Genomic DNA, 230,686 nt, shown 5'->3' on the forward strand with positions numbered 1-230,686 from the left:
GCAGGCGCACGCCGGACAGATCCAGCTCGCCACTGCCGGCCAGCGCTTCACGCCAGCGGCGTGGCATGTCGGCGATGGCTTCCGAGGCGCCAGTCAGCGCGCCGTGCAACGCGTACTTGGCGCCGCCGTGGATGATGCCTTGGGACTTCACACTCTGCCCGCCGCCGAGGCTGGCACTTTCCACCAGCACGGTCGAAAAACCCTGGCGGCGCAGACGCGCATTCAGCCAGAGGCCGGCGACACCAGCGCCGACAATCAGAACGTCGGTGGAAATAACGGATGGCATGCAGCGACCTCAGTGTTCAAGACGAGGGCGCAGTATACAGACTCGGGAAAGGGGCGGATTTGTCGATGATCAACAGGTTGAACATAGGGGCCAATGTGGGAGCGAGCCTGCTCGCGAAGAGGGAATGCCAGTCGACATATGTGTTGCCTGATACACCGCTTTCGCGAGCAGGCTCGCTCCCACAGGGGATTGTGTCTGGCAGTTAATGGCCGGCAGTCTTGGAGAACAGCTGAATCACGACGACGCCCAGCACGATCAACGCCATCCCGAGCATCGCCGGGATATCCAGTTTTTGCCCGTAGATGAACAGCGCCGCCACGCTGACCATCACAATGCCCATGCCGGCCCAGACCGCGTAGGCCACGCCAACCGGAACGGTACGCACCACCAGCGTCAGCATCCAGAACGCGATCGCGTAGCCGACGATGACCAGCACCAATGGCAGTGGCGTGCTGAAACCTTTGACCGCTTTCATCGACACGGTGGCGATCACTTCGGCGCAGATGGCAATGGCCAGGTAGGCGTAGGCGTTCATGGTTCAAATCCTCAATGTGAAACGTTGCTTGCTGAGGCGGCATTCTAGTGATTCGCCAGATGGGGTAAAGTCATTACCTATCTGTTACAGAGATGGGTTGGTGAATCAGCATGCAGTGGAATCTGGATCAACTGCGGGTGTTTGTCGACGTCGCCGAACACCGCTCGTTTTCCGCCGTGGCGCGCCAGCAGCGTAAAGCGCAGTCGGCGATCAGCAGCGCGATTGCCATGCTCGAAGATGACTTGGGCGTCAGCCTGTTCGAGCGTAGCAGCGGCCGTCAGCCAACGCTCACCGAGGCGGGCGAAGCGCTGTTGGAAGAGGCACGTGAAGTCCTGCGTCAATGCGAGCGCCTAAACGGTCGGGCGATGGCGATGCTGCGCGGCCAGGAAGCACAACTGCGCGTGGCGCAGGATGAGGCGATGCCCTATCAGGCGCTGGTGGAAAGTTTCGGTGAACTGGCCGAGCAGTTCCCTAGCCTGGAAGTGCAATTGACCAGCGCCGCGCAAGGCGAAGTCGCGCGTAAGCTGGTCGAGCGTCGTGCCGACCTCGGCCTGTTGTTCTATCACGATGAAATCCCCGAAGCACTGGAACGCCGCGTACTGGGCAGTGTGGAAATGGTCACGGTCTGCGGCATCAATCATCCGCTGGCGAAGCAGTCTTACGTGACCTGCCAGCAACTGGCGCAGCACCGGCAATTGTTGATGTCGACGCAAACCAGTGTCTATCCCGGCAACGAGCCGGCCAGCCCGCAGGTATGGCGCGCCGACAGTTTTTACGTGATGTCCGAATGGCTGGTGCGCGACCTCGGCTGGGCCTGGTTGCCCCGGCATGTGGTGCAGTACTCCGCGTATCAGGGCTTGATGGTCGAACTCGACAGCGAATGGACCCCGCCGGCACTGGTGGTGGAACTGGTCTGGCGCCGCGACGAACCGCTCGGCCCGGCCGCGCGCTGGCTGGCCGAACGTTTTGCCGTGCACTTGCGGGCGATCGGCGACAAAAGTCGATAAACTCCGCCGCCATGAATAGAACTCTCTACACCGCGCTGTTTTACCTGGGGCTGCCATTGGTGGCGATTCGGCTATGGCTGCGTGCGCGCAAGGCGCCGGCGTATGCCAGGCGGATTGGCGAACGTTTCTCCTACGGCATGCCGACGCTGCAACCCGGCGGCATCTGGGTGCACGCGGTGTCGGTGGGCGAAAGCATTGCTGCGGCGCCGATGATCCGCGCCTTGCTACAACGTTATCCACAACTGCCGATCACCGTGACCTGCATGACCCCGACCGGTTCGGAGCGGATTCAGGCGCTGTTCGCCAATGAGCCGCGCATCCAGCATTGTTATCTGCCGTACGACTTGCCGTGTGCGGCGGCGCGCTTTCTTGATCGCGTTCAGCCCAAGCTCGCGGTGATCATGGAAACCGAGCTGTGGCCCAATCACATTCATCAGTGCGCCAAGCGCGGAATTGCGGTGGCATTGGCCAATGGACGCTTGTCCGAGCGTTCCGCCAAAGGGTATGGCCGCTTCGGCAAACTGACCGCGCCGATGCTCGCCGAAATGAGTTTGTTCGCCGTGCAGACCGAAGCCGAAGCCCAGCGCTTCCGCGATCTCGGTGCGCGCCCGGAAACCGTTGAGGTCACCGGCTCGATCAAGTTCGACCTGACCATCGATCCGCAACTGCTGCAACGTGCAGCTGACTTGCGTGGCCAGTGGCAGGCGCTGGAGCGTCCGGTGTGGATTGCCGCCAGCACCCATGAAGGCGAGGACGAAGTGATCCTCGACGCCCATCGCCGCTTGCTGACCAATCACCCGGATGCGTTGCTGATTCTGGTGCCGCGTCACCCGGAACGTTTCAACTCGGTGTTCGAACTGTGCCAGCGCGAAGGCTTTACCACGGTGCGGCGTTCGACCGGCTCAAATGTCGATGCGCAGACGAGCGTGCTGCTCGGCGACACCATGGGCGAGTTGCTGTTTCTCTATGCCTTGGCGGACAGCGCGTTTGTCGGTGGCAGCCTGGTGGCCAATGGTGGGCACAATCTGCTGGAGCCGGCAGCCTTGGCCAAACCGGTGATCAGCGGCCCGCACCTGTTCAACTTCCTCGACATCGCCGCGCAATTGCGCGAAGCCGGAGCGTTGGCCGAGGTCGATGATGCCGAAGGGCTGGCGGTGGAAGTGCAGCGCCTGTTTGAGCTGCCGCGAGATGCGCAGCGTATGGCCGACGCCGGGCTGGCGGTGATGCGCCGTAATCAAGGCGCATTGCAGCGTTTGCTGGATGGTTTGGGCCGACTGATCAAGTAAAGCAAAAAAGATCGCAGCCTTCGGCTGCTCCTACATTGGAATACGTTTCCTGTAGGAGCTGCCGAAGGCTGCGATCTTTTGTTTTTAAGGCTTAAGGCCGGGCCTTCAGCTGTGCTTCGGCCGCCTTGGCCAGATCCGGTGGGAGGAAATCCTTATCCGGGTTGTAGTCGGCTTTCAGATAACGCCGCAGATCTTCCAGATCCCCCGGATTCAACGTTCCCGCCGCCTGCTTCAAGCGCAGGTTGTCGAGGATGTAGTCATAACGCGTGTTGTTGTAGTTGCGCACCGAGGTGTACAGCTGGCGCTGCGCATCGAGCACGTCGACGATGTTGCGCGTACCGACCTGATAACCGATTTCCGTGGCTTCCACTGCGCTCTGGTTGGAGATGATCGACTGGCGACGCGCCTGCACTTGCTCGACGTCGGTGTTCACCGCGCGATGCAGGTTGCGGGTGTTCTCGACGATTTGCCGGCGCAGGGATTCGCGCTGTTGTTCGCTCTGATTCAGTTGCTCATACGACTGGCGCACTTGCGAGCTGGTCAGTCCGCCGCTGTAGATCGGGATGTTCAATTGCAGGCCGACCGTGCTCTGTTCGACGTTGTCGCGATACGGCACACCGAAAGCGTTCGGGTTGGAAAAGCCGAGGGCGTCGTTGTCACCCTTTTCGTATTTGGCCACGGCATCGAGGGTCGGCAAGTGGCCGGCCTTGCGCTGCTTGAGGGTCTGCTCGGCGGAGCTGACGGCGAAGTTGCTCGCCAGCAGATTGAGGTTCTGTTTCGCCGCAGTATCGACCCACGCCTTGGCGTCGTTCGGCGCCGGCGGCAGGATCGGCAACGTGTGGACGATGCCCTGAATCGAGTTGTACTGGCGGTTGGTCAGGGTGATCAGCGCTTCGAAGGCATCATCGACCTGACGCTGGGCAACGATGCGGTTGGCCCGTGCGGTGTCGTAGCTGGCTTGCGATTGCAGCACGTCGGTCTTATCCGACAGGCCGACATCGAAGCGTTCGTTGGACTGGTCGAGCTGGCGCTTGAACGCGGCTTCTTCAGCCTTGGTCGAGGCGAGGTTGTCCTGGCTGCGCAGCACGTTGAAATAGCTTTCGGCCGATTGCAGGATCAGGTTCTGTTCGGTCGCCGAGAGTTGCAGTGCGGCTTGTTCGTTGACGTCCTTGGCCGCTTGGTACTGGAACCAGCGATCAGCGCGGAACAACGGCTGGGCCAGAGTCGCTTGGTAGGAGTGAGCGCTGCGGTTGGCAGTGGCCGAGGGCTGATCGATTGAGGTCCGCACATTGGCCACTTCGGCACCGCCCGACAGGTTTGGCAGCAGACCGGCGCGGGCCTGTGGCACCACTTCTTTCTGTGCGCCGTACTGCGCGCGGGCGGCGGCCAGATCGGCGTTGTTGTCGACCGCCTCCTGATAGACGCTGACCAGATCGGTTTTGGTCGACAAGGGCGCTTCTGCTGCCCAGGCCATTGCGTTGGACGCACAAGACACGGCAAGAGCCAGTGAGAGTTTGCGCAGCATGAGGCGATCCCTAGCATTAATATTATGGAAGTAATCCGGGCGCCAAAGGTAAGGCGCAGGCCCCACAGCGTCAAGGCGTGGCGGGGCAAAGCGAGTGTAGTTGCGCATTTGCCTCACAACAATCGGCCAAGCCCCTGTATTTATGCCATTCATCATGGTGTTTGCTGCGGTGTTGGCGTTCTTTGCCGGTTGTGTCTAGACTGGCCGGGTTCTTGTCGGGGTGCCTTGCTATGAGGCTGAGATCGAATAATTTCGGATCCCGTTGAACCTGATCAGGTTAGCGCCTGCGTAGGGAACAAGATTTCTCGTCACCCGGCGAGTCCTCTTGTGCTTCGTCCGGGAAATTGTTCGACAATCGAACGCTCGACGACGATGCACAGCACCGGTCCTGGTGCGTCCGTGCCTTTCAGGTTCTGCTCCGACAATCCACTGCCTGGATGCTGTCTGGAGAGCCCGTGATGACGACTACAAAATCAAAAAACGCGATCAACCTGAGTGACTCGGCCAAGGTCGACGAGCAATCGGTCAAGCCGTTCACCCGTTCGCAAAAAGTCTACGTTCAGGGCTCGCGCCCGGACATCCTCGTGCCGATGCGCGAAATCACCCTCGATGTGACCCCGACCGACTTCGGCGGCGAAATCAACGCGCCGGTTACCGTTTACGATACCTCGGGGCCCTACACCGATCCGAACGTGGTGATCGACGTCCGCAAAGGCCTGGCCGATGTGCGTTCGGCGTGGATCGACGACCGTGGCGACACTGAGCGTCTGGCCGGCCTGAGTTCCAACTTCGGTCGCGAGCGCCTCGCCGATCCTGAATTGACCAAGCTGCGCTTTGCCCACGTCAACAACCCGCGCCGCGCCAAGGCCGGGGCCAACGTCACGCAAATGCACTACGCGCGTCAGGGCATCATCACGCCCGAGATGGAATTCGTCGCCATCCGCGAAAACATGAAACTTGAAGTGGCCCGCGCCGCCGGCCTGCTGGATCAGCAACACCCGGGTCACAGCTTCGGCGCCAGCGTGCCGAAAATCATCACCCCGGAATTTGTCCGTGAAGAGATCGCCCGTGGCCGCGCAATCATTCCGGCCAACATCAACCACACCGAACTGGAACCGATGATCATCGGCCGTAACTTCCTAGTGAAGATCAACGGCAACATCGGCAACAGTGCCTTGGGTTCGTCCATCGAAGAAGAAGTGGCGAAACTGACCTGGGGTATTCGCTGGGGCGCGGACAACATCATGGACTTGTCCACCGGCAAACACATTCACGAAACCCGCGAGTGGATCATCCGCAACTCGCCGGTGCCGATCGGCACGGTGCCGATCTATCAGGCGCTGGAAAAAGTCGGTGGCGCGGCCGAAGACCTGACCTGGGAGCTGTTCCGCGACACGCTGATCGAGCAGGCCGAGCAGGGCGTCGACTACTTCACCATTCACGCCGGTGTGTTGCTGCGCTACGTGCCGCTGACCGCCAAACGCGTGACCGGTATCGTTTCCCGTGGTGGTTCGATCATGGCCAAGTGGTGCCTGGCGCATCACAAGGAAAACTTCGCCTACACGCATTTCGAAGAAATCTGCGAAATCATGAAAGCCTATGACGTCAGCTTCTCGCTGGGCGATGGCTTGCGTCCGGGTTCGATTGCCGACGCCAACGATGCCGCGCAATTCGGCGAACTGGAAACCCTTGGCGAACTGACCAAGATCGCCTGGAAGCACGACGTGCAAACCATGATCGAAGGCCCGGGCCACGTGCCGATGCAGTTGATCAAAGAGAACATGGACAAGCAGTTGGAGTGCTGCGACGAGGCGCCGTTCTACACCCTCGGCCCACTGACCACCGATATTGCGCCGGGCTACGACCACATCACCTCGGGTATCGGTGCGGCAATGATCGGCTGGTTCGGTTGCGCCATGCTCTGCTACGTGACGCCTAAGGAACACTTGGGCTTGCCGAACAAGGATGACGTGAAGACCGGGATCATCACCTACAAGATCGCCGCCCACGCAGCGGACTTGGCCAAAGGACACCCGGGTGCACAGATTCGCGACAACGCCTTGAGCAAGGCGCGTTTCGAATTCCGTTGGGAAGACCAGTTCAACCTCGGTCTGGATCCGGACACCGCGCGTTCGTATCACGATGAAACCCTGCCGAAGGATTCGGCCAAGGTCGCGCATTTCTGTTCGATGTGCGGGCCGAAATTCTGCTCGATGAAGATCACTCAGGAAGTCCGCGAATACGCGGCCAACCAGCGGATCGACGCGGTCGACGTGGACATCGCCCAAGGCTTGGCGGAACAGGCCGAGCGGTTCAAGAAGGAAGGCAGTCAGCTGTACAAAAAGGTTTGACCCCGTACTGATCGTTCCCACGCTCCGCGTCCTTAGAGGCATTCCCACGCAGAGCGTGGGAACGATCACAACACAACAAAAATGTCCCTCTGAGATAACACCCTTGAGCATTCAACCCAGCACCTATTCTCCCGGCCTCGCCGTACCCGCCGACAAGCGTGTATTCGGCGGTCGCGATCTGTTTTCCCTGTGGTTCTCCCTCGGCATCGGCCTGATGGTTTTGCAGACCGGCGCATTGCTCGCGCCAGGTCTGGGTCTGTCCGGTTCGTTGCTGGCGATTTTCCTCGGCACGTTGGTCGGCGTACTGTTGCTGGCCGCCGTCGGCGTGATCGGCAGCGACACCGGCCTGTCGTCGATGGCCGCGCTGAAACTCAGCCTCGGCAGCAAGGGCGCGAGCCTGCCGGCGCTGCTGAATTTGTTGCAACTGATCGGTTGGGGCTCGTTCGAAATCATCGTCATGCGCGACGCCGCCAGTCTGCTCGGCACCCGCGCGTTCAGCGAAGGTTCGTTGTGGTCGAACCCGCTGTTGTGGACACTGTTTTTCGGTGCGTTGGCGACGTTGCTCGCGGTCAGCGGCCCGCTGACTTTCGTACGGCAGATCCTGCGTAAGTGGGGCATCTGGCTGCTGCTCGCCGCGTGCCTCTGGCTGACCTGGAACCTGTTCGCCAAAGCCGATCTGGCCGATCTCTGGTCGCGTGCCGGTGACGGTTCGATGCCATTCGCCGTGGGCTTCGACATTGCTATCGCGATGCCGCTGTCGTGGCTGCCGCTGATCGCCGATTACTCGCGTTTCGGCAAGCGCGCGAAGAATGTGTTCGGTGGCACTGCGGTCGGTTTCTTCATCGGTAACTTCTGGCTGATGAGCCTTGGCGTCGCCTACACCCTGGCCTTTGCGCCAAGCGGTGAAGTCAACGCGCTGTTGCTGGCTCTTGCTGGCGCCGGTCTGGGCATTCCGCTGCTGCTGATTCTGCTCGATGAGTCGGAAAACGCCTTTGCCGACATTCACTCTGCTGCGGTATCGAGCGGGATTCTGTTGCGCCTGAAAGTCGAACATCTGGCCTTGGCCATCGGCGTGATCTGCACGCTGATCGCATTGCTGGCGCCGTTGGCGCAATACCAGAACTTCCTGCTACTGATCGGTTCGGTGTTTGCGCCGCTGTTCGGCGTGGTGCTGGTGGATCACTTCATCCTGCGCAAGCGCAGTGCTCAGGTCGCGTCAGCCGCGTTGCGCTGGCCGGCGTTGTTGGCGTGGCTGGGTGGCGTGAGCACCTACCACTTGCTGGCGAATCTGTATCCGGATGTCGGCGCAACCCTGCCGGCGCTGGTGCTGGCAGGGCTGTTGCAACTCGTGCTGGGCCGGGCCTTCAGTTACGGCCGGGAAACAGCTCGGGCTTGAGAATGCCGTTCAGACGCGGGTAAGGAATCTTCAGTTCGACGTGGCCCAGTGCGTAAGGCGCGATGGTGGTCACGTCGTATTTGAGGATCACGCCACCATAGGTCAGCGCCACGTTCGGGGTTTTCACGAACGGCCAGTTCGCCACGAACTCCGGCTCCTGATCGAGCTTGGTGCTGATCAACCAGCTGTTGTGCGCGACTTGCGCCGCTTTCCAGAATGCCTCTTCCTGACCCGGCATCAACATGTCGGACAGGTTCAGCACCTTGTGCTGCTGACGCGAATAGTTGATGAAACCCCGACCCGGTGTGCCATGCGCACCGCCAGTGTCGAGGTAGCTCGACACCTCGATGATCACCAAGCCGTCATGCTGCTCGCGTACTTTCGCTTGCAGGTAGCTGCTGTTGCGCGGCCCGGCATTGGCCAGAAACTGATCGCGGTAGACCGCCAGGGTTGGCGCCACCGGGGCGTTTTTCTCGGTGCGGGTCATTTGCAGCAGGCGTTTTTCGATAATGCCGTCCAGCGCAGGTTCGGCCGGGAAGCGCAGGGTGTCGATGTTCACCAGCGGGCAATCCGGGTTGGAACAGCCCGGTTTCAGTTGTTCCGAAGCATCGCGGGTGGTTTCCAGCGGCGTACGGTAATTGGGCTGGAACAGGCTGGCGCACGCGCCCAGAGTCAGGGCGATGGCGGCCACGGAGGCAATTTTGAAAAGCGACATGGGCGTCCTTTCGAAAGCAGGGGAAGGCAAAAAGATATCCGCTTCGACTCTCGCAGAAGCAGTCAGTTCGCCACTAAGCTAATTAGAGTGGGTTTCGCCTCCACCGTCCATCCCGCTGACGGTAAAGGGGCTGCATCAAACCGTTCGGGCGCGTTAGGATGGCGCGAAGTCGAGGTTGCCAGTAACAAGCGGCAACTCGTAATGGATCTGCAGTAAAGAGGATGCTCATGACTGATTTTGCCAACGCCATTCCGACCACCGTCGACGTCGTGCGACGCGAGCGCTGCTACGAGGGTTTTTACAAACTCGACCGTTTGCATCTGCGCCATGAATTGTTCGCCGGTGGCATGAGCCGTGAGATCAACCGTGAAGTGTTTGTGCGTCACGATGCCGTGTGCATGCTGCCCTACGATCCACAGCGCGACGAAGTGGTGTTGATCGAGCAGTTTCGCGTCGGTGCCATGGGCAAGACCGACAATCCGTGGCTGGTCGAACTGGTCGCCGGTCTGATCGACAAGGATGAACAACCGGAAGAAGTTGCTCACCGCGAGGCGCAGGAGGAAGCTGGGCTGGACATCAGGGCCTTGTGGCCGATGACCAAATATTTCCCGTCGCCGGGCGGCAGCAACGAGTTCGTGCATTTGTATCTGGGGCGTTGCAGCACTGACGGCGTTGGCGGCCTGCATGGCCTGGAAGAAGAGGCAGAAGATATCCGCGTCACGGTCTGGGCCTTTGAAGATGCCTTGCAGGCCGTCCGTGACGGACGCATTGCCAATGCGGCGAGCATCATCGCTTTGCAGTGGCTGGCGCTGAACCGCGCCGAAGTGAGGGGGTTATGGTCGTAAACAAATTGCGCGATCGCTATCGAGTCGACCTCGTGGGGCTGCAAGCCGCCTGCGAGGCCAACTACGCGCGCCTGATGCGACTGCTGCCGGACATGCGCAACGAACCCGAGGCGCGGCGCATCGCCGTGACTCAGGGTGAGCAGATGCTTGGCGTGCTGGCCCTCGAAGTGCTGCAAACCTGTCCGTACACCACCACTTTGCAGGTGCGCCAGGAACACAGCCTGCCCTGGCTGCCGGTGCCGCAACTGGAAGTGCAGGTCTATCACGACGCGCGCATGGCTGAGGTAGTCAGCGCCGAACATGCACGACGCTTTCGCGGCATCTATCCTTACCCGAACGCCGCGATGCATCAGCCGGATGAAAAGGCTCAGCTCAATCTGTTCCTGGGGGAATGGCTGAGTCATTGCCTGGCGTTGGGGCACGAGTACGAAGTCGTACGCTAGTTGTGAACTGCGTCCGGTTCGGCGGTTTCCCCTTTCAGTGATCCCCCAGCATAATTGCGGCACTTGATCGATTCCGTGCTTTTGCCTTGGGAGAACGCCTTGCCGAGCGTATCCACGTTGACCCCCGCCGATCCGGCGTTGCTGGTGCAGTTGTCCGACAGCCATTTGTTTGCTGAAGCGAACGGCACACTGCTGGGCATGAACACCCGCGAGAGCCTGCAAAAGGTCATCGAGCTGGTGCTGGGGCAGCAGCCGCAGATCGACCTGATTCTGGCCACCGGCGATATCTCCCAGGACGGCACGCTGGCGTCGTATCAGCAGTTTCGCCAGATGAGCGCGCAGATCGCTGCCCCGGCGCGGTGGATCCCCGGCAATCACGACGAACCGATGATCATGGCCGAGGCGGCGGTGCAGAGCGCGTTGCTGGAATCGGTAGTCGATATCGGTAACTGGCGCGTGACGCTGCTCGATTCGGCGGTGCCGGGTTCGGTGCCGGGGTATCTGCAGGACGATCAACTGCAACTGCTGGCCCGCTCGCTGAGCGAAGCGCCGGAGCGCCATCATCTGGTGTGCTTCCATCATCATCCGGTGTCGATTGGTTGTGCGTGGATGGAGCCGATCGGTTTGCGCAATCCCGAGGCATTTTTCGAAGTGCTGGATCGTTTTCCGCAGGTTCGTGCGGTGCTGTGGGGGCATGTGCATCAGGAGATTGACCGTGAGCGCAATGGCGTGCGGTTGATGGCTTCGCCTTCGACGTGCATTCAGTTTGAGCCGGGGAGTGTGGACTTTAAGGTGGGTGAGCAGGCGCCGGGGTATCGCTGGTTGCGGTTGTTGCCGGATGGGCGGTTGGAAACCGGGGTTGAACGTGTCACCGGTTTCGCCTTCACTGTCGATTACGGCTCCAACGGCTATTGAGCGACAAATCAAAACCCTCACCCCAGCCCTCTCCCGGAGGGAGAGGGAGCCGACCGAGGTGTCTGGCGTCATCCATCGACCTGAAAGAATGTGTCGATTATGGATTCGCTGGAGCTCGCTCAAGTCGGTGTAGCACTTGAATATCCCCCAATCAGTCCCCTCTCCCTTTGGGAGAGGGCTAGGGTGAGGGCAGCTCCTGCTGAATGACCAATTTCTCGAAACCACCCCCAATCCGCTCTTCTCTCCCTGTAAACTCCGCAAACCCAAACCGACACCCAGGGAGCTCAAATGTCCGGTTCGATCCTCTATATCCACGGTTTCAACAGCGCCCCAGCCTCGAAAAAGGCCTGTCAGCTGGTAACGGTGATGGAGCAACTGGGTTTGAGCGACAAACTGCGTGTCCCGGCCCTACATCACCACCCGCGTGAAGCCATCGGTCAGTTGGAACAAGCGATTGCCGAACTGGGCAGCCCGCTGCTGGTGGGAAGCTCACTCGGCGGCTACTATGCGACTCACTTGGCCGAGCGCCATGGCCTGAAAGCCCTGCTGGTCAACCCTGCGGTCAGCCCGCACCGGATGTTCGACGGCTATCTGGGCCCGCAGAAAAACCTGTATACCGATGAAACCTGGGAATTGACCCACGACCACGTCACAGCCCTGGCCGAACTGGAAGTGCCGGCACCGCAGGATGCGCAGCGTTATCAGGTGTGGTTGCAGACCGGCGATGAAACACTGGACTATCGCCTCGCCCAGCAGTATTACCGCGCCTGCGCCTTGCGTATTCAGGCCGGCGGCGACCACAGTTTTCAGGGTTTCGCCGGGCAATTACCGGCGTTGCTGAGTTTTGCCGGCATTGGCGCCGATTTGTATCAGGCCATCGATTTCTCCGCATTGTGAGCTGTGGCCTCATGAATTCTTTTTTCACCGAACATTGACGACGAGACCCTATGGCCACTCCCAGCGCTAGCTCTTATAACGCCGACGCCATCGAAGTCCTCTCGGGCCTCGACCCGGTGCGCAAACGCCCCGGCATGTACACCGACACCAGTCGGCCGAACCACCTTGCCCAGGAAGTGATCGACAACAGTGTCGACGAAGCTCTGGCGGGTCATGCCAAATCGGTGCAGGTCATCCTGCACGCCGACCATTCGCTGGAAGTCAGTGACGACGGCCGTGGCATGCCGGTCGACATTCACCCGGAAGAGGGCGTGTCGGGTGTCGAGTTGATCCTCACCAAACTCCACGCGGGCGGCAAGTTTTCCAACAAGAACTACCAGTTCTCCGGCGGTCTGCACGGCGTGGGTATTTCCGTGGTCAACGCCTTGTCGACCGAAGTCCGTGTGCGCGTAAAACGTGACGGCAACGAATACCAGATGACCTTCAACGACGGCTTCAAAGCCTCGGAACTGGAAATCGTCGGCACCGTCGGCAAGCGCAACACCGGCACCAGCGTGTACTTCGCGCCGGATCCGAAGTATTTCGATTCACCGAAATTCTCCATCAGCCGCCTCAAGCACGTGCTCAAGGCCAAGGCTGTGCTGTGCCCGGGGCTGCTGGTCAGCTTTGAAGACAAAGGCACTGGCGAGAAAGTCGAGTGGCATTACGAAGACGGTCTGCGTTCCTATCTGGTCGACGCGGTCAGCGAATTCGAACGCCTGCCGGACGAGCCGTTCTGCGGCGCTTTCGCCGGTAATAAAGAAGCCGTCGACTGGGCCCTGCTGTGGCTGCCGGAAGGTGGCGACGCGGTGCAGGAAAGCTACGTCAACCTGATCCCGACGGCGCAGGGCGGTACTCACGTCAACGGTCTGCGTCAGGGCCTGCTCGATGCGATGCGCGAGTTCTGCGAATTCCGCAGCCTGCTGCCGCGCGGCGTGAAGCTGGCGCCGGAAGACGTCTGGGAGCGCATCGCGTTCGTCCTGTCGATGAAAATGCAGGAACCGCAATTCTCCGGCCAGACCAAAGAGCGTCTGTCATCGCGTGAAGCGGCGGCGTTTGTCTCTGGTGTGGTCAAGGATGCGTTCAGCCTGTGGCTCAACGCCAACCCGGAAACCGGTCTGGCCCTGGCGGAACTGGCGATCAACAACGCCGGTCGTCGTCTTAAGGCAAGCAAGAAAGTCGAGCGTAAACGCGTCACTCAGGGGCCAGCGTTGCCGGGCAAACTGGCTGACTGCGCCGGGCAGGACCCGATGCGTTCCGAGCTGTTCCTGGTCGAAGGTGATTCCGCTGGTGGTTCCGCCAAGCAAGCGCGGGACAAGGAATTCCAGGCGATCCTGCCGTTGCGCGGCAAGATCCTCAACACCTGGGAAGTCGACGGCAGCGAAGTGCTGGCCAGCCAGGAAGTGCACAACATCGCCGTGGCCATCGGTGTCGATCCGGGCGCGGCGGACATGAGCCAGCTGCGTTACGGCAAGATCTGCATCCTCGCCGACGCCGACTCCGACGGTCTGCACATTGCCACGCTGCTCTGCGCCTTGTTCGTCCAGCATTTCCGCCCGCTGGTGGATGCCGGTCACGTCTACGTGGCGATGCCGCCGCTGTACCGCATCGACCTGGGCAAAGAAATCTACTACGCCCTCGACGAAGCTGAGCGCGACGGCATTCTCGACCGTCTGGTCGCCGAGAAGAAACGCGGCAAACCCCAGGTCACCCGATTCAAAGGTCTGGGTGAAATGAACCCGCCGCAGTTGCGTGAGACCACCATGGACCCGAACACTCGGCGCCTGGTGCAACTGACACTGGGTGAAGACTTCGCTGAAACCTCGGAAATGATGGACATGCTGCTGGCGAAGAAACGCGCCGGTGACCGCAAGACCTGGCTCGAATCCAAAGGCAACCTCGCCGAGGTGCTGGCCTGATGCGGTTTGGCTGGGCCTTGGCGGGTGCGTTGCTGCTGAGTGCGATGGGCGTGTCGGCCGAGCCGGTGCAGGAGTTGCGCGTGCTCTCCGAACACCCGGTCGACGGCATGCGCGGCGGTAACCTGTCGGGGCTGGCCATGTGTGGCAGCGAGTTGTGGACGGTGTCGGACCGCGATGACGATCAGATTTACCGGCTCAATACCGCCGATCAGGTCTGGCAGGCCGAAGCCTTGCACATCGAAGTGCCCCTGGTGCCGGAGACCGGCCTGCCTTGGGGGCTGCGCTCGCGCAATTGGGCCGCATCGTTCGTGCGCGGGGGCGACCTGGATTTCGAAGGCATCAGCTGCGACAGTGCCGGCATTCGCTACATTGTCAGCGAGGGGCATGCGGCAGTCTTGCAGGTGCCCGTCAGCGGCCCGGTCAGTTGGCTGAAGATCTCGCCGATGATGGTTCGCGAAGCGCGGGCCAGCGGCATGCTCCTGCATTTCAATGCGATCTTCGAGGGCTTGGCGATCAATCCGGCGGGTGATCAGATGTGGCTGGCTGCCGAACGGCAAAGCCGTGGCTTGCTGCTGATCAAGCGCCAGCAAACGGTGTGGGATTGCGACGGTCGTTGCGTGCTGCTCAGCGAGGGCGGCAAGGAAATGCAACCGCCGCAGTTCCCGAAGGCCAGAGCGGTCGACCGGGACTTTTCCGACCTTTCATTGTTTAACGGCAAATTGTTTACCCTTGACCGCAACGCCTTTCAGATTTGTCGGCGCGATGCGCAGACCGCCAAGGTCGAGCGGTGCTGGTCGTACGCCGCTGAATTGTTGCAGGCCAACCGCCGTTATTCGCAGAACTTCGGTCTGGAAGAGGCGCTGATCGTTGACGCTGATGGTGCGTGGGTCGGCGTCGACAATAATTTCGGCCCGCGCGCCGACGGTGAGGTTCGGCCGATCGTCTGGCGCTTCGCCGCGCCTGACGGTGGCTGGAGCGCCAAGCCTTGAGCCAGCAACCTCCGGGCAAACGTGCCGGTCGGGTGCTGATGATTCTGGCATGGTGCGCGGCGCTGTTTCTGGCGACGCGGTTTTTTGGCCAGTGGGAGCAACGCCAGCAGAATCCGAATGTCGTGGTCAGTTCGGAGCAGGGCGAAGGGTTTATCGAGGTGAAGCTGGCCGGCAATGCCCAAGGGCATTTTGTCGCCAGCGGTCAGATCAACGGCGAACCGGTCGAGTTCATGCTCGACACCGGCGCAACCGATGTGGCGATCCCGGCGGATCTGGCCAAGCGTTTGAAGCTGGAAGAAGGTTTCGGTGTGACCCTGAGCACGGCCAATGGCCTGAGCCAGGGCTATCGAACCAAAATCGACCGCCTGCAACTGGGTGACATCGTGCTGCGCGACGTCCGCGCACTGGTGGCGCCGGGGCTGCATGGCGATCAGGTGCTGCTTGGAATGAGCGCCCTGAACAAACTTGAATTTACTCAGCGCGGTGGCACCATGCTGCTGCGCCAGACAACGAACCGATGAGGCCTGCATGAGCAACCCCCTTGATCTCAGCCTGGACGGTGTAGAACGCCGCTCGCTGGCCGACTTCACCGAAAGTGCCTACCTCAACTACTCCATGTACGTGATCATGGACCGTGCTCTGCCGCATATCGGCGACGGCCTGAAACCGGTACAGCGGCGTATCGTCTACGCCATGAGCGAGCTGGGGCTGGACGCCGACTCCAAGCACAAGAAATCGGCGCGTACCGTCGGTGACGTGCTCGGTAAATTCCACCCGCACGGTGACTCGGCGTGCTACGAAGCGATGGTGCTGATGGCCCAGCCGTTCAGCTATCGCTACACGCTGGTCGACGGTCAGGGTAACTGGGGTGCGCCGGACGATCCGAAATCCTTCGCCGCCATGCGTTACACCGAAGCACGCCTGTCGCGTTATTCCGAAGTGCTGCTCAGCGAACTGGGCCAGGGCACTGCCGACTGGGGCCCGAACTTCGACGGCACCTTACAAGAGCCGCTGGTGCTGCCGGCACGCCTGCCGAACATCCTGCTCAACGGCACCACCGGCATCGCCGTGGGCATGGCCACCGACGTGCCGCCGCATAACCTGCGTGAAGTCGCCACCGCTTGCGTGCGCTTGCTCGATGAGCCGAAAGCCACGGTCGAACAGCTCTGCGAACACATTCAGGGCCCGGACTATCCGACCGAAGCGGAAATCATCACGCCGCGCGCCGACCTGCTGAAGATGTACGAAACCGGCAAGGGCTCGGTGCGTATGCGCGCCGTTTACCACGTCGAGGACGGCGACATCATCGTTACCGCGCTGCCGCATCAGGTGTCCGGCGCCAAGGTGCTGGAGCAGATCGCCGCGTTGATGCAGGCCAAGCCGTCGAAAGCCCCGCAGATCGCTGACCTGCGCGACGAATCTGACCACGAAAACCCGTGCCGCATCGTGATCATCCCGGTCAACAGCCGCGTCGATCATGAAGCGCTGATGCAGCACTTGTTCGCCAGCACCGAGCTGGAGTCGACCTACCGGGTCAACGTCAACATCATCGGTCTGGACGGCAAGCCGCAGCTGAAAAACCTGCGAGCGCTGCTGGTCGAGTGGCTGGAATTCCGCGTGCTGACCGTACGTCGCCGCCTGCAATTTCGTCTCGACAAGGTCGAGCGTCGTCTGCACCTGTTGGACGGTTTGCTGATCGCCTACCTCAACCTGGATGAAGTGATCCACATTATCCGTACCGAGGAGCATCCGAAGGCCAAGCTGATCGAACGTTTCGCCCTCAGTGAGATTCAGGCCGACTACATCCTCGACACCCGTCTGCGTCAGTTGGCGCGACTGGAAGAGATGAAGCTGCGCGACGAGCAGGACGAACTGCTCAAGGAGCAAGCCAAGCTGCAAGCCCTGCTGGGCAGTGAAGCCAAGCTGAAGAAGCTGGTGCGCACCGAGCTGTTGAAAGACGCCGAAACCTACGGCGATGACCGTCGGTCGCCAATCGTCGAGCGCGCCGAAGCCAAAGCGCTGACCGAGCACGATCTGCTGCCGAACGAAAAAGTCACCGTGGTGCTGTCGGAAAAAGGCTGGATCCGTTCGGCCAAAGGTCATGACATCGACGCCACCGGCCTGTCGTACAAGGCTGGCGACGGCTTCAAGACCTCGGCAGCGGGGCGCTCCAACCAGTTTGCGGTGTTTATCGACTCGACCGGCCGCAGCTACTCGGTGGCCGCGCACACCCTGCCATCGGCTCGGGGCCAGGGCGAGCCGTTGACCGGTCGTCTGACACCACCGCCCGGTGCGAGCTTCGAATGCGTGCTGATGCCGGAAGACGACGCGTTGTACGTCATCGCTTCCGACGCTGGTTACGGTTTCGTGGTCAAGGGCGAAGACCTGCAAGCCAAGAACAAGGCCGGTAAAGCCCTGTTGAGCCTGCCGAACAACGCCAAAGTCATCGCGCCGCGTCCGGTGGCCGATCGTGAGCAGAACTGGCTGGCGTCGGTCACGACCGAAGGTCGCCTGCTGATCTTCAAAATCAGCGATCTGCCACAATTAGGTAAGGGCAAAGGTAACAAGATCATCGGTATTTCCGGTGAGCGTGTGGCCAGTCGCGAAGAATATGTCACGGACATCGCCGTACTTCCGGAAGGCGCCACCTTGGTGCTGCAGGCCGGAAAACGGACCCTGTCGCTGAAGGCCGATGACCTCGAACACTACAAAGGTGAGCGTGGACGTCGTGGCAACAAGCTTCCAAGGGGCTTCCAGCGGGTCGATGCGCTGCTCGTCGAAAACCTCAATTAGGCGTCCTAGAGAGCTCGATCCACGATTTAACGCGTAGATCGACGCTTTGGCGCTGGAGTCGGAACGCATATTCACGGATGATATGGCCTTTCCAAGCGCCGGCGTGGCTGAGCGTTCTTCATATTTATTGAGTATTTTCACTGTGGTCAGCCTTGTGGCGGCCACCTGGACGGGATGATGACTGCTCTGCGCCCCCTTATTTTCCTGCTCGCCGGCGTTTTGGGCCTGGCGGGTTGCAGCGTTCACCAGCCGGTGTCGCTGTATCAACTGGACAGCGGAAGTCCGGTTCAGCCTGCGCAAAGCGCGGGCATGGCGGTTTTGTTGGGTCCGGTAGTCGTAGCCGATTACCTGCAACGTGAGACATTGCTGCAACGTCAACCCGATGGCAGCCTGCAGGCAGCGACAGACGGTCGTTGGGCTGGCAGCCTTTCGTCGGATATCGATCAGTTGCTGATGCGTCAGGTTGCTGGCCATCTGGACAGCCAGCGTGTAGTGCTGGCACCGGCCACTACGGGGTTCACTCCGGATGTGCAGGTGTTGCTGACCATCACGCGTCTGGACTCTGGCCAGAAACAACCGGCGATTCTCGATGCTCAATGGCGTCTGATCGACCGTCGTGGTCAGGTGCGCGATAACCGCATCGTTCATCTGCAAGAGCTGCATGCCGGCAGTACCGCTTCGCAGGTTCAGGCCCAGGGCATTTTGCTGCAGCGTCTGGCCGAGCAATTGTCGGTAGCGCTCAAGCCGTTGGCCAATCAGCCACCGGTCGCCGAGGCACCGCGTAAAGCGGCACCAAAACCGGCAGCGCCGGCGGCGGAATCAGAGAAACAACCGAAGATTCCGATGGCATCGCCGATTCGGACAGATATGGAAGTGTTCCGCTTCTAAGCTGGATCGAGTCAGAACAGAGCCCGCCTTGTGCGGGCTTTGTTGTGTCTGGGGATAGAAGATCAAAAGCCCCTCACCCTAACCCTCTCCCGGAGGGAGAGGGGACTAACCGAGGGGTCTGGCGCTATACATCGACCTGAAAGATCCTGGCGATTATGGATTCGGTAGAGCAGGAGCGACCGAGGTGTCTGCGTCATGCGTCGACCTGAAAGAGCTTGGCGATTCTGGATCGGTAGGGCAGGGGCCGACCGAGGGGTCTGGCGCTATACATCGACCTGAAAGATCCTGACGATTATGGATTCGGTAGAGCAGGGGCGACCGAGGTGTCTGCGTCATGCGTCGACCTGAAAGAGCTTGGCGATTTTGGATTCACAGCAGGGCGTTCAAGTCGGTGTAGCTCTCCAATATCCCCCAATCAGTCCCCTCTCCCTCGGGGAGAGGGCTAGGGTGAGGGGCTCTTCAGTCACCCACAAAAAAGCCCGCAGACAATCGCTTGTCTGCGGGCTTCTTCACATCAGGCCTAAGGCTTAAGCCCGGCGCTCATGCATCCGCGCCAGTTGCCGTTCGAGCATCGACGGATAAGGCTCCATCAACCGCTCCACGCAGCAAGCCCCCTCAGGGCTGGCGATCGGGCGGATCCGTGCACGCTGGCGGATCAGCGCATCGTCGCCGATCTTGCGTTCAACCAGCAGCAGATTGCGGCTGTGTTGGGACAGAGCCAATGCATCCTGCGCCGAATCGGTCAGCAGCAGATCAATCTGACTCAAGCCGAACAACTCATCGCCCAGGGTCAGGCCCAGCTGCAGTTGCAGGGTGATGCCGCTGTCCGCGACTTCAATCTGCAACTGATGACCCAAGGCCCGCAGCAACTCGCCGCAGCAGATTGCGTTGGTCAGGTAATCGTCACCGCTGTCTTCGGTGTGGAAGAGCATCAGCGTGCTGCCGTCGTTCAGGGTTTCGATTTCACCCTGATACAGCGAAGCAGCCTGATCGAGGCAGTCACGATAACGCTCCTGCAATTCTTCCAGACGTGCCCGCGGCAAGCGGCGCAGTTGTTCCTGTGAGCCCAGTTGTACCGCTAGCACGGCGCTGTGTTGTGGCACGCTCGGAGTCGCCTTGCGGGCGACCGGTTGTGGGGCAACGTCCAGCGATTCATCGCGCAGATCAGCGAACGCGTCATCGTCATCATCGTCTTCGACGGTGCTGACCAGATGTCGCGGTGCAGGCTTCTGCGCGGCCATCGGACGGGTTTCGTCGAAACTCGGATCACGCAAGTTGCGCACCTCGAATTCCGGCTCGTCCTCTTCGTCCTCGAACTCAGGCTCCGGTTCCGGTGCAGGCTCTGGCGCGTAGTTGGCGTGCAGCTGACGCGCCAGATCGCCGATTTCATCCTGACGATCAATGCCCGGCGTGTGTTCGTCGATGCGTCGCAACCAGACACGCAATTGCAGCAACGGCGTCGACAGATAGCGGCCCATGCGCAGGCTCAGGGCCAGCGACAGCGCCAGCAGGATCCCGCTGAGAATGCCCATGCTTTGCAGGCTGATGGTCATCGGCTGCTGGAACTGATCCATGTCCAGGCTGATGCGCAGTTGCCCGGCAGTCACGTCCTGGAACGTGATCTTGCTCTCGTACATGCCCTCGGCTTCGCCCAGCAGGCTGTGCTTGGGCCGCTGACCGGACTCGGCGAGGATGCGGTTATCCACGCTGTAGATCGCCGCGTGGGCCACCAGTTTGTTCTTGGTCAGGTTGTTGAGCAGCACGTTGAGGCTGAGGATGTCGTTGGACACCAACAGCTCCGTGGCCGAGGTCGCGGTTTGCGTGGTCAGGCTTTCGCCCAGCGCATCGGCCTGCTGGTGCATGGCCTGCTTGAATTGCAAACCCATCACGCCGGCATAGATCACCAGGGCCAGAGCGACCAGGATCACGTTATGGCTGGCAATGCGCAATGCAATCGGTACACGGCGGTGACGCAGTGCACGGAAGATCAGCAGGAAGAAGTTATCGGTTTTAACTGGCGTGGGCCGGTTCACTGAGCTCGGCTCTTTTGTCCGTGAAGTTGACGCGCAGTATAGCGACAGGCCCTAGACCGGCAAAGCGCTCGCGGTGCCCGATGGTCACTGAAAGTGGGTAGAATGCGGTTTTTTTCCAGTTGCGGGGGTGCGCGTTGCGCGAAATCGTCCTGATTAACATCACGGGAGTCGACCGTCCGGGTCTGACTGCGGCCATTACCGGCGTTCTGGCACAAGGTGGTGTGAACATTCTCGACATCGGTCAGGCGGTGATCCACGACACCCTGTCGTTCGGCATCCTGGTTGAAATCCCCGATTCCGAGCAAGGCAAGTCCGTGCTCAAGGACATTCTGTTCAAGGGCTACGAGCTCGATCAGCAGGTACGCTTCACGCCGGTGTCCGAAGAGGATTACCAGCAATGGGTGGGTAATCAGGGCAAGAAGCGCCACATCGTCACCCTGCTGACCCGCAAAGTAACCGCTGGCCAATTGCAGGCTGTCAGCTCGATCACCGCCAAATATGGCCTGAATATCGATCACATCGACCGTCTGTCGGGTCGCATGCCACTGGACACGCCAGCGGACAAGGGCAAGGGCTGCATCGAGTTCTCCGTGCGTGGCGAAGCCGCCGATCCACAGGCGCTGCGTGCCGAATTCCTCAGCGTTGCCCAAGCGCTGAACGTCGACATCGCCTTCCAGGAAGATTCGCTGTTCCGGCGCAACCGTCGTCTGGCGGTGTTCGACATGGACTCGACGCTGATCGAGGCCGAGGTCATTGACGAGCTGGCCAAGGCTGCCGGCGTGGGCGAGCAGGTGTCCGAAATCACAGAGCGGGCAATGGCCGGCGAGCTGGATTTCCGCGCCAGTTTCAAAGAACGTCTGGCCTTGCTCAAAGGTCTGGATGTCAGCGTGCTGGACTCGATCGGCGCTTCGCTGCGTCTGACCGAAGGCGCCGAAACGCTGTTCGCTGAACTCAAGCGACTGGGCTACAAGACCGCGATCCTGTCCGGTGGCTTCACTTATTTCGCCAAGCAATTGCAGGCCAAACTCGGCATCGACTATGTGTTTGCCAACGAACTGGAAGTGGTCGATGGCAAGTGTACTGGCGTGGCGATCGAGCCGATCGTCGATGCCCAGCGCAAGGCTGATTTGCTCAAAGAGCTGGCACACAAGGAAGGTTTGCGTCTGGAGCAGACCATCGCGGTCGGCGACGGTGCGAATGACCTGCCGATGCTGGCGATTGCCGGTTTGGGCGTAGCGTTCCGTGCCAAGCCGTTGGTGAAACAGTCGGCGAAGCAGGCGATTTCGACGCTGGGGCTGGATGGCGTGCTGTACCTGCTGGGTTTCCGTGATCGCGACGGGCAGTTGTAATTAAAGATCAAAAGATCGCAGCCTTCGGCAGCTCCTACAGAGGAATATGCATTTTCCTGTAGGAGCTGCCGAAGGCTGCGATCTTTTGCTTTAAAGCGATTTCCACAACGAATCAAAATCCTCCTCGCTCCCGCCATTGCGCGCGGCCTCCAGCGAGCGATAGGCGAACTGATTGAAACTGTGCGTACTCGCCACCCGTCGATCCAGCCCGGCGCGGTGTTCTTCGCCTTGGGTGTTGATCAGCACTTTACTGCCTTCCTGAAACGGCAAGCGCGGTGCCAGCAAGGTTGCCGGCAAATCTATCGCACTGATCTCCGGTAACAATAGTCCGCGCAGATACTGACTGTGATCGTCCCGTGAGCGCACCAGTTGCAGGCCGCAAGGCTGGGCATGTGGCGCCACCAGCTCAATGCCCATTTGCGTGCCGCCGCCGCGCACCTGGCGGATCCAGCGAATGACCGCAATGCTCCAGCCCAGACTGACACTGTCCTGAATGCCGAGCATTTCCCCGGCCTGCAGCTCGGCGGGCACTTCATTTGGCCACGCCAGGCAATATCCACCGGGGCTGTGATTGATCACCGGCAGGGCATGGGTCGGGTAATGGGGCGTACTGTCCGTGCCGCTTTCATCCTCGCGCAAATGGTCGTACTGGATTTCCTCGTAAGGCAAAAACTCATCAGTTTTGCTTTGCGGTGCGGCGTCGAAAGCCTGGCTCCAACTGTCCTTTTCACCTTTGGCGACGGCACAGCTGAAATTCGCCGAGCGCGTTCCGGGGTGTTTGAGCAGCTCGCTGAAACTGCGCTCGCCACCCAGATAAAAGTGCAGGGCGCTCATGCCCACGCACACGGTCAGATGGCCTTGGCCGACGGTGCGCTGAAAGCTGCGCTCGGCGGCTTGTCCCCAGGTGGCATGGAGGTGTTGCAGGGTGTCGAAGCTGAGCCCGGGCGGAACGGGCAGCGGCGTCGATGCGGGCTGATGCTGCAAATGCGCTTCGATGGCGTTCACCAGCGGCTGCGGATCGAAGCCGAGCAATCCGGCCTGTTCTTCGCTGCGAAACATGTTGCGGTAGCGCGGGCCGGCATCGATCGCCGGGCTGATCGCAAACAGGCCTTCGCTTGAACGACCGGGATGTAATTTGAGCAGGGCGCTCCACGGTTCGAGTACTTCAGCCAATCGGGCGATCTGGTTCTGTCGCAATTGATTGCAGCGGGCACTGCCCATGAGCAGGGCGGCGATGTAAGTCTGTTCAAGCGTGAGTTCGGTGGTGAGGCTGGCGAGATCGTCGTGGACCCGGCGCTGTTGCAGCTGCAGTTCGCAGGCGATGCGATACAGCTGATGCAGTTCGAACCACACCTGCTCCGGTGCCGCGCTGTACAGTTGCGTCGCACGCAGCAGTTGACCCTTGAGTGTATGGGTCGCCCGTTGCAGGGCCGTGCTGACCGATATCGCGCGATCCTTGCTGTACTTCGGCGCAATCCGCAACACGATCTGTTTGTAGCCGACGGCCAGATGGCTTTGCAGCGCCTGGCACAAATTGCTGATCTTGCGTGAACGCTCGTCGAGCATGATCGCCTGATGCAGGAAGTGCCGCTCCAGATGCTGGCAGACGAAATACACCTCGGGGCGCAGCAGCTCCAGCAGGTTGAGGCGATTGTCACTGGGGGTGAGCAATTGATTGAGTTCGCCCAGGCCTTTATACAGCAGGCGGGCGGTTTCACCGATGTTAGCCTTGGGCAGGTCGGCGATCCAGCGCTTGAGGTCGCGTGGCGTTGCTTCGCAAAACGACAGACGCGTTTGCGTCGGGGTCGGGGCGCTCAGGGAGGGGTGGGGACGAGACTCACTCATGCCTTGACGGGCTCCGGCGGCGGAAGGGGCAATGCCCAAAACTCTAGCAGCTGTGGTCTGTTTCGCTGGGTAGCGTCAGACTTTTTGACCGCTGGTCTGCTGGCCGGATGCCATTCCCCAAGCCCTACTAGTCTCTCAGGCGTGCGATCGGAAACGCACGGTTGCACGGCCTGCCGTCAACCTCGGGCAGGTCTCCCGAAACTTCAAGGAGATGAGGTTCATGTCTAAATATGCAGTGGCAAATCAATGGGGTGGCAGTTCGGCGCCGTGGCATCCGGGTGGAACCTGGTTACTCGGCGGGCGGGACAACCAGAATGTCGTCGCTATCGAGATCAAGTCGCGCGATGACGGTAAAACGTTCACCGGCACCATGACCTATGCCGGGGAAGGTCCCATTGGCTTCAAAGCGCAACGCACCGGTCAGAACCAGTACAACGTCGAGAATCAGTGGGGTGGCAATGATGCCCCATGGCATCCGGGCGGCAAGTGGGAGATTGGCGGCCGGGACAATCAGAACGTTATCGCGTTGAGCGTCACGTCCAGTGACGGAGGGAAAAACCTCAATGGCACCAATACCTATGCCAACGAAGGCCCGATCGGCTTTCGTGGGCAAATAGAGTAACGGCACCACTGAGTCGTATCCGCCTTTTCGCAGACGTGTGAAAAGGCGGATCAGTGGCTCACATCATGTTCAGGCTTTTGGCAGCGCCAGGCCTTGACCCATCTGCACTGGCGAACCCGCCGCCAGCTCTTGCGCCCATGTCACCTGATCCGGCCCGAACAGCACGATTGCGGTCGAACCCAGCTTGAAGCGCCCAAGTTCAGCACCTTTTTCCAGATGGATCGGCGCACGGGCGGCTTCGTCGTAGCGGAAGGTTTTCAGCTCGCGCTTCGGTGGGGTGACCAGGCCGGCCCACACGGTTTCGATCGAAGCGACGATCATCGCACCCACCAGCACCACGGCCATCGGCCCACGCTCGGTGTCGAAAATGCACGCCACGCGTTCGTTGCGGGCGAACAGTTCCGGAACGTTTTCTGCGGTGGTCTGGTTGACCGAGAAGATCCGGCCTGGGATGTAGACCATTTCGCGCAGGGTGCCGGCCAGCGGCATGTGCACGCGGTGGTAGTCCTTAGGCGACAGGTAAATGGTGGCAAAGTCGCCGCCCATGAACGGTGCAGCGTTAGCCGCATCACCGCCGAGCAGTTCCAGCACGCTGAAGCTGTGGCCCTTGGCCTGGAACACGCGACCGTGCTCGATCGGGCCGAGCTGGCTGACCGCACCGTCGGCCGGGCTGAGGATCGCGCCCGGGGTTTCGTCCAGCGGACGCGCGCCGTCTTTCAGAGCGCGGGTGAAGAAGGCGTTGAAGTGCTCGTAGGCAGTGAGGTCTTCGACCAGCGCTTGCGACATGTCCACCTGGTAGCGCTTGGCGAACCATTGGGTGAAGGCATTCTTGAACCAGCGCACGCGGCATTCGGCAATGCAGCCGGCCAGACGCGATAGCAGGTGATGAGGCAGCAGGTACTGGCTGAGGATAAACAGACGTTCTTTCATTAGTTGTCCTTAAAAACCTTAAATCTCGACTGGCGTGTCAGGGTGGTTGCCCCATTCGCCCCAGGAACCGGCGTAGCCCTTGACCCGCGGATAACCGAGGGATTTGGCCACCAGATAAGTGAAGCCCGACCGGTGATGGGTCTGGCAGTGGGTAATGATTTCTTTGTCCTTGGTGATCCCGAGGTCTTCGAGGATCTGCGGCATGTCTGTGCGAATGCGCAACTGACGGGCCTTGTCCATGCCGGCAGTCCATTCGAAATTGACCGCGCCGGGGATGTGCCCAGCCTTGGCGGCCAGCACTTTCTCACCGGAATACTCCAGCGGCCCGCGCGCATCCCAGATCGCCAGATCGGCAGCACCGAGGCGGCTTTGCAGGTATTCACGGGTCGCGGTCGGTTCTTCATGCAGGGTCAATGGCACAGGGCCGCCCACTACAGGCGGAACCTGGATCGACATCGGCATGCCGGCCGCCAGCCACGCCGGCAGACCGCCGTCGACGTAGTGATATTTGTCGTGACCGATCACGTCGAGCAGCCAGATGAAACGCCCGGCCCAACCGCCGCCTTCGTCGTCATAGACCACGTAGACCGCATCTTTGCGATGGCCCAGCTCACCGAATAACGCTTCGAGATCGGCTTTCGCCGGCAGCAGTCCCGGCGCCGGCGGCTGGCCGAGCTGGGTGCGTTTCGGGTCGACAAAGCGTGCGCCGGGCAAGTGACCTTCGGCATAACGGGCAGGGCTGGTCAGGTCCACCAGAATCAGTTCAGGGGAATCGAGACGCGGGAGCAGGTCGCTCGCCTCGATGACGAGCGGCAAGCCAGAGAAGTCAGACATGTGAGGTCTCCAGAGCACAAAGGGGAGGATTGTAGCGCAGCCTCATCGGCCGCGGCTGCTAAAGCTGTGCAGGGCTTTTTCGATGCACTGTGCGGTTTTGCCAAAGGCTTGCACGGTGATATCGGCGAACGGCCCGCCGCCCTGATCGGCGACAACAATCATGATCACCCGGCCGTTATTGACCAGGGAACGCAGGAACAGATACTCGCCACGAAACAGGGTGCGCAGGCTCGCTGGCAGCAGAGCGGAGAACTGAGCGTTGTTCTCGGGATTGATCCGCACCTGCGCCTGTTGCGCGAGCAGCCGTTGCAAGACCTTGCTCTGGCTGACGACGAAATTCAGCGCCGCCGCTTCTTTCGGCAGCCCGGCGGTTTGATTCACGCGCAGATTGGACTGTGTGCGATCGGCCATCAGGATCATCACCCGGCGCATGCCGCTGGCGACCAGCGCATCGCGAGCGGCGACGGTCAGGCTCATGGCATTGGTGAAGCGGCTTGGCTCGGCCAATAGCTCGGCGCATTGCTGGCGCCATTGCGTCAGATCTTCCGAGGTTGGCGCAGCGGCGGGCAGCATGCCGGCTGGCAAACGATGAGTGCCCCACGGCCACAGCAACGAAACCGCCGGATGCCACAGGTCGGGCATCGCATGATGGCGCGCACTGTTGGCGGCTTGCTGGTGCAACTGTTGTTGCACTTCATCCATGGAAATCTGCAGATAAAGGCTGGTCAGGTACTGCCAGCGCTCACTGTGCGGACTGTCCCACGCCTGTTGCGCCGACAGTGCCAGGCCGTTGGCCAGCAGCACTGTATTGGCCGGCTGATTGAGCCAGCGGCGCAGGGTCGGGTCGTCATCAAGCCGGTTTTGCTGGCGCAACGGATGTTCGCTGTCGCGGGCGATGCGCAGCACTTTGACCAGTTCGCGCTGTTCACTCAGCAGCAGCTTATAACCCTGCTGCACCCAGATCGGCAGGTGCCAGACTTGCACCAGCGCCTCGGCGATTTTCAGCAGGCGTGCGCCGAACAATTGCTTTTCAACCACGCGCGCCGATTCGCCCTTGTGGATAACCCGCAGTTCCCATTCTTCGAGCAATTGCGGATAAGTCAGCGCCAATGGCCACAGCGGCGACAAAAACAACAGGCTGCCCCAATGAATGTCCTGCCACAGTCGCGCCAGGCGACTGGCGAAAAAACCGTTGGCCTGTTGCGTCGCGTGCTGGCTGATCATCTGTAACTGGCGCAAGGCTTTGGGAATCTGCATCTGCGGTTCGGCGGGCAGGCGCGCGAGCAATTCTTCGGTCCGCGCCAGGCCCAGACGATTGATCGCCACCTCAAGGTTTTCCGCTGGCGTGGCCATGGTGCCATGGGTGTGACGATTCGCCTCACGGATGATGCTCAAGGCCAGTGCCGGGCTGTCCTGCATCAGGTCGGCGATGTCGCGCAACGAGCTGCGGTTGTCGCGGATCGCCCGACAGACTTTGTCGTGAGCCTCTTGCGGCACGGGCAGCCGGACGCTGTCGAGCAGCTTGACCCAGCCGTCGAGTGTGGTCGGTTTTGCGTGTGGGACGTTCGTTTCATTAGCCATGTCTGGACGGGATCTTCACTGACTGTAGACGCGCCCGGCATGGGCTAAATTGGCTTTTCGCCTGAACTGGCTATAGTCTGGCGCAGTTTTGCCGATAAGTAGAAGAAGAGATTTTTTAACTTCCGAATATGACCTTGAACCCGACTTAAATAAGTACTTTCTACCTATGGCTAAAATTATCGGCATCATCGTCGTATTCGCGAGCGTGCTCGGCGGATACGTGCTTTCCCACGGCAAGATTGCCGCCCTGATCCAGCCCTTCGAGGTGTTGATCATCGGTGGTGCGGCACTCGGTGCATTCCTGCAGGCCAACCCCGGCTACATGACGATGCACGTGCTCAAGAAATCCCTGAGCATGTTCAGTTCGCGCTTCAGCCATACGTTCTATCTGGAAGTGCTCGGGCTGATCTACGAGATCCTCAACAAGAGCCGCCGCGAAGGCATGATGGCCATCGAAGGCGACATCGAAGATGCCGCTGCGAGCCCGATCTTCGCCAAATACCCGGCAGTGCTCAAAGACGAACGCATGACCGCGTTCATCTGCGATTACCTGCGCATCATGTCGTCCGGCAACATGGCGCCGCACGAGCTGGAAGGCTTGTTCGACATGGAGCTGTACAGTCTGAAAGAAGACCTCGAGCATCCATCTCATGCGGTGAACGGCATCGCCGATGCCATGCCCGGTTTCGGTATCGTCGCGGCGGTACTCGGTATCGTGGTGACCATGGCCTCGCTGGGTGAAGGCGATCAGAAGTCCATCGGCCTGCACGTCGGTGCGGCACTGGTCGGTACCTTCTTCGGTATTCTCGCGGCGTACGGTTTCTTCGGCCCATTGGCGCATTCCCTGGCCCACGATGCCAAGGAAGAGCTGAACGTCTACGAAGCCATCAAGGCCTCGCTGGTGGCTTCGGCTTCCGGCATGCCGCCTTCGCTGGCGGTCGAGTTCGGTCGCAAGGTTTTGTATCCGGCGCACCGTCCAAGCTTCGCCGAGCTGGAACAAGCGGTTCGCGGTCGCTAAGTCATGGAAAATAATCAGCCGATTATCATCAAGCGCGTCAAGCGCATAGCCGGCGGGCATCACGGCGGGGCGTGGAAAATCGCCTTCGCCGACTTCGCCACGGCGATGATGGCGTTCTTCCTGGTGTTGTGGCTGCTGTCCACCGCGACGCCCGAGCAGAAGATCGCTATCGCCGGTTACTTCAAAGACCCGGTCGGCTTCTCCGAAAGCGGCACGCCGTACATCATCGACCTGGGCGGCACGCCGACCCTGGCCCCGGAAAACACCCTTAACCCGGAAGTGAAATCGCAGCCGCAGCCTGACAAGGTTACGGTCGATACTGAACAGGTTGAAGGCATGGCCGAGCAGGTCGAGAAGGAACGTCTGGAACTGCTGCTGCAAGAACTGCAGAACAAGGTCGATGAGAACCCGCAGTTGCAGAAGTTCAAGGATCAGATCCTCTTCGAGATCACTCCGAACGGTTTGCGCATCCAGATCATGGACGCCGAGAACCGGCCGATGTTCGACTCCGGTTCTGCACGCCTGAAACCGTACTTCGAAGACATCCTGCTGGCCATGGCCGACACCATCAAAGCGGTGCCGAACAAGATCAGTATCAGCGGCCACACCGATGCCAAGCCTTATATCGGTACCGGTGATTACGGTAACTGGGAGCTGTCGGCCAACCGTGCCAACGCAGCCCGGCGTGCATTGGTTGCCGGTAGTTATCCGGATGCGCAAGTGGCGCGGGTAGTGGGTTACGCCTCGTCGGCATTGTTCGACAAGGAAAACCCATTCAATCCGGTCAACCGCCGCATCGATATTGTCGTGCTGACCAAGAAGGCCCAGGCGGCCATCGAAGGTGCGCAAGGTGCCGACGCGGCTAAACCGGCGGATCAGAGTCAGAACGGCAACGCGCCGGCGACACCGGTTGATCCGAACGCGCTGCCGGCGGATCAGCAACCGGTGCCGGCGCACGAGCTTCGCGAGCGGTTGAATCTGTTCGACGACGCCGCACCGAAACCGGCCGAGCCGGGGAGTGCGGCGCCTGCTCCCGCTACTCCGCCAGCCACTGCACCGGCTCCCACGCCCAAGCAGTGATTCACAAAAAGCCACGGTCACCGTGGCTTTTTTGTTTCTGCCTGCGTCGCAATGAGCAGTCGCAGTATTCGCAATCACGGAAGATCAGTTATGGAAAGACTCAAAGCCTATTTTCAGCGGCACGGCAACGCACCCTTCAAGTTTGGTGAGGGGCGGGTCAGTGGCTATATATCAGCCACCCTCGGGCTGTTGAGCCTGTTGGCGGTACTCTGCTTTCTCTTCCCGGAATGGCTGACCACGGCTGAACTGCGCAAGGTCTATGACGAGCAATTTGCGCGCACCACGCTGTTGCTCGGTCTGGTGCTGTCGTTCAGCCTCGGCACCCTGAATATCCTGCTCAACAAGCGCAAACGTCTGGGGATTACCGGATTGGTGGCGTCGGGGCTGGCAGTGTTTCTGGGCGGTACCAATGTCCAGGTCAGCGCGATCGGGCAGACGCCGTACTCGCTCGGTCTGGACTGGTTTGTGCTGGCGCTGCTGGTGTCGGCCATCGTGTTCATTCCTCTGGAAAAGCTCTATTCCAAGGACCCCGAGCAAAACATCCTGCGCCCGCACTGGCGCACCGACCTGACCTACTTTTTCGTCAGCCACATGCTGGTGCAGTTCATCCTGATTTTCATCACCGCCTCTTCGAGTTACATCGCCGGTTGGGCGATGTCGCCGGGCTTGCAAGCGAGCGTGCAAAGCCTGCCGCTCGTTGTGCAGTTTCTGCTGGCGATACTGGTCGCCGATCTCGGTCAGTACTGGCTGCACCGGCTCTACCATGTAGTGCCATGGCTGTGGCGCATTCACGCGGTGCATCACTCCAGTACGCACATGGACTGGCTCGCCGGCTCCCGCGTGCACTTCATTGAAATCCTGCTGACCCGCACTGGCGTGCTGGTGCCATTGATGCTGCTGGGCTTCGCGCCGCAAGCGTTGAATGCCTATGTGATCCTGGTCGGTGTTCAAGCGGTACTGGCCCACGCCAACGTGCGAATCAACGGCGGCTGGCTGAACTACCTGATCGTGCTGCCGCGCTATCACCATTGGCACCACGCTCGGCACAAAGACTACATCTACAAAAACTACGCGATCCACACGCCGCTGGTGGACATGCTCTTCGGGACGTTCAAGCTGCCGCCAAAGGAATGGCCGGTGCGTTATGGCGTGTTTGGCAAGGAACTGCCGGGCGGGATTGTGCGTCAGCATCTGTATGCGTTTCGCAAGCCTGAGCCAAAGGTGGTTGTGCCAAAACCGCCGGCCAGCGTGTGAGGCAAAAAAAAGCCGCGAGATGATCGCGGCTTTTTTACGTCTGTCAGAACCCACGCCGAATCCGGTTCTTCAGTTGTTCGTGGAAAATCTCGGCGTTGCGCTTATAGATGCCGCTAAAGGATTCATTGCTCGAATCCAGCGTCATCGAGCGTTTGTTGGACACTTCCTCACGATACGCGTCGATAAAGAAATTCAGATCACTGTCCGTGCTCAGCTTCGGCCACTTATCCAGATACAACGGCAGCTCCGTCGGCCCGGTCTTGAACGAGCAGATCCGCCGGTTGCTGATGGTCGCTTCGCCAATTTCGAACGGCACCCACCACGATAACGCAGTCTTTTCCGAGACCACTGCCAGCAGGTGCGTGCATTCGGTGATGTTGCGGGTGATGACCCCAGTGATGTCGTCGGTGGTCTGCGACTCGGGGTCGAGCACGTCGAGGTAGGTTTTGATGTTGGCCTGGATCAGGCGGCTATTGATGGCGATGGCGTGGGCGCGATCCATGTGGCGGTAGCTGATGAATACGGGCATCAGATGTGTCCTTTTATGGCGAGTTCGCGGTAGTAGGCGCCGAGGGCGATGAGGCGGCAGCCGGTGGAGTTGATGGCGGCGTAATACATGTGTTCGGCGTCCACGGGCTCGATCAGGCTGTGGCGATTGCACATTTGCAGTTGCTTGAAGATGTCGCCGTGCTCGGGGTTGAACTGCGCTTCGGTGGGCTCGTAGCTGGGGTCGAGTCTGAAAACGAAGCTCGGTTCCGGGAACCAGTCCTTGAGTTTGCGCAGGGTTTCTTCGGCGATCAGCGGCGCGACCTCGCGTAGCGGCACAAACTGCGAAACATTGGTCTTGAATACCGGACGCTGTTCCCAGGCTCCCAGCGCATTGTCGACAAACGAATAGACGCTACCGGGGGTGACCTTGCCGAGTACGTTGGCGGCGCCACCATGCAGCGCTTGCAGCAACAGATCCGTAAATACCCCGTGACCGCGGCTTTCCAGGGCGTACTGTTCTTTTTTGCAGGCGGTGAGAATGGTCACGCCTTCGCCGATCACACTGCTGCCGCCGCGCAGGTTGCGCAGGGCGCCTGCTGCACCGGCCTGGCAGCAATCGAGAATGATGATTTTATTCTTGATGTGCGGGGCTTTGTCCGCCCATTCCAGAATGTCGCTGATGCGAATACCGTCTCCGCCAGGCTGATAGTCCTGGGGAATGAGTAGTCCTTCGTCGATGCTGGTGTCGAACTGCCCATGACCGGCGAAGTACAGCAGTGCCACGTCACAGTCGCCTGAGAACAGGCTCTGGATCTGCTGTTTCATGTGTTTGAGCGTTATTTGTTCTTCGGCCGACGTCAGCACTTTGCTGCTGAAGTTCGGGCGCCCGTTGGCGTGACGCTCCAGTACCGAAGCCATGGCCATTGCGTCGTTGTTGCAACCGCTCAACGGCGAGACGTAGTCGTAGTGGTTGATGCCGATAAACAGTCCCTTGCGCATAATCACACCGCCGTATGCAGGCGAATCGCGCTGACGATGCTATTGGTGTTCCACGCGCATTCGGCGTGTGCCGCGTCACGTACCACGGCGGAAATGCGCTCGGCGCCGAATGGCTTGATCGCGATGATCACCTTGCCCATGCGTTTGGCGATCTCGATTTCCTTGTTGATCCACTTGCTGTAGGTCGAATACATCCCGGCCATGATTAGTACCGCCGAGCAGGGGCGAATCTTGTTTTCGATGGCTTCTTCGAGCTGCTTGTCGGTCTGCGCGCCCAGGATCGGGTTATGTGGCGGCACGGAAAAATTCTTGAAACTGAAATCCGGCTTGGCGCCGAGCAGGCGTACCAGATTGTCGTGAGTGTGGGCGTAGTTCCACGAATGGCTGATGAACAGGTGATAGGTCTGCATGGGGTTCCTCGAAGGTCGCGAAGGTGCGAAGGAGGACCCCAATCTAGGCATCTGGAGCTTGCCTACAAGGGTTGGGCGGTGAAAGAGAAATGTCCTGCAAGCAGGCGTGTGCGGGCCTGTAAGAAAAGTCTGGCGTTTAACGGAATCGGGGGGTTGTCAGGCGTAGTCCGACATCCGGCAGCCCTCGGGCGAGGTACTGCCGGTGCAGATGTTTAGTAGCCGTTTTCCGGCAGGCTGGCGATGATCGAGCGGTAGCTGTTCATCCGCTGCTGCTGCACGCGGCCATCTTCCAGCGCCTTGAGCAGTGCACAACCCGGTTCACGGTCGTGCTTGCAGTCGCGGAAGCGGCAGGTGCCGAGCAGGTCATTGAACTCGATGAAACCGGCTTCAACATCGGCGCGGCTGACGTGACCCAAGCCGAATTCGCGGATACCCGGGGAGTCGATCAACTCACCGCCGCCAGGGAAGTGGAACAGGCGCGCAGTGGTCGTCGTGTGCGTACCCTGACCGGACAACTCGGACAACGGCCCGACACGGGTTTCCACTTCAGGCAGCAAGCTGTTGACCAGCGACGACTTGCCGACACCGGACTGGCCGACGAACACGCTGATGCGCCCGTCGAGCTGCTGTTGCAGTTGTTCCATGCCGTTGCCGTGGTGTGCCGAGACTTCAAGCACCGGATAACCGAGTGTGCGGTACACCGCCAGCAGCGCATTCAGTGCTGGGGCGTTCTGCTCGTCGATCAAGTCGAATTTGTTCAACAGCAGCAGCGGCCGGATGCCAGCGTGTTCGGCGGCAACCAGATAGCGGTCGATCAGGTTGGCATGCGGCTCGGGCAGCGGCGCGAAGACGATGACGATCATGTCGACGTTGGCGGCTACCGGTTTGAGCTGGCCACGGCTGTCCGGGCGGCACAGTTCGGTGGTGCGCGGCAGTTGCGCGACAATCACCCCGATGCCCTGATTGCCGGCACGCCAGACGACTGTGTCGCCGGTTACCAGCGCAGGCAGGTTGGCGCGCAAGTGGCAGCGGAACACTTGGCCGGCCTGATCACCGTCAACGGCCTCGACCTCGACCTGTACACCGAAGTGGGCAATCACCAGGCCGGTCTGTTCCGGGCCCAGGTCGCCGCCCTCAAGGGCTTCGACAGCCGAGGACTCGCGTTTGGCGGCGCGTGCAGCGCGCTCGCCCTGAATCTTTTCGATGCGCCAGTTTTGACGACGATTGAGTTGGCGTTTGGCCATGGGTGTTCCGTCTGAAGAATGCAGCGATTAGGTAAAACGGCCGCGAGTTTAGCACGCCCGGCCACCGGCCTAGGCTAAACTGCGCAGCATTGCCTAGGAGCCGACATATGCAAAACCCGCAGAACCTGATCTGGATCGACCTGGAAATGACCGGTCTGGATCCGGAAAACGACGTCATCATCGAGATGGCCACCATCGTGACCGACAGTGATCTGAACACCTTGGCCGAAGGCCCGGTGATCGCTATCCACCACAGTGACGAAGTGCTCGCGCGTATGGACGAGTGGAACACCCGCACCCACGGCAACTCCGGCCTGACCCAGCGCGTGCGTGACAGCCGAATCAGCATGGCCGAAGCCGAAGCTGAAACCATCGCCTTCCTGGAAAAATGGGTACCGAAGGGCAAGTCGCCGATCTGTGGCAACAGCATCTGTCAGGATCGCCGCTTCCTTTATACCCACATGAAATCACTGGAAAGCTATTTCCACTATCGCAACCTCGACGTCTCCACGCTCAAGGAACTGGCCGCGCGCTGGGCACCGGACGTGCGTGATAGCTTCAAGAAGGGCAGCACACACCTGGCGCTGGACGACATCCGTGAGTCGATCGCCGAGTTGCAGCACTACCGCAAGCATTTCATCAAGTTCTGATGCCTGGCGATGGGGGCGGGCATTGCGATTGCCCCCTTTTGGTGCCGCACTGAAATGGCTAGACTGCGCGCCTTCCTGCCTGGATCGCCACCATGTTGCTGATGCTCTATCTGATCGCCATCACCGCTGAAGCCATGACTGGCGCCCTGTCTGCCGGGCGGCGCGGCATGGACTGGTTTGGCGTGGTACTGATCGCCTGCGTAACAGCCTTGGGCGGTGGCTCGGTGCGCGATGTGCTGCTCGGGCATTATCCGCTGACCTGGGTAAAACACCCGGAATACCTGGTGCTGACTTCGGTCGCGGCAATGTTCACTGTGTTCACCGCGCGCTGGATGCGCCACTTGCGTTCGCTGTTCCTGGTACTCGACGCCGTCGGTCTGGTGGCGTTCACCCTGATTGGCTGCATGACCGCACTGGAAATGGGCCACGGCATGCTGGTGGCGTCGGTCAGCGGCGTGATCACGGGGGTGTTCGGTGGCATCTTGCGCGATATTTTCTGCAACGACATTCCGCTGATCTTTCGCCGCGAACTGTATGCGAGCGTCTCCTTCGCCGCAGCGTGGTGCTACATGCTGTGTCTTTATCTGAATGTGCCCGGTGAACAAGCCATTCTGATTACGCTGTTCGGCGGGTTCTTGTTACGTCTGCTGGCCATCCGTTTTCATTGGGAAATGCCCAAGTTTGTTTATAACGACGAGCCTTGATGCTTGTCGCCGGAAAATAGTTGTTTGCCAGATAAAAGTCTGTAAGCCACTAGAGGTTTGCAAACGTATGTTTCTTACATTTTTCGCTTTGCTGTTTATTTGAAAGGTCTGTAATTTTTTTGTTGGCATATTTTCGATGTCGACATTTAAATATTACTCTTCGAAGGAACACATCATGAGCGAAAGCATGGATGCTACACACGATCAGCAAACCACTGCGCGCATACTCGCAGGCCTTGCCATTATGAAGGTCAAGTTTGATGCGAGCGACAATACTCGCACTAAGTCGCTGTTTGGTAATGGCCGGATGCAGGTGAAAGTACAAGTTCTGGTTTCCGGGGTAGACGCCAACGGCAATGCCATGCACGTGCCTGCAGATGTAATGGAAAGCATCGAACTGATTCATTACAGCACTGGCAAGACGTTGCGCGACGGCTGGGTCGCAAGCACCGATCAAGGGCGGTTTACGATTGAGGCACGACCTTCAACCACCGCCGGAGACGCTCCCGACAACGATCCGGAAAATGACAGCGTCCATCCTCAGGTCCGAACGTTTTGGGTATCCTCATCGAGCGCCGGGACGACCCAGATTGGTGCGTGTCTGTCGCTGAACGGTGAGAGGATTCTCAGTAATGGAACGACACTCTCCAGTGTTCATGACAGTAGTGTAACCATCGAAGCACAACCTCCATCGGCGTATTCCATCGAAGAATTTCGCTGGTATCAAACCCGGCGCGGCGATGAATTGCCCGGCAATCGAATCTGGAACCACCGTCTTGGGCTCTATCCGCGAGGGCAGCAGATCAAACTGGTCGATTGGGTTGTAGACGGAGTAGGAGAAGGCGTTGACCATAAATTTGCGGGGGGGAACAGACTTAATGAAATAAAAACCAATTATATGGAGGTCATTCTTGTTCGCCCTGAAAAACAAAGGGTGACTGTGATCTTGCCGGCTAACGGAGATCCTTTTGTATACACCTTTTTTCCTGACGCCCATACATGGGGTCGAGAGCATTATGATGTGAAGGTCCAGAGCGATGGAGAGCTAACCGTCGTGCAAGCCCTGTCCGAATACTCGGAAGCCGGTAAAAGTTCCAAGTACGGAGACAAGCTTCACTTTCTTGCCATTGATGAACACGGTACGGAGCATAGGCTGGCGATTCGCGTGAACTTTTACGAACGAAATTTATATCTGGAACGAGGCTAAGACTCACCTTCACTGATGCAATGCCAGTGGATGTAGTAGATATATATGCTTTTTGGCATGGCAACTACCGATAAGCTGTGGTGTTCAATTATCAGGTAATTGCATTCAAAGTGCTTTTGCTTATATCGAGTGTTGGCCCTTCTGTATGCGGGGCCAACGCAGCCATATCTCAAGGATGAGCAGCCATGACTGGCAAACCGCCAAAGGTCAAACCTGTACCTGCCCCAATCAAAACCCACGAATTCAGCGTAGACGGTGCTCGCCGGCCACCGTCCGGCTCTTCAGCAATGCCGCACCTGCCTATACCCCATCACCTCGAAGCGTTGCCCGTTTCCTTCGGGTCTGACTCGATCGCAGTGACGCCAGCGATCAGAGTGAGCGTGAACCCGAGGTCATCTGCGATCGATGAGTTCGCGATGCATGCCGCGAAGTACTCACTGGCAGATTACTGCATACCTGCACCCAAAACCTTCGATGAAACCGATGCGCAAGGCATCAGGATTGTGAAGCAGCGCCAGTACGTGGCCGTGGCCGATGACCATGTTGTGCAAGTGGTGCTGGACGCTAAGAGCGGGCTGTTTCGCGCCACGCTGGCCAGTGAACTCGACCCCTCCGGCCCGCTATTGAAGCCGGACAGCGAAGGCCGGTTCTGGGCTCCGCTGAACAGCGATGTCCCCCCCTTCACTGACTCAATCTCAGTACAAACCGCACAACTTTTTCGCCGGATGGGCCTTTCCGTGGGGCAATTTTCCGTCGCCATGGTTGCACGTGTGCTGGCCGTGAGCGGGGTCGATGAATCAGTGCTGCGCGATGTGCTCATTCATGACCGCCCTGCGCCTTTTTTACTGGAGGACACCATCAGGCGATTCGAACTTGATCAGACGATTCAGGCGCAGGGACGCGGGGCCGCCCCTGAGCAATTTAGGCGGTTCAAGGATCTGGAAGATGCCTTTGAATCCGATTGCGATGAAAACACTTTACGGATGCGCCGGGTGTTTCCACATCTACCGAAAACGGCTGCGCTGGCGATATGGCGCAATATGAGCGCTGCCGAGCGTTTACATATGCACAACCAGCCAGGCATGCCTCAGCGAGTGGCGAAAGAGGCTCTGGTGGCGCTGCGAGAGATTCGCTTGGCAAGGGCCGTGGAAGGCATTCACTTAGAGGCCGTAGCCAACCCGGACAGTGATCGGTTAGTGCTGCATATGCTCGGAAATCTGGCGAATTGGCCGCGGCAAACGCGTGTCGAGATTCGCCAAGGGACGATGGACGGGCATGTCCTGAGCGCTATCGGCGAGGCCCGATCGCCGTTTCGTCACATACTGATCCGTCAGGATGATGGCTATGTCCTCCAGAGCCGCGACGCCCAATCACCTCGGAAATCGAAGGACCTGTATTCAACCATCTGGTTTCTGTTGTCGCCCGGGCATCGTCAGTTGCTGGGTGTGACAGAAGTTGGTGGTGCGGCGTTGCAACAGTGGGTCCGTGCGCAGCCGTTGCCATCACGCCAAACCGTGAGTGAGTTGTTGGGGATGGCGCCGCTTGCGGTTACCGTTGATCCTGCCACTGCACAACACCGGCAAACGGGGCAGTTGCGAGGCGGCGGCGACAACAACCTGACATCGACCAAGTCCGTTGCCGACCGTGTGCGTGATCTTTATCCGCATCTTCCAGATCAGGAGGTGACGGCATTTATCACCGAGCGCTTGAAGAGTGATCCTTCCGGCGTATTGCTGCGCCTGGAAAAAGAATTTGTGACATTGCGTAATGAATTGGCGATATGGACTGCCGAAGGGGCATCACCTCATACGCGGACGTCGGAACCAGAGGGCGCGTCGACGCTTGCCGAACGACGCCTGGCTCGCGAGAAGTTCAGCGCAAAGCTGCAAGATATCTGGCAGCGCAAGTCGGTTTCGAGGTGGGGCGAGGGGGATTATTATTTTTCTCACTATGTTGATTTTTCGGGTGAGTTACCAACGTTGTCCGCCCGATTTGAATATGTAGCAGAGTTGATATTGACCGCAAATGAACCGGGTGCACGGATAGGTGCGTTTCTCGATAGCTTTCCGAATATTCAATATTTGGGAGTCGTTGGTATAAAAATGGAAGGATTCCCGTCGGGAATATTTCAAATGCGCCAGTTAAGCGAACTTACGCTGGACGGGTGCTCGCTAAAACTATCCGAGGTCACAGTTGAAGGATTGTCCAGAATCGAAACGCTGACCCGATTGAATCTGGCAAACAATCCTCTGACAGTTGTTCCGCATGTAGGCTACATGGCCGGTTTAACCGGATTAATGCTGAGCAACGCACATCTTTCCAGCGTTCCTTCAGGCATAGATTCGCTCAGGAAACTGGGGGTTGTGGCATTGCATGATAATAATATTTCTGACGTGGGATATGAATTGTTCGAGATTCCCGATACACAGGATCTGTTCATTGGTTTATTGAATAATCCGCTGAGTGACGCGTCAAGGCAACGGATTAGTCAGTATCTTGAAAACTCCAGTATGGATCGGAAGGTGGAAATCCAGACGGAGGAGGTGGTTTTCGAGTCTGACTCCGATAGCGAGTCCTCGGAAAGCGGATTCTCGACAGGTTCAGACAGTGACTGAATATTGGTGGAAGTAACCGCTCCTTTGTTTTTCTAACATAACCTGACAAGAATAAACTGCCCGTTGGCTCCTCTTTTGATTCTGTGCAGTTGAGGTCAGGAGGGGAGCAGATTGTTGAGTGCTGAAATCAAAGGGGCAGGCGGAGTGTGGTTGAAGTTCGCTTGATGTGGTCTGCGATTGTTGAATGTATTAGCATTTGTGAGAGCTGTTGGGGTTGATGTTGAAATATTACTTTCTCATAATTTGTCGAATGTCGCGGCTGTTCTTATTTAAAGCGAGCGTCAATAGTTTGCTGGGTCCTTAGAGGGCGAAGTGTATTAATCAGCAAGGTATTGATAAATGTTTGATGAGCAAATTGGTATTTCCCGTATCGAAGTTAAACTCGATGCCACAAGGTCGGGCCAGCATAAAGTGCTTTATGCCAACGGGCGCATGCAGGTGCGTGTTTTGGTGCTTCTGCACGGGATCGATAACAATGGCGATGGCGCATCTCTGTATGGGCATCCCGCCCTGCAATCACTGCGGTTGATCGCCTATAACGGCGCGCGCCCTCTGGAAGGCGACTGGAATGTATCGCTGCAGGAAAATCGTTATGCTCACGAAATGTCGGGCGGTGCACCGCGGATTACCGAAGTACCACGTGCCACGCACAATCGGATAAGTGACGACTCTGATCCCATGCAGATTTTCCAGTTTTGGGTTTCGGCCACCAGGCCCGGAATCATGGAAGTGGCCGCCGAAATTCTCGTGGATGGCGTGTTATTGCGAAGTAACGGAATCGGCTTTGACAGCAGTGTTACGCTGGAGGCAATTCCGCCGAAAGAATATTCGCTGAAGAGCTTTACATTCAATGAATATGGTAGCAGACAGCAGAAAGCACAATATGACTGGGTTCAAAGTCATCACATTGGGCTGCACGCGGACGGCAGGCAGATTCACCTGTTTGACTGGTACAGCAGTGAGGTAAAACTTGATCCTTATGATTCCGAAGATGCGGTGCAAGTCTATGCCTCCGGAAACATTCCTGGTACTCGCGACGGGCGCAGAAACTTTTACGGTTACATGGCACCCATCTACGGCCTGAAAGCAAATTTCCGCAGTCCCCTCGGTATCATGAACGTGCCGATCAACAATGTGCCTGGGCAACTGACGCTTGTTCAATATATTTCCGCTGACCTGCAAGTGGGGCGGGAAAGCGAGGGTTCATTCGAGTTTGCAGTGATCGATGAGTTTGGCTCGGTACACAGGCTGTGTATCGAAGGTAATAAAGAGCAGCGCACTTTTATTCTGGGTGAGTCCAAGCGACCAATGAAACAGATTGTCTGATTTCATAATGTGGTCAGCGATGTTTGCTGGCCAAGTTTACGAGTCAATATCTGGATCTTGAAATAAAAGGACGTTTTTCAATGGAAAGTAATTTATCTGCCGCTGTTCATTCAAATGCTTTCAACTTCGGTGAATTTGTCTCCGGAGGTGTGGATCCCCGCACCGGCATGTATACGTGCTCGTTTTCGTTAGGAAAGTTGCACTCGGCGGATCTCAATGGTCCTGAGCTTGCACTTTCAATGGGTTTCAATCCGCTCAACCAGGCGGACTCTGGTTTTGGCATTGGCTGGTCTTTGACCCTGACCCATTACGACTTGCGCAGCAAAGTCATGACGCTGTCCAACGGTGAGCGTTACAAGGCTGTGGAAACGTCCACCGGTTTGAAGTTCAAGGAAATGAAACTGCAAACGGCAAAGGTGCTGGTGACCGGAGCAGGGCGCTATGAAGTTCGATACAAGGATGGTCGGCGTGAACTGCTCAAGGTCCTGGCTGGCACTCAGGTCGCCGTAGCGGAAAAAATAATCGCGGCGAACGGTGTAAGCATCGCGTTGAAGCACGAGATGTTCAACCAGTTCCCCAGGTTGGCCGAAGTTCGTGACGCCAAACAATGCCTGCTGAAAATCACCCGCAATGCAGGTCAGGTAACGTTGACCCGGTATCCCGATACCTCTTCCAGTTCCGACTACAAGTTGATCTTGAAAAACGCTCGGGTAACGGCAATCGAGCTTCCGGTAGGTAAAGGTTGGGAGCTGGAATATGAAGTCATCGACGAGGGCAGCTATTTGCACCGAGTCGTCAATCCGCTGCGCGGCGTAGAAATCATTCGCTACAAGCGGCAAGGTCATAGCTTCGTAAATGGCGCGGAACAGACACTGCCGTTTGTTATCGCGCACGATATCTACCCAGGGCGCGGCCAACCCAGACTCTGCAAGACATACACGTACTCCGACCATAACTTCCTTGGGCAGGGCCTCCTCCCCGCCAAGGATAATGACCTGGACCCGCTCTATCTGGCGCCCGGCCACTATGTCTATACCTCGGACGAGCAGTTGTTACTGAGCGGCAAAGTGCATACGCGCATTAAACGCACCTACAACAAGTTCCATCTGTTGGTGGCTGAGGTTACAACCTGCGGTGACGCCCAGATCGCCACCGCCACCGAGTATCACTGCTCCGTCACCAAGCCTTTCAATGAGCAGGCTGCTCAGTTTCGTATGCCGAAAGTCCATACGGTGACTCACCTCGATCGACGCACCCAACAGCAGCGTGTGGAAACCACCGTCACCGAGTTCGATGGCGAAGGCAACTTGCTCAAACACATTGAGCCAAGTGGGGTGACGACTTCGACGGAATTTTATCCGGTAGGTGGTGGAGACAATTGCCCAGAGGATCCGCTGGGTTTCTCAAGGTTCCCGAAAAAGAGAACGGTTACCGCTGCCGCGTCGGGTGGGGCTTCGACTGTCACGTACTACGACTATGCGCTGCATACTGCACTGGAGGGGGCGGAGCTGGCATTCGTGTTGCCGGTTGCGGAACGTTTTTACGAAGTTGTGGCAGATGTTGAAGTCTTACGCTCGAAAACCGAACGCAGCTATCTGGATACGCCCAAGGACCCACTCAAGCACGGTGCCACGAAACAGCAAAGTATCACCCTCAATGAGAAAAAAACCTCTACCGGGTTTTCCTATGAACTCGAGGGTGACAGGTTGCGAGTCAAGTCCAGCACATGTGGATTCGACGGTGCGCTACAGACCAGTGAGAAAGTGCTTTCGACGCTGACCGGATTACTGATGTCAGAGGTCGGTGTCGATGGCGAGCACGTCGAACATGAATACGACGCCATCGGCCGGGCAGTGCGCAAAACGGTTGCTTCCGGGAGCCCTTATGCGGCCGCTACCCAGTTTGCCTATCTGGCCGCCAGTAAACAGCAACCGGCGACCATGGTGACCACGGATCCCGTCGGTGGTGAGCAACGTGTGAATTATGACGGCCTGGAGCGGGTGATCACCGTTCAGGAAAAGGACTGCGACCATCCTGACAAGGACGGGCTTATTCAGGCTCGCACGATTTATTCTGCCCTGCATGATTCGGTCGGTCACACGGTGAAAGTGACGCTGACCGATTGGCGTGACGGCAAGCCTTATCCGCTCAGTACCCGCTACGAATTCGATTCCTGGGGCCAGGTCAGCAAGACGCTGCATGCCGACGGGCGTATCGAACACAGCGAGGCGAATCCGGTTCTTCGCCAGCAAACCCATTGGCTCCAGGGGATGGGCAAGACACTCACCCTCGTCAATGACTTCGGTAAACCGCTGAGTGTCGAGAGCTTCAATCTGAAGAGCAAGAGTCTCGGCAAAATCGTTTACACCTATGATGGGTTGGGGCGCACAACCAGCGAGACAGATCCTGTCGGCAATATCACTCGATATGAATACGACGTTTTTGACCGGATAATCCGCATTGTCCTGCCTGATTCCAATACGGTGGTGACCGACTACGCCGAACATAGCGATGCCGGGCTACCGATCGGCATCAAGGTCGGTGACACGGTGTTGGGGCAGCAAACTTATGATGGTTTGGATCGTTTGATACAAAGTACCGTAGGCGGACGAAAGTCCGAGGCGGGTTATGAAGCGGGCTTCACTCAGCCGCAGTGGTACAAGAGTGCTGATGGCACAAAAACCGAATTCACTTATTTGCGCGATCTGGGCGGTGTGCTGACGGAGCGCAAGTCAGGTGCATTGCTCACGAACCTGACTTACGACCCCGCCAGTGGCAATCCCTTGGCCTGTACCGAAAACGGCAGGGAGCGCAGCTTTACCTATTACCCTTCCGGACGCCTCAAATCCGAAACGACGACCTTCGGCGCTATCACAAAATCAACGTCCAGTACCTGGTCCCTGCAGGGACGACCGATCACCCATGTCGATGTACTCGGAGCCGAAAGCCGATCCGAATACGACAAGCACGGCCGCCTGCTATCCACCTCACAGGGCTCGTTGAAAACCGAATTCCACTACGCCATCCAGACGGGGATGCTGGACTGGACGAAAACCGAAGAAACGTCGACCAAGCGGCAGATGATCACCCGGTTTGCCTATGACGATATCGGTCGTGAAACCCGTCGTACGTTCGAGATTCAGGGCCAGCCCGACCAGACGCTGGAATCGACTTACACGCTTGCCGGCAAACTGGCGCAGAAAGTCTCCAGGCGCGGCACGCAACTATTGCGCGACGAACAATTCACCTACGATGTGCGCGGGCGACTGATCCAGTACGACTGTGCTGGCACCCAAAAGCCCCGCGATCCGTATGGCAAGGAAATTGTCCGGCAGACGTTCACCTTCGATGCGCTGGATAACATTCTGACCGTGCAGACGAAGTTCCCGCTGGGCATGAATCTGACCACCTTCAGTTATGACAATCCTGATCCTGTACAGCTCAGTGCAGTCAAACATTCCCATGCCGACTATCCACCGGCAGTGACACTGGAATACGACGCCAACGGCAGGATGATCAAGGACGACCAGGCGCGAACCCTGGCCTATGACGCATTCGGACGTCTTGAGCAATTGTCCAGCGCAGGGGGATCAGTCATTCGTGGCTACCATTACGACGGCTTCGACGATCTGGTCGAACTGTCGCAACCCGACAAGGTGATTACGCAGCGTTACTACCATGCGGGCCGGGTCGCCAATGAGGTGAGTGGTGAAAATTCGTCCAGTGTTGTGCGTCACGGTGGAGCGCTTGTGGGGCAACAGCAACTCGGTTCGAACGCCGGCGCGCAGCTGTTTTGTACCGACCAGCAGCAAAGCGTGCTGGCAACGCTGGGCAAGGAACAGCTCACCGATTGCGCCTACAGCCCTTACGGGCATCGCCCTGCCGAAGGTGGACTGTTCAGCCTGGCAGGGTTCAACGGCGAGCAGCTGGATCCGGTGACCGGGTTGTATCTGCTGGGTAACGGTTACAGAGCCTATAGTCCGACACTGATGCGTTTTCTCGCCCCCGACAGCATGAGCCCGTTCGGCGCGGGCGGATTGAATGCCTACAGTTATTGCCTGGGCGACCCTGTCAATCGTGTTGACCCTACCGGACATATATCCTGGCAAACGATCCTGGGCATCGGACTCAGTATTCTCGGGGTTGTGGCCAGCGTACTAACGATGGGCGCGGCGACGCCATGGGCAGTGGCGGCATTGGGGCTGGCGGTTGCTTCAGGTTTGGCGGGTATCGCCAGCGAGCTGGCCAATGAGCTGGCACCGGGTTCTCAAGCAGGCGAGATATTGGGCTGGATCAGTTTTGGTCTTGGGCTGGCTTCGCTGGGTGCAGGTATGGCGGCAGGTGCAAAAGCTGCTGTGAATGCTGGCAGGAAGATGGCTTCAGCCTTTAGCCAAGGGCTCAGTGGCAAGGGGGCAGGCAAAGCGGGGCAATATTTAAAGAAGGGTGGAAAAGGCGCCAAGGCTGCGGCCAAAAAAGCCAATGCGCCCGTGGAGACAGTGCCGGACGAACCTTGGCAATTGCATAGGGCCAAAAAAGACAATTTCGTGTCTGAAATTAATGAGGAGAGGGCTAAAGGTTTCTACAAGCTCGTGGAAGGCAATAAGTCCGCCAGCCAAGCAGCGGCGGAGTCCGAGATGCTGTACGAGGAGTTCGGCCCCGTCGGCGCTGGAAGAAAAGTAACGCATGTTTTTTTTGCGAAGACGAAAGGACGTGGGGAGCGTATTTACCTTCTAGAGGACAGTAAACAGCGAGTTTGCAAAGTCTTGCAGGCGGGCGGCCATTTGTCCGACGGGCAGACCAACACAATGATGAAAACGGCTAAAAGCATTGATACAACGCGCATGTGAGCGGCTTGAGTATTTTGCTTGCCCTTTATGCATTCGAAAGTCTGGAGTGCCGTTCCAGCGCCCACTCCACATGCTCCCTGACCAACTCTGACGGATAATCCCGTCGAGCCTTCAACGCTTCCAGCACCGGAATCGTTGAAGGCGCATTGCCCAATCCTACCGCCAGATTCCGCAACCAGCGCTCATACCCCGCCCGCCGCAACGGCGAACCTTCAGTGCTGCTCAAAAACTTCTCTTCGTCCCACAAAAACAGCTCAGCCAACTCGGCATTATCGAGGTTGTGCCGTGGCTTGAAATCGCTTTCCCCTGAGGGCTTGGCGAAGCGGTTCCACGGGCAGACGATCTGGCAGTCATCGCAGCCGAACACGCGATTGCCAATCAGCGGCCGCAGATCCTCGGGGATTGCGGTTTTCAGCTCGATGGTCAGATAGGAAATGCAGCGCCGCGCGTCCAGCACGTAGGGACCGACGAAAGCATTGGTCGGGCAAATGTCGAGGCACGCGGTGCAGCGGCCGCAATGTTCAGTGCTGTGCGGTTCATCCACCGGAAGTGGCAGATCGACAAACAACTCGCTCAGGAAGAAATAACTGCCGGCCTTGCGATTCAGCACCAGAGTGTTTTTGCCGATCCAGCCCAGCCCGGCCTGTTCGGCGATGGCTTTTTCCAACACCGGGGCGCTGTCGACAAACGCGCGGAAACCGAACGGGCCGATCTGCGCCTGAATCTTGTCGGCCAATTGCTGCACACGTTTACGGATCAATTTGTGGTAATCGCGGCCCAAGGCATAACGCGACACGTAGGCTTTTTCCGGTTGCGCGAGCATTTGCGCCATTTGCGTGTCGCCGGGCAGGTAGTCCATGCGCAGCGAGACCACGCGCAACGTGCCCGGCACCAGTTCTTCGGGGTGCGAGCGTTTGCTGCCATGGGCGCCCATGTAGTCCATTTCGCCGTGGTAGCCGGCCTCGAGCCAGCGCGCGAGGTGCTGCTCATGCTCGGCCAGATCCAGGCCGCTGATGCCGACTTGCTGGAAGCCCAGCTCGCGGCCCCAATCCTTGATCGATTGGGCGAGGGCGGGCAGGTCTGTGGTGATGGCGGACATGAGGCGAGAGAAACCGGAGCTGAGGTGCGTATAATTCTGCCAGACATCGGAGCCCGAAGACGCATGCCGCATACGAAAGATGAATTACCCGACGCGCTGTATGGCGCCGCACAGGTGCGCGAACTCGATGCACGGCTGATTGCTGCCGGTACGCCGGGCTTCGAATTGATGCAGCGCGCGGCCCATGCGACGTGGCGCGCATTGGTGCGACAGTGGCCTTCGGCGACTGAACTGACGGTGCTGGCCGGGCATGGCAACAATGCGGGAGACGGTTATCTGGTCGCGGCCATGGCCCAGCGAGCCGGGTTGCTTGTGCGGGTGTTGGCGGTCGGTGATCCCCGGCAATTGCAGGGCGACGCGGCGTCAGCCCATGCCGAGGCCTCGACGCACGGTGTGGCGATTCAGGGCTGGAGCGCTGACAGTGAGTTGCGCGGGGTCATCCTCGATGCCCTGCTCGGCACCGGCCTGAGCGGCGACGTGCGTGAGCCGTATGCCACCGCGATCAATGCGATCAACGTCAGTGGTTTGCCGGTTGCTGCGGTCGATATCCCTTCCGGATTGTGTGCCGACACTGGGCGAGCGCTGGGTGTCGCGGTCTGTGCCGATCTCACGGTGACCTTTATTGGTCTGAAGCTTGGGCTTTTCACCGGTGACGCGGCGGATCATGTCGGCGCGCTGCTGTTCAACGATTTGCAGGCGCCAGCGGAAACTTACCGTGACATTCCTGTCCGCGCCCAGCGACTCAATGCCGCTAATCTTCCTCGATTGGCGCCGCGCGCGCCGGCGTCGCACAAGGGGCGTTTTGGCCATGTGTTGCTGATCGGTGGCGATCACGGATTTGGCGGGGCGATCCTGCTCAGTACCGAAACGGCGTTGCGCAGCGGCGCGGGCATAGTTTCGCTGGCGACCCGTCCCGAGCATGTGCCAGCAGCCCTGACCCGTGTGCCGGAAGCTATGGTTCTTGGCACCTCATCGGCCAATCAGTTGATGGGTTTGCTGGAAAAAGTCTCGACGCTGGTCGTCGGTCCTGGCCTCGGCCAGGCCAGTTGGGGCCGCGCATTACTGTCGGCGGCGGCCAACGCGGCATTGCCGCAAGTGTGGGATGCCGACGCACTGAACTTGCTGGCGAGTGATTTCGTTCAATTGCCCAAGGATTGCGTGATCACCCCGCATCCGGGCGAAGCAGCGCGTTTGCTGGGCATCAGCACCGCCGACGTGCAGGCGGATCGTCCCGCGGCAGCGTTGGCGCTGAGCAAAAAATATACAGCAGTGGTGGTGTTGAAAGGCGCAGGCAGCCTGATTGCGCATCCCGATGGCCGTTTGGCGCTTTGTCACCAAGGTCATCCGGCCATGGCCACTGCAGGACTCGGCGACGTACTGGCCGGTTTGACCGGTGCGCTGCTGGCGCAGGGCATGGCCGGTTTTGATGCGGCGTGTCTGGCGGTCTGGCTGCACGCCAATGCCGGTCAGCAACAAGGAAAATTCGGCCGTGGGCTGGCGGCCAGTGATCTGATTCCAGCCATTCGTCAGTTGTTGGAGGAGCAAGCACCGTGTCTGAAGTAACCCTGTACCTGGCCGATGAACAGGCCATGAGCGACTTTGGCGCACGGATCGCCCGCGTGACCCAGGGCCATGGCCTGATTTTTCTCGAAGGCAACCTGGGCATGGGCAAAACCACCCTGTCGCGGGGCATCATTCGCGGCTTGGGCCATGTCGGCGCGGTAAAAAGTCCGACCTTCACCTTGGTCGAACCCTACGAGATCGGTGACATCCGCGCCTTCCACTTTGACCTGTATCGCCTGGTCGATCCGGAAGAGCTGGAGTTTCTCGGCATCCGCGACTACTTCGAAGACGATGCCCTGTGCCTGATCGAATGGCCCGATAAAGGTGCAGGCTTTTTGCCAAAGCCTGACCTGACCATTACCATTAGCCCGCAAGACAGCGGGCGCTCGCTGAAAATTTTATCCCAGGGCTCGCGTGGCGAGGCCTGGTGTGCCGCTTTGGCATTGGAATCCAATTAAATGATGGGGTTAGGTATGCGCTTTCGCGCGTTGGTGGCTGCCGCTGGACTGTTGTTGATGGCAGTAACCGTCAACGCTGTGGCCGATTCAAAGGTCAACAGCGTGCGCCTGTGGCGGGCGCCGGACAACACGCGACTGGTCTTCGACCTGAGCGGCCCGGTGCAGCACAGCGTGTTTACCCTGACCGCACCGGACCGGCTGGTGATCGACATCAACGGTGCCACCCTCGGTGCACCGCTGAATGTGCAGACCGCGAACACGCCGATCACCGCAATGCGTTCGGCCCAGCGCACGCCGACCGACCTGCGCGTGGTCATCGACCTGAAAAAAGCCGTCACCCCGAAAAGCTTCTCGCTGGCGCCGAACGCGCAGTACGGCAACCGCCTGGTGGTCGACCTGTTCGATAACCCGGCCGACGCCGCACCGCCACCTGCGCCGACGCCGCAGGTCGCGACTGTGCCAGCGGTGCCGGTAACCCCGACCGAACCGGCAATCAAGTTACCGCCAGCCCCGGCCGGCAAGCGCGACATTATTGTGGTGATCGACGCCGGCCACGGTGGCGAAGACCCGGGCGCATCCGGTTCGCGCGGTCAGCGTGAGAAAGACGTAGTGCTGCAGATCGCTCGCGAACTGCAGCGTCAGGTCAACGGCATGAAAGGCTTCCGCGCCGAACTGACCCGAACCGGCGACTATTTCATCCCGTTGCGCGGTCGTACCGAGATTGCCCGCAAGAAGGGCGCCGACCTGTTTGTGTCGATCCACGCCGATGCGGCGCCATCTGCCGCCGCTTTCGGTGCATCGGTGTTTGCCCTGTCCGACCGCGGCGCAACCTCGGAAACCGCCCGTTGGCTGGCCGACAGTGAAAACCGTTCCGACTTGATCGGTGGTGCTGGCAACGTCAGCCTGGATGACAAGGACCGCATGCTCGCCGGCGTGTTGCTCGACCTGTCGATGACTGCCTCGCTGACTTCCAGCCTCAACGTCGGTCAGAAAGTCCTGACCAACATCGGCCGCGTCACGCCGCTGCACAAACAGCGTGTGGAACAGGCCGGGTTCATGGTGTTGAAGTCGCCGGACATCCCGTCGATTCTGGTCGAAACCGGGTTTATCTCCAATGCCAACGAAGCCAACAAGCTCTCGGCATCGAGCCATCAGCAAGCGTTGGCCCGCTCGATCAGCAGCGGCGTGCGCCAGTTCTTCCAGCAGAACCCGCCACCGGGCACTTACATCGCCTGGCTGCGTGATTCCGGCAAGATCGCTCAAGGCCCGCGCGATCATCGCGTCGGTCCGGGTGAAACGCTGGCGATGATCGGCGTGCGCTATCAGGTGTCGCCGGCCACGCTGCGCGCTGCCAACAATCTGAAAAGCGATGAACTGAAAGTCGGTCAGCACTTGACCATTCCTGGCACCGAACTGGCGTCCAAAGAATGAACGAAGTGCTGAACGCTGCTGCCCGTATCGAACTGCTCAGCCCACGGCTGGCGAACCAGATCGCCGCCGGTGAGGTGGTTGAACGTCCGGCCTCGGTGATCAAGGAACTGCTGGAAAACAGCCTCGACTCCGGCGCCAAGCGCATCGATGTTGATGTCGAGCAGGGCGGGGTCAAGTTGCTGCGGGTGCGTGACGATGGCAGCGGCATCTCTGCCGATGACCTGCCGCTGGCGCTGGCCCGTCACGCCACCAGCAAGATTCGCAACCTGGAAGACCTTGAACAGGTGATGAGCCTCGGTTTCCGGGGTGAGGCGCTGGCCTCGATCAGCTCCGTGGCGCGCCTGACGCTGACCTCGCGTACTCGCGATGCCGATCAAGCCTGGCAAGTCGAAACCGAAGGCCGCGACATGGCACCTCGGGTGCAACCGGCAGCGCATCCGGTCGGCACTTCCGTGGAAGTTCGCGACCTGTTCTTCAACACCCCGGCGCGACGCAAATTCCTCAAGACCGAAAAAACCGAGTTCGATCACCTGCAAGAAGTGATCAAGCGTCTGGCGCTGGCGCGTTTCGACGTGGCTTTCCATCTGCGGCATAACGGCAAGACCATTCTCAGCCTGCACGAAGCCCACGATGACGCGGCCCGCGCCCGGCGTGTGGCGGCGATCTGCGGTTCGGGTTTCCTCGAGCAGGCGCTGCCGATCGAGATCGAGCGCAACGGCTTGCACCTTTGGGGCTGGGTTGGTTTGCCGACCTTTAACCGCAGTCAGGCGGATCTGCAATATTTCTTTGTGAATGGCCGGGCGGTGCGCGACAAGCTTGTGGCCCACGCAGTGCGTCAGGCCTATCGCGACGTGCTGTTCAACGGTCGTCACCCGACGTTTGCGCTGTTTTTTGAAGTCGATCCGGCGGCGGTCGACGTCAACGTGCACCCGACCAAACACGAAGTGCGCTTCCGTGACGGGCGCATGGTGCATGACTTCCTTTATGGCACGTTGCACCGCGCTTTGGGCGACGTGCGTCCGGAAGATCAGCTTGCCGGTTCCGTGACCACAGCTGTCGTGCGGCCAACGGGCCTCGATGCCGGTGAGTTCGGCCCGCAGGGCGAAATGCGTCTGGCGGCCAATGCGCTGCTGGAGCAACCGCAGGCGCAGCCGGCGTTCAATACCTCGTCCGGTGCCAGCGCTGGCGGGGCTTACCAGTATCAATACACGCCACGCCCACAATCAGCGGTACCGCCGGCGGCCGAGGCTCAGGCTGCGTATCGCGAGTTTTTCGCGCCGCTGCCTGAGGCTAATGCCAACGCACTGCCGGCCGGGCAGGAAGATATTCCTCCGCTTGGTTATGCCTTGGCGCAGTTGAAAGGTATCTACATTCTTTCCGAAAACGCCCAAGGGCTGGTGCTGGTGGACATGCACGCTGCTCACGAGCGGATCATGTACGAACGCCTGAAAATCGCCATGGCCAGCGAGGGTCTCAGTGGGCAGCCATTGTTGGTGCCGGAATCCTTGGCCGTTAGCCAGCGCGAGGCCGATTGCGCTGAAGAGCACGCGGCATGGTTCCAGCGTCTGGGGTTCGAGCTGCAGCGTCTGGGCCCGGAAACCCTGGCGATTCGGCAGATCCCGGCCTTGCTGAAGCAGGCTGAAGCCAATCGCCTGGTCGGCGATGTCCTGTCGGACTTGATGGAGTACGGCACCAGCGACCGGATTCAGGCGCACCTCAACGAACTCCTCGGCACCATGGCCTGCCACGGCGCGATCCGCGCCAATCGGCGCCTGGCCCTGCCGGAAATGAACGGCCTGCTGCGTGACATGGAAAACACCGAGCGCAGCGGTCAATGCAACCATGGCCGACCGACCTGGACCCAATTGGGCCTGGACGATCTGGACAAACTGTTCCTGCGCGGTCGTTGATGAGCCAGCTTCCTCCAGCGATTTTCCTGATGGGCCCGACCGCTGCGGGCAAGACCGATCTAGCCATCGAGCTGACCAAGGTGCTGCCGTGCGAGTTGATCAGTGTCGATTCAGCGCTGGTCTATCGCGGCATGGACATTGGCACTGCCAAGCCTTCGAAAGAACTGCTGGCCGAATATCCGCACCGCTTGATCGATATTCTCGACCCGGCTGAGGCTTATTCGGCTGCGGATTTCCGTCGCGATGCCTTGCAAGCCATGGCCGAGATCACCGCGCGCGGAAAAATTCCGCTGCTGGTCGGCGGTACGATGCTCTATTACAAGGCTTTGGTCGAAGGTCTGGCGGATATGCCAGCGGCCGATGCCGATGTCCGCGCGCAGATCGAAGAAGAGGCTGCACGCCTCGGTTGGCAAGCCTTGCACGATCAATTGGCGCTCATTGACCCGGTGTCAGCGGCGCGGATTCACCCGAACGATCCGCAGCGCTTGAGTCGCGCGCTGGAAGTTTATCGAGTCAGTGGTCAGAGCATGACCGAGCTGCGTCAGCAACAATCTGCGCAAAGTACTGAAGCAGCCGCTTCGGGACTGCAACAATTGCCCTATACTGTCGCGAACTTGGCCATTGCCCCGGCGAATCGTCAGGTACTGCACGAGCGCATTAAACAAAGATTCACAAATATGTTGGAACAGGGGTTCCTCGACGAGGTCGTAGCCCTGCGTAAAAGAAGTGACCTGCATTCGGGGTTGCCGTCTATACGTGCGGTAGGCTACCGCCAAGTCTGGGACTACCTGGATGGCAAGCTGACGTTGGCCGAAATGCAGGAGCGCGGCATCATCGCCACGCGCCAATTGGCCAAACGCCAGTTCACCTGGCTGCGCAGCTGGGAAGATATACACTGGCTGGACAGTCTTGATTGCGACAATCTGCCACGCGCCTTGAAATACCTTGGGACCATCTCCATATTGAGCTGAGTCCTTGCAATTGCCGTCTATCCTTGGGGGTGTGACGGCCAAAGCCATCTGAATTACCTATTTTTTATTATTGAATCCTTAAAGGAGTGCGGCACATGTCAAAAGGGCATTCGCTACAAGACCCTTACTTGAATACTTTACGTAAAGAGAAAGTTGGGGTTTCCATCTACCTGGTCAACGGTATCAAACTGCAAGGCACGATCGAGTCGTTCGACCAGTTCGTGATCCTGCTGAAAAACACCGTAAGCCAGATGGTTTACAAACACGCTATCTCGACAGTAGTGCCGGTTCGTCCAATTCGTCTGCCTAGCGCAACCGAATCCGAAGCAGGTGACGCTGAGCCAGGTAACGCCTGATAGGAGTCTCCTTTGTTCTTTGAGCGCCACGGTGGTGGTGAGCGAGTGATCCTCGTTCACTTGGATGGGCAGGACCCTGAGGCGCGCGAAGATCCGCAGGAGTTTCAGGAATTGGCTAATTCGGCGGGCGCCGAGACCGTTGCGTTTTTTAACGTACCGCGTCATCGGCCAACCGCCAAATTTCTGATCGGCAGCGGCAAGGTCGAGGAACTGCGCGACCTGGTCAAGGCTGAAGAAGCCGATCTGGTGATTTTCAATCACATCCTCACGCCCAGTCAGGAACGTAACCTCGAACGAGTTTTCGAGTGTCGCGTGATCGACCGTACCGGTCTGATTCTCGATATTTTCGCCCAACGCGCCCGTACCCATGAAGGCAAGCTCCAGGTCGAACTGGCCCAGCTTGACCACATGAGCACGCGCCTGGTTCGCGGCTGGACTCACCTTGAGCGTCAGGGTGGCGGCATCGGCATGCGCGGCCCAGGTGAGACCCAACTGGAAACCGACCGGCGTTTGCTGCGGGTCCGCCTGCGCCAGATCAAGGGCCGGTTGGAGAAGGTGCGCAGCCAGCGCGAGCAGTCGCGACGTGGCCGTTCCCGTGCCGATATTCCGACCGTGTCTCTGGTGGGGTATACCAACGCCGGCAAATCGACACTCTTCAACAATGTGACGAAATCCGACGTGTACGCGGCCGACCAGTTGTTCGCCACGCTGGACCCGACCCTGCGCCGTCTGGATCTGGACGACTTGGGGCCGATTGTTCTGGCGGACACGGTAGGCTTCATTCGTCACCTGCCGCACAAGCTGGTCGAAGCATTTCGGTCTACCCTCGAAGAGTCGGCCAACTCCGACCTGTTGTTGCACGTGATCGATGCGGCCGAGCCGGATCGCATGTTGCAGATCGAGCAGGTGATGGTGGTGCTGGGCGAGATTGGTGCCCAGGACTTGCCGATACTCGAGGTCTATAACAAACTCGATTTGCTTGAAGGCGTTGAGCCACAAATCCAGCGCGACGAAAATGGCAAGCCCCAGCGGGTCTGGCTTTCGGCACGTGATGGCAGTGGTCTGGAATTGCTTGAACAAGCCATTGCCGAATTACTCGGCAGTGATTTGTTCATCGGCACATTGCGCTTGCCGCAACGATTCGCCCGACTGCGTGCGCAGTTTTTCGAACTCGGTGCGGTGCAGAAAGAAGAGCATGACGAAGAAGGCATCAGCCTGCTGGCCGTTCGTTTGCCCCGGGTCGAGCTGAATCGACTGGTAAGCCGCGAAGGATTGCAGCCGATGGAATTCATCGAGCAACACACTTTGCAATAAAAGCCTGAAGAAGCGGTTGTGCCGTAACGGCAGGCATTCTGTAGCATTGGTCGGCGCGCCGTGGGTGCGTCTTTGCTTTATCAGATGGAGAGCGCTATGGCTTGGAATGAGCCGGGTGGCAACTCGAATAATCAGGATCCTTGGGGTGGCAAACGCCGCAATAACGGCGACCGCAAGGGGCCACCGGATCTCGACGAGGCCTTCCGAAAGCTGCAGGAAAGCCTGAACGGGTTGTTCGGTGGTGGTAAGAAACGCGGTGGTGATGACGGCGGTGGTTCGGGCAGGAGCGGTGGCGGCTTCGGCGGTCTGCTCGGCATCGGCCTCGTCGTGCTGGCGGCTGTCTGGCTGTACAGCGCGGTCTACGTGGTGGACGAGCAGGAGCAAGCCGTGGTGCTGCGCTTCGGCAAGTACTACGAGACTGTTGGCCCGGGCCTGAATATCTACTTCCCGCCGATCGATAAAAAGTACATGGAAAACGTCACGCGTGAGCGTGCGTACACCAAGCAAGGCCAGATGCTGACCGAAGACGAGAACATCGTCGAAGTGCCGCTGACCGTGCAGTACAAGATCAGCAACCTGCAGGACTTCGTGCTGAACGTCGATCAGCCGGAAATCAGTCTGCAGCATGCGACTGACAGTGCCCTGCGCCACGTGGTGGGTTCCACCGCCATGGACCAGGTGCTGACCGAAGGTCGTGAATTGATGGCCAGCGAAATCAAGGAGCGTCTGCAACGCTTCCTCGATACCTATCGCACCGGTATCACCGTCACTCAGGTCAACGTACAGAGCGCAGCGGCACCGCGTGAAGTGCAGGAAGCCTTCGATGACGTGATCCGCGCCCGTGAAGACGAGCAGCGTTCGCGCAACCAGGCTGAAACCTACGCCAACGGCGTCGTGCCGGAAGCCCGTGGTCAGGCCCAGCGCATCCTCGAGGATGCCAACGGTTACCGTGACGAAACGGTCTCGCGCGCCAAGGGTGAAGCCGATCGCTTTACCAAGCTGGTCGCCGAGTACCGCAAGGCACCTGAGGTTACCCGCCAGCGTCTGTACCTGGACACCATGCAGGAAGTCTTCAGCAATACCAGCAAGGTACTCGTGACCGGCAACAAGAACGGCCAGAGCAATCTGCTTTACCTGCCGTTGGACAAAATGATTCAGAACAGTTCGGGCAGCAATGCACCGGTCACCGGTTCGGCTGCCGCCAGCAACAACACGGACGTCACGCCGCATGTCACTGACCTGCCGCAGTCGCGCACAAGGGAGACCCGCTGATGAGCAATAAATCGCTGATCGCCCTGATCGTTGGCGTTGTTGTGGTACTGGTGGGCTGGAACTGCTTCTACATCGTCGCTCAGACCGAGCGTGCGGTGCTGCTGCAATTCGGCCGCGTGGTTCAGGCCGATGTTCAGCCAGGCCTGCATGTGAAAGTGCCTTACGTTAACCAGGTGCGTAAATTCGACGCACGTCTGATGACGCTGGATGCACCGACACAGCGTTTCCTGACCCTGGAAAAGAAAGCCGTGATGGTCGATGCCTACGCCAAGTGGCGCGTGAAAGATGCCGAGCGCTTCTACACCGCAACTTCCGGCCTCAAGCAAATCGCCGACGAGCGTCTTTCCCGTCGTCTTGAATCCGGTCTGCGTGACCAGTTCGGTAAGCGCACTCTGCACGAAGTAGTGTCGGGTGAGCGTGACGCGTTGATGGCTGACATCACCGCATCGCTGAACAAAATGGCGGAAAAGGAGCTGGGTATCGAAGTTGTCGATGTCCGGGTCAAGACCATCGACCTGCCGAAAGAAGTGAACCGCAGTGTGTTCGAGCGTATGAGCACCGAGCGCGAGCGTGAAGCTCGCGAGCACCGCGCCAAGGGTAACGAGCTAGCGGAAGGCATCCGTGCCGACGCCGATCGTCAACGCCGCGTGCTGCTGGCTGAAGCCTATCGTGAATCCGAAGAGGTTCGCGGTGATGGTGATGCCCAGGCCGCTGCGATCTACTCCAAGGCCTACGGTCAGGATCAGGAGTTCTACAGTTTCTATCGTAGCCTGCGCGCCTACCGTGAAAGCTTCGCGAACAAATCCGACGTATTGGTCCTTGACCCAAGCAGCGACTTTTTCCACTACCTGGAAAAGGCCAAGCCTTGATACGCCGTTGACCTGAATCATTCCGCCCGGCGGCTAAAACCTCGGGCGGGGTGATCCTTTGGGAAAACGTGTGTATGATGCGGCAGCCGGGAAATTCCCGGCTTTTTTGCGTCTGCACGTTTGATTGCTGTTTTTTGTTGCAGGCATCGGGTTGAATGGCCCGAGAGTATTTCGAGGAAAGTGATGGGCGAAGCCGCTAACAGGCCTTTCGCCGCGTCGTTCATGCGCGTGCGTTTTGAACGGTTCGTTCATTTTCTGCTTCACTCAAGGCTCGCCCGCAGGCTGGCCGCCCGGATCAAAGGGGAATGGCGTAATGGCAACGGTAGACCGCTGGCTGCTGCCAGATGGCATCGAAGAAGTACTGCCACCGGAAGCGGCGCGCATTGAAGTCGCGCGTCGTCAGGTGTTGGATCTGTTCCAGAGCTGGGGTTACGAGTTTGTCGTGACTCCCCATATCGAGTACCTGGAATCCCTGCTGACCGGCGCGGGCCAGGACCTGGATCTGCGTACCTTCAAGGTCATTGACCCGCAATCGGGCCGGCAGATGGGTTTCCGTGCCGACATCACGCCGCAAGTGGCGCGTATCGATGCGCACACCCTGCGTCGCGAAGGTCCGAGCCGTCTGTGCTACGCCGGCAGCGTGCTGCATGCTCAGCCGCGTGCATTGTCGTCCTCGCGCAGCCCGATCCAGTTGGGCGCCGAGCTGTACGGCGACGCCAGCCCGAGCAGCGACGTTGAAGTGATCAGCCTGATGCTGGCCATGCTGCAACTGGCCGATGTGCCGGATGTGCACATGGACCTTGGTCATGTTGGCATCTACCGTGGTCTGGCGCGTGCCGCCGGTCTGTCCGGTGAAGTCGAACAGCAGTTGTTCGATGCGCTGCAACGCAAGGCCATCGACGAGGTCATTACCTTGACCGAAGGCTTGCCGGCCGACTTGTCCGGCATGCTGCGGGCGCTGGTCGACCTGTGTGGCGGGCGTGAAGTGTTGAGCGCTGCCCGCGAACGACTGGCCAATGCGCCGGCGCCGGTTTTGGCAGCACTCGAAGATTTGCTGGCAATCGCCGAGCGCCTATCGGCGCGTTTCCCGGACCTGCCGTTGTACTTCGACCTGGGCGAGCTACGTGGCTACCACTACCACACCGGTGTGGTGTTCGCGGTGTTCGTTCCGGGCGTTGGCCAGTCCATCGCTCAGGGCGGTCGCTACGACGACATCGGCGCGGATTTTGGTCGCGCGCGTCCGGCGACTGGTTTTTCCACCGATTTGAAAACCCTGGTGACCCTGGGGCGTGCTGAGATCGAGCTACCGTCTGGCGGTATCTGGATGCCTGACAGTACGGATGCGGCACTCTGGCAGCAGGTTTGCCAGTTGCGCAGTGAGGGTCAGCGTGTCGTTCAGGCTTTGCCTGGGCAACCTTTGGCCGCCGCCCGTGATGCGGACTGCGACCGGCAATTGATTCAGCAGAACGGGCTTTGGCAAGTATCGCCACTGGCTTCTTGAGTTTTCCTGCCGGCCATCGCCGGCACCAAGTTTGCGCGAATGAGGACAAGTGTTATGGGTAAGAATGTCGTAGTCCTGGGCACCCAATGGGGTGATGAGGGCAAAGGCAAGATCGTTGATCTGCTGACCGAACATGCTGCAGCCGTAGTGCGCTACCAAGGTGGCCACAACGCTGGCCACACACTGGTGATCGACGGCGAGAAAACCGTCCTGCACCTGATCCCGTCGGGCGTGCTGCGCGAAGGCGTGCAGTGCCTGATCGGCAACGGCGTGGTGGTTGCACCTGACGCCCTGCTGCGCGAGATCACCAAGCTGGAAGAGAAAGGCGTACCGGTGCGTGAGCGTCTGCGTATCAGCCCGTCCTGCCCGCTGATCCTGTCCTTCCACGTGGCGCTGGACCAGGCCCGTGAAAAGGCCCGTGGCGAGCTGAAGATCGGTACTACCGGTCGCGGCATCGGCCCGGCTTACGAAGACAAGGTTGCTCGTCGTGGCCTGCGTGTTGGCGACCTGCTGAACATGCCGCGCTTCGAAGACAAGCTGCGTGAACTGGTGGATTACCACAACTTCATGCTGGTCGGTTACTACAAAGAGCCGGCCATCGAGTTCGAGAAAACCCTGGCCGAGTGCAAGGAGTACGCTGAGCTGCTCAAGCCGCTGATGCTCGACGTCACCGCTGAGCTGCACGACCTGCGTCGCGCCGGCAAAGACATCATGTTCGAAGGCGCTCAGGGTTCGTTGCTCGACATCGACCACGGTACCTACCCGTACGTGACCAGTTCCAACACCACTGCCGGTGGCGTAGCGACCGGTTCCGGCGTTGGCCCGATGTTCCTCGACTACATCCTGGGCATCACCAAGGCTTACACCACTCGCGTCGGTTCGGGTCCATTCCCGACTGAGCTGTTCGACGACGTCGGCGCGCATCTGGCTAAACAAGGTCACGAGTTCGGTGCGACCACCGGCCGTGCCCGTCGTTGTGGCTGGTTCGACGCCGTTATCCTGCGTCGCGCTATCGATGTGAACAGCATTTCGGGCATCTGCCTGACCAAGCTGGACGTACTCGACGGTCTGGAAACCATCAACATCTGCGTTGGCTACAAAGACGCCGAAGGCAACGCCGTTGCTCCGACCGACGCTGACAGCTACGTAGGCCTGCAGCCTGTGTACGAAGAAGTGCCGGGCTGGACCGAATCGACCGTGGGTGCAAAAACCCTGGAAGAGCTGCCGGCTAACGCTCGCGCCTACATCAAACGCGTTGAAGAGCTGATCGGCGCGCCGATCGACATTATTTCGACGGGCCCGGACCGCAACGAAACCATCGTTCTGCGTCATCCGTTTGCTTGATAAGTCGTTGATGTAAAAACACAAAGGCCCCTTCTTCGGGGCCTTTGTCGTTTATGCCTGTTGGACGGCATGACCTTTGCTGTGAATCTGTCTACAAGAGTGCCATCAAATTAATGGCGTCAGAAGTAGAGGTATTCACAGTGTCGGCCGTTCTCTCACTGTTACAAAGCCGTTTGTTGCGCCCCGTGTTCGTTACCCTTGGTATCGCCCTTTTGGTGCAGGTGTTGGTGGCCGTTGCCCTGACGCGGAGCACCGTCACGGCGCTGGAAGCTGACTTGGCGGTGCGCCTCGGCGCCGACAGCCAGAAGCTCTCCGGTGAACTGGAGCAGGCCGGGCGTGAAGTCACCTCGAGCCTCGATGCCTTGTCCGCCAGTACTCGTCAGCGGCTTACCGCCGGCCTGTCCTCGCGCCTGAAAGAAGAGCAGGCGCAACTGCGTGCGACGCTGGAAAAGGATCTGAAAGATTCGGCCAATGACATGGCGCAGTTACTGGCCTCCGTAGCCCCGCGTGCCATGTGGGACAGCGACGTACCGACCCTGTCCGAGTTCGCCCGCCGTGCCCAGCGCAATCCCAACGTTCTATTCGTGGTCTACGACGACGCCACCGGCCAGCACCTGACCCGCTATCTCAATCGCGAAAACCCGATCAACAAGGCCTTGCTGGAAAAGGGCCAGGGCGAGCGTGCATTGGATAAAGTGCTGGATGCGGCGAAAAACGATTCATCGGTTTACTACCTTGAAGCCTCGATCAATCCCAATGGTGTGGAAATCGGCAAGGTGTTGATGGGTGTTTCCACGGCCTCGGTGGAAACCGATCTGGCGGCACTGGACAAGCGCTTCTCGGCGTTGATCGCGAGCAGTGATCAACTGGTCGGCGACAGCCTCAAGGGCGCTGCAGCGGACAGTGCCAAAGCCATGCAGGCGCGCCTGCAATCGGCGCAGTCAACCGCCGTCGAGATGAAAGCCAACACCGCCAATACTGTTCAAGAGGCGGCAGCTACCCTGCGCTGGAGGATCGGCATGGGCCTGGCGTTGGTCGGTTTTGGCGTGCTTCTGTTATTGGCCGTCGTGCTCGGCCATCGCGTGGTCAATCGCCTGAAGATGCTCAACGCTGCGATGGATGACCTGGCTGCGGGCGAGGGCGACCTGACCAAGCGTGTACAGATCAACAGCAAAGACGAAATCGGCGACATGGCCTCGGCGGTCAACCGCTTTGTGGATAAGTTGCAGCCAATCGTGCGCGAAGCGGGCGATGTCGCGCAGCGTACTGGCGTCGAGATTGGCGCGATGACCCTGCGCAATGCCGGTGCCGATGCGGCTGCCGGCATGCAGCGTGATGAGGTAGCGGAAAGCCTGCGCGCACTGTCGCAAATGGCTGATGAGGCGCAGTCGGAAAGCCATGCGATGCAAGCGGCTTTGAAGCAGGTTGTGGATATTCGCCAGGCCACCGACGAAAACACCCGGACGTCCGCCAAGGTCGGCAGCCTGATCGAGGCGCTGGCGGGGCAGGTCGATACCGGAGCGAAAGTCATCGAGCGGCTGGCTCAGCAGAGTGAGCAGATTGAGGTGGTGCTGACGGTGATTCACGGGATTGCCGAGCAGACCAATCTGCTGGCGCTCAACGCGGCGATTGAAGCGGCACGTGCTGGCGAGACCGGGCGTGGGTTTGCCGTTGTTGCCGACGAAGTGCGTGCGTTGGCGAGCAAGACACAAAGCTCTACCGGCGATATTCAGGCGCACATCGTCGCGTTGCAGCAGGGCGCGCGTGAGGCGGTCGAGGCGATCGGCCAGGCCGGGCGTCAGGCCAGCGAAGGTTTACTGGTGCTGCGTGACAGTGCGCGCTTGCAGCAGTCGGTACAGGTCTCGGTCGAGCAGGTGCATGCGGCGATTGGCTTGGCAACGCAGGCGGCTGCGCATCAGGCGCAGGGAGCGCAGGCTGTACGTGGCCGCGTCGAGACAATTCATGCGCAAGCCGAGAAAGCGGCGCAGGCGGTGGTGGAGACCACCGCGAGTGGCAAGGTGCTGGATGGTTTGGCAGCGCAGCTCAAGGCGAGTCTGGGGCAGTTCAGAGCTTGAGGTTGTCTGGGCGGGCCTCTTCGCGAGCAGGCTCGCTCCCACATTAGATCGCGTTCCTCTGATGGAGCTCGGTCAACATGTGGGAGCGAGCCTGCTCGCGAAAGCGCTATCAGCGGCTCAGATACATCCGGGTCGTCAGTAAATAAACCGGCAGCCCCGACACCAAAATCAACAACGCCGCATAAGGCGCCGCCGCCGCAAACTCGACATTCGCAGTATGCGCCCAGACCTCGGTCGCCAAAGTGTTCAGTCCGGTCGGACTCAGCAGCAACGTCGCCGTCAATTCCTTCATCGCATCCAGAAACACCAGCGCAAACGCTGCGCCCAATGCCGGGAAGATAATCGGCAGCGTCACCCGACAAAACGCCGTGAACGACGAAGCGCCCAGTGTGCGCGCAGCCTCTTCCAGTTGCGGTGCCGCCTTGTTCAGTGCCGTGCGAATCGGCGCCTGCGCCAATGGCAGAAACAGCAGCGCATAAGCGATCAGCAGCAACCCCGAAGTCTGGTACAGCGCCGGCACGTAGTGCAGGGCGAAATACACCAGCGTCAGCGCAATCACCAGGCCCGGCAGCGCATGCAGCAGATACGGCAAGCGCTCGGCCCAGATTGCCAGTTGGCCTTTGTAACGCACCACCAACAAGCCGACCGGCACGGCCAGCACTAGACACAGCGCAGCTCCGCCAAGAGAAAGTGCCAGAGAAGAAAGCAGGGCTTCAGTGATCGCTGCCACCGGGAATGCTGCGGATGAACCGACCGCCAGCCAATACGCCAACATCCCCAACGGAATCCCGCTGCCGACAATTGCCAGCATCAGGCAATACAGCTGACCGACCGTGGCCCATGATCCTAGCCGAACCTGTTCAGCTTGGCGCGCGGCACCTTGTCCGGTGCGCACATGCCGGCCTTTGCCGCGTACGCGCAGCTCCAGCCACAACAACACCAGACACAGCGCCAGCAGCACGGCGGAAAGCATCGCCGCGTTGGCGTTACTGAACTCCAGTTCGAATTGCTGATAGATCGCCGTGGTGAAGGTTTGCAGGCCGATGATCGACAGTGCGCCGAACTCCACCAGCATGTGCAAGGCAATCAATAGCGAGCCGGCCAATAGCGAAGGCCAGAGCAGCGGCAGGGTCACGCGGAAAAATACGCCCCAGCGATTCTGCCCAAGGGTGCGTGCCGACTCTTCAAGGGAGGGATCGAGATTGCGCAGAGTTGCCGCCACCGGCAGGAAGATAAGCGGATACTTGGACAGGCTCATCACCAGAATCGCCCCGCCAAGCCCTTCGAACTGCGCGCTCAGCGAAACCCAGGTGAAGCTGCTGACAAACGCCGGCACCGCGAACGGCAGGCACAGGATCACGCCCCATAGGCGACGCCCTGGCAAATTGCTGCGTTCCAGCAGCCAGGCCAGCGACAGACCAATCACGCCGCAGGTGAGGGTTACGCCAACCATCAACGCCAACGTGTTGCGCAACAGGCCGAACACATACGGGCGCCACAACAAGTGCAACGCCTCGGCCCAGCCGGCCTGCCAGGCCTTGAGCCCGACATAGGCCAGCGGCAACAGGCTCATCACTACCAGTAACAACACCGGCAGCACCAGCCAGATTGATGGCCGCTTGCGCTTTGGTACGTAACCCCCGCGCGCGGCGGGGGCGGATAACGATGCGGTCATCAGTTCAAGCCAACTTCACGTTCCAGTTCCAACGCTTCTTCGGCATTGCCCAGATCGGCAGGACTGACGTTTGGCGCTTCTAGTTCGCTGAACGGCTTGAGCCCGCGATCCGATTCCATGCCTTTATGCAGCGGATACTCGGCGGTGGTCTGAGTGATCACGCGCTGACCTTCTTCGCTGGCCATATAGGCGAGGAATTGCTGGGCTTCTTTTGGATGTTTGCTGGATTTCAGCACGGCAGCGCTGGACACGGTGATCAAGCCACCGACGTCGCCGCCGGTGAAGTAATGCAGTTTCGAATCCAGTTTGCCTTTCTCGCGCTGCAGGGCGAACCAGTAGTAGTTGTTCACCAGCACGGTGGCAACTTCACCGTTTTCCACGGCTTTGAGCGCAACCATGTTGTTACTGTAGGTCTTGCCGAAAGCGCGCAGGCCGGTCAGCCACTCTTCGGCGGCGTCACGACCGTGCATCTTGATGATGGCCACGGCTTGTTCCTGAAACGCGCCGCTGGTCGGTACGAAGCCGACTTTGCCTTGCCACTTCGGATCGGAGAATTCCATTACCGATTTCGGCAGGTCTTTTTCGTCGACCAGTTTCGGGTTGTAGGCAACCACGCGAACCCGCGCTGTCACGCCGATCCAGGTGCCGTTACCGGCGACATATTTTTCTGGTAGTACGGCCAGAGTGGCGTCATCGGTTTTGGCCAGCAAGCCCAGTTCGCCGAGATTGTTCAACGGTGGCGATTCTTCGGTGTAGATCACGTCGGCAGGGGAGCGGTCGCCTTCTTCGATGATCTGGCTGGCGAGCTGATTGCTGCTGCCTTTGCGCACGTTGACGTGAATGCCGGTCTTGGCTTCGAAGGCTTTGGCGATCGCGTCGCCGACTTCCTTGTGCTGGCCGTTATAGAGAGTCAGGGAAACCGCATCGGCAGCCTGGGTGAGGGGAGTGGCGAGCGCCAGGCCGAGGAGGGTGAAGGTCAGGCCTCGGCGCAGGGTATTTCGAAACGTCATTCGCGGGGTTCCTCACTGTCGCATTGCAAAAACTTGCAACAATGATAAACGATATTGTTTCTCAAGTGCGCCTTGCGGTGGGACTGGCGTTTTGATAGGTGCGATGGTGATGGGGTTTCGGGAAGCCAGAAACGCAAAAACCCGCTTTCGCGGGTTTTTGTGAAATCCAAGGTCGTAACCTTGAATTTGAATTGGTGCCCAGAAGAAGACTCGAACTTCCACGACCGTAAGGTCACCAGCACCTGAAGCTGGCGTGTCTACCAATTTCACCATCTGGGCAATCATCGCTAGCGTTGCCGCTGTTGATGTGGCGCACTATACGGAGCGCGTTTTGATCTGTAAACCCCTGATTTAATTTTAATAAATCAGTTTTAAGAAAAGCCGGGCTTAGAATGCAAAAAACCCGCTTTCGCGGGTTTTGTGTGAGCCTTGAAACTGATCTAGTCTCAAACTCGAAATTGGTGCCCAGAAGAAGACTCGAACTTCCACGACCGTAAGGTCACCAGCACCTGAAGCTGGCGTGTCTACCAATTTCACCATCTGGGCAGTATCGTTAACGCTTGTGCGTCGTCGATGGCGCGCACTATACGGAGCGTCTTTTTAACTGTAAACCCCTGTCAGCAAAAAATATGATTTTTTTTACCGGCGGTGTTCAAAACGGCTTTCAAGCGACGATACAGACCCTCATAAGGGCCTTATATAGTCGGAAATTTCCCGTTTCATGGCGCCTATGCCAAACTAACCCGCATATAGACAAGGTGAAAACTCTCTAATGGCCGATTGGCAGTCCCTCGATCCCGAGGCCGCTCGTGAAGCGGAAAAATATGAAAACCCTATTCCTAGCCGCGAACTGATCCTGGCGCACCTCGCCGATCGGGGTTCGCCTGCTGCCCGCGAGCAACTGGTCGAAGAGTTTGGTCTGACCACAGAAGACCAGATCGAAGCCCTGCGCCGCCGCCTTCGCGCCATGGAGCGCGACGCCCAACTGATCTACACCCGCCGTGGCACTTACGCGCCGGTCGACAAGCTCGACCTGATCCTCGGCCGCATCAGCGGTCACCGTGACGGTTTTGGCTTCCTGGTGCCGGATGACGGCAGCGACGACCTGTTCATGAGCCCCGCGCAAATGCGTCTGGTGTTCGATGGCGACCGTGCGCTGGCGCGTGTGTCCGGTCTCGACCGTCGCGGTCGCCGTGAAGGCGTGATCGTTGAAGTGGTCTCCCGTGCTCACGAAACCATCGTCGGCCGCTACTTCGAAGAGGGCGGCATCGGCTTCGTCGTCGCGGACAACCCGAAGATCCAGCAGGAAGTGCTGGTCACCCCGGGCCGCAACGCCAACGCGCAGATCGGTCAGTTCGTCGAGGTGAAAATCACCCACTGGCCGACGCCGCGCTTCCAGCCGCAAGGCGACGTGGTTGAAGTGGTCGGCAACTATATGGCGCCGGGCATGGAAATCGATGTCGCCCTGCGCACCTACGACATTCCGCACGTCTGGCCCGAAGCCGTTCTGAAAGAAGCGGCCAAGCTCAAGCCGGAAGTCGAAGAAAAAGACAAAGAGAAACGCGTCGACCTGCGCCATTTGCCGTTCGTCACCATTGACGGCGAAGACGCCCGCGACTTCGACGATGCTGTTTATTGCGAAGCCAAGCCGGGCAAGCTGCGCCTGTTCTCCGGCGGCTGGAAGTTGTACGTGGCGATTGCTGACGTTTCCAGCTACGTGAAGATCGGCTCGGCGCTGGACAACGAAGCACAGGTGCGCGGCAACTCGGTGTACTTCCCTGAGCGCGTGGTGCCAATGCTGCCTGAGCAGCTGTCCAACGGCCTGTGCTCGCTGAATCCGCATGTTGATCGTCTGGCCATGGTTTGCGAGATGACCATCTCCAAGTCCGGCGAAATGACCGACTACTGCTTCTATGAAGCGGTGATCCATTCCCACGCGCGTCTGACCTACAACAAAGTCAGTGCGATGCTGGAAAAACCGAAAATCACCGAAGCGCGTCAGCTTCGCGGTGAGTACAACGACGTTCTGCCGCACCTCAAACAGCTTTATGCGCTGTACAAGGTGCTGCTGGCTGCTCGTCACGTACGTGGCGCGATCGATTTCGAAACGCAGGAAACCCGAATCATCTTCGGTACCGAGCGCAAGATTGCCGAAATCCGTCCGACCACCCGTAACGACGCGCACAAGCTGATCGAGGAATGCATGCTGGCGGCCAACGTGGCCACCGCCGAATTCCTCAAGAAGCACGAAATTCCTGCGCTGTACCGCGTCCACGATGGTCCGCCACCGGAGCGTCTGGAAAAACTCCGTGCCTTCCTTGGCGAACTCGGCCTGTCCCTGCACAAAGGCAAGGACGGTCCGTCGCCGAAGGATTATCAGGCGTTGCTGGCAAGCATCAAGGATCGTCCGGATTTCCACCTGATCCAGACCGTGATGCTGCGCTCGCTGAGTCAGGCGGTGTACAGCGCTGATAATCAGGGCCACTTCGGCCTGAATTATGAAGCCTATACCCACTTCACTTCGCCGATCCGTCGTTACCCGGACCTGCTGACGCACCGCGCGATCCGCAGCGTGATCCATTCGAAACAGGACACTCCGCACGTTCGCCGTGCCGGGGCGATGACCATTCCGAAGGCGCGCATCTATCCGTACGACGAGGCGGCGCTGGAGCAGCTCGGCGAGCAGTGCTCGATGAGCGAGCGCCGTGCCGATGAAGCCACCCGCGATGTGGTGAACTGGCTCAAGTGCGAGTTCATGAAAGACCGCGTGGGCGAGTCGTTCCCGGGTGTGATCACAGCGGTCACCGGTTTTGGCCTGTTCGTTGAGCTGACCGATATCTACGTCGAAGGTCTGGTCCACGTCACGGCGCTGCCGGGCGATTACTACCACTTCGATCCTGTGCATCACCGCCTGGCGGGCGAGCGCACCGGTCGCAGCTTCCGTCTTGGCGATACCGTTGAAGTGCGCGTGATGCGCGTTGACCTCGACGAGCGCAAGATTGACTTCGAGATGGCTGAAAAAACCATCAGCGCGCCGATCGGTCGCAAAAAGCGTGGTGCTGAAACCGCTGCGCCTGCTGCCAAGGCTTCGGAAGAAAAGGCTCCGGCTAAATCCGCCAGCCGTCGTCCGGCCAAGGAAAAAGCGGCAGAAGCCTATCGCCCAAGCGACGCCGTGGCGAAAAACGCCGAGCTGCGCAAAAGCCGTGAAATGAAGAAGGCTCTGCTTTCCGACGCTAAAAACGGTGGTAAAGCGGCGTCCGGGGGAAAGACCGGACGGTCGGCGCCTGAAAAGGCCTCCGGCGGCAAGCCAGCGAAACCGAGCAAACACCGTAAGGGGCCGCCAAAAGCGGGCTCCGCTCCAGCCAAAAGTGGCGGGGCACGTAAACCGAAGGCGAAGTCATGAGTCAGTTGGAAAAAATCTACGGCGTTCACGCGGTAGAAGCGTTGCTGCGTCACCACCCGAAACGCGTCAAGCAGATCTGGCTGGCGGAAAGCCGCAACGATCCGCGCGTGCAGACCCTGGTTGAGCTGGCCAACGAAAACCGTGTTCAGGTTGGCCAGGCCGAGCGTCGCGAAATGGACGCCTGGGTTGAAGGCGTGCACCAGGGTGTGGTCGCGGAAGTAAGCCCGAGCCAGGTCTGGGGCGAAGCCATGCTCGACGAGCTGCTCGATCGCACTGAAGGCGCGCCGCTGTTACTGGTGCTCGACGGCGTGACCGATCCGCACAACCTTGGTGCTTGCCTGCGTTCGGCGGATGCGGCCGGTGCGCTCGCGGTGATCGTGCCGAAAGACAAGTCGGCGACCCTGACGCCGGTCGTGCGTAAAGTCGCTTGCGGCGCGGCGGAAGTGATTCCATTGGTTGCCGTGACCAACCTCGCTCGCACCCTGGAAAAACTTCAGCAGCGCGGTCTGTGGATTGTCGGTACTGCGGGGGAGGCTGAGGTCAGCATTTATGACCAGGACCTGACTGGCCCGACCATTCTGATCATGGGCGCTGAAGGCAAAGGCATGCGTCGCCTGACCCGCGAGCACTGCGACTATCTGGTGAAGCTGCCGATGGCCGGTAGCGTCAGCAGCCTCAACGTCTCGGTTGCGACGGGCGTGTGCCTGTTCGAAGCGCAGCGTCAGCGCGGTGCAAAAGCCAAGGCTACTGCCAAGAAATCCTGATCTGCTGCAAATCCCTTGTAGGAGTGAGCCTGCTCGCGATAGCGGTGCAACATTCAGCATCAAAGTTGAATGTTGCCCCATCATCGCGAGCAGGCTCACTCCTACATTGTTTTGTGGGAAGGCGAAGATCGGTGATTGTTCAAATAATCACCAATTGCCTTGCACCTCTTCTGTCCCTTCTCTACAATTGCGCCCCTTGCTGTGACGGCAGGCACGCATGTGCCCCGCGCCAGCAAGTCCATAAGTGTCATTCACTCCTTGTCTGACCGTTTTTGAGCGGCAGGCTACAACCCGTAAGGAGCATTCATGCGTCATTACGAAATCATCTTTTTGGTCCACCCGGATCAAAGCGAGCAAGTCGGCGGCATGGTTGAGCGTTACACCAAGCTGATCGAAGAAGACGGCGGCAAAATCCACCGTCTGGAAGATTGGGGCCGTCGTCAACTGGCCTACGCAATCAACAATGTTCACAAGGCTCACTACGTGATGCTGAACGTTGAGTGCACTGGCAAGGCCCTGGCCGAGCTGGAAGACAACTTCCGCTACAACGATGCAGTGATCCGTAACCTGGTCATCCGTCGCGACGAAGCCGTTACCGGCCAGTCCGAGATGCTCAAGGCTGAAGAAAACCGCAGTGAGCGCCGTGAGCGTCGCGACCGTCCTGAGCACGAAGGCGCCGAAGGCACCGATAGTGATGACAGCGACAACAGCGATAACGCTGACGAGTAATCCACGGACCTTATTAAGGAGCCTATCAAATGGCACGTTTCTTCCGTCGTCGTAAATTCTGCCGCTTCACCGCTGAAGACGTGAAAGAGATCGATTACAAAGATCTCAACACTCTGAAAGCCTACGTATCCGAGACCGGCAAAATCGTTCCAAGCCGCATCACCGGTACCAAAGCTCGTTATCAGCGTCAGCTGGCCACCGCTATCAAGCGCGCCCGCTTCCTGGCCCTGCTGGCCTACACCGACAGCCACGGCCGCTGAGACCGGGCAGTCGACAAGTAGCAAAGGATTGAATGCATGCGTGCCTTAGCTGAGTTCATCATGCGAGGCCGTATGCAGGCCACTCTCGTGGTGGCCGGATGTGCAACATTGCCGTTGTTGTATTGGTTGGGTGCTGCCGCGGGGAGCCTTGTGCTGCTGCGGCGCGGACTGACGGACGCCCTGGGTGTTCTGTCTCTGGGGCTGCTGCCGGCGTTGATCTGGTGGCTGTATGCCGATGACCCACGGGCACTTCTGGTGCTGCTGGGGTCTTCGGGGCTTGCGTTGGTTTTGCGCGCAAGTGAATCCTGGGTCCGCACGCTGCTGGTCAGCGTAGTGATTGGAGTGGTGTTTTCGGTGGTGCTCGGGGCAGCGTTTGCGGCCCAGATCGAGATGCTCGCGCAGGCCTTGATAAAGGTCATGCCGGCGCTTCTTGGTGAAACCTACAAGCAATTGTCGGTCGATGAGCAAGCGCGTTTCGCGTCCCTGATTGCACCGGTCCTGACCGGACTGATTGCGGCGCTGTTGCAGATCGTCAGCGTGCTGAGCCTGATTGTCGGGCGGCATTGGCAGGCGTTGTTGTACAACCCGGGTGGTTTTGGTCGCGAGTTTCGCGCCATCCGGATCCCGCTGGGGCCGGCGATGTTGCTGCTGGCGTTGATGCTTCTGGGCCCGAATCTCGGTGCACAGATGGCCATGTTGACGCCGTTGTGCAGTGTACCGCTGGTGTTCGCCGGACTCGCCCTGATTCACGGGCTGGTCGGGCAGAAGCGACTGGCCGGTTTCTGGCTGGTGGGGTTGTACGTTACGCTGCTGTTGTTCATGCAGCTGATCTATCCGTTGCTCGTGGTCCTGGCCATTGTCGACAGCCTGATTGATTTTCGCGGTCGTCACGTGTCGAAAGACACCGATAACGCGAACGGTGAAGGTTAAAAGTTAAGAGGATTTCCACATGCAACTGATCCTTCTGGAAAAAATCGCCAACCTGGGCAACCTGGGCGACAAAGTAAACGTTAAGGCCGGTTACGGCCGTAACTACCTGCTGCCTTTCGGCAAAGCTACCGCTGCAACTGCTGCCAACCTGGCTGCGTTTGAAGAGCGTCGTGCTGAGCTGGAAAAAGCTGCCGCAGACCGTAAAGCATCGGCTGAAAGCCGTGCTGCCCAACTGGCCGAGCTGGAAGTGACCATCACTGCCACCGCTGGCGACGAAGGCAAGCTGTTCGGTTCGATCGGTACTCACGACATCGCTGACGCACTGACCGCCTCCGGCGTTGAAGTTGCGAAAAGCGAAGTTCGTCTGCCGAACGGCACCATCCGCAACGTGGGTGAATTCGACGTGGCTGTGCACCTGCACGCCGAAGTTGAAGCCACCGTACGCGTTGTCGTGGTAGCAGCTTAAGTAACACCTGATCGGCTGGCGGCTTGTCCGTCAGACGGTTAACATCGGGCACGATCCTGTTTACAGGTCGTGCCCTTTGTCTTTCTGAACTCCCTGTTTTTCCAAATTACACAAGTGGCCATGAACGATATCTCCGCTCCCGAGCAATACGATCTGCAAACCGCTGCCCTGAAGGTGCCGCCGCATTCCATCGAGGCCGAACAGGCTGTACTCGGTGGTCTGATGCTGGACAACAACGCCTGGGAACGCGTGCTCGATCAAGTCTCCGACGGCGATTTCTATCGACATGACCACCGTCTGATTTTCCGTGCGATCGCCAAGCTGGCCGATCAGAACATGCCGATCGACGTGGTGACCCTGTCTGAACAACTGGACAAGGAAGGCCAGACCTCGCAGGTCGGTGGCCTCGGTTACCTCGGTGAACTGGCGAAAAACACGCCGTCCGTCGCCAACATCAAGGCCTATGCGCAGATCGTTCGTGAGCGAGCGACGTTGCGCCAGTTGATCGGCATCAGCACCGAAATCGCCGACAGCGCCTTCAACCCCGAAGGCCGCACCGCCGCCGAGATTCTCGACGAAGCCGAACGCCAGATCTTCCAGATTGCCGAGGCCCGGCCAAAAACCGGCGGCCCGGTAGGTGTGAATGACTTGCTGACCAAGGCCATTGATCGCATCGACACCCTGTTCAACACCGACAACGCCATCACAGGCCTGTCCACCGGCTACACCGACCTCGACGAGAAGACCAGTGGCCTGCAACCGTCCGACTTGATCATCGTCGCCGGCCGTCCGTCGATGGGTAAAACCACCTTCGCGATGAACCTGGTGGAAAACGCCGTGTTGCGCAGCGAGAAGGCGGTTCTGGTGTACTCCCTCGAGATGCCAGGCGAATCGCTGATCATGCGTATGCTCTCCTCGCTTGGGCGCATCGACCAGACCAAAGTGCGTTCCGGCCAATTGGAAGACGATGACTGGCCGCGCCTGACTTCGGCGGTCAACCTGCTCAACGACCGCAAGCTGTTCATCGATGACACTGCCGGCATCAGTCCGTCGGAAATGCGTGCGCGGACCCGACGTCTGGTGCGTGAACACGGTGATGTCGGCCTGATCATGATCGACTACCTGCAACTGATGCAGATCCCCGGTTCCAGCGGTGACAACCGCACCAACGAAATTTCCGAAATCTCGCGATCCCTGAAAGCGCTGGCCAAGGAATTCAACTGCCCGGTGGTGGCGCTGTCGCAGCTCAACCGCTCCCTCGAACAGCGTCCCAACAAGCGCCCGGTGAACTCCGACTTGCGCGAATCCGGAGCGATCGAGCAGGACGCCGACGTGATCATGTTCGTGTACCGCGACGAGGTCTATCACCCGGAAACCGAACACAAAGGCATCGCCGAAATCATCATCGGCAAGCAGCGTAACGGCCCGATCGGTTTTATCCGCCTGGCCTTTATCGGCAAATACACGCGCTTCGAAAACCTCGCGCCGGGCAGTTACAACTTCGACGACGACGAGTGACAGCAGGCCGAAGTTCATCGGCCTGCTGCGACGCTGTATCGATTACAACGTCGCGCCAGTCGCGACCGGGGTTTCCTGCGCGGGCGTGACGTTGGCAGAAGCCGCCTCGATTGTTGTTCGAGGCTGCAATTCCTGCCGCGTCAGCGTTTGGATCAATGTCGCTTCGACGATCGCCAACTGCGCCGTCACATCATCGGTTTGCGATTTGTATTGAGCTTCGCTCAGCAGTCTTTGTGATGACTGGCTGTCGAGAATTTCCTGCCGATCCTGAAACGGCTGGCGACTCGCATCGAATTGCGCCTGGTATTTGTGAATGATGAAGTCCTGCCAGAAATTCATCGACACCAACGCCTGAAACTCTTCAGGCGAGCCATTCAGCGTCGAAATTTTGCGATACGCCGCATCCAGCATTGCCGGGGTAACGCCGGCCATGCCGATAAACGTGAGTGCCTGTGGCTGAAACGGCAATTGCAGCCGATCCCTGAGACCAAAGCGGTAGGCCATGGTCATTTCATGGGGATCGCGTATGCGCAGGTTGTGGCTGTTTCGCAGCTCCCGGGAGGTTGCCGGATCGTCAATGATCGCCCTGCTTGAAGCGATCTCTGCCGCTGCGATGTCGTCGACCTGTTTGAGCCGGAACAATCCTTTGGACAGCGCCACCAAGGGGGCGCCATTCATATCGAGCCTGGCCTGTATGCGCGCCTTGTGAGTCATGGCCAGGACCTGCAGATCGGTGAAGGTGGCTGCGGCAAGGTCAGTGCAGCCGGCTTCGCACGCGCGATCGAACAGTTCTCGACGCAAGGTTCGCGACTGTGGATTGTCCTGGCTGATGACATCGATCACGTCCCAGACCTGGCGCCGGAAGTCGGCATGGTGCGCACGGCTCGCGAGGATGTTGAAGAAGCCGTCTGAGCCTTGCTGCTCGCGCAACGTGCGCCATTGAGTGTTTCTGGCGATCGCTTGATCAGCGGGTAGTCCACTGGTCCAGATCGGAGCGGGGTCTGCGGCTGCCCTTGCAATGGGGCGTTGTGCCAAGGGGAATGACGTTGTGAACAGGTTGAATCTGTTGTGAAGCCCGGTTTGGGCTTCGTCCAGTTGTCTGCGATAAACGCCCATTTGTATCCGCGTCTCATCGGTAATCGGATTATTCGTCAGTAACGTGCCACTGTTCACCTGGACCGAATGCGCTAAGCGCTCCGGGGGCGGAGCAGTGACAAAGTCAGGAATCGTGGTGATCTGATTGTTGCTCAGATCGATCCGGGTCAGCAGGGGTTGATCAAACAGCCCGGTTGGCCACTGCGTGATGCCGGTGTTCGCCAGGGTGACCTCGCGCATATCGGTGATCAGGCTGAAATCTGGCATCACACCGAGTTGGGGATTGTTGTCGATCCAGAGTGCTCTGAGCGTTGTGCGTCCGGCCAGTATCCGCGCCGTTTCTGCATTGAGTTCAAGTTGGTTGTGCTGCAGGAACAGGCGCGTCATCCCGTGCATTTCTCCTACTGCCGGGGGCAAGTCCCTGAGGCGATTGTTCGACATGTCCAGCCAGCGCACATGACGAAAACGGGTGAGGAAGCCTTCCGGTGACTCCGTCAGGTTCATGCCGCTCAATCTGAGTGAACCCACATGGCTGAAGTCGATGCTCAGATCCGGCAGGGTCGGCAAGGTCAGGCCGCTCAAGTCCAGTTCCAGACCGATCGGTGTGCCGTCGAAAGCATGTTTTTGCGCCGTCTCGCGGCGCCAGCAACTGATGATCCGATCCCGCGCTGCAGTGCGGTCATTACGGGTGGTGGCGTTGATTTGCAGCTGATTGGCACGCACGTAACGCAGGCGGTTGCCGCCCCCGGAAAAGACCCAGTCGTCGAGCTGGGTTTTCAGAAGATCGAATTCTTGTTCCAGCGCGAGCAAGCGTGGTGCCACGGTGCCTTTGTCATGATTCCAGATGAACTCCCTGCACTCCTTGATGGTTTTGCTCGGGAACAGGTTTCGATAACGCTGCGCCCTGGAGTCTTCGCTATCGAATACGGCGGGATGGGCCGGCTCCATCAGCTCGGGGTGAGACTCTTTAAGGCGTCGCCAGTAGCCGTCGAATTTTCGCCAGTACACGGAGGGGAAGTCGTTGCCTTCAAGGCGCGTGACATTGTTGATCCGCGCGACGACAGCCAGCGTCTCGGGTGTCGGGTTGAAATTGGCCTGGGGAACCTCGCTCAAGCGATTGTCGCGCAGGTCCAGGTGGTTCAAAGCGGTTTTGTCGAGCAGCCCGGCAGGCCACTGACTGAGGCCCGTGTTTTTCAGGTTCAATGCCTGCAACCCGGACATGGCGCTGAAGTCGGGCACTGCCCGCAGTTGATTGTTGGACAGATCGATCTGTTTCAACTGGTGCAATGCACCGAGTGCCAAAGCGCTTTGCTCATCCAGTTTTATCTGGTTTGAACTCAGATCCAGATAGTTGAGTTTGTCCATCTCGGTGATTTTTTGCGGCAGTTTATCGATGCCGGAGTTAACGATGGTCAGGCTTTCCAGATTGGGGCAATTGGACAGAAGCGTATTGGCGGTGTCCGACCAGGTTACCGAGTCGAGACTGAGGGATTTGATGTGACTGAAATCCACGGTTAGCAGGGGTAATGGACCGTACAGCGGTGGCAGTTTCAGTACGCCGTCCGATTCGCCCAGCCAGCAGCCTCTGATGATTCTTGCCAGACGGGTAGCGTTGACTCTTTCCGGGCCCATGGCTTGGGCCGGGCCGGGTTGGCTGTCGGCGATGTAGGCCTGCAGTTGCGTTTCCAGTAACTCGAAACCGGCAATGCGTCGCGCGATCTGCTCTTCGGCGCCATCACCCAGGGCGAGCAAATATTCCCTGGCGGCTTGCGGATTCTTGTCTGGATACATACGCCGCACCATCGCCACTTCGGGAATATCGCCATCCAGTCTGAACGCGTCTGCGCGGGAGCCCGTGCGCATCGCCGGATAGTCGGTCACTACGCGGCGCCAATAAACCTCAAGCGTTCGCCAGTAACCGGCCGGGAAGGGGTTGCCTTCAATCAGGGTGACCGAGTTGATACGGGCGATCGCCAGTAGTTCATTGTTTGACGGGTCAAGGATCGGCTGTGGAATTTCGCGCAGTTGGTTATGGCGCAAGTCGACCACGTCCAGTGCCACCTGATCGCGTAAACCGCTGGGCCAGTGATCCAGTACGGTGTTGCTCAGGTTCAATGACCGAAGTTGCGACATGCCGCGAAAGTCCGGGACTCTGCCAAGCGGGTTGCTCGACAGGTCGAGGTGTTCAAGCTGCTTGAGTGCGCCCAGTTTTACTGCTGCCTGCTCATTGAGCTGGATTCGGTTCGAGCTCAGCTCCAGAGCCTTGAGAACGGTCATCGGCGCGATATCGGACGGCAACTTATCCAGGGTGGAGTGAGTCACCGACAGTTTCTCAAGGTTGGGAAAACTGCCAAGGAAGGTATCGGCGGTGTCCGACCAGGCGACCGCTTTCAGCTCCAGAGTTCTTACATGGCTGAAATCAGCCGTCAGCGGCGCAAGGATTGCCTCTCCCAAATCAAGTTTCAGCGTCGTTCCCGTCTGCCGCTTCCAGCAACGTTTTATTTCTTCGACAGCACGCTCCACCGCGGGATGTGCAGCTTCGTTGGGGGCCTGCGAGGATGTCTTCCTGATCCAGGACGCGAGATCCGCCTTGAGCGCCCTGTAACTGGCCTCGCGTTGGGACAGATAGCCGCGGACGTCATCTCCGTGCGAATGCAGAAGCCGGGTGATCTCATCGCTGTCGAGGGCCGGGAAGAGCTTTCGAGCGCGGGACTCTGGCGTGCGCAAATGATTGATCGCGCTGGCAAACCGTTGCAGCAGGCCAGGATGCGCGGGGCTGCCTGGCTCGCTGCGGAACATGCCGCCGGCACCCCCGACCGCCGTTCCCAGCCAGCCTTCGCGAGCATCGTAAATGATCGGCTCCGAGCGCCCGGGGCGTGTAGCAATGTAGGTATTGGTGCTGTCGCTGGCCACCGGATCTTGCGCACGGACGATACGCATCACCGCTGTCGACGGGGTCGAGGCATCGGTGTCGTGCAGAACCTGATAACTGTGGTTGTCGATCACCGCATAGAGTTTACCGTTGAGCCGGTGAAGGCCATCGCTGCCCCTTTGAATGCCGCTGAAATCCAGTGGCGTGCGGAAAGCTTCCAGGCGGCTGCTCGACAATGGCACACCGATCGGCTCGAAGTGTTCCAGCTCATGCCAGAGTCCCGCTCTGGAGTCACGCAGCAACACGGGCCCCGAGGGACTGGATTCGCTGGGCAGCCTGGCCCGATACAGTCCTGTTTGCGCATCTTTGCCGAGCAGCACGATGCCGCCGGGTACATCGGCATATTGGCGGCCCTTGTGCGTTCTCAAGCCGTCAGCGTTGCGATCCGACAAACCGCTCGCCGTAGGCACCCAGTAGTGTTCCAGGGACTGGCTAGCCGCACGCGGATTTTCAATCGGCAACGCGGGTCGATGAATGGTGATGCTCGGAGCCGGCTCGATCGCGTCGATATCGGCTGGCGTTGGTAAGCGGCCCGGTCGTGGTGTTTGCCCACCGGGTATCGAGACCTCTAAATCTGTGCGCGGTGGCAGGTCGAGGCGCGGGGTGTCCACGTCTGGCACAGCGTTTTGGCGAACCGGGGGATTGCCGGAATTGTTGCCTCTGGGGGGCGATTTAACGGGCATGTCTTTCTATCCTTGCAGGTTTGCGCATCAGTTCGCCTGAACGGGAGCTGATGGCAGGGGCGGCGTCATTGCCTGATTGATCGTGTGGCCCTGAGTCCTTTACTCAGGCCTGGAAGGCACGCCAGCCGGGCTGGCCAGTGCAAATATTTTGCTCGCGGTCTTGCCATCGAAGGTCTGGCGCCAGATGGCCACGTGCGGCAAGCCAGCCTGTTCATCGCGGCGCTGAGACTCGATGCCGCGTCGGCTCTGTTCGAGGGTTTTGAGGTGACCGCCTCTTGTGGTGAAATTCAGCGGCGCGGCGTCGTGTTGGTCGTAGTGGAAATGTGCCTCCCACAAGGGGGCGTCGTCGGCGCGATCAGTGATCGAATAAACGTCGAGAAACGACTTGCCCTTGCCTTTGCCCGATGGCTTGCGATCAACGGTTTTGCTCACGCTGACTTCGTCGGCATCCATCAGATAGTTCAAACGCATGATGTCGAGCACGTCCCTGTTCTTGTACATGCGCACCAGAACACTTTGGCCATGCGCGTCCAGTGACTCGGCAGCGCTTCGCAAGCGCGTAGCCAGGTCGAGGATTTCGGTGTCCGCGTCTTCATGGCTTTCCAGGCGCCTTGCCTGCTCGTTCAGTCGCTCAGTCTCTTTACTCAGGTCTTCGACAATATCGGTCGGATTGGTTTTTCTCGCCTCGTCCACCCTGGCCTTGGCAACGTGTTGTTCGACGTCGGCCAGTAACCGGTTGGCCTCGGCGACCAGCTGTGGTCTGGGTGTACTGGTGATGGGCAGGCGCACTGGCAACCATTCGCCTTGTCTTTTTTCGTAGCGAGCGGATGGAGAGCCGGGGCGCAACGGGTCCGGAACCCTGACGATGACATTGCCGTCCTGAGCCGTTTCCGTTTCACCGACCAGAACCCGGTAAGTACCGTGTTGGCGGACCCGGAAAACTTTCCTGGGCGTTAACGGGCGGGAGCTTTCGGAAAGGTCGGGGAGCGTTGGAAGGAAGTCAAAATCGATATCGTGGTCGATGTTGGGCAGTTCGCGGTCGCGCCCGATCGACTCCAGAATGTCGCTGAGCCTGTTATCGATTCGCCTCTCGAGTGGGTCGATCAAACTGAGGATTTCCTTGAGGTACCCGGCCCGAGAGGCATCGCTGTCAGCGTGGGTGGCCAGTTGCATTTCAAATCGTGATTTGTCCGCCCTGATCTGATCCAGGCTCAAAAGCAGTGCCATGGGGTGCTCGTGTTGCGGAATGTTTTTCAGGTCTCCGGTGACCAGATCGACGCAGGAAAGCGACGGCATGGTGGTATTGGGCGAATGGTCGGGCGTGCCCGCATACAGGTGCACGTAGAGGGTCAGCTTGTTGAAGTTGATGCGCTCGGGCGACGGCACTTGCTGCCTGATTTCTTCGAGTATCGGTGCCGCTCCCGGGTCGGCTTTTCTGATTTCTGCCAACACCACTTCACGTTCTTCGATAAACCTCAGCTTCTTGTTCAGGTGAGGGATGATCCGCTTGCAACTGTCGGCATCCAGACTGGAGACGGTAGGCTTGACCCGCAGGTCCATGGCCGCCATGAGGCGGTTTAGAAATTCGGCGCGTTCTATGCGGAAAGTCTGCAGTTCCTGCTTGAATAGCCCGCTGGCTTTCGCAAGGGTCAGCCATTTTCTGTTGAGCACCAGCGACTCTACGAAATCCGCCTGTTTTTGCACATGCTTGAGCAAATGCACTTCCAGGCTCAGCAGTTTTGCGTTTTGCTCTGCACTGCCCTGCGGCAGTTTCTGGGTTTCTGCCCAGAGCGTGTTGTGGCGCTCCGACGAATTCGTCAATTCCGTGTGGGCCTTTTGAAAAGGCTCATGCATCTGCAACAACGTGTCTTTACTCAGGCGGGCAATCTCCGCGTCCTGAATACCTCCCTTCAGCTCTGGCAAATGATAAACCCAGCGATTGCCCTCATCGCGCCGCACAGTCCGCGTTTCGCCGCTGCGGCTGGCGCGGTAGATATTGGCGATATCGGTTGCCACGGGGTCTTTCGGGTTGACGATACGCCACGCTTTTTGTGTCGCCGTGGAGGCACTCACATCGTGCATGACCTGATAAACGTGGTTGTGCAGGGACAGGTACAGTCGGCCCTCGTGGCGCAATAACCCGTCGCTGTCGGCCTTGGCGCGTGTGATTTCGAGATCCGTGCGCAACGTCTGCAGGTGAGGGTCAATCAAGGTCACGGCGTCACCGTCCTTGAGCGAATGCCACAGGCCACTGTCGGCGTCGCGCAGCAGTAGCGGACCCGTGGCAACCCGCTCGGCTGCGAGTTGGGCGCGGTAGAGGCCGGTCTGCGGATCGATGCCGACCATCACGATGCTGCCGTGCGCGACATCGACGTATTCGCGGCCCTTGTACATCCTCAAGCCCTCGGTATTGGCCTGGGGCAAACGGTCAGGTGCGGGGATACGGTAACTCTCCAGCGATTTTGCTCCCGTTGCGCCCGTTTTCACCGAGGCGGTTGCTGTGTGCGTGATGACGACGGGAGACGGTCTTGTTACCTCAGGGCTGGCAGTGCCGTGAGTGCCGCCCGGACGCGTCGCAGAGGAGACAGGCAGGGACGGTTCAGGCCCCGTCCGTGGCGCTCGCCCGGTATTGCCTTGCTGCGGCGCATCCGGGCTGGTTGGGGTCTTGACTTTGATGCTGCCCTTGGCGGGCTGTTTGGGTGACATTGCTTCATCCTTGAAGGGTTGCCACATCAGTCGGCGCAGGCACCGGACTGATGAATGTTAAGTTTGAACGATGGATTTTTTTGCCTGTTACGGGGTATCGGGCAGGCTCGACGCGGGTTGTAAGAGAAACCGACCATTGCCGTCGGAATTGGTTATTTTTTGTGCTATATTCCGCGCCCGCGAATTTTCACTTCAACACCGGTCGTCGACATGCAAGCAGCCAAGCCGTTATTTGACTATCCAAAATATTGGGCCGAATGTTTCGGGCCAGCGCCATTCCTGCCGATGAGCAGGGAGGAGATGGATCAGCTTGGCTGGGATTCGTGCGACATCATCATTGTTACCGGTGATGCCTACGTCGATCACCCGTCGTTTGGCATGGCGATCATTGGCCGGCTGCTGGAGTCCCAGGGCTTCCGTGTCGGGATCATTGCCCAGCCGAACTGGCAGTCCAAAGACGATTTCATGAAGCTCGGCGAGCCGAACCTGTTCTTCGGGGTTGCGGCGGGCAACATGGACTCGATGATCAATCGCTACACCGCGGACAAGAAAATCCGTTCCGACGACGCCTATACGCCCGGCGGCATGGCCGGCAAGCGTCCGGACCGCGCGAGCCTGGTCTACAGCCAGCGCTGCAAAGAAGCCTACAAGCACGTGCCGATCGTGCTCGGCGGCATCGAAGCGTCCCTGCGCCGCATTGCCCACTACGACTACTGGCAGGATCGCGTGCGTAACTCGATCCTGATCGACGCCAGCGCCGACATTCTGCTGTACGGCAACGCCGAGCGCGCGATCGTCGAAGTCGCCCAGCGCCTGTCCTACGGGCACAAGATCGAAGACATCACCGATGTGCGCGGCACCGCGTTCATCCGTCGCGATACGCCGAAAGACTGGTACGAAGTCGACTCGACGCGTATCGACCGTCCGGGCAAGGTCGACAAGATCATCAACCCGTACGTGAACACTCAGGACACCCAGGCCTGCGCCATCGAGCAGGAAAAAGGTCCGGTCGACGATCCGCAGGAAGCCAAGGTCGTACAGATCCTGGCCAGCCCGCGCATGACCCGTGACAAGACCGTGATTCGCCTGCCATCGGTAGAAAAGGTGCGCGGCGACGCCGTTCTGTATGCCCACGCCAACCGCGTGCTGCACCTCGAAACCAACCCGGGCAACGCCCGTGCGCTGGTGCAGAAGCACGGTGAAGTCGACGTCTGGTTCAACCCGCCGCCGATTCCGATGACCACTGAAGAAATGGACTACGTGTTCGGCATGCCTTACGCCCGTGTCCCGCACCCGGCGTACGGCAAGGAGAAGATCCCGGCCTACGACATGATCCGTTTCTCGGTGAACATCATGCGTGGCTGCTTCGGTGGCTGCACCTTCTGCTCGATCACCGAACACGAAGGCCGGATCATCCAGAACCGTTCCGAAGAGTCGATCATTCGCGAAATCGAAGAGATCCGCGACAAGGTGCCAGGTTTCACCGGCGTCATTTCCGACCTCGGCGGCCCGACCGCGAACATGTACCGCATCGCCTGCAAGACACCGGAAATCGAATCCGCGTGCCGCAAGCCGTCCTGCGTGTTCCCGGGCATCTGCCCGAACTTGAACACCGACCACTCGTCGTTGATTCAGCTGTACCGCAGTGCTCGTGCTTTGCCGGGTGTGAAGAAAATCCTGATCGCCTCCGGCCTGCGTTACGACCTCGCGGTCGAATCGCCGGAGTACGTCAAAGAGCTGGTGACCCACCACGTCGGTGGCTACCTGAAGATCGCCCCGGAACACACCGAGGAAGGTCCGCTCAATCAGATGATGAAACCGGGCATCGGCAGCTATGACAAGTTCAAGCGCATGTTCGAGAAGTACACCAAGGAAGCGGGCAAAGAGCAGTACCTGATTCCGTACTTCATCGCCGCCCACCCAGGCACCACCGACGAAGACATGATGAACCTGGCACTGTGGCTCAAGGGCAACGGCTTCCGCGCCGACCAGGTGCAGGCGTTCTACCCGTCGCCGATGGCCACCGCCACCGCGATGTACCACTCGGGCAAGAACCCGCTGCGCAAGGTCACCTACAAGAGCGACGGCGTGACCATCGTCAAGAGCGAAGAGCAGCGTCGTCTGCACAAGGCGTTCTTGCGTTATCACGACCCGAAAGGCTGGCCGATGCTGCGTGAAGCGCTGATCCGCATGGGCCGCGCTGATCTGATCGGTTCGGGCAAGGATCAGTTGATCCCGACCCATCAACCGGCGACCGACAGCTACCAGAGCGCCCGTCGCAAGAACTCGACGCCAGCCGGCAGCCATAAAGTGGCGAAGGACGCTAAAGAGAAGACCACCAAGATTCTCACCCAGCACACTGGCTTGCCGCCACGTGCCAGTGATGGTGGTAACCCTTGGGACAAGCGGGAGCAGGCCAAGGCGGCGGCGTTTGCCCGTAACCAGCAGGCTGCGAAAGAGCGTAAAGAAGCCGCGAAAGGCAAAGGGCCGAAGCCGACCCGTAAGCCGGTCGTACCGCGCTAAGTTGCTTTTTAGCTGAACAGAACGCCAACCTTCGGGTTGGCGTTTTGCGTTTCTGCCGTTGGATTTATGCAGGCCGCAAGATCCATCCCCCTCACCCCAACCCTCTCCCCCAAGGGGGCGAGGGGGAAGGGAGCAGATCGCTGTGCTTTTCAAAATCGAAGTTCGACTCGAAGTTTCAGGTCGGTGTAGCTCGCTTAGTCAACTCGGTCAGTCCCCTCTCCCTCTGGGAGAGGGTTAGGGTGAGGGGCTCTTCGCAACATTTACGTGCAATCAGCCCAAACCATTTCCCCGCATCGCCCGATTTTGGTGCTGTACTGCCCTAAGCATTCCGGGAAAGCGCCCAAGCCTCTGCATGGCATAAGTTTTGCGCGCTTTCGAATACGCTTAGGCTCGCAGGAGGCACGCCGTGTCGATTCATGTCGCATTGCATCACGTCACGCATTACCGCTATGACCGCGCTGTCGAACTCGGCCCGCAGATCGTACGTCTGCGCCCGGCCGCCCACAGCCGCACGCGGATTCTGTCGTATGCCCTGAAAGTCTCGCCCGAGCAGCATTTCATCAACTGGCAGCAAGACCCGCAGGGCAACTACCTCGCGCGATTGGTGTTTCCCGAGAAAACCAATGAGTTGCGCATCGAGGTCGATCTGCTCGCCGAAATGGCGGTGTTCAACCCGTTCGACTTCTTCCTCGAACCCTACGCCGAGAAAATCCCTTTCTCCTACGCCGCCGATGAGCGCAAGGAACTGGCGCCGTACCTCGAAACCCTGCCGCTGACGCCGAAATTCAAAGCCTATCTGGACGCCATCGACCGCACGCCGCTGCCGGCGGTGGACTTCCTTGTGGCGCTCAACCAGCGCTTGAGCGAAGACATCGGCTACCTGATTCGCATGGAGCCGGGCGTGCAGACCCCGGAACACACCCTTGAACACGCCTCCGGTTCCTGCCGCGATTCGGCGTGGTTGCTGGTGCAACTGCTGCGCAACCTCGGGTTGGCCGCGCGGTTTGTCTCCGGTTATCTGATTCAACTGACCGCCGACGTGAAAAGCCTCGATGGCCCGTCCGGCACTGAAGTCGATTTCACTGACCTGCACGCCTGGTGCGAGGTGTATCTGCCTGGCGCTGGCTGGATCGGCCTGGACGCCACGTCCGGGCTGTTCGCCGGCGAAGGGCATATCCCCTTGGCGTGTAGTCCCGATCCGTCCTCGGCGGCACCGATCAGTGGCTTGGTCGAGCCGTGCGAATGTGAATTCAGCCATGAAATGTCGGTGGAGCGGATATGGGAGGCGCCGCGCGTCACCAAGCCCTACACCGACGAGCAGTGGCTAGCGATTCAGGCACTGGGACGGCAGATCGATGCCGATCTGCTGGCGGATGACGTGCGCCTGACCATGGGCGGCGAGCCGACCTTCGTTTCCATCGATGACCCGGATGGCGCCGAGTGGAACACCGCCGCGCTGGGGCCGGCCAAGCGGCGACTTTCCGCTGAACTGTTCCAGCGCATGCGCAAGCATTACGCGCCGCAGGGTCTGGTGCATTTCGGCCAGGGCAAGTGGTATCCCGGCGAGCAACTGCCGCGTTGGTCGCTCAATTGCTATTGGCGCCGCGACGGCGTGCCGATCTGGCACAACAACGCACTGATCGCCGATGAGCAGCAGGACTACGGAGCGGATGGCGAGTTGGCCGGACGCTTCCTCGCCAGTGTCGCCGAGCGCCTGAAATTGCCTACACGTTTTGTCTTCCCGGCCTACGAAGACAATTTCTACTACCTCTGGCGCGAGGGCACGTTGCCGAGCAATGTCAGCGCCGAAGATTCACGTCTTGAGGAACCGCTTGAGCGCGCACGCTTGCGCAAGGTGTTCAGTCAGGGCCTGAACAAGGTGATCGGCCAGGTATTGCCGCTGGCGCGCACCGCCAAGGGTGATCAATGGCAGAGCGGGCGCTGGTACCTGCGTGACGAGCATTGCCGACTGGTGCCGGGGGATTCGCCGTTGGGCTATCGCCTGCCGTTGGGGTCGCAGCCGTGGGTGAAGGCCGCCGAGTATCCGTTCATTCATCCTCAGGATCCGAATCAAGACTTGCCTGAGTTGCCGGAAACCGCGCAGCTCAACAGTCATGGCGAACCTGCCACGACAGACGAACGCGTGCCGAAAATCGACGAATCCGCCGACTGGCTGACCCGCACCGCGTTTTGCGCCGAGGCCCGCGAGGGGCGTTTGTACCTGTTCATGCCGCCGCTGGAGCGGGTTGAGGATTATCTGGAACTGGTGGCCGCCATCGAAGCCACCGCCGAAGAGCTGCATTGCCCGGTGCTGCTGGAAGGCTATGAGCCGCCGAGCGATCCGCGTCTGAGCAATTTCCGCATCACCCCGGACCCGGGTGTGATCGAGGTCAATGTGCAGCCGTCGGCGACTTGGGACGAGTTGGTCGAACGCACCGAATTTCTCTATGAAGAGGCGCGCCAGACCCGCCTGACCACCGAGAAATTCATGATCGACGGTCGTCACACCGGCACCGGCGGTGGTAACCATTTCGTTCTCGGTGGGGCGACGCCGGCGGACTCACCGTTTCTGCGCCGCCCGGATCTGCTGCGCAGCCTGATCAGTTACTGGCACAACCATCCATCGTTGTCGTATCTGTTTTCCGGCTTGTTCATTGGCCCGACGTCTCAGGCACCGCGTGTCGATGAGGCGCGTAATGATGCTTTATATGAACTGGAAATCGCTTTTGCGCAGATGCCGGAGCCGGGCGAGGAATGCGCGCCGTGGCTGGTTGATCGACTGCTGCGCAACCTGCTGATCGACGTCACCGGCAATACGCACCGTGCCGAGTTCTGCATCGACAAACTGTATTCACCGGACGGCGCCACCGGGCGTCTCGGCTTGCTTGAGCTGCGTGCCTTTGAAATGCCGCCCCATGCGCGCATGAGCCTGGCCCAGCAGTTGTTGCTGCGGGCGCTGGTCGCGCGTTTCTGGCGCGAACCTTATGCGCCGCCGAAACTGGCGCGCTGGGGCACTGAACTGCACGACCGTTTCCTGCTGCCGCACTTTATCGAACAGGATTTCGCCGATGTCATCGTCGAACTGAACAACGCCGGTTATCCGCTGCGCGCGGAATGGTTCGCAGCGCATCTGGAGTTTCGTTTTCCCAAGGTCGGCGATTACGCCGTCAACGGCATCGAACTGGAGCTGCGTCAGGCGCTGGAACCGTGGCATGTCCTGGGCGAGGAGGGCGCGGCTGGCGGCACGGTGCGTTATGTCGACTCATCGCTGGAGCGTTTGCAGGTCAAGCTCAAAGGCCTGCCGCCGCAGCGCTATATGCTGACCTGTAACGGCATCGCCGTGCCGTTGCATCCGACCGGACGGGTTGGCGAGTTTGTCGCGGGTGTGCGTTACCGCGCATGGCAGCCGGCCAACTGCTTGCAACCGACCATCCCCGTGCACGCACCGCTGGTGTTCGACCTGCTCGACACCTGGATGGGCCGCTCGCTGGGCGGTTGTCAGTACCACGTCGCGCATCCGGGCGGGCGCAATTACGAGACGTTGCCGGTCAATGCCAACGAAGCCGAGAGCCGGCGGATGGCGCGATTCTTCCGCGTCGGACACACGCCGGGGAAACTTCCTGTACCGAATATAGAAATCAGTGACGAGCTACCGATGACAATCGATTTGCGACGTTTCTAAGGCCTACGCGACACGCGGATTTTTCGTATATCCGCGCGTCATGTGGCTGCGTTAGTCTGACCGTTCCTTGCTGTCTGCCGAGCTTTCCATGCCTGACCTGCTAGACCGCTACCCGCTTACGGCGGGCACTTATCACGAACTGCTCGACGGCAGTGGCGCGGTGCGCCCGCACTGGCGGCGTTTGTTCGATCAGTTGCAGCGCAGCACGCCGGCGCAACTGGTGCAGCGTCAGGCACTGCTGGCGCGGCAGATTCAGGAAAACGGCGTCACCTATAACGTCTATGCCGATCCCAAGGGCGCTGATCGGCCGTGGGAGCTGGATCTGCTGCCCCACGTGATTGCTGCGGATGAATGGCAGCAACTGTCGGCAGGTATCGCCCAGCGTGCGCGACTGCTCAATGCGGTGCTGGCCGATTTGTATGGGCCGCAGCGGCTGATCAGCGAAGGCTTGTTGCCGGCAGAGCTGGTGTTCGGCCACAACAATTTTCTCTGGCCGTGTCAGCATGTCGCGCTGCCGGAAGAGACGTTTCTGCACCTGTACGCCGTGGATCTGGCGCGTACACCGGACGGGCGCTGGTGGGTCACCGCCGATCGTACGCAAGCGCCATCCGGCGCCGGCTATGCCTTGGAAAACCGCACCATCGTGTCGCGCGCCTTTCCCGAGTTGTACCGGGATCTGAAGGTGCAGCATCTGGCCGGCTTCTTCCGCACATTGCAGGAAACCCTCGCGCGACAAGCGCCCAGTGACGATGACGCGCCGCTGGTGGTGTTGCTCACGCCGGGGCGCTTCAATGAAAGCTATTTCGAACATTTGTATCTGGCTCGGCAACTTGGTTATCCGCTGGTCGAGGGCGGTGACCTGACGGTGCGCGACGCCACGGTCTACCTGAAAACCCTCAGTGGTTTGCGTCGGGTGCATGCGATCATGCGCCGGCTCGATGATGATTTCTGCGATCCGCTGGAGTTGCGCACGGACTCGGCACTCGGCGTTCCCGGGTTGCTTGAGGCAGTACGCCAAGGGCGCGTTCTGGTCGCCAATGCGCTGGGTAGCGGCGTGCTGGAGTCGCCGGGATTGCTGGGCTTTCTGCCGAAGATCAACCAATACCTGTTTGGCGAAGAACTGATTTTGCCGTCGATCGCGACGTGGTGGTGCGGTGAGGCGCCGGTGTTGGCCCAAGCCCTGGAAAAACTGCCCGAACTGCTGATCAAACCAGCATTTCCTTCGCAGAGCTTCGCGCCGGTCTTTGGCCGTGATCTGAGTGAAAAACAGCGTCAGGCGCTTGCCGAGCGCATGCAGGCGCGTCCTTATGCTTATGTGGCGCAAGAATTGGCTCAACTGTCCCAGGCACCGATCTGGCAGGCGGAAAATGGTCAACTGCAACCACGGGCGATCGGCATGCGCATGTACGCCGTGGCGGGTGCTGACGGTTATCGCGTGCTGCCCGGTGGTCTGACCCGGGTGGCCGCCGAGGCTGATGCCGAAGTAGTGTCGATGCAGCGCGGTGGGGCGAGCAAAGACACTTGGATACTCGGTGATCGTCCGCCCAGTGGCGAGCAGTGGAAGAGTCAGCGCAGCGTTGGGGTCCATGATCTGGTACGGCGCGACCCGTATCTGCCCTCACGGGTGGTGGAGAACCTGTTCTGGTTCGGCCGATACTGCGAGCGCTGTGATGACAGTGCGCGGTTGCTGCGCATCATGCTCGCGCGGTATGTCGACGGCGACGACCCGCAAGCGTTGCAGGCGGCGGTCGATCTCGGTGAGCGGTTGACGTTGTTGCCGGATGAAGGAGAACTTCCCGAGCGCTTGCTCGCTGCATTGCTCGGTGAAGACTGGTCGTTCAGCCTGCGCGCCAACCTGCAGCGTTTGCAGTGGGCGGCCTCGCAGGTGCGTGGCAAGCTTTCGCGGGAGAACTGGCAGGCGCTGGTGGAGTTGCAGCGCGAAGCGATGGAACTGGATACCGACGAACCCGACTTTGGCGAACTGCTGGACTTCCTCAACCGGCTGGTGATGTCGCTGGCGGCGCTTTCCGGGTTTGCCCTCGACGACATGACCCGCGACGAAGGCTGGCGCTTTCTGATGATCGGCCGGCGCATTGAGCGTCTGCAGTTTCTCAGCAGCAGTCTGGCGGCATTTCTGCGCGGCGCCGGGGCGTTCGATCAAGCGGGCCTCGAATGGCTGCTGGAACTGGGCAACAGCAGTATCACCTACCGTTCGCGTTATCTGGCCGTGGCGCAATTGATTCCGGTGCTCGACCTGTTGTTGCTCGACGAGCAGAACCCGCACGCGGTGTTGTTTCAGTTGAAACTGGTGACCCGCACCTTGAAACGTTTGAACGATGATTTCGCGGCGCCGCGGGAAGCGGCATTGTCGCAACTGGTCGAGCGTCTGGCGCGGTTTGATCTGGGATGTCTGGAGAATCCGCTGTTCGGGGAATCCAGCGTACGAGCCGCTCTGAATGGTCTGGCGGATCTGCTGCAGGACATTGCCGAGGCCAGCGGGCAGGTGTCGGATCGTCTGGCCCTGCGCCATTTCGCCCATGTCGATGATGTCAGCCAGCGCACGGTGTCCGTTTGATGAATGCTCGCTACCTGATCCTCCACGACACCTGTTACCACTACGACAGTCCGGTGTCCCTGGCGCAGCAACTGGCGCACTTGTGGCCGCGTGAATGTGCCTGGCAGCGTTGCACCGAACAGCAATTGCTGATCAGCCCGGACCCGACAGCCCGCCGTGATGAACTCGACGTGTTTGGCAATCCGCTGACCCGGCTGGCCTTCGAACGGCCTCACGATGAATTGCAGGTCAATGCTCGGCTGACTGTTGAGGTGCTGGCGCGGCCGGTGCTGGACTTCAGTCAGTCGCCCGCCTGGGAGCTGACCCGCGATGCGCTGACCTACAGCAGTCAACCGCTTTCCGCTGAGTTGCTCGAAGCTTGTCGCTACCGGTTCCAGTCCCCTTACGTGCACTTGAAAAGCAGCTTCGTCGAGTTTTCGCAAAGTTGTTTTCCGCCGGGCAGGCCGTTGCTGCTGGGTGTGCAGGACTTGATGCAGAAGATCTTCAGTGAATTCACCTTTGATGCCGAGGCGACCCAGGTGGCGACACCGCTGGTGGAAGTGCTGGAACGGCGGCGCGGGGTCTGTCAGGACTTCGCTCACCTGATGCTGGCGTGCGTGCGCTCGCGAGGGCTGGCAGCGCGTTATATCAGCGGCTATCTGCTGACCCAGCCACCGCCGGGGCAACCACGCCTGATCGGCGCTGATGCGTCGCACGCCTGGGTGTCGGTGTTTTGTCCGGTGCTGGGCTGGGTGGATTTCGATCCGACCAACAATGTGCAGCCGGCGCAGGAACACATCACGCTGGCGTGGGGGAGGGATTTTTCCGATGTGTCACCGTTGCGCGGGGTGATTCTGGGCGGCGGCAATCATGACCCGGAAGTGCGCGTCACCGTGATGCCCCTGGATTAACGACGATGAAACTGTAGGAGTGAGCCTGCTCGCGATAGCGGTGTGTCAGCAGCAAATATTTACACTGATACACCGCTTTCGCGAGCAGGCTCGCTCCCACAGGGGATTTTGGTGTATTGGGGAGGGGAAGGGCTGTGAGGGCCGGCAGTGGAACCGCCAGCCCCGTCACAAATCCGCAGGGTCTGATTCGATGATCAAACCCGGTGGGGTTCAGGCGTCGGGCGCCTGATCTTTCGGTGTTTCAGTCGCTTCGGTTGCATCAACATCATCTTGCGTCGCCACTTCACCGTCAGGGTTCAGTGCCGCTTCCTCAGCGGTTTGTTTCTTGCGCTGAAGCTTTTCCTCTTTCTTCTGTTCCTTTGCCAGGTCTCGTTGACGTTTGGCGAAGGAGTAATTGGGTTTGGCCATGGGCGATCCTCTTGGGTCGAAGGTGAGGTTGAGCGGCGCATATTCTGCCTTGTATCGGTGCCTCGTGGTTAGCCGGGTTTTTGGTCGACCCATTTTGGCGTGACGGTCGGCTTCCAGTTATCCAGGGCATCGAGCAGCGTTTGCGCTGATTCACTCACTTGCAGCATGTCACGGTGTGGCGCGCGAACGAAGCCTTCGCCGACGATATGGTCAAGAAATGCGGTGAGTTTGCTGTAGAAACCGTTCACTTCCAGCAAACCCAACGGCTTGCCGTGGTAGCCGAGCTGGCCCCAGGTCCATACTTCGAATAGTTCTTCCAGCGTGCCGAGGCCGCCGGGCAGGGCGATGAAGGCGTCGCTCAGCTCGGCCATGCGTGCCTTGCGCGCGTGCATGCCGTCGACCACTTCCAGGCGCGTCAGGCTTTTATGGCCGATTTCCTTGTCCATCAGGCTCTGCGGGATGATCCCGATGACTTCACCGCCAGCAGCCAGCGCGGCATCGGCGACAATTCCCATCAAACCCACGGCGCCACCGCCGTAGACCAGGGTCAATTTACGTTCGGCCAAGGCCCGGCCAAGGGCGGCGGCGGCTTCGGTGTAGGCCGGAACAGTGCCGGCGTTGGCACCGCAAAATACACACACGGATTTCAGAGACATGCCTTCCTCCTGGGTCAATCCGTCACAGGGTAATGGCTGGCAAGCCTCGATCCAAGGCCTAAACTTCGCGTTCAGGCGATTCAAAGGTACCGCTGGCGCCACAGGCGTAGGCGGCGAGCAAACTGCACAAAAGACCGTTAAAGAACATGATAGGCACTCCGTCTCAGTAGATGCGCCGATCATACGGCCGGCCGTTGCATCTGGCCGTTAGATTGTTTCGATGAATGTCATAGCCTGAAAGTTGTATACAATTTTTGACTCAAGTCATAGGAACTTGCGAAGATTTCAGGCAGTCTTTCCATCATTCGTGTTTTTGTTAACCCTGCCTTGGAGATTCACCATGTTTTCCAAAGTTGTTGCGGTATCCCTGCTGGCGTTGGCCAGCAGCCAATTGATGGCTGCTGAGTGCAAAACCACCGTTGACTCCACCGATCAGATGTCCTTCAGCACCAAAGCCATCGAAATCGACAAGAGCTGCAAGACTTTCACTATCGAACTGACTCACTCCGGCAACCTGCCGAAGAACGTCATGGGCCATAACCTGGTGATTAGCAAAGAAGCTGACATGCAGCCGATCGCCACCGCTGGCCTGGCCGCCGGTATCGACAAGAACTACCTGCCGGAAGGTGACGCACGCATCATCGCTCACACCAAGATCATCGGCGCCAAGGAAACCGATTCGCTGACCTTTGACGTAGCGAAGATTGCTGATGGCGGCTACGGCTTCTTCTGCTCGTTCCCTGGCCACATCTCGATGATGAAAGGCACGATTACTGTCAAGTAATCAGGACCACCGCGTTATCGTTCTTCGCCAGCAGGCTCGCTCCCACAGGTTTGCGCCGTCAATGTGGGAGCGAGCCTACTCGCGAAGGGGCCATCTGCATCAACTGATGTCTGGGCCAAAGAAAAGCCCGCTGAGGATCACTCCTCAGCGGGCTTTTTCATTCCATCAGCGCTTACGGCGCAAACGGCATCACGCGCTTGTGATGGGTCTTGTTGTAGGTCGCAACGATGATGTCGAACGCTTCCTGACGCACCGGTTCGCCGTGCAGGAACGCATCGATCTCGGCATACGTCACGCCATGCGAAGCCTCATCAGGTTTGCCCGGCGACAAATCCTCAAGGTCCGCCGTGGGCACTTTCTCGACCAGCGACTCCGGCGCACCAAAGCTGCGCGCAATCGCACGAACCTGATTTTTCACCAGACCACTGAGCGGTGCCAGGTCGCAGGCACCGTCACCGAACTTGGTGAAGAAACCCATCACCGCTTCCGCCGCATGATCGGTACCGATCACCAGACCGTGCGCCGCGCCGGCGATGGTGTACTGAGCAACCATGCGCATCCGCGCCTTGGTGTTGCCCAGTACGAAATCCACCGACACCGCGTGCTTGCCTTCAAACGCCGCCACTTCACTGGCCAGCGACTTCACCGCCGGGCCGATATTTACGGTATGGCGCTCGTCCGGCGCGATGAAATCCACCGAGGCCTGGGCGTCGTGTTCGTCAAACTGGGTTTCGTAAGGCAGACGCACGGCGATGAATTTGTAGCTGTTGTCGCCGGTCTGGTCACGCAACTCGCGCATCGCCCGCTGGGCCAGCAGGCCGGCGGTCAGTGAGTCGACGCCGCCACTGATGCCCAGCACCAGCGTCTTGAGCCCGGAATTGACCAGGCAATCCTGAATAAAGGTGATGCGCCGGGCGACTTCGGCCTGCAGGGCCTTGTGGTCGGCGAACGGCGGTTGCACCTTGAGCTGTTCAGCAATCTCACGCTGTACGGCTTGCATGAATTCACTCCTTGCTAGATAGACTGGAATCGGCAGGAACCTGGAAAACGTGCCGCAAATAGGCGACAAAATTCGGGTCTTTACAGTGGGTCTTGCCTGGCTCGTCGGAGATCTTTGCCACCGGTTGGCCGTTGCAGGCGGTCATTTTAAGCACGATGCTCATCGGTTCGACACCCGGAATGTCACAGGTGAGGTTGGTACCGATGCCGAAGCTGACGTTGATCCGCCCGTGCAGCGCACGGAAGATCTCCAGCGACTTGGGCAGGGTCAGGCTGTCGGAGAACACCAGGGTCTTGCTCATCGGATCGATGCCGAGTTTGTGATAGTGCGCGATGCATTTTTCGCCCCACGCCACAGGATCGCCGGAGTCATGGCGCAGGCCGTCAAACAGCTTGGCGAAGAACAGGTCGAAGTCGCCGAGGAACGCATCGGTGGTGATGCAATCGGTGAGCGCGATCCCGAGCAGGCCACGGTATTCGCGAACCCAGCAATCAAGCGCGGCGATCTGGCTGTCGATCAGCCGTGGACCGAGTTGCTGGTGCGCCATGATCCACTCGTGGGCCATGGTGCCCAGCGGTTTCATGTCCAGCTCGCGGGACAGGTGTACGTTGCTGGTGCCGACGAAACGCCCGGGGAAGTCGTGTTTGAGTACATTCACCACTTCAGCCTGCACGCCATACGAAAAGCGGCGGCGGGTGCCGAAATCGGCGACCTGCAGTTGCGACAACTCGTCGGCCGAGGCGTTGGCGGTCAGCCAGTCGAACTTGCGATAGAGCTGTTCGCGCGCTTGTTCCAGCACGGTTTCGCGGTAGCGATAGCGGTTGCGCACTTCGCTGACGATCGCCAGCAGCGGCACTTCGTAGAGAATCACATGCAGCCACGGCCCGCGCAGACGGATGAACAATTCGCCGTTCTCGATGCCGGTGTGCAGATACCGCAGATTAAAGCGGAACAGCCCGAGAAAGCGCAGGAAGTCCGGCTTGAGGAAACTGATGCGCTCGAGAAAGCTCAGTTGATCGGCGCTCAGGCTCAGTTCGGCCAGACGCTCGATCTGAAAACGGATCTCGGCCAGATACGGGCGCAGATCTTCGCTATTACGGCAACGAAACTCCCATTCGACTTCGACGTTGGGATAGTTGTGCAGCACCGCCTGCATCATCGTCAGCTTGTAGAAGTCGGTGTCGAGCAGGTTCTGCACGATGCGATCGGCAAACACGCTCTCGCTCATAACGGGGTCTCCAGGTGCGCCGCGCCTGTGCGCGGTCTCATTCGATGGCGCTAGTGGCGCATATCAGCGGTGGGGATTGCCAGTGCTTTTTTACTTTCAGGTGAAAGATCCGCTGAGGCCATACACCTTAGCCCGCAAAAACTGTTCATTTTCGGTTGTACCTCAAGTGCGGCGTGAATCACTTGCTCAAGACAGTCCCAGCTCTTTAAATACTCGGCGAGCAGTGAGTGTCTTGGTATTAGCTTGGTTTCAACTGCTTTAATCATGGCTGCTCTTATCATTTCGTTGGTTGCAATTTTATACATGGATGAAATTTCCTTTGAAGGAGATCTGTTCCAGCGTATCAACACCATCCTGAAGTAATACGTAAGCAGGCAGTATTAGTCGATAGAAGTCAGAGTCATTGGTGCCTTTAATAGTGACTGATGTGAAAGTCTCCAAGAGACTGGCGGCGGCGCGGATTCTGAAGCAGGCGTCTTCAAATAACTGATCAGGTGCGGCATGCGAGTCTATAAAGAAGGTGGGGATATTGGTTGCGTTTGCTTTGAGGGGGTAAAATCGTTGCATGGTGTAAAATCCTTCAGGTCGTTTTAGGCGCGACAGATCGAAGAGCCTATTGCTCTTTTAGTTTGCTAGTAAGGTTATTGATTGGCTTTCTGCAGAGCCATCGCTTGCTTTAATGACTCTGCATTTATTCTATCTATGCCGGAGTTGTCTGTTTGTCGACTTCCAGAGGTCGAGCGGGCTCGCTACGATTCGTTGTGCATGAGTGGCCAGCCAGCGGCGGCCACGCCCCAGGATCAAGGTCCAGATCAAGAAACAACTTTGAATCGAAAAGAGGTGTCTTGATCCCGGCGCGACGTTGTTCTTCATAGTCGCGCAAGATGCGCATGCATATTTTGAAAAGCAAAGCCATCGCTATTAGGTTGACGAGTGCCAGTAACGTCATGGTGATATCTGCAAAGGCCAGAACAGTGGAGAGATCTTCGATGGATCCCCAGAACACTAAAATCAACACTAGCGCACGATAGAGAATTAGCATTTTACGAGGTTCGTCAAGCATGAACCGCAAACTGTTTTCTCCTAGGTAATAGTTGTATAGCATCGCCGTGAATACAAACAACGCAAGCACCACGCTTATAAACATCCTCCCCCAGTCTCCGACAACGGCGGCTAGAGAATTTTGTGCCAGAGCAATCCCGTCACCTTCGAGGCCCTGAGTGTAGAACCCGGATAGCAAAATCATGAGTGCAGTGCATGTGCAGAGCACGAACGTATCGATGAAAACACTCAGTGCTTGTACGACTCCCTGCGCAACCGGATGACCGACCTTCGCTACTGACGCAACGTTGGGAGCACTACCCAGTCCTGCTTCGTTGGAAAATACTCCGCGTCTGACTCCCATAATGATTGCGCTGCCAACCAGACCGCCAAACGCCTGATCCAGACCGAATGCGCTTTTGATAATGGTCACCAGCACTGTCGGAACTTGATCGATCTGCAGAATCAACACGTAGCCCGTCACGCCGATGTAGGCGAGAACCTTAAGGGGAACCAAAAGGTCAGCGACTGCTGCTATGCGCTTTATCCCGCCGATGAGGACGACTCCCAGAATCAAGGAAAGTGCTAGTCCTGACCACATGGGCGGCAGACTAAACGCGTCCTTTAACGAGTGCGATACTGCATGGGACTCGAGGCCATTGATTGCAAATCCGAAGGTCACCAGCATTAATACAGCCGCTATTATCCCGAGCCAGCGTTTGCCCAGACCGTGTTGGATGTACCAACACGGGCCCCCTCGATAGAGACCGTTTTCGTCGCTGCGCTTATAGAGTTGACCGAGCATACATTCGAAGAAGCTACTCGACATGCCCAACAGAGCGGTCATCCACATCCAGAATACTGCGCCGGGCCCACCCATACTCACCGCAATACCGACCCCCACGATATTGCCGGTGCCGACACGACCGGCAAGGCTGAGTGTCAACGCCTGAAATGAACTCAATTGATGGCTGCCGGTGTGCCAACTGCCGCGTAAAACACCGAACATGTGGGGAAAGTATCTAATTTGGACAAAACTCGACCGGATTGTGAAGTAGCTTCCCAATCCAAGAACCAAAGGTATTAATACCTTGCCCGACAGAAAATCGTTGATAACGTCTAGCATTCAAAGCTCCTTGCTATTTAGAGTGCTGGCAAATTGATGGTGTGGTCAGTCCTGACGACTTTCAGGGGGCGTAATATCCAGCCATATTTCATTCGATGCAATTTCGCAAGTTGCTTAAAAGTGATGCGAGTTGCTGCTATGGTTGCGCTTTCTTTATTTATGTTGGGTCATTGTATGTGTGAGTTTCTGCCGGCGAATTTGAGGCTGCTGTGTAGTCACTACAGATCTGTCGCGGAGGTTTGTAGGAAAGTTCGTATTAATCGTGGGCAATTCAATAAGTACCTTTGTGGGAAAAGTGTTCCTACACCTTTTAATCTCAAGCGGATCTGCGATTTTTTTGGTGTGGAAGAGTTTGAGATAGGACTGCCGGCGGAGCAATTCATAGCCCTGATTAGCATTAAGAACAGTAAGAGTCCGGCTCCGGCTCCAGCTGCGGGGAAAGCGGCTGCACCACAGATAATGCATGAACATCTTCGCCAAAATTCTTCGGCGGAACTGAAAGCCCATATCGGTTATTACTACGAGTATTATCATGCAATGACTGACCCCGGCTCTATTCTGTGTTCGCTTGTGCAAGTGCGGGAGGAGGGTGATGACATCATCTATGAGCGAAACGAGCGCTTACAAATAGCCGGTGCGGGGGAGGGCTTTGAAAGGTATCAATATTTGGGTGTTGCTTATTACCTGCGGGATCGTTTGTTTTTCATCGATTATGAATCGCTTACTTCCAACGAAATAAGTCAGACTATTCTCATCCCCAGTTTTAAAAGCTGTATTACACGGCTCAATGGTTTGAAAATGGGGGTGTCTGCTGCGGACTGTCGTGCCCCCGCGTGCTCGAGGGTTGTCTGGGAGTATCTGGGGCAGGAAATCGATCGGGTAGATGCCTATCGACGTGTTCGGTTGTACAAGACTGATGATTGCGCTATCGACGATGATCTGCGCGCGCGTCTAGCTCAGGCTCAAGTTGTTGAGGGCCTATTTGTTATCGCCTGAAAAATTCCCGTATTAGCAGCTGTCGAGGGAGTCGATGTGCGATCTTTTGATGTTGGTTTTTTAAGATCAAAAGATCGCAGCCTCGTTACACTCGACAGCTCGTATAGGGTGATCGGTCAGGGATTGTCGATCTGCTCCAGCATCCATTTCACGAAATCCCGTACCTTCGGCACTTCTGCCGCATGCTCCGGGTATGCCAGGTAATAGGCATCGGTGCTGGGCATGGCATGCTCAAAAGGAATGACCAGTTTGCCGTCGGCTAATTCCTCTTCCACCAGAAATCGCGGCAACAACGCCACACCGCAGCCAACCTGCGCGGCACGGATGCACATATAAAAGGTTTCGAAACGCGGCCCGTGATAGCTGTGTTCGGTCTGGTAACCCTGACTGTCGAACCAGTCGTGCCAGGCCTGCGGGCGCGAGGCATTTTGCAACAGGACCAGATCGGTGAGTTGCGTCGGATCAGTAAACGGCTTATCAGGCAGGCTACCCGGCGCGCACACCGGCACCAACTCTTCGCCGAACAACTTCAGGCATTCAGTGCCGGGCCGTGAACCTTGGCCGAAGTAGAACGCCAGATCGCTGCGCCCTTGCAGCAGATCATCCGCTTCCTGCTCGTTGCACAAGTCCAGATGAATCGACGGATGGCGTAGCCGCCAGCCTTTCAGGCGCGGCACCAGCCAGCGCGCGCCGAAGGTCGAGGGCGTCGAGACGCGCAGGACTTCGGTCTCGCCGCCGTAGGAACGCAGGTAATGCGTCGACATCTCCACTTGTGTGAGGATTTTTCGTACTTCAACCAAGTACAAATCCCCTGCCGGGGTCATCTGCAAACGTCGACGCACGCGGCGAAACAATAAATGCTGCAACAGCTCTTCAAGCTGCGCGACCTGTTTGCTCACCGCACTCTGGGTCAGATTCAGTTCCTCAGCGGCGCGAGTGAAACTGAGGTGCCGGGTCACGGCCTCGAAACACTGCAGCGCGGTGATCGAGGGCAAGTGGCGTTTGTTCAGCATGGCCGATCCTTTTCTTGTCTTTCTGTGCGCAGCATGAATAAACGGAATGATATCTCGCGTAAAGGTCGTTTGTTGCCTTGCCATTGTGACGCTACAACTAAAGGCCTGCCCGGTCGCGAAAAAGCGTCCGCACACATTCAGTTTTTTGCTTGAGGAGTGACCCATGGTTGCCGCATTGCTTGATCGTCTTGGTGTGAACCCGGCCCTTTATCAGAACGGCAAAGTGCCGGTGCATTCGCCGATCGACGGCAGCCGCATTGCCGCCGTGAACTGGGAAGGCCCGGCCGAAGTCGAGCAGCACATCAGTCGCGCAGATCATGCGTTCGAGCAGTGGCGCAAGGTGCCGGCTCCGCGTCGTGGCGAGCTGGTGCGTCAATTCGGTGAAGTACTGCGCGAATACAAGGCTGATCTCGGCGAACTGGTTTCCTGGGAGGCGGGCAAGATCACTCAGGAAGGCTTGGGTGAAGTGCAGGAGATGATCGACATCTGCGATTTTGCCGTCGGCCTGTCCCGCCAGCTGTACGGTTTGACCATTGCCTCCGAGCGTCCGGGCCACCATATGCGTGAAACCTGGCATCCGCTGGGCGTGGTCGGGGTGATCAGCGCGTTCAACTTCCCGGTTGCGGTGTGGGCATGGAACACCACGCTGGCACTGGTTTGCGGCAACCCGGTGGTGTGGAAACCATCGGAGAAAACCCCGCTGACCGCACTGGCCTGCCAGGCATTGTTCGACCGCGTGGTGAAGAATTTTACCGATGCGCCAGCGAACCTTTGCCAAGTGATCATCGGTGGTCGCGATGCCGGCGAAGCGCTGGTCGATGACCCGCGTGTCGCACTGATCAGCGCCACCGGCAGCACGCGCATGGGCCGTGAAGTCGCGCCGAAAGTCGCCGCGCGTTTCGCCCGCAGCATTCTGGAACTGGGCGGTAACAACGCGATGATCCTCGGCCCGAGCGCCGATCTGGACATGGCGGTACGGGCGATTCTGTTCAGCGCCGTCGGTACTGCCGGGCAGCGTTGCACCACCCTGCGTCGACTGATTGCCCACGAATCTGTGAAAGAAGAAATCGTTACTCGCCTCAAAGCTGCGTACTCGAAAGTGCGCATCGGCAATCCGCTGGAAGGCAATCTGGTCGGCCCGCTGATCGACAAGCACAGCTTCGAAAACATGCAGGACGCGCTGGAGCAGGCGTTGAGCGAGGGCGGTCGTGTGTTCGGCGGCAAGCGTCAGCTTGAGGATCAATTCCCCAACGCCTACTACGTTTCGCCGGCGATCGTTGAAATGCCCGAGCAAAGTGATGTGGTTTGCAGTGAGACCTTCGCACCGATTCTTTATGTAGTCGGCTACAGCGATTTCCAGGAAGCGCTGCGCCTGAACAACGCGGTGCCACAAGGTTTGTCGTCGTGCATCTTCACCACCGATGTGCGCGAGGCCGAGCAGTTCATGTCGGCAGTCGGTAGCGACTGCGGCATCGCCAACGTCAACATCGGCCCGAGCGGTGCCGAAATTGGCGGCGCGTTTGGTGGCGAGAAAGAGACCGGTGGCGGGCGTGAGTCCGGCTCGGACGCGTGGCGCGCCTATATGCGCCGGCAGACCAACACCGTGAACTACTCGCTGGAGTTGCCGCTGGCGCAGGGCATCACATTCGACTGACAGGTGGAGATCCCTCCTTGTGGGAGCGAGCCTGCTCGCGAATACGGTGGGTCAGTCGACATTGATGTTGGCTGATACGCCCCTTTCGCGAGCAGGCTCGCTCCCACAGGATCAGCACTGTGTTTGGCAGGTTTCTGTTGGAGTCTGGCAATGCCGTTACGCGAAGAATGTCTGTGGGAAAAGCTCACGCCACAAAGGCCGGATAAAACCGCGCTCAAAGGCGAAGTCAAAGTCGATGTCTGCGTGATCGGCGCCGGGTTCACCGGGTTGTCGGCGGCGCTGCATCTGTTGGAAAAAGGCAAAAGCGTCTGCGTGCTGGAGGCTCATCGCGCGGGGCACGGTGGTTCCGGGCGTAACGTCGGACTGGTCAACGCCGGCATGTGGATCCCGCCGGACGAGATCGAAGCCGGTTTCGGCGAAGCGGTGGGCAGCCAGCTCAATCGCATGCTCGGGGGCGCACCGGCGCTGGTGTTCAGCCTTGTGGACAAGTACAACATCGATTGCCAGTTGCGCCGCGAAGGCACGTTGCACATGGCGCACAACGCCAAGGGCGAGGCGGATTTGCGCAGCCGCGAGCAACAATGGAAACGTCGCGGCGCACCGGTTGAACTGCTGACCGGCAAGGCCTGCGAGCAAGCCACCGGCACGCAAAAGATTGCCGCGGCTTTGCTCGATCGCCGCGCCGGCACGCTCAACCCGATGGCTTATGTCACCGGGCTGGCCAACGCGGTGAGCGGTCTCGGCGGGCAAATGTTTGATCATTCGCCGGTCACTCGCCTTGAGCGTCAGGGCGCGAAGTGGTCGGTGCAGACCGAACACGGTTCAGTGCTGGCCGAGCAAGTGGTCATCGCCTCCAACGCCTACACCGAGGGCGACTGGACCGAACTCAAGCGCAACTTCTTCCCCGGTTACTACTATCAGGTCGCTTCGGTGCCGCTGACCGAGGACGCCGCGCAGGAAATTCTCCCGGGCGGGCAGGGTTCATGGGATACGCGGCAGGTGCTGAGCAGCATCCGCCGTGACAAAGAAGGGCGGTTGTTGCTCGGCAGCCTGGGCAACGGCAATCAAAAACCGACCTGGTTTCTCAAGGCCTGGGCCGATCGCGTGCAGCAGCATTATTTCCCCAATCTGAAACCGGTCGAGTGGGAATGCACCTGGACCGGGCGTATAGCTTTTACGCCAGATCACCTCATGCGCCTGTTCGAGCCGGCGCCGGGGCTGGTGGCCGTCACCGGTTACAACGGCCGTGGCGTCACCACCGGCACCGTGGTCGGCAAGGCTTTCGCTGATTACCTATGTAACGGAAATCCTCAAGCCCTGCCGATTCCCTTCGCACCGATGCAGCCCCTGACCGGTGTGGGCTTGCGCAGTTGCCTGTACGAGGCCGGGTTCTCGCTGTATCACGCGGGCCAGTGCCTGCGCATTGTGATTTGAGTGTTGAAATATGTTGCCGGACGCGGCGCTTTTTCACGTAGCGACTAGCCTGTAATGGTGCGGGTTGTAGCAGTCCCGCACCAGCAGTGTGCAGTTCGGTGACGCGGGTTGTTACAGGCTGGTTGCACGTCGTTTGGCGCCGCGGTTGCAATGATGGCGCGTGCGGGTTGCGCCTGAAAAAATAAATGGTTTCACCTTCCGCGGTTTAGACGGTTGCACGCCCAATGAAAATGGGAACGAAACAGTCGAAATAACAAGAAAGCAGCGACTTTTTGAAGAATAAAAAACCGATGGCACGGCCCTTGCTCAGAGCAATCAGTGAAGTGAAGTCGCAGTGCCAACTAAAAAAAACCTTGGAGCACCACCTCATGTCCCAGACGTTTTACAAGAAAGGCTTTCTGGCCCTCGCAGTGGCTACTGCGTTGGGTGTTTCTGCGTTTGCTCAAGCTGATGTGAAAATCGGTGTAGCGGGTCCAATGACGGGCGCCAACGCGGCATTTGGCGAGCAGTACATGAAGGGTGCACAGGCAGCGGCTGACGCAGTCAACGCGGCAGGCGGCGTCAACGGGGAGAAAATCGTACTGGTCAAAGGCGATGACGCCTGCGAACCGAAGCAGGCCGTGACGGTCGCCAAGGACCTCACCAACCAGAAAGTCGCCGGCGTGGTCGGTCATTTCTGCTCCTCTTCGACCATTCCAGCGTCGGAAATCTACGACGAAGCCGGGATCATCGCGATCACCCCGGGTTCGACCAACCCACAAGTCACCGAGCGTGGCCTCAGCGCCATGTTCCGTATGTGCGGGCGTGACGACCAGCAAGGCATTGTGGCCGGCGACTACATCGTCGACGTGCTCAAGGGCAAGAAAGTCGTCGTACTGCACGACAAAGACACCTACGGCCAAGGCCTGGCGGATGCCACCAAAGCCCAACTGGTCAAGCGCGGCGTGACGCCTGTGTTGTACGAAGGCCTGACCCGTGGCGAAAAAGACTTCAGCACCATCGTTACCAAGATCCGTGGCGCTGGCGCCGACGTCGTCTACTTCGGCGGTCTGCACCCGGAAGCCGGCCCGCTGGTTCGCCAACTGCGTGAACAAGGCCTGAAAGACGTCAAGTTCATGTCCGATGACGGCATCGTGACTGACGAGCTGGTGACCACCGCCGGTGGCCCGCAATTCACCGATGGCGTGCTGATGACCTTCGGCGCCGACCCGCGTCTGTTGCCAGAGAGCAAGACCGTAGTGGACGCTTTCCGCAAGGCCGGTACCGAGCCTGAAGGCTACACCCTGTACGCCTACGCTTCGGTGCAAACCCTGGCTGCCGCGTTCAACGGCGCGAAGTCCAACAAGGGCGAAGAGGCTGCGGCCTGGCTGAAGAAAAATCCGGTGAAAACCGTGATGGGCGAAAAAACCTGGGATTCCAAGGGTGACCTGAAAGTCTCTGACTACGTGGTTTACCAGTGGGACAAGGACGGCAAATATCACCAGCTGGAAAAACAGAAGTAAGGGCTGACGCGACCCTTTGAACTCCGCAAAGCCCTGTGGGAGCGGGCTTGCCCGCGATGACGGCCTGACAGTCGACAACTGTGTTGAATGTTCTACCGCTATCGCTGGCAAGCCAGCTCCCACAAGGTCCTGTGGTGATCGAACCGTTCGCGCTCTGACATTGCTCCGACGTAAATCTGTATTTTTCCTAGAAGAACCGCACTCCACAGGTGTGCAGGTTCTCACTGCGTGAGATTGCGTTATGGATGGTATTTTCCTGCAGCAACTGGTCAACGGCCTGACCCTCGGGTCGGTCTATGGCCTGATCGCCATCGGCTACACAATGGTCTACGGCATCATCGGCATGATCAACTTCGCCCACGGCGAGGTTTACATGATTTCTGCTTACCTGGCGGCAATCAGTCTGGCTCTGCTGGCGTACTTCGGTATCGAATCTTTCCCACTGCTGATGCTCGGCACGCTGATCTTCACCATCGTCGTCACGGCGGTGTATGGCTGGGTCATCGAGCGTGTCGCTTACAAACCCCTGCGCAACTCCACCCGCCTGGCACCGTTGATCAGCGCCATCGGTATCTCGCTGATCCTGCAAAACTATGCACAGATCGCCCAGGGCGCCAAACAACAGGGCGTACCTACCCTGCTGAGCGGTGCGTGGCGTGTTGAAATCGGTACCGGCTTCGTGCAACTCACCTACACCAAAGTCTTCATTCTGGTGGCCGCATTCGTCGGCATGGGCCTGCTGACCTACGTCATCAAGTACACCAAGCTCGGACGCATGTGCCGTGCGACCCAGCAAGACCGCAAGATGGCTTCGATCCTCGGCATCAATACCGATCGGGTCATTTCCTATGTGTTCATCATCGGTGCAGCCATGGCGGCGCTGGCCGGCGTACTGATCACCATGAACTACGGCACTTTCGACTTCTATGCCGGCTTCATTATCGGCATCAAGGCGTTCACCGCTGCGGTGCTTGGCGGGATCGGTTCACTGCCTGGGGCAATGCTCGGCGGGATCATCCTCGGCATCTCCGAGTCGCTGTTCTCCGGCCTGGTCAACTCCGACTACAAAGACGTGTTCAGCTTCTCGCTGCTCGTACTTGTTCTGGTCTTCCGGCCGCAGGGCCTGTTGGGCCGTCCTCTTGTGTCGAAGGTGTAAGCGATGTCTTCAACCACTCAAAAATCCATCGATATCAAAAAAAGCCTGGTTGAGGCGATTCTTGCCGGCCTGATTGCCCTGATCGTTTTCGGTCCGATTGTCGGCGTCGTGCTCGAGGGTTACAGCTTCAACCTTGAACCGACCCGGGTGGCCTGGATCATCGGCATTGTCATGATCGGCCGCTTTGCCCTCAGCCTGTTCCTGCAAACGCCCAAGGGCCTGAAAATTCTCGACGGATTCGAGAGTACTGGCTCTGGGGTGCACGTGCTGCCTGCCGATCACAAATCCTCGCTGCGCTGGATCATCCCGCTGCTGATTGTGCTGGCCGTCATCGTGCCGTTTGTCTCCAACTCCTATCTGCTCGGCGTGGTCATCCTCGGCTTGATCTACGTGCTGCTGGGGCTGGGGCTGAACATCGTGGTCGGTCTGGCCGGTCTGCTCGACCTCGGTTACGTGGCGTTCTACGCCATCGGTGCCTACGGTCTGGCGCTGGGTTATCAGTATCTCGGTCTGGGCTTCTGGACGGTGCTACCGCTAGCGGCGATCACTGCCGGGCTGGCCGGCTGCATCCTCGGTTTCCCGGTGCTGCGCCTGCACGGCGACTACCTGGCAATCGTGACCCTGGGCTTCGGTGAAATCATTCGCCTGGTCCTCAACAACTGGTTGTCACTGACCGGCGGCCCGAACGGCATGCCGGCGCCATTGCCGACGTTCTTCGGTCTGGAGTTCGGTAAGCGGGCGAAGGATGGCGGGGTGCCGTTTCACGAGTTCTTCGGCATCGCCTACAACCCGGATGTGAAGTACTACTTCATCTACGCGGTGCTGTTCCTCGTGGTGTTGGCCGTGTTGTACATCAAGCATCGTCTGGTGAAAATGCCGGTCGGTCGCGCCTGGGAAGCCTTGCGTGAAGATGAAATCGCCTGCCGCTCGATGGGCCTCAACCACGTGCTGGTCAAGCTCTCGGCGTTCACCATCGGTGCATCGACCGCCGGTCTTGCCGGTGTGTTCTTCGCCACCTACCAAGGCTTCGTCAACCCGACCTCGTTCACCTTCTTCGAATCGGCGCTGATCCTCGCCATCGTCGTGCTCGGCGGTATGGGCTCGACCATCGGTGTGGTGATCGCCGCGTTCGTGCTGACGGTTGCTCCGGAATTGCTGCGCGGCTTCGCTGAATACCGCGTGCTGCTGTTCGGCATCCTGATGGTGTTGATGATGATCTGGCGACCACGCGGGCTGATCCGCATCAGCCGGACCGGGGTCACTCCACGCAAAGGTGCCATTCACTATGAGAGGACTGCGCCATGAGTGAAGTCGTACTCTCTGTTGAAAAACTGATGATGCATTTCGGTGGCATCAAGGCCTTGAGCGATGTCAGCCTGAAGGTCAAACGCAACTCGATCTTCGCCCTGATCGGCCCCAACGGTGCTGGCAAGACCACGGTGTTCAACTGCCTGACCGGGTTCTACAAGGCCTCGGGTGGCAAGATCGAACTCAACGTGCGCGGCCAGCAGACCAACGTCATCCAGTTGCTCGGCGAGTCGTTCAAACCGACCGACTTCGTTTCGCCGAAATCTTTCCTCAGCCGCATGTACTACAAAATGTTCGGCGGTACGCACTTGGTGAACCGGGCAGGCCTGGCGCGGACGTTCCAGAACATTCGCCTGTTCAAGGAAATGTCGGTACTGGAAAACCTGCTGGTGGCCCAGCACATGTGGGTCAACCGCAACATGCTGGCCGGCATCCTCAACACCAAGGGCTACCGCAAGGCCGAAAGTGACGCGCTGGATTGCGCGTTCTATTGGCTGGAAGTGGTCGATCTGGTGGACTGCGCGAACCGGCTCGCCGGTGAGCTTTCCTACGGCCAACAGCGTCGTCTGGAAATTGCCCGGGCCATGTGCACGCGGCCGCAGATCATCTGCCTCGACGAACCGGCCGCCGGCCTCAACCCTCAGGAAACCGAAGCGCTCAGCGCGATGATCCGGCTGCTGCGCGACGAGCACGATCTGACCGTGGTGCTGATCGAACACGACATGGGCATGGTTATGAGCATTTCCGACCACATCGTGGTGCTGGACCACGGCATCGTCATCGCCGAAGGCGGGCCTGAAGCGATCCGCAACGACCCGAAGGTGATCGCAGCCTATTTGGGCGCCGACGAAGAGGAGCTGGTATGACGCAACCGATCCTCGAACTCAAAGACCTCGACGTCTTCTATGGCCCGATCCAGGCCCTCAAAGGTGTTTCTCTGCAGATCAACGAAGGGGAAACCGTCAGCCTGATCGGCTCCAACGGTGCCGGCAAATCGACGTTGCTGATGTCGATCTTCGGCCAGCCACGGGCGGCAGGCGGGCAGATCCTTTATCAAGGCGTCGACATTACCCACAAGTCCTCGCACTACATCGCCTCCAACGGCATCGCGCAATCGCCGGAAGGGCGGCGAGTGTTCCCCGACATGACCGTCGAGGAAAACCTGCTGATGGGCACCATCCCGATTGGCGACAAGTACGCCAAAGAGGACATGCAGCGTATGTTTACGCTGTTTCCACGGCTGGAAGAGCGACGTAACCAACGGGCGATGACCATGTCTGGTGGTGAACAGCAAATGCTCGCCATTGCCCGTGCCTTGATGAGCCGACCAAAGTTGTTGCTGCTCGATGAGCCGAGCCTGGGCCTGGCGCCGATTGTGGTGAAGCAGATTTTCGCGACCCTGCGGGAATTGGCGAAAACCGGCATGACCATTTTCCTGGTTGAGCAGAACGCCAACCATGCGCTGAAGCTTTCGGACCGCGCATATGTGATGGTCAACGGCGAGATTCGCCTGACGGGCACGGGTAAAGAGTTGCTGGTGAATGAGGAAGTGCGTAACGCCTATCTGGGCGGGCACTGATTCCTCGACGTTATGCACAGCCCCGGCGACGCAAGTCCCGGGGCTTTTTCATTCCTCAAACATACCGCACGCCTGTGTAGGAGCTGCCGAAGGCTGCGATCTTTTGATGTTGTCTTTAAAGATCAGGAGATCGCAGCCTTCGGCAGCTCCTACAGGGAATTGATCAGTGATTTCAAGTGTTGCGTGGAATTGTGGAAAACAAATTCCCCAAGCTGCCAAAGCGCGACATATAGACGCTGCAAATGGCTGTTTTTCCACAGTTTTGACTTGTCCCCGGTTACTGTGGAGCTGGCTGTGAATAACGTGGGTGTATCTGGCTGGACGCCTTGTAAACCGTGGCTTGCAAGTGTGTGGTTGTTTTTTGATCAGGCGTTTTTGAGAGGGCTGAAGACGTCGTTGTCAATCTTTTTCTAGACATTGCCAATCGGCCGGTTCCAGGTGAACAAGGCTGTGGATAAGTCTGTGATTAAACTCTGGAAAGACCGCGCTGAGCGCCGTAATTACTGGCCTCGCGCAATCACTGTGCTAAACGTCCGTTCGTGCAAAATGCCATCTCCCGCACATCCGCCACTTCAGGGTCAAGCAAAAAACTTTCTATTTCGCCCGCAAAGCCTTGTGTGGCGCGGCTTTGCGCGTTTCCAGTTGCCCCCGGAAACTGTGGAAGGGACTGTGGATAACATGCGTGCACATGGCTACAGGCCACGGTCGCTATGGCGTTGGCATGTCTGGTTGTTTTTTGTACAGCTTGTGGGTGTTGCCCGTGAATGCGCGGGCGGGCATGCTGCCTGCTGATTTTCTATTCCAAGGGCTGCCCCGGCGGCCGAAGCAAGGAGAACACGATGTCCAACACCCTGTTTATCACCGGCGCGACGTCCGGATTTGGTGAAGCCTGTGCCCGCCGTTTTGCCGAGGCTGGCTGGAAACTGGTGCTGACCGGCCGTCGTGAAGAACGCCTCAATGCGTTGTGCGCCGAATTGTCGAAACAGACCGAAGTGCACGGTCTGGTGCTTGATGTGCGTGACCGCAAGGCCATGGAGGAGGCGATTGCCAATCTACCGCCGTCGTTCGCAAAGCTTCGCGGGTTGATCAACAACGCAGGTCTGGCGCTGGGCGTGGATCCGGCGCCGAAGTGCGATCTCGACGATTGGGACACCATGGTCGACACCAACGTCAAAGGCCTGATGTACGCCACCCGCTTGCTGCTGCCACGCCTGATCGCCCATGGCCGTGGCGCCGGCATCGTCAACCTTGGCTCCATTGCTGGCAACTATCCGTATCCGGGCAGCCACGTGTATGGCGCGACCAAGGCGTTCGTTAAACAGTTCTCGCTGAACCTGCGTTGCGACTTGCAAGGCACGGGCGTGCGGGTCAGTAACATTGAGCCGGGGCTGTGCGAGAGCGAGTTCTCGCTGGTGCGTTTTGCCGGCGATCAGGAGCGTTACAACGCGACCTACGCTGGTGCCGAGCCGATCCAGCCGCAGGACATTGCCGAGACGATTTTCTGGGTGATGAACGCGCCGGCGCACATCAACATCAACAGTCTGGAATTGATGCCGGTGAGCCAGACCTGGGCGGGTTTTGCCATTGAGCGTAACAAGGCCTGACACCGCGTCACGGCCAATCGCTGGCAAGCCAGCTCCCACAGGGTTATCGGTGCACACGAATCTTGTGAGCGACTCGGTACTTGTGGGAGCTGGCTTGCCAGCGATGAGGCCAGCACAGGCAATAAATCCCGATAAGGTAAACTCCTCTCGCAACAACCCAACCGCACCCCGCGGTTTTCAAGGTTTTTCGAGGAGTCAAAGTGAGTAACCGAGGTGAGCAGGCACTGCTCAAACAATCGACCATTCTGATGTTGGCTGTGGCGATTGCCGGGATCGTCACCGGTTTTGTTTCAGGTTCCCAATCCATCCTGTTTGATGGTTTTTTCTCGCTGATCGCAACCTTCATCAAAGTCCTGATGCTGATCACTGCCAAGCTGATCGCCAAGCAAAGCAACCACCGTTTCCAGTTCGGTTTCTGGCATCTGGAGCCGATGGTGCTGCTGATCGAAGGCAGTTTCCTGATGCTGATCGCGATCTACGCGTTTCTCAACGGCGTGTTCGGCATCATCAACGGTGGCCGCGACATCGAGTTAGGACTGGTGATCATTTATGCCGCGGTGTTTACCGTTGTCGAGTTCGCCTACTTCTTCTACGTTCGGCACCGTAATCGCAAGCTCAAATCCAGTCTGATCCAGTTCGACAACATCAGTTGGTTGGTGGACGCGATGCTGTCCGTGGGCCTTTTGATCAGTTTCCTCGCGGCGCTGCTGCTCAAGTCCCAAGGCTATGGGCAGTGGGCGGTGTATGTCGACCCGCTGATCCTGATCGTGCTGGCGCTGACCATGTTGCCTCCGGCGTTCAAGATCCTTGGCCCGGCCTTACGCGATGTGCTGGGGATCGCGCCGGACACGCTGGATGATCAGGTGCGACAGGTAATGGACGCGGCAAAAACCGAGCATGGTTTCGATGATTACGTCTCGTACGTGCAGAAGCACGGACGGGCACGTTTTATCGAAATTCATGTGGTGTTGCCGGCGGATTATGCGTTGAGCAATGTCGGACAGCTGGACGCGTTACGCGAAGAGATATCGGCGAAGCTGGGCAAGCCGGATGCGGCGCGCTGGTTGACCATCAGCTTTACCGGTGACAAGAAGTGGATCGCATAGCGACCTTATAACGGCCATTCGCGAACAGGCTCGCTCCTACATTTGGAATGCGTTCCCCTGTAGGAGTGAGCCTGCTCGCGATAGCCATTTATCCGTCAGCGCAGATATTCAGCCAGGCCGCTATAGCAAGTCGCCAAGTGATACGGCGTAGTTGAAGGCATGTCCTTACGGCTCACCTCGCCCAACTCATCCCGGCACTCATGCCAGCCACCGGCATGCAGAAACCGCTGTTGCAACGCCTGTAACTGGCGCAGCACCACCGCTTCACTGCCCTGACGCAAGGTCAGTGCGCGCAGATATTCCGCCTGCGCCCAGATCCGCTGGGTCGAGTCTCGCGGGCGTCCGTCCGTTTCCAGATCGAGCATCGCCCGTACTGCGCCGGATGGCTGCACCACACCGTATTGCTCGGTGAAGGCAAACGCCCGGTCAAGCGCCGCATGCAGTTTCGAACCACGCAATAACGGCGACGATTCGAGCAGGAAATACCATTCGAACTGATGCCCCGGCTCATACCAGTTATCCACAGCCCCGAGCGGTTTTTCCATCAACACGCCATATTGCGGATCGACGAACTGCTTGTGCATGGCTGTGCATAACTCCAGCAACGCTTTCTGCGTCTGGGCATCTTCGCGCACGGCAAGGGTGGCGAGGAATGCTTCGGCCAGGTGCATCAACGGGTTTTGCAGTGGACCGGTTTGCAGGGTGATCCAGTCGCGTTCCAGGCAGGCTTCGTACAGGCCATCGCCGGTGGCAAAGCGTCGACCGATGATTTCCAGCGCAGCATTGAGCGTCGACTCGACCAGCGGATCGCCGGATTTTGCCCAGTAATGCGCGCAGGCAAACAGGATAAAGGCGTGGGTGTAGAGATCCTTGCGCTGGTCCAGCGGTTTGCCTTGGGCGTCGATGCTGTAGAACCAGCCGCCATGCTCGGCATCATGAAAGTGCCGTTGCAAGGAGCGGAACAGTGCCGCTGCACGCACTTCAGCGTTATCCACAACCCCGATCAGACTGGAAAACAGATACAGCTGCCGTGCACAGGCCATCGCCCGATAGCGCTGCGGTGGCAGTGGCTGATGCGCGGCGTCCAGCGCCTCGTAGGGCAACGCCATGTCGGCGTTCCAGCCCGGGCCTTGCCAGAGCGGCACGATCACGTTGACGAAATGCTGCTGCACAGCGCCGAACAGGGCGGTCAATTCGGGCAGGGAGGTGGAGCAAGAAGCGTGGGGCATGGGCGGACGTCGTCACGGCTGGGGCGATTGCGCGACATGGTAGCAGAGCGGCGGCCGTTAGAGTCTTGGTGTCTGATCGGCCGTCATCGCTGGCAAGCCAGCTCCCACAGGTGATTGGGTAAGTCCACAATTGTGTGAACACCAAATATCCTTGTGGGAGCTGGCTTGCCAGCGATGAGGCCGGTACGGGCGATGGAGATTAGCCTGCCAGCAGCCAGGCGCCTGTTATTGCTGAGGCAGCACCTGCAAGGCGCACCAACGGTGCAGCAGCCTGAGGCAGGAAACGCACCACGCCATAACCCGCCGCATGCAGTGCAGCCGTCGCGGCGACGAAACCCGCCGCATACGCCCAAGGACTGCTCATGTCCGGCAGTTCCAAACCATGCGCCACGCCATGGAACAACGCAAACACCGCCGTCGCCACCACCGCCATGACCAACGGCGGACGCACCGCCAAGGCTACTGCCAGACCCAGCGCCAGCACCGACGCGGCAATCCCGCTTTCCAGCGCTGGCAATTCCAGCCCTTCAAAACCGAGCATGCCGCCGATCAGCATGGTGCCGACAAACGTGCACGGCAGCGCCCAGCGCGCGGCGCCCCGCTGCTGCGCGGCCCACAAACCGACAGCTAGCATCGCCAGCAAATGGTCGAGGCCGCCAATCGGGTGGCTGATACCGGCGACCAGGCCGCTGTCGCCATGCCCTGGGTGAGCGAAGGCCAGCGCTGGCGTCAGCAGCAGCGCCACAGCGCCAAGAATACGTTTGAGTGTCATGGATAAGCTTCCTTGTTGAGCAGTGAATCAGGCTGCGGTCAGCAGGCCCTGGCGTTCGATGAAGGCGATGATTTGCTCAAGGCCCTGACCGGTTTTCTGGTTGCTGAAGACGAACGGCTTGCCGTTGCGCATGCGTTTTGTGTCGCTGTCCATCATCTCCAGCGAGGCGCCCACCAGTGGCGCCAGATCGATCTTGTTGATCACCAGCAGATCGGATTTGCAGATCCCCGGCCCGCCCTTGCGCGGCAATTTGTCGCCCGCTGAGACGTCGATCACGTAGATGGTCAGGTCGGACAGTTCCGGGCTGAAGGTCGCCGACAGGTTGTCGCCGCCGGATTCCACCAGAATCAGATCCAGTCCCGGAAAGCGCCGGTTCAGTTGATCCACTGCTTCAAGGTTGATCGAGGCGTCTTCGCGGATCGCGGTGTGCGGACAGCCACCGGTTTCCACGCCGATGATCCGCTCCGGTGCGAGGGCTTCGTTGCGCACGAGAAAATCGGCGTCTTCGCGGGTGTAGATATCGTTGGTGACCACGGCGAGGTTGTAGCGCTCGCGCAGGGCCAGGCACAGAGCCAGGGTCAACGCGGTTTTACCGGAACCGACCGGGCCGCCGATGCCGACGCGCAGGGGTTGTGTGTTCATGGTTGTTTCTCCTAAGAGCGGAAGAGGCGGCTGTACTGGCGCTCGTGGGCCATGCACGCCAGGGACAGGCCGAACGCGGCGCTGCCCATGTGGTCGGGATTGATTCGGCTCGCGTCCTGCTGCGCTTGTTGCAGCAGTGGCAGCAGTTCGCTGGTCAGGCGCTGGGCGGCTTGCTGGCCCAGCGGCAGGGTTTTCATCAGGACGGCGAGCTGGTTTTCCAGCCAGCTCCACAGCCACGCGGCGAGGGCGTCTTGCGGGCTGATGCCCCAGGCGCGCGCGGCCAGCGCCCAGCACAGGGCCAGATGCGGTTCGGGGCATTGATCGAGAAAGTCGCGGGCGTGCGTGTCGAGTTCCGGCAAACCATTGAGCAGTTGCTGTAACGAATAGCCCATCTGCCGGCTCTCCAGATGCAACTCGCGTGTCTCGCGGCTGGCCCGATGGCTTTCGCAGAGGCCCAGCAACTCCGCCCATTGTTCATCGGCGGCTGCCTGGCAATGGGCGAGCAGCAGTGGCGCCTCGAACCGGGCGAGGTTGAGCAGTAACTGATCGCTGATCCAGCGCCGGGCACTGTCCGGGTTGTTCACGCGGCCGTTATCCACGGCCATTTCCAGGCCTTGCGAGTAGCTGTAGCCGCCAATCGGCAATTGCGGACTGGCCAGGCGCAGCAGCGCCCAGGCCGGATTCACAGGCGTACGCCGAACTGATGGAGTTTCGGCGCGTAGTTGAAGTCTTCGTCGCCGTGTCGAGAATGGTGATGGCCGCCGCCATAAGCGCCGTGCTCGGGCTGGAATGGCGCTTCGATGGCTTCTACCTGCGCACCAAGCTGTTCGAGCATCGCCTTGAGCACGTAATCGTCGAGCAGACGCAGCCAGCCATCGCCGACTTGCAGGGCGACGTGGCGGTTACCCAGGTGATAGGCGGCGCGGGTCAGTTCGAAGGCGTTGGCGCAGGTGACGTGCAGCAATTGCTCGGGGCGGGCGCAGACGCGGACGATGCGGCCGTCTTCAGCTTGTAGGCATTCGCCGTCATATAGCGGCGGCTGACCGCGCTCCAAAAACAACCCGACGTCTTCGCCCTCGGCACTGAAACAGCGCAAACGGCTTTTGCTCCGCGCTTCGAAGGTCAGGTGCAACTCGGCGGCCCAGACGGGTTGAGGGTCGATTCTGCGGTGAATCACCAGCATCGGAAAGCTTCCAACTATGGACAATACTCAGGCTAGAGCAAGGGCCTTGCCAATCGGACGAGATGTAGGAAATCCCTGTCGGAGCGTAGTGGATGTTTCAAGATGTTGCGGGAATATGGAAGGTTTTGGTGCGTGAAGATTTTTTTATGCACCAAATGGAGGCTGACGCGGCGCACCTTTGTAGGAGTGAGCCTGCTCGCGATAGCAGTGTGTCAGTCAGCAACTATTTGACTGGTAGACCGCTATCGCGAGCAGGCTCACTCCTACAGGGGATTTGTGGTGTGGCGGGAAGAGGGGAGTTATTCGGTACTGCCCAGCCCTTGCCAGTGCTTGAGCCCAATAAAGATAAAGCGCAGTTGCTGGGTGATCTTCGCCTGCGGCGTCAGATGCTCCGGCAGGGCTTCGGCCGGCGGATCGATGATGTCGGGGAGGGTAGCGAAGACTGATTTGACGATCAGGTCAGCCATCACGCTCAAACCGGCGGCGTCCAGGTGCTGAAGCTTGGGCATCATCGTCAGGTCGGCCGCCAGGTCGGAGCTGATGTTCTCGCGCAACCGGCCGATTGCCTGACGCACCGGCAGCGAACCGCCGTACTGTTCACGGGCGAGAAACAGGAATTGCGAGCGATTGGCGCTGACCACGTCGAGGAAGATCCGCACCGAGGCATCGATGATGCCGCCCATGACGAATTCGTTGTGGCGCACCAGACGGATGGTTTCGCGGAAGGTCTGGCCGACTTCACTGACCAGCACCAGGCCGAGCTCATCCATATCGGCAAAATGCCGGTAGAAACCGGTGGGCACAATCCCGGCGGTTTTGGTCACTTCGCGCAGGCTCAGGCTGCCGAATCCTCGGCCGCTTTCCATGAGGTGGCGGGCAGCGTCCATCAAGGCGTTGCGGGTCTGTTGTTTCTGTTCGGCGCGGGGCAGCATCGCAGGGTGTGTTCTTTGGCAGGACAAGCGCCGCACTCTAGCAAATCGGCTTTGTCGGCGTCGAACGAGAGGACATGGAGCAGAAGATTTCACCGGCCAGAAAAGTCAAAAGCCCAATCCGGTGATTGGGCTTTTTTTCGAGGCCGCCATGGGCTTAGCTCAAGGCACTGTTGCGTTCGATCACACGGTCACCACCACCTTCGGCGAGTGCTTGACCCAGTGGGGTTTTATCGAAACCGTCGTCAGCCAGGGTCTGACCTTGTGGGGTGCGGTCGCTGCCGTCGGAAGCCAGAGTTTGGCCTTGTGGGGTGCGGTCGCTGCCGTCGGAAGCCAGAGTTTGGCCTTGTGGAGTGCGGTCGCTGCCGTCGGAAGCCAGGGTCTGGCCTTGTGGGGTCTTGTCGTAGCCGTCCTGAACCAGGCCTTTCTCTTCCAGGCGATCACGGCCGCCTTCAGCCAGGGTCTGGCCTTGTGGGGTACGGTCCGAACCATCAGCTGCTACGGTCTGGCTGAATACCGAGTGGCTGGATTTCACTTGCGGGGTAGCCTGATCGGCAGCGGGCAGGGCGAAAGCAGTGCTGGCTAGCATCGACAGGGTAAGGCTGAGCAGTAATTGGCGTTTCATGATGGGTTGCTCCTTGGGAGGGCGATAAAGTGGGTACGAGGGCAATGCTACTCTCGATAAGTCGATATAAAAGTTCATAAACGCAATGGTAATAATCAACAGAATTGATTGTTCTGCCGGGAGGCTCTAGATCGCGGCTTTCCGGGCGACGGTTTTGCACCGAGGTGGGTATTTCCGACTCACTCGCGCCTCGCAAACGTGCGGGTCGCGGTAACACTGTTCGACTGATTGGTCAGATTTCGCGCGACTTTTTACGCGCCAATCGGCCTTTCGATTAAACCTGCGGCTGGTTTGCCAGTCGTAGACTTCATGAGGGCCGCTTTGGCCCGCCGTTTCAGCCGTACGCCGCAGTCTTTGCGTGCGGTCGTGATCAGGAGCTTTGTGCATGACGCGCACTGGAAAAATCTTCAGCTGGACCTTCGCCATCCTCGTGCTGTTACTGGCCGTGCTGGTGTTGATCATCGTGTTCTTCGACTGGAACCGGATCAAACCGCCGCTCAACGCCAAAGTCTCGGAAGAACTGCACCGACCGTTTGCTATTAATGGCAACCTCGCGGTGATCTGGCAGCGCGAGCCGGACGAGGGTGGCTGGCGCGCCTGGGTGCCGTGGCCGCACGTGGTCGCTGAGGATTTGAGCCTGGGCAACCCGGACTGGTCGAAAAAGCAGCAGATGGTCACGCTCAAACGCGTTGAGCTGCGTATCTCGCCGCTGGCATTGCTGGCGCAACGCGTGGTGATTCCGCGCATCGACCTGACCGAACCCAATGCCGAGTTGCAGCGTCTGGCCGATGGCCGCGCCAACTGGACGTTCAAGTTTGACCCGAAAGATCCGAACGCTGAACCCTCGAGCTGGGTGGTCGACATCGGCGCCATCGGTTTTGACAAGGGCCATGTCACCCTCGACGATCAAACGCTCAAAACCAATCTTGATGTGCTGATCGATCCGCTGGGCAAACCCATCCCCTACAGCGACATCGTCGGAGCCAAAGCGGCGAAGACTGCGCAGGACAAGGGCGGTGCGCCGCAGGATTATGCATTTGCCTTGAAGGTCAAAGGCCAATACCACGGTCAGAACCTCTCCGGCCAAGGCAAGATCGGCGGGCTGCTCGCCTTGCAGGATGCGCGCAAGCCATTCCCGCTGCAGGCCCAAGCGAAGATCGGCGACACTCGCATCGAACTGGCCGGCACGCTGACTGATCCGCTCAACCTCGGCGCCCTCGATCTGCGCTTGAAACTGGCCGGCGCGAGCCTCAGCAATCTTTATCCGCTGACTGGCGTGACCCTGCCGGACACGCCGCCGTATGCCACTGATGGCCATTTGATCGCCAAACTGCATGACGAAGCGGGCGCGAAATTCACCTACGAGCAGTTCAACGGCAAAATCGGCAGCAGCGACATCCATGGCGACCTTACCTACGTCGCCAGCCAGCCACGGCCGAAACTCAGCGGCGCGTTGCTTTCCAATCAACTGTTGTTCGCTGACCTCGCACCGCTGATCGGCGCTGACTCCAATGACAAGCAGAAGGCGCGCGGCGGCGAGAGCAAACAGCCGGCCGATAAAGTGCTGCCGGTGGAAGAGTTCAAGACCGACCGCTGGCGCGCGATGGATGCCGACGTCGAGTTCACCGGCAAGCGCATCGTCCACAGCGAGAAACTGCCGTTCAACGACCTCTATACCCACCTGAAACTCAATGACGGTGAGCTCAGCCTGGAGCCACTGCGCTTCGGCGTCGCTGGCGGTAATCTCGATGCACAGATCCGCCTCAACGGTCGCACCGAACCGTTGGAAGGCCGGGCCAAACTGACCGCGCGCCGGTTCAAGCTCAAGGAGCTGTTCCCGACGTTCGAGCCAATGAAGACCAGTTTCGGTGAGCTCAACGGCGACGCCGATATCACTGGTCGCGGCAACTCGGTGGCCAAGCTACTGGGCGGCGCCAACGGCAAGTTGAAGATGTTGATCAACGACGGCGCGATCAGCCGCGAACTGATGGAACTGGCCGGGCTCAACGTCGGCAACTATGTGGTCGGCAAGATCTTTGGCGACAAGGAAGTGAAGATCAACTGCGCGGCGGCAGACTTCGACATCAAGACCGGTCTGGCGACCACGCAGCTGTTTGTCTTCGATACCGAGAACGCGATCATCTATATCGATGGCACGGCGAACATGGCCACCGAGCAACTCGACCTGACGGTGACGCCGGAGTCCAAGGGCTGGCGGTTGATTTCCCTGCGTTCGCCGCTGTATGTACGCGGCAAATTCATCAAGCCGGACGCGGGTGTGAAGGCTGTGCCGCTGATGTTGCGCGGGGCGGGGATGGTTGCGCTGGGTGTGATCGCCGCGCCGGCGGCGGGGCTGTTGGCGCTGGTGGCACCGAGTGGCGGTGAGCCGAATCAGTGTGCGCCGTTGCTGGAGCAGATGAAGGCGGGCAAGGCGCCCGTTACCGTAAAACCTACCAAGTAATCTTCAGCGTTAGTAAAGACGCCATCGCGAGCAGGCTCACTCCTACATTTGGAATGCGTTCCCATGTAGGAGTGAGCCTGCTCGCGATAGGGTTTAGAGGTCGTTCAGGATGTCAGCCATGTCATCGGCATGCTCTTCTTCCTGCGCCAGGATATCTTCGAAGATACGTCGCGTAGTCGGGTCTTTTTCGCCGATGTACTGGATGATTTCGCGATAGCTGTCGATGGCGATCCGCTCGGCAACGAGGTCTTCGTAGACCATCTCTTTGAGGGTGTTGCCGGCCACGTATTGCGCGTGGGACATCTTCGACAGCATGTCGGGGTTGAACTCGGGCTCGCCACCCAATTGCACAATGCGCTCGGCCAGACGGTCAGCGTGCTGGGCTTCCTGGGTGGCGTGTTCGAGAAACTCTTCGGCGGCCACATGGGCTTTCACACCATTGGCCATGAAGTAGTGGCGCTTGTAGCGCAACACGCAGACCAGTTCAGTGGCCAGCGATTCATTGAGCAAGCGCAGCACCTCTTCACGGTCGGCGCTGTAGCCCTCGGTGACGGCGCCGTTCTCGACGTGTTGGCGCGCACGTTCGCGCAAGGTTTGAACATCTGACAGATGCAGGTCGTCGCTCATTTCGATCTCCTGGAGGCTAATCCGATTGTCGCCACGTTCTGCGGACGCGGTCGCTACCTAAACTGTGAGTCGTGAGCGTTGCAAAAAGTTTTATCGGTTTACGCAACCCCTGTAGGAGCTGCCGAAAGCTGCGATCTTGGCGCCAGCCCGGACAAAACTGCCTCCTCGCGCAGCCAGGCAAAAAAAGCCCGCACCGGCGGATGCCGCTCGCGCCCCGGCACGCACAACGCGCTGTACCCGGCGCCATCGACCTGAACCTGGCCCATGAACGGCACCAGCAAACCGCTGGCGACACTCTCCGACACCAGAATGTTGCTCGCCAGCACCAGCCCTTGCCCGGCGATCGCCGCTTGCAGGGCGTAATGCTCTTCATCGTATTCGCGGATGGCCGGTTGCGCGTGTAACCAGTTCTCGCCGGCCTTGGCGCACCACGCTTCCCAGCCATGGGCATACAGCTTGGAATTGTGCCAGCGCACGCTGATCAACGTGGGTGTACGCCGCGCCGCCAGCGCCACTTGCTCGGGTGAGCCGTACACGCCGAACGACTCATCGAACAGGCACAGGCCATACAGGTTCGGGTAATCGTCGAGGCTGTAGCGCAGGACCAGATCGACACTGGCGTCCTGATGCAGATCGATGACTTCGCAGTGCGTATCGAGGCGCACGTTGATGTTCGGATGCTGCGCGTAAAAGCGCCCGAGACGCGGCACCAGCCACAGCGCAGCAAACGCGGCGGTGGTCGACAGCGTCAGCGTGCTGGCGTTGCGTTGCGGGCGCAGGGTGTCGACGCTTTGCGCCACCTCCAGCAATGCGCCGTGCAGGCTGCGAAACAGGCGTTCACCGCCCTCGGTCAGACGTACCTGGCGCGGCAGACGCTCGAACAACGCGACGCCGAGCCAGTCTTCCAGCGAGCGAATCTGGTGGGAAATCGCCGTGGGTGTGACTGACAGCTCTTCGGCGGCAGCCTTGAAGCTCAGCAGGCGTGATGCCGATTCAAAGGCGCGCAGAGCGGTGAGAGGCAACGAGGCAAACATTGAAAGCTCCACGGATGAAATCAATTCATCCCGAGTGATTTTTGCTCATTTGAGAAGAAGCAGTGGCGAGCTTCAAGCTGCAAGCCACAAGCAGTTTGATTCTAGTCCGGAGGAATTACAGATGAGTAGAATTCTTGCGATTCATGCCAGCCCACGCGGCGACCGTTCCCACTCGCGGCGTCTGGCGGAAAGTTTTCTCAGTGCCTGGCAGGTGCGTCATCCGCAGGCGCAAGTGACTCGCCGGGAGGTCGGTCGGGCGTTGATTCCGGCGGTTAACGAAGCCTTTGTCGCCGCCGCGTTTTATCCACAGCCTGAAGCACGCCCACTGTCGATGCAGGCCGATCTGGCCCTGAGCGATCAACTGGTTGGCGAGTTGTTCGACCACGACCTGCTGCTGATTTCCACGCCGATGTACAACTTCAGCGTACCCAGCGGCCTCAAGGCCTGGGTCGATCAGATCGTGCGCCTGGGCCTGACCTTCGACCACACACTGGACAACGGTGTCGCCCAATACACCCCGCTGTTGCAGGGCAAGAAGGCGCTGATCGTCACCAGTCGCGGCGGTTTCGGTTTCGGCCCGGGTGGTGAACTGGAAGCCTTGAACCACGCCGATCCGTGGTTGCGCACGGCGCTGGGGTTCATCGGCATCAACGACGTCAGCGTTGTCGCGGCCGAGGGCGAAGAGTCCGCCGAACGCACCTTCGCGGTGTCGTTGGCCGAGGCCGAGCAGCGTTTGCTCAGCCTTGCCCGGGAGTTCTAAATGGCCTGGCTGTTCCTGCTGATCGCCGCCGGATTTGAAGTGACGTTCGCCATGGGCATGAAATACGCCGAAGGCTTCACCCGGCTCTGGCCGTCGTTGATCACGGTGATTGCGGCGGTCGGCGGGATCTACTTCCTGACACTGGCAATGCGCGAGTTGCCGGTGAGCATCGCCTACCCGATCTGGACCGCGATTGGCTCACTCGGCACGGTGTTCCTCGGTTTCGCCCTGTTGGGCGAGAGCCTGACGCTGGTCAAACTGCTGTCAGTCGGGCTGATTGTGGCGGGGGTGGTGGGCCTGAAGTAGGCTGGTCGTCGAGTTGTCATCATCAAGGAGGATGCTTGGCGGGCGTTTTGCACGCTTGGCATCCACTCACCGACCACAAGGATGTTTGCCCATGTCGACGCGTTATCCACTGGTGCTGGTGCCCGGCATGCTCGGGTTTATCCGGCTGGTTCTCTATCCGTACTGGTACGGCATCATCAAGGCGCTGCGCCGTGGTGGGGCGACGGTGATTGCTGTACAGGTGTCGCCGCTGCATTCGACGGAGGTGCGCGGCGAGCAGTTGCTGGCGCGGATTGACGAGATCTTGCGCGAGACCGGGGCGCACAAGGTCAACCTGTTCGGCCACAGTCAGGGTTCGCTGACGGCGCGCTATGCGGCGGCGAAACGGCCGGATCTGGTGGCCTCGGTGACGTCGGTGGCCGGGCCGAATCATGGCTCGGAACTGGCCGACTATCTGCAAAAACACTACCCGGCGGACAGCGCCAAGGGCCGTCTGCTTGAAGCATTGCTGCGTTTTGTCGGCTGGCTGATGGCGCTGCTGGAGACCGGTTACCACGGGCCGAAACTGCCGGTGGATATTCATGCCTCGCACCAATCGCTGACGACTGAGGGTGTTGCGCTGTTCAATCAGCGTTATCCACAGGGCTTGCCTGAAACTTGGGGTGGGCACGGGCCGGAGGAGGTCAATGGTGTGCGTTATTACTCATGGTCAGGGACGTTGCAACCGGGCAAGACTGATCGTGGCGGTAATCTGTTCGACGGCACCAATCGCAGCTGTCGCTTGTTTGCGAAAACCTTCGTGCGTGAGCCGGGGCAGTGTGACGGGATGGTCGGGCGCTACAGCTCGCATCTGGGCACGGTGATTGGCGATGACTATCCGCTGGATCACTTCGACATCGTCAATCAGTCGCTGGGGCTGGTCGGCAAGGGCGCGGATCCGGTGCGGCTGTTTGTCGAGCATGCGGCGCGGCTAAAGGCTGCCGGCCTTTAGGATCAAAAGATCGCAGCCTGCGGCAGCTCCTACAGGTTCGGTGTCGCACACAAATTTTGTGAACGCCTCGAGCTCATGTAGGAGCTGCCGCAGGCTGCGATCTTTTCCATCAGGCAACGCTGGCCCGGCGGCCCAACACGGTGGTCCAACGCTCGGACAGAATCACCCCGCCCAAGGTCAACAAGCCACCCACCAGGTGATACATCGCCAACTGCTCCTTCAACACCCCTGCTGCAATCAGCGCGGTAATCAACGGCAGCAAGTTAAAAAACAACGTCGTGCGACTCGGCCCCAGGCGCTGCACCGCCTGCATCCACGCCAGTGGCGCGAGCATTGACGCGAGCAGGCACGCATATAGCACCAGCGGTATGTTCTGCAGGGTCAAACCAGTCTTCGGCGAAGCGGCATACAGCGGAAACAACACGACAATCGCCACCAGCACCTGCAAATACAGCAACACCAGCGGCGGCAGGCGCAGCTGCCATTTTTTCAGCAAAGTGCTGTAGATCGCATAGGCCAGTGTGGCGATCAGCATCATCGCATCACCCATGTTCACGCCGTGCTGCAGCAACGCGCCGAGGCTGCCGGACGAGACCACGACCAATACGCCGGCAAACGACAGAACCGCACCGACCAGCGCACCGGCGGTCAGGCGTTGGCCGAGACTGATGATCGCCATGGCCAGCGACATCAACGGCATCAGCGAGAGGATGATGCCCATGTTGGTCGCCGTGGTCAGGGTTGCGGCGAAGTAGGCGAGGCTCTGATAGACCGCCATGCCGAGTACGCCAAGAACGAAAATCCTGCTCAGATTCGGACGGATCTGCGGCCAGTGCGCGATTACGGCTTTGAGCATGAACGGGGTGAACAGCAAACCGGCGAGCAGCCAGCGGTAGAAACCGATCTCGGCGGGGAAAATCGCCCCGACCGCCAGTTTGTTGATCACGGTATTGCCGGCCCAGATAAAAATCGCCAGCAGCGGAAACGCGTATTGCATGAGTCGAAACCAGTACATTGATGAAGGGCAATTATCCCTTGTCTGGATGCAGGCCTATACTGCGAACCGGACAACCTGCCTCTGAAACCGGACAGCATGAACAGCAAACACATCGATCTGCTGGATTTCAGCGAACTGCCGTCAGCGGTGTACTTCCGCTACGCCGACTTCAATGCCCATGAATTCGCCGCGCCGCATCGGCATCCGTGGGGCACGCTGGAGTACGCCGCTCATGGCGTGCTGCACATGGACGTCGACGGCAGCCGTTTCATGTCGCCGCCGCAGTACGCGGTGTGGGTGCCGCCGCAGGTCGAGCACAGTTTCTACAGCCATCAACCGGTCAACTATCGCGCGGTGTGCCTCGACCCCAAGGTCTGCGCCGAACTGCCCAAGCGCGCCTGTACCCTGGCGATCAGCGACATTCTCAAGGCGATTCTCAAAGACTTCGCCGCCCGTGACGTGAAGATTCCTGAACTCGATGCCGATCAGCGTCTGGCTCAGGTTCTCGTCGATCAACTGCAACAGGCGCCAGTGCATGAATGCTATCTGCCGTACGCGAGCAGTCCGGGGCTGCTGGCGATTCTCGAAACCTTGCAGGCCGAGCCGGGCAACAATCAGCCGCTGGCGCATTGGGCGCTGCAGGTGCATGTCAGCGAACGCACGCTGGCCCGGCAATTCGTTCGGGAGCTGGGGATGAGTTTTGGCGAGTGGCGTCAGCGCTTGCGCTATCTCGCCGCGATCGAGGCGCTGGAAACTAACCGCAGCGTGCAGGAAATCGCCTTCGATCTCGGTTATAGCAGTGGCTCGGCGTTCATCGCCATGTTCGCGCGGCAGGCCGGGTGTACGCCAGAGCAGTATCGCCGTAGCCATCTGGAAGGCAGGAAGGTGTAACAAGATTTGGCTACACTCCAGCAGAGGCCGTTCCCATCGGTGCGGCGACAAGGAGAAAACTCCATGAAGATGTTGCGTGTCCCTTTGTTGATGATTGGTTTGCTCCTGTGTTCCCAAGGTTTTGCCGCCACGGCGCAACAGAACAAGATGACCACCTGCAATGCCGATGCGACCGCCAAGAGTCTGAAAGGCGATGAGCGCAAAACATTCATGAGCACTTGCCTCAAGGCAGCGCCAGCGGCCAACGATGCCAAGGCCCTGACGCCGCAGCAGCAGAAAATGAAAACCTGCAACGCCGATGCCGCCACCAAAGCCCTGACCGGCGATGCGCGCAAGACGTTCATGAGTGATTGCCTGAAGAAAAAATAACCCGGTTCTGTGGGGGGCCGCCCTCACCCTGACCCTCTCCCAGAGGGAGAGGGGGCTGACCGTGTTGTTTTCAGATATCCATCGACCTGAACTATCTGGCCGATTCTGGATTCAATACAGGACTGGCAGGTCGCCGGATTTCTTCGCCATTCCTCGATCCCTTCCCTCTCCCGGAGGGCGAGGGGACTGACCGCGGTGTTTCAAGACATTCGTCGACCTGAAAAAAACGGGCGATTATGGATTCCATGGCGCTGTCTCAGGTCACTGGATATCCAGAGCATCCCCCAATCGGTTCCCTCTCCTTCTGGGAGAGGGCTAGGGTGAGGGCTGGATCTGAAGCCGGGCACCAAAAGCTGAAGCTCCGCATATTTCTAGTGCTCACCCCGGAACGCTGGCAGACTGCCAATCCTTTTACGCCGTTCGTTTTGAGGCTGTATGCCAACGTTTTCTGAGCGTCATGTAGTGTTCTGGGTCAGTTGCATCATCATTTTCGGCGGTTTGCTGCTGGTGCTGCCGCTGCGCTTGTTGCCGAGCCTGCTGGCCGGGCTGCTGGTATTTGAACTGGTCAACATGCTCACCCCGCAACTGCAACGGCTGATCGAAGGCCGCCGCGCGCGTTGGCTGGCGGTGGCGTTGCTGGGCACGTTGGTGGTGAGTGTGCTGGCGTTGATCTTCGCCGGCGCCATCAGCTTCTTATTGCATGAAGCGGAAAACCCCGGCGCCTCACTGGACAAGTTCATGGGCGTGGTCGACCGCGCGCGGGGGCAATTGCCGCCGTTCATCGACGCCTATCTGCCGGCCAGTGCTGCGGAATTTCGCGTAGCGATTGGCGAGTGGATGGGCAAGCACCTGTCCGACCTGCAACTGGTCGGCAAAGACGCCGCGCACATGTTCGTGACGCTGCTGATCGGCATGGTGCTCGGCGCGATCATTGCCTTGCAGCGCATCCCCGACGTGACCAAACGCAAACCGCTGGCGGCGGCCCTGTTTGATCGCTTGCACTTGCTGGTGCAGGCCTTCCGCAACATCGTCTTCGCGCAAATCAAGATTTCCCTGCTCAACACTTTCTTCACCGGGATCTTCCTCGCGGTGATCCTGCCGATGTTCGGCATCAAGTTGCCGCTGACCAAAACCCTGATCGTGCTGACCTTCCTGCTCGGCCTGCTGCCGGTGATCGGCAACCTGATGTCGAACACGCTGATCACCATCGTCGGCCTGTCGCTATCGATCTGGGTGGCGATTGCCGCGCTGGGCTATCTGATTTTTATCCACAAGCTCGAGTACTTCCTCAACGCGCGGATTGTCGGCGGGCAGATCAGTGCCAAGTCGTGGGAGTTGCTGCTGGCGATGCTGGTGTTCGAGGCCGCGTTCGGCCTGCCGGGGGTGGTGGCGGGGCCGATTTATTATGCGTACCTGAAGAGTGAGTTGAAGCTGGGCGGGATGGTGTAACCACCCGGTGATCGTTCCCACGCTCTGCGTGGGAAAGCATCCCGTGACGCTCCGCGTCACAGCCTCAACAGCGGACGCAGAGCGTCCATGGCGGCATTCCCACGCGGAGCGTGGGAACGATCATCAGGCCATCGAACCGTAGCGTTTCATCGCGTCAATCGCCAAACCGCTACCAATGCTGCCAAAGATATTCCCTTCGACATGCCGCGCATTCGGCAGCATCGCCGAGACGCTATTGCGCAGTGCCGGAATGCCGCTCGAACCACCGGTGAAGAACACCGTGTCGACCTGTTCCACTGCCACACCGGCATCGTTCAACAGTTGCGTAACGCTGCCGCGTACCCGCTCCAGCAAGGCGTCGATCGCCGACTCGAACAGCGCGCGCGTCAGTTCCACGCTCAGCCCGGCCTCGATGCGGTCCAGCGGCACATGGCGGCTGTCGGTATGAGTCAGCTGAATCTTGGTTTCTTCGACTTCCATCGCCAGCCAGTGCCCGGCGCGTTGTTCGATCAGCTTGAACAGGCGATCAATGCCGCCAGTGTCTTCGATGTCGTAACGCATGCTGCCCAGCGCCAGGCTGGATTTCTGCGAGTACACCGAGTTGATGGTGTGCCAGGTCGCCAGGTTCATGTGGTGGCTGGTCGGCATGTAGGCGCCGCTCTTCATGCGGCTGCCGTAGCCGAACAACGGCATCAGGCCTTGCAGGCTCAGCTGTTTGTCGAAGTCGGTCCCGCCGATGTGCACGCCGCCGGTGGCGAGGATGTCATCGTGGCGGTTATCCAGGCCACGACGCTCGGGCGACAGGCGCACCAGCGAGAAGTCGGAGGTACCACCGCCGATGTCGACGATCAGTACCAGCTCTTCTTTCTCGATGGTCGACTCGTAGTCGAAGGCCGCCGCAATCGGTTCGTACTGGAACGAGACCTCTTTGAAGCCGATCTTGCGCGCCACTTCGACCAGGGTGTCTTCGGCTTCCTGGTCAGCCAGCGGATCGTCATCGACGAAGAACACCGGACGGCCAAGTACCACTTGCTCGAATTCCCGACCAGCGGCGGTTTCCGCACGGCTCTTCAACTGGCCGATGAACAGGCCGAGCAAGTCCTTGAACGGCATCGCCGTGCCGAGCACGCTGGTGTCGTGCTTGATCAGCTTGGAACCGAGCAGGCTTTTCAGCGAGCGCATCAGGCGGCCTTCGTAGCCTTCCAGGTACTCGTGCAGGGCCAGACGACCGTAAACCGGGCGGCGTTCCTCGATGTTGAAGAAGACCACCGACGGCAGGGTGATCTTGTCGTCTTCCAGCGCGATCATCGTTTCCATGCCGGGGCGCAGCCAGCCGACGGTGGAGTTGGACGTGCCGAAGTCGATGCCGCAGGCACGGGCTGGAGAGGCGTCTTTCATGTCTTTCGGTTCCGGTCAAAAAACGGCCGCGCAGTGTATGTCAGTGCGCGCCAGATTCGAAGGCCGGTCATCTGCTATTTCACGACTAAACTGCCTTGAAACCTCAAGCTTTGCCCCAAACTTGCTGGCATGGGCCGGCAGAACCACCGGCGGTCGCAAGAACCGCCGTCCACTGCCGATAAACTTCTGCTGCGCCACCCGGTCACAACCTTGAGATCGGTCAACCCGGCACGCGCGAATCGGCGCATGCTGGCATCGGCGCGAAATCGATAACGGACGGTGACTCCTTCGATGGACTTCAAAGACTATTACAAGATACTCGGCGTGGAGCCGACAGCAGACGACAAGGCAATCAAGGCTGCCTATCGCAAGCTGGCGCGCAAATACCACCCCGATGTCAGCAAGGAAAAAGACGCCGAGGCCAAATTCAAAGACGCCTCGGAAGCCTATGAAGCGCTGAAAAGCGCCGACAAACGCGCTGAATACGACGAGCTGCGCCGTTATGGTCAGCACGGTCAACCGTTCCAGGGCCCACCGGGCTGGCAGAGCCGCGGCGGCTTTGGCGGTGGCGGTGGTGACACCGGTGACTTCTCGGACTTCTTCAGTTCGATTTTCGGCAATCGCGGCCCCGGTTTCGGTGGCGGCGAAGGTCGGCAACAACGCAGTGCAGGGCGCCGGGGACAAGACGTGGAAATGGAACTGCCAATCTTCCTCGAAGAAACGCTTTCGAACGAATCGAAGAAGGTCACCTTCCAGGTGCCGCAATACAACGCCAACGGCCAGCACGTCAGCAACACCAGCAAGAGCCTGAACGTGAAGATCCCGGCAGGCGTGACCGACGGCGAGCGCATCCGCCTCAAGGGGCAGGGCGCACCGGGCGTCGGTGGCGGGGCGAATGGCGACCTGTACCTGACCATTCGTTTTGCGCCGCACCCGAAATTCGATGTTGAAGGCGAAAACCTCATCATCACCTTGCCGCTGGCACCGTGGGAATTGGCGCTGGGTGCCGAAGTGGCGGTGCCGACGCTGACCGGCAAGATCAACTTGAAGGTGCCGGCCGGCAGCCAGAACGGCCAACGCATGCGCGCCAAAGGTCATGGCCTGAAAAACAAGGCAGGCGAACGTGGTTACCTGTTCGTCCAGCTCAAGGCCGTGATGCCGAAAGCTGCTGACGACGAGGTCAAGGCGCTGTGGCAGGAACTGGCGAAGAAAGCCGCCTTCAATCCGCGAGAGAACTTCTGAACCCGACGACGGAGTAGCCCATCATGAGCAGCCCCCTGATCGTTCAACTGGACCTGGCAGAATTCTGTGAGGCGGCCGATCTGTCGGACGTCTACGTGTTCGAAATCGTCGAACACGGCATCCTCGAACCTCAGGGCGCGCAGCCCCGGGAATGGCGTTTCACCGACTACGAACTGAGTCTAGCCAAGCGCGCCGCCAAATTGCGGCGCGAGCTGGAGCTGGAGTGGGAGGGCGTCGCGCTGGCACTCGATCTGCTTGAAGAAGTGCAGGAACTGCGGGCCGAGAACCGCATGTTGCGCCAGCGTTTGGCGCGGCTGGTGGTCGAGTAGTCTGCCTGATGTTTATCAGTTGCTTGATCGCGCCTCTTCGCGAGCAAGCCCGCTCCCACATGTGAGCACGGTCTCCTGTGGGAGCGAGCTTGCTCGCGAAGAACGATAACGCGGTGATCCTGCTTAAACCGTTCTGGGCAGCACCACGTTGAACCGCGTCCCGTCAGTCTCGTTCGAGCTGACTTCGATGGTGCCGCCATGGGCACTCACCACTTCCTTGACGATAAACAGGCCCAACCCGAGGCTGGTTGACGGCTGTCCGAGTTCTTCGTCGGCGCTGCGCACCAGCGGGTCGAAAATCGTGCCGAGCGCCTCTTCGGGAATCGGCGTGCCGTAGTTGTGCACCGATAGGCAGACGTTTTCGCCCACGCCATCGATATCGAGAGTGACATCGCGCTTTTTGGCTCCGTGCTGCAAGGCATTGCCAATCAGGTTCTGCAGTAACTGATCGATTCGTCCGGCATCCCAGGTACCGCGCGGGTCGCCGTTAACATTGAGCTTCGGATCGCACTCCGGATTGCCGGCGCACGCCTCGGCAATCGCCGCCCGTGCGGCATCGGCCAGGTCCATCGGCGTCGGTTCGATCGGCAGGCTTCTGCCCAGTCTACTGCGCACCAGTTCCAGCAAGTCGCTGACCATCGCCGCCATGTGCCGCGCGCCACGCTTGATGTGCAGGGCGCAGGCCAGCGCATCGCCCTCGAGGCTGGATTTGCGCAGCAGCAACTCGATGGACATGCTCACCGCTTGCAGCGGCGCACGCAGGTCATGGCCGAGAATGGCGAGGAAGATGTCCCGCGAGCGATTGACCTGTTCGGCGTAGGCCGCAGTCGATTCGGCCAGTGCTTCGTCGATGGCTTCGTTGAAGCGGATCATGTCCTGAAAATAGGCCATGTCCGGGGCTTTGAGGCTGTCGACCCACAGGCGGATCACGCAAGCGCGCAGATGACGGAACTCGGAGGTCATCTGCACCAGGTCAAAACCCACGGTGTGGCGCAACTCGCCATGACTGGCGCCGGCCTCGTCCAGACTCGGGGTCTTTTCCGGTCCTTCGCCCTTGGCTTTGGCGGCCTGTTCGGCAGGGCTCTGCGGCTTGCTCATGTCGCGGGCCGCGGCCCGCAGAATGGCGCTGGCGTGATCGCGCAGAGCCGTGGAATCAAGGTAGTCGGCGGCCGGCGTGATAGTTGCGGCGAACTGTTCCCACTCATCGACGATAGGCTCGATATTCGCCTGGATGAACTCGGATAGACGCATGGGCAGTTCCTGAAAAGAGGTGGAGCGAATCGAATAGTAGTTCCTTTGGCGAGAATTACACGACTGTTTGCGTGGTGGTTTCATACCAGCACGAAAAAGGCCCCGAGACTGTGCGCAAGGCGCGGTCCCGAGGCCTTTCTACAGCGTGGCGGCTGCGTCAGAACAGGAAATACCGCTGGGCCATTGGCAGGGTTTCTGCCGGTTCACACCACAGCAGAACGCCATCCGCCTTGACCTGATAGGTCTGCGGATCGACATCGATATTCGGCAGATAGTCGTTGTGGATCAGGTCGGTTTTCTGCACATCACGGCAGCCTTTGACTACGCCGATTTTCTTCTTCAAACCCAGTGCTTCAGGCAGCCCGGCTTCCTGCGCCGCCTGACTGATAAAGGTCAGGCTGGTGGCATGCAGCGAGCCGCCATAGCTGGCGAACATCGGGCGGTAGTGCACCGGTTGCGGCGTCGGGATCGAGGCGTTGGCATCGCCCATCAGGCTCGCGGCAATCGCGCCGCCCTTGAGGATCAACGTCGGTTTTACGCCGAAGAATGCAGGACGCCACAGCACCAGATCCGCCCACTTGCCGACTTCGATCGAGCCGACTTCATGGCTGATGCCATGGGTGATCGCCGGGTTGATCGTGTACTTGGCGATGTAGCGTTTGGCGCGGAAGTTGTCGTTGCCTGCGCCATCCTGCGGCAGCGGGCCGCGCTGCTTTTTCATCTTGTCGGCGGTCTGCCAGGTGCGCGTGATGACTTCGCCGACACGGCCCATGGCCTGGCTGTCGGAGCTGATCATCGAGAACGCGCCGAGATCGTGAAGGATGTCTTCGGCGGCAATCGTTTCGCGGCGGATCCGGCTTTCGGCGAAGGCAACGTCTTCGGCAATGCTCGGGTCGAGGTGGTGGCAGACCATCAGCATGTCGAGATGTTCATCGATGGTGTTGCGGGTGAACGGCCGGGTCGGGTTGGTCGAGCTCGGCAGCACGTTAGGGAAGCCGCAAGCTTTGATGATGTCCGGTGCGTGACCGCCACCGGCACCTTCGGTGTGATAGGTGTGAATGGTGCGGCCCTTGAACGCGCCGAGGGTGGTTTCGACGAAACCGGACTCGTTGAGGGTGTCGGTGTGGATCGCCACCTGCACGTCGAATTGATCGGCGACGCTCAGGCAGTTGTCGATGCTCGCCGGCGTGGTGCCCCAGTCTTCGTGCAGCTTGAGCCCGATGGCGCCGGCCTTGACCTGCTCGATCAGCGGCTCCGGCAGGCTGGCGTTGCCTTTGCCGGTGAGGCCGATGTTCATCGGGAACGCGTCAGCGGCCTGAAGCATGCGCGCCAAGTGCCACGGGCCGGAGGTGCAAGTGGTGGCGTTGGTGCCAGTGGCTGGGCCGGTGCCGCCGCCGATCATGGTGGTGACGCCGCTCATCAGCGCTTCTTCGATCTGCTGCGGGCAGATGAAATGGATGTGTGTGTCGATGCCACCAGCGGTGAGGATCATGCCTTCGCCGGCGATTACTTCGGTGCCTGCGCCAATGGCGATGGTCACGTTGGGCTGCACGTCGGGGTTGCCGGCCTTGCCGATTGCGGCGATGCGCCCGTCCTTGAGGCCGACGTCGGCTTTGACGATGCCCCAGTGGTCGATGATCAGCGCGTTGGTGATCAGCGTGTCGACCACTTCGGCAGCCAGCAACTGGCTTTGGCCCTGGCCGTCGCGGATGACTTTGCCGCCACCGAATTTCACTTCTTCGCCGTAGGTGGTGAAGTCGTGTTCGACTTCGATCCACAGCTCGGTGTCGGCCAGGCGCACCTTGTCGCCGACGGTGGGGCCGAACATGTCGGCGTAGGCTTGTCTGGAGATTTTCATGTGTCTGCCTTAGTTGATCGTTCCCACGCTCTGCGTGGGAATGCCGCCATGGACGCTCTGCGTCCGCCGTTATGTGACGCGGAGCGTCACGGGATGCATTCCCACGCAGAGCGTGGGAACGATCAGTCAGTCGAGGTTGCCCATGATCCGTCCGGCAAATCCGAACACCCGCCGATGCCCGGCGTAATCGACCAGCTCAACCTCACGGCTCTGCCCCGGCTCAAAGCGCACCGCCGTGCCCGCCGGAATATTCAGGCGCATGCCACGGCTGGCGGCGCGATCGAAGGTCAGCGCGTCGTTGGTTTCAAAAAAGTGATAGTGCGAACCGACCTGAATTGGCCGGTCGCCGCTGTTGGCGACTTTCAGGCTGATAGTGCGGCGGCCGACGTTGAGTTCGATGTCGCCGGGCTGGATCTGGTACTCGCCAGGAATCATCACTGGGCTCCTTGCAGAATCTTGTAATAGAGGGCGGTCGGCCGATAGGTGCCGTTCGGATCGCAAGCGTAATCAGGGATTTCGCCTGCGCGGCTGTAGCCCAACGCCTTGTAGAAATCTTCGGCGGGCGAGCCGGCCTCGGTGTCGAGGTAAAGCATGCCGCGCTTGTGCTTGGGCGCTTCGAGTTCCAGCGCACTCATCAGTTGCTGGCCGAGGCCGCGACGTCGTGCGTGTTCGCGCACCAGCAGTTTCTGCACCTCGGCACGATTGAGGCCGTTGGCCTTCTGGCACAGGCCCAGTTGCACACTGGCCAGTACCTGCTCGTCCTTGACCACCACCCAGAGCAGCACGCTGCCCTTGTTGACGTTGTCCTGCACCTCATCGAAATACGCGCGCGCCTGAGCCGCATCGAGGTCGGCCATGAAACCGACGCTGGCGCCGTAACCCACGGCATCGAGCAGCAGATCAATCAGACCCTGACGGTAATGCGCAAAACTTTCAGCATTGACGCGGCGCAGTTGGGCGGCGTTCATCGGTGTCACTCCTTGTTGGCGTCAGGCGGCTCCGCGCCAGGGTTGAGGGTCAGCTGCATGAAGGTCAGGTCGAGCCAGCGGCCGAATTTGGTGCCGACTTGCGGCATCTGCCCGGTAATTTTGAAACCGGCGCGCTCATGCAAACGAATCGAGGCAGCGTTGCCGCTTTCTATGGCGGCGACCATGACGTGTTTGCCGCAGGTTCTGGCGCGCTCGATCAGCGCTGCCATCAATTGTGGGCCGAGGCCATTGCCGCGCTGGTCGCTGCGCACATAAACCGAGTGCTCGACGGTGTGGCGAAAGCCGTCGAACGGTCGCCAGTCACCGAAGGAAGCGTAGCCGAGCACGCTGTTGTCGGCGTCGACGATCAGCAGAATCGGATAAGCCTGGGCCTGGCGCGCGCTGAACCATGCCTGGCGGTTGCCGAGATCGACGGCTTGTTCATTCCAGATCGCCGTGGTGTTGAGCACGGCGTCGTTGTAGATGTCACGGATCGCCGGCAGGTCGGCGTGCAGCGCATCGCGAATGGTGTAAGTCATGGCGCGGCCTCAGACGATCGGCTGGTGGACGGTGACCAGTTTGGTGCCGTCGGGAAACGTCGCTTCAACCTGGATCTCCGGGATCATTTCCGGGATGCCTTCCATCACTTGTTCGCGGCTGAGCAGGGTGGTGCCGAAGTGCATCAGCTCGGCCACGGTCTGGCCGTCACGCGCGCCTTCGAGCAGCGCGGCGGAGATGTAGGCCATGGCTTCCGGGTAATTGAGTTTCACGCCGCGGGCCAGACGCCGCTCGGCGACGAGGCCGGCGGTGAAGATCAGCAGCTTGTCTTTTTCGCGTGGGGTCAGGTCCATTGTGGGGTTCCATCAGGGCAGATTTGTGAGGTTCTTGCGGGCGCGGGGTGCCCGTTGGAGCAACCCCTCACCCTAGCCCTCTCCCGAGGGAGAGGGGACTGATCTCGGTTGTTTTCAGTGGCCGGTTCAGTCAGCAGTATTCGTTCAGGCAGTTACATTCATTTCAAACGACTCGGTCAGGCTCCCTCTCCCTCCGGGAGAGGGCGGGGGGGGAGGGTCGCTTTTCAGGTGCTCCATATTCTGGGGGATACCGCGTCGCGACCCAGCAGGGCGGGTCTGAGCAAACGCCATAAATCGATGAGCCAGGCGCGGGCGAGCAACGCTTCACTGGCCAGACAACGAGCCACCAAAAGCCCCGGCAACTGCGTCAAATCCCCACGCACTTCGTGGCCCAGCGAGCGGCAGCGCTCAAGCAATTCAGCCTCAATCTCGCCAGTGACCAACAACGTCGCAAACACCGGATTGCCATCCAGCCCGATCGGCGAATCAAGCAAACCATCACCGCCGACAACGCGCTGGCGCTCGTGCCAGAGCAATCGACCATCACGGCGAATATCCAGATGCGCCTGAAAATGCCCACGGTCAAAACGCTCGCCACTGGCGGGGCGACCCAGTGCGACCACGTCCCAGTAGAACAGCCGCGCATCGCCTTCAAGATCAATCGAAGTGCTCAGCTCAGCCTGCGCGGCGCTGTAGACGATGGTTTCCTGCGGCAGCCATTCCAGCGTCCCGCCGGCTGCCACTTTCAAATCCAGTTTTTGATACGCCGGCCCACCCGCGCGATACCACTTCGCCGCGCCGGGGCTGGTGATCTGCGCCCAGGCGTGTTGTTCGACGCGCGCGCTGATGTCCAGTCGGTCGCCGCCGGCAATCCCGCCCGGAGGATGGACGATGATGTGCTGGCAGACCTCGGGGCCTTCTGCGTAAAGGTGCTTTTGCACACGCAGCGGGCCGAGGTGCCGGCGCATGACCGGACGCGTGCAGTCACCGAAACGGGCGTAAGCGAGTTCCAGCTCGGCGTGCCAGCTCGGGGTAAACAGGGCAGGTGAAACAGTCGAATTCATGGTTTGTAATTATCGTTAGGAAGCTACAGATTAGTTCGTTGTACTAGATCGTTACCAGCCCGCGTACACCTTCGGCCTCCATATTTTCGCCGCGACCTTGCTGGACGATCTCGCCCCGGGACATCACCAGGTACTGATCGGCCAGTTCTGCGGCGAAATCGTAGAACTGCTCCACCAGCAAAATCGCCATGTCACCGCGCGCCGCAAGTTTCTTGATGACCGCGCCGATCTCTTTGATCACCGAGGGTTGAATGCCTTCGGTGGGTTCGTCGAGGATCAGTAAACGTGGGCGGCTGGCCAATGCTCGCCCGATCGCCAACTGCTGTTGCTGACCGCCAGAGAGGTCACCGCCGCGACGCTGCTTCATTTGTAGCAGCACCGGGAACAATTCGTAGATGAAACCTGGGACTTCTTTGGCTTCACTGCCGGGAAACCGCGACAGGCCCATCAACAGATTCTCTTCCACGGTCAGGCGTCCGAAGATCTCGCGGCCCTGTGGTACGTAGGCGATGCCGGCGTGGACACGCTGGTGCGGCTTGAACGCGGTGATCGGTTTGCCTTCCCAGTTCACCGCACCTTCCTTGGCCGGCAGCAAGCCCATCAGGCATTTGAGCAGGGTGGTCTTGCCCACGCCGTTACGGCCAAGCAGGCAGGTGACTTCGCCGACCTTCACGTCGAAAGACAGGCCCCGGAGGATGTGGCTACCGCCGTAGTACTGGTGCAGCTTGTCGACTTGCAGCATGTTCAAAATCTCCCTGTTGCACACAGAATCCTGTGGGAGCGAGCCTGCTCGCGAATGCGTTGTGACATTCAGCATGTTCATCGCCTGATGCGCCGCTTTCGCGAGCAGGCTCGCTCCCACAGGTTTTGTATTCGCAATGTTCAGCGGCCGAGGTAGACCTCGATGACGCGCTCGTTTTCCTGCACCTGCTCCAGTGACCCTTCGGCCAGCACGCTGCCCTGATGCAACACGGTGACGTGGTCGGCAATCGAGCCGACAAAGCCCATGTCATGCTCCACCACCATCAGCGAATGCTTTCCCGCCAGCGACTTGAACAGTTCAGCGGTGAACTCGGTTTCTGCATCGGTCATGCCCGCCACCGGCTCATCGAGCAGGAGCAATTGCGGGTCCTGCATCAGCAACATGCCGATCTCGAGAAACTGCTTCTGACCATGAGAGAGCAACCCGGCCTGACGATTGACCGAGGTGGTCAGGCGAATCGTCTCCAGCACTTCGCTGATCCGGTCCTTCTGCTCGCCACTGAGGCGCGCACGCAGACTGGCCCACACCGACTTGTCGGTTTTCTGCGCCAGTTCCAGGTTTTCAAACACGCTCAGCGCTTCGAAAACGGTCGGCTTCTGAAACTTGCGACCGATGCCGGCCTGAGCGATTTGCACTTCGCTCATCTGCGTCAGGTCGAGGGTTTCACCGAACCAGGCCTTGCCGTGACTGGGGCGAGTCTTGCCGGTGATCACGTCCATCAGCGTGGTCTTGCCCGCGCCGTTGGGGCCGATGATGCAGCGCAACTCACCGACGCCGATGTACAAGTTGAGATTGTTCAGTGCGCGAAAGCCATCGAAGCTGACGCTGATGTCTTCCAGAGTGAGGATCGTGCCGTGGCGGGTATCCAGACCCGGGCCGACGCGCTGGCCGAGGCCGATCGAGTCGCGACTGGTGCCCTCGTCCTTGTTCGGTTCGACGGGGAAAAAGGCCGGTTCCAACATGAATTCAGCGCTCGCCGTGACTCTCATTGTTCACCTCGTTTCTTCAGCAGACCGATCACGCCTTTGGGCAAGTACAGCGTCACGACGATGAACAGCGCGCCGAGGAAGAACAGCCAGTATTCCGGGAACGCCACGGTGAACCAACTCTTCATGCCATTGACCACACCGGCGCCGATCAGCGGCCCGATCAGCGTGCCGCGACCACCAAGGGCGACCCATACCGCCGCCTCAATGGAGTTGGTCGGCGACATTTCGCTCGGATTGATGATCCCGACTTGCGGCACATACAACGCCCCGGCCAGGCCACACAACACCGCACTCAACACCCACACGAACAACTTGAAACCGCGCGGGTCGTAGCCGCAGAACATCAAGCGGTTTTCTGCATCGCGCAACGCTGTCAACACCCGGCCGAACTTGCTCTGCGCCAGGCGCCAGCCGATGAACAGACTTGCCACCAGCAGCAACACCGTGGCCAGAAACAGCACCGCGCGGGTGCCCGGTTCGGTGATGCCGAAACCGAGAATCGTGCGGAAATTGGTGAAGCCGTTGTTGCCGCCAAACCCGGTCTCGTTGCGGAAAAACAGGAGCATGCCGGCGAACGTCAGGGCCTGGGTCATGATCGAGAAATACACGCCTTTGATTCGCGAACGGAAGGCGAAGAAACCGAACACCAGCGCCAGCAATCCCGGCGCCAGCACCACCAGACACATCGCCCAGAGGAAACTGCTGGTGCCGGTCCAGTACCACGGTAATTCGCTCCACGACAGGAAGGTCATGAACGCCGGCAAGCCATCACCGGCGGCCTGACGCATCAGGTACATGCCCATCGCATAACCGCCGAGGGCGAAGAACAGACCGTGGCCCAGTGACAGCAATCCGGCATAGCCCCAGACCAGATCCAGCGCTAACGCGACGATGGCGTAGCAGAGGATTTTGCCGACCAGCGTCAGCGTGTATGCCGAGACCGACAGGGCATTTTCCGCCGGCAACAACGACAGCAGCGGCAAGGCAATCAGCAGCGCGAGGATCACCGCGCCGACCGCGATCGTGATTTTCGGTCCGGCCTTTTGTGTGGCCGTGACTAACAGAGGCTGGTTCATCAGTCGATCACCCGTCCTTTCAGTGCGAAGAGGCCTTGCGGACGTTTCTGGATAAACAGAATGATCAGCGCGAGGATCAGGATCTTGCCAAGCACCGCACCGATCTGCGGTTCAAGAATCTTGTTGGCGATGCCCAGGCCGAACGCCGCGAACACGCTACCGGCCAACTGGCCGACGCCGCCGAGCACCACCACCAGGAACGAGTCGATGATGTAGCTCTGGCCGAGGTCCGGGCCGACGTTACCGATCTGGCTCAGCGCCACGCCGCCGAGGCCGGCGATGCCCGAGCCGAGGCCGAAGGCGAGCATATCGACGCGCCCGGTCGGCACGCCGCAGCAGGCGGCCATGTTGCGGTTCTGAGTGACGGCGCGAACGTTGAGGCCGAGGCGGGTCTTGTTCAGCAGCAGCCAAGTCAGCACGACGACGAACAAGGCGAAGGCGATGATGACGATGCGGTTGTATGGCAGAACCAGATTCGGCAAAACCTGAATCCCGCCGGACAGCCATGCCGGGTTGGCGACTTCAACGTTCTGCGCGCCGAACAACAAACGCACAAGCTGAATCAGCATCAGGCTGATGCCCCAGGTGGCGAGCAGGGTTTCCAGTGGCCGGCCGTAGAGGTGGCGAATTACCGTGCGCTCCAGGGCCATGCCGATTGCCGCCGTGACAAAAAACGCCACCGGCAGGGCGATCAGCGGGTAGAACTCGATGGCTTGCGGTGCGTAGCGCTGGAACATCAACTGCACTACGTACGTCGAGTAGGCACCGAGCATCAGCATTTCGCCGTGGGCCATGTTGATCACGCCGAGCAGGCCGAACGTGATCGCCAGACCGAGCGCGGCCAACAACAGGATCGAGCCGAGCGACATGCCGCTGAACGCCTGGCCGAGGATCTCGCCGATCAGCAGTTTGCGTTTGACTTGCGCAAGGCTGGTTTCGGCGGCGGTGCGTACGCCGGCATCGCTCTCGACGCCGGGTTCAAGCAAGCCTTCAAGACGCGTACGCGCCAGTGGGTCGCCGGTTTCGCCGAGCAGGCGTACGGCGGCGAGGCGCACCGCCGGGTCGCTATCGACCAGTTGCAGATTGGCCAGCGCCAGGCTCAGAGCGGCATGGACGCTTTCGTCTTTTTCGCCAGCGAGTTGCTGGTCGAGGAATTTCAGCTGCGCGGGTTTCGCGCTTTTCTGCAATTGCTGCGCGGCAGTCAGACGGATTTTGGCGTCGGCGGCGAGCAATTGGTGGCTGGCCATGGCGGTATCGATCAGACCCCGCAGGCGATTGTTCAGGCGCAGAGTTTTGGGTTGGCCGTCGATGGTCAACTCGCCTTGTTGCAGGGTGTTGATCAGTTCGATACGCGCCGGATCGGGCTGCGCGGCCCAGGTTTCCAACAGTTTGGCTTGTTGCACGGGATTGGCCGCGACGAAGTCTTCGGCATCGCCGGCATGGGCCACCATCGGCAGCAATAGTGCGATGGCTAGAAGCAAGCGGTAGAGGGCAGTGCGCATATGCGTGGCCTTGCGTAGTGATCGTTCCCACGCTCCGCGTGGGAATGCAGCCCGGGACGCTCCGCGTCCCCAAAGCGGACGCAGAGCGTCCGTTGAGGCATTCCCACGCAGAGCGTGGGAACGATCAGGTTGAGCGGGATAACTCAGTTGCTCTTCACCGCATAATCCGGCTTCTTGTCGTTGCCCTGAATGAACGGGCTCCACGGTTGTGCGCGAATCGGCCCTTCGGTCTGCCACACGACGTTGAACTGACCGTCGCTCTGGATCTCGCCGATCATCACCGGCTTGTGCAGGTGGTGGTTGGTCTTGTCCATGGTCAGCGTGTAACCCGACGGCGCGGCAAAGGTCTGGCCGGCGAGGGCTTCGCGGACTTTGTCGACGTCAGTGGATTTGGCTTTCTCGACCGCCTGCGCCCACATGTGGATACCGACGTAAGTGGCTTCCATCGGGTCGTTGGTCACGGCTTTGTCGGCACCCGGCAGGTTGTGTTTCTTCGCGTAAGCCTTCCAGTCATCGACGAACTTCTTGTTCACCGGATTCTCCACGGACTCGAAGTAGTTCCAGGCCGCGAGGTTGCCCACCAGTGGTTTGGTATCGATGCCGCGCAGTTCTTCTTCACCGACCGAGAACGCTACCACCGGCACGTCGGTGGCTTTCAGACCCTGGTTGGCCAGCTCTTTATAGAACGGCACGTTGGAGTCGCCGTTGACCGTCGAGATGACCGCAGTCTTGCCACCGGCGGAGAATTTTTTGATGTTGGCGACGATGGTTTGATAGTCGCTGTGACCGAACGGCGTGTAGACCTCTTCGATGTCCTTGTCGGCCACGCCTTTGGAGTGCAGGAACGAACGCAGGATCTTGTTGGTGGTGCGCGGGTAGACATAGTCGGTGCCGAGCAGGAAGTAGCGCTTGGCGCTGCCGCCTTCTTCACTCATCAGATATTCAACCGCCGGGATCGCTTGCTGGTTCGGCGCAGCGCCGGTGTAGAAGACGTTCGGTGACATTTCTTCGCCTTCGTATTGCACCGGGTAGAACAGCAGACCGTTGAGCTCTTCGAACACCGGCAACACCGATTTACGCGACACCGAAGTCCAGCAGCCGAACACCACGGCGACCTTGTCCTGGGTCAGCAACTGTCGGCCCTTTTCGGCGAACAGCGGCCAGTTGGATGCAGGGTCAACCACCACTGGCTCAAGCATCTTGCCGTTCACACCGCCCTTGGCGTTGATTTCGTCGATGGTCATCAGCGCCATGTCTTTGAGCGACGTTTCGGAGATCGCCATGGTGCCGGACAACGAATGCAGAATCCCGACCTTGATGGTCTCGGCAGCCTGGACAGTCCAGGTCATGCCCATCGCGGCAATGGATGCCGTGAGTGTGAAAGCCTTGATCAAACTGCGACGCTTCATTGTGCGATCTCCATGAACATTTAATTTTTCTGGTTGGCAGATGCGGACGACTGAAGGTGTGTTTTGCAAGGGCTGTGCCCGGTCGGGATCGGGTAGGAAAATGTCGTGTTAGAGCGGTTGTAAGGTGGGGGCGCGCACCAGTAGAGGACATCTGACGGGCGCTGGTGCGTCCGGGCGCGCCAGATTGGGGCGCACTACTGAGCGGGAAGATGAAGATACATAAACGATAAACATGTACCTCGGCTCACGGCGCGTGCAGCAACACACTCATTTGATCGTTATCCCGATTGTTCTTCGCAGGTTTCTATCATGAGTAATAGTTCAGTCCGATCCAGACGTGCCGCAACCGAGTCCCGAAAATCCAGGCTACCTCCCCTGAGTCCGCCGTTTTTGTCAGAGGAGGATGCTGCGTATTGGGTTCATACGCGCATACCGCCCAAGCCGGAAATGGAATATGGCAGCGTGATTTTGCTGCGGCCGGATGGGAAATTCGTGGCCACTTCACCGATACCCGGAGAGGCCACCACCTTTGATTTGAGCACCATCATCGACTTTGATGCGCTGGGAGAGCTGGAGCCGCCCAAGGGGTATCGGTTTGCTGCAAACATTCACAGCCATGCCGCTCTTCACGATGTCGTAGGTGAGGCCTATCCAGAACTGGATGAAATGAACCTGCGACTCTTCATCAACTTCTTCTCCAGTAGCGATTTCATGGGGGATGTGGATGGGCGCGCCTATTTTCGTAGTTCATACCTCTCCGGCCCCGATGGAACATTGCTCAAGTATTCGCCCAGTGGTTCGAAAGCGGAACTCGATTACTACCGTTGGCACGAGGCAGGTGCACGACCAGGGCGTGAGCCGTGGACTCGTGACGTGATGAGCATCATCAATAAGCTTGCATCTGTCGGTGAACTGAAAGTCCTCGTTTCAAGTGCAGACTGGGGGCATTCGGTGGGTGTCGTACCGCCGGACTGGCAACCAGGCCAGGGTTTTTCAACGGGCAGGGTGACCGAATTACCTTTGATGACCCGCATTTGCTCCACTGTCGAGCGGGCGGTACTCGCTGCACTGAAATCAAGAGGTGCACAGGACTCGGGGTTACTGCTGAAGAAGACTGCTGGCAATGAGTATGTCGCGACCCATGCACGCCCGTTCGGGCTCGCGTCATGGGATCCAGCGAAGAACTTTGCGGCGGGTGATGACGGTCAATTACGGTTGCCTGAAGGCTATAGGCTGGAAGGTTTTTACTACGCCTCCCGTCCTGACCCTTCGCGGCTCACTCCTGCTCAGCCGTGGCTCTACGAGAATTTCTTCACGCCACAGGACATTGCTCTGGCCATTTCGTGTCACAAGAGGAGTCAGCAATTGGCTGTGGCCGGTCGACCTTTGTCGCTGTACATGCAGGCCAGCGATGCGTCCATGTTGAAGTACAGCTTCAGCGGCAGCGAGATAGAAGCGGCACTGAGCGTCGAGCATTCCGACGGGTCGATCACCGACGCCGGGGTGCAATCCAGGTTGCTGACTGGAGCATTGTCGCCACGGGAATTTGTCTCGATGCTGATACTGGCGGGCCGGCTTGAGGTGTTGCGGGGCAGCGCGCTCTGGGCACGTTTGGGGAGGGTGGGCCTGGAATGGATACCCTTCGCGAACTTCCCTTGGCCGCCCTTGAGTCAGGCGTTTTTATCCGCCGATGATGCCGTTCGGTATGCCCACGAACAAGTCGGCATTCGCCGTGACCGCCAGTACGCAGGCTATGTATTTCAGCGCAGCGACACACGCTTTGTGGTCACCGAGCCGTTGGAAGGGGATATCGATGTGCTGGACCAGGGGCGACTTTATCCTCGGGATAATCGAGGGCGTCCGGTTTTCCCTGACGACCACGTGGTGCATGCTCGATATGTCTCCCACGTCGCGCTCACGCAGCTTGAGCCGGTCAATATCAGTTCCCGGCAGTGGACGCTCCAGGAGGCGTTACTAAGCCTGCAAATGTTGAGTGTAGAAGAGGTCCGGCAGGTATTGCTCGATAACACCGTTCTGTATTGCTCTGCTGCCATGAACAGTCTGGTCAGGTTTGCACCTTACGCAACCCCGGCTTCGAAGGATCTGGCGCGACGCCTGGGAACACGCGTGCATCCCGGTCCATTGGCTCTAGGTCTGGACAAGGGCAGCAAGCGACCGCAAGACTTCATCAGGGAGCAGGCCGCCGCCGGCTGGCTGTTCAACCTGACGGACAACGAGTTGTGGGGCCATCGCGGCCAAATATTACCGGGCTGGAGCATGTCAGAATCCGCCGGGTCAACCTCCGCAGAACCGACGTCACCCATACCTGCACTCCCTACGCCGTCCCTGCCTCAGCCGTCGCTGCCCCCGTATCCTTCGTCGTCTTCGCCCCGGCCATCTTCTCCTCGGCCTTTGCCATGGAAGCGGCCTGAGTTCGTCATGTACGGTCCTGTCTGTTCTTCGGCGGACGATGCGGCACAGTATCTGTTTGCTGGCGACAGGCGTTTGCACGATGAGAACCGTGCCTGGTTCGGATTCATCCTCAAGCACAAGGATCGGGAGGAATACATCGGCACGGAACTGTTTCCAGTCAGCGGTCAAGACAGCAATCTTTTTCGGCAGGCGTTGGTGTTCGCCTCTCGACGGTCGGCGCCGTGGCATCAATACCCGGAAGGCTTCGACATGTATGGGAGCTTTTATGCGCATCAGAAAGTAGAAGCATCTTCGAGCAGCCCTGAAGACTGGCTGGCGCAGTATTTTGTTTCGCCAGACATCCTGACAACAGCCATGTACTACGGTCGCCGTCGGCCTGTAATCGCTTCAAGCCCCGCCGCGTTTTATCTTGCCACTCGGGACGGTGCTCTGCTCAAGTATGCGAGGAGTCAGGCAAGCAAGTTGTTCCATGACGACACGTCTCAGACAACACTCGACTCGATCAAGCGAGGGCTCGCGTCCGGCGAGTGGCTGCCGACGGATTTCGTCCATACGGTCGCTGAAAGCGGCGAACTCTCGGTGTTGCGAACAAGCGCGTGCTGGGATCGGTCAGGAATGGTCAGGCCAACGTGGCAGCCCTACGCGAATCTGCAGCGGCGCTGGCTCGGCCCGGTTTTTCAGAGTGCTGACGATGCCGCAGCGTTTGCCAGATCGAGCTTGCCGCTGGTCACGGACAAACCTTTTGGCGGCGTCATTCTGAAACGCCCCGACGGCCTTTACGTAGCCTCTGCGCCCATCAAGGTGTCGCGGGAGGATTTCGACATCACCGAGATTTTTCCGGATGAAAGCAATGGCGCCGGGGTATTTCCTGCTGGCTGCAGTATCACGGCGCGTTATCGATCCAGAGTGGCCAGGGAGCTGTCGGTCATTTTTTCTCGTATTGAGAAGCAGATCTATCTGAACATGCTGTCTGTCGACACCGTGTACTCATCCTTCAAGCGGCTACCAAGACTGGCATGGGATGAATACCTGTTCGGACCCGACGGTTCGTTGATCCGCTATCAGCCAGGAATATGGGATCGTCTGCGCGCAGATCTCTTGGCAGCTCTGACGGATTACAAAACGCTTCCTGCGTCCCTTGATGGCGATGCGATAAAACAGAACATACGTAGCGCCAAGCTGAAACCGAGTGAATGGGTCGACGCCTTGGCAAAGGCCGGTTACTTGCAAATTGTCATCGGCAGTGAAATCTGGGGTTTGCCCCGCCAGATCAGTCGCTGGGTTCCTTTCTTTGCTGATCTGCAGCCTCTAATGGATTACACCAGAGCCGCGAGCGCACCACTTTGCAGCCCAGTGTTCGTTCAAGCAGATGCTGTTGCCCGGTATGTTCATGAAATCTCGGTGAGCAGGGACACCCAGACGTTCGGATTCATACTGCGCTCTCGGGATGGCTTGTTCCTCGCCAGCCTGCCCGTTGATGTGCAACGCTCTGGCCTGGCTGTGGATCGAGTATTCGAACAGGCAAGACTGCCTTCAGGGTTTGAACAGGATTCGATTTATCTGCGCGCAGCGCTGCCTCCGCTCGGCGCACGGCCTGACGATATGCGAAATGTCTTTGTACTTCCCAACGATGTTCAGCAAGCCTGCCGACAGGCCAGTACGCCGCGGGGGTACAGACCGATCTATATCTCCTGTGCCGATGACGCATTGTTGAAGCTGCAATTGCATGCGTTTGAACCCGGCGTGTTCTACGACGCTTTCGGGCAGGTTGAGTTGCGCCCCAATGCGTTTGTATCGCGTGAACAGGCAGCGATCGATGAACGTGACATTGCCAGTGGCCGATTCAGATTTAAAGACTACGTGCACCGGATGGCCAAGGCCGGCCGGCTCGACGTGATTGAAACCAGCGATTACTGGTCGCGGCAGGGTCAAGTGGATGAGCATTGGCAACCGCGTATGGCCGATACTTCCAACGAGCAGCGATGGCGAGATAGCCCGGTGCCGGCGCTGGGACCGATTTTTCATCACCCTGACGATGCCGCCCGCTATGCGCAACAACGCACGGACGATTCCGGTCACAGTGAAACCGGCTACGAAGGCGCGATCCTGGCGCGGTCGACCAGCAGTCGATTTGTCCCGCTCGAGCCAATAGTCTGGTCTGCCCATGCCGAGGACCCTGTCCTGCGGATATTTCGCTCGTCGAGTGATCCGACGATCAGTTGGCGCAATCCGGCGGCGCGTTACCCCAATGGCTACACACTCGTGGCCAGCCACCAGTTCCATCTGTCGGGCAATACCACGCTCGCACCGGACACTGATGATGTCAGAGCAAATTTCGCTTCGCCTGCGCGGGTGCATGCGCACACGCATGAACTGAAGAACCAGGGTTTCGACATTCAGGATTATTACTACTCAACGCCGAACCACGTGTTGATCAGGTACACACCCGTTTACTCGCAGGCCGAGAGGGATTTGCTGCTGGCCCGGCCTGTGGATTTCGAAGCGGGGCGCTGGGTCAGCCGGCTGAGTCCGGGCGAGTTTGTTTCACAACTCATGGAACTGGGTGAATTCAGGGTGCTGCTCGCCGGGCATTACTGGCGTCAGACCGGACGAATGGGCGCCGGCTGGAGAGTGCGTCGCCAGCAGCCTGTAACGGAGGGTGGTGCGCGAGTCAGGGACGAGTTGTAACGCTCGAACCAGCGGCAACACGGCAGGAGTGTGCCGCCGTCGGCGGCCACTCCACATTGAGTCGGATTTACGTCGAGGCAGACTCAGGTTGCCGGTCAATGCGCGATAGCAGCAATCGATCCAGCAACCAGACGACCACCAGCGAAGCCCCCACCAACGGGAACACCACTGCCAGCGCCAACATGATTACCACGCCGGTTTTCCATTTCGGCAAGTCATGACGCAGCGGCGGTACGCCGAATTTGCCCTGTGGCCGGCGCTTCCACCAGATCACCACCCCGCTGACGGCACTGAGCAGAATCATCAGGCAGATCAGCAGCACGACGATCTGGTTGAAGGTGCCGAACATCTTGCCTTCGTGGAGCATCACGCCGATTTCCGTGGCCCGCGCCACAGTGCCGTAATGTTCGAAACGCACATCGGCGAGGACCTTGCCGGTGTACTGATCGACATGCAGGGTCGCATCGTTGCGCGGGTCATCGGCGAACACAGCGATGGTGAACACACCGGTGGCGGTGGTCGGCAGGGTGATGCTGTAGCCCGGCTCGACCTTGCGTTGGGTAGCAATGTTTTGTACGTCTTGCAGGCGGATGGCGGGTGCTGCGGGGCCGGCGTTGCTGGCGCCGTGGTTCATGTGTTCGGCGTGGTCGCCGGACATTGGCATCGGCGTGTTTTCCATCGCCCATGGCACGGTCTGGCGGGTGGCGCTGTTAAGGCTGCGCGCCTCGACATCGGAGGTCGGCACGTTGTCCCACATCGCCGCTGGAAAGACGTTCCACACCTGGGCGTATTGCTTGCCCCAGAAACCGGTCCAGGTCATGCCACTGAGCAACATCACCAGCAACAGTGTTGCACCCCAGAACCCGGTGACCGCGTGCAGATCACGCCACAATACGCGGCCGCGACTGTTCAGCCGTGGCCACAAAATCCCCGCGGCCTGACCGCGTGGCCACCACAGGAAAAGTCCCGACACCACCAGCACCACGCCCCACCCGGCGGCCATTTCGATGAGCCGATCACCGACGGTGCCAATCATCAATTCACCGTGGATGGCGCGGGCGATGGCTTGCAGGTTCTGTTTGGCATCCTGTTCGCCGAGGATATCGCCGTGGTATGGATCGACGAATACGTTGAGTTCGTGGCCGGCGTTCTTCACCACAAACTGTGCGCTGCGCTCGGCGTTCACCGGCGGCAGATACTGGGTGATCTGGCCTTGTGGATAAGCGCTTTTCACCCGTTGCAGCAAGTCCTCGGCCGGGACGGTGTGATGGCCGGCGGGGACATTGAGCAAGCTGCTGTACATCAGCGAATCGAGCTGCGGTTTGAACAGATAAATGATGCCGGTCAGGGCCAGCATCACCATGAACGGGGCGACGAAGAGACCGGCGTAAAAATGCCAACGCCAGGCCAGGTTGTAGAAATTCGGTTTGGGCTGTTTCATCACGTGTGCTCCGCTTGGCGAATTTTTTAGATCAAGAGATCGCAGCCTTCGGCAACTCCGATAGGGGGTATGTGCTCCCATGTAGGAGCTGGCGAAGCCTGCGATCTTTTGACTTTTCTTGTTAGAAACTCATGTCGACCTTGGTCCAGAGCGTGCGCCCCGGTTCATTGATCGCTTGCGGGTCATTGGCCGGGTAGCCGAATCCGGCGTTGCCCGCCAGGTTCAGGTGTTCGGCGTAAGCCTTGCCGAACAGGTTGTCGACGCCGCTGCTGACCTTCCAGTTCTTGTTGATCCGGTAGGCACCGTTGAGTGAGAACACGCCGAAGCCCGAACTCTTGTCGTAATCCTTGCCGACCACGTTGCCCTTGTTCTGATCGATACGATTTTGCGCGGCAACCACCCTCCACAGTGCACCGGCGCTCCAGTTGTCTTCGGTATAGGTCAGGCCGAAACGCGCATCCAGCGGCGGCATCTGCGGCAGAGCCTTGCCATCACTGCTGTTCTTGCCCCAGGCGTAGGCCAGGGTCGCATCGGCTTTCCAGTGGTCGGTGAGTCTGTACGCGGCACCGAGTTCACCGCCCATGATTCGCGCGTCAATGTTCTCGGCGCGCGAGGTGCTCATGCCCATCATTCCCGGGGTGTAATCAAAGAGGATGTAATCGCGCACCACGCCGATATAACCCGAAGCCCAGGCTTCAAGTTCGGCGCTCTTGTAGTTCACGCCAAAGTCGAACTGAGTGGTCTTTTCCGGTTTGATCGAATCGAACGCGTTGACCGATCCTGCCGGGCCGGATTTGGGCGAAAACAGCTCCCAGTAATCCGGGAAGCGTTGCGCGTGACCGAGGCCCGCATAGAGCGTGGTCGGACTGTCGGCGAGGTCATGCTCGTAGCGGATGAACCCGCTGGGTAGGGTGTCGGCGCGGGTATCGTCGGCGGTCGGGTTGGGGCGAGTCATCATTCCCGAGCCAGTGGCCTGTCGATAATCCTTGGCCGAGGCGCGGTCGATGCGGGCGCCGCTGATCAGCCGATCACGGTCGGCGGCGTACCAGGTCATTTCGCTGAACACGCCGTAGTTATGGAAATCGGCGTCTTTGGTGTAGGGCTGATCCTTGTAGGTATCGATGCCCATGCCGCTGCGCTGGCGGTGTTCGTTGGTCTGCGCGTCGAGGCCGGTGATCAGCTGAAAGTCAGCCCAGCGCCAGGTGGCCTTGATCCGTGCGCCGAGGGTGCGTCGGTCGACGTTGGACGCCATTGGCCCCGACATCATTCCGGTGCCGGACGGCGTGCGCAGGGTGTAGTTGTCCATCACGTGGTCGGCGTAGTTGTAGTAGACCTGCGCTTCGAGTTTCTCCAGCACGTCAGTGATGTTGGATTTTTCGAAACGCAGGCCGAGGCTTTCGCGCAGGAATTGCGAGCCGTCCATGCCGCGTCCGGCATAGCGCGCTTCGCCGTCGCCCTTGCCGGCGGTGAGTTCGATCAGGGTATCGGCGTCCGGGGTCCAGCCCACTGCGATGTCGCCGTTCCACTTGTCGTAGCGTGAGGCGACGATGTCGTTGTTGCCATCGCGGTAATCGTCGGAATGCGCGGTGTTGCCGATCACGCGCACGTAGCCCAACGGGCCGCCGGCAGCGGCGTCGACAACCTTGTCAAAACGTCCGTGGGAGCCGGCCAGAATGCTTGCGTTCACGCGGGTGCCGAGTTCGCCGAAGCTCTCTGGCTCACGATCGAACAGCACCGTACCCGCCGACGCGCCGGGGCCGTAAAGCACGGTTTGCGGGCCTTTGATCACGGTGAGTTTGTCGTAGGTTTCCGGCGAGATATACGAAGTCGGCGCGTCCATTCGGCCGGGGCAGGCGCCGAGCATCATGCTGCCGTTGGTGAGGATGTTCAGGCGCGAACCGAACATGCCGCGCAGCACCGGATCGCCGTTGGTGCCGCCATTGCGCACCAGCGCAAAGCCCGGAATGGTCTTCAGATAATCGCCGCCATCACTGGCCGGCACCGGTTGGCGCGGGTCTTTGGGGTTGGTGACGATGGTCAGCGGTGAGCTCGGGGCGATCGCGGTAATCACCGTCGGGCCAGTTCTTCCTGGTGGCCGGTGTGATCATCGGCCAGTACCAGCGGTGACAGCAGGACGCCGCAAAGGACGGCGGTAGCGTGCCTGAAACGAACCCGCGATTCGTTCAGAGCGAAGGACGCCGGGGCAACGCCCGAGCGTGGAACAGCAGAAAACCTGGACATGACAATTTCCATCAAACAGTCGTAAACGACACGGCCGGCAGCCTGAGGCTGTCTTCTCAACCGTGTGCAATCAAAGGTGCGTGTTTACGCTGCGATGGGCGGGGCGCGACTGCGGGCGCCGGGGAAGAAGGTCTGCCGGGCGTGGCCCAGGCGCGGGGAGGGCGGGGTGAAGGTGTTCAGCGGCGCGATGTTGAAGGCGACGAAATCACCGCCCCCAGTCAGCGCCGGGCAGTTGAACAGCAGGCTGCAATAGCCACATTTTTCCCACAGCACGTGGTGCGAGGATTGCGGTGGGCAGTGTTCGGCGCTCGGTTTTGCATCATGGCCCGCGTGATCCATGCCCGGCATGTCCATCGACATGTCCATCGACATATCCATGCTCATCGGCATCGATGTCGAGGCGTGTTGATCCATCGGCATCGACTGAGAAATCAGTGGGCCGATGAAGATCATCAACATGGCGAACAGGGCAATCCAGCTGCCGCGAGTCAGGTGTTGAGTCTGACGGCGTTGCATTGGCGGCCTGACGCTCAGCGGGCGCATGGGCGGAGTCTGCCGGAAGGCTTACTGGGCGTGCGCGTGGGCCTGCGTGGTTTCCGGCGGCTTCTTCTGCACCGAGACTTCGACGGTGACGTCACCAGCCTTCTCGAAATGCAGTGTCAGCGCGAAGCGCTTGCCGTCGCTGAGCAGGCTGCGATCGGTCGGGTTAAGCAGCATCACGTGATAGGCCATCGGCGCAAACGTCACGTTGCCACCGGCCGGAATGGCCACGCTCTTCACTTGCTGCATCTTCATCAGATCGCCCTGCATGACGTGCTCGTGCAGTTGCGCTTCCTCAGCAATCGGCGTTTTCACGCTGAGCAGGCGATCATCAGTCTTGCCTGCGTTGTGAATGATGAAATAGGCAGCAACGGTCGGTGCATTCGGCGGCAGTTCCTGCGACCACGGATGAGCGATTTCCAGCTCGCCGGCCTTGTATTCGTGGGCATGGGCAAAGCACGCCGGCAACAGCAGCGCAGCGACGATGATGAGTTTGTTCAACATGGCAGTTCTCCAGAACGATTTGAAACGCAGGTCAATTGCGCGAACAAATCAAACTAGAGGGGAAGCGCGGGGATTGAGACTCGGCCATTGCTGGCGCGGAGTGGGTGTTTGCAGAGAGGCTGGCGCCACGCTGCGGTTGCTTTCGTAGCGGGCGAAATACAGCTGCGGCGAATGCCCCGGCAACGCGACCAGTGGCGCCGAGCCTGAGCAACACCAGCAATGCTGCATGTTCGAATGATTGTCGTTGCTCGGAGCCTTTTGATCGGTGGTGCCGATGTTGATCGCCACCATCTTGGTCCCGCTGCCGGTGCAGAAACTGCTCCAGAGCAACTGTTCGGCCGGTGAATTGGCCGCCTGCGCCATCGCTCCCGTCATCGGCATGGCGAGCATGTTGAACAGCACTGCAAAGCAGGCGATCCAGGCAATTGCTAGCCGGTGTCGGTTCATGGGACAGATCCATTGGGTGGGCGATCAGGCGCGGCTATTTAGCCTGATCAGGGCCGATAAGTAAAAAAGCGTCGTGCGGTTTGGTGTCGCAGCGCTTTCACAGTGTTACGGCATGCAATCGCAAACCCAGAGCCTTCATGACTTTCATGATAGTTGCGAATTCGGGATTGCCAGTGCTACTCAGCGCTTTATAAAGACTTTCGCGGCCCAAACCTGCATCCCGCGCCACTTGTGTCATGCCTTGAGCCCGGGCGATGTCATTGAGCGCTGCACGGATAAGGACGCCGTCGCCTTCATCGTCGTCAAAACAGGCATCCAGATACGCCGCCATGTCCTCGGGAGTTTTGAGGTACTCGGCGGCGTCAAAACGGGCGAATTCTTCGCTCATGATTTACTCCTCATTTCCGATGTTATGAGCCATCTGCACGGCGCGTTTGATATCTCTTTTTTGTGTCGATTTGTCGCCCCCGATCAGCAGCAGATAAATCACTTCGCCTTTGCGTTTGAAGTACATCCTGTAACCAGGGCCGTAATGAACACGCATTTCATAAACAGTGTCACCGACGAACCCGCAATCACCGAAGTTGCCATTTTCGGCTGTTTTAATTCTGGAGATGATTCGGCCTTTCCCTTTGATGTCTTTCAAGGAGTCGAGCCATTCGGAAAATATGCGGGATCGTTCAAAAGCGATCATGTCGGGATCGTATTCCTTGGGATACAAGCTGGCAAGCCGCTTTTCTCGGCTGGCTGCTTGTAGGGATTAAAGGAACCGAAGTATTGGAGTGAGGGTGTAGTGAAGAACAGTCGGCTGCGTCCTCAAAATTTGCAGGTAAATTCACAGATAAATACGAAATGATGAAAAGTCTTACGACGTCAGGGCTTCAAGGACTTCAGATGCTGATCGAAACTCCCGATCAACCCCCGGCAACCCCGGTCGCTTCAACACAATCACCGGCAGCCCACGCTCGCGCGCCACTTCCAGCTTCGGCTCGGTGGCGGTGCTGCCGCTGTTCTTGCTGATCAACACATCGATCTGCCGCCGTTCGAACAGTGCGCGCTCATCCTCCAGCAGAAACGGCCCCCGCGCGCCGATCACTTCGCAGCGTTCATTGCCCGGGTAGACGTCGAGGGCGCGCAGAGTCCAGAACTGGTCCTGAGGGATTTCATTGAGGTGCTGCAGCGGTTCGCGGCCGAGGGTGAACAGCGGGCGGCGAAACGGTTTGAGGGCGGTGATCAACTCGGCCCAGTCGCTGACTTCGCGCCAGTCATCACCGGGCTGCGGCTGCCAGGCCGGACGGCGCAGCGCCCAGCAGGGGATGTCGGTCAGTCGCGCGGCGGTCGCGGCGTTCTGGCTGATCTGTGCGGCATAGGGATGCGTGGCGTCGAGCAACAGCTCGATGCCTGCGTCACGAATGAATTGCGCCAGACCCTCAGCGCCACCGTAACCACCGACGCGGACCTGACAGGTCAGATCCGTCGGCACCCGACCAACACCGGCGAGGCTGTAGATATGTTCTGGCCCAAGCGTGCGGGCAATCGCCAGTGCCTCAGTGACGCCGCCGAGCAGCAAAATCCGCTTCATGCAAAACCTCCGGCATGCCCGACAATCCCGCCCTGACGATCAATTGCAAACACCTCGACCTGCACCTGCGCGGGCACCACGCTGCGAGCGAAATTCAAGGCATGGCGGCAGACCTCATCACCGAGGCCAACCCCCGCCGCACTGGCCATGGTCAGCGCCTGCTGACTGGTATTGGCCTCACGAATGCCTTGCTGCAATGCCTCGTCGGCGCCAATCGCCGCGGCCCAGTCAGCCAGTTGCGGCAGGTCGATGCTCGAATGCCGCGAGTGCAGGTCCATGTGCCCGGCGGCCAGTTTGCTGATCTTGCCGAAGCCGCCGCACAGGCTGAGTTTATCCACAGGCACTTTGCGCAGATGCTTGAGCACCGCGCCGACGAAGTCACCCATTTCGATCAGGGCGATTTCCGGCAGGTTGTAGACCCGGCGCATGGTGTCTTCGCTGGCATTGCCGGTGCACGCGGCGATGTGCAGATAACCATTGGTTTTCGCCACATCGATGCCTTGGTGGATCGAGGCGATGTAAGCCGCGCAGGAAAATGGCCGGACGATGCCGCTGGTGCCGAGGATCGACAAACCGCCAAGAATGCCCAGCCGTGGATTCATGGTTTTCAGCGCCAGCGCTTCGCCGCCCTCGACGTTGACCGTGACGTCGAAGCCGCCGGCATAACCGGTTTCGGTGGCAAGCAGTGTCAGGTGATCACTGATCATCTTGCGTGGCACCGGGTTGATTGCCGGCTCGCCGACACCCAGCACCAGTCCCGGCCGCGTTACGGTGCCCACGCCGGCGCCGGCATTGAAACGAATCCCCGGTTCACTCAGCAGCCGAACACGCGAATAGAGCAACGCGCCGTGAGTCACGTCGGGGTCGTCGCCAGCATCCTTGATCGTCCCGGCCTCGGCGCCATCATCGGTCAAGCGGCAGAACTCCAGACGCATCTGCACCTGTTTGCCTTTGGGCAAAACAATCTGCACCGCATCGGCCGCCAGTCCGCTGAGCAACAGGCGCGCGGCGGCCAGGCTGGTCGCGGTGGCACAGCTACCGGTGGTCAGGCCGCTGCGCAGGGGCGCGGGTTGTTCCGCGGTTTCGTCACGCATCGAGGGGTTTGACCAGATCGAGCAGGGTGATCGGCAGTGCCTGGCGCCAGGTGTCGAACTCGCCGAGCGGCTGCGCCTGGGCGACATGGATACGCGTCAGCTCGCCGCCGAAGCGTTCGCGCCAGTTCATCAGGGCCATTTCGCTTTGCAGCGTCACCGCGTTGGCGACCAGACGGCCACCGGGTTTGAGCTGTTCCCAGCAGGTTTCGAATACGCCCTCACGGGTGACGCCGCCGCCGATGAAGATGGCGTCCGGGCGTTCCAGTCCCGCGAGTGCCTGCGGTGCCTTGCCACGAATCAGTTGCAAACCGGGCACGCCCAGTGCATCGCGGTTGTGCTCGATCAATTGCTGGCGACCATCATCGGCTTCGATGGCCAAGGCGCGGCAGCTCGGATGCGTACGCATCCACTCGATACCGATCGAACCGCTGCCGGCGCCGACATCCCAAAGCAATTCGCCGGGGGTCGGGGCGAGGCGGGCGAGGGTGATGGCGCGCACGTCGCGTTTGGTCAACTGGCCGTCGTGCTGGAAGGCCGAATCCGGCAGTCCGGCGAGACGCGAAAGGCGCGGGGCCTGTGCGTCGGCCAGACATTCGATGGCGATGACATTGAGGTCGGCCACGGACGCGGCATTCCAAGCATTGGCGGTGCTGTCGATGCGCCGTTCGGCGTCACCGCCAAGATGCTCAAGCACGCTCATGCGACTCGAACCGAAGCCGCGCTCGCCGAGCAATTGCGCCACCGCTGCCGGGCTCTGGCCATCGTTGCTCAGCAACAACAGGCGCACGCCGCTGAACAATTGCGCATTGAGCGCCGCCAGCGGTCGGGCCACCAGCGACAGCGTCACCACCTCCTGCAATGGCCAGCCGAGACGGGCGGCGGCCAGCGCGCAGGACGACGGGGCGGGCAGGATCAGCATCTCTTCGCTTGGCACCTGGCGGGCGAGGCTGGCACCGACGCCGTAGAACATCGGGTCACCGCTGGCCAATACGCAAACTGCTTCGCCACGCTGTTCCAGCACCGGTGCGAGGGAGAACGGGCTCGGCCACAACTGGCGTTCGCCGCGAATACACACCGGCAGCAAATCCAGTTGACGCTGGCCACCGACGATCCGCGAGGCGCCCAGCAGGGCACGCCGGGCGTTTTTGCCCAGGCCCTTGAAGCCGTCTTCACCGATTCCCACTACCGTCAGCCAGGGTGACATCTATATTCCTCTAAACACGCCGTTCCGACGGGCAGTCTTTTCATGCCAGCGGACAAAGCAGGCATAATACCGCGCCTTCGCCCGCGAAGCGCCTTTCCCACGCAGCCGGTCAGCCCCTTGAACGAACGCCCGATGTCCACCGCCTTACGCCCCTCGGCCTGCCCGGGGTTACTGCGTATCGTCCAGGCACTGGACGGCGGCATCTGCCGGATCAAGCTCAATGGCGGTTCGATCAGCGTCGATCAGGCCGACGCGGTGGCCGATGCCGCCGAACAGTTCGGCGCGGCGATCGAGGCGACCAACCGTGCCAATCTGCAGATTCGCGGGATCGGTGAGCAATCTGCGGCACTGATCGAACGCTTGCTCGCCGCCGGTCTCGGCCCGCGCACGGCGGCCGGTGACGATGTGCGCAACCTGATGCTCAGCCCCGCTGCCGGCATTGATCGGCAGATGCAGATCGACACGCGCGGCCTCGCCGGGCAGATCCTCGATACTTTGCAAAGCCATCCACGGTTCCACGAGCTGAGCGCCAAATTCGCCGTGCAACTGGATGGCGGTGAAGCGCTGGCGATGCTCGAACATCCCCACGACCTGTGGTTGTCGGCGTTCGCGCGTGACGGTAAAACCTGGCTGGCGTTCGGCCTGGCCGGGTGCCCGACGGATCGCGCGGTCGGAGCGGTGGCGCTGGAGCACGGCCATGCGTTGGTGGTGGCGGTGCTGGAGTTGTTCCTGGCGTTGGCACGTCCCGAGCAGACGCGCATGCGTCATTTGCTCGATGAATTGCCGATGCCGGCGTTTCTGCAACAACTGAGCGCACGTTTGCCGATCAAGCCGATCAGCGATTGGCAGCGCACCGCCGTGGCGGACAATCTGCACATCGGAGTTCATCCGCAAAACACTGCGGGTCAGGTGTATATCGGTGCGGTGCCGGCGCTGGGCCGTCTCGATCCGGCGATGCTGCGCGGGGCTGCGCAACTGGCCCGCCAGTTCGGCAATGGCAGCCTGCGTTTTACGCCTTGGCAAAGCCTGCTGGTGCCGGGCGTCAAAGCAAGTGATGCGGCTCAGGTGCTGGAAGGTCTTGAGCAACTGAACCTGTTGACCCGCGCTACCGAGCCCCTCTCACGCCTGATCGCTTGCACCGGTGCCAGTGGCTGCGGCAAAGGCCTGGCCGACACCAAGCAGGACGCCCGCCATCTGGCGACGTTGCTGCCCTCGGCCCTCAACGTCCACCTCAGTGGCTGCACGCGCTCTTGCGCTGCCGCCCACTGTGCCCCGGCGACGTTGCTGGCCGTCAGTGCCGGTCATTACGACCTCTATTTTCGCGATGCGACGCTGCCGGGTTTCGGCGCGCTGCACGCACGCAACCTTACTATTGAAGCGGCCGCGACCCTGCTCGCCGCCCGCTCTCGGAGTCCCTTTGATGCTTGATTACATCCGCGATGGTCAGGAGATTTATCGCAACTCCTTCGCGATCATTCGCCGCGAGGCCAATCTGGCGCGCATCCCGGCCGATCTGGAAAAACTCGCGGTGCGGGTGATTCACGCCTGCGGCATGGTCGAGGCCATCGACGGTCTGCAGTTCTCCGAAGGTGCGGGCAAGGCCGGGCGCGATGCGCTCGCCGCCGGTGCGCCGATCCTCTGCGATGCGCGGATGGTCTCCGAAGGTGTGACACGTGCGCGCCTGCCGGCCAACAACGAAGTGATCTGCACCTTGCGTGACGAGAGCGTGCCGGAGCTGGCGCGCGAGCTGGGCAACACCCGTTCCGCCGCCGCACTGGAGCTGTGGCGTCCGCATCTGGAAGGCAGCGTCGTGGTAATCGGCAACGCGCCGACCGCACTGTTTTATCTGCTGGAAATGCTTGACGCCGGCGCACCGAAACCGGCGCTGATCCTCGGCTTCCCGGTCGGCTTCGTCGGTGCCGCCGAGTCGAAAGCCGCCCTGGCCGCCGACAGCCGTGGCGTGCCGTTCGTGATCATGCAAGGCCGCCTCGGTGGCAGCGCCATGGCCGCCGCCGCCGTTAACGCCCTCGCCACGGAGATCGAATGATGCAGGCCAAAGGACGTTTGCTTGGCCTGGGCGTCGGCCCGGGGGATCCGGAGCTGATTACCGTCAAAGCCCTGCGCCTGCTGCGCGAATCGCCGGTGGTGGCGTACTTCGTCGCCAAGGGCAAAAAGGGCAACGCGTTCGGCATCATCGAAGCGCATCTGCAACAGGCGCAGAACCTGTTGCCGTTGGTCTATCCGGTGACCACAGAAGCGCTGCCGGCGCCGCTGTCCTATGAGCAGGTCATCAGCGATTTCTACGACGAAGCCGCCGAGACGCTCGCCGCACACCTGGATGCCGGTCGCGATGTGGCGGTGATTTGTGAAGGTGATCCGTTCTTCTACGGCTCCTACATGTACCTGCACGATCGCCTCGCCAGCCGTTACGAAGCCCAAGTGGTGCCGGGCGTGTGCTCGATGCTGGGTGGCGCTTCGGTGCTCGGCGCGCCGCTGGTGTATCGCAATCAGAGCCTGTCGGTGCTCTCGGGCGTGTTGCCCCATGAAGAGTTGAAGCGGCGTCTGGCCGATGCCGACGCGGCGGTGATCATGAAGCTGGGGCGCAATTTCCCCAAAGTGCGTCAGGTCCTCGAAGAACTGGGTCTGGCCGAACGCGCGCTGTATGTCGAGCGTGCGACCATGGCCAATCAGAAGATCGTGCCGATGGATCAGGTCGAGCCGATGTCGTCGCCGTACTTCTCGCTGATCATTGTGCCGGGCGAACGGTGGCAAGGCTGATGACTCAATCTACGCCAGCCATCGTCATTCTCGGCCAGGGTAGCCTGGCCACCGCACGGCGCATTCAGCAGGTCTATCCGGCGGCGCAGATCCACGGCCTCGCCGGGCGCGTCGAAGGCGCCGATTGCACCTATCAGGAGTTCGGCGCGACCCTGCGTGCGCTGTATCAGCAGGACACGCCGATCATTGCCCTGTGCGCGGCCGGCATCGTTATCCGTACGCTGGCGCCGCTGTTGCTGGAAAAGGGCGCCGAGCCTGCGGTACTCGCCGTGGCCGAAGACGGCAGCGCCGTGGTGCCGCTGTTGGGTGGCCTTGGCGGGGTGAATGTCATGGCGCGCGACATCGCTGCCGGGCTGCAAGTCGCAGCCGCGATCACCACCAGTGGCGAGTTGCGTTTTGGCACGTGCCTGCTCAACCCTCCGAGCGGTTATGCCCTGGGCGATCTGGAACTGGGCAAGTGTTTTGTCTCCGACCTGTTGGCCGGTCACAGCGTGCGCATCGAAGGCGCGGCGCCGTGGCTGGATCAGGCGCAATTGCCGGAAGATCCGCAGGCGCAGCGCTCGATTCATGTCGGCAGTGCCGCGCGTGAGGCGAGTGCCAGTGAGTTGCTGATCTATCCACGCAGCGTCGCGGTGGCGGTGAGTGCCGAAACAGCTGACCTGGCGAATGCCGTTCGCCGCGCGTTGCAGCAGGCGAAAATCGCCGTGCAGTCGCTGGCCTGTCTGTTGGCCAGCGAGACGCAAATGGCTTCGCCACTTTTGCGTGAAGCGGCGCTTGAGCTGGGTGTGCCGCTGCGCTTCGTTGCGGCGCAAAGCGACATCGAAACTCTGGCACGTGCCGCAGTGCCTGAGGCTAAAGTTGTGGTCAGCCACGGCATGGCAATCGCGGTCGCCGAACAGCCGTTGGATGTTTCCAGCATTGGCCGGCCACGCGGCCGTCTCGCCGTGATCGGCCTCGGCCCCGGCGCTGCCGAACTGATGGTGCCAGCGGTGAAGGCCGAACTGGCCCGCGCCACCGATGTGCTCGGCTACGAAACCTACGTACGCATGGCCGGGCCGTTTCGCGACGATCAAGTGCAGCACTGCACCGACAACCGCGAAGAGATGCAGCGCGCCCGTCACGCCTTCCGGCTGGCTGCCGAAGGGCGCTCGGTGATTGTCGTGTCCTCGGGTGATCCCGGCGTGTTCGCCATGGCGGCGGCGGTGCTCGAAGCCTTGCACGAGTCGACGGACCCGGCGTGGCACAGCGTCGACCTGGAAATTCTCCCGGGTGTTTCCGCTTCGCTGGCCACCGCCGCGCAGGCCGGGGCGCCACTGGGCCATGACTTCTGCGTGATGTCGCTGTCGGACAATCTCAAGCCTTGGTCGATCATCGAAAAACGTCTGGATCTGGCCGCTGAAGCGGATCTGGCGTTGGCGTTCTACAACCCGATCTCCCGGGCGCGTCCGTGGCAACTGGGCCGGGCGCTGGAGATTGTCGCGCAGCATCGCGCACCTGAAACCCCCGTGGTGTTGGGTCGCGACATCGGCCGTCCGGGCCAGACCCTGCGCACCACGACACTCGGCGCCTTAACCCCCGAGCAAGTGGATATGCGCACCATGGTGTTGATTGGTTCTTCGACTACCTGCACCTTCCCGCGCGGTGACGGCGGCGTCTGGGTTTACACCCCGCGCTGGTACGGTGAAAAACCCGGGGCGTGAGAAAGTCGTGTTGAGCGTCAAGCGCAGTTGTAAGCAACTGCGTGAGACGTGATATCCGGTTAACGCTTCGGATTGAATCATTCCGCTCGAACACAAGGCCGCCAATCTTCTGGATTGGCGGCCTTGTGCGTTTGTGCGCAGGTAAGAAAACAGGCAATTCATTGCCACATGGTTCAAGCACAAACCCCGAGTGTTATTGGCTGTTTCACTGGACATCGTTTGAGTTTGTTCGGGTTTGAGCGTGGTACTCCAGTTCAATAGTTTCGTGGCGAACGAAGCCGTTATGGAAGAAGTGCCACGATGAAAACCAACAAGCCGTACGAAATCCTTTCCGTCAAAGACTTCTCGCAACTGCAGCGGGCGCTGAGCGAGTTTGCCGGCAGCGCTGAATACAAGGCGTTGCTGTCGCACTATGAACTGGCCAGACAAGCCGCTGATGACCCGCAGCGACTGCTGTTGATCAAGCTGTTTCAGGAGGCCCTGGAGTCGTTGCTCCAACGCAGGACTCAGCCCGTTTCCGAAGCCATCAGCCAGATCAGATCGGATCTGGTCAAGTCTGTCGCCAGGCTGGAGGACACACACGCCATGCTCCATGGCGTGGCCAGGCCCGTGGCGAAAATCATGCACTTTGTCTGGGTGGGCGGCAGTGAAGTCGGGGCCAATCAGCGCGACTACATGAACATCTGGCGCCAGGTGCTGGAGCCGCAGGGTTACCGCTTCAACCTCTGGTACGACAGTGATGCGTTGCTGGCCTTTGAAATGAACCGGGTGATCCTCGACAGCGCCAGAGTGGATGCGCTGGAGTCGGGCGGTGACAAGGTCAGCAAGGCTTTTCAGTTGTCGCAGATGATCGAGGACCGTGCGCGGGTGTTGAAGCAGCAGATGTTCGCCCACCTTCAGCAAGCACAGTGGCGGGGGCGAGCCGACGAAGCGCGTATCGACTTGATGGTGCGTGCCTACGGCAAGGATCGGGCGACGCTTGAAGCCTTTCGCCAGCGCTGCCTGCAGACGCATCAGGCGATGCTCGGAGCGGACCTGCAATTGCGCGATGTCGGCGACGAATTTGCCGGGCACTTTTTGCAGGATGTCTATCAGCGCGAGGTGGCCATGCGCGGCAATTTTGCCGCGGCGAGCGATGTCGTGCGCCTGCAGGCCGAATACCTCGAAGGTGGCCGTTACAGTGACATGGATTACTTGCCGCCACTGGCGGACACGCTGGCCGGTGTCGATATTCTCAGCGTCGGCGAAGAAGGCCGAATCGGCGTTTTGCAGTTGCTGTTGAACCACAATGAAGCCTTGATGCCGGGACGCGACCGCCAGCGTTATCTCGACCGCACTGACAAAATCCCGCCCGAACACCTCGAGGCATTGACGGCGTTTGCCCGTGAGCAACACCGGCTAAGCGAGATCTTTGTCGCACCGCAAGATCACGCGGTGCCGCAGGACGCGATGCGTTTGGGCACGGCCTATGGCTTGCCGGACTGGGCGGAAATGAATGCGCACATGCTGGCCCATCCCGGCAGTGCCATGACCCTGGCGTACATGCAGATGATCCGCCTCAATTATGACTGCCTGCTGGAAGTGGAGCGGCGTGCGGCGCTCGCCGGCATCGACGCGACGGATCAGGCACGGATGTTTGATGTGGTCGAGAATGTGGTCAACGAAGCTCAGGCGCAGGGCAAACTGCCTGAAGCGCAAGGCGAGGTGTTCCGCTCCAGACTGATCGACGCGATTTTTACCTATTACCGCGATGGCATTCGCCTTGAAGCCCGCGGCACCATCACCCTGACGGGCCCAGGGGCCGCCGCGGCCGCGCTGCTCAAATACATAGAGCAGCACCTGCAACCCGATCGACATGTGCAGATCCGTGAGCGCCTGAAGTTGCTCGAAGGCTACAACACCCACACCGAGGAGGAGATGATCTCCGGCTGGACCGTCGATGGTAAGGCCGAGCAATGGTTGCTCAAAGAGCGGGAGAAGTGGCAGAACGGCAAACTGAAATCGTGCTACGTCGGCCAACTGGCGGATCTGCTGAAAGCGCACACGCTAACCTTCAAGCAGGGCTGGCCGGTCATCGAAGGCCAACCGGTGATGTTGACCTCGGTATTGCAGCCACTGATGGACGATCTGGGCGAGCCGTTCCTGCGCGCGATGCAGGAGAAGTTGAGCGGCGACATGACGTTCAATTCAGCGATCTCCATCGGTTTCGACAGCCGTGAGCAGATTCGCGCGCAAACAGTCCGTGCGATTCCGCTTTCCCATGGCGCGGAGCCTACCCGCAATCTCAATGAGTTGTTCACCCTCGTTGCCCATGGCTCGCTGGCGGTTGAGCAACTCAGTCCGTTGCAACGCGTCATCCTCGGCGGGATGTTGGGGGCAAACAGTCTGGATGCCGCCGGGTTTGCCCCGGTCTGGCAGAGCGTTATGGACATCGCTCGGGGAACCGCTGAGGGTGGTTTGTTCGCCCGTTACCACGCGATCGAAAAGGCCCTGATTCAGCAGGCGGCGCCGAACTTCGAGGCGGGGCTTGCCGGCGCGAGCATCCACGGCACGCACACGGCGCGCGAACTCAAGGCGTTGGCGATGAGCGAACCGCTGACGCTGAAACAGTGGGGCGAGCACATCGGACAGATCAATCGCACGGCACAGCGTGAATACCACAGGCATATTTTCAAGCGGGGTGGCCAGGTGCGGGAGGCGTTGTTCCAGTCCGGCGCCGTGTCCGTCAGGCAACTGCCGCAGGATTTGTTGAGGCGCAGCACGGGCGACCCGGGACGCCGTTGCTATCCGCTGGCGTTGTTGATGGGCGCCGCCGTGGCGGCTGGCGGGTTGGCCGAGCGTGCACTGATCGGACGTGTGGCGAATGCCAGCCTGAGGCCGGAAGACGTTGATTCGCGGGCGTTGCTCAGTGCGCTGGATGAGCTGGGCGAGGTCTCCGGGCGTGCGATCGGACAGGCTCGTGGCCGGCAAAATCTCGACAGCGTGATGCAGACACTGGAAGCGAAAACCGCCCCCGGCGCCCTGCTGCTCGACACAGGCAATCACGCTTTGCTGGTGGCTAAAGTGCAAGTGGATGAGCAAACGTTCTATCGCTTTTATGATCCCAATTTTGCGATTTATGGATTTGCCGCAAGCGCAGAAATGAAGCAGGGCTTGGCACGCTATTTAAGTGACGACGGCAACACTTTGGCGAAGTTGTACGGCCTGACTGACATCGGCACTGCGCAGTTCGATGTAATCGAACTGGACACCGTAGCGCTCGCCGAGCGGACATTGTCGTCCGGGTTGCGCGTCGAGAGTTTTTTGCAAACCGCAGCTATCGCCGACCCTCAGGCGGCTTCGGTCTGGGCCAGGCAAGCTGTCGCACGCACGCGCTCACTCAGTGAAAACGCGCGGCTGGGGGCTAGCCTCGCGCAGTTGGACGCGCGTTACTGGGCGCAGGAATTTGATCAGGCGACCCGGCAATTGCGCGCTGAACACACATTGGGTCGCGACTATCTGCCGCTGCTGGAAACGCTCAAGGCAAACCCGGACGCGGGTTATTCGCTGACGCTGGTGGATGTACAGAACCCGGCCAGATCACTGACAGTCGGCACCGCCGATGCGCGGTTCGACAGGCTTAAAAAACACCTTCAACGTTTGGTTGTCACATTGACGGGCAAGCCGAGTACCGCGGTCGAAGCCGACGGCGGCAGTCGTCTGAGTTTCGCCTTCGCGATCCAGGCGTTGGTCACTGAAATGCGCCATCGTGACTATCAGGCTGATGGCGAGCGGGCGCCGGTTTTGTCGATAGCCCTGCAAGTGCAGGTCTATTTCAACTATGCGCAGTTGGGTTTCGGCGTATTGAGCGACACGGCCCAGACGATCAATCTGGTGCGTCAGGTGGCGGCCAGCGAACGGGCATTGACGCTTGGTCAGTCGTCGTTGTCCGGGCGTGTGCTGGGGCGTGCCACCACGGCAGGCGGATTGGTATTTTCGCTCGCCAACATCGGCTTCGATCTCCACAACCTGTCGGTGGCCGAGAACCACGAGCAACGCTCGCGGTTCTCCACATCACTGGTGTTCAACGTTGCAGCATTGGGGGTGGATGTTGTTGCTTTGGCGGCTGGCGGGGCGGTGGGCACGGCAGCGGCCGTTCTCTCGGTGCCGCTGCTGGGTGTCGGCATTGGGGTGACGGCGATTGCCAGCAACCTGGGACAGATCAGGGACAAGGCGACGGCGGTGGGCAATCATCTGCGTGCGATCGGTCATGCTTACCGGCGCGGTGCCTACACCTTGAAGGATGGCCTGCTGCAATTTCCCGCAGAGGCGGTCATCGTCAGTCTGAACCTGCAAACCAATGACGTGCGCTTCGACAGCCAGAAGTTTTACCCCTGGACGGGCGGGCCACTGGAACTGCCGCAGTACAACGATGACCCGCAGGCTATTCACCTGTCCCTCGATATCCGCCAGGCACTGGGGCTGCCCGAGGTCGTTCATCTTTACCGTGACGAAACCGATAGGCTTGAGACGCTGGTGCTGCCGTGCACGCCGATCTGCCATTACGGTTACGAGTATCAGTTGAAGGGGCTGGGCGGGTACACCTACGACCCCCTTCCCGGCGAGGTCGGGGACGCTGGCGACATCCCTGCTGAAACCCGCTACCCGCAAGTGACGGATCGCATGGCGGACACGCTGGAGTATGACCAACACGGAAACCGGCGCTTTTATCTCACCAGCAACCCGTCGCTGCCGCACATTCTGTACAAGCTGCATCCGGTCTATCAACCGACAGACATCAGCGTGGTGCTGGACAGTCAGGTACGCCAGTTGGTGGTGCCGACCCTGGAAGCGCTGGTGCACAACAGGATTTCCTACGCAATCAGCGCACCCGAGGGGCAATACCGGATCAGGCTTGCACCCGGCATCGTCTCGGTCAGATTTAATGGCCCTGCCAAGTGGATCGTGCAGGCGACCTGGGCTTGTCTGGAACAGGTCAGATTTGCCGTCCCGAATCGGGAAAATGATGATGAAGTCCAACTGATGGTTGATGGCACGGTGCTGTCGGTTTTCGATGGCTTGATCGAACTGGTCGAGGGCCTGTTCCGGGTCGATGGGTGGGAGCGCTGCCTTCGCTTGCAGTCGGTCACCCTTGATGAGCAAAGCCGCCTGCCGCAAATACTGGCGATGCTGCGCCAGCACGCCCGCGAAGGCCGATTGGTCGCAAATGCTGTGGCGCTGTACAAATTCCGGGTGCCCGCCGCCATGGTGGTGACCACCGCTTGGTATGACGCGACCAGTGATCGTTTGTTGTACGCACGCAATCTGCCGAGCGCGGTGAACGAGGGGCTGCTGTTGGGCGGCGCCGGTGCCCGCCATGCCTGGTTCTACCATCCGCAACGGGCGACGGTCTGGCGTGTCGACACGATCACCGGCACGGTTGTGCATCGCTACCGCTTGATGAACCCCGCGAGCGGGTCGCACATCATGGGTTGTGTCCAGGACGCCGATGGCAGTTTGCGAGTGTTGCAACGCTTGCTGATCGACGCCCGGATAACTGAAACCGAAACCACACTGGAGTATCGCCTCAGCGATGCGGCCGTGGTCCTGACGGGCATCAAGTCGTCGTTTATCGAGGAACCCACCGCGCGCCCCGGGCAGGGCGACTTGCATCACTTCACGACCTTCGGCGCGTATAACGATGAAACCCCGGGCATGGCCAATGCCATCAGCACCTGGGTATATGCATCGTTCGTTTACGCGCGCACCTACTACTTCGAAGGATTGCGCCGGCGTGCCTGGGTCAACAAACGCACGGGCCACTATTTTTCGGCGGGGTTGGGCAGTGAGGCGGACATGGTCATGTTGATGCCGGCCGATCCGCAGAGCGGTGCGCTGCTGTTCTACAGCAAGCAAGCGCAGACCATCAGTCAAGGGGTGGAGCCGAGGGTGGGGCAATTCATCAATCGGGTCATCGAGCGCGATATTGTCGACGTCACCCAAACGTTCGGAAGCTACATTGCCACCAAGGCCGACGGCCGCCTTTTCGAGGTCGACACCAACCTTAAAGATGAGCAGTGGATGGGCGGCATTCCCACACCGAATATTCTGAAATTTGCCGGCCTCGGCCAGCGCTGGCTACAGCTCAACTCCGACTGGCTGGACGCTTTGCCGGCGCTGGCAAAAGTCTACAAAGCCGAACCTTTTCCGCTCATCGGATTGGGCAATGGGGCGGGTCATGCATTTCTGCCGGCGTGGTGCATCGAGGAGCAATTCGTTGTGTCGAACATCGGTCCTGAAGTGCAGTTGACGCCGTTGGGACTGACGCCGGACAAACAGGCCGCATGGTTGCTGGAGGGTTCGACCGGGCGGCTTTATCGCCAGCCGACGATTGCCATCGGGGCATTGCGCGTCGCGTTTGCTGCAGGGCCGCAGCGCGTGAGTCCCGAGCAGTTGCCCATGGCAGAAAAGGTCTGGTCGCAGTGGTCATTTGTTCACGTGCTGAGGCATGGACAAGGTCTGCTCGGGCAAACCCGCGACGGGGTCAATGTCGAGCTGCACGATCAGCAGCCAGCGCGGATCATCAGCGTGGAGAATCGCTGGTCGCACGTGCAGGGGCAGACGGCCGAGCAGTGGCGTACGCGCTTGAAAGGATTGCTCGCGGGACAGCTCCACGCGCAGGTTCTGCCGGTCGAGCACACCGGCACGCGCTACACGTATTACCTGCCTGCAACGGATCGCTTGTTTGAGGTCACCGCCCGCCATGCGCGACAGTGGCCGACGTTTCTTGGCACGCGCCAAAACACCGCTGCGCTGCTATTCGACGCAATTGACGGACTTGTCTTCAGCGCAGGCCCGGTCGATCCTGATCCTGTCTGGATTCCGGGCTGCCACGCGCACCGCGAAGGCGAGGTGTTGTCCCTGTCCTTGAGCGATGAGGTGACCGATGTCTGCGCATTGTTGCCCGATGGTATCGACACACTGATTCTAGCCTTCGGTTCCCGGGAAACCGGGTATCGCATCACCGACGAAACCTGGCAGCGTCTGGACTGCATCGTGGTCGATACGCGGCTGGCAGCGGACGACGATGGTTCGGGCACGAACCTGCTGTTTCTCGACATGGCTGACTGCGCGCGCCTTTTGATGTCGCGGGTTGAAGGGCATCTGGTGATTGCCGACCCGGACAGTGCAAGCACGCTGATTGTGCGGGATGTCGAGCCGCAGGGCGGCGAGGAAAACACGCCAATGGAAATAACAGTCCGGCTCAATGAGCGGCTCCACTGCACGTTTACCCTTACCGATTGGTTGCAGCGTTTTGCACGGCTGCAGGGCGATAACGCCGTGGTCAGTCTGAACGTGCTGATTGAGGCAGCGCTTTGAACTCAAAACCGATGTAGAAGCAAAAAGGGCCGTGAAGAATAAATTCACGGCCCTTTGCAAGAAGTGTACGGACGTATTCGATGCGCTTGTTCAGGGCACCAAATAGCCTTTGACCCCTGTAAAAATGATCTGCGCCGCCAAAGCGCAAACAAACAATCCCATCAAACGACTGACGATCTGTAAGCCCTGATCGCCCAGAATCCGCTCGATACGATTCGACAGGTACAGCACCACGCCGACGGTAAAACTGGCCAGGGCAATACTCATGATCGCGGTGAGTTTGTCGTCCCAGTGCGGCTGGCTGACGCCCATCACCAGCAAGGCACCGATGGTGCCCGGGCCGACGGTCAGCGGGATGGTGAGCGGCACGATGGTGACGTCCTGCTGCACATTGTCGGCCTGTACCGCCGGTTTGCCCTGCGCCATCCCCAGTGCCGAAATGAACAGCACACTGCCGGCGCCGATGCGAAACGCATCCACGGTGATGCCGAACACATCGAAAATTACCCGCCCGAACAAATACAGTAAAACGCTGGAGACCAGCGTGGCCACGGCGACTTTCCAGGCCAGCCGCCGTTGTTCCTTGCGCGAATAACCGCGGGTCAGGCTGATAAAGCACGACAGCACGAAGAACGGGCTGTAGAGCACCAGCATCTTCAGGTAAACGCTGAACAACACATGGAGCATGGTGCAAGCTCACTGGCGAGGGAATTCGTGGGGGAGTCTATCAGGCGCTACGGGGTCTGTCGGCTCAGGAGGTGGGCGTCGTGGCACGGTTCTGCTGATCACGCTCGGCTACCCAGTGCTCGATCAGCTCGCGCAATTGTGACAACTCGACCGGCTTGGACATGTGCCCATCCATCCCGGCCTGACGCGCGCGCTCCTTGTGTTCGGCGAGAATATGCGCCGTCAACGCCACGATCGGCGTGCGAATGCGTTGATTGCTGACTTCCCAGGCGCGCAATTGCTGGGTCGCCGAGAAGCCATCGAGGATCGGCATTTCGCAGTCCATCAGCACCAGATCGTAACGCTGGGCTTTCATCGCTTGCAGGGCTTCTTCGCCGTTGGCGGCGGTGTCCGGTTGCAGGTTGAGCTTGCCGAGCATGCCGCGAATCACTTTGGTCGAAATCGTGTTGTCTTCGGCGACGAGGATGCGGAAATCGCTCGGCACTTTCGCCGCCGTGGCCGGGGTGACCACTTGCGGCTGGAACACCACCTGACCTTTGTTGCGCTGGTTGAGCTCGTCGGCCAGGGTGGTCTTGAGGGTGTAGCCGGCCACCGGTTTGGCGAGGATGCGTTTGATCCCCGAGTTGCGCGCGATGATCTTGCTCGGCGCATTGCTGATGCCGGTTAGCATGATCAGCAGGATGTCGTGGTTCAGACTCGGGTCTTCCTTGATCTTGGCCGCGAGCTGCATGCCGGTCATGCCGGGCATGTTCTGATCGAGCAACACCACATCAAAGTAATCACGCAGGTGCGCCTTGGTCCGCAGGAGAGCCAACGCTTCCTTGCCTGAAGGTACGGCGCTGACATTCAGCCCCCACGCACTGCATTGCTGGACCAGCACTTTGCGGCAGGTGTCGTTGTCGTCGACCACCAGGACCCGCGCGCCCTGCAGCGGACTGTCGAGATCGGAGGTCGGGTGTTCGAGGCGGTCGGGGTCCAGCGGCAAAGTCAGCCATAACGTGCTGCCTTGATTGGCGCCGCTCTTGATGCCGAACTCGCCATGCATCAAGCGGATCAGTTGTCGCGCGATCACCAGCCCCAGGTTGCCACCCAGACGATTGGCCGAAAGGAAGTGCTTGCTGTGCAGTTCGGCGTGCATCAGTGCGTCACGCTCTTCCTGATCCATCGGTTCACCGCTGTCCTGCACGGCGATGCGCAGACGCGGTTTGTTGCTGCGCTCGTCGAGGGCGACGACGATCAGCACTTCACCTTCATCGGTTTTCTTCAGGGCGTTTTCCAGCAGGCTCAGCAGAGTCTGGCGCAGGCGGGTCGGGTCGCCGCTGATCACCCGCGGTACTTGCGGCTGGATAAAGCTGATCAGTTCGACGTTCTGCTGTTCGGCCTTGGCCCGGTAGATGCTCAGGCAGTCGTCGATCAAGGCATTGAGGTCGAACTGCACATCGTCCAGTTCGATCTGCCCGGACTCGAGCTTGGAGATGTCGAGAATCTCGTTGATCAACGTCAGCAATTCGTTGCCGGCGCTGTGGATGGTCTGCACGTAGTCGCGTTGCTTGACCGACAGTGGCGTGCCCAGCAGCAGTTCGGTCATGCCCAGCACGCCGTTCATCGGCGTGCGGATTTCGTGGCTGATCTTGGCGAGGAACTCGGCTTTGGCGTTGATCTCGGCATTGCTCGCGGCGAGGTCGCGGCTGACGCTGAAACGACTTTCGGTGATGCTGCGCTGACGCTCGCCGAGGGCGATGCTCATCAGCAGCCCGCTGATACAGATGAATGCCATCAGGGTCATGATCAGACCCTGCGGCGACACCAGTGTCAGCCCCAGCAACGCGGGAAGAATGATCAAGGTGCCGATGTTGAACACCACCATTGCGGCGACGAACAGGCGCGCCGGGCGGTAACCCTTCTGCCAGTGATAGAAGGCGACAAACAACATGCTCAGGCCGGCCAGGGCCACCAGGGCATAGGTGATGATGTTCAGCGGCAGGGTATTGACGAACAGCAGCAACAGGCTGCAGGTGACGATAAACAGGATGTCGCCAATCAACAGTTTGTTCAGCGGGTGCGGGCCGAGCGGCGCGAAGAAGCGATAGGCGAACATCAATCCTGCGGGAGCGGTCAGCAGCAACGCCAGATAGGCGCCCGGGGTCTGCACCGCGTGCCAGTTCGGCAGCCAGGGGCCGGCGAGGTTGAGCAGCAGCAACAGACTGAGGCCCAGCAGGCCCTCGCAGACCGCCAGCCACAGGCTGCTGCGCGAGCGGGAGTAGGCGTAGCGCACAAGGTTGTGCAACAGCAGCATGGCGAGACAGCCGAACAGCAAGCCGAAGATCAGCGTCTGATTGTGGTTGGCCGCGCTCATCACCGCCGATTGCAGGGTGACGTGCGGGCGCAACTGGTGATCGGAGACCAGGCGCAGATAAACATCGAGCGGTTTGTCGGTCTGTGGCAACGGCAGCATGAAGTCGCTGCTCGGCAACGGCCTTTCGGCCTGTGGCTGGTCGGTGCCGGTGTTGCGTTGCTCGATCAGCTTGTCACCGTCGAGTACGTAGAGATTGAGCTGTGACAGGTCGGGGGCAAAGATGCGCAGCACTTGTTCGTGCTTGCCCGGCGCCAGTTTGAAGCGCAACCACAGGGCGCCATCGGGCTCGGCCGCAGTGAGGCGGTCGAGGTCGATGGGGCTGAATTGATTGGTGTAGCGAGCGGAGCGGATATCGCTCAGTTGCAGACTGCCCTGATCGTCAAGCAATACCGACCAGCCACTGCCTTGCGCGGCCTGGGCCGGGAGCATGCAGAGCAAGGTCAGCAACGTGACGGTGAAGCTTATGGCAATCCTGAGCCAGCGCACGGCGAAATCCCTTCGTAGGTTGATGCCAGAATATAACGATGCGCGGCGGCGGAACAGCCCGGCGAGGAACGGTATCCCTCGCCGGGCTCGATCGACAGCTTATTCCTGGGTTTCGCCACGTTCACGGGCAATGGCGCGGTAGCCAATGTCCTTGCGGTAGAAGCAGCCTTCCCAGTCGATGGCTGCTGCCAGCTTGTAGGCTTGCTGCTGAGCTTCACCGACGCTGGCGCCCATTGCAGTGGCGCAGAGTACGCGACCACCGGCAGTGACAACCTGACCATCCTTCAGCGCGGTACCCGCGTGGAAGACTTTGCCTTCCAGGCTCGCCGCTGCGTCCAGACCGTTGATCGCCGCGCCCTTGGCGTAGTCGCCCGGGTAGCCGCCAGCGGCCAGCACGATGCCGACGCTCGGGCGTGGATCCCACTGTGCTTCAACCTTGTCCAGCGCTTGCGCCAGAGCGGCTTCAACCAACAGCACCAGGCTCGATTGCAGACGCAGCATCACTGGTTGGGTTTCCGGGTCGCCGAAGCGGCAGTTGAACTCGATAACCTTTGGATTACCAGCCTTGTCGATCATCAGACCGGCATAGAGGAAACCGGTGTAGACATTGCCTTCTTCAGCCATGCCACGCACGGTCGGCCAGATCACCAGATCCATCACGCGCTGGTGCACGTCGGCAGTGACCACCGGGGCAGGGGAGTAGGCACCCATGCCGCCAGTGTTCGGGCCGCTGTCGCCGTCGCCAACACGTTTGTGGTCCTGGCTGGTGGCCATCGGCAGGACGTTTTTGCCATCGACCATGACGATGAACGAGGCTTCTTCGCCGTCGAGGAATTCTTCAATTACCACGCGCGAACCGGCGTCGCCGAACGCATTGCCAGCAAGCATGTCGCGCACGGCGTCTTCGGCTTCGGCCAGGGTCATGGCGACGATCACGCCTTTACCGGCCGCCAGGCCATCGGCCTTGATCACGATCGGTGCGCCTTTTTCACGCAGATAAGCCAAGGCCGGCTCGATCTCGGTGAAGTTCTGGTAGTCGGCGGTCGGGATCTTGTGGCGAGCCAGGAAATCCTTGGTGAAGGCCTTCGAACCTTCCAGCTGCGCAGCGCCGGCGGTCGGACCGAAGCAGTCCAGGCCACGGGAGCGGAACAGATCAACAACGCCAGCGACCAGCGGCACTTCCGGGCCGACGATGGTCAGGGAAACGTTTTTCTCGGCGAAGTCGGCCAGTTGCTCAAGAGCCAATACGTCGATGGCGACGTTCTCGCACTTGGCTTCGATGGCGGTGCCAGCGTTGCCCGGTGCGACGAACACCTTCTGCACGCGCGGATCCTGAGCCACTTTCCAGGCCAGGGCGTGTTCACGGCCACCGCTGCCAATGATCAAAACATTCATTTCAAAAACCTCGGATGACGCTAATTCTGTGGGGGCTGATCGTTCCCACGCTCTGCGTGGGAATGCCTCTACGGACGCTCTGCGTCCAAGGGACGCGGAGCGTCCCGGGCTGCGTGCCCACGCAGAGCGTGGGTACGATCAAGCAATAATCAGTGACGGAAGTGACGCATGCCCGTAAAGACCATGGCGATGCCAGCCTCATCGGCAGCAGCAATCACTTCAGCATCACGCATCGAGCCGCCCGGCTGGATCACTGCAGTGATGCCGACCTTGGCCGCGTTGTCGAGGCCGTCGCGGAACGGGAAGAACGCGTCCGATGCCATCACCGAACCCGCTACTTGCAGACCGGCGTGCTCAGCCTTGATCGCGGCGATACGCGCCGAGTTTACGCGGCTCATCTGGCCAGCGCCGACACCGATGGTCTGACGGTTCTTGGCGTAGACGATGGCGTTGGACTTCACGTACTTGGCCACTTTCCAGGCGAAGATCAGGTCGTGGATTTCCTGTTCGGTCGGCGCGCGTTTGGTCACGACTTTCAGGTCATCGGCGCTGATCATGCCGATGTCGCGGCTCTGTACCAGCAGTCCGCCATTGACACGCTTGTAGTCCCACGCGGCTGCGCGGTCTGCCGACCACTCGCCGCAGGCCAGCAGGCGCACGTTGGCTTTGGCCGCAACGATGGCGCGGGCTTCTGCGCTGACGCTTGGGGCGATGATCACTTCAACGAACTGACGCTCGACGATCGCTTTGGCGGTCTCGGCATCCAGTTCACGGTTGAAGGCGATGATGCCGCCGAACGCCGATTCGGTATCGGTGGCGTAAGCCAGTTCATAGGCCTGACGGATGCCGCCTTCAGCGTCCGGGCTGACCGCCACGCCGCACGGGTTGGCGTGCTTGACGATCACGCAGGCTGGCTTGACGAAGCTCTTCACGCATTCCAGCGCGGCGTCGGTGTCGGCCACGTTGTTGTACGACAGTTCTTTGCCTTGCAGTTGGGTCGCGGTAGCGATGCCGACTTCGGCAGGCTTGGCTTCCACGTAGAACGCCGCGCTCTGGTGCGGGTTCTCGCCGTAGCGCATTTCCTGGGCCTTGATGAACTGGCTGTTGAAGGTGCGCGGGAATTCGCTGCGGCCTTCAGTGCTCAGGGTTTCAGCCGCTTGATTCACGGTGCCCATGTAGTTGGCGATCATGCCGTCGTAGGCGGCCGTGTGTTCGAAGGCCTTGAGCATCAGGTCGAAACGCTGCGCGTAGGTCAGGCCACCGGCTTTCAGGCCTTCCAGGACGCTGGCGTAATCGCTGGCATTCACCACGATCGCTACGTCTTTATGGTTTTTCGCTGCCGAACGGACCATGGTCGGGCCGCCGATGTCGATGTTCTCGATGGCGGTCGGCAGGTCGCAGCCTGGCTTGTTGATGGTGGCTTCGAACGGGTACAGGTTGACCGCCACCAGATCGATCGGCTTGATGCCGTGCTCGCTCATGATTGCGTCGTCGATACCGCGACGACCGAGGATGCCGCCGTGGATTTTCGGGTGCAGGGTTTTCACCCGACCGTCCATCATTTCGGCGAAACCGGTGTAATCCGCGACTTCCACTGCGGCAACACCGTTGTCGCGCAGCAGCTTGAACGTTCCGCCGGTGGAGAGGATCTCGACGCCCAGAGCTTCAAGCTCCTTGGCGAATTCGAGGATCCCGGTCTTGTCGGAAACGCTGATCAAGGCGCGGCGGATCGGCAGGCGGGTAGTCTGGTCGGTCATCTCAATTTCCATCAAAAGCAAAGGAAGTCAGCAAAAAAGGCGACCGTTTTTTACGCGGGCGCCTTTCTGGTTTGATTGAATGCTTACAGCAGATCGTACTGCTTGAGTTTCTTGCGCAGCGTGCCGCGGTTAAGTCCGAGCAGCTCACTGGCCTTGGTCTGGTTGCCCTTGACGTAGTTCATCACGCTTTCGAGCAGGGGAGCCTCGACTTCGGAGAGCACCAGGTTGTACACATCCGTGACGGACGCGCCCTCAAGGTGGGCGAAATAATTGTGCAGCGCCTTCTCGACACTCCCGCGAAGGGTCTGGCCTTCTTCGCTCGGGGTATTGAGGTGCTGTTTCAAATTCACGTTGTCGCTCACGGGTGCTGTTCCACTCACTAAAGTCTCGGTCATCATCGTCATGCGGCCACCCCTTCTTCGTCCCCTGTCAGGCTCTTGTAACGCTCGGCGAAAAACTCCCGAACGTTGGCGCATTGTGTTTCCGTACCATCCAAACGATTGAAGTGGGCGCGAAACTCCCTGGCGCCCGGCAAGGTTGCGAGATACCAGCCCACATGCTTGCGCGCAATGCGCACGCCCATCACATCCCCATAGAAAGCGTGAAGGGCGGCCAGATGCTCCAGCAGAATGTGTTCCACTTCGATCAGTTCCGGTGCCGGCAATTTCTCGCCGGTACGCAGGAAGTGTTCGATCTCGCGAAAAATCCATGGCCGCCCTTGGGCGGCGCGGCCTACCAACAGGCCATCGGCACCGGTCGCGTCGAGCACGTAACGGGCCTTTTCCGGCGAATCGATATCGCCATTGGCAAACACCGGCATCGACACCGCCTGCTTGATCGCGGCAATCGTGTCGTACTCGGCTTCACCGGTGTACAGATCGGCGCGAGTGCGGCCATGCACTGCCAGCGCGGTGATCCCGGCCTGCTCGGCGATCTTCGCCACGGTCAGGCCGTTCTTGTTGTCGCGATCCCATCCGGTGCGGATCTTCAAGGTGACCGGCACATCAACCGCAGCCACAACGGCCTGCAGGATCTCGGTCACCAGTGCTTCGTCCTTCAACAACGCGGAACCGGCGGCCTTGTTGCAGACCTTCTTTGCCGGGCAACCCATGTTGATATCAATAATCTGCGCGCCCAATTCGACGTTGGCCCGGGCCGCATCCGCCAGCATCTGCGCGTCGCCACCGGCAATCTGCACCGAGCGGGGCTCGGGATCGCCTTCGTGGATCATGCGCATGCGCGACTTGCGGGTGTTCCACAGGCTCATGTCACTGGTGACCATTTCCGAGACTACAAGCCCTGCGCCCAAACGCTTGCACAGCTGACGAAAGGGCTGGTCGGTGACGCCCGCCATCGGGGCGAGAATCAAGCCGTTCTGCAATGTGTATGGGCCGATGCGTACCGCCGACATAGGACTTCCCTGAGGTGGGGCCGGATCATGAGAGTTCGAAAAAGGGTTGGCATGATACCCGCTCTCGATGACTGGATAAAGGCTGAATTGAACAAAATCTGAACAGTTATTCCGTTATCGCCACAGGTTTGGTTGTGGGTGGCAAAGTCAGAAAACCGCCGTCAATTGCAAACCGCCGCAGGGATTCACTCGGGCGAGTGGAAACTCAGGCTGTAATTCACTGCTTTCGGGCCTGGGTCGAGGATATCCAGCGCAATGTGGATCGGCGTTTGCGGCGGCATTTCCGCCAGACCTTCGAGGTCCCCTCTGAGGTACTCGCCGGGTTTGAAGCGACGACTGGCGATCAAGTGTCCATTGAGGTCGGCGAAACGCAGTTCCAGTAATGGAAAGGGCTGAGAGAACGTCGCGCGGTTATAAATGATCGCGTCGACCACCAATGCGCCGTTGAACTCCGGATGACTGCGCACCACCAGATTGCTGCTCTTGATCCGGGCGATGTCGACCTTGGACGGCACCGTGCAGCCGATCTGCGGGCAGATTTGCTGGAACCACGGACGGTATTGATCCTGGCGGGCCAGTTCGTCGAAATGATAGGCGATGTATTGGGCAGCCAGTCCGCCCGCCGCCAGTAGCACCAACAGCAACCAGAGCAAACGGCGTCCCCACGGCGAGCGGCGTTTCTGCCAGTCCAGTTGCAGCGGGTCGTCAGTCAGGTCCTGCAGGACTTCAGCACGTACACCGGGTTCTGCGCGCTCGCGCTTTTTGCGCAGCGGCTCGATCGATGGCAACTCGTCGCCGTCATCGATATCGTCGCTGGCAGAAAATCGTTCACGACGGGCGTTCGGATCGATCGGGTCGTGAAGGCGCAGTTGCGGGATCGCCGGCTCGTCGTCGAGATCTACCGGTTCCAAAGTCAGCGAAGGCTCAGTGCGCGCGGCTTTGGCCGGTTCGATCTCCGAGACTTCTGCCTCGTCGTCGGGCTCGATCGTGTGCTCATCGGCATGTTCGCTGAACAGGCTGTCGCGCCAGACGGTTTCGTCCGGCTCAGGCATGTCGCGCCGGGCGCTCAGGGAATCTTCGCGGGGACGACCGAATTCGGTGGTCGGCTGGATTTCCCGTTGCTCGAGGCGGGCAAGTTCCTGGTCCAGATCGAGGCTGTCGAGATCCAGCTCCGAGGCGCTCCACTGCTTTTGGCTGATGGCGCGCGGTGCCGGCGGCTCGACGATGGCTACGGGTTCGACGGCTGGCGTCGACTCGACAATCGGCGGTGGCTCGGCAAGCGAAGGCGCGACCGGCGTCACCGCGTCCTTGCCAGCGTGTTGTTCCAGCAGCTGTTTGGCGGCGTTGAACACTTGCAGGCAGGAGCCGCAGCGAACCACCCCGCGGGCCACGCTCAATTGAGCATGGCTGACACGGAAACTGGTTTGGCAATGCGGGCACTGGGTGACGAAGCTGTCAGTCATGCGGCGATCCGGATTATGCAGGCGGACATATTAGCGCCGACGGCCGGTGATGCGCACCCAGCCATCGCGATTGGCGATCGGGTCGAGATCGAAGTCCTGTGCATAAGCGGCAGCGACTTCATCACCTTGTTCAGCGAGGATGCCCGACAGGGCCAGACGACCGCCGGATTTGACCAGGCCAGACAGTTGCGGCGCCAGCGAAACCAGCGGACCGGCAAGAATGTTGGCGACCAGTACGTCAGCTTGAACCTGCGGCAAGTCTTGCGGCAGGTACAGCGGGAACAGTTCGTCGGCAATATTGTTGCGACCGGCGTTGTCGCGCGAGGCTTCCAGTGCCTGCACGTCGATGTCGGTACCAACGGCTTCTTTCGCACCGAGCAACAGGGCGGCGATCGCCAGAATTCCCGAACCGCAACCGAAGTCGAGCACGTCGCAGTCTTTCAGGTCCTGGCCGTCGAGCCATTCCAGGCACAAAGCGGTGGTTGGGTGAGTGCCGGTGCCGAACGCCAGGCCCGGATCCAGCAGCAGGTTGACCGCATCAGGTTCCGGCGCGGCGTGCCAGCTCGGCACGATCCACAGGCGCTGGCCGAAACGCATCGGCTGGAAACCGTCCATCCAGCTGCGCTCCCAGTCCTGATCTTCGATGACTTCGCTGTGGTGTTCGGGTAGCGGGCTGCCGGTCAGCAGTTCCAGGTGGGCCAGTACCGGGGCTGGTTCGGTGCCGCCTTCGAACAACGCCAGCAAGTGGGTGTGCGACCACAATGGGGTGGTGTTGAGTTCCGGTTCGAAGATCGGCTGGTCTTCGGCGTCCATGAAGGTCACCGACACGGCGCCGACTTCGAGAAATGCGTCCTCGTAGGTTTCGGCTTGTTCGGGGGTGATGGCGAGACGGACTTGCAGCCAAGGCATGGCGGGCACCTTTGAAAATCTGTGGGGCAGCCCGAAGCTGCAAAAGCGCGCAGTTTACGCCAGGTCGCCGGCAAAGTGGACACGCCTCTTGGCTGTTACACATTCGCCGGCGCGATATACATATGTATCCCCGGAGCGCGGTTGCCGGCAAATAGAGTGAAAGCTCATTTCTACGCAAGCGGGCTGGACGATATGGCGAGTGAACAAGGGATTGTAGAAGAAAAACCACCGGAAGCCGCTGCGCCCACAGGAACGGCCCAGGAGATTCTGCTGCGGATCACGCGTTGGCAGGTACTCATCGACAAGCGCCTGAGCAGTCAGCTGACCTTATTGGAGGCCATGGAAGCTTTCGCGTTGACCGAGCTGCGCAATCATTACCCGCACGGCAATATCGATCCGGGTTTTGTGCTGGCTTTGCTCGATTCGATTCTGCAGAAAATCATCGACGGCAAGCCGATGATGTACCTGGCGATTCAGGACGCTCCGTACCGCTGGCCGGGTGCTGCTGACCGGGGATTTCCGCTCGGCCATCGTCAAGCGGTCATCCAGACTGTGGAGAGCGTTTCTGAGCATTTCCTTGATCAATACAAAAACTACCTGCGAACACATTGGGAAACCAAGGGGCAGGAGGCTGCGTTCGATCAGTTGGTTTTGCGCAAATTGCAGCGTTATATCGATGACATCGACGCGCTGTTCCACACTGACCGGCTCGTGCGACTGACGCCGGATCGATTGCGCAGGCAAATCGAAAAGGTTCAGGAACGAGGCGCTCGCCGCTATCGGTTGACCGCACTGGCAACGGGTGCGGAAAAGAAGAGGCTCGAAGCGCAGTCATACGCGCAATTGCCGCATTGGCTGCGGGTGCTGAACGAACCGGAGCGTGCCAGGCTGCGCCGTTATCAAGAACAGACGTCGCAGGCCCAGGCAGCGCTCGATGATCTGCTGGAAGGCTACGGCTCGTTGCGCGCCTATGCCCGGCAACAGGCGATTGACTATATCCAGCTCAAACTCGACATGGAGGTGGAACCGGACCGGATCGATGTCCGCCTGAGGTGGCTTTCAGCGGTCGGCGAGCCGACGCAGAACCGCAGTTTGAGCCAGTTGCTCGCGGCGGGGCCGATCGGTACGGATTTCGCTGCCGTTCTGGAAGTCACCAGTGGTCCTTCGCGACGCAATCAGCCGCTGGAGCCGGCATTCATCGCCGACATGCTGGCCGGCCAGGATTATCCGGTCGGGTACCTGCGAGCCCTCGCCGGGCAGTATGAGCGCGAGGACGTACAAAAGGCCTTGATCGACTGGTTTGTCGCGCGACTCAAGCAAAGCGCGTTCGTTGCGCGTTGTGCGGGGCATCTGGCGGTGGACGATCATGATCGTCTCGAATCGATGTGGGCGGGGGAAGCCATGGGCGAATCTTTGCGCGTCGCCGCACTGGCTTTACCCAACGGCATGCAGTGTGCCGACTTTCTGGTGTTTTACCGGCAAGAGCCTGCACCAGCGGTGAGCGATCTGCTGCTGTACGCGCCAAACAAGCCAGACGGCCAGGAGTGGGTGCGCCTGCCTTCGCTGGCGGCATTGACCGGAGAGGTCTGGGGCTGGACGCAGAGCGAGTCCGGTCGCGAATATCTTTTGCAGCAGCTTTCTCCCACTGCCCATCGCCGAGCGCGGGAGTATCTTGTCGCCGTGGCTGCCGACCCTGGCCGTTGGGGTATGAGCAGTGATATTCGGCGTGCGCCCCTGCCGTTCGCTCAGTGCGTCGAAGCGGCTGTAAAAATGGGCCTGGCCAAAAACCTGCAGCAGGTCGAAGAGGACAATTTACTGCGCTGGAACTCAACGCTGACCCTGGATGCGCGTCGACGCCTCAGCAGCCTGAATCAGGAGCTTGTTGTTCATCAGCAGGTCTTCAATGAGTTGCTGGGCGGTTTCGAAGTCTTTGTCGATTTTGCCAGACGCACGGTGACCGCAGAGATCGCGCCTTATATGCGCAGCAAACAGGTGCTGGAACCGGTTGATCCGGCCACCGTGTTGATCGATTACAACGCCGGCATCGCCGATCGCAGGAAACAGTCGGTAGCCAGCCTGCTCGATCTGGCGATCTACGGCTACGACGACAACGCTGGTATCGACAATCCGAAAAAGGGCGTGCGCTCATCCGTTGGCCAGGATCTGAGCGAGGTGCGCAGCGCCGATCTGGCGTTGTATCTGCGCGGGGCCTGGCTGGGTGAGAAGTACGCCAGCGAGATCCGAGGCAAATATCTCGACGCTCGCCATGCGGACTACGAGCCGCGCCGGTTTGCCTGGCGCAATGTGCTGCTGTCGACAATGGATCGTGACTTGCGGGTTGCGCGAAGTCAGGCACGGCTAAGCGACACGGTGTATACAGCGCTCGTCCGCCAGGTCTCGCTGTTGAGTCAATTGCCAACGTCAGGGGGCCATTTGCCGGGCGCCAGCAGGGTCACGACTGACGGCGTATTCAGGTTTACTGTGCGTGGTCATGTCGTACTCGGGGTTTATGTTTTTACCGCTTTCGATCCCGAGCCGTCTTGGTGGTTGTATACCCCGGATGCTCCTGACGGCCTTGCGGTGCGCCCGTACCATTCACTGTTTGGCGACATCGCCGGCGAGCTGCATGACTACTTGATGGCGCGCACGGCGGTTGCTGCACGCAAAACCGTTTCGCTCTCCTTGCATGCGATAGCGGTAAAAAATCAGCGCGTCGATACGCTGTACGAAGCGCAGCGAGTGAGCGACGCGCGGGGTGAGTTCAACGCTTACATCGAGCGCACGGTTACGGATGTGCACGACATCACGACCAGCCGCGCGGAAATGATCGAAAGACAGGTGGTCAAGGGACTGATGTTCGCCGCCGCGCCGTTCTGCATGGTGTTTCCGCCCTTCGCCTTGTTGTTGGACGTGGTGTTCATCGCCGTCAGTGCCGGTGATGCCGTCGCGGCGCATCTGGAAGGCGATGTCGATGGCGCGCTCGGCCATTGGCTTGAGGCGTCGTGGGGCGCGCTGTTTGCCATGGTTGGCGCCGGCAGTACGGTCAAGTTACTCGGGCGCACGGTCAGAAATCTGAAGCACACGACGCGGCCGGTCTCATTGCTCACAGAACGCTTGAGCACCGTGGCTCCGATTCGCAAGGAAGCGTTGCCGGCGGTTCGCAAGGTGCGTTTTCACGCCAGACAGGCCGTCAGCAACAAGCCGGATAATTTGCAGCAGGTCACTGAAGAAGGTGTCTTTTTTGGCACATGGCGCAGTCCGCCCAGTGCTGCGCAGCCCCAACCGACCTATTACATCCGCAACAGAGGCAAGTACTTCCAGGTCAGGGAAAACCCGCATTTCGGGGGGCTCAGCCTGATCGATGCCCGGCGCCCCGAAGCCATTTATCAGCGCCCCGTACGTCTGACTGCGAGTGGCAAATGGACGCATGACCGGGTCGGGCTGCGCGGCGGCAATGATCAGGTACGTAATCTTGGTCGAGTGAACAATCTGCGCAATGCGTTTCCCGGCCGGGTCGAGCCAGTGCTGAACCGTGGTGCGTTGCAGGGCGAGGCTGTGGTGGCGAAGTTTGTCGCCGGGTCTATGGACAATTATCTGTTTTCGCTGAATGCGCAGACCTGCGTGATTGCCTCGATGTACAACCCGACGACAAAGGTCGGCGCAGTCATTCATTTCGATCACAACATTCGCTCGCTGATCAACCACACCATCAAGGATGCGATGACGCGTCTGGGAGGCTCGCCCAAAGATGTTCGGGTCACGCTGGTGGGCGGTGACTGGCTGACCGGCACCGACATCGGTGGACCGGTCAGGAGTGTATTGCGTCAACAGGGGCTGAGGCCGACATGGGATTACTGGTCGTATTCTTCCTGTCTGGGTAATACCTATGCTGTTTCGTTGAATCTGAACAACGGTGTTTCGACGGTGTTCAAGACTTCCGCCAGCCAGGTTGAACGCTTGTATTCGCCGGTTTTGCAGCGGGCCAGATATGCCAGCGATCCGGTGTCGAAACGCGCACAGGTATTCATGGAGCGGTTTCGTCGAAAGCCATTGCACCAAGATGCCTCTGGCGCTGTAGTCGACCAGAACGGGCGCCGGGCAACCCCTGAAATGATTCAGGGGCAAGCTTTTACCTTGGTGTCGATGAACTGATGCGCTGGTTGCAGGCATAAAAAAACCCGATCCACAGGGATCGGGTTTTTCCACGCCAGGTCAGTCTTACGACTGCTTGGCCAGCTTGTGCTCGAGGTAGTGAATGTTCACGCCACCTTTGCAGAAGCCTTCGTCACGAACCAGGTCACGGTGCAGCGGGATGTTGGTCTTGATCCCGTCAACCACGATTTCGTCCAGGGCATTGCGCATGCGGGCCATGGCTTCGTCGCGGGTCGCGCCGTAAGTGATCAGCTTGCCGATCAGCGAGTCGTAGTTCGGTGGAACCGCATAACCGCTGTACAGGTGCGAATCGACGCGAACGCCGTTGCCGCCTGGTGCGTGGAAATGCTTGACCGTGCCCGGACTCGGCATGAAGGTTTTCGGGTCTTCAGCGTTGATCCGGCATTCCAGCGAGTGGCCACGAATAACCACGTCATCCTGAGTGAACGACAGCTTGTTGCCAGCGGCGATGCTGAGCATCTCCTTGACGATGTCGATACCGGTAACCATTTCCGAAACCGGGTGCTCCACCTGAACACGGGTGTTCATTTCGATGAAGTAGAAGCGACCGTTTTCGTAGAGGAACTCGAAGGTGCCGGCGCCACGGTAACCGATGTCGATGCACGCCTTGACGCAACGAGCCAACACTTCTTCGCGAGCCTTCTCGTCGATGCCCGGTGCCGGCGCTTCTTCGAGAACCTTCTGGTGGCGGCGTTGCAGCGAGCAATCGCGGTCGCCCAGATGGATGGCGTGGCCCTGGCCGTCGGACAGGACCTGCACTTCGACGTGACGCGGATTGGTCAGGAATTTTTCCAGATAGACCATCGGGTTGCCGAACGCCGCGCCTGCTTCGGAGCGGGTCAGTTTCGCCGAGGCGATCAGGTCTTCTTCCTTGTGCACCACGCGCATGCCGCGACCACCACCGCCGCCAGCGGCTTTGATGATCACCGGGTAGCCGACTTCACGACCGATGCGCAATGCCGTTTCTTCGTCTTCCGGCAGCGGGCCGTCGGAACCTGGAACGGTTGGCACGCCTGCTTCGATCATCGCGTGCTTGGCCGAGACCTTGTCACCCATCAGGCGAATGGTTTCGGCTTTCGGGCCGATGAACGCGAAGCCGGAGTTCTCGACCTGCTCGGCAAAATCGGCGTTTTCCGCGAGGAAACCGTAGCCTGGGTGAATGGCGGTAGCGCCAGTCACTTCAGCGGCAGCGATGATGGCCGGGATGTGCAGGTAGGACTGAGCGGCAGAAGCCGGGCCGATGCAGACGGATTCGTCTGCCAGACCCAGGTGCATCAGCTCTTTGTCGGCCTTGGAGTAAACGGCGACGGTCTTGATGCCCATCTCTTTGCAGGCACGCAGAATCCGCAGGGCGATCTCACCGCGGTTAGCGATCAGAACTTTTTCCAACTTCGCAGTCATCAAAGGCTCTCCGCAGTTCAAACGATGGTGAACAGCGGTTGGTCGTACTCAACCGGCTGGCCGTCTTCGACGAGGATGGACTCGATCACACCGCTGGTTTCAGCTTCGATGTGGTTCATCATCTTCATGGCTTCGACGATGCACAGAGTGTCGCCTTTCTTCACGGTCTGGCCGACTTCAACGAAGGACGGCGAGGTTGGCGAAGATTTGCGATAGAAGGTACCGACCATCGGCGAACGGGCAACAGTGCCGTTCAGCGCTGGTGCAGCAGCGGCAGCCGGGGCTGCGGCAGCAACCGGAGCAGCAGCGGCGGCAGGTGCGGCAGCCGGAGCGTGCATCGGAGCCGGCGCGTAGTACTGCTGAGCCGGGGTCTTGCTGTGACGGCTGATGCGTACGGACTCTTCGCCTTCCTTGATCTCGAGCTCGTCGATGCCGGACTCTTCCAGCAATTCGATCAGTTTCTTAACTTTACGGATATCCATGAATCATCAACTCCCAAGGGTCGGTCAGGGGCGTTTAACGCTTGTAGTTCAAGCCGTTGCCTGTGTTTCAAGCTGTTCTAGCGCAGCCTCCAGGGCCAGTCGGTAACCGCTGGCGCCAAGGCCGCAGATCACTCCCACCGCTACGTCGGAGAAGTAAGAGTGATGGCGGAAAGGTTCGCGTTTGTGCACGTTGGACAAATGCACTTCGATGAATGGGATGCTCACTCCCAGCAACGCGTCACGTAATGCGACACTTGTGTGCGTAAAAGCTGCTGGATTGATCAGAATGAAATCGACCCCTTCGCCACGCGCGGCGTGGATGCGGTCGATCAATTCGTACTCGGCATTGCTTTGCAGATACAGCAGATGATGGCCGGCTTCACGAGCGCGGCGCTCCAGATCCTGATTGATCTGCGCCAGGGTCGTTGAACCGTAAGTGCCGGGTTCTCGGGTGCCGAGCAGGTTCAGGTTGGGGCCGTGCAGCACCAGGAGGGTCGCCATCTGCGTAGTCCTTGTTATGAATGAGCAATCGTCAGAACCCGGCGACTATGCCGCAAAGACTTTGTGACTGTCCAGTTCTATGCAATAGCCAGCACGATGGCCGATGTTTGCGCGAAATATGTGACTGAGGGTCCTAATCCGGTCACTTGTGGTGACCCCCCTGTAGGAGCTGCCGCAGGCTGCGATCTTTTGATTTTCAAGAGCAAGATCAAAAGATCGCAGCCTTCGGCAGCTCCTACAGGGATTTTCGTCAGACGCGGAAGGCCTGCACGGCTGTATGCAATTGCCCGCCCAATGCCAGCAAGTTCTCGCCTTGTTCGCGCCCGCGGCCGATCCGCACCAGATTATCCCCACCCAACTGATGAATCCGCTCACTGTGATCGCGAATCTCGCTGACCGCGCCGCTCTGCTGCGCCGTGACGTCGGCAATGCGGATCGCCGTGTCGGAAATGGTCTGGATCGCGCCGACGATTTTATCCAGCGCGCCATCCGCCGCTTGCGCCTGATTGGCCGTGGCTTCGGCGTGCTCGACCTGCGCGCGCATGCCTTCGACCGATTGACGAGCAGCGGTTTGCAGGCCGGCGATCAGGGTTTGAATTTCGGCAGTTGCGCCGGCTGTACGTTGTGCCAGCGAGCGCACTTCTTCAGCCACCACGGCAAATCCTCGACCCATTTCCCCGGCACGCGCCGCTTCGATCGCCGCGTTAAGCGCCAGCAGGTTGGTTTGATCGGCAATCGAGCGAATCACCGTCAATACGCCACCAATGGTCGCTGACTCCTCGGCCAAATGCTCGATCATTTGCGCGTTGCCCTGAACCTCACCGACCAGCGCGTGCAGGCCGGTGAGGCTTTGGCCAATCACCGACTGGCCATGCTCGACCGCCAGTCCGGCATGACGGCTGGCATCCGCCGCCTGCTGCGCATCGCCAGCGACCTGCTGAATCGTCGCCTCCAACTCGCCGAGTGAATCGCGGATCAGCGCGGTGTCACCGGCCTGATGTTCGGCGCCGCTGTGCAAGTCGTTGCTTAGTTCGGCGAGCGTGCGACTGCTGCCTGCGACTTGTTCGGCATTGCCGCGAATTGTCCCAACCAAGTCCACCAGGTAGGCACGCAAGCGATTGAGCGAGGCCTCGATGTCGTGCAGTTCACGGTTGGTTTTGCCCAAATGAATGTCGCGGCTGAAATCGCCTTCGGCCCAGTTCGACAGCGCCGGAGCGAGATTGGTCAGCGTGCGGGCCAGCCGCCGCTGCAAGGTGTCGATGAGCAACGCAATCAGCAGAATCAAGCCGATCATCACGCCTTGCATCAGCCGCACTTCGCCTTGAATTTGCCCGTGCTGCGCGCGCACGACCGGCTCAAGTCCGGCGATGGCCTGCTGCACGGCGGCGATTTTCTGGTGGGTGGCGGTGCTGAGGTCGGTGCGTTTCTGGATCTGATCCCGTGTGCGTGCCAGCTCCGCCGGATAGCGTCCGAGCAAGCTGTTGAGCTCACGTTTGAGTCCGACACCGGCGTCTTCGGCAACGGCTTTTTCGCTGCTCTCGATGCCCATCATTGCCGCAAAGTCATCACTGCCCGATTCGCTTTTGGCGACAACACCGAGCAAGGGCAGGGCCTCAATTACCTGAGCTTGCGAGCGGATATTGGTGACTTCGCGCTCAACATCGGCGGCCAGTTCACTGCGCCCGCTGCTGACCAGTTTGTCCCGCGCCAGTGACAGTTTGCCTAAGTGCTGAGAGGCGACGAGCAACGGCGTCAGATAAGCCGCGTTGCCGTTGGCGTAAGTGCTGAGCTGATCGAGGCTGGCGCTCAGTTCGCGCTCTGCCTGCAACAGCAAGGCCTGCGGGTCGCCCGCCAGTTTGCCGGCAGCGAGCAAGTCGGTCTTGCTGAATTCATCAAGGCCCGACAGGCTCGGGCGCAGGGTGTCGGCCAGCGCTGGCGGCAATTCGCCGAGTTCTTTCTGCAAATTGTCGATGGCCTGACTGGCACTGCTCAGGCGCAAGGCGTCGCCGCTGGCGAGGTAATCCTCGACGTTGCGTGCCACCTCGTTCTGAAATTGTTGCGACAGACCGAGATAGCGCTCCATCAACAGGTACGGGCGCTCAAGGGCTTTTTGCGACCACCACAGCGTCGCGCCGAGTGCGAGACACACGGCGACCAACAGCAGGGTATTGAGATTGGTGAGCAACTTCAGGCGCATGACGGCTACCAACGGCAGAAATGGTAAGCGCCTGAATTTATTGCGGTTCTGTTACAGGGTTATGACCGAATCAGTGGAATCCGATGAAAAAGTGGCACTTTGCTTTGATTCGCGCGCGGTCTGCACGCGATTGCGCCCGGCACCTTTGGCCCGGTACAGCGCTTCGTCGGCCTGACTGGCCATCATCAGGCTGTCGCAGTCATCGTGCATTTCCACCACGCCGGCACTGAAGGTGCACCACAAATCCTGCGGCTGCGCCGGGTAATGGATTTCAGCGAAGCGCTGGCGGATCTCGTCGAGCACTTTGTGCGCGGCTTCTATATCGGTGTCGGGCATGACGATGGCGAATTCTTCGCCGCCGTATCGGCCAATGAAATCGGTTTTGCGCAAACGCTGCTTGAGAAACAGCGCGAGGCTCTTGATCACCCGGTCGCCCATCGGGTGGCCGTGGCTGTCGTTGACCCGTTTGAAATGGTCGATGTCGAGCATCGCAAAGCTCAATGGCTTGTTCTCGCGGCGGGCGCGGAACGAGCAGTCTTCGAGCAATTGCAGAATGTGCGTGTGGTTGTACAGACCGGTGAGGCTGTCGCGGACCATCCGTGCTTTGAGGTTGCGTGCGCGGGCGGCGCGGTTGCGCACGGTGGTGATCAGGTGGCGCGGCTTGATCGGTTTGGTCAGGAAGTCATCGCCGCCCTCGCTCATGGCGTCGAGCTGCTTGTCCAGATCGTCCTCGGCAGACAGGTAAATGATCGGCACGCTGACATAGCGATCGTTGTGGCGAATCACTTTGGCCAGTTCGGTGCCAGTGCAGGCTGGCATGTACATGTCGAGGATGATCAGGTCGGGCTGGAAATCGGCCAGTTCCGCCATCGCCTGAATCGGTTCGATCAAGGTACGCGTGACGATGCCGGCGCTGTTGAGCAGGCGCTCGGTGTGCAAGGCCTGCGCACGCGAGTCGTCGATGATCAGCACTTTATAAGGTTCGTACTGGGCGACGCAGGTGAGGACTTCTATCTTTTCCAGCAGGCTCGACGCTTCGAGGGTGCCGGTGAGGAACTCCTGGCCGCCGGCGCGCACGGCGGCGAGACGGGTTGGCGTGTCGGTTTCGTGCAGGCTGAAGAACAGCAGCGGCAGCGGTTCTTCCAAACCGACCTGAGCCTCCGCGGCGAGTTTCAGGCCGATGCCGGCGCCGCTGAAATCGACGTCCATGACGATCGCCGCGGGCAGGCGCTCGACCATCGAGGAGCGAAACGCCGAAACGCTGTCCAGCGCCTGCGCGCTCAGACCGAAGAATTCCAGTTGTTTGGCCAGGCGTTCGGCGCGGTCGTGATCTTGCAGCATCACATAGATCGGTTTGCGCAGCGGTGGCAGGAAAGTCTGGTCGAGTTGATCGCCATGGCGCAGGCCGGTGCGTGACAAGCGCTGCATCAAGCGATTGAGGTCGGTGATCAAGCCACTGCTCAGGCGACCGCGATTGGCGTCCACCGCTTCCAGCGATTGGCTGATATGGCGCGCAAGCTGCGTGTGTTCGGGCTGTTCGAAGCGCTCGGCAAAACGCAGCAGGCGCAGGTTGGCCTCGCTCAGTTCGGCGAGATCGACATTGGACCACTCAGTGCGTTGCAGGCGCTGCCATATCTCAAGAATCTGACGTGCCTGATGAATTACCCGCTGGGCAAAGTGGTGCTTGAGACGCTCACGGCTGGGGTCTTCTGGCTCGGTCATATCCTGACTACTAGTTAGGCTGCATGCTGAGATCGACTGGTGGCTCTATGCTAGCACCTCTTTTCCCTTACACGAGTGTCGTACGTCAATAATCTGCAATGCGTCACCATTCAGTTTCTGACCGTACGGTTTTGTTTTTGACCTGAGTGTCTGACAAGTCCCCGTCGGCCGGGCACTCCCTGACTAAGCTGGGTGATCAGGATGACGGGGCAGTGGTGCTTTTATCCGTGCAGTGAATGACCTTTGCGATGGTTTTCAATCCGATGGGCTGAAGCATGGGCATCGGGGATTCCCTTAGTCATCGTCGAAGCGTCATTCGCCCATACGAATTGCGGCTTATCTTTACGCGCGGGTGCCCGGCCTCGGCACGTTGTTGTATGGTTGTGGTCGAACCGTTGAACCCAAGTGATTGAAAGGATATCGCCATGCTGGACTGGAAAAACCGCGCGGGCAGCGCGCCTGAACGTGCCGCCGAACCCAAGTCGGCCACCCGCAGCTATGTTGGCGGATTGCTGTTCAGCCGTGCATTGGCCACGCTGATCGGCATCTACCTGCTGGTGACCATTGGCCTTGGCTGGTACTGGAGCCAGGAGCCGGCGCTGTTTCCGGTCGCACAAAACGCGCAAGTGGCGGCCGAGAAAGAAGGCAAGCAGATGGTGATCGGCTACACCACCGTCGAAACCCTGAAGACCGTTGCCGGCACCTTGCTCAACAAGCCGGGCGGCTACATTTCCAACGACCGCTTCCCGCCGGGCCTGTGGATGGACAACACGCCAAGCTGGGAGTACGGCGTGCTGGTACAGGTGCGTGACCTGACCCGTGCCCTGCGTAAAGACTTTGCCCGTTCGCAGTCGCAGTCGGCGGAAGATGCCGATCTGGCCAAGGCCGAGCCGCGTTTCAACTTCGACAACAAGAGCTGGATCCTGCCGTCGAGTGAGTCGGAATATCAGGAGGGCATCAACTCGCTGAGTCGTTATCAGGCGCGCCTGTCTGATCCAACCCAGAAAAACGCGCTGTTCTATGCTCGCGCCGACAACCTGAACAACTGGCTGGGCGATGTCGGCACCCGTCTCGGTTCGCTGTCGCAACGCCTGTCGGCCAGCGTAGGCCGGGTCAAACTCAATACCGCGCTGAAAACCGAAGTGCCGGCGATCGGCGAAGTGCCGCAGGTTGACGAAGAAGTCGTCGAGACCCCGTGGATGCAGATCGACAACGTGTTCTACGAAGCCCGCGGTCAGGCCTGGGCACTGTCGCACCTGCTGCGCGCCATTGAAGTCGATTTCGCCGATGTGCTGGCGAAGAAGAACGCCACCGTCAGCGTGCGTCAGATCATCCGTGAACTGGAAGCCTCGCAGGAGCCGGTCTGGAGTCCTATGATTCTTAACGGCAGCGGCTTCGGCGTGCTGGCCAACCACTCGCTGGTCATGGCCAACTATATTTCCCGGGCCAACGCCGCGGTGATCGATTTGCGTCAACTGCTCAATCAGGGCTGATTCATGAGCCACAACGCCAAAGAGGCGGCCCATCGCGCCGCCTCGGATGCCGAACAGATCGCCTGGGTCGATGAGCAGGACAACCTGCTCGGCGCGCTCGTGCGCGCCGATTTGCGCGAGCGCGGACTGATTGGCCGTGGCACCTACATCATGTTGTTCAATTCCGCCGGTGAGCTGTGCGTGCACCGGCGCACCTTGAGCAAGGCGATTTATCCCGGCTACTGGGACGTCGCGGCGGGCGGCATGGTCCAGGCAGACGAAACCTACGCCGAGTCAGCGGCCCGTGAACTGGAAGAGGAATTGGGCGTCAGCGGCGTCGAACTGACGGCTCATGACCATTTCTATTTTGAGGACACCGGCAATCGCCTGTGGTGCTCGGCGTTTTCTGCCGTATGGGACGGCCCGTTGAAACTACAACCGGAAGAGGTGCTGGAAGCGCGCTTTATTCCGGTCGAGCAGGTGCTGCAGGAAATCCAGCAGGAGCCTTATTGCCCGGACTCTCTGGCCGCATTGAAGCGCTATCTCAAGGCGCAACAAAGCGACGTCGCAAAGAACACATAAATTGGCGCCGATTGGCACTTAGCAATCGGGATTTTTGCCGTTACACTGCGCGACCTTTTCAAGCTGCACCGCGAGTGCTTTTTGTAGGAGCTGCCGCAGGCTGCGATCTTTTGATTTTTTGTTTTGGCGTCGAAATCAAAAGATCGCAGCCTCGTTTCATTCGACAGCTCCTACATTTGGCGCTTTATCGGTGCAGTAGCGCTGCCCCTGCCTGAGTGGGGCTTCGCGGTCGATGACCTTGCCCAAGGTCGCGATCAGTCTTTGTCCTCCCGAGAGGATTGCCGGTGGCCAAAAAAGCCGCATCCTTCGCCGCCCTGGGCGGCCTGGTATTTTCCACCGACGCAGGTCGTCATTGCCCGGAATGCAGTAAGCCGGTGGACGCCTGTATCTGCAAACAAACCGTGATCCCGGCTGGCGACGGCATTGCCCGCGTGCGACGCGAGAGCAAGGGCCGTGGCGGCAAAACGGTGACTACCATCACCGGCGTGCCACTGGCCGAAGACGCGCTCAAGGAGCTGGCGACAACGTTGAAGAAACGTTGCGGCACCGGCGGCGCGTTGAAAGACGGGATCATCGAAATCCAGGGCGATCATGTCGAGCTACTCTTGGCTGAGCTGATCAAGCACGGTTTCAAAGCGAAGAAGTCCGGCGGCTAGCAGCCTCTGTGAAAACCACCTGCGGCTTGATCCGGCGCTGAAACACTTCAGATCCGGCGTCGTCTCCATGGTTTTCACAGAGCCTGTTCATGACCGGTTTCTAAACTCCACGCAGTCAGTGCGGTCTACCGCCGCGCTGACAAACCGTCATTTTCATTCTTTAGAATGCGCCGGCCTGAGATCAGGCGACGCACTATGACTTCTTTATAGGGGACTTCGATGTCCGTACGACGCACACGCAAAGACGATGGCAGCCAATGGACAGTTGCGGACAGCCGCAGTGTTTACGGGATTCGCCATTGGGGGGCCGGGTATTTCGCGATCAATGACGCCGGTCGCGTCGAAGTTCGTCCGAACGGTCCGAGCAGCTCGCCTATCGACCTGTTCGAACAAGTCGACCAACTGCGCAAAAGCGGTTTGTCCTTGCCGTTGCTGGTTCGCTTCCCCGACATTCTGCAAGACCGCGTCCGTCAGTTGACCGGTGCCTTCGATTCGAACATCGAGCGCCTGGAGTACCAGAGCAAGTACACCGCGCTGTACCCGATCAAGGTTAACCAGCAAGAAGCGGTGATCGAGAACATCATCGCCACCCAGGACGTCTCCATCGGTCTGGAAGCCGGCTCCAAGCCTGAGCTGCTGGCCGTGCTGGCGCTGGCGCCGAAGGGCGGCACCATCGTCTGCAACGGTTACAAGGACCGCGAGTTCATCCGTCTGGCGCTGATGGGCCAGAAGCTCGGCCACAATGTCTTCATCGTTATCGAGAAAGAATCCGAAGTCGGTCTGGTGATCGAAGAAGCCGCCTCGCTCAAGGTCAAGCCACAGGTCGGCCTGCGCGTGCGTCTGTCGTCGCTGGCGTCGTCGAAGTGGGCGGACACCGGTGGCGAGAAATCCAAATTCGGTCTGTCGGCAGCACAACTGCTGTCGGTGGTCGAGCGTTTCCGCGCGGCTGGCCTGGATCAGGGCATTCGCCTGTTGCACTTCCACATGGGCTCGCAGATCGCCAACCTGGCTGACTACCAGCACGGCTTCAAGGAAGCGATCCGTTACTACGGCGAGCTGCGCAATCTCGGTCTGCCGGTCGATCACATCGACGTCGGCGGCGGTCTGGGCGTCGACTACGACGGCACGCACTCGCGCAACGCCAGCTCGATCAACTACGACATGGACGATTACGCCGGTGTCGTGGTCGGCATGCTCAAGGAATTCTGCGACGCGCAGAGCCTGCCGCATCCGCACATTTTCTCCGAAAGCGGCCGCTCGCTGACCGCGCACCACGCCATGCTGGTGGTGCAGGTAACCGACGTCGAGAAGCACAACGACGAGATCCCGCAGATCGAAAACAAAGAGTCGCTGCCGGAAACCGTGCAGTGGCTGGTTGACCTGCTCGGCCCGACCGACATCGAAATGGTCACCGAAACCTACTGGCGCGCCACCCACTACATGAGCGACGTTGCCGCGCAATACGCCGATGGCAAGCTGACCCTGGCTGAAAAAGCCTTGGCCGAGCAGTGCTACTTCGCCGTCTGCCGTCGCCTGCACAACTCGCTGAAAGCCCGTCAGCGTTCGCACCGCCAAGTGCTCGACGAACTCAACGACAAGCTGGCCGACAAGTACATCTGCAACTTCTCGGTGTTCCAGAGCCTGCCGGACACCTGGGCAATCGATCAGGTCCTGCCGATCATTCCGCTGCACCGTCTCGATGAAGAGCCGCTGCGTCGCGCGGTGCTGCAAGACCTGACCTGCGACTCCGACGGCAAGATCAATCAGTACGTCGACGAGCAGAGCATCGAAACCAGCCTGCCGGTACACGGTTTGAATGAAGGCGAAGACTACCTGCTGGGCGTGTTCCTGGTTGGCGCCTATCAGGAAATCCTCGGCGACATGCACAACCTGTTTGGTGACACCGACTCGGTGAACATCTACCAGAACGCCGATGGCAGCGTGTACCACGCCGGTATCGAGACCCACGACACCATCGAAGACATGCTGCGTTACGTGCACTTGTCGCCGGAAGAACTGATGACTCACTACCGCGACAAGTGCGCCAGTGCCCGCATCAGTGCCAGCGAGCGCACGCAATTTCTCGATGCCTTGCGTCTGGGCCTGACCCGCTCCTCCTACCTGTCTTCCTGAGGCCAGGTGGCGATCTTGCCGGGTTGTCTGAATTTTTCCTGAGCGTGGCGGAAAATTCGGATGACCCGGTGGGATATCTCCCAAAATCTTCGCGAAATCCATGGCATTCCTGGCCAGCAAAGTCATCCGGTCTGCTTTTCGCGTAGGTCATTTCCTAAGTTGTACTTCAGCTCTCTACTCGGCCATGGCTCTCGGCGAGAATCCCCGACCGCCCCTCCTGTAGAGATCCGCCCATGTTCGAACCAGTCAACGAGTCGTCCTTTCGTCTCGATGTAGCGGGCCTGTCCGACCCTTTCGAAGTCCTGGCCTTTACCGGTAGCGAAGCCCTCAGCGAATCCTTTGCGTTCGAGATCGATGTGTTGATCGACGATCCGCACCTGGATCTCGCCGGCCTGCTATACCGTTCGGCGTTCCTCTGTTTCGGGCCGTCGGGGGAGGGCGTGCACGGGCAATTGCAGAGCCTTGTCCAGCATGAACACGCAGAGGGTTCGAGATTGAGCCGGATCCGTCTGGGGCCGAAACTCGGTTGCCTCGCGCTGCGCTTCAGTCAACGCATCTTCAGTGGCCGTTCGGTGCCGCAGATCATCGAACAAGTGCTCAGGGAGCACGGGATTGCCGGCGCCCAGTGCCGCTTCGATCTGTCTGCCGGCTACCCGGCCCGGACGTTCTGCACGCAGTATCGCGAGTCCGATCTGCAACTGCTCCAGCGCTTGTGCGCGCAGGCGCGGATTCACTATTACTTTGAACACGATCGCGACCGGCATTGCCTGGTGTTCGCCGATGATCCGGCGCAGTTACCCGTGGCCGGTGCCGCGCAGTATCCGCGCGGGGACGACGGGCAAGATACGTCTCCCGCGTTGCGGCAATGGCAATTGCAAAGTGCAATTGAGACCAGTTTATCGGGTGTGCAACGGGCTGAAGGCCAGAGTGAACTGCCAGCGTTGCGCAGCGGTCACTGGCTGCGGTTGGCCGGTCATCCCTTCGCTGAATGCAATCGGCCGTGGTTGCTGACACGCATTGAACATCGCGCCGATCCATCCCGTGAACCTCCCTACGTCAACCGCCTGTTCGGCACGGTGCAAGTGCCGTACACATCGGCTACAGCGCCATCGCGCCTACGCATGCACAGCCTGCAACGGGCCTGGGTGGTGGCGGTCGATGAACCGCAGCCTGACCGGATGCGCCCGGTGGCGGTGCAATTCGACTGGCTCTACCAGGGCGAAGGGGCCGCTCCGAGTCATTGTTGGCTACCGCTTGCGCCGTCCCTGGCGCAGGTGTCCATGGCGGCGCTGAGCGAGGGTGTCGAGGTGGTTGTGAGTTTCTTCGAGGGGGATCCGGATCAGCCGATGATCAGCGGTGTGCTGCAGCCGCCATCCGCCGTTGTCGACACCGATGATGACCTGCCGTTGCCTCTGCCCGACAGCCTGGTGAGTGACGGCTTGCAGCAACTGCTGACTTGCGGTGAACCGTTGCTGCTGTTGTGCCTGATCCCCGGCGGCGGCAGTTTCAACCATTGCTCTCAATCGGTGTGCAGTTGCCGACTGGTCACCGCGCTTGAACAGAGCGGCGCAACATGAATGGCGCGGCGCTTGAGCCCATGGCGCAGTGGCTGCTGCTCGATGGCCCGGATGCACCGCAGGCCTTGCTGACCCTGCACCGGGCTTTTGCCGGTGTGCAGTGTTTCAGCCTGTTCGAAGGCACTGAGTTCGAACCGGTCAGCGAGCATGGCCCGGTGTTGATCGAGCTGCGTGACTGCCCGGCATTGGCTGCGTTGTGTCACAGCGACCCAAACACCTGGCGCGGGCTGTTGCTGGGCAGTGAGGTTTCGGCGCAACAACTGCTGAGTCACTTGCAGCGCATGCTCACGGTGTCGTTTGGATTGAATCACCGGGCTTTGCTCAGCTATTACAACCGGCAGACCGCGAGCTATTTTTTCGATGCCTGCGATGCTGCTGAGCTGAGCCGCTGGCTCGGGCCGATCCGTCAACTGCGCTGGTTCGGTGGCACTTGGGCCGACCGGGCGATTGGCAGTCTGGGCTGGCAGCAGTTGCGCAACCCGGGGCTAGCCGTCGAGCCGCTGAGCATCGAAGAAAGCCTGACCCGGCGCCAGCGCGAACGCCTGCAAACCTGCTTGCTGGAGCAGCATATCTGGCGCTGGTGCCAATCGCTGGGAACCGATTACGCGACGATGGCCTCCCATGTGCATCAAGGCCTGACGCTGGGATTCAGCGACCGCACCGTGCTCGATGGCTGGTTATGGCTACGCTTGCTGCATCCGCGAGCCGTGCTGGTGCCACCGCCGGTGGGGCTGACCCAGCAGCAGCGGCTTGACCATGTACGGCGCCAGTGGCGCAGCGATCAGTCCTGAGGCGAGGTTCGGCGCGTATGGCAGGTTTATTCCGGCAAGGGTGGGGGATCGTGTTGCTGCTGGTGCTGGGCGGTTGTTCGCCGGTGCAGGTGCTCAATGCGTTGACTCCGGACAGCACGTACGCCAAAACCGTGGGCATCGCCTATGGCGACGATCCTCGGCAGAAGCTCGACGTGTATGTGCCGCATCAGCCGATGCCCGGCGCGCCGGTGGTGGTGTTTTTCTATGGCGGCAGCTGGAACAGCGGTTCGCGCGTCGACTACCGCTTTGTCGGCGAAGCGCTGGCATCCCGAGGGATTGTTGCCGTGGTGGCGGATTACCGTTTGTATCCACAGGTGCGCTATCCGCTGTTCCTGCAAGACGGCGCGCGTGCGGTGGCATGGACCAAAGCGCATATCCACGAGTTTTCCGGCAACCCGCAGCGCTTGTATCTGATGGGACACAGCTCGGGCGGGTACAACGCGGCAATGCTCGCGCTGGACAGCGAATGGCTCGCGGCGGTGGGCATGTCGCCCAGGGATGTACAAGGCTGGATCGGTCTGGCCGGGCCGTATGATTTTCTGCCGATCAAGAATCCCGAGGTGCGTCCGGTGTTCTTCTGGCCGGATTCACCGCCGCAGTCGCAGCCGATCAACCATGTCAGTCGCGGCGCACCGCCTGCGCTGTTGATTGCGGCAAGCCGGGATGATCTGGTCAACCCGACGCGCAACACCGGTGGCCTTGCGAGCAAGCTGCGCGAGGCCGGTGTGCCGGCGCAGGATTTGTATTACTCGCGGCCCAGCCACATAACCTTGGTAGCGACCCTGTCGCGGCCGTTGCGGCGTCTGGCGCCGGTGCTCGATCAGGTGGTCGGGTTTATCGCCCACACGCCGAGTCAGTGAACGCCGCCACTGAACCAGCCATCGTTGCGCTTGAGCCACCAGGCTTGCGCACCGAGGGTCAGGCTACGCAACACCATGAACAGCAGAAAAGATATCCACAGCCCGTGATTGCCCAGACCTTGCAGCGCCCAGGCGAACGGCAATAACAGCACCACGGTGATCAGCATGCCGTTGCGCATTTCCCGCGCGCGGGTGGCGCCGATGAACAAACCGTCGAGCAGGTAGCTCCAGACTGCAATCAGCGGCAGCACGGCGAGGTAGGGCAGGTAGACGAACGCGGTGTCGCGCACGCTCTGGATATCAGTCTGCATCTCGATGAACAAGTGCCCGGCCAGCAGGAACAGCATGGCGAAGCCGAGGCTGGCGATCAGTGACCAGCCGCCAGCCACCACCAGCGAGCGACGCAGGGCCAGACGATCACGGGCGCCGATGGCGTGTCCGCACAAGGCTTCGACGGCATGGGCCAGACCATCCAGCGCATGCGCGGTGAGCAGCAAGCCATTGAGCAGCAGCGCGTTGGCGGCCACCGTCGAATCACCCAGTCGCGCCCCTTGCACGGTGATCAGGAAAAACACCGATTGCAGCGCCAGGCTGCGGATAAAGATATCGCGGTTGACCGCCAGCAACGGGCGCCAGCTCTGCCAGATTCTCAGCGCTGCCCAAGCGATGTGCCCGGGGTACGCGCGCAGCGCCTTGCGGGTCAGCAGCAGGCCGAGCAGGGCGCCGCTCCATTCGGCGATCACCGAGGCGCGCGCCGAACCGACCACGCCCCAGTCCAGGCCGATGACGAACCACAGATTGAGGACGATGTTGATCAGGTTGGTGGTCAGCAGAATCGCCAGCGGCGCCCGGGCGTTCTGTGTGCCGAGGAACCAGCCGACCAGCGCATAACTGGCCAGCGCCGCTGGCAGGCCGAACAGCCGCGTGTGGAAGAAGTCCCGAGTGAGCTGATCCAGCTCCGCCGACGGTTGCATGAAGTGCAACGCAACACCACTCAGCGGCACACCCAAAGTGCCAAGCACTAGCGCCAGTCCCATCGCCAGCAGCAAGCCCTGCAACAGAATCTGCCGCAACGCCGCACCGTCGCTGCGCCCGGCGGCTTGCGCGGCAAACCCGGTGGTGCCCATGCGCAGAAAGCCCATGGCCCAGGCGAGAAAGGTGTACAGGCTGGCACCGACCGCCACCGCGCCTAATTGATGGGCGTGGGGCAAGTGGCCGATGACGGTGCTGTCGACCAGCGCCACCAACGGTACGGAAATATTGGACAGAATCATGGGCGCGGCGAGTGCCCAGACCTTGCGGTGCGTCGGGCGGTCGCGCCAGTCGGCGATCAGAGTGGACATGCGGGCTCCTTGGGGAGCGGCATTGTAGCGATTCCTCTGGCCTGAAACGCGATTCACTGTAGGAGTGAGCCTGCTCGCGATAGCGTCCGTTCAGTCAAAACAGCTTCGAATGACACACCGCTATCGCGAGCAGGCTCACTCCTACAAGGTTTTGTGGCGCTAGTGAATAATCCAGCTAAGCAACCACAACCCCAGCAACAACCAGATGATCCCGGCAATGATCGACGCATTCATGAACGCGCGAATCGCCGACCACAACAGCATCAATCCGACAATCAGGGCGATGATGCTGATGATCGAGGTGTCCATGCCCAGGGTTTTGGCCAGCCCGTCGACAAAGTTGCCACCGGCATTGCTCAGAATGTTGAACAAGCCACTGAGGCCATCGACGATAAAGCGGATGACCGAACCGAGCGCCTGCCCGAGCCATTCGAAAAAGCTTTCTACCTGCATGTGTGCATCCTGATGAAAGAGCTGAGCCTTGGGCCACAACGCGGGTGGCCGAGTTCCCTGCATGATAGAAGGTTTGCACCCATTCTGTGTGGGAGCGAGCCTGCTCGCGAATACGGTGGATCAGATAATTGATGGGTTTGAATGACACACCGCTTTCGCGAGCAGGCTCGCTCCCACATTAGATCACCTGCGCCGCTTGCCTTTGGTGGGTATCCCCCCGAAGCTATACGCCTTCAGGAGAGCCCGATGAACCTTGTTGAACTGACCGAACGCCTGCACGCCATTCGCGACCGCAATGACTGGCGGCAATTTCACAGCCCGAAAAACCTCGCCATGGCGGCCAGTGTCGAGATGTCCGAACTGGTGGAAATCTTCCAGTGGCTGACGGAAGACCAGTCGCGCCAGTTGCCCGCCGACAAACTCGCCCACGCCGGGCAGGAAGTCGGCGATATCGTGTTGTATCTGTTGCTGCTGTGCAGCGAGTTGGGCCTGGACATGAATGAAGTGGTGCGCGCCAAGCTTGCCGACAGCGAACGGCGGTTCAGCTGATGAGCGACCGGCATTTCGATCAGTTGGCGACGCGGTTCGCCGAAAAAATCTATGGCGGTGCCAAAGGCGCGATTCGCCTCGCGGTGTTGCAGGCCGACCTAATCGAGGCACTGCCGGATCGTCCGTTGCGAGTGCTCGACATTGGCGGCGGCCTCGGCCACATGTCGCTGTGGCTGGCCGAGCGCGGCCATGACGTAACCTTCACCGAGCCCGCCGCACCGATGCTCGACGGTGCGCGCCAGCGCTTCGCCGACGCCGGGCAAACCGCAACATTCATCCAGGCGCCGTGGCAGGAACTGCTCGGGCAACTCACTGAACCTTACGATCTGGTGATTTGCCACGCCGTGCTCGAATGGCTCGCCGAGCCTCACGCGATCCTGCCGGTGCTGCATCAACTCACCAAACCCGACGGCTGGTTGTCGCTGGCGTTCTACAATCGCGACGCGCTGATCTACCGCAACCTGCTCAAAGGCCATTTCAAGAAAATGCGCAAGAACAGCATGGCCGGGGAAAAGCAGAGCCTGACCCCGCAACAGCCCCTTGATCCACGGGAATTGGCAACGCAACTCGAAGGCTTGTGGCAGGTCGAAACCCAGAGCGGGATCCGGGTTTTCCACGACTACATGCCGGTGGAATTCCAGGCCCGCGCCGAACTCGCGGATTTGCTCGAGATGGAGCTCACTCACCGCCGTCACCCAAGCTTCGCCGGGCTTGGGCGCTACTTGCACTGGATCTGCCGGCCGATCTGATCGGAGCGCGACATGAAAGCTCAATCCGGGTTATTGCTGATCTGTCTGGGGTTGGCTGCCTGCCAGGGCAGCAACCCCTACGTGGCGCAGTCGCGGCCCCTGCCGCCGGCGCCAGCGCAAGCCGCCACCACCTTCGACCGTAGCGCTTACCCGGCGCCACCGCGTGACTACGGACGCTATCGCAGTTGGGCCTGGCTCAACGGGCAGTTGCCGCCGGGTACGGCGTGGGCGGACTCGGCGCAAGTGGCCGAAGCGGTGAGCAATGCCCTCGATCAGCGCGGTTTGCGACCGTTGCACGACAACCGCCCGGCCGACCTGTTGGTCAGCGCCGATCTGCGGCTGGAAACGCGTTTGCGGCAGGTCCAGGACGACTACGGTTATTACGGCGGCGGATACGGCGGCTATGATCGCTACGGCCGCGGTTACGGCATGTACAACACGGTGCCGATCGTGCGCACGTATTCGGAGCAGGTCGTGGTAGTGCAGGTCAATCTGTTCGATGCCGGCAGCGGGCAACCGGTCTGGAGTGCCAGTGCCGAAACCGCGAACAAGGGCAGCGAAATCGATCGCACCGATTCGATCCGCGAAGCTGTGGAAAAGGCCATGTCGGCGTATCCTCCGAGTTAGCTTTCTGCCAACGGGGAAGCTGCCGCAGGTTCATGTCTTCAACCGGAGAAAAACCATGTTCCGCCGTCTCGCTTTACTGGCCATGGCCGCGCTGCTCAGCGCCTGCGCCGCCAACCAGGTCAACCACGACTTCGATGCCAGCCGCGACTTTGCCGCCTATCGCAGCTGGAGCTGGAAAGACCCCGCCCTGCAATATCGCCCCGATGATCCACGAATCAAAAGCGACCTGACCGAACAGCGCATCCGCCAGGCCGTCGCCGATCAGCTCGACCAGCGTGGTTTGCGTCCTGCGGCGGCGGGGGCCAAGGGTGATTTGAGTGTGCAGACCTATCTGATTGTCGAAGATCGTCAGCAACAAGTGACGACCAATTACGGCGGTGGTTGGGGTGGCCCGTGGAATGGTTACTGGGGCGCACCGATGTACAACGAAACGCGCAACATCACCTACAAGGTCGCGACCATCCAGATCGACCTGCTCGACGGCAAGGACGGCAAACTGGTGTGGCGCGGCAGCGATGAGCAGATGCTCGCCAGCCGGCCGAATCCGCAGGATCGCAGCAATGCCATCCGCGAGACGGTCGGGCGGATTCTGGCCAACTATCCACCGCGCTGAATCTGTTCAGGAAAAACGGGAGCCCTTGAGTTCCCATTTTTTTGGCCCTGCGACGACCCCCTGTAGGCGCTGCCGAAGGCTGCGATCATTTGATTTTGCTTTTTAGAGGCCAAGATCAAAAGATCGCAGCCTTCGGCAGCTCCTACGGGGGATTGCGCGTCTACACTCAGTTGCACCAATGGAGCTTGCGGCAAAGGAGTGCGCCATGTCGCCTCGTTCGCGATTCACCAGCCCGGCCCGGCAGCGCGGGGCGATTGGCTTGATGGCGGCAGCCACCCTCAGTCTGGCGGTGGTGATGCTGCTGTTGGTGGTCGACACCGGCCGCTTGTACATGGAACAACGCAAATTGCAGCGGGTGGTGGACAACGCCGCCCTCGAGGCCGTCAGTCGTGGCGGCGATTGCCTGCCGGGCCTGAGCGCCGCCAGTTACGCCGGGCAAAGCGCCGTGCGCAACGGCTACGTTGTCGACGCCAGCAACACCCTCGCCACCACGTGCGGCACCCTGGTGACTGCCGCCAGCGGTTTGCGCACGTTCGCCGTGGATGCTACGCAAATGGCTGCGGTCAAAGTCGTCGCCAGTCGCACAGTGACCACCAGTTTTGCCGGTGGTGTACAGGCCTTGTTCAGCGGCACACCGGTCAGTCTCAATACCACGCTGAACGCCTCGGCGGTTGCCGCCAAACCGCAGCCAACGGTCGCCCAACTGAATATTCGCAGCACGCTGACGAGCATCGATACAGCCCAGTCGAACATCCTCAATCCGCTGTTTTCCGGGCTGCTCGGTGGTAACGTCAATCTCACGGCACTGGGCTGGGACGGCCTGCTGAACACTGATATCAACTTACTGAAATACCTTGATCAGTTGGCGATCAATCTCAACGTCGCGGCCGGCAACTACACGCAGTTGCTCAATACCCAGGCCACGGTGACGCAACTGATTCAGGCCGCCGCGACGGTGGTGCAACTCAATGGTGCGACCGCCCAGGTGATCACTGCGCTGGGCCAATTGCAGGTGGCCGCGATCAACGCGGCGCCGGTCAAACTGGGTGACATCCTGCAATTGCAGACCGGGACCACGGCAGCAGGGCTGGACGCCAATCTGCAACTGCTGCAACTGATTCAGGGCGTGGTGCAACTGGCCAACAGCAAGAGTGCGGTGGCGGCGACGTTGCCGATCAGCGTGCTCGGGCTGGCGAATGTCACGGTGCGGGTGAAAGTGATCGAGCCGCCGCAGTTTTCCGCCATTGGCGATCCGGCGCGGGCCAAGGTCAATCCGACCGGGCCGGACCGGATTTATGTGCGTACGGCGCAGGTGCGCACGATGTTGTCGGTGAGCCTGCCGGTGCTGTCCGGGGTCACGGGGCTGACCAATGCGGTGTTGGGATTGGTCGCGGGACTGACGCCGACGCTCAATGCGGTCCTGAGTCTGAATCTGGTAGCAGTCCTGAGTTCGGTCGCCTGCGCCGGTTGCCAGCAACTCGACCCACTCCTATTGCCATCCCCCGAAATTGACATCAGCCTGGATGCTGGTGGCGCGAAAAGCTATGTCACCGATTACAGCTGCCCAACCGGGACAACAGGCACGAAAAGCCTGACTGCCCACACCATCACATCCATTGCCGACCTCAAACTCGGCAAGATCGACCCTGCCAACGCCTTTTCCTCGGCCGCCGAACCGACTGTCACGCCATTACCGTTGGTTGACCTGGGAATCGTCACGTGCCACAAGATTCTGGGCATCGGAACTTGCGACCCCTCCACCCATATTCAATACGGCGCTGGCGGCATTGCGATCATGCTCGACACCAGCGTCGCGCAAAACACCCAGGATCTGGTGTTCTCCAGCGGCACACCGTTCGCCACCCCGGCCAACCTCAAATTGCTACCGAGCGTGCTGCCCGCCGTACCGACCAACAACATCGTCGGCAGCCTGTCGAACACCCTCGCGGGGATCAACCTGATCGTCTACAAACCCCAGGGCAGCAATCCATTGGGGGCCGTTGTTACCGGCGTTGCCTCGTTGATCAGTGATGTCACCAGCAAACTGCTGCCGGTGGTGACCAACCTGGTCAGCCCGTTGCTCGACCCGCTGCTGAACAACCTGCTCAAAGGCCTGGGCATTAACCTGATGGATGTCGACGTCGGTGCCAACATGACCTGCGGCCAGACCGGCAAGGCCTATCTGGTGATCTAGGCGTCCACGGCAACCGGCAACTCGATGCAGAACCGCGCGCCCTCGACCGAGTTGCGCACGCTCAACTCGCCGCCCATGTTGTCGATGATGCCGTAGCTCACCGACAGCCCCAGCCCGGTGCCGACGCCGATGGGTTTGGTGGTGAAAAACGGCTCGAAAATCCGCTCCAGCAAACGCGGATCGATGCCGCCCCCGTTGTCCTCGACCCACAGGCGCACGCACTGTTCATCGCGTTCGGCATAGATCGAAATCCACGGTTTGAAAGATGAATCCTTCTCGCGTTTGCTCAGCAACGCGTCGCGCGCATTGACCATCAGGTTGATCAACACTTGTTCAAGCTGATCGACGTAGCCACGCACCTGAACCTCGAACGCGGTCTCGCTGATGCGCAAGTCCACGCCTTTGCCGCGCATGCCTTCGGCCAGCAGCGACAGCGTGCCTTCGATGGCCGAGGCCGGGTTGAACAGTTGCTGCTCGATCTCCGAACGTCGGCCGAATACGCGCATGTGATCGACGACTTTCGCTGCACGCTGTACCTGCGCATCGATGCGGTTGAGTTTGTCGGTCAGGTAATCGACCTGCACATCGCCGTTGCCCAGGCGCTTGAGCACGTTGACGATGGCCATGCGCATCACGTTCAGCGGCTGATTGATTTCATGGGCGAGGCCGGTGGCCATTTCGCCAAGGGTGGCCATTTTCGCGCTTTGTGTGAGTTGCTGTTGCGAGCGGCGCACCTCGGTGTTGTCTCGGCCCACCGCTTGCACTTCGATCAACTGGCCGTGCTCATCGAACACGCCGCGATCGGACCACACCCACCAGGCATGTTCTCTGCCGGGCAGTTGCAGGCTGATTTCCGCGGTGCTCACCGGTTGCTCCACGGTCAGTGCAGCGAGACGCTGGACGAACGCAGTACGTTGTTCCTCGGACATCCAGCTGCCCAGATCGACCCCTGGCAGTTCCTCCGGCGTGCATTCCAGATACTTCGCCAACGGCCGGTTGCCAAAGGTCAGAATCAGATCCGGGCGATAGCGACAGATCATTGCCGGCGAGTCTTCCACCAGAATCCGATAGCGCTCTTCACTCTTTTTCACCTGTTCGGCTGCCAGGGTCGCCTCGGTGACGTCTAGCCACAAACCGACCGCTTCGACCGGCAGGCCGAGGTCATTGCGTAGCAGACGGGCTTCATCGAGCAACCAGTGATACTCGCCGCGACGGTCGCGCAGTCGATAACGGCTGCGCACCGAACCTTCGCGCAGCAACTGGCGGCTGCGGGCGAAATACACATCGCGATCCTCGGGATGGATCATCTCGACCAGAGCGCCGTCGCTGCAGTCCTCAAGGTTCCACCCCAGCAAGGGTTGCAGGCTGGCACTGAAGAACGCCGGGATCAGTGCACCTTCGTGGTAGTGCTGGACGTAAATCACCGCGGGCGAACTGGCGATCAGGTTGTCCAGCCGTGCATGCGCGGCGGCAGCCCGTTGTTGCTGGTTCTGGATGTCGCTGATGTCGAGCATGAAACCGACCAACCGCCGTTGCGTGCCGTTGCCAATCACTTGGCCCTGCACGCGATACCACGTGGGCGCCTGCTCGTTATTACCACCGCGCAGGCGTACCGATAACGTCAGGGCTTCGCCGTGTTGTTGCAAGGCTTGCAGACGGCTGCGCAACTCGTCGCGGTCGGCGGGATGGATTTGCGTCAGCCAGTCTTCCAGCGGTAATCCGCCAGGGTTCACGTTCAAGACCGCCGCCAGCGCGGGTGCCAGTTGAATGTGCTTGTCGCCTGCCAAAATCTCCCACCAGCCTGCACCCAACAGGGTTTGCAGCGCTTCGATGCGCTCCAGTTGCAAGTGATGCTGCTGTTCGCGCAGGCGGCCGAGCAACGGCCCGGCCAGCGCGCCGGCCAGCGTCATCCAGTCGCGCTCGCTCAGGTATGGCGCAACGCTGTCCACGGGATAAAAACCGCAGAGCAGCCAGGCCACCACACCGCGCTCATCGCTGTACGGCACCGCGAAACCTTCGGCACTGCCGAACAGGGCCTGCACCCGCGAATGTTCATCGAGGCCATGCTGCGCGCCGACGCGTTGCGGCGCGGCACCGTTAAGGCTGTCCAATGGCGTGCCCAGGCGCTGCCCGTCATGCCACAGATCCGGCGCATCGTGGGCGCGATACTGGCGATGGATTTGCCAGCCCTGTTGCTCATCATCGAGCAAGGCCAGCGCCAGACAGGGGATATGCCAGCGCTGGGCGATCATTTGCAATTGTTCGCTGACGATCACCGGCAAACGCACTTGGCTGCAGGCGCGTAACTGTTCGCTGACCTGCCCGGCGATCAATTGGCAGGCATCACGCTGACGCGATTGTTGGCGTTCAAGCAGCAAGTCAGCGATGTCGATCAACTGCATCAGCCAGCCGTCGCCCAGCGGCTGTACCCAGCCACGCAGGTGCACGGTTTGCTCGCCCAGGCCGCAGAAGTCGAGATCCAGCAAGAGCCCCTGCCACTCCCGTGGCCGACCTTCGATGGTCAGTGTGCTGTGGGGCAGCAAATAAGTGCTGAGTGGCAAGGGTTGATCTTGAGGTTTGAACTGCGCCAGCAGATGCCGCAGCGGCCCGGCCATTTGCAGCACGTCACCGTCGTCATTCAGGTACAGGTGCAAGCCTGTCGCGGGTGAGCCGAGTGGGTCGGGCAACTCGTGGGCGGCGGGTGGTGTGCGTTTGAGCAAGCGCCCGAAGAGCTTGTCCCCCGACGTCAAAATTGCAGACTCGATTTGGCGGTCAGATAGGTGGGCAGATTGGGCACTGTACCAACCACCGGAAGCACCAGAAACGGCATGACCTGATTCAACTTGCTGACCGGATAATCCACGCGCACCGTCAGCAGGCCTGACGCGCTGTATTGGGTGTTGGTATCAACGCCGATCACTAGGTTGAAGACCGGCGGAATCCAGGACAATTGCTGGGTCAGCGTGGCATTCGCGGTGTTGATCACCACGGTTGAATAGTTGGGTGTGTTGGGATCGACCGCGACACTGCGGCGCACGGCTTCGGACGTGGCCTGATTGAACGATTGCATCATCACCAAGGGCAGGCTGTAACTGACCAGGCCGTAAAACACGGCGAAAAAGATGATGAACACCAAGGCGAACTCAATCGCCACCGCACCTTTTTGCGACTTGCGAAAGCCGGTTTTCATGAGTGCGTCTACCCTGACTGTCACTGCGTAGTCTCAGCATAGAATCATTCCGCAAAAATGGACGGTTTTTACCGGATGTACAGTTTTCTCCTCCTGATCTGGCTGGGCCTGTGCGCGGCGCAAGATGCCCGCCAGCGACGCATTGCCAATGGGCTGACGCTCGGTGCGGCGGCGCTGGCGCTGATCTATCTGTTGTGGACCGGCAACACTTGGTTGGGCGCTGAGGCGGAGCAGGGCGGTTGGGCCTGCCTGATCGCGCTGGCGCTGACCCTGCCGGGTTTTTTCATGGGCCGTATGGGCGCCGGCGATGTGAAATTAATGACAGCCCTCGGTCTTGCGACGGACGGTCTGTTTATTCTTGGCGTATTTATCGGTGCGGGCGTCGCCAGCCTGATCTGGATGCTGCTGGCGCCAAGAGTCTGGCTCCATATGAGTCAAGGGCTTAGAGAACGTCTGCGATATCTGGCCCCCGGCATGTCAAAAAAGCTGCCATTTGCACCGTTCGTGCTGGTCGGTGCAGTGCTCGTTATGCTTTGGATCCACTAGTCGCCAAGCGCCACTAGTTCTATGTACATAGTCGGAAAGTACGTCTACTTTCAAATGAACTGGTTATACAGCCAAAGGCTGACAGTACAGGAATGGTCAGCTTTGGCCTGGGACATGGAGTAGCACGTGAACAAGCTTACGTCTGCGGTAAAAGTCCTCGTGGTCGACGATCAGCCGTTGATCGTGGAGGAGCTGTGCGAGTTTCTTGAAAGCAATGGTTATCGCTGTGTGCCGTGCGAATCCAGTCTGCAGGCGATCGAGTGTTTCAGTGAGGACGCGGAAATCGGTCTGGTGCTGAGTGATCTGCACATGCCGGACATGGATGGCATTCAACTGATTCAGGCGTTGCAGCGTTTGGCGGGCAAGCGTCGGGTGTTTGAGGCGATCATGCTCACTGGGCGTGCCGACAAGCAGGATGTGATCAAGGCATTGCGTGCCGGGATTGCCGATTATTATCAGAAGCCGATTGATCTGGATGAGTTGCTCGACGGGGTGCGGCGTCAGGAGGCGGCGCTGCAGGAGCGGCAGAAGAATCTGCAATTGGGGCATTTGAATCAGAAGTTGCAGTATCTGTCTGAGTCGATTGATGACCTTTATCAGGATCTGGACAAGGTGCGGCGTAGTCCTTCGGCGGTGGTTCGTGATGTGTTGGGCGGTGAGCCTGTCGAGGCTGAGGCTCAGGAGATGCCGGAGATTTTCAATCAGTTGTCGCCGCGGCAATTGGATGTGGCGCGGTTGGTGGGCAAGGGGCAGACCAATTATCAGATTGCCTGTGAGTTGGGGATTACCGAGAACACGGTGAAGCTTTATGTTTCTCAGGTGTTGCGGTTGACGCATATGCATAATCGGACGCAGTTGGCTTTGGCTTTGTCGCCTAGTGCTTCTGCTTTGCGGCAGCGGGTTACGGCGCATTGACTTGGCGGCCTTTGGGCCGACCATGCTCTTGGGGTTTTGGGTGAATATCCGTTGCTGCGGGGGTTGCCGCTGACGGTTCCGCTCTTACAGCGGGTCACTTTTGGCAAACGCCCCAAAAGTAACCAAAAGGTCTGCGCCCTGACGTTCGGCCCGCTCGCTGGGGCTCGGGGTTCCTTCGCTCCGGGATCGATCCGGGGGCATCGCTTCCGGTTTGCTTCGCTGCACCTCCTTTCGATGTGTTCGACTTCGTCGAACGGCGCTGCGCGCCTACCCCCGGATCAATCCCTCTACTCAGCCTGCCGACGGGCTCCAAGATCAAAAGCAGGCGAGCTGACACTCGGCCTATTGAGTGGTGAAGAGCGGGTGTTCGGCTTTAGTTTTGTGGTGGATTTGCCCCTCATCGGAACACCGCCCGCCCAGCCCTCTCCCGAGGGTGAGGGAGCTGATCTGGTGATTTTCAGTATCTGAATTCGACTCGGTCTTTCACGTCGACGTAGCTCTCCCAAACACCTCGGTCAGTCCCCTCTCCCTCTGGGAGAGGGTTAGGGTGAGGGTTGGCTTTTGGCTGTTTAAATTTGTGCCAGATAACCGGAACCTTCCCACACGGTTTTCAGGTTGTCCGTCGGACGTGCGCTCTCTAGTCTCTGGCTGTCGCTGAACACTCAGCGATCGGGTGTGAGAACCCGGCAATTTATGGTCATCCAGTTTCTGTGCACGCATAATCGCCGCCAGCTTGTCTGCTGTCTGCAATGTGTCATGGCGGCTGTGTGCGGGCAGACTTCGGTCTGGCCGGGTGTCCATAACCGGTATTCTCACCCCGCATACAGCTGCCACCTTTTGCCCCGTGAGAATGGCAGTGGGTGGCGGCAAAGACTTTGGAGTTGTTTCAATGGACAAACTGATCCCCGACCCACCCACCGAACCCACGACCCCACTCGAAGAAGCTATCCGCGCCGACGACCTCGTCAAGAACCGCGAGGCCATCAAACGCGCCCTCGATTTCTACCTCTGCCCCGAACCCGCGAAACCCCACCAACCCACCACGATGTTCCTCATCCATCCGAAAATCGATACCGAAAGCCTGCTCGCCCATGCCTGCGAATCCCTGGCTTCGGCCAACACACTGGCCGGTAACTTTGCCGATCAGTTGGGCCGCCCGGAACGCAATACCGCGCTGGCGATTCAGCAGATCATCATGCTGGCCGAGCTGGCGGTAAACCGGGCACTGGATCGGGTGGATCCGCAGACCTGACCCGCTAGGCACACCGCGTCATCGTTCTTCGCGAGCAGGCTCGCTCCTACATTTTGAAATGCATTTCAGCTGTGGTAGAGCACAGGGGAGGCGGCTTCTGATTTGCGTTGGATTCGCCCCTCACCCCAGCCCTCTCCCGAGGGAGAGGGGGCCGATTTGTGTGTTTTTCAAAGCCTGAGTTCGACTCGATATTTCACGTCGGCGTAGCTCTCCCAGACAACTCGGTCGGTCCCCTCTCCCTCTGGGAGAGGGTTAGGGTTAGGGTGAGGGTTGGCTTTTGGCTGTTTAAATTTGTACCAGATAACCGGAACCTTCCCACACGGTTTTCAGGTTGTCCGTCGGACGTGCGCTCTCTAGTCTTTGGCTGTCGCTGCCAATTCAGCGACCGGGTGTGGAAACCTGAATTTCAAGTAGATGCGTTGCATCGCTACCGCAATCATTGTCGGCGTCTTCTTTCGTCTGCAAACTGTGTCGCGGCGGCTGTGCGCGGGCAGGCTTCGGTCTGGCCGGTTGCCTACTTATCGGTTTTCCACCCTGCGTACAGCTGCCACCTTTTGTCGTGTGGAAACGACAAAGGTTGGCTCCTCAGCCAAGTAGGAGTTGTTATGGACAAACTGATCCCCGACCCACCCACCGAACCCACGACCCCACTCGAAGAAGCTATCCGCGCCGACGACCTCGTCAAGAACCGCGAGGCCATCAAACGCGCCCTCGATTTCTACCTCTGCCCCGAACCCGCGAAACCCCACCAACCCACCACGATGTTCCTCATCCATCCGAAAATCGATACCGAAAGCCTGCTCGCCCATGCCTGCGAATCCCTGGCTTCGGCCAATACGCTGGCGGGTAACTTTGCCGATCAGTTGGGTCGGCCGGAGCGCAATACCGCGCTGGCGATTCAGCAGATCATCATGCTGGCCGAGCTGGCGGTAAACCGGGCACTGGATCGGGTGGATCCGCAGACCTGATCCGGCAGGCACACTGCGTCATCGTTCATCGCCAGCAGGCTGGCTCCCACATTTGGAAATGCAATCCACCTGTGGAAGCGAGCCTGCTCGCGAAAGCGCTCGCAAGGTCACCGCCTCACTAATTCTTGCTCTCGATCTTCCCACCCGCATCCGGATCATAAAAATCCGGAATCTCGTATTTGTACTTCTTCAACCAGCGCTGCATCGCCAGATCACGTTCGGTCGCGGTCGCCGTTTGGGGTTTTGGCGAGGCGGCTTTGTTACGGCTTTGCAGGACCAGCCAGCCTTCGGTTTCCTGTTGTTGCGCCGAGGCGGGGCCGGCGTCGATGGCGGTGGCGCTGAGGGGCAGGCTGAGCAGGGTCAGGTAGCACAGGCCTTTGAAGGGATGCATGGCTGTCTCCTTATTTGAGCGATGGCGGCAACGGGTCAGCGACGGCGGCCACTTGATTGCTGGTGGCGGGTTTGGCCTTGACCGGGGCTTTGAGTTTTTCTGCGCGTTGCTGGGCTTCGGTGAATTGTTGCGGGGTCAGTTTCGCGCGGCTGACGATTTCGGCGGCTTGTGGCCAGTCGTTCTGGTACAGCAGCAGGGTGACCATGTTCAGTGTCGCCAATTGATTGTTCTGCTTGAGTTCGATGGCGGTGAGGAACTCGAAGCGCGCATCGTTGAGGCGCAGTTGATTGAGATAGACCACGCCCAGGTCGTTGCGGATTTTTTCGTCGGTGGGGGCCAGGCGGGCGGCGCGTTGCAGGTGGGCCTGGGCCTGGCCGTTGTCGCCGCGAGCAGCGTAGAGCTGACCGAGGCCGTGTTCGGCTTCGGCGGTCAGGCAGCCGCCGAGCAGGCCGCGGTACAGCGGCTCGGCTTCGCTACGGCCGAGCAGACGATAGACCTTGGCTTTGCGCAGGCGCACTTCGCTGATGTTGTCCGGCAGGCTTTGCAGGTTGGCCAGGCTGGCGTGCAACTTGCCGTCGTTGGCCAGGTTGTCGGCGAGGTTCAGGGCCAGTTCCTGCTCCTGAGTCATTTTGCTGCAACTGCTCGGTGACAGCAGTGCTGTCCAGGGTGCCTGGCCGTCGGTGGCGCAACCGCCGAGCAGCAACAGACTTGCCATGACTATCAGTACTTTCATCAAACGCTCTCCATGAGCAAGGTCAGTTTGCGAACGCCCGGGCAATCGCAGTGAAGCCGGGGCCGGCGAGGACGATCAGCAGTGCCGGAAACAGAAACAGCATCATCACTACAGACATCTTCGCCGACATTTTCGAGATGTATTCCTGCAGGCGGGTCAGGCGTCGGTCATCGAGCAGTTGCTTGAGCGCCAGCAGCGATTTCATCGCGCCGCCGCCCTGTTGAATCAGTTGCTGCAGGATCACGCAGGTGTCGCTGAATTCGTCCACGGCGAGCATCACCGCGGCTTTGTTCAACTCCTGGCCAAGTTCCAGGCCGCTGTCGACACGGGCCAGAATCAGGCGCAGTTCGCTGGTCAGTTCCGGCAGCAGTTTTTGCGCTTCAATGCTGAGTACCCGCAGGGCTTGTTCGACGGCCATGCCGGATTCGAAAAGGATGCGCAGCAGCGGAATGAACGTCGACACCTCCACGGCGATGGTTTGCTGCCGGCGTGCCGCCGCGTAGGCCAGCAAGCGTTTAGGCAGCAGATAACCGCCGCCGGTAGCGAGCATCGGCACGATCCAGCGGTTGTCAGCCTGGGGGAAAAACACCTCTTGCAGAAAAATTGCCAAACCCAACGTTAGCAGCGGCGTGCCGATCTGGCAGGCCGCAAAAAGCGCGCGTTCATTGGCCCGGCGCCAGCCGATGCGGTTGAGCAGGGTTTGGGTTTCGCTGTCGATGCTCACCGAACGCTGGCCGAATTTGCTGCTGCCCAGTGCGCGCAACCAGTTGCCGAAGCGATTCTCGCGCACCAGTTGTCCTTGCAGGCGCTGATTGATCTGACGCACCCGGCGCCGCTCCATCAGCAGGTGATTGATCACCAGCATCAAGGCGCCGAGCAGCAACATCAGTGCCGCGAGCCAGACCATGTCAGACGCTCCTCAACATGCGCCACAGCGCCAGGCTGCCGAACACTTGCAACACGGCAGCGCTGATCAGCATTTGCTGCCCGCTCGCGTCGTTCCACATCCCGAGCATGTAGCCGGGATTGGTCAGCATGAAGTAACTCACCAGCAGCAACGGCAACGAGCCGAGCACCCACGCGGTCATGCGCGTTTCGCCGGTGAGGGCGCGCAGTTGCCGCGCACCCTGGTCGCGTTCGCGGATCAGTTTGATCAGGTTCTCCAGCAGTTCACTGGCATTGCCGCCGTAGCGATGATTGACCTTCAGGCCGAGGGCGAACATGCGCAGTTCATCCTGTTCATACAGTTCGGCAAAGTCGCTGACGGCATCCGGCAAATTCACGCCCAATTGCACGTTGCGCTGGACCCGACCCATGGCTGTTTTCAACGGATCTTCGCTGGCCTCAATGCCGCCCATGACCGCGTCACTCAGGGTGCGCCCGGACTTCAGGCTACGCACGGTGTGATCAAGCAACTGCGGCAGTTGCTCGATCATGCGTTTGATCCGGCGCCGGTAGAGCACGGCGATGTACAGCCGCAGCGCGAGCGGCGGTACGAAGATCATTAGCAGCAGGCCGACCCAGTCGGCGAGAAAATAACCCAGGGCCATCGCCAGCGCCCACAGACTCAGCCACAGGCCGAAACGCTCGGTCGGGCGGCCCAGTCCGGCACGCAGAAACATCCGTTCCAGTCCGACCCACACAGGTTTTTCGGCAGCCAGTTGCGGTTGCCCGGCGGCCAGTCGATTGAGGACTTTTTCCGTTGCAGTCTTGCGCAGACCTTGCAGGAACAGGCGGATCGACAGCCCCAGCAGCGTCAGGCAGATAACGATGAGAATGATCGGTCCCAGCATGCTCGATGCTCCTTGCCGTCAGCCCAGATGTGTCTCGTGGCGCAGCTTGTCGCCGGCCGGATTGACGGCTTCGCGCAAGAAACCGAAACCGCTGCGGCGGTCGAGGCGGAACAGCGTGTTGGTGACGTAGACGTCTTCGCGAATGCCGACCACTTCCACGACCTCGCTGACGCAACGGCGCCCGTCAGGCATGCGCGTCAACTGGATGATCACGTCGAGGGCCGCGCAGATCATCTGGCGCAGGGTGCGTTCGGCGATGGAACGGCCCGTCAGACCGACCAGCGTTTCCAGGCGCAGCAGCGCATCCTGGGCGTTGTTGGCGTGCACGGTGCTCATCGAGCCGTCGTGACCGGTGTTCATCGCTGTGAGTACATCGACCACTTCGACGCCACGAATCTCGCCGAGGATGATCCGGTCGGGGCGCATCCGCAGGGCATTGCGGATCAGGTCGCTGGCCTTCACTTCACCGTGGCCTTCGGCATTCGGCGGACGGGTTTCCAGGCGCACCACGTGGGGGTGGCCGAGCTGCAATTCGGCGACGTCTTCGATGGTCACCAGACGTTCGTGCGGGTTGATCAACTGGCTGAGAATGTTCAGCAGCGTGGTCTTGCCGGTGCCGGTGCCGCCGCTGATCAGGATGTTGCAGCGCTTGCCGACGGCATCCTGGAAAAACTCGAAGATCGACAGGTCGACGGTTTGCATGGCGATCAGGTCGCTGCTTTTAAGCATGTCCTTGCGGAATTTGCGAATCGACAGGCAGGGGCCGTCGAGGGCAATCGGCGGAATGATCGCATTGACCCGACTGCCATCGGGCAGGCGTGCGTCGACCATCGGTGAGGACTCGTCGAGGCGTCGTCCGAGTGGTGCAAGGATGCGTTGCATCACGCGTTCGACGTGATGGGCATCGATAAACCGCAGGTCACTCTGGTGCAGCACACCGTCGCGTTCGATGAATACCCGGTGCGGGCCGTTGACCAGAATCTCCGTCACCGAGTGATCGCGCAGCAACACCTCCAGCGGACCGAAACCGGTGAGTTCGTCGACGATCTCTTCGGCTAGCCGCTCCATCTCGTAGCGGGAAATCGCCAGGTGCAAACGGGCGATGTACTCGGCGACTTTGTCGGTGACGAACTGTGCGAGTTGTTGGCGTGAACCTTCCAGCAAGTTTTTGCCCGACTCTTCGAGGGCGTCGATGATGTAGCGATGCAGGACCAGTTTCAGGCCTTCGTGATCGCTGTTGCCGCCGCTGCTGCGGGGTGCAGCGCCGAAGAGTTTTTCTGCGCTCATGAGGTGCCTCGCAAGCGGTCGAACCAGGTGACTTTGGGCTTGGCCAGACCCTCGGAACGTTTGGCCAGACGTTCACCGAGCGCACGCAGGCTCTGGGTGAGTTTTTCGCGCGGGGCCAGTTCGAACAGGCTGACGCCCTGGTTTTTTGCGTTCAGGCGCACTTCTGGAGTGAGGGCCAGCGTGGCGATCACTTCCAGATTGAAGGTCTTGCCGAGGGTTTCCGAATTGGGCGCAACGTTGCTCAAGTAACGGTCGATCAGCAGCCGCCCGTGGTCGAGCTTCATGCCTTTTTCTCGCCACAGATTGAGCACGGCGAGGTTGCGCCGGCAGTTGAGCACGTTCTGGTCGGTGTACCAGAGCAACTTGTCGCAATGGCTGACAAAGGTGCGCAACGCCTCGCTGTCGGTCTGCCCGGTGAGGTTCACGACGATGTGCTGGAAGTGCTGGCGCAGGGCGCTGAGCAACATGTACAGCTCGGCGGCGCTGGTGTTTTCCAACGGCTCATCGTTGCTGGCGTAGGCGAGAATGCGCAGGCCGGCTTCGGCGCTGGTGAAGGCGCTGTCGATCAGTGTGGCGTCGAGCCGGCGCAAGTGACGCAGGGCATCGCCAAAGTGAAACGAACTTTCCAGCCCGAGCAGGGCGAGGCTGTCACCGCGCGGCAGACCGAGATCGAGCAGCAAGGTTTGCTGACCGCTCTTTTGCACCACCAGGGCCATATGGTTGGCCAACAGTGCTCCATCGGAACTGCTCTGCACGCCATACATGACCGTAAGGCCGCCGAGTTGCGTATTCGGCGCTACGGGCGGCAGGCGTTTGCTCAAGCGCCGCACCAGCCCGGCGACTTCACTGGAGCGCGAACCGTAGGCGACAAAATCCCGGGCCCCGGCACGCATGGCATTGAGCACCAGCTGATTGTCCATGCCGTCGCCGAGGGCCACGATCGCCAGCATCGGTTTGGCCTCCAGCGCGCCTTCGATCAACGCGCTCTGGGCGACCACGTGCTCGCGATCCAGGCCGACGAACACCAGGCTGGCAAAGGTGACATCCACCAGCGCCAGCAGTTCGTCGAGGCTGCCGCCGCCGGCGCTGACTACCTGACCGAGCGGCGCGAGTGCGCCCTGCAGCCACTCCAGATCGGTGCTGTTGCGGGTGATGGCGAGAAAGGTCTGGCTCAGGTTCTGGCTCATTGCGATAACCCGCTGCGCTTGTCGAAATTGCCGTTCTCAAGAAAAAACATGCGGTAGAAATTCGGGTCGTAATTGCGCAGTTTTTCCCCGGGTAACGACGGCAACTGGGCATCGGCGGCCAATGGCTGCACCAGATGCGGCGTCACGATCATCAACAGTTCGCGCTCTTCGCGCTTGATCTGCGAGCCTTTGAAAAAAGCGCCGAGCACCGGGATGTCACCGAGGCCGGGAAACTTGTTCACTTGCGAGCTGTTGGTGGTGCTGATCAAGCCACTGATGACGAAACTCTCGCCGTCGCCAAGCGACACGCTGGTGTCGGTGCGGCGGATAGTCAGCGCCGGCACAGTGGTGCCGGCGATCTGTACGGCGTTACTGAAGTCCAGCTCGCTGACTTCCGGGGCGACCTTCAGCGCGATGCGGTCGCGACCGATGATGGTGGGCGTGAGGGTCAGGCGGATGCCGAATTCCTTGTATTCGATCGACACGCTGTCGCTGCCGGAGCTGGGCACCGGAATCGGAATTTCACCGCCGGCCAGAAAGCTTGCGCTCTGCCCGTTCAACGCCACCAGACTTGGCCGCGCGAGGGTATAGGCGAAGCCGCTGGTTTCCAACGCATTGATGATCGCCATGGTCTTGCCGCCGACCCACGAGAAGTTGAACAGTGAGTTGTCCACTGGCAGGCGGGGCTGCGGCACCCCGTCAATCGGCGGCAAGGTGCCGGGCGAACCGAACAGAAAGTTGCCGCGCGTGCCGATCAGCGAGGCGGTTGCTTCCTTGAGTTTGGTGCGGCTGACTTCGACGAAACGAATGTCGGTCTGCACTTGCGACGGCAGGCTCGGGTCATCCGAGGGTAGGGAGCCGGTCATGGCGGTAGTGGCGGCGCCCTGAACAAAGACCATGCTTTGGCGCGGTTCGCTTGAACACGACGTCCAGACCATCAGGCTGGTGGCACCGGGCGCAACGCCGGTGAGCAGAAAGGACGAACTGCCATTGGCATGTACGTCGGCGATTTTCGGGTCGCCGATGGCCAGACGCGTGATCGCCACGGGGGACTGCACGTCCTGCTGAAACCCTTCGCCGATTTCGATCACTGGCGGCATGCGCCCCAGTGCCGAACAATTGCCGACTGCCGCGAACGCAGCGTCCATCGACAGTCCCATCAATAACAAGGCGCGCAGCATAGGTTTGAATGTCGGCCTGAAACGACTCTGCATGCCCTTGGATCCTTGCGCAGTCATGGGTTTTGTTGGGTGATCTGGTTGCCGCGAATAATTTCCACGGCAGGCCGTGCGGCACCACCGGCACCACCGCTGGACGGTGCTTTCGGTGCGGTGCCCATGGCCAGTTGGGTGAACTGGAAGAGTTGTCGGTTGGCGGTGTCGAGATGGGCCGTGGACTGTTTTTCGCCGGCCCAGTATTTGGCCAGGCGTTGTTCTTCACTGCTGCGTACGGCCAGGCGCAAGGTGCCGGCCTGGGTGGCGAGCATCAGGCGACTGAGCAGTTGTTCCGGCACCGCCAGCACCACGGTGCGCGCGGCAACGCGGCGTTGATCCTGTTTGAGTTTTTCGTCTGCACTCAGGGCCGGCGAGGCCGGTTGACCGTCGTTGGTCAGGCCGTACTGGTCACCCACGCCAAGCACGCGCATGGCCGGCAAAACGATCTGCGCCGACTGTTCGAGGTTGCTGGAATCCTGGCGCAAGTAGAGCAAGACATCGACGTAATCGCCGGGAATCAGTTGCCCGGCGGCACCGATCACTTCGTCAACAGCCACGGTGAGCGCGCGTTCGTCACTGTGAATCATGCGTGCCAGTGAACCGCCGGCGGTGAAGCTTTCATCGTTCAGCCAGGTGCCGGCGCTGAGGTGCCGCCAGGGTGTGCGACCGACGGCCTGATCGATACTGCTCAAGCTGCCTGCCGGTGCACTGCGCAGTTTTTCCACCGCTACATCGGCGGCGGTCAGCGCAGTGAAGGGTGGCACGTCGTGCAGCAGCACCACCACGGGTTGGCGGGTCTGGTCTTCGGCGATCGCGACAGTTTTTTCAACAGTGACAGTTGGGGCGACGGGGGCGACGGCGACGGGCGCTGGTTGACGACTGAGTACCAGTCCCCAGTAACCGACAAAAATGGCTCCCAATAACAGGATGGCTGCAAGGCCCATGGTGACGCGACTGTTCATGACGGCTCTCCCTTTCCTGCTGCACTACCCACTGCTATTGCTAACGAGAGAAGTTCCCAATCCGGCAGCTATGAACATGCAACTATTTCGCTATTTCCACGCTAGCTGATCCAAGCCAAAACGCCATTACTGACAGGAAAATAACTCACGAAAGTATGAGTCTTGGCCAATTAACAGCAGCCGATGGCAAAAACACGATTGGATTAATACTTTCCGGTTAATCCGTTCTTACAGTTGTTGGGTGGGGGTTTCTTGACAATGCTCAAATGGCACGGTGGGTCTTTGCCGTTGTAGTGACATCAGCGCCAGAGGCGCAAAGGAGCAGTCCTATGTTTCGCATGACTTTCGACTATCTAATGTCCAGAGCCCGGGTGTTCATCAAGAATGAAGAAGGGGCTTCGGCGATCGAGTACGCCATTGTGGTGGCGATGGTCGCTGTCGTGGTTGTGGCATTCGTAACCCCTCTTGGCGATAGGGTGCTGGCGATCTTCAATAATATTTTGACGTCTCTTGATGGTACGGCTGTGACACGGCCGACGCCTTGAGTCATGGGAACGCTGCACCTGGCTGATATCGCACTACAATGGATTTTCCATTCAGCTTTCAGGTATTGCCTATGAACGCGTCTTCGCCGCACCGCCAACAGTTGCTTTTGGTTGACGATGAAGAGGACGCGTTGCTGGAACTGGCGGAGTTGCTGGAGGGTGAGGGGTTTGTCTGTCATGCGGCGACGTCGGTGAAGCTGGCGTTGCATCATCTGACTCGCCATCCCGATATCGCGCTGGTGATTACTGATTTGCGTATGCCGGAGGAGTCCGGGATGTCGTTGATCAAGCGGTTGCGTGAGCATACTTCTCGGCAGCATTTGCCGGTGATTGTGATGTCGGGGCATGCGGATATGGAAGACGTCAGTGATTTGTTGCGGTTGCAGGTGGTGGATCTGTTTCGCAAGCCGATTTATTACGTCAGGTTGTTGGAGACTTTGGATAATTTGTTTCCCAAGCCTAAGGTTCAGGTTGGCTGAGGTTGAGCTCGGCGGCCTCTGGGCCGACCGTGCTTTGGGTGTTTTGGGTGAATATCCGTTTTTTTGGGTGTTGCAGCTGGCGGTTTCGCCCTTACGGCGAGGCACTTTTTCCAGACGCCGAAAAAGTACCCAAAAAGGCTTGCCGCAACGTTCGGCCCACTCGCTGAGGCTCGGGGTTCCTTCGCTCCGGGATCGATCCGAGGGCAGCGCCTACGGTTTGCTTCGCTGCACCTCCTCTCGCTGTGTTTGGCTTCGCCAAACGGTCGCTGCGCTCCCACCCCCGGATCAATCCCTCCACTCAGCCTGCCGACGCGGCCGGTGAATCAAGATCAAGAGCTGCAGCCGAGCTAACGCTCATCCTGTTGAGTGGTGAGGAGCGGTAGCGATGCGCGGTGCGCGGTGTGCGGTGTGCGCGGTGTGCGCTGTTTTGCTTTGGCTTTTCTGTGGGGGCGAGTTTGCTGCGGACGGCGTTCCTGCGAAAGCGGCCTGACAGCCGGCCAATTTCTAACTGAATGCACTCAATCCAACTGTAGGAATGAGCCTGCTCGCGATGGCGGCCTGCAATCCGACCCAGTTCTGCCGTTTGTACACTCCACCCGCCGCTGCAGAAGCCTCTTGGGTGTTTCGGCTTACAACTGATAACTGAAACTGATGCTGTACCGCGTCCGGCGATTGAACGTGTCCAGCGCTTCATCCGACATCGCCTTCGCCGCTTCCAGCGCAATGTTGTAGTACTTGGCATCGCCAAACCGTAGCCCGATCGCCGCCGATGACAGGTTGTTGGCCTTTACCGGCAATTCGTTGAACCAGCTGCGTGAGCGATCAAGGACGAAGTACGGTTGCAGGATGCGCACCCAGTTGCCGTCGCGGTTGAAGCTGTAGTTGACCTCGTACGCCACGCCCCAGCCCTTGTCGCCGGAGGCTTGATCGTCGGGATAACCACGACCGAAGTTCTGCCCGCCGAACACCGCGCGCTCGCTGTCGGGCAGGGTGTCGTCGCTCCAGTACAGTGCGGCAGACAGCACGCCTTGCCAGTTGTCGAGGAACTTGTCGCTCTGCACGCCAGACAGGCGCAGGCGAAAGAAGTCGAGGTCGATGGCGTTGTTGTTGGTTTTCGCGCCCATGCTGTCGACGCCTTGGTACACACCGCCACTGAGGATTCGCAGTTGGCGGGCATCGGCCTTGCGCCAGTCGCTCTCGAAGGCGAGGGCGCGGATGTCGGTGCGTTCTTCGACACTCAGCGGGAAGCCGATCACCTTGTAGCGGGTCTTGTCGTTGACCGCGTAAAGCCTTGAACCGGCCGTTAGCAGTTCGTTGGAGGCGGCAATCAGTGGCAAGGTGAAACCGATCGAGTAGCGGTCGTTTTCGCGGTGCGGTTTGAGTTGCAGGCCATTGTCGAGCAGGACATTGGTGCCGGGGTCAGCACGGTAGCGTGAAGCCGACAGCGCCAGTTGTGCGCCCTCGTCATTGATGAACTGGTTGTAGTCGAGCCGGTAGTAATGTTCGTGATCGTCACCCGGTGGGAACAGGCCGCTGAGGGTCAGTTGCTCGCCCATCGCGGTCTGCGAATTGCTGCTGACACCGAGCAGGGCCTGGGTGCCGTTGCGGTTGTCTTCGGTGGTGCTCAGCGTACTGGTGAAGGGTTTGCGACTGGCCTGGGCCACCAGTGTTGTGGCGCCGTCGGTGGTGCCGGGCGGTGGCACCTGGGCCTGGATCGTCACCCCGGGAATGCGCGTCATCAGCGTGGTGTAGCGCTCGAACGTCTTGCGGGTCAGCGGCCGCTCGGTCTGAATCTTCGCCGCCAGTTTGTCGAGCAGGACTTTGACCCGGCCGACATCGCCCTGGATCTGGATATCGCGGACGTAGCCTTCCACCAGCACCACGCGCGCTACGCCGTCATTGAAATTTTGCTGCGGCAAGAACGCGTAGGACAGCAGGTAGCCGTCCTGCTGATAGCGTCGAGTGATGTTGCGCGTGGCCTCGATCAGCTCGGCGAGCGTGGCTTGCCGGCCGATCAGGGGCTTATAGATTTCGGCGAGCTCGTTGAGCGGGTAGAGGGTGCCGCCTTCGATCTGCACGGTTTGCAGTTTGATCTTGGTGTCCATCAACAGCGGTTGCGCAGCGGCGGCACCGGCGTCCGGCACCTGCACGGGCGTGGCGCTTGGGCGATAGGCATCGGCCGGCAGGTTCGGCACCGGCAGATTGCGGATGGTTTCGTTGCTGTTGAGAAAGCTGGGCAGGGTGTCGGCGAGGGCGGCGGAACTGAGACTGAGGAATAGCAGGGATGCCATTACGCGCATAGGACACTCCATGGTCAGATCACGGCACTGGGCTGAATTTTCCTAAGAAAAAAGGCGGAAGACTCGTGGGAATCTTCCGCCCTCAACCAAGCGTAGGCGCTGTAGGTGAGGCCGTCGAATCGGCCAGGTGCAATTTAGCGTGTGTTGCCTCCCAGGGTGCCAGTCAGACCACCGAGTACACCGCCCAGACCGCCACTGGTGGTACCCCCGCTGGTACCGCCGTTGACCAGGCCACCGACGGCGGCGACGGTGCCGCCAACGTTGCTGACCAGACCACCGACTGCGGTGGTGACCGGGTTGTTGGTCGCGGCAATGCTGCCGCCGATACTGCTGACCGCGCCGCCCACCTGGCCGGTGAGACCTGCAACAGGTGAGCCGATACCGGTAGCGGCGCCGACTTGTTGGGTCACGTTGGTAACCGCACTGGTAACCGGGTTCAGGCCTGCCCCCAAGGTTCCGCCAACCGTGGCCAGAGGTGAGGTGGTTGCGGTGATCGGGGTGCCCGAACCGCCGAGTACGGTGTTGAGCGAAGCCACTGTGTTGCCGGCCGCAGCGAGGACGTTGCCAGGCGCTGCGAGAGTGCCGTTGCCTGCCGCCAGACCTGAGCCGACATTGACCACCGCGCCGCCAACGGTTTGCAGCAGGCCAGTACCACCGAGGCCACCGCCCACTCCACCAGTACCCGAACCAGTGCCGTTGGACACCAGACCACCGGCCTTGGCGACTGCGGTGCCGGTATCGCTCAACGCGCCGCCGAGTGTGTTGGTCAAGGCGTTGCCGTTACCCGCATCGGTAACATTGCCGCCCAGTGTGTTCACCGCGCCACCGACTTGCGCAACCACGCCTTTGAGCGGATCGCCCAGACCGGTCGCATCGCCGACTTTGTCAGTGGTGCTTTCAACCATCGCGATCACTGGCACCAGGCTACTGCCGAGTTTGTTTGTCAGTTGACTGGTCGGGCCGCTGGTCAGCGTGGTGTCGAGGGTATTACCGAGCATGGTGACTTTCTCGCCGACCCCATCAACCAACGGCGCGACTCTGGTGACTACACCGCCCACCACTGGCACGCTGGTGGTGGCAGTGGACAGCTTGGCGCTGAGGTCGGAGACGCCGTTGCCAACATCCGTCACTACACCGCCAACCGAAGCAACGGTGGTGGTCAGGCCATTAGGGTCGGTGGCCAGTTTGCCTACGCCATCGGCGACGCCATCACCCAAGGTGCTGACAACATTGCCTGCGGTGTTGGCCGCACTCTGCACCACACCACCGACCACCGGTACGGTGCTCAGCGAGTCGCCGATCTGGCCAACGCCATCGCCGACGCCAGCGACGGTATTACCGACATCCTGCACCAACGTGGTGGTCACCAACGGTGTGGTGGTTGGGTTGGTCGGGTTAGTGGGGTCAGTCGGGTCTGTCGGGTCTGTCGGGTTGGTTGGATTAGTCGGATCAGTGCCACCAGTGCCGCCTGTACCACCCGTGCCACCGGTTCCGCCAGTGCCTGCGGTATCACCGCTGCCACCCGTGCCACCTGTGCTGCCAGTACCCGATGTGCCACCAGTACCCGCCGTACCATCCGCCGAAGAACTGCCGGAACTGCTTTTATGACCGCCACCACCGCTGCTGCACCCGGTGACGCCAAGGGAGAGAATCAATGCCAGAGCGATTGCCGATTTGCACCACACGTTTTGAGTTTTCATGATTGAGATTCCTTGCACCTGTCACAACGTTCGTTGTCTTCGATGGCTCGCCGATCTGTTGTCGGTGATGCCTTCGCCCGTTGTGCTCAATCTCAGTCCAGGGGCAGGTTTCAGGCCATTCTCAAGTTGGTATTAACGCCTTTATATATAAGGTGAAGTTCAGCGCCTAAGGACTAATACCCAGGATATAGCCGGACAAAAAAAGGCCTTGATAATCAAGGCCCTGGTTTTTTCAGTGGAAGGGGGAAGGACGGCGAAAACTTAAGTTATATACACACAATTAATGGTGTGCCGCGAGCTCAGGCAATGGGTTGCCACTGCCCGACCATGTGTTTGAGGTCTTGTGCACCGATCAGCCGCAACTCACCACTGGACCCCGCCGCACTCGCCAGCAAGGTCACCTCACTGGGCAGGCGCACCGGTTTACGAAAGTGCACGGCGATCTCAAGGTTGGCCTTGGGCAAATGATCGCCCAGCGCCGCGAGCGTTCGCGCCTTGTTCCACAAACCATGGGCGATCGCTGTTGGAAAGCCAAACAGCCTGGCACTGGCCGCACTCAGGTGAATCGGGTTGTAGTCGCCGGACACTTTGGCGTATTGCCGACCGATATCGACCGGGGCTTTCCAGCGCGCCACCTCCACCAGCGATTGCGACGGCTCCCAGGTCTGCTCGGCCGGCTCGCCCTCAAGTTTCACACCGCGACAGAGCATCTGGCTTTCGGCTTCCCACAACGGCCCGAGCTGATCATCCAGGGTGGTCAGCAGATCGAACGTCGCACCTTTGGGATGCGCTTGCAGATTCGTCACGCGCACGCTGACCTGCGCCCGACCGATCCCACCCATCGGGCGCAACACGCGAATGCGGTTGCTCAGATGAATCAGCCCCAACAGCGGGAACGGAAATGCTTTGGCGGTGAGCAATTGCATCTGCAATGCAAAGGCGAGGATGTGCGGATACGTCGGCGGCAATAGACCGTCATCGACGAATCCGCAGACCTTGCGATAGCCTGCCAGGCGTTGGCCATCGACATCGACCCAACAGCGCAAGCCGCTGTCGGGTAATTGGGTGCCGGTGATTTTGCGTCGCGTCGCCGCCCGTGCGTAGAGCCCGGGCAGACTCGGTTCGCGATCCAGCGTATGCCATTCCATGCTCATGCCTAAGCCCCCAGAACGCTTTGTCCACAGACGCGCAGTGCCTGCCCGGTGAATGCGCCGGTGCCCGGTTGCGCCAGCCACGCGACGGCTTCGGCGACGTCTTGCGGTAAACCGCCCTGACCGAGCGAACTCATGCGCCGGCCCGCCTCACGCAGGCCAAACGGAATGTGTGCAGTCATTTGCGTTTCGATAAAACCGGGCGCAACGGCGTTGATGCTGATGCCGCGTTCCAGCAGTGTCGGTGCCCAGGCCTGCGCAAGACCAATCAGCCCGGCCTTGCTCGCGGCGTAGTTGGTTTGCCCGCGATTGCCGGCAATGCCGCTGATCGAGGCCAGCAGAATCACCCGCGCGTTGTCGTGCAGCGTGCCGCTGTCGAGCAGTGCCTGGGTCAGCACTTGCGGCGCGTTGAGGTTGACCGCCAGCACTGCATCCCAAAATTCCGGGGTCATATTGGCCAAGGTTTTGTCGCGGGTGATGCCGGCGTTGTGCACCAGAATATCGAGGCCGTCAGGCAGTTGTCCGATCAGTTGCGTGGCGGCGTCGGTGGCGCAGATATCCAGGGTAATCGCGCGGCCGCCGAGGCGGGCGGCGAGGGCTTCCAGATCGGTCTTCGCCGGCGGCACGTCGAGCAGGATCACCTCGGCGCCGTCGCGCGCCAGGGTCTCGGCAATCGATGCGCCGATACCGCGAGCCGCACCAGTGACCAGCGCCTTGCGTCCGGCCAGCGGCCGTGTCCAGTCAGTCACTGGCGTCGCACAAGCCGTCAGGCGGATCACCTGGCCGGACACGAACGCACTTTTCGGCGAGAGGAAAAACCGCAGCGGGCCTTCCAGTTGATCTTCGGCGCCCTCACCGACGTAGATCAATTGCAGCGTGCCGCCGCTGCGCAGTTCCTTGGCCAGCGAACGGAAAAACCCTTCCAGCGCTCGTTGCGCACTGGCAGCAAACGGATCACTGAGGGTTTCCGGCGCACGGCCAAGAATCACCAGATGGGCGCTATGCTCTAGATTCTTCATCAACGGCTGGAAGAATTCGCGCAGTTGCTTGAGCTGGTTGGTGTGCAGCAGTTCGCTGGCGTCGAACACCACGGCTTTGAGTTTCGGGCCGTGGCCGGGAATCCATTCGGTGGCGGTTGCCGGTTGTTCGCCGTAACGGTAGATGCCGTCGGTCAAACGGTTGGCGAAGGCACTGACGCGCTCCGCCAGCGGCCCGCCGCCGATCAGCAGCGCCCCTTCCACCGGCCGCAGGCGCCCGGCCTGCCAGCGTTCCAGCCGCACCGGCGACGGCAGGCCCAGCGCCCCGACCAGGCGATGGCCGATGGACGAGTTGGCGAAGTCGATATAGCGGTCAGACATGGAACGCTCTCCAGAAGTTGGGGTTCAAAGTGTGGACTACCGATGGCAATCAATCGTTCGATCCACGCAATAAGGCCTACGCTAGAACAGCAGAGTAGTTTGCCCCCGGCGTTTGTGTTGCCGAACCCACATTCAGAAACACAGCTGACCCCTGTAGGAGTGAGCCTGCTCGCGATAGCGGTGTATCAGTCAAGAAATGTTTATCTGACCCACCGCTATCGCGAGCAGGCTCACTCCTACAGGGGATTGGCGTGAATTCAAACCTTCGGAAAAGGAGTTATTCATGAGTCAGCTGCGCCGCGTCGCGATCATTGGCGGTAACCGTATCCCTTTCGCCCGTTCCAACGGGCCGTACGCTACGGCCAGCAATCAGGCGATGCTCACCGCCGCCCTTGAGGGCCTGATCGAACGCTACAACCTGCATGGCCAGCGCATCGGTGAAGTGGTGGCGGGCGCGGTGCTGAAATTGTCACGAGATATGAGTCTGACCCGTGAATGCGTGCTCGGCTCACGTCTGTCACCCCCCACGCCCGCCTATGACATTCAGCAAGCCTGCGGCACCGGTCTGGAAGCGGCGATTCTGGTGGCGAACAAGATCGCCCTCGGCCAGATCGAGAGCGGCATCGCCGGCGGCGTCGACACCACCTCGGACGCGCCGATCGGTGTCAGCGAAGGCCTGCGCAGAATCCTCCTGCAAGCCAACCGCGCCAAGACCACCGGCGACAAACTGAAAACCTTTCTGCAACTGCGCCCCAAACATCTGATTCCCGACTTTCCACGCATCGGCGAACCACGCACTGGGCTGTCGATGGGCGAGCACTGTGAATTGATGGCGCAGACCTGGCAGATCCCGCGTGAAGAGCAGGATCAACTGACCCTCGGAAGTCATCACAAACTCGCCGCGTCCTACAGCGAAGGCTGGCACAACGACCTGATGACGCCGTTCCTTGGTCTAACCCGCGACAACAACCTGCGCCCGGACCTGACCCTGGAAAAACTCGCGACGCTGAAACCGGCCTTTGAAAAAAGCGCCAAAGGCACGTTGACGGCAGGCAACTCCACGCCGCTGACCGATGGCGCGTCGGTGGTATTGCTCGGCAGTGAGGAATGGGCGAAGGAACGGGGTTTGCCAATTCTCGCGTATCTGCGCGATGGCGAAGCGGCGGCAGTGGATTTCGTCAACGGCGCCGAAGGGCTGCTGATGGCGCCGGTGTATGCCGTGCCACGGGTGCTGGCACGCAACGGGCTGACCTTGCAGGATTTTGACTACTACGAAATTCATGAAGCGTTCGCGGCGCAAGTGCTGTGCACGCTGAAGGCCTGGGAAGATCCCGAATACTGCAAAACCCGTTTGGGACTCGACGCGCCGTTGGGTTCGATTGATCGTAGCCGGCTGAACGTGAAGGGCAGTTCGCTGGCGGCCGGGCATCCGTTTGCGGCGACCGGTGGGCGCATCGTGGCGAACCTGGCGAAGTTGCTGGACGCAGCGGGGAAGGGCCGGGGCCTGATCTCGATTTGCGCGGCGGGCGGGCAGGGTGTCACCGCCATCATCGAACGCTGACGCTGAAAGAGCCCCTAACCCTCCCGAAACGTCGGACCGCCCAAAGGGAGAGGGGACTGATTGTGGGATGCTTCGGAGTTACACCGACCTGAGAGAGTCGTGCTGAATCCGGAATCGAACTGATTTGGAGAATTCTGCCAAGCCATATTCGACGCGGTATTTCAGGTCGATGCATAACGCCAGACACCTCGGTCAGCCCCCTCTCCCTCAGGGAGAGGGCTGGGCGGGCGGCGTTCCGATGAGGGTGGCTTTTGAGGTTCAGGTACGAAACCGTCTGACCAACCCATCCAACTCATTCGACAACCCCGCCAGACTCTGCGAATCCAGGCGCGCCGAGTTGGCCAGTTCCGCCACCAACTGCGCATCCCCGTGAATCTGGCTGATGTGCCTGTTGATGTCCTCAGCTACCTGATGTTGTTCTTCGGCGGCGGTGGCGATCTGCGTGTTCATGTCACGGATCACGTCCACCGACTCGCGGATCTGCCCGAAACTCTCGCGCGCCTCGCCGATACGCGTCACCGATTGCTGCGAAACCTGCAGGCTGGCGTGCATCTGCTGCGTGACCTGGCTGGTGCGCTTGGCCAGATTGCCGAGCAAAGCGTCGATTTCTGCCGTCGAATCCGCCGTGCGTTTGGCCAGTGCGCGCACCTCATCGGCGACCACGGCAAAACCACGGCCCTGCTCACCGGCGCGCGCTGCTTCGATGGCGGCGTTGAGCGCCAGCAGGTTGGTCTGCTCGGCGATGGAGCGGATGGTGCCGAGGATCGACTGGATATCGTTGCTGTCACGCTCCAGTTGCTGCATAGACTGCGCCGATTGCTCCAGCTCCTGGCTTAGTTGGTCGACGCTGTTTACCGCCGCATCAATCTGCTGCTGACCTTGGCGGGCCTGCCGCTGGCCGCTGTCGGCCGAATCCGCTGCCTGACTGCACGAGCGTGCGACTTCGTTGGCGGTGGCGACCATTTCGTGGAACGCGGTCGAGACCATGTCCACGGCTTCACGCTGACGCCCGGCGGCTTCGGCCATGTCGCTTGAGACGCGGGTCGAACTCTGCGAGGTCGCGAGGATTTTCCCGGCGGCGCCGCCGATATGCTGAATCAGGCTGCGGATCGCGGTGAGGAACTGATTGAACCAGTTGGCCAGTTGCGCGGTTTCGTCGTTGCCTCGGATATCGAGGTTTTTGGTCAGGTCGCCTTCGCCCTGCGCGATGCCTTCCAGGCCACTGGCGACGCTGCGGATCGGCCGCACGATCAGGCTGGCAAAACTGGCGCCGACCACGGCGAATAGCACGGCCAGCACGGCGGCGATGATCGCGATCAGCCAGGTCAGTTGCGTGGCGGGCTCATCACATCGCTCTGCTTGATCAGGCCGACGAAGGTCCAGCCCAATTGCTCCGATGGCCAGACGTTGGCCATGTAGCGCTCGCCGTTAAGCTCGACTTCGACCAGGCCTTTGCCCGCCTTGGCCAGTTGCGCATAGCCTTCGCCTAGGCTGTCCAGCGGCTTGAAATTGTGTTCCGGCTGTTTCGGATCGACCAGCACCGTGCCGCTGTTTTCCAGAAGCATCAGGTAGCCGGTTTCGCCCAGCTTGATCTGTTTGACGATCTCGGTGAGCTGCTTGAGCGTCACGTCGATGCTGACCACGCCGCCGTTGCTGCCGAGTTTGTTGTCGATGGTGCGCACGGTGCTGACGTAGGTCGCATCGTCCTGCGCCCAGTAGTAAGCGGCGGTCCGCAACGGTTTGCCCGGTTTGGCCTGGGCAGCCTTGTACCACGGCCGCTGACGCGGGTCGTAGTTGTTGAGCTTCGGATCGTCCGGCCACGACACATAACCGCCGGCGGCGGTGCCAACGATGGCGTAGGCGTAAGCCGGGTGGGCGTTGCCCAGGTCCTGGAGGAACGCGAAGACCTTTTTGTCCATCTCGCCTTGCGGGATGGATTCGGCGTTGGCGCTCATGTAGGTCTTGAGGCTGTCGTCGGTGTTTTTGATCAGCGGCTGCGACGCCAGGTAATCGACGTTCTGGCTGATGCCATCAAAAAACAGCTGCATGGCATTGCTGACCTGACGAATTTCGCGACCGCTGCTGTCGACAAAACTGTCCCGGGCATCGCTGCGCAGGTTCATCACCACCAGCGTTGCGACTAGCACCACCGGCAAGCAGGCGATGATTGCAAACGCCCACGTCAATTTCTGTTTGATGTTCATCCGCGCTCCAGATTTTCTTGTAGGCCCACGCAGTGCAGATGACTTGTGGTTTATTGGCAGCCGAAAACGTTGTGGATCACCCGTATCCCCGAGCACGGCATCGTTGATTGTTGTGGAACGATTGTCGGACAAATCCCTCTGTCATTGAGGGCTTCGGCTGCAAAACAGGGAAATTGAGGCGACTTTGCAAAAAACTGCCGAGGGGACAACAGCCGGATGTCAGATTCTGTCGCAAATGCCCTTGAAGACATGTACCAACAAGTACAACAGCCTCGGCTATGATTCCCCACGGTCGATGCGCGAGCGCAGAGTTGGCCCTGTTTAATCCGGCACAGTGTGTGCATTCTCAACGTTCACAGGTCGGCAACCCCTCCCCGTGATGCGAGGATTGCCGTATAACGAGTGACATTCGCGTGTTTGGTAATAAAGGACCCACAATAAAAGCTGATGAAGACTCCAAAACGCATTGAACCCCTGATCGAGGACGGTCTGGTCGACGAAGTGCTGCGCCCACTGATGAGTGGTAAAGAAGCAGCTGTTTATGTGGTGCGCTGCGGCAATCAGTTACGTTGCGCAAAGGTCTACAAGGAGGCGAACAAACGCAGTTTCCGCCAGGCGGCCGAGTATCAGGAAGGCCGCAAGGTGCGCAACAGCCGACAGGCTCGCGCAATGGCGAAAGGCTCCAAGTTCGGTCGCAAAGAGACCGAAGATGCCTGGCAGAACGCCGAAGTGGCGGCGCTGTTCCGTCTGGCCGGCGCCGGCGTGCGGGTGCCCAAACCGTACGATTTCCTCGACGGCGTGCTGTTGATGGAACTGGTGGCCGACGAGTTCGGCGACGCCGCGCCGCGTCTCAATGACGTGGTGCTGGAGCCGGATCAGGCGCGCGAGTATCACGCGTTCCTGATTTCGCAGATCGTGCTGATGTTGTGTACCGGTCTGGTGCACGGCGACCTGTCGGAGTTCAACGTGCTGTTGACGCCGACCGGCCCGGTCATCATCGACCTGCCGCAAGCTGTCGACGCTGCCGGCAACAACCACGCGTTCAGCATGTTGGAACGCGACGTTGGCAACATGGCTTCCTACTTCGGACGCTTTGCCCCGGAGTTGAAGCTGACCAAATACGCCAAGGAAATGTGGGCGTTGTACGAAGCTGGCACCTTGCACCCGAACAGTGTGCTGACCGGTGAGTTCGATGATCCGGAAGACCTGGCCGATGTTGGCGGAGTTCTGCGCGAGATCGAAGCGGCGCGCCTCGACGAGGAACGCAAGCAGGCCATCCGTGCATCGGACGACGAGCCGAAAGGCAAGTCTGACGAGCCACCGCCACCACCGTGGATGCAGTGATTGCTTGATGAGAAACCCGGCTTCGGCCGGGTTTTTTGTTTGATTCAGAAGCCTTACAAGCCCAGAAGCCCCTCATCGGAACGCCGCCCGCCCAGCCCTCTCCCAGAGGGAGAGGGAGCCGGCCGAGGTGTCTTGCGTCATATATCGACCTGAAAAAACGAGTCGATTATGGATTCAACGAAAAACGTTCAGGTCGGTGTACCTCCCAAATATCCCCCAATCGGTCCCCTCTCCCCCTGGGAGAGGGTTAGGGTGAGGGGCCTCTTTCGGATCCCCGCAAATTCAAGTCTACTGTCCACCGCCCCAACCACACTCAAGGACTGAATGTGACCACCCCGCGCAACACCCACCTGATCGTCACTGCCCGACTGATCTCCGATTTCGGCGCCTTCCTCAACATGGTCGCGCTGGCCACCTACGTCTACCTGCTGAGCAACAGCGCCATGAGCGTCGGGGTTTTCCTCGCCAGCCGCGTGGGCGGGGGGATTTTTGCCAGTCTGATCGGCACCGCGTTTTACCGTCGTTGCAGCGGACGCGCACCGCTGATCGCCTTCGACCTGCTGCGCGCCAGCGTGCTCGGTCTGTTGTTGATCGTGCCCGTCAGCCAACAGGCCTTGCTGTTGCCGGTGATCGCCTTCGGTCTGGGCCTGGGAAACTCGATGTTCGCCATCGGCCTCAACAGCCAGTTGCCGCGTTTGATCCACGCCGATCAGTTGCTCAAGGCCAATGCCTGGATCACCTCGGCTTCATCCGCCGCGATGGTTGGTGGCAGCCTGGTTTCAGGTTTGCTGGTAGCGGGGTTTGGTTTTGAAACGGTGTTCGCCCTGAATGCGCTGACCTATTTGCTGGCCGCGTTATTGATTGTGCCGCTGCGATTCGCGCCAGCCACAGTCAACGAAGCACCCGAGCGCGGCGAATGGTCAGCGCTCAAGCAGGGCTTGCGTGCGACGCCGGTGATTGCCGCCATGCTCGCGGTCACCATGGCCGACACCTTGGGCAGCGCCGCGCACAACGTCGGCTTTCCGATCATCTCCAAACTGCTCACCCCAGAATCGGCGAGCACCACGCTGGGCCTGATGCTCGCGGTGTGGGCCAGCGGCAAATTGCTGGGTGCGCGAATCGCCAGCCGTCTCAAAGGCCCGGACAACATCCACCTCGAACGACGGTTTTTCTTCGGTGTGGCGCTGATGTCCTGTGGCTTTATCCTGATGTTCCAGCAACACAACCTCTATGCGCTGTTGCTGTTTTCCTTGCCGGCAGGGCTGGGTGACGGCTTTTCCGAGGTCGGGCTGATGTCGCGTCTGCAGCGTGAACCCGAGCAATTGCGCCTGCCGATTTTCAGCGTGCTGACTTTGCTGCAAATGACCGGGTTCGGTATCGGCATGCTGATCGCCGCGCCGTTCTACGCGTGGTGGACGCCGGGTGCCGTGGTCATGCTGTTTCACGGCATTCCGCTCAGTACGTTGCTGCTGGTGAAAGTTCTGGCGCTCAAGCGCCGGGAGGTTGTGCGAAGCAGCCCGACGCCAGTTCCTTGAGGATCGGGCAATCGGGGCGGTGGTCGCCGTTGCAGTGCTCGACTAGGTCTTGCAGGGTGTCGCGTAATTCGCCGAGCTCGCGAATCTTCTGGTTCAACTCGTCGATGTGCTGGCGGGCCAAGGCTTTGACATCGGCGCTGGCGCGTTGGCGATCCTGCCAGAGGGTCAGCAGTTTGCCGACCTCTTCCAGGGAAAAGCCCAGATCCCGCGAGCGCTTGATGAACGCCAGCGTATGCAGGTCATCGTCACCATAGACCCGGTAACCGCTGTCGGTGCGATGCGCCGCTTTGAGCAGGCCGATCGACTCGTAATAGCGGATCATTTTCGCGCTCAGGCCACTGTGTCTGGCCGCTTGACCGATGTTCATCGGTGTTCCTCCAGGTCCTTGGGTTTCCAGGTTTTCAACAGTAACGCATTGCTCACCACGCTGACGCTCGACAGCGCCATCGCCGCGCCGGCCAGCACCGGGTTAAGGAAGCCGAACGCCGCCAGCGGAATGCCGATCAGGTTGTAGACAAAGGCCCAGAACAGGTTCTGGCGGATCTTTGCATAGGTTTTGCGACTGATCTCCAGCGCCGCCGGCACCAACCGTGGATCGCCGCGCATCAGGGTAATGCCCGCTGCGTGCATGGCCACATCTGTGCCGCCGCCCATGGCGATACCGATGTCGGCAGCGGCGAGGGCCGGGGCGTCGTTGATGCCGTCACCGACCATGGCGACCACGCCGTTTTTTTTAAGCTCGGTGACGGTCGCGGCTTTGTCCGCCGGCAGCACTTCGGCGTGGACATTGCTGATACCGAGGGCCTCGGCGACCACGCGAGCGCTGCCACGGTTGTCGCCGGTCAGCAGATGGCTGTGGATATCCTGGGCGGCGAGTTGCTGCACGGCTTCCAGTGCACCGGGTTTCAGGGTGTCACCAAAGGCGAACAAACCGAGCACTTTCGGTTCCGGGCTTTGTTCGATTAACCACGACAGGGTGCGGCCCTCGGCTTCCCAAGTCTGGGCAGATTCGCTCAGGTTGCCCGCGTTCAAAGCACTTTCTTCGAGCATCCGCCGATTGCCCAGCGCCAGACGCCGGCCTTCAAGATTGC

184 protein-coding genes, 2 tRNA genes, 2 pseudogenes and 1 riboswitch (2 of these 189 running past the window's edge) are annotated in these 230,686 nt (G+C 59.9%); of the genes and pseudogenes, 95 read left to right on the forward strand and 93 right to left on the reverse strand.

From position 1 onward, the window contains the following. Positions 1–286, reverse strand: partial view of an NAD(P)/FAD-dependent oxidoreductase gene (locus ACOYXH_RS28180; protein ID WP_095047271.1) — the 5' portion only. The gene continues 890 nt to the left of window position 1, outside the view; 286 of the gene's 1,176 nt are visible here — the first part of the coding sequence; its start codon is at positions 284–286; its stop codon lies off the left edge, out of view. Between the two features lie 202 nt (positions 287–488). Next, positions 489–821 carry a DMT family transporter gene (locus ACOYXH_RS28185; protein ID WP_016985677.1) on the reverse strand — a complete coding sequence of 111 codons (333 nt, stop codon included), beginning with the start codon at positions 819–821 and terminating at the stop codon, positions 489–491. Positions 822–931: 110 nt separating this feature from the next. Here ACOYXH_RS28185 and ACOYXH_RS28190 point away from each other — a divergent pair, with 110 nt between their 5' ends. After that, a complete protein-coding gene (locus tag ACOYXH_RS28190; RefSeq protein ID WP_093430146.1) occupies positions 932–1,828 on the forward strand; it encodes a LysR family transcriptional regulator in 897 nt (298 codons plus the stop codon). Between the two features lie 11 nt (positions 1,829–1,839). Next, a complete protein-coding gene (gene waaA, locus ACOYXH_RS28195; protein WP_095126150.1) occupies positions 1,840–3,114 on the forward strand; it encodes a lipid IV(A) 3-deoxy-D-manno-octulosonic acid transferase in 1,275 nt (424 codons plus the stop codon). A gap of 91 nt (positions 3,115–3,205) precedes the next feature. On the opposite strand, the gene ACOYXH_RS28200 is transcribed toward waaA, so the two are convergent. Continuing rightward, on the reverse strand, positions 3,206–4,639 hold the full coding sequence (locus ACOYXH_RS28200; RefSeq protein WP_093430148.1) for a TolC family outer membrane protein: 1,434 nt from the start codon (positions 4,637–4,639) through the stop codon (positions 3,206–3,208). Between the two features lie 206 nt (positions 4,640–4,845). Further along, positions 4,846–4,951, forward strand: a riboswitch (TPP riboswitch). A 146-nt stretch (positions 4,952–5,097) separates the two neighbouring features. Here ACOYXH_RS28200 and thiC point away from each other — a divergent pair. Both thiC and cytX read left to right on the forward strand, forming a co-directional pair. Next, complete coding sequence (gene thiC / locus ACOYXH_RS28205) at positions 5,098–6,990, forward strand: phosphomethylpyrimidine synthase ThiC (RefSeq protein WP_095047273.1); 1,893 nt, start codon at positions 5,098–5,100, stop codon at positions 6,988–6,990. Between the two features lie 103 nt (positions 6,991–7,093). Then, entirely contained in the window at positions 7,094–8,386 is a 1,293-nt protein-coding gene (gene cytX / locus ACOYXH_RS28210; RefSeq protein WP_460410125.1) for a putative hydroxymethylpyrimidine transporter CytX, read from the forward strand. On the opposite strand, the gene ACOYXH_RS28215 is transcribed toward cytX, so the two are convergent. Then, positions 8,355–9,101 (reverse strand): RsiV family protein, encoded by a 747-nt coding sequence (locus ACOYXH_RS28215; protein ID WP_095047275.1) that lies wholly within the window; start codon positions 9,099–9,101, stop codon positions 8,355–8,357. The genes cytX and ACOYXH_RS28215 overlap by 32 nt on opposite strands. A gap of 227 nt (positions 9,102–9,328) precedes the next feature. Here ACOYXH_RS28215 and ACOYXH_RS28220 point away from each other — a divergent pair, with 227 nt between their 5' ends. From ACOYXH_RS28220 to ACOYXH_RS28260, 9 genes are all read left to right on the forward strand, one after another. Further along, complete coding sequence (locus ACOYXH_RS28220; RefSeq protein ID WP_460410126.1) at positions 9,329–9,946, forward strand: NUDIX domain-containing protein; 618 nt, start codon at positions 9,329–9,331, stop codon at positions 9,944–9,946. Continuing rightward, positions 9,937–10,389, forward strand: coding sequence for a DUF1249 domain-containing protein (locus ACOYXH_RS28225; RefSeq protein ID WP_016985685.1), 453 nt, complete (start codon positions 9,937–9,939; stop codon positions 10,387–10,389). The genes ACOYXH_RS28220 and ACOYXH_RS28225 overlap by 10 nt, the downstream gene beginning before the upstream one ends. Positions 10,390–10,488: 99 nt before the next feature. After that, entirely contained in the window at positions 10,489–11,304 is an 816-nt protein-coding gene (gene cpdA, locus ACOYXH_RS28230) for a 3',5'-cyclic-AMP phosphodiesterase (protein WP_460410127.1), read from the forward strand. A gap of 288 nt (positions 11,305–11,592) precedes the next feature. After that, positions 11,593–12,201, forward strand: coding sequence for a YqiA/YcfP family alpha/beta fold hydrolase (locus ACOYXH_RS28235; RefSeq protein ID WP_095047277.1), 609 nt, complete (start codon positions 11,593–11,595; stop codon positions 12,199–12,201). A 50-nt stretch (positions 12,202–12,251) separates the two neighbouring features. Further along, positions 12,252–14,159, forward strand: coding sequence for a DNA topoisomerase IV subunit B (parE, locus tag ACOYXH_RS28240; protein ID WP_095047278.1), 1,908 nt, complete (start codon positions 12,252–12,254; stop codon positions 14,157–14,159). Then, positions 14,159–15,148, forward strand: coding sequence for an esterase-like activity of phytase family protein (locus ACOYXH_RS28245; protein WP_460410128.1), 990 nt, complete (start codon positions 14,159–14,161; stop codon positions 15,146–15,148). The genes parE and ACOYXH_RS28245 overlap by 1 nt, the downstream gene beginning before the upstream one ends. Continuing rightward, on the forward strand, positions 15,145–15,669 hold the full coding sequence (locus ACOYXH_RS28250; protein ID WP_007915776.1) for a retropepsin-like aspartic protease family protein: 525 nt from the start codon (positions 15,145–15,147) through the stop codon (positions 15,667–15,669). The genes ACOYXH_RS28245 and ACOYXH_RS28250 overlap by 4 nt, the downstream gene beginning before the upstream one ends. 7 nt (positions 15,670–15,676) lie before the next feature. Continuing rightward, positions 15,677–17,941 carry a DNA topoisomerase IV subunit A gene (parC, locus tag ACOYXH_RS28255; protein ID WP_095047280.1) on the forward strand — a complete coding sequence of 755 codons (2,265 nt, stop codon included), beginning with the start codon at positions 15,677–15,679 and terminating at the stop codon, positions 17,939–17,941. A gap of 177 nt (positions 17,942–18,118) precedes the next feature. Beyond that, positions 18,119–18,829: a PqiC family protein gene (locus ACOYXH_RS28260; RefSeq protein WP_093430158.1), complete on the forward strand. Its 711-nt coding sequence runs from the start codon at positions 18,119–18,121 to the stop codon at positions 18,827–18,829. Between the two features lie 527 nt (positions 18,830–19,356). Here ACOYXH_RS28260 and ACOYXH_RS28265 read toward each other — a convergent pair. Then, positions 19,357–20,862 carry an AhpA/YtjB family protein gene (locus ACOYXH_RS28265; RefSeq protein ID WP_093430159.1) on the reverse strand — a complete coding sequence of 502 codons (1,506 nt, stop codon included), beginning with the start codon at positions 20,860–20,862 and terminating at the stop codon, positions 19,357–19,359. A gap of 134 nt (positions 20,863–20,996) precedes the next feature. On the opposite strand from ACOYXH_RS28265, the gene serB reads away from it, so the two are divergent. Next, entirely contained in the window at positions 20,997–22,211 is a 1,215-nt protein-coding gene (gene serB, locus ACOYXH_RS28270; protein ID WP_093430160.1) for a phosphoserine phosphatase SerB, read from the forward strand. A gap of 90 nt (positions 22,212–22,301) precedes the next feature. Here serB and ACOYXH_RS28275 read toward each other — a convergent pair whose 3' ends face one another. Beyond that, a complete protein-coding gene (locus ACOYXH_RS28275) occupies positions 22,302–24,056 on the reverse strand; it encodes a molecular chaperone (protein WP_460410129.1) in 1,755 nt (584 codons plus the stop codon). Between the two features lie 220 nt (positions 24,057–24,276). Between ACOYXH_RS28275 and ACOYXH_RS28280 the strand changes: the two genes are divergently transcribed. Further along, entirely contained in the window at positions 24,277–24,678 is a 402-nt protein-coding gene (locus ACOYXH_RS28280) for a lectin OAA family protein (protein ID WP_095126144.1), read from the forward strand. Positions 24,679–24,747: 69 nt separating this feature from the next. On the opposite strand, the gene asd is transcribed toward ACOYXH_RS28280, so the two are convergent. From asd to ACOYXH_RS28295, 3 genes are read right to left on the reverse strand one after another with little or no spacing between them, the layout of a single operon-like run. After that, positions 24,748–25,608 carry an archaetidylserine decarboxylase gene (asd, locus tag ACOYXH_RS28285; protein ID WP_095047284.1) on the reverse strand — a complete coding sequence of 287 codons (861 nt, stop codon included), beginning with the start codon at positions 25,606–25,608 and terminating at the stop codon, positions 24,748–24,750. Between the two features lie 18 nt (positions 25,609–25,626). Beyond that, positions 25,627–26,442, reverse strand: coding sequence for a thiosulfate sulfurtransferase (rhdA, locus tag ACOYXH_RS28290; RefSeq protein ID WP_460410130.1), 816 nt, complete (start codon positions 26,440–26,442; stop codon positions 25,627–25,629). Between the two features lie 42 nt (positions 26,443–26,484). After that, complete coding sequence (locus ACOYXH_RS28295; protein ID WP_095047286.1) at positions 26,485–28,023, reverse strand: HDOD domain-containing protein; 1,539 nt, start codon at positions 28,021–28,023, stop codon at positions 26,485–26,487. A 166-nt stretch (positions 28,024–28,189) separates the two neighbouring features. Here ACOYXH_RS28295 and motA point away from each other — a divergent pair, with 166 nt between their 5' ends. The 3 genes from motA (at position 28,190) to ACOYXH_RS28310 (ending at position 31,375) form a co-directional block, all read left to right on the forward strand. Continuing rightward, on the forward strand, positions 28,190–29,041 hold the full coding sequence (motA, locus tag ACOYXH_RS28300; protein WP_007915795.1) for a flagellar motor stator protein MotA: 852 nt from the start codon (positions 28,190–28,192) through the stop codon (positions 29,039–29,041). A 3-nt stretch (positions 29,042–29,044) separates the two neighbouring features. Then, positions 29,045–30,121 carry a flagellar motor protein MotB gene (gene motB / locus ACOYXH_RS28305; RefSeq protein ID WP_095047287.1) on the forward strand — a complete coding sequence of 359 codons (1,077 nt, stop codon included), beginning with the start codon at positions 29,045–29,047 and terminating at the stop codon, positions 30,119–30,121. Positions 30,122–30,211: 90 nt separating this feature from the next. After that, on the forward strand, positions 30,212–31,375 hold the full coding sequence (locus tag ACOYXH_RS28310) for a sterol desaturase family protein (RefSeq protein WP_095047288.1): 1,164 nt from the start codon (positions 30,212–30,214) through the stop codon (positions 31,373–31,375). Between the two features lie 43 nt (positions 31,376–31,418). Here ACOYXH_RS28310 and ACOYXH_RS28315 read toward each other — a convergent pair whose 3' ends face one another. The 4 genes from ACOYXH_RS28315 to rsgA form a co-directional block, all read right to left on the reverse strand. After that, positions 31,419–31,904, reverse strand: coding sequence for a toll/interleukin-1 receptor domain-containing protein (locus ACOYXH_RS28315; protein ID WP_460410131.1), 486 nt, complete (start codon positions 31,902–31,904; stop codon positions 31,419–31,421). Beyond that, a complete protein-coding gene (locus tag ACOYXH_RS28320) occupies positions 31,904–32,863 on the reverse strand; it encodes a caspase family protein (RefSeq protein WP_460410132.1) in 960 nt (319 codons plus the stop codon). The genes ACOYXH_RS28315 and ACOYXH_RS28320 overlap by 1 nt, the downstream gene beginning before the upstream one ends. Before the next feature lie 2 nt (positions 32,864–32,865). Then, positions 32,866–33,273, reverse strand: coding sequence for a TIR domain-containing protein (locus ACOYXH_RS28325; protein WP_095047290.1), 408 nt, complete (start codon positions 33,271–33,273; stop codon positions 32,866–32,868). A 212-nt stretch (positions 33,274–33,485) separates the two neighbouring features. Beyond that, complete coding sequence (gene rsgA, locus ACOYXH_RS28330; RefSeq protein ID WP_016985702.1) at positions 33,486–34,517, reverse strand: small ribosomal subunit biogenesis GTPase RsgA; 1,032 nt, start codon at positions 34,515–34,517, stop codon at positions 33,486–33,488. Positions 34,518–34,624: 107 nt separating this feature from the next. On the opposite strand from rsgA, the gene orn reads away from it, so the two are divergent. From orn to ACOYXH_RS28360, 6 genes are all read left to right on the forward strand, one after another. Further along, positions 34,625–35,167 carry an oligoribonuclease gene (gene orn, locus ACOYXH_RS28335; protein WP_064593092.1) on the forward strand — a complete coding sequence of 181 codons (543 nt, stop codon included), beginning with the start codon at positions 34,625–34,627 and terminating at the stop codon, positions 35,165–35,167. Between the two features lie 92 nt (positions 35,168–35,259). Beyond that, on the forward strand, positions 35,260–35,871 hold the full coding sequence (locus ACOYXH_RS28340) for a trimeric intracellular cation channel family protein (protein WP_093430171.1): 612 nt from the start codon (positions 35,260–35,262) through the stop codon (positions 35,869–35,871). A 175-nt stretch (positions 35,872–36,046) separates the two neighbouring features. After that, a complete protein-coding gene (locus ACOYXH_RS28345; protein WP_220557465.1) occupies positions 36,047–37,078 on the forward strand; it encodes a hypothetical protein in 1,032 nt (343 codons plus the stop codon). 185 nt (positions 37,079–37,263) lie between these two features. Further along, positions 37,264–39,693 carry a leucine-rich repeat domain-containing protein gene (locus ACOYXH_RS28350; protein ID WP_258709153.1) on the forward strand — a complete coding sequence of 810 codons (2,430 nt, stop codon included), beginning with the start codon at positions 37,264–37,266 and terminating at the stop codon, positions 39,691–39,693. A gap of 339 nt (positions 39,694–40,032) precedes the next feature. Next, on the forward strand, positions 40,033–41,019 hold the full coding sequence (locus ACOYXH_RS28355) for a hypothetical protein (RefSeq protein WP_460410133.1): 987 nt from the start codon (positions 40,033–40,035) through the stop codon (positions 41,017–41,019). 23 nt (positions 41,020–41,042) lie between these two features. Continuing rightward, positions 41,043–45,866, forward strand: coding sequence for an RHS repeat domain-containing protein (locus ACOYXH_RS28360; RefSeq protein WP_460410134.1), 4,824 nt, complete (start codon positions 41,043–41,045; stop codon positions 45,864–45,866). A 25-nt stretch (positions 45,867–45,891) separates the two neighbouring features. Here the strand turns inward: ACOYXH_RS28360 and queG are convergent, their stop codons facing one another. Then, the gene (gene queG / locus ACOYXH_RS28365) at positions 45,892–46,965 is read right to left on the reverse strand and encodes a tRNA epoxyqueuosine(34) reductase QueG (RefSeq protein ID WP_095047296.1); all 1,074 of its coding nucleotides are present in this window, start codon (positions 46,963–46,965) and stop codon (positions 45,892–45,894) included. 63 nt (positions 46,966–47,028) lie between these two features. Between queG and ACOYXH_RS28370 the strand changes: the two genes are divergently transcribed. The 12 genes from ACOYXH_RS28370 (at position 47,029) to ACOYXH_RS28425 (ending at position 62,029) form a co-directional block, all read left to right on the forward strand. Next, positions 47,029–48,528 carry an NAD(P)H-hydrate dehydratase gene (locus tag ACOYXH_RS28370; protein WP_095126139.1) on the forward strand — a complete coding sequence of 500 codons (1,500 nt, stop codon included), beginning with the start codon at positions 47,029–47,031 and terminating at the stop codon, positions 48,526–48,528. Beyond that, positions 48,516–48,986 (forward strand): tRNA (adenosine(37)-N6)-threonylcarbamoyltransferase complex ATPase subunit type 1 TsaE, encoded by a 471-nt coding sequence (gene tsaE / locus ACOYXH_RS28375; protein ID WP_016985707.1) that lies wholly within the window; start codon positions 48,516–48,518, stop codon positions 48,984–48,986. Before ACOYXH_RS28370 ends, tsaE begins: the two co-directional genes overlap by 13 nt. A gap of 57 nt (positions 48,987–49,043) precedes the next feature. Further along, positions 49,044–50,417 carry an N-acetylmuramoyl-L-alanine amidase gene (locus ACOYXH_RS28380; protein ID WP_371748301.1) on the forward strand — a complete coding sequence of 458 codons (1,374 nt, stop codon included), beginning with the start codon at positions 49,044–49,046 and terminating at the stop codon, positions 50,415–50,417. A gap of 8 nt (positions 50,418–50,425) precedes the next feature. Continuing rightward, positions 50,426–52,327: a DNA mismatch repair endonuclease MutL gene (gene mutL, locus ACOYXH_RS28385; RefSeq protein WP_175559558.1), complete on the forward strand. Its 1,902-nt coding sequence runs from the start codon at positions 50,426–50,428 to the stop codon at positions 52,325–52,327. Then, positions 52,327–53,298 (forward strand): tRNA (adenosine(37)-N6)-dimethylallyltransferase MiaA, encoded by a 972-nt coding sequence (miaA, locus tag ACOYXH_RS28390; protein ID WP_095047299.1) that lies wholly within the window; start codon positions 52,327–52,329, stop codon positions 53,296–53,298. The genes mutL and miaA overlap by 1 nt, the downstream gene beginning before the upstream one ends. A 95-nt stretch (positions 53,299–53,393) precedes the next feature. Next, entirely contained in the window at positions 53,394–53,654 is a 261-nt protein-coding gene (hfq, locus tag ACOYXH_RS28395; protein WP_007902656.1) for an RNA chaperone Hfq, read from the forward strand. Between the two features lie 12 nt (positions 53,655–53,666). Beyond that, positions 53,667–54,968: a ribosome rescue GTPase HflX gene (gene hflX, locus ACOYXH_RS28400; RefSeq protein ID WP_093430181.1), complete on the forward strand. Its 1,302-nt coding sequence runs from the start codon at positions 53,667–53,669 to the stop codon at positions 54,966–54,968. 96 nt (positions 54,969–55,064) lie between these two features. Continuing rightward, entirely contained in the window at positions 55,065–56,240 is a 1,176-nt protein-coding gene (gene hflK / locus ACOYXH_RS28405) for an FtsH protease activity modulator HflK (protein ID WP_016984785.1), read from the forward strand. After that, positions 56,240–57,109 carry a protease modulator HflC gene (gene hflC, locus ACOYXH_RS28410; RefSeq protein ID WP_007915830.1) on the forward strand — a complete coding sequence of 290 codons (870 nt, stop codon included), beginning with the start codon at positions 56,240–56,242 and terminating at the stop codon, positions 57,107–57,109. Before hflK ends, hflC begins: the two co-directional genes overlap by 1 nt. Before the next feature lie 313 nt (positions 57,110–57,422). Next, positions 57,423–58,610 (forward strand): ATP phosphoribosyltransferase regulatory subunit, encoded by a 1,188-nt coding sequence (locus tag ACOYXH_RS28415; RefSeq protein ID WP_038360371.1) that lies wholly within the window; start codon positions 57,423–57,425, stop codon positions 58,608–58,610. 54 nt (positions 58,611–58,664) lie between these two features. Further along, positions 58,665–59,954, forward strand: a complete 1,290-nt coding sequence (locus ACOYXH_RS28420; protein ID WP_007915835.1) for an adenylosuccinate synthase — start codon at positions 58,665–58,667, stop codon at positions 59,952–59,954. Between the two features lie 140 nt (positions 59,955–60,094). Then, positions 60,095–62,029 (forward strand): methyl-accepting chemotaxis protein, encoded by a 1,935-nt coding sequence (locus ACOYXH_RS28425; protein ID WP_095047412.1) that lies wholly within the window; start codon positions 60,095–60,097, stop codon positions 62,027–62,029. A gap of 109 nt (positions 62,030–62,138) precedes the next feature. Here ACOYXH_RS28425 and ACOYXH_RS28430 read toward each other — a convergent pair whose 3' ends face one another. The 4 genes from ACOYXH_RS28430 to ACOYXH_RS28445 form a co-directional block, all read right to left on the reverse strand. Next, a complete protein-coding gene (locus ACOYXH_RS28430; protein ID WP_220557490.1) occupies positions 62,139–63,704 on the reverse strand; it encodes an ABC transporter permease in 1,566 nt (521 codons plus the stop codon). After that, the gene (locus tag ACOYXH_RS28435; RefSeq protein ID WP_460410135.1) at positions 63,704–64,714 is read right to left on the reverse strand and encodes an extracellular solute-binding protein; all 1,011 of its coding nucleotides are present in this window, start codon (positions 64,712–64,714) and stop codon (positions 63,704–63,706) included. Before ACOYXH_RS28435 ends, ACOYXH_RS28430 begins: the two co-directional genes overlap by 1 nt. A gap of 192 nt (positions 64,715–64,906) precedes the next feature. Then, positions 64,907–64,993 (reverse strand) — tRNA-Leu (locus tag ACOYXH_RS28440). A 180-nt stretch (positions 64,994–65,173) separates the two neighbouring features. After that, a tRNA-Leu gene (locus ACOYXH_RS28445) sits at positions 65,174–65,260 on the reverse strand. Positions 65,261–65,486: 226 nt separating this feature from the next. On the opposite strand from ACOYXH_RS28445, the gene rnr reads away from it, so the two are divergent. From rnr to dnaB, 7 genes are all read left to right on the forward strand, one after another. Next, positions 65,487–68,117, forward strand: coding sequence for a ribonuclease R (gene rnr, locus ACOYXH_RS28450; protein ID WP_460410136.1), 2,631 nt, complete (start codon positions 65,487–65,489; stop codon positions 68,115–68,117). After that, on the forward strand, positions 68,114–68,881 hold the full coding sequence (gene rlmB, locus ACOYXH_RS28455; protein WP_095047304.1) for a 23S rRNA (guanosine(2251)-2'-O)-methyltransferase RlmB: 768 nt from the start codon (positions 68,114–68,116) through the stop codon (positions 68,879–68,881). Before rnr ends, rlmB begins: the two co-directional genes overlap by 4 nt. Before the next feature lie 306 nt (positions 68,882–69,187). Then, positions 69,188–69,610, forward strand: a complete 423-nt coding sequence (rpsF, locus tag ACOYXH_RS28460) for a 30S ribosomal protein S6 (RefSeq protein WP_016771938.1) — start codon at positions 69,188–69,190, stop codon at positions 69,608–69,610. A 29-nt stretch (positions 69,611–69,639) separates the two neighbouring features. Then, positions 69,640–69,870 carry a 30S ribosomal protein S18 gene (gene rpsR, locus ACOYXH_RS28465; RefSeq protein WP_002551829.1) on the forward strand — a complete coding sequence of 77 codons (231 nt, stop codon included), beginning with the start codon at positions 69,640–69,642 and terminating at the stop codon, positions 69,868–69,870. A 36-nt stretch (positions 69,871–69,906) separates the two neighbouring features. Then, complete coding sequence (locus tag ACOYXH_RS28470; protein WP_016983782.1) at positions 69,907–70,800, forward strand: hypothetical protein; 894 nt, start codon at positions 69,907–69,909, stop codon at positions 70,798–70,800. 19 nt (positions 70,801–70,819) lie between these two features. Beyond that, positions 70,820–71,266, forward strand: coding sequence for a 50S ribosomal protein L9 (gene rplI, locus ACOYXH_RS28475; protein WP_003186385.1), 447 nt, complete (start codon positions 70,820–70,822; stop codon positions 71,264–71,266). A 120-nt stretch (positions 71,267–71,386) separates the two neighbouring features. Beyond that, the gene (dnaB, locus tag ACOYXH_RS28480) at positions 71,387–72,784 is read left to right on the forward strand and encodes a replicative DNA helicase (protein ID WP_007915846.1); all 1,398 of its coding nucleotides are present in this window, start codon (positions 71,387–71,389) and stop codon (positions 72,782–72,784) included. Between the two features lie 42 nt (positions 72,785–72,826). Here the strand turns inward: dnaB and ACOYXH_RS28485 are convergent, their stop codons facing one another. Together ACOYXH_RS28485 and ACOYXH_RS28490 are read right to left on the reverse strand one after the other, a co-directional pair. Then, positions 72,827–77,494, reverse strand: coding sequence for an NEL-type E3 ubiquitin ligase domain-containing protein (locus ACOYXH_RS28485; RefSeq protein WP_460413252.1), 4,668 nt, complete (start codon positions 77,492–77,494; stop codon positions 72,827–72,829). A 99-nt stretch (positions 77,495–77,593) separates the two neighbouring features. Then, on the reverse strand, positions 77,594–80,200 hold the full coding sequence (locus ACOYXH_RS28490; RefSeq protein WP_460410138.1) for a hypothetical protein: 2,607 nt from the start codon (positions 80,198–80,200) through the stop codon (positions 77,594–77,596). A gap of 210 nt (positions 80,201–80,410) precedes the next feature. Between ACOYXH_RS28490 and ACOYXH_RS28495 the strand changes: the two genes are divergently transcribed. From ACOYXH_RS28495 to ACOYXH_RS28510, 4 genes are all read left to right on the forward strand, one after another. Then, positions 80,411–82,723: a YgiQ family radical SAM protein gene (locus ACOYXH_RS28495; protein WP_460066931.1), complete on the forward strand. Its 2,313-nt coding sequence runs from the start codon at positions 80,411–80,413 to the stop codon at positions 82,721–82,723. A gap of 406 nt (positions 82,724–83,129) precedes the next feature. Then, positions 83,130–86,405, forward strand: a complete 3,276-nt coding sequence (locus tag ACOYXH_RS28500; protein WP_220557492.1) for a transglutaminase family protein — start codon at positions 83,130–83,132, stop codon at positions 86,403–86,405. 88 nt (positions 86,406–86,493) lie between these two features. Beyond that, a complete protein-coding gene (locus tag ACOYXH_RS28505) occupies positions 86,494–88,980 on the forward strand; it encodes a circularly permuted type 2 ATP-grasp protein (RefSeq protein WP_220557494.1) in 2,487 nt (828 codons plus the stop codon). Then, entirely contained in the window at positions 88,980–89,870 is an 891-nt protein-coding gene (locus ACOYXH_RS28510) for a transglutaminase family protein (RefSeq protein ID WP_258709160.1), read from the forward strand. The genes ACOYXH_RS28505 and ACOYXH_RS28510 overlap by 1 nt, the downstream gene beginning before the upstream one ends. Before the next feature lie 210 nt (positions 89,871–90,080). Here the strand turns inward: ACOYXH_RS28510 and ACOYXH_RS28515 are convergent, their stop codons facing one another. After that, entirely contained in the window at positions 90,081–90,278 is a 198-nt protein-coding gene (locus tag ACOYXH_RS28515) for a hypothetical protein (RefSeq protein WP_095047310.1), read from the reverse strand. Between the two features lie 68 nt (positions 90,279–90,346). Further along, the gene (locus ACOYXH_RS28520; protein WP_460066936.1) at positions 90,347–90,934 is read right to left on the reverse strand and encodes an LOG family protein; all 588 of its coding nucleotides are present in this window, start codon (positions 90,932–90,934) and stop codon (positions 90,347–90,349) included. A 340-nt stretch (positions 90,935–91,274) separates the two neighbouring features. Here ACOYXH_RS28520 and azu point away from each other — a divergent pair, with 340 nt between their 5' ends. Then, positions 91,275–91,718: an azurin gene (azu, locus tag ACOYXH_RS28525; protein WP_095047311.1), complete on the forward strand. Its 444-nt coding sequence runs from the start codon at positions 91,275–91,277 to the stop codon at positions 91,716–91,718. A 172-nt stretch (positions 91,719–91,890) separates the two neighbouring features. Here azu and nadE read toward each other — a convergent pair whose 3' ends face one another. The 5 genes from nadE to ACOYXH_RS28550 form a co-directional block, all read right to left on the reverse strand. Continuing rightward, entirely contained in the window at positions 91,891–92,718 is an 828-nt protein-coding gene (nadE, locus tag ACOYXH_RS28530; RefSeq protein WP_093430191.1) for an ammonia-dependent NAD(+) synthetase, read from the reverse strand. Between the two features lie 4 nt (positions 92,719–92,722). After that, positions 92,723–93,946 (reverse strand): nicotinate phosphoribosyltransferase, encoded by a 1,224-nt coding sequence (gene pncB, locus ACOYXH_RS28535; RefSeq protein WP_093430192.1) that lies wholly within the window; start codon positions 93,944–93,946, stop codon positions 92,723–92,725. Between the two features lie 50 nt (positions 93,947–93,996). Beyond that, positions 93,997–94,251 (reverse strand): hypothetical protein, encoded by a 255-nt coding sequence (locus ACOYXH_RS28540; protein WP_460066939.1) that lies wholly within the window; start codon positions 94,249–94,251, stop codon positions 93,997–93,999. Beyond that, the gene (locus ACOYXH_RS28545; protein ID WP_320413829.1) at positions 94,244–94,513 is read right to left on the reverse strand and encodes a hypothetical protein; all 270 of its coding nucleotides are present in this window, start codon (positions 94,511–94,513) and stop codon (positions 94,244–94,246) included. The genes ACOYXH_RS28540 and ACOYXH_RS28545 overlap by 8 nt, the downstream gene beginning before the upstream one ends. A gap of 133 nt (positions 94,514–94,646) precedes the next feature. After that, positions 94,647–96,113 (reverse strand): alanine/glycine:cation symporter family protein, encoded by a 1,467-nt coding sequence (locus ACOYXH_RS28550; RefSeq protein WP_320413831.1) that lies wholly within the window; start codon positions 96,111–96,113, stop codon positions 94,647–94,649. Between the two features lie 174 nt (positions 96,114–96,287). Between ACOYXH_RS28550 and ACOYXH_RS28555 the strand changes: the two genes are divergently transcribed. Continuing rightward, positions 96,288–97,109 carry a helix-turn-helix domain-containing protein gene (locus tag ACOYXH_RS28555; protein WP_427120769.1) on the forward strand — a complete coding sequence of 274 codons (822 nt, stop codon included), beginning with the start codon at positions 96,288–96,290 and terminating at the stop codon, positions 97,107–97,109. A 116-nt stretch (positions 97,110–97,225) separates the two neighbouring features. Here ACOYXH_RS28555 and ACOYXH_RS28560 read toward each other — a convergent pair whose 3' ends face one another. Beyond that, positions 97,226–98,122 carry a LysR family transcriptional regulator gene (locus tag ACOYXH_RS28560; RefSeq protein ID WP_194935489.1) on the reverse strand — a complete coding sequence of 299 codons (897 nt, stop codon included), beginning with the start codon at positions 98,120–98,122 and terminating at the stop codon, positions 97,226–97,228. A gap of 163 nt (positions 98,123–98,285) precedes the next feature. On the opposite strand from ACOYXH_RS28560, the gene amaB reads away from it, so the two are divergent. The 9 genes from amaB to ACOYXH_RS28605 all read left to right on the forward strand — a co-directional run bounded on the left by amaB (position 98,286) and on the right by ACOYXH_RS28605 (position 109,465). After that, entirely contained in the window at positions 98,286–99,776 is a 1,491-nt protein-coding gene (amaB, locus tag ACOYXH_RS28565; RefSeq protein WP_007915887.1) for an L-piperidine-6-carboxylate dehydrogenase, read from the forward strand. A gap of 150 nt (positions 99,777–99,926) precedes the next feature. Then, the gene (gene amaA / locus ACOYXH_RS28570) at positions 99,927–101,210 is read left to right on the forward strand and encodes an L-pipecolate oxidase (protein ID WP_095047313.1); all 1,284 of its coding nucleotides are present in this window, start codon (positions 99,927–99,929) and stop codon (positions 101,208–101,210) included. Positions 101,211–101,578: 368 nt separating this feature from the next. Then, entirely contained in the window at positions 101,579–102,712 is a 1,134-nt protein-coding gene (locus ACOYXH_RS28575; protein ID WP_038360427.1) for an ABC transporter substrate-binding protein, read from the forward strand. Between the two features lie 241 nt (positions 102,713–102,953). Then, a complete protein-coding gene (locus ACOYXH_RS28580) occupies positions 102,954–103,868 on the forward strand; it encodes an ABC transporter permease subunit (RefSeq protein ID WP_095047314.1) in 915 nt (304 codons plus the stop codon). A gap of 3 nt (positions 103,869–103,871) precedes the next feature. Then, a complete protein-coding gene (gene livM / locus ACOYXH_RS28585; RefSeq protein ID WP_095047315.1) occupies positions 103,872–105,173 on the forward strand; it encodes a high-affinity branched-chain amino acid ABC transporter permease LivM in 1,302 nt (433 codons plus the stop codon). Further along, on the forward strand, positions 105,170–106,042 hold the full coding sequence (locus ACOYXH_RS28590; RefSeq protein ID WP_016985385.1) for an ABC transporter ATP-binding protein: 873 nt from the start codon (positions 105,170–105,172) through the stop codon (positions 106,040–106,042). Before livM ends, ACOYXH_RS28590 begins: the two co-directional genes overlap by 4 nt. After that, on the forward strand, positions 106,039–106,755 hold the full coding sequence (locus tag ACOYXH_RS28595) for an ABC transporter ATP-binding protein (RefSeq protein ID WP_007915900.1): 717 nt from the start codon (positions 106,039–106,041) through the stop codon (positions 106,753–106,755). Before ACOYXH_RS28590 ends, ACOYXH_RS28595 begins: the two co-directional genes overlap by 4 nt. Positions 106,756–107,594: 839 nt before the next feature. Then, positions 107,595–108,359 (forward strand): SDR family oxidoreductase, encoded by a 765-nt coding sequence (locus ACOYXH_RS28600; protein WP_007915905.1) that lies wholly within the window; start codon positions 107,595–107,597, stop codon positions 108,357–108,359. Between the two features lie 200 nt (positions 108,360–108,559). Then, entirely contained in the window at positions 108,560–109,465 is a 906-nt protein-coding gene (locus ACOYXH_RS28605; protein ID WP_258709161.1) for a cation diffusion facilitator family transporter, read from the forward strand. A 95-nt stretch (positions 109,466–109,560) separates the two neighbouring features. On the opposite strand, the gene ACOYXH_RS28610 is transcribed toward ACOYXH_RS28605, so the two are convergent. The 7 genes from ACOYXH_RS28610 to ACOYXH_RS28640 all read right to left on the reverse strand — a co-directional run bounded on the left by ACOYXH_RS28610 (position 109,561) and on the right by ACOYXH_RS28640 (position 114,845). After that, positions 109,561–110,694 carry an AGE family epimerase/isomerase gene (locus ACOYXH_RS28610; protein ID WP_095126132.1) on the reverse strand — a complete coding sequence of 378 codons (1,134 nt, stop codon included), beginning with the start codon at positions 110,692–110,694 and terminating at the stop codon, positions 109,561–109,563. A gap of 199 nt (positions 110,695–110,893) precedes the next feature. Beyond that, positions 110,894–111,466: a HupE/UreJ family protein gene (locus ACOYXH_RS28615; RefSeq protein WP_320413832.1), complete on the reverse strand. Its 573-nt coding sequence runs from the start codon at positions 111,464–111,466 to the stop codon at positions 110,894–110,896. A gap of 27 nt (positions 111,467–111,493) precedes the next feature. Further along, positions 111,494–112,108: an urease accessory protein UreG gene (gene ureG / locus ACOYXH_RS28620; RefSeq protein ID WP_007915910.1), complete on the reverse strand. Its 615-nt coding sequence runs from the start codon at positions 112,106–112,108 to the stop codon at positions 111,494–111,496. Between the two features lie 11 nt (positions 112,109–112,119). Then, positions 112,120–112,794: an urease accessory protein UreF gene (locus ACOYXH_RS28625; protein ID WP_095047319.1), complete on the reverse strand. Its 675-nt coding sequence runs from the start codon at positions 112,792–112,794 to the stop codon at positions 112,120–112,122. Then, positions 112,791–113,291 (reverse strand): urease accessory protein UreE, encoded by a 501-nt coding sequence (ureE, locus tag ACOYXH_RS28630; RefSeq protein ID WP_008087160.1) that lies wholly within the window; start codon positions 113,289–113,291, stop codon positions 112,791–112,793. The genes ACOYXH_RS28625 and ureE overlap by 4 nt, the downstream gene beginning before the upstream one ends. A 299-nt stretch (positions 113,292–113,590) precedes the next feature. Continuing rightward, complete coding sequence (locus ACOYXH_RS28635; protein WP_007915913.1) at positions 113,591–114,223, reverse strand: TetR family transcriptional regulator; 633 nt, start codon at positions 114,221–114,223, stop codon at positions 113,591–113,593. A 154-nt stretch (positions 114,224–114,377) separates the two neighbouring features. After that, positions 114,378–114,845: a hypothetical protein gene (locus ACOYXH_RS28640; protein WP_460066946.1), complete on the reverse strand. Its 468-nt coding sequence runs from the start codon at positions 114,843–114,845 to the stop codon at positions 114,378–114,380. Between the two features lie 385 nt (positions 114,846–115,230). On the opposite strand from ACOYXH_RS28640, the gene ACOYXH_RS28645 reads away from it, so the two are divergent. Continuing rightward, positions 115,231–117,306, forward strand: coding sequence for an AsmA family protein (locus ACOYXH_RS28645; RefSeq protein ID WP_460066948.1), 2,076 nt, complete (start codon positions 115,231–115,233; stop codon positions 117,304–117,306). A gap of 93 nt (positions 117,307–117,399) precedes the next feature. On the opposite strand, the gene ACOYXH_RS28650 is transcribed toward ACOYXH_RS28645, so the two are convergent. Next, positions 117,400–117,933 carry a ferritin-like domain-containing protein gene (locus ACOYXH_RS28650; protein ID WP_093430205.1) on the reverse strand — a complete coding sequence of 178 codons (534 nt, stop codon included), beginning with the start codon at positions 117,931–117,933 and terminating at the stop codon, positions 117,400–117,402. A 98-nt stretch (positions 117,934–118,031) separates the two neighbouring features. Beyond that, the gene (locus tag ACOYXH_RS28655) at positions 118,032–118,979 is read right to left on the reverse strand and encodes a LysR substrate-binding domain-containing protein (RefSeq protein ID WP_427120766.1); all 948 of its coding nucleotides are present in this window, start codon (positions 118,977–118,979) and stop codon (positions 118,032–118,034) included. A gap of 109 nt (positions 118,980–119,088) precedes the next feature. Here ACOYXH_RS28655 and ACOYXH_RS28660 point away from each other — a divergent pair, with 109 nt between their 5' ends. The 3 genes from ACOYXH_RS28660 (at position 119,089) to ACOYXH_RS28670 (ending at position 121,003) form a co-directional block, all read left to right on the forward strand. After that, a complete protein-coding gene (locus ACOYXH_RS28660; RefSeq protein WP_095126129.1) occupies positions 119,089–119,727 on the forward strand; it encodes an FMN-dependent NADH-azoreductase in 639 nt (212 codons plus the stop codon). Continuing rightward, positions 119,728–120,033, forward strand: coding sequence for a DMT family transporter (locus ACOYXH_RS28665; RefSeq protein WP_016985399.1), 306 nt, complete (start codon positions 119,728–119,730; stop codon positions 120,031–120,033). It abuts the gene before it with no gap. A gap of 91 nt (positions 120,034–120,124) precedes the next feature. After that, positions 120,125–121,003, forward strand: a complete 879-nt coding sequence (locus ACOYXH_RS28670) for an esterase/lipase family protein (RefSeq protein ID WP_095047324.1) — start codon at positions 120,125–120,127, stop codon at positions 121,001–121,003. 109 nt (positions 121,004–121,112) lie between these two features. On the opposite strand, the gene ACOYXH_RS28675 is transcribed toward ACOYXH_RS28670, so the two are convergent. Further along, the gene (locus ACOYXH_RS28675) at positions 121,113–122,000 is read right to left on the reverse strand and encodes a DMT family transporter (protein WP_095047325.1); all 888 of its coding nucleotides are present in this window, start codon (positions 121,998–122,000) and stop codon (positions 121,113–121,115) included. A 96-nt stretch (positions 122,001–122,096) separates the two neighbouring features. On the opposite strand from ACOYXH_RS28675, the gene ACOYXH_RS28680 reads away from it, so the two are divergent. From ACOYXH_RS28680 to ACOYXH_RS28690, 3 genes are all read left to right on the forward strand, one after another. Next, positions 122,097–122,891, forward strand: a complete 795-nt coding sequence (locus ACOYXH_RS28680; RefSeq protein WP_095047326.1) for an AraC family transcriptional regulator — start codon at positions 122,097–122,099, stop codon at positions 122,889–122,891. A 63-nt stretch (positions 122,892–122,954) separates the two neighbouring features. Next, positions 122,955–123,260 (forward strand): PsiF family protein, encoded by a 306-nt coding sequence (locus tag ACOYXH_RS28685; protein WP_077570711.1) that lies wholly within the window; start codon positions 122,955–122,957, stop codon positions 123,258–123,260. A 435-nt stretch (positions 123,261–123,695) separates the two neighbouring features. Next, a complete protein-coding gene (locus ACOYXH_RS28690; RefSeq protein ID WP_093430211.1) occupies positions 123,696–124,709 on the forward strand; it encodes an AI-2E family transporter in 1,014 nt (337 codons plus the stop codon). 123 nt (positions 124,710–124,832) lie between these two features. Here ACOYXH_RS28690 and ACOYXH_RS28695 read toward each other — a convergent pair whose 3' ends face one another. Continuing rightward, the gene (locus ACOYXH_RS28695) at positions 124,833–126,107 is read right to left on the reverse strand and encodes an Hsp70 family protein (RefSeq protein WP_095047327.1); all 1,275 of its coding nucleotides are present in this window, start codon (positions 126,105–126,107) and stop codon (positions 124,833–124,835) included. A 291-nt stretch (positions 126,108–126,398) separates the two neighbouring features. Here ACOYXH_RS28695 and ACOYXH_RS28700 point away from each other — a divergent pair, with 291 nt between their 5' ends. Beyond that, complete coding sequence (locus tag ACOYXH_RS28700; protein ID WP_095126127.1) at positions 126,399–127,349, forward strand: DnaJ C-terminal domain-containing protein; 951 nt, start codon at positions 126,399–126,401, stop codon at positions 127,347–127,349. Between the two features lie 23 nt (positions 127,350–127,372). After that, positions 127,373–127,678 (forward strand): chaperone modulator CbpM, encoded by a 306-nt coding sequence (locus tag ACOYXH_RS28705; protein ID WP_095047329.1) that lies wholly within the window; start codon positions 127,373–127,375, stop codon positions 127,676–127,678. Between the two features lie 123 nt (positions 127,679–127,801). On the opposite strand, the gene ACOYXH_RS28710 is transcribed toward ACOYXH_RS28705, so the two are convergent. The 12 genes from ACOYXH_RS28710 to urtA all read right to left on the reverse strand — a co-directional run bounded on the left by ACOYXH_RS28710 (position 127,802) and on the right by urtA (position 139,409). Next, complete coding sequence (locus ACOYXH_RS28710) at positions 127,802–128,929, reverse strand: sensor histidine kinase (protein ID WP_095047330.1); 1,128 nt, start codon at positions 128,927–128,929, stop codon at positions 127,802–127,804. Between the two features lie 157 nt (positions 128,930–129,086). Continuing rightward, positions 129,087–130,787, reverse strand: coding sequence for an urease subunit alpha (gene ureC / locus ACOYXH_RS28715; RefSeq protein ID WP_095047331.1), 1,701 nt, complete (start codon positions 130,785–130,787; stop codon positions 129,087–129,089). 126 nt (positions 130,788–130,913) lie between these two features. Further along, on the reverse strand, positions 130,914–131,222 hold the full coding sequence (locus ACOYXH_RS28720; protein ID WP_095047332.1) for an urease subunit beta: 309 nt from the start codon (positions 131,220–131,222) through the stop codon (positions 130,914–130,916). Continuing rightward, a complete protein-coding gene (locus ACOYXH_RS28725) occupies positions 131,222–131,755 on the reverse strand; it encodes a GNAT family N-acetyltransferase (RefSeq protein WP_093430218.1) in 534 nt (177 codons plus the stop codon). Before ACOYXH_RS28725 ends, ACOYXH_RS28720 begins: the two co-directional genes overlap by 1 nt. Positions 131,756–131,760: 5 nt before the next feature. Next, complete coding sequence (locus ACOYXH_RS28730; RefSeq protein ID WP_095047333.1) at positions 131,761–132,294, reverse strand: GNAT family N-acetyltransferase; 534 nt, start codon at positions 132,292–132,294, stop codon at positions 131,761–131,763. 9 nt (positions 132,295–132,303) lie between these two features. Next, the gene (gene ureA / locus ACOYXH_RS28735; protein ID WP_007915951.1) at positions 132,304–132,606 is read right to left on the reverse strand and encodes an urease subunit gamma; all 303 of its coding nucleotides are present in this window, start codon (positions 132,604–132,606) and stop codon (positions 132,304–132,306) included. A 224-nt stretch (positions 132,607–132,830) separates the two neighbouring features. Next, positions 132,831–133,670 (reverse strand): urease accessory protein UreD, encoded by an 840-nt coding sequence (locus ACOYXH_RS28740; protein ID WP_095047334.1) that lies wholly within the window; start codon positions 133,668–133,670, stop codon positions 132,831–132,833. Between the two features lie 43 nt (positions 133,671–133,713). Then, on the reverse strand, positions 133,714–134,412 hold the full coding sequence (gene urtE, locus ACOYXH_RS28745; RefSeq protein WP_095047335.1) for an urea ABC transporter ATP-binding subunit UrtE: 699 nt from the start codon (positions 134,410–134,412) through the stop codon (positions 133,714–133,716). Between the two features lie 140 nt (positions 134,413–134,552). Further along, entirely contained in the window at positions 134,553–135,422 is an 870-nt protein-coding gene (gene urtD / locus ACOYXH_RS28750; protein WP_095047336.1) for an urea ABC transporter ATP-binding protein UrtD, read from the reverse strand. After that, a complete protein-coding gene (gene urtC, locus ACOYXH_RS28755; protein WP_095047337.1) occupies positions 135,419–136,498 on the reverse strand; it encodes an urea ABC transporter permease subunit UrtC in 1,080 nt (359 codons plus the stop codon). The genes urtD and urtC overlap by 4 nt, the downstream gene beginning before the upstream one ends. Next, complete coding sequence (gene urtB / locus ACOYXH_RS28760; RefSeq protein ID WP_460410139.1) at positions 136,498–138,000, reverse strand: urea ABC transporter permease subunit UrtB; 1,503 nt, start codon at positions 137,998–138,000, stop codon at positions 136,498–136,500. Before urtB ends, urtC begins: the two co-directional genes overlap by 1 nt. A 143-nt stretch (positions 138,001–138,143) precedes the next feature. After that, positions 138,144–139,409, reverse strand: coding sequence for an urea ABC transporter substrate-binding protein (gene urtA / locus ACOYXH_RS28765; protein ID WP_095047339.1), 1,266 nt, complete (start codon positions 139,407–139,409; stop codon positions 138,144–138,146). Positions 139,410–139,856: 447 nt separating this feature from the next. Between urtA and ACOYXH_RS28770 the strand changes: the two genes are divergently transcribed. Further along, the gene (locus ACOYXH_RS28770) at positions 139,857–144,530 is read left to right on the forward strand and encodes a DUF4329 domain-containing protein (protein WP_460410140.1); all 4,674 of its coding nucleotides are present in this window, start codon (positions 139,857–139,859) and stop codon (positions 144,528–144,530) included. Between the two features lie 67 nt (positions 144,531–144,597). Here ACOYXH_RS28770 and ACOYXH_RS28775 read toward each other — a convergent pair whose 3' ends face one another. From ACOYXH_RS28775 to cbiE, 10 genes and pseudogenes are all read right to left on the reverse strand, one after another. Further along, complete coding sequence (locus ACOYXH_RS28775; protein ID WP_460066964.1) at positions 144,598–145,971, reverse strand: PepSY-associated TM helix domain-containing protein; 1,374 nt, start codon at positions 145,969–145,971, stop codon at positions 144,598–144,600. A 121-nt stretch (positions 145,972–146,092) separates the two neighbouring features. Next, a pseudogene (locus ACOYXH_RS28780) lies at positions 146,093–148,212 on the reverse strand (TonB-dependent copper receptor). 84 nt (positions 148,213–148,296) lie between these two features. Beyond that, entirely contained in the window at positions 148,297–148,755 is a 459-nt protein-coding gene (locus tag ACOYXH_RS28785) for a DUF2946 domain-containing protein (RefSeq protein WP_258709173.1), read from the reverse strand. 21 nt (positions 148,756–148,776) lie between these two features. Beyond that, positions 148,777–149,256, reverse strand: coding sequence for a copper chaperone PCu(A)C (locus tag ACOYXH_RS28790; RefSeq protein WP_258709174.1), 480 nt, complete (start codon positions 149,254–149,256; stop codon positions 148,777–148,779). A gap of 48 nt (positions 149,257–149,304) precedes the next feature. Further along, complete coding sequence (locus ACOYXH_RS28795) at positions 149,305–149,703, reverse strand: DUF2946 domain-containing protein (RefSeq protein ID WP_122599673.1); 399 nt, start codon at positions 149,701–149,703, stop codon at positions 149,305–149,307. 97 nt (positions 149,704–149,800) lie between these two features. Beyond that, positions 149,801–150,091, reverse strand: a complete 291-nt coding sequence (locus ACOYXH_RS28800) for an addiction module antidote protein (RefSeq protein WP_077570750.1) — start codon at positions 150,089–150,091, stop codon at positions 149,801–149,803. Positions 150,092–150,094: 3 nt separating this feature from the next. Further along, positions 150,095–150,397 (reverse strand): type II toxin-antitoxin system RelE/ParE family toxin, encoded by a 303-nt coding sequence (locus tag ACOYXH_RS28805; RefSeq protein ID WP_460410141.1) that lies wholly within the window; start codon positions 150,395–150,397, stop codon positions 150,095–150,097. Positions 150,398–150,568: 171 nt separating this feature from the next. After that, entirely contained in the window at positions 150,569–151,285 is a 717-nt protein-coding gene (locus ACOYXH_RS28810) for a cobalt-precorrin-6A reductase (RefSeq protein ID WP_258709175.1), read from the reverse strand. After that, entirely contained in the window at positions 151,282–152,379 is a 1,098-nt protein-coding gene (locus tag ACOYXH_RS28815; RefSeq protein ID WP_258709176.1) for a cobalt-precorrin-5B (C(1))-methyltransferase, read from the reverse strand. Before ACOYXH_RS28815 ends, ACOYXH_RS28810 begins: the two co-directional genes overlap by 4 nt. After that, positions 152,372–153,583: a precorrin-6y C5,15-methyltransferase (decarboxylating) subunit CbiE gene (gene cbiE / locus ACOYXH_RS28820; protein ID WP_095126116.1), complete on the reverse strand. Its 1,212-nt coding sequence runs from the start codon at positions 153,581–153,583 to the stop codon at positions 152,372–152,374. Before cbiE ends, ACOYXH_RS28815 begins: the two co-directional genes overlap by 8 nt. Before the next feature lie 132 nt (positions 153,584–153,715). Here cbiE and cobG point away from each other — a divergent pair, with 132 nt between their 5' ends. The 5 genes from cobG to ACOYXH_RS28845 all read left to right on the forward strand — a co-directional run bounded on the left by cobG (position 153,716) and on the right by ACOYXH_RS28845 (position 165,420). Continuing rightward, positions 153,716–155,011, forward strand: a complete 1,296-nt coding sequence (gene cobG / locus ACOYXH_RS28825) for a precorrin-3B synthase (protein ID WP_305885173.1) — start codon at positions 153,716–153,718, stop codon at positions 155,009–155,011. Further along, the gene (locus tag ACOYXH_RS28830; RefSeq protein WP_093430238.1) at positions 155,004–155,630 is read left to right on the forward strand and encodes a precorrin-8X methylmutase; all 627 of its coding nucleotides are present in this window, start codon (positions 155,004–155,006) and stop codon (positions 155,628–155,630) included. Before cobG ends, ACOYXH_RS28830 begins: the two co-directional genes overlap by 8 nt. Beyond that, complete coding sequence (locus tag ACOYXH_RS28835; RefSeq protein WP_407082799.1) at positions 155,627–156,361, forward strand: precorrin-2 C(20)-methyltransferase; 735 nt, start codon at positions 155,627–155,629, stop codon at positions 156,359–156,361. Before ACOYXH_RS28830 ends, ACOYXH_RS28835 begins: the two co-directional genes overlap by 4 nt. Beyond that, entirely contained in the window at positions 156,361–158,061 is a 1,701-nt protein-coding gene (gene cobJ, locus ACOYXH_RS28840) for a precorrin-3B C(17)-methyltransferase (protein WP_258709177.1), read from the forward strand. The genes ACOYXH_RS28835 and cobJ overlap by 1 nt, the downstream gene beginning before the upstream one ends. Positions 158,062–158,361: 300 nt before the next feature. After that, positions 158,362–165,420 carry a TcdA/TcdB catalytic glycosyltransferase domain-containing protein gene (locus ACOYXH_RS28845; RefSeq protein WP_460410142.1) on the forward strand — a complete coding sequence of 2,353 codons (7,059 nt, stop codon included), beginning with the start codon at positions 158,362–158,364 and terminating at the stop codon, positions 165,418–165,420. A gap of 90 nt (positions 165,421–165,510) precedes the next feature. On the opposite strand, the gene ACOYXH_RS28850 is transcribed toward ACOYXH_RS28845, so the two are convergent. The 8 genes from ACOYXH_RS28850 to prmA form a co-directional block, all read right to left on the reverse strand. Then, a complete protein-coding gene (locus ACOYXH_RS28850) occupies positions 165,511–166,107 on the reverse strand; it encodes a MarC family protein (RefSeq protein ID WP_025111770.1) in 597 nt (198 codons plus the stop codon). A 64-nt stretch (positions 166,108–166,171) separates the two neighbouring features. Then, positions 166,172–168,949 (reverse strand): hybrid sensor histidine kinase/response regulator, encoded by a 2,778-nt coding sequence (locus tag ACOYXH_RS28855; protein WP_095126112.1) that lies wholly within the window; start codon positions 168,947–168,949, stop codon positions 166,172–166,174. Positions 168,950–169,048: 99 nt separating this feature from the next. Then, a complete protein-coding gene (gene purD / locus ACOYXH_RS28860; RefSeq protein WP_095047354.1) occupies positions 169,049–170,344 on the reverse strand; it encodes a phosphoribosylamine--glycine ligase in 1,296 nt (431 codons plus the stop codon). Between the two features lie 149 nt (positions 170,345–170,493). Beyond that, on the reverse strand, positions 170,494–172,101 hold the full coding sequence (gene purH / locus ACOYXH_RS28865; RefSeq protein WP_095047355.1) for a bifunctional phosphoribosylaminoimidazolecarboxamide formyltransferase/IMP cyclohydrolase: 1,608 nt from the start codon (positions 172,099–172,101) through the stop codon (positions 170,494–170,496). A gap of 83 nt (positions 172,102–172,184) precedes the next feature. Then, a complete protein-coding gene (fis, locus tag ACOYXH_RS28870; RefSeq protein WP_003221275.1) occupies positions 172,185–172,505 on the reverse strand; it encodes a DNA-binding transcriptional regulator Fis in 321 nt (106 codons plus the stop codon). Beyond that, positions 172,502–173,512: a tRNA dihydrouridine synthase DusB gene (gene dusB / locus ACOYXH_RS28875; RefSeq protein ID WP_093430243.1), complete on the reverse strand. Its 1,011-nt coding sequence runs from the start codon at positions 173,510–173,512 to the stop codon at positions 172,502–172,504. The genes fis and dusB overlap by 4 nt, the downstream gene beginning before the upstream one ends. Before the next feature lie 185 nt (positions 173,513–173,697). Then, positions 173,698–174,975 (reverse strand): DUF3426 domain-containing protein, encoded by a 1,278-nt coding sequence (locus ACOYXH_RS28880; protein WP_093430244.1) that lies wholly within the window; start codon positions 174,973–174,975, stop codon positions 173,698–173,700. A gap of 30 nt (positions 174,976–175,005) precedes the next feature. After that, a complete protein-coding gene (prmA, locus tag ACOYXH_RS28885; RefSeq protein ID WP_093430245.1) occupies positions 175,006–175,884 on the reverse strand; it encodes a 50S ribosomal protein L11 methyltransferase in 879 nt (292 codons plus the stop codon). Positions 175,885–176,076: 192 nt separating this feature from the next. Between prmA and ACOYXH_RS28890 the strand changes: the two genes are divergently transcribed. Then, positions 176,077–180,036 (forward strand): ferritin family protein, encoded by a 3,960-nt coding sequence (locus ACOYXH_RS28890; protein WP_460410143.1) that lies wholly within the window; start codon positions 176,077–176,079, stop codon positions 180,034–180,036. 66 nt (positions 180,037–180,102) lie between these two features. Here ACOYXH_RS28890 and accC read toward each other — a convergent pair whose 3' ends face one another. The 5 genes from accC to gcbA form a co-directional block, all read right to left on the reverse strand. Next, positions 180,103–181,458, reverse strand: a complete 1,356-nt coding sequence (gene accC / locus ACOYXH_RS28895) for an acetyl-CoA carboxylase biotin carboxylase subunit (protein ID WP_095126109.1) — start codon at positions 181,456–181,458, stop codon at positions 180,103–180,105. 17 nt (positions 181,459–181,475) lie between these two features. Continuing rightward, positions 181,476–181,940 carry an acetyl-CoA carboxylase biotin carboxyl carrier protein gene (gene accB / locus ACOYXH_RS28900; RefSeq protein WP_093430248.1) on the reverse strand — a complete coding sequence of 155 codons (465 nt, stop codon included), beginning with the start codon at positions 181,938–181,940 and terminating at the stop codon, positions 181,476–181,478. A 48-nt stretch (positions 181,941–181,988) separates the two neighbouring features. Beyond that, entirely contained in the window at positions 181,989–182,441 is a 453-nt protein-coding gene (gene aroQ, locus ACOYXH_RS28905; protein WP_093430249.1) for a type II 3-dehydroquinate dehydratase, read from the reverse strand. Between the two features lie 250 nt (positions 182,442–182,691). Continuing rightward, positions 182,692–184,638, reverse strand: a complete 1,947-nt coding sequence (locus ACOYXH_RS28910) for a methyl-accepting chemotaxis protein (protein WP_460413253.1) — start codon at positions 184,636–184,638, stop codon at positions 182,692–182,694. A gap of 51 nt (positions 184,639–184,689) precedes the next feature. Further along, positions 184,690–186,360 carry a diguanylate cyclase GcbA gene (gcbA, locus tag ACOYXH_RS28915; protein ID WP_095047359.1) on the reverse strand — a complete coding sequence of 557 codons (1,671 nt, stop codon included), beginning with the start codon at positions 186,358–186,360 and terminating at the stop codon, positions 184,690–184,692. 425 nt (positions 186,361–186,785) lie between these two features. Here gcbA and ACOYXH_RS28920 point away from each other — a divergent pair, with 425 nt between their 5' ends. The 7 genes from ACOYXH_RS28920 to ACOYXH_RS28950 all read left to right on the forward strand — a co-directional run bounded on the left by ACOYXH_RS28920 (position 186,786) and on the right by ACOYXH_RS28950 (position 194,452). Continuing rightward, positions 186,786–187,853, forward strand: a complete 1,068-nt coding sequence (locus ACOYXH_RS28920) for a DUF2333 family protein (RefSeq protein WP_016984927.1) — start codon at positions 186,786–186,788, stop codon at positions 187,851–187,853. 3 nt (positions 187,854–187,856) lie between these two features. Further along, positions 187,857–188,414, forward strand: a complete 558-nt coding sequence (locus ACOYXH_RS28925) for an NUDIX hydrolase (protein ID WP_460066994.1) — start codon at positions 187,857–187,859, stop codon at positions 188,412–188,414. A gap of 284 nt (positions 188,415–188,698) precedes the next feature. After that, positions 188,699–189,070 carry a translation initiation factor Sui1 gene (locus tag ACOYXH_RS28930; protein ID WP_007914613.1) on the forward strand — a complete coding sequence of 124 codons (372 nt, stop codon included), beginning with the start codon at positions 188,699–188,701 and terminating at the stop codon, positions 189,068–189,070. A gap of 219 nt (positions 189,071–189,289) precedes the next feature. Beyond that, the gene (gene speA / locus ACOYXH_RS28935) at positions 189,290–191,203 is read left to right on the forward strand and encodes an arginine decarboxylase (protein WP_038360569.1); all 1,914 of its coding nucleotides are present in this window, start codon (positions 189,290–189,292) and stop codon (positions 191,201–191,203) included. A 233-nt stretch (positions 191,204–191,436) separates the two neighbouring features. Beyond that, a complete protein-coding gene (locus ACOYXH_RS28940; RefSeq protein ID WP_095047361.1) occupies positions 191,437–192,780 on the forward strand; it encodes a type VI secretion system Vgr family protein in 1,344 nt (447 codons plus the stop codon). After that, positions 192,777–193,571: a DUF4123 domain-containing protein gene (locus ACOYXH_RS28945; RefSeq protein ID WP_095047362.1), complete on the forward strand. Its 795-nt coding sequence runs from the start codon at positions 192,777–192,779 to the stop codon at positions 193,569–193,571. Before ACOYXH_RS28940 ends, ACOYXH_RS28945 begins: the two co-directional genes overlap by 4 nt. Positions 193,572–193,588: 17 nt before the next feature. After that, a complete protein-coding gene (locus ACOYXH_RS28950; RefSeq protein WP_095047363.1) occupies positions 193,589–194,452 on the forward strand; it encodes an alpha/beta hydrolase in 864 nt (287 codons plus the stop codon). On the opposite strand, the gene ACOYXH_RS28955 is transcribed toward ACOYXH_RS28950, so the two are convergent. Beyond that, positions 194,446–195,795, reverse strand: a complete 1,350-nt coding sequence (locus tag ACOYXH_RS28955; protein WP_220557554.1) for an MATE family efflux transporter — start codon at positions 195,793–195,795, stop codon at positions 194,446–194,448. The genes ACOYXH_RS28950 and ACOYXH_RS28955 overlap by 7 nt on opposite strands. Positions 195,796–195,954: 159 nt before the next feature. Then, the gene (locus ACOYXH_RS28960; RefSeq protein ID WP_007914623.1) at positions 195,955–196,248 is read right to left on the reverse strand and encodes a hypothetical protein; all 294 of its coding nucleotides are present in this window, start codon (positions 196,246–196,248) and stop codon (positions 195,955–195,957) included. Between the two features lie 246 nt (positions 196,249–196,494). On the opposite strand from ACOYXH_RS28960, the gene ACOYXH_RS28965 reads away from it, so the two are divergent. From ACOYXH_RS28965 to ACOYXH_RS28985, 5 genes are all read left to right on the forward strand, one after another. Continuing rightward, a complete protein-coding gene (locus tag ACOYXH_RS28965) occupies positions 196,495–196,797 on the forward strand; it encodes a MazG-like family protein (protein ID WP_007914625.1) in 303 nt (100 codons plus the stop codon). Next, positions 196,797–197,546, forward strand: coding sequence for a methyltransferase domain-containing protein (locus ACOYXH_RS28970; RefSeq protein ID WP_460410145.1), 750 nt, complete (start codon positions 196,797–196,799; stop codon positions 197,544–197,546). Before ACOYXH_RS28965 ends, ACOYXH_RS28970 begins: the two co-directional genes overlap by 1 nt. Positions 197,547–197,558: 12 nt before the next feature. After that, positions 197,559–198,173 carry a DUF4136 domain-containing protein gene (locus ACOYXH_RS28975; protein WP_095047366.1) on the forward strand — a complete coding sequence of 205 codons (615 nt, stop codon included), beginning with the start codon at positions 197,559–197,561 and terminating at the stop codon, positions 198,171–198,173. 55 nt (positions 198,174–198,228) lie between these two features. Further along, entirely contained in the window at positions 198,229–198,786 is a 558-nt protein-coding gene (locus ACOYXH_RS28980) for a DUF4136 domain-containing protein (protein WP_095047367.1), read from the forward strand. Between the two features lie 205 nt (positions 198,787–198,991). Continuing rightward, entirely contained in the window at positions 198,992–200,980 is a 1,989-nt protein-coding gene (locus ACOYXH_RS28985; RefSeq protein ID WP_258709187.1) for a pilus assembly protein TadG-related protein, read from the forward strand. On the opposite strand, the gene ACOYXH_RS28990 is transcribed toward ACOYXH_RS28985, so the two are convergent. Together ACOYXH_RS28990 and ACOYXH_RS28995 are read right to left on the reverse strand one after the other, a co-directional pair. Continuing rightward, positions 200,977–203,730 (reverse strand): PAS domain-containing sensor histidine kinase, encoded by a 2,754-nt coding sequence (locus ACOYXH_RS28990; RefSeq protein ID WP_460410146.1) that lies wholly within the window; start codon positions 203,728–203,730, stop codon positions 200,977–200,979. The genes ACOYXH_RS28985 and ACOYXH_RS28990 overlap by 4 nt on opposite strands. Beyond that, positions 203,727–204,170, reverse strand: coding sequence for a TadE/TadG family type IV pilus assembly protein (locus ACOYXH_RS28995; protein ID WP_095047370.1), 444 nt, complete (start codon positions 204,168–204,170; stop codon positions 203,727–203,729). Before ACOYXH_RS28995 ends, ACOYXH_RS28990 begins: the two co-directional genes overlap by 4 nt. A 75-nt stretch (positions 204,171–204,245) precedes the next feature. Between ACOYXH_RS28995 and ACOYXH_RS29000 the strand changes: the two genes are divergently transcribed. The 4 genes from ACOYXH_RS29000 to ACOYXH_RS29015 all read left to right on the forward strand — a co-directional run bounded on the left by ACOYXH_RS29000 (position 204,246) and on the right by ACOYXH_RS29015 (position 207,851). After that, the gene (locus tag ACOYXH_RS29000) at positions 204,246–204,716 is read left to right on the forward strand and encodes a prepilin peptidase (RefSeq protein WP_176471323.1); all 471 of its coding nucleotides are present in this window, start codon (positions 204,246–204,248) and stop codon (positions 204,714–204,716) included. Positions 204,717–204,842: 126 nt separating this feature from the next. After that, positions 204,843–205,631 (forward strand): response regulator transcription factor, encoded by a 789-nt coding sequence (locus ACOYXH_RS29005; RefSeq protein ID WP_116255838.1) that lies wholly within the window; start codon positions 204,843–204,845, stop codon positions 205,629–205,631. A gap of 889 nt (positions 205,632–206,520) precedes the next feature. Next, entirely contained in the window at positions 206,521–206,883 is a 363-nt protein-coding gene (locus tag ACOYXH_RS29010; protein ID WP_095126100.1) for a DUF6124 family protein, read from the forward strand. A 605-nt stretch (positions 206,884–207,488) separates the two neighbouring features. Next, a complete protein-coding gene (locus ACOYXH_RS29015; protein ID WP_095126100.1) occupies positions 207,489–207,851 on the forward strand; it encodes a DUF6124 family protein in 363 nt (120 codons plus the stop codon). Between the two features lie 118 nt (positions 207,852–207,969). Here the strand turns inward: ACOYXH_RS29015 and ACOYXH_RS29020 are convergent, their stop codons facing one another. From ACOYXH_RS29020 to cpaB, 8 genes are read right to left on the reverse strand one after another with little or no spacing between them, the layout of a single operon-like run. After that, positions 207,970–208,242, reverse strand: coding sequence for a DUF3613 domain-containing protein (locus tag ACOYXH_RS29020; RefSeq protein WP_095047374.1), 273 nt, complete (start codon positions 208,240–208,242; stop codon positions 207,970–207,972). A gap of 10 nt (positions 208,243–208,252) precedes the next feature. After that, positions 208,253–208,975, reverse strand: a complete 723-nt coding sequence (locus tag ACOYXH_RS29025; RefSeq protein ID WP_095047375.1) for a tetratricopeptide repeat protein — start codon at positions 208,973–208,975, stop codon at positions 208,253–208,255. Between the two features lie 22 nt (positions 208,976–208,997). Continuing rightward, positions 208,998–209,882: a type II secretion system F family protein gene (locus ACOYXH_RS29030; RefSeq protein ID WP_095126099.1), complete on the reverse strand. Its 885-nt coding sequence runs from the start codon at positions 209,880–209,882 to the stop codon at positions 208,998–209,000. Position 209,883: 1 nt separating this feature from the next. After that, positions 209,884–210,768, reverse strand: a complete 885-nt coding sequence (locus ACOYXH_RS29035; RefSeq protein ID WP_460067005.1) for a type II secretion system F family protein — start codon at positions 210,766–210,768, stop codon at positions 209,884–209,886. Positions 210,769–210,786: 18 nt separating this feature from the next. Continuing rightward, positions 210,787–212,055 (reverse strand): CpaF family protein, encoded by a 1,269-nt coding sequence (locus ACOYXH_RS29040; protein ID WP_093430272.1) that lies wholly within the window; start codon positions 212,053–212,055, stop codon positions 210,787–210,789. Beyond that, positions 212,052–213,242 carry an AAA family ATPase gene (locus tag ACOYXH_RS29045; RefSeq protein WP_007914643.1) on the reverse strand — a complete coding sequence of 397 codons (1,191 nt, stop codon included), beginning with the start codon at positions 213,240–213,242 and terminating at the stop codon, positions 212,052–212,054. The genes ACOYXH_RS29040 and ACOYXH_RS29045 overlap by 4 nt, the downstream gene beginning before the upstream one ends. Further along, positions 213,239–214,456 carry a type II and III secretion system protein family protein gene (locus ACOYXH_RS29050; RefSeq protein WP_320413849.1) on the reverse strand — a complete coding sequence of 406 codons (1,218 nt, stop codon included), beginning with the start codon at positions 214,454–214,456 and terminating at the stop codon, positions 213,239–213,241. Before ACOYXH_RS29050 ends, ACOYXH_RS29045 begins: the two co-directional genes overlap by 4 nt. 20 nt (positions 214,457–214,476) lie before the next feature. Continuing rightward, positions 214,477–215,418, reverse strand: a complete 942-nt coding sequence (cpaB, locus tag ACOYXH_RS29055; protein WP_095047380.1) for a Flp pilus assembly protein CpaB — start codon at positions 215,416–215,418, stop codon at positions 214,477–214,479. 338 nt (positions 215,419–215,756) lie between these two features. On the opposite strand from cpaB, the gene ACOYXH_RS29060 reads away from it, so the two are divergent. After that, entirely contained in the window at positions 215,757–215,963 is a 207-nt protein-coding gene (locus ACOYXH_RS29060; protein WP_095047415.1) for a Flp family type IVb pilin, read from the forward strand. A gap of 71 nt (positions 215,964–216,034) precedes the next feature. Next, the gene (locus ACOYXH_RS29065) at positions 216,035–216,442 is read left to right on the forward strand and encodes a response regulator (protein ID WP_095047381.1); all 408 of its coding nucleotides are present in this window, start codon (positions 216,035–216,037) and stop codon (positions 216,440–216,442) included. A 629-nt stretch (positions 216,443–217,071) separates the two neighbouring features. Here ACOYXH_RS29065 and ACOYXH_RS29070 read toward each other — a convergent pair. From ACOYXH_RS29070 to ACOYXH_RS29085, 4 genes are all read right to left on the reverse strand, one after another. Continuing rightward, on the reverse strand, positions 217,072–218,742 hold the full coding sequence (locus ACOYXH_RS29070; protein WP_095126097.1) for a ShlB/FhaC/HecB family hemolysin secretion/activation protein: 1,671 nt from the start codon (positions 218,740–218,742) through the stop codon (positions 217,072–217,074). A gap of 134 nt (positions 218,743–218,876) precedes the next feature. Further along, a complete protein-coding gene (locus ACOYXH_RS29075; RefSeq protein ID WP_258709191.1) occupies positions 218,877–220,442 on the reverse strand; it encodes a collagen-like triple helix repeat-containing protein in 1,566 nt (521 codons plus the stop codon). A 299-nt stretch (positions 220,443–220,741) separates the two neighbouring features. Continuing rightward, the gene (locus ACOYXH_RS29080) at positions 220,742–221,596 is read right to left on the reverse strand and encodes a MaoC family dehydratase (RefSeq protein WP_460410147.1); all 855 of its coding nucleotides are present in this window, start codon (positions 221,594–221,596) and stop codon (positions 220,742–220,744) included. 2 nt (positions 221,597–221,598) lie between these two features. Beyond that, positions 221,599–222,951 (reverse strand): 3-oxoacyl-ACP reductase, encoded by a 1,353-nt coding sequence (locus ACOYXH_RS29085; RefSeq protein ID WP_258709192.1) that lies wholly within the window; start codon positions 222,949–222,951, stop codon positions 221,599–221,601. Between the two features lie 283 nt (positions 222,952–223,234). On the opposite strand from ACOYXH_RS29085, the gene ACOYXH_RS29090 reads away from it, so the two are divergent. After that, the gene (locus tag ACOYXH_RS29090) at positions 223,235–224,512 is read left to right on the forward strand and encodes an acetyl-CoA C-acetyltransferase (RefSeq protein WP_460410148.1); all 1,278 of its coding nucleotides are present in this window, start codon (positions 223,235–223,237) and stop codon (positions 224,510–224,512) included. A gap of 258 nt (positions 224,513–224,770) precedes the next feature. On the opposite strand, the pseudogene ACOYXH_RS29095 reads toward ACOYXH_RS29090, so the two are convergent. Then, positions 224,771–226,716: pseudogene (locus tag ACOYXH_RS29095) on the reverse strand (methyl-accepting chemotaxis protein). 447 nt (positions 226,717–227,163) lie between these two features. Here ACOYXH_RS29095 and ACOYXH_RS29100 point away from each other — a divergent pair. Both ACOYXH_RS29100 and ACOYXH_RS29105 read left to right on the forward strand, forming a co-directional pair. Continuing rightward, positions 227,164–228,060 (forward strand): PA4780 family RIO1-like protein kinase, encoded by an 897-nt coding sequence (locus tag ACOYXH_RS29100; protein WP_095047388.1) that lies wholly within the window; start codon positions 227,164–227,166, stop codon positions 228,058–228,060. A gap of 326 nt (positions 228,061–228,386) precedes the next feature. After that, positions 228,387–229,595 (forward strand): MFS transporter, encoded by a 1,209-nt coding sequence (locus tag ACOYXH_RS29105; protein ID WP_460410149.1) that lies wholly within the window; start codon positions 228,387–228,389, stop codon positions 229,593–229,595. On the opposite strand, the gene cueR is transcribed toward ACOYXH_RS29105, so the two are convergent. Both cueR and cueA read right to left on the reverse strand, forming a co-directional pair. Next, complete coding sequence (gene cueR / locus ACOYXH_RS29110) at positions 229,549–229,962, reverse strand: Cu(I)-responsive transcriptional regulator (protein ID WP_460410150.1); 414 nt, start codon at positions 229,960–229,962, stop codon at positions 229,549–229,551. The two genes, ACOYXH_RS29105 and cueR, sit on opposite strands and share 47 nt — an antisense overlap. Beyond that, a protein-coding gene (gene cueA, locus ACOYXH_RS29115; protein ID WP_460410151.1) for a copper resistance metal-translocating P1-type ATPase CueA crosses the window boundary here: on the reverse strand, positions 229,959–230,686 show its 3' end. It continues 1,666 nt past the right edge of the window; the window shows 728 of its 2,394 coding nt (coding positions 1,667–2,394); its start codon lies beyond the right edge, outside the window — the gene reads right to left on this strand; its stop codon occupies positions 229,959–229,961. The genes cueR and cueA overlap by 4 nt, the downstream gene beginning before the upstream one ends.

Source organism: Pseudomonas sp. Mb7 (assembly GCF_054790525.1).

Excerpts from the sequence above, each read along its gene's own strand:
- ACOYXH_RS28185 (WP_016985677.1), bottom strand. The coding sequence starts at position 821 with ATGAACGCCTACGCCTACCTGGCCATTGCCATCTGCGCCGAAGTGATC.
- ACOYXH_RS28190 (WP_093430146.1), top strand. The coding sequence starts at position 932 with ATGCAGTGGAATCTGGATCAACTGCGGGTGTTTGTCGACGTCGCCGAA.
- waaA (WP_095126150.1), top strand. The coding sequence starts at position 1,840 with ATGAATAGAACTCTCTACACCGCGCTGTTTTACCTGGGGCTGCCATTG.
- ACOYXH_RS28200 (WP_093430148.1), bottom strand. The coding sequence starts at position 4,639 with ATGCTGCGCAAACTCTCACTGGCTCTTGCCGTGTCTTGTGCGTCCAAC.
- thiC (WP_095047273.1), top strand. The coding sequence starts at position 5,098 with ATGACGACTACAAAATCAAAAAACGCGATCAACCTGAGTGACTCGGCC.
- ACOYXH_RS28215 (WP_095047275.1), bottom strand. The coding sequence starts at position 9,101 with ATGTCGCTTTTCAAAATTGCCTCCGTGGCCGCCATCGCCCTGACTCTG.
- ACOYXH_RS28220 (WP_460410126.1), top strand. The coding sequence starts at position 9,329 with ATGACTGATTTTGCCAACGCCATTCCGACCACCGTCGACGTCGTGCGA.
- ACOYXH_RS28225 (WP_016985685.1), top strand. The coding sequence starts at position 9,937 with ATGGTCGTAAACAAATTGCGCGATCGCTATCGAGTCGACCTCGTGGGG.
- ACOYXH_RS28235 (WP_095047277.1), top strand. The coding sequence starts at position 11,593 with ATGTCCGGTTCGATCCTCTATATCCACGGTTTCAACAGCGCCCCAGCC.
- parE (WP_095047278.1), top strand. The coding sequence starts at position 12,252 with ATGGCCACTCCCAGCGCTAGCTCTTATAACGCCGACGCCATCGAAGTC.
- ACOYXH_RS28245 (WP_460410128.1), top strand. The coding sequence starts at position 14,159 with ATGCGGTTTGGCTGGGCCTTGGCGGGTGCGTTGCTGCTGAGTGCGATG.
- parC (WP_095047280.1), top strand. The coding sequence starts at position 15,677 with ATGAGCAACCCCCTTGATCTCAGCCTGGACGGTGTAGAACGCCGCTCG.
- ACOYXH_RS28260 (WP_093430158.1), top strand. The coding sequence starts at position 18,119 with ATGACTGCTCTGCGCCCCCTTATTTTCCTGCTCGCCGGCGTTTTGGGC.
- ACOYXH_RS28275 (WP_460410129.1), bottom strand. The coding sequence starts at position 24,056 with ATGAGTGAGTCTCGTCCCCACCCCTCCCTGAGCGCCCCGACCCCGACG.
- ACOYXH_RS28280 (WP_095126144.1), top strand. The coding sequence starts at position 24,277 with ATGTCTAAATATGCAGTGGCAAATCAATGGGGTGGCAGTTCGGCGCCG.
- asd (WP_095047284.1), bottom strand. The coding sequence starts at position 25,608 with ATGAAAGAACGTCTGTTTATCCTCAGCCAGTACCTGCTGCCTCATCAC.
- rhdA (WP_460410130.1), bottom strand. The coding sequence starts at position 26,442 with ATGTCTGACTTCTCTGGCTTGCCGCTCGTCATCGAGGCGAGCGACCTG.
- ACOYXH_RS28295 (WP_095047286.1), bottom strand. The coding sequence starts at position 28,023 with ATGGCTAATGAAACGAACGTCCCACACGCAAAACCGACCACACTCGAC.
- motA (WP_007915795.1), top strand. The coding sequence starts at position 28,190 with ATGGCTAAAATTATCGGCATCATCGTCGTATTCGCGAGCGTGCTCGGC.
- motB (WP_095047287.1), top strand. The coding sequence starts at position 29,045 with ATGGAAAATAATCAGCCGATTATCATCAAGCGCGTCAAGCGCATAGCC.
- ACOYXH_RS28310 (WP_095047288.1), top strand. The coding sequence starts at position 30,212 with ATGGAAAGACTCAAAGCCTATTTTCAGCGGCACGGCAACGCACCCTTC.
- ACOYXH_RS28315 (WP_460410131.1), bottom strand. The coding sequence starts at position 31,904 with ATGCCCGTATTCATCAGCTACCGCCACATGGATCGCGCCCACGCCATC.
- ACOYXH_RS28320 (WP_460410132.1), bottom strand. The coding sequence starts at position 32,863 with ATGCGCAAGGGACTGTTTATCGGCATCAACCACTACGACTACGTCTCG.
- ACOYXH_RS28325 (WP_095047290.1), bottom strand. The coding sequence starts at position 33,273 with ATGCAGACCTATCACCTGTTCATCAGCCATTCGTGGAACTACGCCCAC.
- rsgA (WP_016985702.1), bottom strand. The coding sequence starts at position 34,517 with ATGGCCAAACGCCAACTCAATCGTCGTCAAAACTGGCGCATCGAAAAG.
- orn (WP_064593092.1), top strand. The coding sequence starts at position 34,625 with ATGCAAAACCCGCAGAACCTGATCTGGATCGACCTGGAAATGACCGGT.
- ACOYXH_RS28340 (WP_093430171.1), top strand. The coding sequence starts at position 35,260 with ATGTTGCTGATGCTCTATCTGATCGCCATCACCGCTGAAGCCATGACT.
- ACOYXH_RS28345 (WP_220557465.1), top strand. The coding sequence starts at position 36,047 with ATGAGCGAAAGCATGGATGCTACACACGATCAGCAAACCACTGCGCGC.
- ACOYXH_RS28350 (WP_258709153.1), top strand. The coding sequence starts at position 37,264 with ATGACTGGCAAACCGCCAAAGGTCAAACCTGTACCTGCCCCAATCAAA.
- ACOYXH_RS28355 (WP_460410133.1), top strand. The coding sequence starts at position 40,033 with ATGTTTGATGAGCAAATTGGTATTTCCCGTATCGAAGTTAAACTCGAT.
- queG (WP_095047296.1), bottom strand. The coding sequence starts at position 46,965 with ATGTCCGCCATCACCACAGACCTGCCCGCCCTCGCCCAATCGATCAAG.
- ACOYXH_RS28370 (WP_095126139.1), top strand. The coding sequence starts at position 47,029 with ATGCCGCATACGAAAGATGAATTACCCGACGCGCTGTATGGCGCCGCA.
- ACOYXH_RS28380 (WP_371748301.1), top strand. The coding sequence starts at position 49,044 with ATGGCAGTAACCGTCAACGCTGTGGCCGATTCAAAGGTCAACAGCGTG.
- miaA (WP_095047299.1), top strand. The coding sequence starts at position 52,327 with ATGAGCCAGCTTCCTCCAGCGATTTTCCTGATGGGCCCGACCGCTGCG.
- hfq (WP_007902656.1), top strand. The coding sequence starts at position 53,394 with ATGTCAAAAGGGCATTCGCTACAAGACCCTTACTTGAATACTTTACGT.
- hflK (WP_016984785.1), top strand. The coding sequence starts at position 55,065 with ATGGCTTGGAATGAGCCGGGTGGCAACTCGAATAATCAGGATCCTTGG.
- hflC (WP_007915830.1), top strand. The coding sequence starts at position 56,240 with ATGAGCAATAAATCGCTGATCGCCCTGATCGTTGGCGTTGTTGTGGTA.
- ACOYXH_RS28415 (WP_038360371.1), top strand. The coding sequence starts at position 57,423 with ATGGCAACGGTAGACCGCTGGCTGCTGCCAGATGGCATCGAAGAAGTA.
- ACOYXH_RS28420 (WP_007915835.1), top strand. The coding sequence starts at position 58,665 with ATGGGTAAGAATGTCGTAGTCCTGGGCACCCAATGGGGTGATGAGGGC.
- ACOYXH_RS28430 (WP_220557490.1), bottom strand. The coding sequence starts at position 63,704 with ATGACCGCATCGTTATCCGCCCCCGCCGCGCGCGGGGGTTACGTACCA.
- ACOYXH_RS28435 (WP_460410135.1), bottom strand. The coding sequence starts at position 64,714 with ATGACGTTTCGAAATACCCTGCGCCGAGGCCTGACCTTCACCCTCCTC.
- rnr (WP_460410136.1), top strand. The coding sequence starts at position 65,487 with ATGGCCGATTGGCAGTCCCTCGATCCCGAGGCCGCTCGTGAAGCGGAA.
- rlmB (WP_095047304.1), top strand. The coding sequence starts at position 68,114 with ATGAGTCAGTTGGAAAAAATCTACGGCGTTCACGCGGTAGAAGCGTTG.
- rpsF (WP_016771938.1), top strand. The coding sequence starts at position 69,188 with ATGCGTCATTACGAAATCATCTTTTTGGTCCACCCGGATCAAAGCGAG.
- rpsR (WP_002551829.1), top strand. The coding sequence starts at position 69,640 with ATGGCACGTTTCTTCCGTCGTCGTAAATTCTGCCGCTTCACCGCTGAA.
- ACOYXH_RS28470 (WP_016983782.1), top strand. The coding sequence starts at position 69,907 with ATGCGTGCCTTAGCTGAGTTCATCATGCGAGGCCGTATGCAGGCCACT.
- rplI (WP_003186385.1), top strand. The coding sequence starts at position 70,820 with ATGCAACTGATCCTTCTGGAAAAAATCGCCAACCTGGGCAACCTGGGC.
- dnaB (WP_007915846.1), top strand. The coding sequence starts at position 71,387 with ATGAACGATATCTCCGCTCCCGAGCAATACGATCTGCAAACCGCTGCC.
- ACOYXH_RS28485 (WP_460413252.1), bottom strand. The coding sequence starts at position 77,494 with ATGCCCGTTAAATCGCCCCCCAGAGGCAACAATTCCGGCAATCCCCCG.
- ACOYXH_RS28490 (WP_460410138.1), bottom strand. The coding sequence starts at position 80,200 with ATGTCACCCAAACAGCCCGCCAAGGGCAGCATCAAAGTCAAGACCCCA.
- ACOYXH_RS28495 (WP_460066931.1), top strand. The coding sequence starts at position 80,411 with ATGCAAGCAGCCAAGCCGTTATTTGACTATCCAAAATATTGGGCCGAA.
- ACOYXH_RS28505 (WP_220557494.1), top strand. The coding sequence starts at position 86,494 with ATGCCTGACCTGCTAGACCGCTACCCGCTTACGGCGGGCACTTATCAC.
- ACOYXH_RS28510 (WP_258709160.1), top strand. The coding sequence starts at position 88,980 with ATGAATGCTCGCTACCTGATCCTCCACGACACCTGTTACCACTACGAC.
- ACOYXH_RS28515 (WP_095047310.1), bottom strand. The coding sequence starts at position 90,278 with ATGGCCAAACCCAATTACTCCTTCGCCAAACGTCAACGAGACCTGGCA.
- ACOYXH_RS28520 (WP_460066936.1), bottom strand. The coding sequence starts at position 90,934 with ATGTCTCTGAAATCCGTGTGTGTATTTTGCGGTGCCAACGCCGGCACT.
- azu (WP_095047311.1), top strand. The coding sequence starts at position 91,275 with ATGTTTTCCAAAGTTGTTGCGGTATCCCTGCTGGCGTTGGCCAGCAGC.
- nadE (WP_093430191.1), bottom strand. The coding sequence starts at position 92,718 with ATGCAAGCCGTACAGCGTGAGATTGCTGAACAGCTCAAGGTGCAACCG.
- pncB (WP_093430192.1), bottom strand. The coding sequence starts at position 93,946 with ATGAGCGAGAGCGTGTTTGCCGATCGCATCGTGCAGAACCTGCTCGAC.
- ACOYXH_RS28540 (WP_460066939.1), bottom strand. The coding sequence starts at position 94,251 with ATGTATAAAATTGCAACCAACGAAATGATAAGAGCAGCCATGATTAAA.
- ACOYXH_RS28545 (WP_320413829.1), bottom strand. The coding sequence starts at position 94,513 with ATGCAACGATTTTACCCCCTCAAAGCAAACGCAACCAATATCCCCACC.
- ACOYXH_RS28550 (WP_320413831.1), bottom strand. The coding sequence starts at position 96,113 with ATGCTAGACGTTATCAACGATTTTCTGTCGGGCAAGGTATTAATACCT.
- ACOYXH_RS28555 (WP_427120769.1), top strand. The coding sequence starts at position 96,288 with ATGTGTGAGTTTCTGCCGGCGAATTTGAGGCTGCTGTGTAGTCACTAC.
- ACOYXH_RS28560 (WP_194935489.1), bottom strand. The coding sequence starts at position 98,122 with ATGCTGAACAAACGCCACTTGCCCTCGATCACCGCGCTGCAGTGTTTC.
- amaB (WP_007915887.1), top strand. The coding sequence starts at position 98,286 with ATGGTTGCCGCATTGCTTGATCGTCTTGGTGTGAACCCGGCCCTTTAT.
- amaA (WP_095047313.1), top strand. The coding sequence starts at position 99,927 with ATGCCGTTACGCGAAGAATGTCTGTGGGAAAAGCTCACGCCACAAAGG.
- ACOYXH_RS28575 (WP_038360427.1), top strand. The coding sequence starts at position 101,579 with ATGTCCCAGACGTTTTACAAGAAAGGCTTTCTGGCCCTCGCAGTGGCT.
- ACOYXH_RS28580 (WP_095047314.1), top strand. The coding sequence starts at position 102,954 with ATGGATGGTATTTTCCTGCAGCAACTGGTCAACGGCCTGACCCTCGGG.
- livM (WP_095047315.1), top strand. The coding sequence starts at position 103,872 with ATGTCTTCAACCACTCAAAAATCCATCGATATCAAAAAAAGCCTGGTT.
- ACOYXH_RS28590 (WP_016985385.1), top strand. The coding sequence starts at position 105,170 with ATGAGTGAAGTCGTACTCTCTGTTGAAAAACTGATGATGCATTTCGGT.
- ACOYXH_RS28595 (WP_007915900.1), top strand. The coding sequence starts at position 106,039 with ATGACGCAACCGATCCTCGAACTCAAAGACCTCGACGTCTTCTATGGC.
- ACOYXH_RS28600 (WP_007915905.1), top strand. The coding sequence starts at position 107,595 with ATGTCCAACACCCTGTTTATCACCGGCGCGACGTCCGGATTTGGTGAA.
- ACOYXH_RS28610 (WP_095126132.1), bottom strand. The coding sequence starts at position 110,694 with ATGCCCCACGCTTCTTGCTCCACCTCCCTGCCCGAATTGACCGCCCTG.
- ACOYXH_RS28615 (WP_320413832.1), bottom strand. The coding sequence starts at position 111,466 with ATGACACTCAAACGTATTCTTGGCGCTGTGGCGCTGCTGCTGACGCCA.
- ureG (WP_007915910.1), bottom strand. The coding sequence starts at position 112,108 with ATGAACACACAACCCCTGCGCGTCGGCATCGGCGGCCCGGTCGGTTCC.
- ureE (WP_008087160.1), bottom strand. The coding sequence starts at position 113,291 with ATGCTGGTGATTCACCGCAGAATCGACCCTCAACCCGTCTGGGCCGCC.
- ACOYXH_RS28635 (WP_007915913.1), bottom strand. The coding sequence starts at position 114,223 with ATGCTGCCCCGCGCCGAACAGAAACAACAGACCCGCAACGCCTTGATG.
- ACOYXH_RS28640 (WP_460066946.1), bottom strand. The coding sequence starts at position 114,845 with ATGAAACGCCAATTACTGCTCAGCCTTACCCTGTCGATGCTAGCCAGC.
- ACOYXH_RS28645 (WP_460066948.1), top strand. The coding sequence starts at position 115,231 with ATGACGCGCACTGGAAAAATCTTCAGCTGGACCTTCGCCATCCTCGTG.
- ACOYXH_RS28650 (WP_093430205.1), bottom strand. The coding sequence starts at position 117,933 with ATGAGCGACGACCTGCATCTGTCAGATGTTCAAACCTTGCGCGAACGT.
- ACOYXH_RS28660 (WP_095126129.1), top strand. The coding sequence starts at position 119,089 with ATGAGTAGAATTCTTGCGATTCATGCCAGCCCACGCGGCGACCGTTCC.
- ACOYXH_RS28665 (WP_016985399.1), top strand. The coding sequence starts at position 119,728 with ATGGCCTGGCTGTTCCTGCTGATCGCCGCCGGATTTGAAGTGACGTTC.
- ACOYXH_RS28670 (WP_095047324.1), top strand. The coding sequence starts at position 120,125 with ATGTCGACGCGTTATCCACTGGTGCTGGTGCCCGGCATGCTCGGGTTT.
- ACOYXH_RS28675 (WP_095047325.1), bottom strand. The coding sequence starts at position 122,000 with ATGCAATACGCGTTTCCGCTGCTGGCGATTTTTATCTGGGCCGGCAAT.
- ACOYXH_RS28680 (WP_095047326.1), top strand. The coding sequence starts at position 122,097 with ATGAACAGCAAACACATCGATCTGCTGGATTTCAGCGAACTGCCGTCA.
- ACOYXH_RS28685 (WP_077570711.1), top strand. The coding sequence starts at position 122,955 with ATGAAGATGTTGCGTGTCCCTTTGTTGATGATTGGTTTGCTCCTGTGT.
- ACOYXH_RS28690 (WP_093430211.1), top strand. The coding sequence starts at position 123,696 with ATGCCAACGTTTTCTGAGCGTCATGTAGTGTTCTGGGTCAGTTGCATC.
- ACOYXH_RS28695 (WP_095047327.1), bottom strand. The coding sequence starts at position 126,107 with ATGAAAGACGCCTCTCCAGCCCGTGCCTGCGGCATCGACTTCGGCACG.
- ACOYXH_RS28700 (WP_095126127.1), top strand. The coding sequence starts at position 126,399 with ATGGACTTCAAAGACTATTACAAGATACTCGGCGTGGAGCCGACAGCA.
- ACOYXH_RS28705 (WP_095047329.1), top strand. The coding sequence starts at position 127,373 with ATGAGCAGCCCCCTGATCGTTCAACTGGACCTGGCAGAATTCTGTGAG.
- ACOYXH_RS28710 (WP_095047330.1), bottom strand. The coding sequence starts at position 128,929 with ATGCGTCTATCCGAGTTCATCCAGGCGAATATCGAGCCTATCGTCGAT.
- ureC (WP_095047331.1), bottom strand. The coding sequence starts at position 130,787 with ATGAAAATCTCCAGACAAGCCTACGCCGACATGTTCGGCCCCACCGTC.
- ACOYXH_RS28720 (WP_095047332.1), bottom strand. The coding sequence starts at position 131,222 with ATGATTCCTGGCGAGTACCAGATCCAGCCCGGCGACATCGAACTCAAC.
- ACOYXH_RS28725 (WP_093430218.1), bottom strand. The coding sequence starts at position 131,755 with ATGAACGCCGCCCAACTGCGCCGCGTCAATGCTGAAAGTTTTGCGCAT.
- ACOYXH_RS28730 (WP_095047333.1), bottom strand. The coding sequence starts at position 132,294 with ATGACTTACACCATTCGCGATGCGCTGCACGCCGACCTGCCGGCGATC.
- ureA (WP_007915951.1), bottom strand. The coding sequence starts at position 132,606 with ATGGACCTGACCCCACGCGAAAAAGACAAGCTGCTGATCTTCACCGCC.
- ACOYXH_RS28740 (WP_095047334.1), bottom strand. The coding sequence starts at position 133,670 with ATGAATTCGACTGTTTCACCTGCCCTGTTTACCCCGAGCTGGCACGCC.
- urtE (WP_095047335.1), bottom strand. The coding sequence starts at position 134,412 with ATGCTGCAAGTCGACAAGCTGCACCAGTACTACGGCGGTAGCCACATC.
- urtD (WP_095047336.1), bottom strand. The coding sequence starts at position 135,422 with ATGAGAGTCACGGCGAGCGCTGAATTCATGTTGGAACCGGCCTTTTTC.
- urtC (WP_095047337.1), bottom strand. The coding sequence starts at position 136,498 with ATGAACCAGCCTCTGTTAGTCACGGCCACACAAAAGGCCGGACCGAAA.
- urtB (WP_460410139.1), bottom strand. The coding sequence starts at position 138,000 with ATGCGCACTGCCCTCTACCGCTTGCTTCTAGCCATCGCACTATTGCTG.
- urtA (WP_095047339.1), bottom strand. The coding sequence starts at position 139,409 with ATGAAGCGTCGCAGTTTGATCAAGGCTTTCACACTCACGGCATCCATT.
- ACOYXH_RS28770 (WP_460410140.1), top strand. The coding sequence starts at position 139,857 with ATGGAATATGGCAGCGTGATTTTGCTGCGGCCGGATGGGAAATTCGTG.
- ACOYXH_RS28775 (WP_460066964.1), bottom strand. The coding sequence starts at position 145,971 with ATGAAACAGCCCAAACCGAATTTCTACAACCTGGCCTGGCGTTGGCAT.
- ACOYXH_RS28785 (WP_258709173.1), bottom strand. The coding sequence starts at position 148,755 with ATGCGCCCGCTGAGCGTCAGGCCGCCAATGCAACGCCGTCAGACTCAA.
- ACOYXH_RS28790 (WP_258709174.1), bottom strand. The coding sequence starts at position 149,256 with ATGTTGAACAAACTCATCATCGTCGCTGCGCTGCTGTTGCCGGCGTGC.
- ACOYXH_RS28795 (WP_122599673.1), bottom strand. The coding sequence starts at position 149,703 with ATGAACCGACACCGGCTAGCAATTGCCTGGATCGCCTGCTTTGCAGTG.
- ACOYXH_RS28800 (WP_077570750.1), bottom strand. The coding sequence starts at position 150,091 with ATGAGCGAAGAATTCGCCCGTTTTGACGCCGCCGAGTACCTCAAAACT.
- ACOYXH_RS28805 (WP_460410141.1), bottom strand. The coding sequence starts at position 150,397 with ATGATCGCTTTTGAACGATCCCGCATATTTTCCGAATGGCTCGACTCC.
- ACOYXH_RS28810 (WP_258709175.1), bottom strand. The coding sequence starts at position 151,285 with ATGAAGCGGATTTTGCTGCTCGGCGGCGTCACTGAGGCACTGGCGATT.
- ACOYXH_RS28815 (WP_258709176.1), bottom strand. The coding sequence starts at position 152,379 with ATGCGTGACGAAACCGCGGAACAACCCGCGCCCCTGCGCAGCGGCCTG.
- cbiE (WP_095126116.1), bottom strand. The coding sequence starts at position 153,583 with ATGTCACCCTGGCTGACGGTAGTGGGAATCGGTGAAGACGGCTTCAAG.
- cobG (WP_305885173.1), top strand. The coding sequence starts at position 153,716 with ATGTCCACCGCCTTACGCCCCTCGGCCTGCCCGGGGTTACTGCGTATC.
- ACOYXH_RS28830 (WP_093430238.1), top strand. The coding sequence starts at position 155,004 with ATGCTTGATTACATCCGCGATGGTCAGGAGATTTATCGCAACTCCTTC.
- ACOYXH_RS28835 (WP_407082799.1), top strand. The coding sequence starts at position 155,627 with ATGATGCAGGCCAAAGGACGTTTGCTTGGCCTGGGCGTCGGCCCGGGG.
- cobJ (WP_258709177.1), top strand. The coding sequence starts at position 156,361 with ATGACTCAATCTACGCCAGCCATCGTCATTCTCGGCCAGGGTAGCCTG.
- ACOYXH_RS28845 (WP_460410142.1), top strand. The coding sequence starts at position 158,362 with ATGAAAACCAACAAGCCGTACGAAATCCTTTCCGTCAAAGACTTCTCG.
- ACOYXH_RS28850 (WP_025111770.1), bottom strand. The coding sequence starts at position 166,107 with ATGCTCCATGTGTTGTTCAGCGTTTACCTGAAGATGCTGGTGCTCTAC.
- purD (WP_095047354.1), bottom strand. The coding sequence starts at position 170,344 with ATGAATGTTTTGATCATTGGCAGCGGTGGCCGTGAACACGCCCTGGCC.
- purH (WP_095047355.1), bottom strand. The coding sequence starts at position 172,101 with ATGACCGACCAGACTACCCGCCTGCCGATCCGCCGCGCCTTGATCAGC.
- fis (WP_003221275.1), bottom strand. The coding sequence starts at position 172,505 with ATGACGATGATGACCGAGACTTTAGTGAGTGGAACAGCACCCGTGAGC.
- dusB (WP_093430243.1), bottom strand. The coding sequence starts at position 173,512 with ATGTCGGCGGTACGCATCGGCCCATACACATTGCAGAACGGCTTGATT.
- ACOYXH_RS28880 (WP_093430244.1), bottom strand. The coding sequence starts at position 174,975 with ATGACTGACAGCTTCGTCACCCAGTGCCCGCATTGCCAAACCAGTTTC.
- prmA (WP_093430245.1), bottom strand. The coding sequence starts at position 175,884 with ATGCCTTGGCTGCAAGTCCGTCTCGCCATCACCCCCGAACAAGCCGAA.
- ACOYXH_RS28890 (WP_460410143.1), top strand. The coding sequence starts at position 176,077 with ATGGCGAGTGAACAAGGGATTGTAGAAGAAAAACCACCGGAAGCCGCT.
- accC (WP_095126109.1), bottom strand. The coding sequence starts at position 181,458 with ATGACTGCGAAGTTGGAAAAAGTTCTGATCGCTAACCGCGGTGAGATC.
- accB (WP_093430248.1), bottom strand. The coding sequence starts at position 181,940 with ATGGATATCCGTAAAGTTAAGAAACTGATCGAATTGCTGGAAGAGTCC.
- aroQ (WP_093430249.1), bottom strand. The coding sequence starts at position 182,441 with ATGGCGACCCTCCTGGTGCTGCACGGCCCCAACCTGAACCTGCTCGGC.
- ACOYXH_RS28910 (WP_460413253.1), bottom strand. The coding sequence starts at position 184,638 with ATGCGCCTGAAGTTGCTCACCAATCTCAATACCCTGCTGTTGGTCGCC.
- gcbA (WP_095047359.1), bottom strand. The coding sequence starts at position 186,360 with ATGACCGAGCCAGAAGACCCCAGCCGTGAGCGTCTCAAGCACCACTTT.
- ACOYXH_RS28920 (WP_016984927.1), top strand. The coding sequence starts at position 186,786 with ATGCTGGACTGGAAAAACCGCGCGGGCAGCGCGCCTGAACGTGCCGCC.
- ACOYXH_RS28925 (WP_460066994.1), top strand. The coding sequence starts at position 187,857 with ATGAGCCACAACGCCAAAGAGGCGGCCCATCGCGCCGCCTCGGATGCC.
- speA (WP_038360569.1), top strand. The coding sequence starts at position 189,290 with ATGTCCGTACGACGCACACGCAAAGACGATGGCAGCCAATGGACAGTT.
- ACOYXH_RS28940 (WP_095047361.1), top strand. The coding sequence starts at position 191,437 with ATGTTCGAACCAGTCAACGAGTCGTCCTTTCGTCTCGATGTAGCGGGC.
- ACOYXH_RS28945 (WP_095047362.1), top strand. The coding sequence starts at position 192,777 with ATGAATGGCGCGGCGCTTGAGCCCATGGCGCAGTGGCTGCTGCTCGAT.
- ACOYXH_RS28950 (WP_095047363.1), top strand. The coding sequence starts at position 193,589 with ATGGCAGGTTTATTCCGGCAAGGGTGGGGGATCGTGTTGCTGCTGGTG.
- ACOYXH_RS28955 (WP_220557554.1), bottom strand. The coding sequence starts at position 195,795 with ATGTCCACTCTGATCGCCGACTGGCGCGACCGCCCGACGCACCGCAAG.
- ACOYXH_RS28960 (WP_007914623.1), bottom strand. The coding sequence starts at position 196,248 with ATGCAGGTAGAAAGCTTTTTCGAATGGCTCGGGCAGGCGCTCGGTTCG.
- ACOYXH_RS28965 (WP_007914625.1), top strand. The coding sequence starts at position 196,495 with ATGAACCTTGTTGAACTGACCGAACGCCTGCACGCCATTCGCGACCGC.
- ACOYXH_RS28970 (WP_460410145.1), top strand. The coding sequence starts at position 196,797 with ATGAGCGACCGGCATTTCGATCAGTTGGCGACGCGGTTCGCCGAAAAA.
- ACOYXH_RS28975 (WP_095047366.1), top strand. The coding sequence starts at position 197,559 with ATGAAAGCTCAATCCGGGTTATTGCTGATCTGTCTGGGGTTGGCTGCC.
- ACOYXH_RS28980 (WP_095047367.1), top strand. The coding sequence starts at position 198,229 with ATGTTCCGCCGTCTCGCTTTACTGGCCATGGCCGCGCTGCTCAGCGCC.
- ACOYXH_RS28985 (WP_258709187.1), top strand. The coding sequence starts at position 198,992 with ATGTCGCCTCGTTCGCGATTCACCAGCCCGGCCCGGCAGCGCGGGGCG.
- ACOYXH_RS28995 (WP_095047370.1), bottom strand. The coding sequence starts at position 204,170 with ATGAAAACCGGCTTTCGCAAGTCGCAAAAAGGTGCGGTGGCGATTGAG.
- ACOYXH_RS29000 (WP_176471323.1), top strand. The coding sequence starts at position 204,246 with ATGTACAGTTTTCTCCTCCTGATCTGGCTGGGCCTGTGCGCGGCGCAA.
- ACOYXH_RS29010 (WP_095126100.1), top strand. The coding sequence starts at position 206,521 with ATGGACAAACTGATCCCCGACCCACCCACCGAACCCACGACCCCACTC.
- ACOYXH_RS29015 (WP_095126100.1), top strand. The coding sequence starts at position 207,489 with ATGGACAAACTGATCCCCGACCCACCCACCGAACCCACGACCCCACTC.
- ACOYXH_RS29020 (WP_095047374.1), bottom strand. The coding sequence starts at position 208,242 with ATGCATCCCTTCAAAGGCCTGTGCTACCTGACCCTGCTCAGCCTGCCC.
- ACOYXH_RS29025 (WP_095047375.1), bottom strand. The coding sequence starts at position 208,975 with ATGAAAGTACTGATAGTCATGGCAAGTCTGTTGCTGCTCGGCGGTTGC.
- ACOYXH_RS29030 (WP_095126099.1), bottom strand. The coding sequence starts at position 209,882 with ATGGTCTGGCTCGCGGCACTGATGTTGCTGCTCGGCGCCTTGATGCTG.
- ACOYXH_RS29035 (WP_460067005.1), bottom strand. The coding sequence starts at position 210,768 with ATGCTGGGACCGATCATTCTCATCGTTATCTGCCTGACGCTGCTGGGG.
- ACOYXH_RS29040 (WP_093430272.1), bottom strand. The coding sequence starts at position 212,055 with ATGAGCGCAGAAAAACTCTTCGGCGCTGCACCCCGCAGCAGCGGCGGC.
- ACOYXH_RS29045 (WP_007914643.1), bottom strand. The coding sequence starts at position 213,242 with ATGAGCCAGAACCTGAGCCAGACCTTTCTCGCCATCACCCGCAACAGC.
- ACOYXH_RS29050 (WP_320413849.1), bottom strand. The coding sequence starts at position 214,456 with ATGCAGAGTCGTTTCAGGCCGACATTCAAACCTATGCTGCGCGCCTTG.
- cpaB (WP_095047380.1), bottom strand. The coding sequence starts at position 215,418 with ATGAACAGTCGCGTCACCATGGGCCTTGCAGCCATCCTGTTATTGGGA.
- ACOYXH_RS29060 (WP_095047415.1), top strand. The coding sequence starts at position 215,757 with ATGACTTTCGACTATCTAATGTCCAGAGCCCGGGTGTTCATCAAGAAT.
- ACOYXH_RS29065 (WP_095047381.1), top strand. The coding sequence starts at position 216,035 with ATGAACGCGTCTTCGCCGCACCGCCAACAGTTGCTTTTGGTTGACGAT.
- ACOYXH_RS29070 (WP_095126097.1), bottom strand. The coding sequence starts at position 218,742 with ATGCGCGTAATGGCATCCCTGCTATTCCTCAGTCTCAGTTCCGCCGCC.
- ACOYXH_RS29075 (WP_258709191.1), bottom strand. The coding sequence starts at position 220,442 with ATGAAAACTCAAAACGTGTGGTGCAAATCGGCAATCGCTCTGGCATTG.
- ACOYXH_RS29080 (WP_460410147.1), bottom strand. The coding sequence starts at position 221,596 with ATGAGCATGGAATGGCATACGCTGGATCGCGAACCGAGTCTGCCCGGG.
- ACOYXH_RS29085 (WP_258709192.1), bottom strand. The coding sequence starts at position 222,951 with ATGTCTGACCGCTATATCGACTTCGCCAACTCGTCCATCGGCCATCGC.
- ACOYXH_RS29090 (WP_460410148.1), top strand. The coding sequence starts at position 223,235 with ATGAGTCAGCTGCGCCGCGTCGCGATCATTGGCGGTAACCGTATCCCT.
- ACOYXH_RS29100 (WP_095047388.1), top strand. The coding sequence starts at position 227,164 with ATGAAGACTCCAAAACGCATTGAACCCCTGATCGAGGACGGTCTGGTC.
- cueR (WP_460410150.1), bottom strand. The coding sequence starts at position 229,962 with ATGAACATCGGTCAAGCGGCCAGACACAGTGGCCTGAGCGCGAAAATG.